The 230686-nt window shown below is 34.8% G+C and carries 187 protein-coding genes (1 of these 187 running past the window's edge); 97 read left to right on the top strand and 90 right to left on the bottom strand.

Annotated features, from left to right (window positions below):
- Positions 1–41: the beginning of an SPOR domain-containing protein gene (locus Q9Q97_RS02185; protein WP_306153975.1), read on the bottom strand. 931 nt of this gene lie to the left of the window's left edge; only the first 41 of its 972 coding nucleotides appear in the window; its start codon is at positions 39–41; the stop codon falls past the left edge of the window.
- A 238-nt stretch (positions 42–279) separates the two neighbouring features.
- On the opposite strand from Q9Q97_RS02185, the gene dprA reads away from it, so the two are divergent.
- Positions 280–1380, top strand: a complete 1101-nt coding sequence (dprA, locus tag Q9Q97_RS02180; protein WP_306153974.1) for a DNA-processing protein DprA — start codon at positions 280–282, stop codon at positions 1378–1380.
- A gap of 16 nt (positions 1381–1396) precedes the next feature.
- Here the strand turns inward: dprA and Q9Q97_RS02175 are convergent, their stop codons facing one another.
- Both Q9Q97_RS02175 and trpS read right to left on the bottom strand, forming a co-directional pair.
- A complete protein-coding gene (locus tag Q9Q97_RS02175; RefSeq protein WP_306153972.1) occupies positions 1397–1519 on the bottom strand; it encodes a hypothetical protein in 123 nt (40 codons plus the stop codon).
- 132 nt (positions 1520–1651) lie between these two features.
- The gene (gene trpS, locus Q9Q97_RS02170) at positions 1652–2626 is read right to left on the bottom strand and encodes a tryptophan--tRNA ligase (RefSeq protein ID WP_306153970.1); all 975 of its coding nucleotides are present in this window, start codon (positions 2624–2626) and stop codon (positions 1652–1654) included.
- A 285-nt stretch (positions 2627–2911) separates the two neighbouring features.
- Between trpS and Q9Q97_RS02165 the strand changes: the two genes are divergently transcribed.
- Both Q9Q97_RS02165 and Q9Q97_RS02160 read left to right on the top strand, forming a co-directional pair.
- On the top strand, positions 2912–3295 hold the full coding sequence (locus Q9Q97_RS02165) for a GxxExxY protein (protein WP_306153968.1): 384 nt from the start codon (positions 2912–2914) through the stop codon (positions 3293–3295).
- Between the two features lie 147 nt (positions 3296–3442).
- The gene (locus Q9Q97_RS02160; RefSeq protein WP_306153967.1) at positions 3443–4183 is read left to right on the top strand and encodes a 1-acyl-sn-glycerol-3-phosphate acyltransferase; all 741 of its coding nucleotides are present in this window, start codon (positions 3443–3445) and stop codon (positions 4181–4183) included.
- Between the two features lie 552 nt (positions 4184–4735).
- Here Q9Q97_RS02160 and recA read toward each other — a convergent pair.
- The 4 genes from recA to Q9Q97_RS02140 all read right to left on the bottom strand — a co-directional run bounded on the left by recA (position 4736) and on the right by Q9Q97_RS02140 (position 8033).
- On the bottom strand, positions 4736–5743 hold the full coding sequence (gene recA / locus Q9Q97_RS02155) for a recombinase RecA (RefSeq protein ID WP_125718440.1): 1008 nt from the start codon (positions 5741–5743) through the stop codon (positions 4736–4738).
- 143 nt (positions 5744–5886) lie between these two features.
- Positions 5887–6396 (bottom strand): acyl-CoA thioesterase, encoded by a 510-nt coding sequence (locus Q9Q97_RS02150; protein WP_111284243.1) that lies wholly within the window; start codon positions 6394–6396, stop codon positions 5887–5889.
- Positions 6397–6493: 97 nt separating this feature from the next.
- Positions 6494–6877 carry a DoxX family protein gene (locus Q9Q97_RS02145; RefSeq protein ID WP_306153962.1) on the bottom strand — a complete coding sequence of 128 codons (384 nt, stop codon included), beginning with the start codon at positions 6875–6877 and terminating at the stop codon, positions 6494–6496.
- 7 nt (positions 6878–6884) lie between these two features.
- On the bottom strand, positions 6885–8033 hold the full coding sequence (locus tag Q9Q97_RS02140) for a DNA polymerase III subunit delta' (protein WP_306153960.1): 1149 nt from the start codon (positions 8031–8033) through the stop codon (positions 6885–6887).
- A 413-nt stretch (positions 8034–8446) separates the two neighbouring features.
- On the opposite strand from Q9Q97_RS02140, the gene Q9Q97_RS02135 reads away from it, so the two are divergent.
- The 12 genes from Q9Q97_RS02135 (at position 8447) to Q9Q97_RS02080 (ending at position 40339) form a co-directional block, all read left to right on the top strand.
- Positions 8447–8899 (top strand): hypothetical protein, encoded by a 453-nt coding sequence (locus Q9Q97_RS02135; RefSeq protein WP_306153959.1) that lies wholly within the window; start codon positions 8447–8449, stop codon positions 8897–8899.
- A gap of 191 nt (positions 8900–9090) precedes the next feature.
- Positions 9091–10380, top strand: a complete 1290-nt coding sequence (locus Q9Q97_RS02130) for a hypothetical protein (protein ID WP_306153957.1) — start codon at positions 9091–9093, stop codon at positions 10378–10380.
- A 102-nt stretch (positions 10381–10482) separates the two neighbouring features.
- On the top strand, positions 10483–10887 hold the full coding sequence (locus Q9Q97_RS02125) for a hypothetical protein (protein WP_306153955.1): 405 nt from the start codon (positions 10483–10485) through the stop codon (positions 10885–10887).
- Positions 10884–12332, top strand: coding sequence for a gliding motility protein SprC (gene sprC / locus Q9Q97_RS02120; protein WP_306153953.1), 1449 nt, complete (start codon positions 10884–10886; stop codon positions 12330–12332). Before Q9Q97_RS02125 ends, sprC begins: the two co-directional genes overlap by 4 nt.
- Before the next feature lies 1 nt (position 12333).
- Complete coding sequence (locus Q9Q97_RS02115) at positions 12334–16833, top strand: type IX secretion system membrane protein PorP/SprF (protein ID WP_306153952.1); 4500 nt, start codon at positions 12334–12336, stop codon at positions 16831–16833.
- A 117-nt stretch (positions 16834–16950) separates the two neighbouring features.
- Positions 16951–33306, top strand: a complete 16356-nt coding sequence (locus Q9Q97_RS02110; protein WP_306153951.1) for a T9SS type B sorting domain-containing protein — start codon at positions 16951–16953, stop codon at positions 33304–33306.
- Positions 33307–33349: 43 nt separating this feature from the next.
- A complete protein-coding gene (locus Q9Q97_RS02105; RefSeq protein WP_306153950.1) occupies positions 33350–34330 on the top strand; it encodes a type IX secretion system membrane protein PorP/SprF in 981 nt (326 codons plus the stop codon).
- A gap of 158 nt (positions 34331–34488) precedes the next feature.
- Positions 34489–35676 (top strand): phosphoglycerate kinase, encoded by a 1188-nt coding sequence (gene pgk / locus Q9Q97_RS02100; RefSeq protein WP_306153949.1) that lies wholly within the window; start codon positions 34489–34491, stop codon positions 35674–35676.
- A gap of 110 nt (positions 35677–35786) precedes the next feature.
- Positions 35787–37610, top strand: coding sequence for a LysM peptidoglycan-binding domain-containing protein (locus Q9Q97_RS02095; RefSeq protein ID WP_306153948.1), 1824 nt, complete (start codon positions 35787–35789; stop codon positions 37608–37610).
- Between the two features lie 46 nt (positions 37611–37656).
- Entirely contained in the window at positions 37657–38625 is a 969-nt protein-coding gene (locus Q9Q97_RS02090; RefSeq protein WP_306153947.1) for a DUF4837 family protein, read from the top strand.
- Between the two features lie 439 nt (positions 38626–39064).
- A complete protein-coding gene (locus tag Q9Q97_RS02085) occupies positions 39065–39706 on the top strand; it encodes a DUF1579 domain-containing protein (RefSeq protein WP_306153945.1) in 642 nt (213 codons plus the stop codon).
- Between the two features lie 186 nt (positions 39707–39892).
- The gene (locus Q9Q97_RS02080; protein ID WP_306153943.1) at positions 39893–40339 is read left to right on the top strand and encodes a GNAT family N-acetyltransferase; all 447 of its coding nucleotides are present in this window, start codon (positions 39893–39895) and stop codon (positions 40337–40339) included.
- 78 nt (positions 40340–40417) lie between these two features.
- On the opposite strand, the gene Q9Q97_RS02075 is transcribed toward Q9Q97_RS02080, so the two are convergent.
- From Q9Q97_RS02075 to rnpA, 4 genes are all read right to left on the bottom strand, one after another.
- A complete protein-coding gene (locus Q9Q97_RS02075; protein WP_306153941.1) occupies positions 40418–41221 on the bottom strand; it encodes an OmpA family protein in 804 nt (267 codons plus the stop codon).
- A gap of 3 nt (positions 41222–41224) precedes the next feature.
- Positions 41225–42862 carry a S41 family peptidase gene (locus tag Q9Q97_RS02070; RefSeq protein WP_306153939.1) on the bottom strand — a complete coding sequence of 546 codons (1638 nt, stop codon included), beginning with the start codon at positions 42860–42862 and terminating at the stop codon, positions 41225–41227.
- 2 nt (positions 42863–42864) lie between these two features.
- A complete protein-coding gene (locus Q9Q97_RS02065; RefSeq protein ID WP_306153937.1) occupies positions 42865–43707 on the bottom strand; it encodes a DUF4349 domain-containing protein in 843 nt (280 codons plus the stop codon).
- A 70-nt stretch (positions 43708–43777) separates the two neighbouring features.
- Complete coding sequence (gene rnpA, locus Q9Q97_RS02060; protein WP_306153935.1) at positions 43778–44182, bottom strand: ribonuclease P protein component; 405 nt, start codon at positions 44180–44182, stop codon at positions 43778–43780.
- 125 nt (positions 44183–44307) lie between these two features.
- On the opposite strand from rnpA, the gene Q9Q97_RS02055 reads away from it, so the two are divergent.
- From Q9Q97_RS02055 to Q9Q97_RS02045, 3 genes are all read left to right on the top strand, one after another.
- On the top strand, positions 44308–45048 hold the full coding sequence (locus tag Q9Q97_RS02055; RefSeq protein WP_306153933.1) for a 1-acyl-sn-glycerol-3-phosphate acyltransferase: 741 nt from the start codon (positions 44308–44310) through the stop codon (positions 45046–45048).
- Between the two features lie 45 nt (positions 45049–45093).
- Positions 45094–46086: an acyl-ACP desaturase gene (locus tag Q9Q97_RS02050; RefSeq protein WP_306153931.1), complete on the top strand. Its 993-nt coding sequence runs from the start codon at positions 45094–45096 to the stop codon at positions 46084–46086.
- Positions 46087–46348: 262 nt separating this feature from the next.
- On the top strand, positions 46349–47002 hold the full coding sequence (locus tag Q9Q97_RS02045) for an HD domain-containing protein (RefSeq protein WP_306153929.1): 654 nt from the start codon (positions 46349–46351) through the stop codon (positions 47000–47002).
- A 33-nt stretch (positions 47003–47035) separates the two neighbouring features.
- Here the strand turns inward: Q9Q97_RS02045 and Q9Q97_RS02040 are convergent, their stop codons facing one another.
- The 6 genes from Q9Q97_RS02040 to Q9Q97_RS02015 form a co-directional block, all read right to left on the bottom strand.
- Positions 47036–47158, bottom strand: a complete 123-nt coding sequence (locus Q9Q97_RS02040; protein ID WP_262699312.1) for a hypothetical protein — start codon at positions 47156–47158, stop codon at positions 47036–47038.
- Between the two features lie 125 nt (positions 47159–47283).
- Entirely contained in the window at positions 47284–47736 is a 453-nt protein-coding gene (gene tnpA, locus Q9Q97_RS02035) for an IS200/IS605 family transposase (protein ID WP_306153927.1), read from the bottom strand.
- Between the two features lie 461 nt (positions 47737–48197).
- Positions 48198–48320, bottom strand: coding sequence for a FeoB-associated Cys-rich membrane protein (locus Q9Q97_RS02030; RefSeq protein ID WP_306153926.1), 123 nt, complete (start codon positions 48318–48320; stop codon positions 48198–48200).
- A 6-nt stretch (positions 48321–48326) separates the two neighbouring features.
- On the bottom strand, positions 48327–50426 hold the full coding sequence (feoB, locus tag Q9Q97_RS02025; protein WP_306153924.1) for a ferrous iron transport protein B: 2100 nt from the start codon (positions 50424–50426) through the stop codon (positions 48327–48329).
- Positions 50426–50665 (bottom strand): FeoA family protein, encoded by a 240-nt coding sequence (locus tag Q9Q97_RS02020; RefSeq protein WP_008465698.1) that lies wholly within the window; start codon positions 50663–50665, stop codon positions 50426–50428. Before Q9Q97_RS02020 ends, feoB begins: the two co-directional genes overlap by 1 nt.
- Before the next feature lie 104 nt (positions 50666–50769).
- Positions 50770–51435, bottom strand: a complete 666-nt coding sequence (locus Q9Q97_RS02015) for an SCO family protein (RefSeq protein WP_306153920.1) — start codon at positions 51433–51435, stop codon at positions 50770–50772.
- 228 nt (positions 51436–51663) lie between these two features.
- Here Q9Q97_RS02015 and Q9Q97_RS02010 point away from each other — a divergent pair, with 228 nt between their 5' ends.
- Positions 51664–53721 (top strand): M13 family metallopeptidase, encoded by a 2058-nt coding sequence (locus Q9Q97_RS02010; protein ID WP_306153918.1) that lies wholly within the window; start codon positions 51664–51666, stop codon positions 53719–53721.
- A gap of 67 nt (positions 53722–53788) precedes the next feature.
- On the opposite strand, the gene Q9Q97_RS02005 is transcribed toward Q9Q97_RS02010, so the two are convergent.
- Both Q9Q97_RS02005 and hemB read right to left on the bottom strand, forming a co-directional pair.
- The gene (locus Q9Q97_RS02005) at positions 53789–54187 is read right to left on the bottom strand and encodes a c-type cytochrome (RefSeq protein ID WP_306153917.1); all 399 of its coding nucleotides are present in this window, start codon (positions 54185–54187) and stop codon (positions 53789–53791) included.
- Positions 54187–55185, bottom strand: a complete 999-nt coding sequence (gene hemB / locus Q9Q97_RS02000; protein ID WP_306153916.1) for a porphobilinogen synthase — start codon at positions 55183–55185, stop codon at positions 54187–54189. The genes Q9Q97_RS02005 and hemB overlap by 1 nt, the downstream gene beginning before the upstream one ends.
- 209 nt (positions 55186–55394) lie before the next feature.
- On the opposite strand from hemB, the gene Q9Q97_RS01995 reads away from it, so the two are divergent.
- Together Q9Q97_RS01995 and Q9Q97_RS01990 are read left to right on the top strand one after the other, a co-directional pair.
- A complete protein-coding gene (locus tag Q9Q97_RS01995; RefSeq protein ID WP_306153915.1) occupies positions 55395–56027 on the top strand; it encodes a hypothetical protein in 633 nt (210 codons plus the stop codon).
- 2 nt (positions 56028–56029) lie between these two features.
- On the top strand, positions 56030–57886 hold the full coding sequence (locus Q9Q97_RS01990; RefSeq protein ID WP_306153914.1) for a hypothetical protein: 1857 nt from the start codon (positions 56030–56032) through the stop codon (positions 57884–57886).
- Between the two features lie 51 nt (positions 57887–57937).
- Here Q9Q97_RS01990 and Q9Q97_RS01985 read toward each other — a convergent pair whose 3' ends face one another.
- The 11 genes from Q9Q97_RS01985 to hemA all read right to left on the bottom strand — a co-directional run bounded on the left by Q9Q97_RS01985 (position 57938) and on the right by hemA (position 67544).
- A complete protein-coding gene (locus tag Q9Q97_RS01985; RefSeq protein ID WP_306153913.1) occupies positions 57938–58828 on the bottom strand; it encodes a fructose bisphosphate aldolase in 891 nt (296 codons plus the stop codon).
- 81 nt (positions 58829–58909) lie between these two features.
- Complete coding sequence (locus tag Q9Q97_RS01980; protein ID WP_306153912.1) at positions 58910–59848, bottom strand: DUF4421 family protein; 939 nt, start codon at positions 59846–59848, stop codon at positions 58910–58912.
- 146 nt (positions 59849–59994) lie between these two features.
- Complete coding sequence (gene hemF / locus Q9Q97_RS01975; protein ID WP_306153911.1) at positions 59995–60897, bottom strand: oxygen-dependent coproporphyrinogen oxidase; 903 nt, start codon at positions 60895–60897, stop codon at positions 59995–59997.
- A complete protein-coding gene (locus Q9Q97_RS01970) occupies positions 60894–61730 on the bottom strand; it encodes a BRO family protein (protein ID WP_306153910.1) in 837 nt (278 codons plus the stop codon). The genes hemF and Q9Q97_RS01970 overlap by 4 nt, the downstream gene beginning before the upstream one ends.
- A 3-nt stretch (positions 61731–61733) precedes the next feature.
- Positions 61734–62312, bottom strand: a complete 579-nt coding sequence (locus tag Q9Q97_RS01965) for a GNAT family N-acetyltransferase (protein WP_306153908.1) — start codon at positions 62310–62312, stop codon at positions 61734–61736.
- A gap of 1 nt (position 62313) precedes the next feature.
- Positions 62314–62688 (bottom strand): hypothetical protein, encoded by a 375-nt coding sequence (locus tag Q9Q97_RS01960; protein WP_306153906.1) that lies wholly within the window; start codon positions 62686–62688, stop codon positions 62314–62316.
- Positions 62689–62832: 144 nt separating this feature from the next.
- On the bottom strand, positions 62833–63858 hold the full coding sequence (hemE, locus tag Q9Q97_RS01955) for a uroporphyrinogen decarboxylase (RefSeq protein ID WP_125718373.1): 1026 nt from the start codon (positions 63856–63858) through the stop codon (positions 62833–62835).
- A 50-nt stretch (positions 63859–63908) separates the two neighbouring features.
- A complete protein-coding gene (locus tag Q9Q97_RS01950) occupies positions 63909–64574 on the bottom strand; it encodes a uroporphyrinogen-III synthase (protein ID WP_306153903.1) in 666 nt (221 codons plus the stop codon).
- Complete coding sequence (gene hemC, locus Q9Q97_RS01945; RefSeq protein ID WP_306153901.1) at positions 64574–65497, bottom strand: hydroxymethylbilane synthase; 924 nt, start codon at positions 65495–65497, stop codon at positions 64574–64576. Before hemC ends, Q9Q97_RS01950 begins: the two co-directional genes overlap by 1 nt.
- Positions 65498–65700: 203 nt before the next feature.
- Positions 65701–66105 (bottom strand): GxxExxY protein, encoded by a 405-nt coding sequence (locus tag Q9Q97_RS01940; RefSeq protein ID WP_306153899.1) that lies wholly within the window; start codon positions 66103–66105, stop codon positions 65701–65703.
- Between the two features lie 188 nt (positions 66106–66293).
- On the bottom strand, positions 66294–67544 hold the full coding sequence (hemA, locus tag Q9Q97_RS01935) for a glutamyl-tRNA reductase (RefSeq protein ID WP_306153897.1): 1251 nt from the start codon (positions 67542–67544) through the stop codon (positions 66294–66296).
- Between the two features lie 227 nt (positions 67545–67771).
- Between hemA and Q9Q97_RS01930 the strand changes: the two genes are divergently transcribed.
- From Q9Q97_RS01930 to Q9Q97_RS01895, 8 genes are all read left to right on the top strand, one after another.
- The gene (locus tag Q9Q97_RS01930; protein ID WP_306153895.1) at positions 67772–68647 is read left to right on the top strand and encodes an AraC family transcriptional regulator; all 876 of its coding nucleotides are present in this window, start codon (positions 67772–67774) and stop codon (positions 68645–68647) included.
- Positions 68648–68715: 68 nt separating this feature from the next.
- Positions 68716–69180: a hypothetical protein gene (locus tag Q9Q97_RS01925; RefSeq protein ID WP_306153893.1), complete on the top strand. Its 465-nt coding sequence runs from the start codon at positions 68716–68718 to the stop codon at positions 69178–69180.
- A 153-nt stretch (positions 69181–69333) separates the two neighbouring features.
- Positions 69334–70347, top strand: a complete 1014-nt coding sequence (hemH, locus tag Q9Q97_RS01920) for a ferrochelatase (protein WP_306153891.1) — start codon at positions 69334–69336, stop codon at positions 70345–70347.
- A gap of 14 nt (positions 70348–70361) precedes the next feature.
- On the top strand, positions 70362–70925 hold the full coding sequence (locus Q9Q97_RS01915; RefSeq protein WP_306153889.1) for a hypothetical protein: 564 nt from the start codon (positions 70362–70364) through the stop codon (positions 70923–70925).
- Positions 70926–71474, top strand: a complete 549-nt coding sequence (locus tag Q9Q97_RS01910) for a CopD family protein (RefSeq protein WP_306153887.1) — start codon at positions 70926–70928, stop codon at positions 71472–71474.
- A 141-nt stretch (positions 71475–71615) separates the two neighbouring features.
- Positions 71616–73031: a HAMP domain-containing sensor histidine kinase gene (locus Q9Q97_RS01905; RefSeq protein WP_306154848.1), complete on the top strand. Its 1416-nt coding sequence runs from the start codon at positions 71616–71618 to the stop codon at positions 73029–73031.
- An 11-nt stretch (positions 73032–73042) separates the two neighbouring features.
- Positions 73043–73825: an enoyl-CoA hydratase/isomerase family protein gene (locus Q9Q97_RS01900; protein WP_306153885.1), complete on the top strand. Its 783-nt coding sequence runs from the start codon at positions 73043–73045 to the stop codon at positions 73823–73825.
- Positions 73826–74010: 185 nt separating this feature from the next.
- A complete protein-coding gene (locus Q9Q97_RS01895) occupies positions 74011–74409 on the top strand; it encodes a hypothetical protein (protein WP_306153883.1) in 399 nt (132 codons plus the stop codon).
- A 270-nt stretch (positions 74410–74679) separates the two neighbouring features.
- Here the strand turns inward: Q9Q97_RS01895 and Q9Q97_RS01890 are convergent, their stop codons facing one another.
- The 3 genes from Q9Q97_RS01890 to Q9Q97_RS01880 all read right to left on the bottom strand — a co-directional run bounded on the left by Q9Q97_RS01890 (position 74680) and on the right by Q9Q97_RS01880 (position 77833).
- On the bottom strand, positions 74680–75333 hold the full coding sequence (locus Q9Q97_RS01890) for a metal-dependent transcriptional regulator (RefSeq protein WP_306153881.1): 654 nt from the start codon (positions 75331–75333) through the stop codon (positions 74680–74682).
- Positions 75334–75497: 164 nt separating this feature from the next.
- A complete protein-coding gene (locus tag Q9Q97_RS01885; protein ID WP_306153880.1) occupies positions 75498–77366 on the bottom strand; it encodes an Nramp family divalent metal transporter in 1869 nt (622 codons plus the stop codon).
- Between the two features lie 74 nt (positions 77367–77440).
- Positions 77441–77833 (bottom strand): Fur family transcriptional regulator, encoded by a 393-nt coding sequence (locus tag Q9Q97_RS01880; RefSeq protein WP_306153878.1) that lies wholly within the window; start codon positions 77831–77833, stop codon positions 77441–77443.
- A 93-nt stretch (positions 77834–77926) separates the two neighbouring features.
- Here Q9Q97_RS01880 and Q9Q97_RS01875 point away from each other — a divergent pair, with 93 nt between their 5' ends.
- The 9 genes from Q9Q97_RS01875 to Q9Q97_RS01835 all read left to right on the top strand — a co-directional run bounded on the left by Q9Q97_RS01875 (position 77927) and on the right by Q9Q97_RS01835 (position 86793).
- Entirely contained in the window at positions 77927–78280 is a 354-nt protein-coding gene (locus tag Q9Q97_RS01875) for a MerC domain-containing protein (protein ID WP_306153876.1), read from the top strand.
- Positions 78281–78485: 205 nt separating this feature from the next.
- Positions 78486–79394 (top strand): NAD(P)/FAD-dependent oxidoreductase, encoded by a 909-nt coding sequence (locus Q9Q97_RS01870; protein WP_306153874.1) that lies wholly within the window; start codon positions 78486–78488, stop codon positions 79392–79394.
- A 172-nt stretch (positions 79395–79566) separates the two neighbouring features.
- Positions 79567–81819 (top strand): TonB-dependent receptor, encoded by a 2253-nt coding sequence (locus Q9Q97_RS01865; protein ID WP_306153872.1) that lies wholly within the window; start codon positions 79567–79569, stop codon positions 81817–81819.
- Positions 81820–82093: 274 nt separating this feature from the next.
- Positions 82094–82558, top strand: a complete 465-nt coding sequence (locus Q9Q97_RS01860; RefSeq protein ID WP_306153870.1) for a thioredoxin fold domain-containing protein — start codon at positions 82094–82096, stop codon at positions 82556–82558.
- A 104-nt stretch (positions 82559–82662) separates the two neighbouring features.
- On the top strand, positions 82663–83502 hold the full coding sequence (locus Q9Q97_RS01855; protein ID WP_306153868.1) for a hypothetical protein: 840 nt from the start codon (positions 82663–82665) through the stop codon (positions 83500–83502).
- A gap of 104 nt (positions 83503–83606) precedes the next feature.
- Entirely contained in the window at positions 83607–84791 is a 1185-nt protein-coding gene (locus Q9Q97_RS01850) for a lycopene cyclase family protein (RefSeq protein WP_306153866.1), read from the top strand.
- Positions 84792–84802: 11 nt separating this feature from the next.
- Entirely contained in the window at positions 84803–85600 is a 798-nt protein-coding gene (locus Q9Q97_RS01845; RefSeq protein WP_306153864.1) for a M48 family metallopeptidase, read from the top strand.
- A 210-nt stretch (positions 85601–85810) separates the two neighbouring features.
- The gene (locus Q9Q97_RS01840; RefSeq protein ID WP_306153862.1) at positions 85811–86251 is read left to right on the top strand and encodes a helix-turn-helix transcriptional regulator; all 441 of its coding nucleotides are present in this window, start codon (positions 85811–85813) and stop codon (positions 86249–86251) included.
- A 131-nt stretch (positions 86252–86382) separates the two neighbouring features.
- Positions 86383–86793, top strand: coding sequence for a BrxA/BrxB family bacilliredoxin (locus tag Q9Q97_RS01835; RefSeq protein ID WP_179003802.1), 411 nt, complete (start codon positions 86383–86385; stop codon positions 86791–86793).
- 169 nt (positions 86794–86962) lie between these two features.
- On the opposite strand, the gene Q9Q97_RS01830 is transcribed toward Q9Q97_RS01835, so the two are convergent.
- The 3 genes from Q9Q97_RS01830 to Q9Q97_RS01820 are packed head-to-tail and all read right to left on the bottom strand — an operon-like array spanning position 86963 to position 92660.
- The gene (locus Q9Q97_RS01830; RefSeq protein WP_306153859.1) at positions 86963–88330 is read right to left on the bottom strand and encodes an efflux transporter outer membrane subunit; all 1368 of its coding nucleotides are present in this window, start codon (positions 88328–88330) and stop codon (positions 86963–86965) included.
- Complete coding sequence (locus tag Q9Q97_RS01825; RefSeq protein ID WP_306153857.1) at positions 88323–91496, bottom strand: efflux RND transporter permease subunit; 3174 nt, start codon at positions 91494–91496, stop codon at positions 88323–88325. The genes Q9Q97_RS01830 and Q9Q97_RS01825 overlap by 8 nt, the downstream gene beginning before the upstream one ends.
- An 18-nt stretch (positions 91497–91514) precedes the next feature.
- Positions 91515–92660, bottom strand: coding sequence for an efflux RND transporter periplasmic adaptor subunit (locus tag Q9Q97_RS01820; protein ID WP_306153855.1), 1146 nt, complete (start codon positions 92658–92660; stop codon positions 91515–91517).
- Positions 92661–93124: 464 nt separating this feature from the next.
- On the opposite strand from Q9Q97_RS01820, the gene Q9Q97_RS01815 reads away from it, so the two are divergent.
- The 4 genes from Q9Q97_RS01815 (at position 93125) to Q9Q97_RS01800 (ending at position 97370) form a co-directional block, all read left to right on the top strand.
- Positions 93125–94483, top strand: a complete 1359-nt coding sequence (locus tag Q9Q97_RS01815; RefSeq protein ID WP_306153853.1) for a rhodanese-related sulfurtransferase — start codon at positions 93125–93127, stop codon at positions 94481–94483.
- Between the two features lie 23 nt (positions 94484–94506).
- Complete coding sequence (gene tnpA, locus Q9Q97_RS01810) at positions 94507–94953, top strand: IS200/IS605 family transposase (RefSeq protein ID WP_306153851.1); 447 nt, start codon at positions 94507–94509, stop codon at positions 94951–94953.
- 945 nt (positions 94954–95898) lie between these two features.
- On the top strand, positions 95899–97140 hold the full coding sequence (locus Q9Q97_RS01805; protein WP_306153849.1) for a peptidase U32 family protein: 1242 nt from the start codon (positions 95899–95901) through the stop codon (positions 97138–97140).
- Positions 97140–97370, top strand: a complete 231-nt coding sequence (locus tag Q9Q97_RS01800; protein WP_306153847.1) for a ferredoxin — start codon at positions 97140–97142, stop codon at positions 97368–97370. The genes Q9Q97_RS01805 and Q9Q97_RS01800 overlap by 1 nt, the downstream gene beginning before the upstream one ends.
- A 70-nt stretch (positions 97371–97440) precedes the next feature.
- Here the strand turns inward: Q9Q97_RS01800 and Q9Q97_RS01795 are convergent, their stop codons facing one another.
- Genes Q9Q97_RS01795 through Q9Q97_RS01785 form a run of 3 tightly spaced genes read right to left on the bottom strand, consistent with a single transcriptional unit; the run spans position 97441 to position 100549 of the window.
- On the bottom strand, positions 97441–97983 hold the full coding sequence (locus Q9Q97_RS01795) for a hypothetical protein (protein WP_306153845.1): 543 nt from the start codon (positions 97981–97983) through the stop codon (positions 97441–97443).
- 18 nt (positions 97984–98001) lie between these two features.
- The gene (locus Q9Q97_RS01790) at positions 98002–99339 is read right to left on the bottom strand and encodes an ankyrin repeat domain-containing protein (RefSeq protein ID WP_306153843.1); all 1338 of its coding nucleotides are present in this window, start codon (positions 99337–99339) and stop codon (positions 98002–98004) included.
- A gap of 28 nt (positions 99340–99367) precedes the next feature.
- Positions 99368–100549: an ankyrin repeat domain-containing protein gene (locus Q9Q97_RS01785; RefSeq protein WP_306153841.1), complete on the bottom strand. Its 1182-nt coding sequence runs from the start codon at positions 100547–100549 to the stop codon at positions 99368–99370.
- 15 nt (positions 100550–100564) lie between these two features.
- Between Q9Q97_RS01785 and Q9Q97_RS01780 the strand changes: the two genes are divergently transcribed.
- Complete coding sequence (locus tag Q9Q97_RS01780; protein WP_306153839.1) at positions 100565–100708, top strand: hypothetical protein; 144 nt, start codon at positions 100565–100567, stop codon at positions 100706–100708.
- A gap of 96 nt (positions 100709–100804) precedes the next feature.
- On the opposite strand, the gene Q9Q97_RS01775 is transcribed toward Q9Q97_RS01780, so the two are convergent.
- Positions 100805–101368 (bottom strand): hypothetical protein, encoded by a 564-nt coding sequence (locus Q9Q97_RS01775; RefSeq protein ID WP_306153837.1) that lies wholly within the window; start codon positions 101366–101368, stop codon positions 100805–100807.
- Between the two features lie 7 nt (positions 101369–101375).
- Complete coding sequence (locus tag Q9Q97_RS01770; RefSeq protein WP_306153835.1) at positions 101376–102749, bottom strand: hypothetical protein; 1374 nt, start codon at positions 102747–102749, stop codon at positions 101376–101378.
- A 301-nt stretch (positions 102750–103050) separates the two neighbouring features.
- Here Q9Q97_RS01770 and Q9Q97_RS01765 point away from each other — a divergent pair, with 301 nt between their 5' ends.
- From Q9Q97_RS01765 to Q9Q97_RS01735, 7 genes are all read left to right on the top strand, one after another.
- Positions 103051–104445 (top strand): regulatory iron-sulfur-containing complex subunit RicT, encoded by a 1395-nt coding sequence (locus Q9Q97_RS01765; protein ID WP_306153833.1) that lies wholly within the window; start codon positions 103051–103053, stop codon positions 104443–104445.
- Positions 104429–104908, top strand: coding sequence for a gliding motility lipoprotein GldH (locus tag Q9Q97_RS01760; protein ID WP_125718313.1), 480 nt, complete (start codon positions 104429–104431; stop codon positions 104906–104908). The genes Q9Q97_RS01765 and Q9Q97_RS01760 overlap by 17 nt, the downstream gene beginning before the upstream one ends.
- A gap of 10 nt (positions 104909–104918) precedes the next feature.
- Positions 104919–107225 (top strand): penicillin-binding protein 1A, encoded by a 2307-nt coding sequence (locus Q9Q97_RS01755; protein ID WP_306153829.1) that lies wholly within the window; start codon positions 104919–104921, stop codon positions 107223–107225.
- Positions 107226–107536: 311 nt separating this feature from the next.
- The gene (locus Q9Q97_RS01750) at positions 107537–108235 is read left to right on the top strand and encodes a CoA transferase subunit A (protein WP_306153827.1); all 699 of its coding nucleotides are present in this window, start codon (positions 107537–107539) and stop codon (positions 108233–108235) included.
- A 190-nt stretch (positions 108236–108425) separates the two neighbouring features.
- Positions 108426–109316, top strand: coding sequence for a class A beta-lactamase, subclass A2 (bla, locus tag Q9Q97_RS01745; RefSeq protein ID WP_306153825.1), 891 nt, complete (start codon positions 108426–108428; stop codon positions 109314–109316).
- A 108-nt stretch (positions 109317–109424) separates the two neighbouring features.
- On the top strand, positions 109425–110081 hold the full coding sequence (locus Q9Q97_RS01740) for a 3-oxoacid CoA-transferase subunit B (RefSeq protein WP_306153823.1): 657 nt from the start codon (positions 109425–109427) through the stop codon (positions 110079–110081).
- 148 nt (positions 110082–110229) lie between these two features.
- Complete coding sequence (locus Q9Q97_RS01735) at positions 110230–110670, top strand: hypothetical protein (protein ID WP_306153821.1); 441 nt, start codon at positions 110230–110232, stop codon at positions 110668–110670.
- A 97-nt stretch (positions 110671–110767) separates the two neighbouring features.
- On the opposite strand, the gene Q9Q97_RS01730 is transcribed toward Q9Q97_RS01735, so the two are convergent.
- The gene (locus tag Q9Q97_RS01730) at positions 110768–111298 is read right to left on the bottom strand and encodes a DUF6646 family protein (protein WP_306153819.1); all 531 of its coding nucleotides are present in this window, start codon (positions 111296–111298) and stop codon (positions 110768–110770) included.
- 52 nt (positions 111299–111350) lie between these two features.
- On the bottom strand, positions 111351–112085 hold the full coding sequence (locus Q9Q97_RS01725) for a metallophosphoesterase family protein (protein ID WP_306153817.1): 735 nt from the start codon (positions 112083–112085) through the stop codon (positions 111351–111353).
- Between the two features lie 140 nt (positions 112086–112225).
- On the opposite strand from Q9Q97_RS01725, the gene dinB reads away from it, so the two are divergent.
- Entirely contained in the window at positions 112226–113308 is a 1083-nt protein-coding gene (gene dinB, locus Q9Q97_RS01720) for a DNA polymerase IV (RefSeq protein WP_306153815.1), read from the top strand.
- A 98-nt stretch (positions 113309–113406) separates the two neighbouring features.
- Positions 113407–113907: a PAS domain-containing protein gene (locus tag Q9Q97_RS01715; protein ID WP_306153813.1), complete on the top strand. Its 501-nt coding sequence runs from the start codon at positions 113407–113409 to the stop codon at positions 113905–113907.
- A gap of 129 nt (positions 113908–114036) precedes the next feature.
- Here the strand turns inward: Q9Q97_RS01715 and Q9Q97_RS01710 are convergent, their stop codons facing one another.
- The 11 genes from Q9Q97_RS01710 to Q9Q97_RS01660 form a co-directional block, all read right to left on the bottom strand.
- On the bottom strand, positions 114037–115641 hold the full coding sequence (locus Q9Q97_RS01710; protein ID WP_306153811.1) for a fumarate hydratase: 1605 nt from the start codon (positions 115639–115641) through the stop codon (positions 114037–114039).
- Positions 115642–115715: 74 nt separating this feature from the next.
- Positions 115716–116459 (bottom strand): hypothetical protein, encoded by a 744-nt coding sequence (locus Q9Q97_RS01705; RefSeq protein ID WP_306153809.1) that lies wholly within the window; start codon positions 116457–116459, stop codon positions 115716–115718.
- 5 nt (positions 116460–116464) lie between these two features.
- The gene (gene tnpA / locus Q9Q97_RS01700; protein ID WP_306153807.1) at positions 116465–116926 is read right to left on the bottom strand and encodes an IS200/IS605 family transposase; all 462 of its coding nucleotides are present in this window, start codon (positions 116924–116926) and stop codon (positions 116465–116467) included.
- 412 nt (positions 116927–117338) lie between these two features.
- Positions 117339–118778, bottom strand: a complete 1440-nt coding sequence (locus tag Q9Q97_RS01695) for a nucleoside recognition domain-containing protein (RefSeq protein ID WP_306153805.1) — start codon at positions 118776–118778, stop codon at positions 117339–117341.
- Positions 118779–119068: 290 nt separating this feature from the next.
- Positions 119069–120142 carry a winged helix DNA-binding domain-containing protein gene (locus Q9Q97_RS01690; protein ID WP_306153802.1) on the bottom strand — a complete coding sequence of 358 codons (1074 nt, stop codon included), beginning with the start codon at positions 120140–120142 and terminating at the stop codon, positions 119069–119071.
- Positions 120143–120251: 109 nt separating this feature from the next.
- Positions 120252–120965, bottom strand: coding sequence for a 3'-5' exonuclease (locus tag Q9Q97_RS01685; protein WP_306153801.1), 714 nt, complete (start codon positions 120963–120965; stop codon positions 120252–120254).
- A 219-nt stretch (positions 120966–121184) separates the two neighbouring features.
- A complete protein-coding gene (locus tag Q9Q97_RS01680) occupies positions 121185–121661 on the bottom strand; it encodes a methylated-DNA--[protein]-cysteine S-methyltransferase (protein ID WP_306153799.1) in 477 nt (158 codons plus the stop codon).
- Positions 121662–121751: 90 nt separating this feature from the next.
- A complete protein-coding gene (locus Q9Q97_RS01675; protein ID WP_306153797.1) occupies positions 121752–122567 on the bottom strand; it encodes an NAD-dependent epimerase/dehydratase family protein in 816 nt (271 codons plus the stop codon).
- A 375-nt stretch (positions 122568–122942) separates the two neighbouring features.
- Positions 122943–125333, bottom strand: a complete 2391-nt coding sequence (locus tag Q9Q97_RS01670) for a M28 family peptidase (protein ID WP_306153794.1) — start codon at positions 125331–125333, stop codon at positions 122943–122945.
- Positions 125334–125349: 16 nt separating this feature from the next.
- The gene (locus tag Q9Q97_RS01665) at positions 125350–125697 is read right to left on the bottom strand and encodes a hypothetical protein (RefSeq protein ID WP_306153792.1); all 348 of its coding nucleotides are present in this window, start codon (positions 125695–125697) and stop codon (positions 125350–125352) included.
- Positions 125694–127223 carry a bifunctional GNAT family N-acetyltransferase/carbon-nitrogen hydrolase family protein gene (locus Q9Q97_RS01660; RefSeq protein ID WP_306153790.1) on the bottom strand — a complete coding sequence of 510 codons (1530 nt, stop codon included), beginning with the start codon at positions 127221–127223 and terminating at the stop codon, positions 125694–125696. The genes Q9Q97_RS01665 and Q9Q97_RS01660 overlap by 4 nt, the downstream gene beginning before the upstream one ends.
- Positions 127224–127400: 177 nt before the next feature.
- On the opposite strand from Q9Q97_RS01660, the gene Q9Q97_RS01655 reads away from it, so the two are divergent.
- Positions 127401–127724, top strand: coding sequence for a single-stranded DNA-binding protein (locus Q9Q97_RS01655; RefSeq protein ID WP_306153789.1), 324 nt, complete (start codon positions 127401–127403; stop codon positions 127722–127724).
- 159 nt (positions 127725–127883) lie between these two features.
- On the opposite strand, the gene Q9Q97_RS01650 is transcribed toward Q9Q97_RS01655, so the two are convergent.
- The 14 genes from Q9Q97_RS01650 to metG form a co-directional block, all read right to left on the bottom strand.
- Entirely contained in the window at positions 127884–128576 is a 693-nt protein-coding gene (locus tag Q9Q97_RS01650; RefSeq protein ID WP_306153788.1) for a DUF2461 domain-containing protein, read from the bottom strand.
- Between the two features lie 84 nt (positions 128577–128660).
- Positions 128661–128846, bottom strand: a complete 186-nt coding sequence (locus tag Q9Q97_RS01645; protein WP_306153786.1) for a hypothetical protein — start codon at positions 128844–128846, stop codon at positions 128661–128663.
- An 81-nt stretch (positions 128847–128927) separates the two neighbouring features.
- On the bottom strand, positions 128928–129446 hold the full coding sequence (locus Q9Q97_RS01640; RefSeq protein ID WP_306153784.1) for a ferritin: 519 nt from the start codon (positions 129444–129446) through the stop codon (positions 128928–128930).
- Positions 129447–129537: 91 nt separating this feature from the next.
- Positions 129538–130989, bottom strand: a complete 1452-nt coding sequence (locus Q9Q97_RS01635; RefSeq protein WP_306153782.1) for a hypothetical protein — start codon at positions 130987–130989, stop codon at positions 129538–129540.
- Positions 130990–131119: 130 nt separating this feature from the next.
- The gene (locus tag Q9Q97_RS01630) at positions 131120–132253 is read right to left on the bottom strand and encodes an OmpA family protein (protein WP_306153780.1); all 1134 of its coding nucleotides are present in this window, start codon (positions 132251–132253) and stop codon (positions 131120–131122) included.
- A gap of 174 nt (positions 132254–132427) precedes the next feature.
- Positions 132428–133816 (bottom strand): hypothetical protein, encoded by a 1389-nt coding sequence (locus Q9Q97_RS01625; protein WP_306153778.1) that lies wholly within the window; start codon positions 133814–133816, stop codon positions 132428–132430.
- A 32-nt stretch (positions 133817–133848) separates the two neighbouring features.
- A complete protein-coding gene (locus tag Q9Q97_RS01620; protein WP_306153776.1) occupies positions 133849–134478 on the bottom strand; it encodes a chloramphenicol acetyltransferase in 630 nt (209 codons plus the stop codon).
- The gene (locus tag Q9Q97_RS01615) at positions 134478–135185 is read right to left on the bottom strand and encodes an HAD family hydrolase (protein ID WP_306153774.1); all 708 of its coding nucleotides are present in this window, start codon (positions 135183–135185) and stop codon (positions 134478–134480) included. Before Q9Q97_RS01615 ends, Q9Q97_RS01620 begins: the two co-directional genes overlap by 1 nt.
- A gap of 246 nt (positions 135186–135431) precedes the next feature.
- The gene (locus Q9Q97_RS01610; protein WP_306153773.1) at positions 135432–136319 is read right to left on the bottom strand and encodes a DMT family transporter; all 888 of its coding nucleotides are present in this window, start codon (positions 136317–136319) and stop codon (positions 135432–135434) included.
- A 127-nt stretch (positions 136320–136446) separates the two neighbouring features.
- On the bottom strand, positions 136447–137856 hold the full coding sequence (locus tag Q9Q97_RS01605; RefSeq protein ID WP_306153771.1) for a hypothetical protein: 1410 nt from the start codon (positions 137854–137856) through the stop codon (positions 136447–136449).
- A gap of 206 nt (positions 137857–138062) precedes the next feature.
- Positions 138063–139514 (bottom strand): hypothetical protein, encoded by a 1452-nt coding sequence (locus Q9Q97_RS01600; protein WP_306153769.1) that lies wholly within the window; start codon positions 139512–139514, stop codon positions 138063–138065.
- A gap of 154 nt (positions 139515–139668) precedes the next feature.
- Complete coding sequence (locus Q9Q97_RS01595; protein ID WP_306153767.1) at positions 139669–141180, bottom strand: flotillin family protein; 1512 nt, start codon at positions 141178–141180, stop codon at positions 139669–139671.
- 17 nt (positions 141181–141197) lie between these two features.
- Positions 141198–141761 carry an NfeD family protein gene (locus Q9Q97_RS01590; protein WP_306153765.1) on the bottom strand — a complete coding sequence of 188 codons (564 nt, stop codon included), beginning with the start codon at positions 141759–141761 and terminating at the stop codon, positions 141198–141200.
- A gap of 162 nt (positions 141762–141923) precedes the next feature.
- On the bottom strand, positions 141924–144059 hold the full coding sequence (gene metG / locus Q9Q97_RS01585) for a methionine--tRNA ligase (protein ID WP_306153763.1): 2136 nt from the start codon (positions 144057–144059) through the stop codon (positions 141924–141926).
- Between the two features lie 405 nt (positions 144060–144464).
- On the opposite strand from metG, the gene Q9Q97_RS01580 reads away from it, so the two are divergent.
- The 5 genes from Q9Q97_RS01580 (at position 144465) to Q9Q97_RS01560 (ending at position 148320) form a co-directional block, all read left to right on the top strand.
- The gene (locus Q9Q97_RS01580; RefSeq protein ID WP_306153761.1) at positions 144465–145967 is read left to right on the top strand and encodes a family 43 glycosylhydrolase; all 1503 of its coding nucleotides are present in this window, start codon (positions 144465–144467) and stop codon (positions 145965–145967) included.
- A gap of 331 nt (positions 145968–146298) precedes the next feature.
- Positions 146299–146475 carry a hypothetical protein gene (locus Q9Q97_RS01575; RefSeq protein ID WP_306153759.1) on the top strand — a complete coding sequence of 59 codons (177 nt, stop codon included), beginning with the start codon at positions 146299–146301 and terminating at the stop codon, positions 146473–146475.
- A gap of 229 nt (positions 146476–146704) precedes the next feature.
- On the top strand, positions 146705–146932 hold the full coding sequence (locus Q9Q97_RS01570) for a CDGSH iron-sulfur domain-containing protein (RefSeq protein ID WP_306153757.1): 228 nt from the start codon (positions 146705–146707) through the stop codon (positions 146930–146932).
- Between the two features lie 146 nt (positions 146933–147078).
- Positions 147079–147552 (top strand): DUF6252 family protein, encoded by a 474-nt coding sequence (locus tag Q9Q97_RS01565; protein ID WP_306153755.1) that lies wholly within the window; start codon positions 147079–147081, stop codon positions 147550–147552.
- 201 nt (positions 147553–147753) lie between these two features.
- Positions 147754–148320 carry a hypothetical protein gene (locus tag Q9Q97_RS01560; protein ID WP_306153753.1) on the top strand — a complete coding sequence of 189 codons (567 nt, stop codon included), beginning with the start codon at positions 147754–147756 and terminating at the stop codon, positions 148318–148320.
- A 3-nt stretch (positions 148321–148323) separates the two neighbouring features.
- Here the strand turns inward: Q9Q97_RS01560 and Q9Q97_RS01555 are convergent, their stop codons facing one another.
- Both Q9Q97_RS01555 and Q9Q97_RS01550 read right to left on the bottom strand, forming a co-directional pair.
- Entirely contained in the window at positions 148324–149226 is a 903-nt protein-coding gene (locus Q9Q97_RS01555) for a PhzF family phenazine biosynthesis protein (RefSeq protein WP_306153751.1), read from the bottom strand.
- A gap of 253 nt (positions 149227–149479) precedes the next feature.
- Positions 149480–149929, bottom strand: coding sequence for a protease complex subunit PrcB family protein (locus Q9Q97_RS01550; protein ID WP_306153749.1), 450 nt, complete (start codon positions 149927–149929; stop codon positions 149480–149482).
- Positions 149930–150169: 240 nt separating this feature from the next.
- Here Q9Q97_RS01550 and Q9Q97_RS01545 point away from each other — a divergent pair, with 240 nt between their 5' ends.
- The 9 genes from Q9Q97_RS01545 (at position 150170) to proC (ending at position 159500) form a co-directional block, all read left to right on the top strand.
- A complete protein-coding gene (locus Q9Q97_RS01545; RefSeq protein ID WP_306153747.1) occupies positions 150170–150709 on the top strand; it encodes a hypothetical protein in 540 nt (179 codons plus the stop codon).
- A gap of 76 nt (positions 150710–150785) precedes the next feature.
- Positions 150786–151709: a hypothetical protein gene (locus Q9Q97_RS01540; RefSeq protein ID WP_306153745.1), complete on the top strand. Its 924-nt coding sequence runs from the start codon at positions 150786–150788 to the stop codon at positions 151707–151709.
- A gap of 159 nt (positions 151710–151868) precedes the next feature.
- The gene (gene serS / locus Q9Q97_RS01535; protein ID WP_306153743.1) at positions 151869–153140 is read left to right on the top strand and encodes a serine--tRNA ligase; all 1272 of its coding nucleotides are present in this window, start codon (positions 151869–151871) and stop codon (positions 153138–153140) included.
- 72 nt (positions 153141–153212) lie between these two features.
- Positions 153213–154040 (top strand): prolipoprotein diacylglyceryl transferase, encoded by an 828-nt coding sequence (gene lgt, locus Q9Q97_RS01530; protein ID WP_306153741.1) that lies wholly within the window; start codon positions 153213–153215, stop codon positions 154038–154040.
- A gap of 54 nt (positions 154041–154094) precedes the next feature.
- The gene (locus Q9Q97_RS01525; RefSeq protein WP_306153739.1) at positions 154095–155876 is read left to right on the top strand and encodes a tetratricopeptide repeat protein; all 1782 of its coding nucleotides are present in this window, start codon (positions 154095–154097) and stop codon (positions 155874–155876) included.
- 80 nt (positions 155877–155956) lie between these two features.
- A complete protein-coding gene (locus Q9Q97_RS01520) occupies positions 155957–156268 on the top strand; it encodes a DUF4286 family protein (RefSeq protein ID WP_095952990.1) in 312 nt (103 codons plus the stop codon).
- 224 nt (positions 156269–156492) lie between these two features.
- The gene (rsmA, locus tag Q9Q97_RS01515; RefSeq protein ID WP_306153736.1) at positions 156493–157278 is read left to right on the top strand and encodes a 16S rRNA (adenine(1518)-N(6)/adenine(1519)-N(6))-dimethyltransferase RsmA; all 786 of its coding nucleotides are present in this window, start codon (positions 156493–156495) and stop codon (positions 157276–157278) included.
- Positions 157262–158611 carry a magnesium transporter gene (mgtE, locus tag Q9Q97_RS01510; protein ID WP_306153735.1) on the top strand — a complete coding sequence of 450 codons (1350 nt, stop codon included), beginning with the start codon at positions 157262–157264 and terminating at the stop codon, positions 158609–158611. The genes rsmA and mgtE overlap by 17 nt, the downstream gene beginning before the upstream one ends.
- Positions 158612–158723: 112 nt before the next feature.
- Entirely contained in the window at positions 158724–159500 is a 777-nt protein-coding gene (gene proC, locus Q9Q97_RS01505) for a pyrroline-5-carboxylate reductase (RefSeq protein WP_306153733.1), read from the top strand.
- Positions 159501–159853: 353 nt separating this feature from the next.
- Here proC and nhaA read toward each other — a convergent pair whose 3' ends face one another.
- Positions 159854–160993, bottom strand: a complete 1140-nt coding sequence (nhaA, locus tag Q9Q97_RS01500; protein WP_306153731.1) for a Na+/H+ antiporter NhaA — start codon at positions 160991–160993, stop codon at positions 159854–159856.
- 311 nt (positions 160994–161304) lie between these two features.
- Between nhaA and Q9Q97_RS01495 the strand changes: the two genes are divergently transcribed.
- From Q9Q97_RS01495 to Q9Q97_RS01475, 5 genes are all read left to right on the top strand, one after another.
- The gene (locus Q9Q97_RS01495) at positions 161305–162252 is read left to right on the top strand and encodes a 2-hydroxyacid dehydrogenase (protein WP_306153729.1); all 948 of its coding nucleotides are present in this window, start codon (positions 161305–161307) and stop codon (positions 162250–162252) included.
- A gap of 192 nt (positions 162253–162444) precedes the next feature.
- Positions 162445–162861 carry a DUF805 domain-containing protein gene (locus Q9Q97_RS01490; protein WP_306153728.1) on the top strand — a complete coding sequence of 139 codons (417 nt, stop codon included), beginning with the start codon at positions 162445–162447 and terminating at the stop codon, positions 162859–162861.
- Positions 162862–162877: 16 nt separating this feature from the next.
- Positions 162878–163156: a TM2 domain-containing protein gene (locus tag Q9Q97_RS01485; RefSeq protein ID WP_125718214.1), complete on the top strand. Its 279-nt coding sequence runs from the start codon at positions 162878–162880 to the stop codon at positions 163154–163156.
- Positions 163157–163361: 205 nt separating this feature from the next.
- The gene (locus Q9Q97_RS01480; RefSeq protein ID WP_306154846.1) at positions 163362–163727 is read left to right on the top strand and encodes a DUF805 domain-containing protein; all 366 of its coding nucleotides are present in this window, start codon (positions 163362–163364) and stop codon (positions 163725–163727) included.
- Positions 163728–163901: 174 nt separating this feature from the next.
- Positions 163902–164261: a DUF805 domain-containing protein gene (locus tag Q9Q97_RS01475; RefSeq protein WP_306153726.1), complete on the top strand. Its 360-nt coding sequence runs from the start codon at positions 163902–163904 to the stop codon at positions 164259–164261.
- Between the two features lie 56 nt (positions 164262–164317).
- Here the strand turns inward: Q9Q97_RS01475 and Q9Q97_RS01470 are convergent, their stop codons facing one another.
- Complete coding sequence (locus Q9Q97_RS01470; RefSeq protein WP_306153724.1) at positions 164318–166120, bottom strand: lysophospholipid acyltransferase family protein; 1803 nt, start codon at positions 166118–166120, stop codon at positions 164318–164320.
- Between the two features lie 118 nt (positions 166121–166238).
- On the opposite strand from Q9Q97_RS01470, the gene Q9Q97_RS01465 reads away from it, so the two are divergent.
- The 5 genes from Q9Q97_RS01465 to Q9Q97_RS01445 all read left to right on the top strand — a co-directional run bounded on the left by Q9Q97_RS01465 (position 166239) and on the right by Q9Q97_RS01445 (position 170097).
- Positions 166239–167000 carry an exodeoxyribonuclease III gene (locus Q9Q97_RS01465; protein WP_306153723.1) on the top strand — a complete coding sequence of 254 codons (762 nt, stop codon included), beginning with the start codon at positions 166239–166241 and terminating at the stop codon, positions 166998–167000.
- Between the two features lie 131 nt (positions 167001–167131).
- Positions 167132–168076 carry an OmpA family protein gene (locus Q9Q97_RS01460; protein ID WP_306153721.1) on the top strand — a complete coding sequence of 315 codons (945 nt, stop codon included), beginning with the start codon at positions 167132–167134 and terminating at the stop codon, positions 168074–168076.
- 154 nt (positions 168077–168230) lie between these two features.
- Positions 168231–168482, top strand: coding sequence for a hypothetical protein (locus tag Q9Q97_RS01455; RefSeq protein ID WP_306153719.1), 252 nt, complete (start codon positions 168231–168233; stop codon positions 168480–168482).
- Positions 168475–168768: a type II toxin-antitoxin system RelE/ParE family toxin gene (locus tag Q9Q97_RS01450; RefSeq protein ID WP_306153717.1), complete on the top strand. Its 294-nt coding sequence runs from the start codon at positions 168475–168477 to the stop codon at positions 168766–168768. Before Q9Q97_RS01455 ends, Q9Q97_RS01450 begins: the two co-directional genes overlap by 8 nt.
- A 291-nt stretch (positions 168769–169059) precedes the next feature.
- Positions 169060–170097: an aldo/keto reductase gene (locus tag Q9Q97_RS01445; protein ID WP_306153715.1), complete on the top strand. Its 1038-nt coding sequence runs from the start codon at positions 169060–169062 to the stop codon at positions 170095–170097.
- A gap of 267 nt (positions 170098–170364) precedes the next feature.
- Here the strand turns inward: Q9Q97_RS01445 and Q9Q97_RS01440 are convergent, their stop codons facing one another.
- The 5 genes from Q9Q97_RS01440 to panC all read right to left on the bottom strand — a co-directional run bounded on the left by Q9Q97_RS01440 (position 170365) and on the right by panC (position 176660).
- Positions 170365–172329, bottom strand: a complete 1965-nt coding sequence (locus Q9Q97_RS01440) for a transglycosylase domain-containing protein (RefSeq protein ID WP_306153713.1) — start codon at positions 172327–172329, stop codon at positions 170365–170367.
- Positions 172330–172479: 150 nt separating this feature from the next.
- Positions 172480–173841, bottom strand: coding sequence for a DNA repair protein RadA (radA, locus tag Q9Q97_RS01435; protein ID WP_306153711.1), 1362 nt, complete (start codon positions 173839–173841; stop codon positions 172480–172482).
- Positions 173841–174995 carry an alpha/beta hydrolase gene (locus Q9Q97_RS01430; protein WP_306153710.1) on the bottom strand — a complete coding sequence of 385 codons (1155 nt, stop codon included), beginning with the start codon at positions 174993–174995 and terminating at the stop codon, positions 173841–173843. Before Q9Q97_RS01430 ends, radA begins: the two co-directional genes overlap by 1 nt.
- Positions 174996–175416: 421 nt before the next feature.
- Positions 175417–175767 (bottom strand): aspartate 1-decarboxylase, encoded by a 351-nt coding sequence (gene panD, locus Q9Q97_RS01425; protein WP_008465481.1) that lies wholly within the window; start codon positions 175765–175767, stop codon positions 175417–175419.
- A 14-nt stretch (positions 175768–175781) separates the two neighbouring features.
- Complete coding sequence (gene panC / locus Q9Q97_RS01420; RefSeq protein ID WP_306153702.1) at positions 175782–176660, bottom strand: pantoate--beta-alanine ligase; 879 nt, start codon at positions 176658–176660, stop codon at positions 175782–175784.
- Positions 176661–176737: 77 nt separating this feature from the next.
- On the opposite strand from panC, the gene Q9Q97_RS01415 reads away from it, so the two are divergent.
- The 9 genes from Q9Q97_RS01415 to Q9Q97_RS01375 all read left to right on the top strand — a co-directional run bounded on the left by Q9Q97_RS01415 (position 176738) and on the right by Q9Q97_RS01375 (position 189831).
- A complete protein-coding gene (locus Q9Q97_RS01415) occupies positions 176738–177544 on the top strand; it encodes a glycogen/starch synthase (protein ID WP_306153700.1) in 807 nt (268 codons plus the stop codon).
- Between the two features lie 22 nt (positions 177545–177566).
- Entirely contained in the window at positions 177567–179198 is a 1632-nt protein-coding gene (locus tag Q9Q97_RS01410; protein WP_306153698.1) for a DUF4270 domain-containing protein, read from the top strand.
- 9 nt (positions 179199–179207) lie between these two features.
- Entirely contained in the window at positions 179208–181058 is a 1851-nt protein-coding gene (glmS, locus tag Q9Q97_RS01405; RefSeq protein WP_306153696.1) for a glutamine--fructose-6-phosphate transaminase (isomerizing), read from the top strand.
- A gap of 308 nt (positions 181059–181366) precedes the next feature.
- Positions 181367–184156 (top strand): TonB-dependent receptor domain-containing protein, encoded by a 2790-nt coding sequence (locus Q9Q97_RS01400; RefSeq protein ID WP_306153694.1) that lies wholly within the window; start codon positions 181367–181369, stop codon positions 184154–184156.
- Positions 184157–184205: 49 nt separating this feature from the next.
- Positions 184206–185675 carry an SGNH/GDSL hydrolase family protein gene (locus Q9Q97_RS01395; RefSeq protein WP_306153692.1) on the top strand — a complete coding sequence of 490 codons (1470 nt, stop codon included), beginning with the start codon at positions 184206–184208 and terminating at the stop codon, positions 185673–185675.
- Positions 185676–185916: 241 nt separating this feature from the next.
- A complete protein-coding gene (gene atpD, locus Q9Q97_RS01390; protein ID WP_091489608.1) occupies positions 185917–187428 on the top strand; it encodes a F0F1 ATP synthase subunit beta in 1512 nt (503 codons plus the stop codon).
- An 81-nt stretch (positions 187429–187509) separates the two neighbouring features.
- Positions 187510–187791 (top strand): F0F1 ATP synthase subunit epsilon, encoded by a 282-nt coding sequence (locus Q9Q97_RS01385; RefSeq protein ID WP_177211684.1) that lies wholly within the window; start codon positions 187510–187512, stop codon positions 187789–187791.
- Between the two features lie 190 nt (positions 187792–187981).
- Positions 187982–188620, top strand: a complete 639-nt coding sequence (locus tag Q9Q97_RS01380; protein ID WP_306153687.1) for an NAD(P)H-binding protein — start codon at positions 187982–187984, stop codon at positions 188618–188620.
- A 74-nt stretch (positions 188621–188694) separates the two neighbouring features.
- Positions 188695–189831, top strand: coding sequence for an 8-amino-7-oxononanoate synthase (locus Q9Q97_RS01375; protein WP_306153685.1), 1137 nt, complete (start codon positions 188695–188697; stop codon positions 189829–189831).
- A gap of 71 nt (positions 189832–189902) precedes the next feature.
- On the opposite strand, the gene Q9Q97_RS01370 is transcribed toward Q9Q97_RS01375, so the two are convergent.
- Together Q9Q97_RS01370 and Q9Q97_RS01365 are read right to left on the bottom strand one after the other, a co-directional pair.
- Complete coding sequence (locus Q9Q97_RS01370) at positions 189903–194111, bottom strand: Ig-like domain-containing protein (RefSeq protein ID WP_306153683.1); 4209 nt, start codon at positions 194109–194111, stop codon at positions 189903–189905.
- A 408-nt stretch (positions 194112–194519) separates the two neighbouring features.
- Entirely contained in the window at positions 194520–195002 is a 483-nt protein-coding gene (locus Q9Q97_RS01365) for a regulatory protein RecX (RefSeq protein WP_306153681.1), read from the bottom strand.
- Between the two features lie 280 nt (positions 195003–195282).
- On the opposite strand from Q9Q97_RS01365, the gene Q9Q97_RS01360 reads away from it, so the two are divergent.
- The 3 genes from Q9Q97_RS01360 (at position 195283) to Q9Q97_RS01350 (ending at position 209658) form a co-directional block, all read left to right on the top strand.
- Positions 195283–200103: a GEVED domain-containing protein gene (locus Q9Q97_RS01360; RefSeq protein WP_306153679.1), complete on the top strand. Its 4821-nt coding sequence runs from the start codon at positions 195283–195285 to the stop codon at positions 200101–200103.
- Positions 200104–200257: 154 nt separating this feature from the next.
- The gene (locus tag Q9Q97_RS01355) at positions 200258–204109 is read left to right on the top strand and encodes a T9SS sorting signal type C domain-containing protein (RefSeq protein WP_306153677.1); all 3852 of its coding nucleotides are present in this window, start codon (positions 200258–200260) and stop codon (positions 204107–204109) included.
- A 449-nt stretch (positions 204110–204558) separates the two neighbouring features.
- Positions 204559–209658: a T9SS sorting signal type C domain-containing protein gene (locus Q9Q97_RS01350; protein ID WP_306153674.1), complete on the top strand. Its 5100-nt coding sequence runs from the start codon at positions 204559–204561 to the stop codon at positions 209656–209658.
- 48 nt (positions 209659–209706) lie between these two features.
- Here the strand turns inward: Q9Q97_RS01350 and Q9Q97_RS01345 are convergent, their stop codons facing one another.
- From Q9Q97_RS01345 to Q9Q97_RS01335, 3 genes are all read right to left on the bottom strand, one after another.
- A complete protein-coding gene (locus Q9Q97_RS01345; RefSeq protein WP_306153673.1) occupies positions 209707–210573 on the bottom strand; it encodes a cupin-like domain-containing protein in 867 nt (288 codons plus the stop codon).
- A gap of 163 nt (positions 210574–210736) precedes the next feature.
- Entirely contained in the window at positions 210737–211174 is a 438-nt protein-coding gene (locus Q9Q97_RS01340; RefSeq protein WP_306153671.1) for a hypothetical protein, read from the bottom strand.
- 98 nt (positions 211175–211272) lie between these two features.
- Positions 211273–212220 carry a bifunctional riboflavin kinase/FAD synthetase gene (locus Q9Q97_RS01335; RefSeq protein WP_306153669.1) on the bottom strand — a complete coding sequence of 316 codons (948 nt, stop codon included), beginning with the start codon at positions 212218–212220 and terminating at the stop codon, positions 211273–211275.
- A 192-nt stretch (positions 212221–212412) separates the two neighbouring features.
- On the opposite strand from Q9Q97_RS01335, the gene Q9Q97_RS01330 reads away from it, so the two are divergent.
- Complete coding sequence (locus Q9Q97_RS01330; protein ID WP_306153668.1) at positions 212413–215085, top strand: reprolysin-like metallopeptidase; 2673 nt, start codon at positions 212413–212415, stop codon at positions 215083–215085.
- Positions 215086–215104: 19 nt separating this feature from the next.
- Here Q9Q97_RS01330 and Q9Q97_RS01325 read toward each other — a convergent pair whose 3' ends face one another.
- Positions 215105–215785 carry a ComF family protein gene (locus tag Q9Q97_RS01325; RefSeq protein WP_306153666.1) on the bottom strand — a complete coding sequence of 227 codons (681 nt, stop codon included), beginning with the start codon at positions 215783–215785 and terminating at the stop codon, positions 215105–215107.
- 98 nt (positions 215786–215883) lie between these two features.
- Here Q9Q97_RS01325 and Q9Q97_RS01320 point away from each other — a divergent pair, with 98 nt between their 5' ends.
- The 5 genes from Q9Q97_RS01320 (at position 215884) to Q9Q97_RS01300 (ending at position 221759) form a co-directional block, all read left to right on the top strand.
- The gene (locus tag Q9Q97_RS01320) at positions 215884–217425 is read left to right on the top strand and encodes a glycine--tRNA ligase (RefSeq protein ID WP_306153664.1); all 1542 of its coding nucleotides are present in this window, start codon (positions 215884–215886) and stop codon (positions 217423–217425) included.
- Between the two features lie 266 nt (positions 217426–217691).
- A complete protein-coding gene (locus Q9Q97_RS01315; RefSeq protein WP_306153662.1) occupies positions 217692–218501 on the top strand; it encodes a LytTR family DNA-binding domain-containing protein in 810 nt (269 codons plus the stop codon).
- Between the two features lie 177 nt (positions 218502–218678).
- On the top strand, positions 218679–218918 hold the full coding sequence (locus Q9Q97_RS01310) for a hypothetical protein (protein ID WP_306153660.1): 240 nt from the start codon (positions 218679–218681) through the stop codon (positions 218916–218918).
- Positions 218919–219016: 98 nt separating this feature from the next.
- The gene (locus Q9Q97_RS01305) at positions 219017–221071 is read left to right on the top strand and encodes a tetratricopeptide repeat-containing sensor histidine kinase (protein WP_306153658.1); all 2055 of its coding nucleotides are present in this window, start codon (positions 219017–219019) and stop codon (positions 221069–221071) included.
- Positions 221061–221759, top strand: a complete 699-nt coding sequence (locus Q9Q97_RS01300; protein ID WP_306153656.1) for a response regulator transcription factor — start codon at positions 221061–221063, stop codon at positions 221757–221759. The genes Q9Q97_RS01305 and Q9Q97_RS01300 overlap by 11 nt, the downstream gene beginning before the upstream one ends.
- Before the next feature lie 87 nt (positions 221760–221846).
- Here Q9Q97_RS01300 and thiL read toward each other — a convergent pair whose 3' ends face one another.
- Positions 221847–222893, bottom strand: coding sequence for a thiamine-phosphate kinase (gene thiL / locus Q9Q97_RS01295; protein ID WP_306153654.1), 1047 nt, complete (start codon positions 222891–222893; stop codon positions 221847–221849).
- Between the two features lie 132 nt (positions 222894–223025).
- Positions 223026–223925 carry a hypothetical protein gene (locus Q9Q97_RS01290; RefSeq protein WP_306153652.1) on the bottom strand — a complete coding sequence of 300 codons (900 nt, stop codon included), beginning with the start codon at positions 223923–223925 and terminating at the stop codon, positions 223026–223028.
- A 189-nt stretch (positions 223926–224114) separates the two neighbouring features.
- Here Q9Q97_RS01290 and Q9Q97_RS01285 point away from each other — a divergent pair, with 189 nt between their 5' ends.
- Together Q9Q97_RS01285 and Q9Q97_RS01280 are read left to right on the top strand one after the other, a co-directional pair.
- Positions 224115–224597 (top strand): DinB family protein, encoded by a 483-nt coding sequence (locus Q9Q97_RS01285; protein ID WP_306153650.1) that lies wholly within the window; start codon positions 224115–224117, stop codon positions 224595–224597.
- Positions 224598–224628: 31 nt separating this feature from the next.
- A complete protein-coding gene (locus Q9Q97_RS01280; RefSeq protein WP_306153648.1) occupies positions 224629–225126 on the top strand; it encodes a DinB family protein in 498 nt (165 codons plus the stop codon).
- Between the two features lie 39 nt (positions 225127–225165).
- On the opposite strand, the gene Q9Q97_RS01275 is transcribed toward Q9Q97_RS01280, so the two are convergent.
- The 5 genes from Q9Q97_RS01275 to Q9Q97_RS01255 form a co-directional block, all read right to left on the bottom strand.
- A complete protein-coding gene (locus Q9Q97_RS01275; protein WP_306153646.1) occupies positions 225166–226122 on the bottom strand; it encodes a YafY family protein in 957 nt (318 codons plus the stop codon).
- Between the two features lie 116 nt (positions 226123–226238).
- Positions 226239–226856: an outer membrane beta-barrel protein gene (locus Q9Q97_RS01270; protein ID WP_306153644.1), complete on the bottom strand. Its 618-nt coding sequence runs from the start codon at positions 226854–226856 to the stop codon at positions 226239–226241.
- Positions 226857–227089: 233 nt separating this feature from the next.
- Positions 227090–228886, bottom strand: a complete 1797-nt coding sequence (lepA, locus tag Q9Q97_RS01265) for a translation elongation factor 4 (protein ID WP_306153642.1) — start codon at positions 228884–228886, stop codon at positions 227090–227092.
- Between the two features lie 164 nt (positions 228887–229050).
- Entirely contained in the window at positions 229051–229752 is a 702-nt protein-coding gene (locus Q9Q97_RS01260; protein ID WP_306153640.1) for an NUDIX domain-containing protein, read from the bottom strand.
- A gap of 36 nt (positions 229753–229788) precedes the next feature.
- Positions 229789–230505, bottom strand: a complete 717-nt coding sequence (locus Q9Q97_RS01255; protein ID WP_306153638.1) for an NUDIX domain-containing protein — start codon at positions 230503–230505, stop codon at positions 229789–229791.
- Positions 230506–230686: the final 181 nt, after the last annotated feature.

Genomic DNA, 230686 nt, shown 5'->3' with positions numbered 1-230686 from the left:
TAACGATACAATAACTGTGAGATATATACTTCGATTTTCATATCAACAAAGTTATGCAACGCTTATAGTTATCAAAATTTTATTCACAATTTTTATTAACAATTGAGATTTATTTTTAGACAATTCGTTTTCAATTATTTAAGTTCATTTTTATTGAAGGTCTGACGAAATCGGAAAAATTAAATCTTAAATTTATTAAGAAATTACTTTGTTTTAATGATATTTGCCACTTCAAATGAGTGAAATTATTTTTTCTATTTTACATAATGTTTTAAAGAAATGACCGATCAGGAATTATTTAATTTATTAGCCTTATTGAAAGTTGATGGAGTGGGAGATATTTTAGGAAAAAAACTGCTTCATACTTTTGGGTCGGCTTCAGAGATTTTTAAAGCAAAAAGTGCTCAGTTGGCTGCAGTTGACGGAATTGGAGCTGCTTTGTTGAAGAATCTAAAAGACAAGACCATTTTTGAAAAGGCAGATCGTGAACTTTCTTTCATTAAAAACAATACTATTGACGTTTCTTTTTTTCAGGACGAAAGTTATCCTGAGCGGCTTAAACATTGTTTTGATGCGCCAATTCTGATTTTTACGGCTGGGAATCTGGATTTTAAAAACAAAAAATTAATTAGTATTGTAGGCACTAGACAGATTACTTCTTACGGTACCGATTTCTGTAGAAAACTGATAGAAGATTTAGCTCCGTTGGATCCAGTTATTGTCAGCGGATTTGCCTACGGTGTTGATATTGTGGCGCATCAGGCCGCGATGGATTATAACCTGCAGACCGTTGGAGTTCTAGCTCATGGGTTGAATCAGATTTATCCGCGCACGCATAAAAAGTACATGGCCAAAATGGAAGAAAACGGCGGTTTTATAACAGAATTCTGGAGCGATTCGAATCCGGATAAAGAGAAATTTGTTCGTCGAAATCGAATAGTCGCCGGAATGACCGAGGCAACAATTGTCATTGAATCTGCCGACAAAGGCGGTTCTTTAATAACGGCAAATATGGCCAACGATTATAATCGAGACGTATTTGCAGTGCCGGGAAGAGTGACCGATAAGTACAGTCAAGGCTGTAATAATTTGATAAAAACGCAGAAAGCAAATCTATTGACAAGCGCTGCCGATTTGATTTATATGCTAAACTGGGATATAAAAGAAAAACCAAAAAACATTCAAAAACAGCTTTTTGTAGAATTGGAACCCGAAGAACAAAAAGTATATGATTTCCTTCAGAAGAAAGGAAAAGAGTTATTGGACATTATTGCAATCGAATGCGACATTCCAATTTATAAACTCTCTGGAATTCTGATCGGAATGGAACTAAAAGGCATTATAAGACCACTTCCTGGAAAACTTTTTGAATCAATTTAACGCAGAAAATCCTATTTTATTTATTTCTAAAATGCTTGTACAATCGGTATAAAATATAAATTGCCAATAAACCGAAAATGATATTCAGAACTTGAAACAAATACGGTGGTACGTTATAATCTTCAATGTACTTATTCATCTTTTTGTTTTTAAATGATTAATATACTTGAAGTTACAAAATTTAATTAGGAATAGAATAATTATAAATCAAAAAAAACGCTAATCAATTTTGATCAGCGTTTTTAAATATGTCGATTTGTCTAGAACTTTTTTATTTCTGAAATCCAAGAACTTCTCTAACTTTTGCTAAAACTCCATCAGCAATAACAGAAGCTTTAGAAGCGCCTTTTTTCAATAAAGCGTCCACTTCTTCAAGGTTGTTGATGTAGTAATTGTATTTTTCTCTTTCTGCTTTGAATTTTTCTGTAATCAATTCGAACAAAGCTTGTTTCGCGTGACCATAACCATAATTTCCGCCTAAATAATTAGCTCTCATTTGTGCAATTTGCTCTTCTGTTCCTAACAAAGAATAAATAGCAAACGCATTACAAGTATCCGGATTTTTTGGATCTTCAAGAGGAGTACTATCCGTTTCAATGCTCATAACTTGCTTGCGCAAAGTTTTATCATCCAAGAAAATATTGATGATGTTGTTAGCAGATTTACTCATTTTTCCTCCGTTTGTTCCAGGAATCAGCATAATGTTTTCTTGAATTTTTGCCTCAGGAAGAACAAATGTTTCGCCCATTTGATGGTTGAAACGAGCAGCAACGTCACGGGTAATTTCTAAATGCTGCAATTGGTCTTTTCCAACAGGAACAAATTCAGCATCATACAATAAAATATCGGCCGCCATCAGCATCGGATAAGTAAAAAGTCCAGCATTAACATCGTCTAAACGATCTGCTTTATCTTTGAAAGAATGTGCTAATGTCAATCTTTGAAATGGAAAAAAACAGCTCAAATACCAAGTCAATTCTGTCGTTTGCACCACATCAGACTGTCTGTAAAAAGTAACTTTCTCAGGATTTAAACCACACGCAAGCCAAGCAGCAGCTGTGCTATATGTGTTTTCTCTTAAAGTCTTTCCGTCTTTAATTTGAGTGATGGAATGTAAATCGGCAATAAACAAATAAGATTCATTTGCTGGATCATTTGATAATTCGATTGCCGGAATAATTGCTCCTAATAAATTTCCTAAATGCGGTGTTCCTGTACTTTGAACACCAGTAAGTATTTTTGCCATTCTCGTTTTTTTCTGAAATGCAAATGTCGGAATGTTTTTTCTAACCGCAAATTTTTTATAATGAGAGAGGCGTGTAAGTTTTTTGATAGGCTTTTATATTGATGTTTTTTTAACGCAAAGGACGCAAAGGATTTTTCGCAAAGAAAAGAAGTTATATTTCTTATAGCCGTTGCTTCGCAACAAGTTCACAAAGCTTTATGGAAATGCTGAATCTTTAAACATTTTTAATATTGATTATTATGTGTAAATTATAAGAAAATATTTATAAATTTGATTTTTTAAATTATGACAGAAAACGAAATATCAAATATTGTAATTGGACTAGCAATTGAAATTCACAAAAAACTAGGGCCCGGATTATTAGAGAATGTCTACAAAGAATGTTTGTTTTATAAAATTAAGCAGCGAGGACTTCTTGTTGAAAAAGAAAGATCTTTGCCATTTATTTTTGAAGAAATTAAGTTTGATTGCGGATACCGTATAGATTTGCTTGTGGAAAGCAAATTTCTAATTGAGATAAAAAGTGTGGAATCACTTACCGTTAACCATTTGGCACAAACATTAACCTACTTAAAACTAGGAAATTTTAAACTTGGCTTATTGGTAAATTTCAATGAAAGTCTTTTAAAAAATGGTATCAGAAGAGTAGCAAACAACTTTATTGATTAAGCTTTGCGAACTTATTGCGAAGCAACGGCTAAAAAAATCGCTTTAAAAACTTTGCGAAAATCCTTAGCGTCCTTTGCGTTACAATTTCTAGTATACTCGGATAAAAAATCTCTATAAAATTCATTTCGGTTTCTTACATTTGAATCTATGAAAATATTTAAAATTGCTTTTTGGATTCTTTGGCGTATTTGGTTCTACGTTTTGATGGCGGTTCCGATATTAATTATGCTGCCATTTTTATTAATTTCTATTATCTCAGAAAAGGGATATCCGTATTTCTTTAAGATGGCTCGAATCTGGTCCAAATTTATCCTTTTCGGAATGGGCTTTTATTATACCGTAAAACGCGAACAGAAGCTCATTAAAGGCAAAAGTTATATGATCGTGGCCAACCACACCTCGATGACTGATATTATGCTTATGCTGGCTTTAATTAAAAATCCGTTTGTTTTTGTTGGAAAAAAGGAACTTGTGAAGATTCCGCTTTTTGGATTTTTCTATAAACGAACTTGTATTTTAGTTGATAGAAGCTCATCTAAAAGTAAAAACGAAGTTTTCAAAAGAGCTCAAAACCGATTAAATCAAGGTTTAAGCATTTGCATTTTCCCTGAAGGTGGAGTTCCAGATGACGAAAGTATTTTATTGGATGAGTTTAAGGACGGTGCATTCCGATTGGCTATCGAACATCAAATTCCGATTGTGCCGATTGTTTTTCCTGACAATAAAGAACGCTTTTCTTATACGTTTATGAGCGGAAGTCCAGGAAAAATGCGCGCGCGAATTTTACCTTTCGTAGAAACTGAAGGATTAACGATTGATCACAGAAAAGAATTGAAAGAACAAGTTAGGACTTTAATTTACAATGGTTTGATTGATTTTCAGAAATAACCATAAAAACATTATGTAAAATACAAAAAGCCGGTAGATTGATTAGATCTACCGGCTTTTTTTTGAATTAAAAACCCCCTATTTTTATTCAAAAGTTATTATCTGTGAATTATCTTTTCTGAAATAAAACGCAATACTTTTTTAAATTTCAATTTGGTTTTTCTTCGGTTTTTACTGTACAACAATTCTATTTTTTCTTTCATGGTTAAAAACATTAATGGTTGATAATAAAGAGTTTAGTTAATAACTCAAGTTAATGTCACATTATTATAGATGTAGGAAAATTTAAAAGGTTGCGTTGGAATTTAAAATTTAACAAAAACCCGTTAGTTTGAAGACCAACGGATTTTTTACTCAAATAACCAACCAACGTAAATTCTAAAAAAACCGCAAATTGATATATGGCAGTACCAATCATAAACTGCTTTTTTATACAGATGGAAGTTTGATCAAAAGGTTGCGTGAAAAGTTTAATTTTTTTTCAAAATAAAAAAGCCGAGTGATTTTTGTATCATCACTCGGCTTTTTAAGCGTCTTTTTTTGACTTATTTTTTAGGCATTTGCCAATTCTTTTATGTGTTCTTTAATTTTAATTTCCAGTTCTTCAGCAAGTTCTGGATTATCTTTAATTAAAGTTTTAACAGCATCACGACCTTGTCCTAATTTTGTATCACCATAGCTAAACCAAGATCCTGCTTTTTTAACGATATCAAATTCTACTGCTAAATCTAAGATTTCACCAGTTTTAGAAACACCTTCTCCGTACATAATGTCAAATTCGGCAGTTTTGAATGGCGGTGCCACTTTGTTTTTAACGATTTTAACTTTAGTTCTGTTTCCGATTACGTTTTCACCATCTTTAATTTGAGCAGAACGACGAATATCTAAACGAACAGAAGCATAAAATTTAAGTGCGTTACCTCCAGTTGTAGTTTCTGGATTTCCGAACATAACACCAATTTTCTCACGAAGCTGGTTGATAAAGAAAACCGTACAATTTGTTTTGCTGATAGTTCCAGTAAGTTTTCTCAAAGCCTGAGACATCAAACGTGCGTGAAGACCCATTTTTGAATCTCCCATTTCGCCTTCGATTTCACTTTTTGGAGTTAAAGCAGCAACAGAGTCAATTACAACAATGTCTATAGCTCCAGAACGGATAAGATTTTCGGCAATTTCTAAAGCTTGCTCTCCGTTGTCTGGCTGAGAAATAATTAAATTCTCAATATCAACATTTAATTTTTCAGCATAATTTCTATCAAATGCGTGCTCGGCATCGATAAAAGCGGCAATACCGCCAGCTTTTTGAGCTTCTGCAATCGCGTGAAGCGTCAAAGTAGTTTTTCCAGAAGATTCTGGACCATAAATTTCGATAATTCTTCCTTTAGGATATCCGTTTACACCAAGTGCTAAGTCAACTCCTAATGAGCCAGAAGAAATCGTTTCTACTTCTACAATGGCTCTGTCGCCCATTTTCATTACGGTTCCTTTTCCGTAGGTTTTGTCAAGTTTGTCAAGCGTTAATTGCAGTGCTTTTAATTTGGCTTCTTTGTCTGAACTCATTTTCTAAAATATCTAAATTATTAGTTTTGTCTTATTGGATAAAATTAAGAAAATTCTTTCTTAATTCTGGTTTTTATTTTTACAGTTTGTAAAATTACTTCTTTTTTAGAAGTTTGATTGTTCCAATTTGTATCAAAATTGGACTATAAAAATAAAGCTTTCAATTCTGTAGCATCTGATGGTTTTATTTTACCAGCAAGTAATAAACTCAACTGCTTACGACGCAACGCCGCATCAAAACGCTGGATTTCTAGTTCGGTTTCTGGTACAATTGCAGGAACTTCAACTGGTCTTCCGGTGTCGTCTACAGCAACAAACGTATAGATAGCTTCATTGGCTTTGGTTCTGTTTCCAGACTCGCGGTCTTCTACCCAGACATCTATAAAAACTTCCATCGAACTTTTGAAAGATCTTGAAACTTTTGCTTCTACGGTTACAACGCTTCCAAGCGAAATAGCTCTGTTAAAAGCTACGTGATTTACAGAAGCCGTTACAACAATTCGGCGCGAATGTCTGCGAGCGGCAATACTTGCGGCGCGATCCATTCTGGCTAATAACTCACCGCCAAAAAGATTGTTTAAAGGATTTGTTTCGCTCGGTAAAACTAAATCAGTTAAAATAGTTAAGGATTCTGAAGGATGTTTTGGATTCATTTTTTTTGAATAATAAAATTTATTTTCCGCAGTCTACAGCGATTTTTAATCCTTTCAAACTGTGAAATCTGTGGTATTTTTTTAATAATTGAGGTTGTTAATTCAACCAATAAACAGCCATTACAGCTGGTATAAAATAAATGACAATGGTTCTCGCACCATCGTAATCTTTAGCAAGTCTTTGTCCGAAAAGCATCATTAGCAAACAAATGCATGAAAAGATAGCTCCGTAAAAACCGAATTCTCTTCCGTTATTTGTGAATAATTGAATTGCTCCAACAACACATAAAATTCCAGAAATCAATTCTAAAATTAATAAATGCATTAGTGCTAACGGAACTTGATTTTTTAATGGAGTTTTGGCAAAATGCTCTTTCAGCCAAGCTACATTATCTTTCCAATAAAAAATTTTTTCGTAACCCGATTGTAAAAAAGTTAAAGCTAAAAAAGCTAAAAGTAAAATTGAGGCAACATTGTTCATTGATGAATTATTTTTTATGAATTAAACGAGTCAATTTGATCGATAAATCGGTAAGGATTATTTTTGCATTTCCATTTCTTTCAATGTGATACATCGCATCTGAAAGTTCTTTGAATATTTCGTGAATATTATTTCCGTTGACAAACGGTGCAAAATTTTCCAGTTTAAATTTATCCACTTTTGGTTCGATGTAAACCAAACTCTGAGCCTGATAATTGAGCATAAGGGCTTGACGGAACATTTCGATGCAATATTGAATAAATTTTTTCTGGCTTTCGCGGCCGAGCGCAGCAATCTGCTCGCTCCACGAAATTAAATCCTGAATTGCAGCGGCATTTCCTTTTGCTCGAAAAGCAGCTCGAACCCAATTGACAAACCATTGCTCAAAAGGAAGATCGTCATCGTCTTCTTTTAGCAAATGCAAGGCCTTATTAAAATTTCCTTGAGCTTGATGCGCAATTTTCTTAGCTAAATTGGGATCTATACTTTCTTGAGCAACCAAAGCTTCAGCGATCACTTTTTCCGGAAGTCCGCTAAAGTGGATTACTTGGCAGCGTGAACGAATGGTTTGGATAATATCTTCTTCGTTTTCAGAAATCAGAATAAACATGGTTTTGTCTGATGGTTCTTCTAAAAGTTTCAGCAGTTTATTGGAAGCAGCAATATTCATTTTGTCGGCCATCCAAATAATCATGATTTTGTAACCGCCTTCATAAGATTTTAGCGAAAGCGATTTTAAAACTTCCTGTGCATCTTCAACACGAATTTCTCCTTGTTTGTTTTGAACCCCTAGAATTTTGTACCAATCGAATAATCCTCCGTATGGCATTTCTTGGATAAAACTGCGCCAGTCTTGTATAAAATCTAAACTTTTCGGTTTTGTTTTTACATCTTCGGTGGTGACAGTCGGGTAAATAAAATGCAGATCGGGATGTGAGATGTTATCAAACTTTAGATTGCAGGAATCGTTTCCGTTTGAATTTTCATCGCCGGTATTGCCGCACAAAATATATTGAGCGTACGCAATGGCAGTTATTAATGTACCGCTTCCTTCTGGACCAACGAATAATTGTGCGTGAGGAATTCTACCAGAAGCAGCACTTTTTATCAAGTGGCTTTTGATGTAATCTTGACCTAAAATTTGAGAAAATTGCATAGGGCAAAGATAGAAGAAAATGTGTAGTCAAAAATTTTCGGAAGTAAGATTATTTATGGACTGTAATTTTGATTTTTTTTAGATCAGTTTCGACAGAATTTTGTTAATAAATATGTCCAAGTGAGTAAATATCAAGATGTTTTTGTTAATATTTTTTTTCGAAAATCGGTAAAAGGAGGTATTTTTTGATTATTTAAAGAGTTAATTTTTTATTTTTTATAGTCAATATCTTACTGTTTTAATATTAACAATTTTAACAAAAAGCGCGTTAAAACGCACATTTTCTCGACATAACGCTGGTTTTTAAGGTTTTTTTAAGGTTTTTTTTTGAAAAAAAAATCCATTCGAGTTGTTAATTAAGTTAATTTATATATTTTTGTTTTTATCAACAACCAATTATAAAATAAGAATCTATGAAAGGGAAAATTATTCTATTTAGTGCTTTTTTTATCTTAACTACTGCGGCTGTTTCGGCACAAGCTAAAAACGCACCGAGAAGTATTATCAGTACAACTGCTCTTATCCGTAAATACCATGATCAAAAAGAATTGAGTGGTATGCAGAAGGGAGAACTTTTGGAATTATACATCGAGCGTATTAAAGTATTAGTTAAAACTCTCCCTTACATTGCTTTGGTTACAAAACCTGGGGTTACTATGGCTGACCTTGGTATTCCAGACGATAGTGATCACAAAAAAATATTAGATGCTCAGGCAGTAGGTACATCAACATTCTTGGATACAACTGTAGAATTCCAAAGAAAAATGATGCCTTACTCTGATAAAGGAAATCTAATCGCTGCAATTTTGTTCTACGAAAGTACATTGAAATCATTACACGAGTTCAACGACTTGAACGAAATGTAATAAAGTTTTATCTTTTTAAAACCTTTTTGAAAGTGTTTACGTAAATGGATAAAATTTATTCGGACACTTTTGAGAAACATAATAAAAAAAGAACTCATTCTCGAGTATTCTGAGAAATTTCGGAAAACTCGAGAGGAGTTTTTTCATTTACGCATACCCAAATTTATTATTAACCGTAATACCCCCTTATCATGAAAAAAATTACTCAATTAATCTGCGTTCTTTTGACAGTGGCGAGTATGAATGCTCAACAAGAGAAAGGAATTATGGGCTACACCAATTGGTTAAACAACTGGACCGAGTTTAAGCCTAATAAAGTTGACTATGGAGAAGCAAACCAAATTTTGGCAGGAAATATTTCTGTTAATACTAAATTGCTTAAAAGAAATATTTACGTTTTGCAAGGAAACGTATATGTTACAAACAATGCAGTTTTAACTATTGAGCCAGGAACTGTAATTATTGGTGATTTCGAAACTAAAGGAACATTAGTAATTACTAAAGGAGCACAATTAGTGGCTGACGGTTTAGAAACAGATCCAATTGTATTTACTTCAAACCGCAGCATGAAAAAAGCTGGAGATTGGGGTGGAATCGTAATCCTTGGTGATGCACCTATTAATAAATTTGGAAATGTAGGTTCTTATAACCTAGATCTTGATCCAACAATGACTACTTACGGTGGAGACAACGTAGCTTCAAACTCTGGAATTTTAAGATTCGTAAGAATTGAGTTTGCTGGAAAAAAAGTAAAAGGTCTAGATACTTTCAATGCGTTGACACTTGCTGCAGTTGGAAACAAAACTGTACTTGAAAACGTTATGGTGAGCTACGCAGGAGGAGATTCTTTCGGAATCTTGGGTGGTGACTTAAATGCTACAAAATTCGTTTCTTATAAATCAGTTAACGATGACTTTAAATTTTCTCAAGGCGCGCAATGCCGTTTCTTCAACTCTCTAGCAGTTAGATCTTCTTACTTCTCAAGTACTAAAGATGGATCTCGTTGTATGGAGGTAAGATCTTTTGAAAAGAAAAGTGAAACAGACTTTACTAAAAAACAAACGCTAGTTGTTGCTAGCAATATTACTATGGTTAACGACAGTGAAAATATTAAAGCTGATATTCAAGCAGGTTTAGTAAAAGAAGCTGTATATGTTGCAGAAGGCGCTTCTCTTGAAATGAAAAGAAGTGTAATCTCTGGATTTAACCCTGCAGTATTATTGGACAGCAAAACTGAGATCAATGATGCCAACCTTAAAAAAATCAAATTTGAAGAAATGTACTTTAACCTATGTAATGGAAACATCTTTACAGAGTACAATTCTAACAATGAAGATTTAGAAAGCTGGTATGGAAACAGTGTTTTCTTTAATGTTTACTCTCAAAGTGATAACAAAGAAACATTCATTGACATCTTCAATCCTAAGAAACCTGATTTCAGATTACAATTAGGAAAAATCACAGCTTCTAGCGGCAAATAGACATAGTTTCGATTTTTATTTCCCTCGCGTAAATTTTATTAATTAAGTCCCCAGACACAATTTATGTATCGTCTTACGGGCCCAAATAAAGATCAAGACATAATGGTATCTACGAAAAAATATTTTTTATATATAATATTTTTGGTTTCGCCTATATCGTTAACTCTATATGCACAGAACACGGCAGAAAATCCTACTAAGGCTGCTGTTTCTGAGTGTGGTTTAACGGCTTGCAATAACCAAAACAACAACATTGCTGTTATTGAAAACGGCAAAACAAGTAATTTAAATCAGTCTATAGTAGGGATTTCCACCCCCAAGGAAAGCCTTACTATAGCGGCTGAGTCAAATACTGTATCTAATAATTGCGAAGAAAATTCATCATTTGCGGCAACTTCAATTATTGCAAAAGAAGTAATTGAAAACTACAAATATGATTTCTCAGAAACATTTATAGATATTCTGTTTTTTGAGCGTATAGATCTAGCAAGAACACGCACTATATGATTCAAAAAATTACTTTATCTTTTTTTAAAGTTATAATACTATTTAGCATACTATTATTTGCTAGATCGAATTCTTATGCCCAAACTATAGTGCCTCAGCAATTAGATGGACTAGAAAAGCTTTGTGCAGGGAATTCGTTCAATGAATTTTTTGCAACTTTTAGTTATGTTGATTTTCCTGCAGGAACTACTTTTCAGGTAGAACTTTCAGATAATACAGGCAGTTTTACAACTCCCACTTCGACTACAACACTTCAAGTAATAAATACATCAGCAACACAGCAGACTATTAAGTTTGCTGTGCCTGCTGATTTAACAGGTTCTGATATTTACAGTTTAAGAATTAAAAGTTCGACCGGTGCAGTAAGTCAAAGATTTAGAAACTCTTTAGGAAATACATCTTTTGGAGCTTATTTTAAATCTTATGAAGCTTCGTATTTCATTAATGATAAAAATACCACTGCGGCTATCTGTTCTTCGGGGAGTATAACATTATCTGTTTATAATGAAACACCTTCTAACACAAATTCATCACCTGCAAATTTTCCAAAACTAAAATATAGATGGTTTAAGGATAATGTCGTTATTTCTGGACAGTCTGGCACTTCTTTAGTAGTTAATGCTCCAGGACAATATTATTCTGAAATTGATTATGGTGTATGTACGGAAGCAAATATTAGTTCTAATAGAGTTGATGTTGTTTCTTCTAGTTCAGGTTCTGCTGTTACTATTACTTCTAGTCTAGGAAATCCATTTTGTGCAAGTGGTACAGGAACTGTTTTAACTGCAACATCAGGAAACAAGTATCAATGGAAAAAAGACGGTAATAATATCAATGGCGCTACTAATAGAACCTATTCAACAAATGAATCAGGAGTTTATTCTGTAGAAGTCGATTTTGGAGGATGTACCGCTATAGGAAGCATTAATCTTCAAAGCAATGGTTTCAATGCAAGTATAGATGCTGAGGACGGATACAAATTAAGTGAAGGAGAAACTGTAACGGTTAGCATAACAACAGATGCTGTAGATCCTACTTATGAGTGGTATTTGAATGACAACTTAATTCCTAACGAAACTTCAAGCTCTTATGTAGTGGCCGTAAAAGGTAACTATAAAGCTAAAGTTTCTCAAGCATCTGGATGTATTGCTACCAGAGAATTTTCATTTAGAATAAACGGAGAATCTGGCCCGTCAAGTGTTATTCCAAACATTATAAAATTAGGAGGACCAATTCCTTATTGGAATATTCCAGATGAATATAAGAATGCAAATACAAAAGTAATGATCATCAGTTCAAACGGAGATATGGTTTTGGATGTGGTGAATTACCAAGGCGATTGGCCTCAAAACAATATAGATTTTAAGAATGTAAATCCAGTTTATTACTATGTTATTCAAGGCGATGCAGGTGAAAAAAAAGGATCAATAACCGTGATTAAATAATATGAAGAAACTTTTACTATTCATCACTTTATTTTACGGTTTATCTAATGTACTCTATTCTCAAGAAGCTTCTGAGGATGGAGTTGTTTCGTTTTCGTTACCCATAAGAAATTCTTTGAAATTCAATAGATATTTGATCAACCCGACATTTAGTTTTGTTCGTGAATCAAATCCATATATCAGTTTTTATAACAAAAGACAATGGACACAGTTTGAAAATGCTCCTAATACCTATGTTTTTGGTTATTCTGGACGTTTTAGAGAAAACGAAGCTTTTGCAGTTAGTTTGTTTCAACAGAATTATGGTTTAATGACCGTTTTTGGTGGAGTAGCCAATTTTGCTCACAATATTGTTCTGGAAGAAGACAGTAATTTGACATTTGGTTTAAATGCAGGCTTTTATCAAAGCGGTATAAACACTGGAAAAATTATATCAGATGATACCACTATTTTGAATGGAGATTTTCCAAAAAGCACGCTTCTTACTATTAACCCTGGTATTAATTACGGAACTGCCTTTTTAGATTTCGGATTGTCTATTAACAATTTAGTGCTTTATAATTTAGGATCTGGAATGGTAAAAGAAGATCCAGAAAGAGCTATTCAGCTGCATGCAATGTACACAGGATACATTGACAGTTATGGCTTTTTTGACAGAAGTAAATTTTCTGGAATTGTTAGAACAGAAATTAAAAAAGATAAAACAGTTATTTCGGGTCTTGGAATGCTGGCACTTCAGCAAGGAGTTTGGGCACAAGCAGGATATAACACATTATATGGAGTTTCTGCAGGACTTGGGGTTAATATCTCTCCAAGTATTGCTATTGAATACAATTACGAAAGAGGGATGGGCAATTTCTCTAATTTGGGCGGTTCTCACGAATTTGCTATTGCCTATAAATTCAAAAATAGAAATTACTATTACGGAGATGATGAGGAAGGATCTTTAATTGATCCGTCAAAACCAAAACCAGTACCTGCTAAGCCAAAATCGCAAGCAACTCAAGTTAACAGAACTGAAATTACTGAAAAGAATAGGTTAGCTGCAGAAGCAAAAGCAAAAGCTGATGCGGAAGCCAAACAAGCAAGATTGGCTGCTGCAGAAAAAGTTAGAGCTGATGCAGAAGCTGCAGCCAAAGCAAAATTAGAAGCAGATAATAAAGCTAAAGCAGATGCTGAAGCTGTTAAGATAAGATTGGCTGCCGAGGCAAAAGCCAAAGCAGATGCAGCAGCGGCTGCAAGAGCGCAAACAGCAACAGCAAATAGAGCAGTTGCCGCGACACAAAAAACACAAGCGCAACTGGCAGCTGACAAAGCAAGAGCAGATGCAGAACAACGCAGAATAAAATTAGCGGCTGACAATAAAGCTAGAGTAGATGCAGCAGCGGCGGCGAGAGCACAAGCAGCAGCAAACAAAACAGCGGCTACTCCAGCTCCGCAGAAAACACAAGCGCAATTGGCAGCTGATAAGGCAAAAGCCGATGCGGAAGCAATGAAATTGAAACTAGCTGCAGATGCAAAAGCGAAAGCAGATGCAGAAGCGGCAGCTAAAGCAAAAACGGAAGCAGCAAATAAACCAGCAGCTCCAGCTCCGGCTCCACAGAAAACGGCGGCACAGTTAGCAGCTGATAAAGCTAAGGCAGACGCTGAAGCTGCAGCAAAAGCTAGATTAGCTGCAGCTGAAAAGGTAAAAGCCGATGCAGAAGCAGCAAGACAAGCTAGATTGGCGGCTGCAGAAAAAGCTAAAGCAGATGCAGAAGCAGCAAGATTAAAATTAATTGCTGACAATAAAGCCAAAGCAGATGCAGCAGAAGCAAAACGCAAAGCAGATGCAAAAGCAAAAGCTGAAGCTGCAGATATGCAGTCCATATTAGCAGCAGATGCTAAAGCAAAAGCGGATTCAGATGCATTGCAGGCAAGATTAGCTGCAGAAGCAAAAGCAAAAGCGGCTGCAGAAGCTAAAACTAAAGCTTCTATTGATGCAGCGAACAAAGCTAAAATCGCTGCAGACCTTAAAGCAAAAGCAGCAGAAGAAGCAGCACTAAAAGAAAAAGCAGCGGCCGAAGCAAAAGCGAAAGCAGACGAAGAAGCAAGACAAGCGCTTATCGCTGCAGAAGCCAAAGCCAAAGCAGATGCAGAAGCATTAAAAATAAGACAAGCAGAAGAAGCACGTCAGGCACAATTAGCAGCTGAAGCAAAAGCCAAAGCTGATGCGGAAGCACTTCAAGCTAAATTGGTAGCAGACGCTAAAGCGAAAGCCGACGCAGAAGCTGCAGCTAAAGCAAAACTAGAAGCAGACGCTAAAGCCAAAGCAGATGCTGAGGCAGAGAAAATAAGATTAGCAGCAGAAGCAAAAGCGAAGGCAGATGCAGAAGCAGAAACAGCAAGACTAGCTGCTGAAGCAAAAGCAAAAGCAGATATGGAAGCATTACAAGCTAAACTGATTGCCGATGCAAGAGTAAAAGCAGATGCTGAAGCTACAGCTAAAGCGAAAGCGGAGGCAGAAGCTAAAAAATTACAAGAAGCAGAAGATGCACGCCAAGCGAAATTGGCAGCAGATGCGAAAGCCAAAGCCGATGCAGAAGAGTTGAAAGCAAAACAAGCTGCTGAAGCAAAAGCGAAGGCAGATGCAGAAGCTGAAAAAGCAAGATTAGCAGCTGAAGCAAAAGCCAAAGCAGATGCGGAAGCATTACAAGCGAAACAAGCTGCTGAAGAAAAAGCAAGAGTGGAAGAAGAAGCTCGCCAAGCTAAATTAGCAGCAGATGCTAAAGCGAAAGCCGACGCTGAAGCACTTCAAGCGAAACTTGCGGCAGATGCTAAAGCCAAAGCAGATGCAGAAGCATTACAAGCGAAACAGGCTGCTGAAGAAAAAGCTAGAGTTGAAGAAGAAGCTCGTCAAGCGAAATTGGCAGCTGATGCTAAAGCAAAAGCGGACGCAGAGGCACTTCAAGCGAAACTTGCGGCAGATGCTAAAGCAAAAGCAGATATGGAAGCTTTACAAGCAAAATTACTAGCTGATGCAAAAGTAAAAGCGGATGCAGAAGCAACAGCCAAAGCGAAGGCAGAAGCAGAAGCTAAAAAATTACAAGAAGAGGAAGATGCTCGTCAAGCGAAATTAGCAGCAGATGCAAAAGCGAAAGCCGATGCGGAAGCAGAAAAAGCAAGATTAGCAGCGGAAGCTAAAGCAAAAGCCGATGCAGAAGCATTACAAGCGAAGCAGGCTGCTGAAGAAAAGGCCAGAGTGGAAGAAGAAGCCCGCCAAGCTAAATTAGCGGCAGATGCTAAAGCAAAAGCGGACGCAGAGGCATTAAAAGCAAAACAAGCAGCTGACGAAAAAGCGAGATTGGATGAAGAAGCTCGTCAGGCAAAATTAGCGGCCGATGCAAAAGCTAAAGCCGATGCTGAAGCGCTTGAAGCAAAACTTGCAGCAGATGCAAAAGCCAAAGCAGATATGGTGGCTCTTCAAGCTAAACTTTTAGCAGACGCTAAAGCGAAAGCCGATGCAGAAGCTACGGAGAAATTAAAAGCTGAAGAAGAGACTAGAAGATTAAAAGAAGAGGAAGAGCGCCAAGCGAGATTAGCAGCAGAAAAAGCGAAAGCCGATGCTGAAGCAGCAGCTCTAGCGGCAAAAGCGCAAGATGATACAGGAAAAGCAATAGAAAACTTGACTCAGTCTGTTGAAAGCACACGTAAGCTGCAGAATGATTTATTAGATCAGTTTAAAGCAACTGTTGCGAATAAGCAAAAAGACTTGAACGATTTAAAAGAGGAGAATGACTTAAGTGAAAAAGGTATTTATAAAGAGCCAAAACCATTTAAGAGTGTAGCGGCAGAAAACAGTCTGATTGAATCATTGAAAGTTCAGATTGCGGATGCCAATAACAGCATGAAAAATGAGATTGCGAAGTTGACGAACCTTTATAACGAAAGAAGTAAAAAGTTCCCTAAAGATGATCCTTTGAATAAAGCTTATCTAGAAAAGATAAACGAATTGAAAGCAGCTCAGTTAAAAATGCAAGCAGAAGGCGCTGCTTTAATTGCCGATTTAGAGCGTATTAAAACAGAGACTGAAATCGAGCGTAAACGTAGAATTAAACGTGCCGCTTATGAGAATGATGAAGGAAGATATGCGCAGGACGTTGCCGCTCTTAAACGAATAAAAGAGACGACAAAATTGAGCAGCACACCATTAACATCAAGTGATTTTGATTTTGGTGAAGAGCAGTCGAATATGCAGATTATTAAGAATATTAAAAACTCTGATAGCGGCTATTATTTAATTGTTGCAGTTCATAACAGCGTAGAGAAACGCGATGAGTTCCTTACAAAAGCAGTTGCTGCGGGACGCTCAGACATCAATTTCTTTTACAATGTGACAACAAGTAAATATTACATCTATTATGAGAAGTTTGATGGTTTACAAGAGGCAACAAAAGCTTTAGAAGCTAAAGGAAATAAACCATACAACGGAAGAATGGCCATTGTAAAAGTGGAAAATTAGTAAAAACAGTAGTCTCTCTTAAAAGCTAAGAGAGACATTGAAATAAATGTTATCAAAAACAAATTTTTATCAACTAATGCCCCTTAGAGGATAATACAGAAGTAACAAAAAATGATTATGAAAAAACCTACTACTTTAAGAACGCTGATTTTTGTTTTAGCTCTGCTATTCAATTTTGCCTCCTACTCGCAAAATTGGGTTGCGTTTAATTCAAAGCTTAATTCAAGCTCGAATGAGAACTTATTCTTAAAAGCAAATAATCAGTTTAACAATCAGATTAGTTTAGATAATCCTTCGGATAATGCCTTTGGATTGACGACTACTCCTCCGGCTATTCCGAATCCGATTAAAAAGTATGCGGAGTATCCTTATGCAGGAACCGTATCGACTTGTCCTAACGATGGTTCAGAACTTCCAAAACTTTTCTTGTGCGGAAGCAATGAAACAAGAGAAATTGACACAGGTATAACCAATGCAACTTCTATTGTATGGATGAAACGTACAGGAGGATGTACACCTAATACAAATGGAAACTGTGCCAATACAGCAGACAATTGTACTTGGGCTGATGTTGTTGGAGGGCAGAAATTTATTGCTAGTGCAGCAGGAGAATACAAAGTGGTAATTAAGTATCCAGATGCTTCAGTTTTTACTTTTTACTTCAATGTTTATAAAAATGAAGTAGATCCTACTGGAATTGTGAAAACAAATATTGTTAGAAGCAATGATGGTTCATGTGTTATTCCTGGAAGAATTGTTTCTGGAGGATTCAGCAATTTGTATGAGTATAGTTTTACCACTAACCCTGCGCCTAACACATGGCAGGATAGCAATACTTTTATTACTCCAAATGCCGATACTTATAATGTATTTATTAGACTAAAATCAGCTCCAGATGGATGTGTTTTTAGTGTAAAAAATGTTGTAATTGATAGCAAACCTTTTAGTACTTCATTAACTGCAACGCAACCAGCGTGTGTGAGTAATAATAGCCAAGGTAAAATTAAAGTGACGGCTAATACATTAAACAATGAATATGTTTATACGCTTTACAGATCATCAAATCTTACTACTCCAATAGCTTTTAGTCCACAGAAATCTATTGCTGAACATGAATTTACGGGACTTAGTGCTGGTAACTATACCGTTGTCACTACTGTAAAAAACACAGGAAGCGGTACATGTGAGGTAAAGGATACACAAAGTATAGAAATTAAAGCCGCAAATGCCTTAAACAATACCTCATCTATTAGTAGAACTTTAAAAGTTTGCGAAACAGGAATTATTCAAGGTAATGCAAATGGTGGGGCAGGAACTACTTACCGTTATTTTGTAAGTTATAATGGAGGAGCTTTTACTTTGGTTCCAAATGATAAAGTCATTATAGAAAAAGGAGGTCGTTACATCATGCGTGTTGAAGATTTGAATGGTTGTTCAGCTGAAAAAACATTTGATGTTGCCGATGTTGCTAAGCCTGTATATAACATTACTACAACAACAACTAATACTTGTAACCCAACAGGAACTATTACGGTTACTGTGACCAATAAAAATGGTTATAATACAATTCAGTATAGTAAAAATCTTGGAGCAAACTGGGACAATGGAAATTTAACAACCGGAACAGGAATAACTTATAAAAATCTTGATTCTGGTAGTTATGATATAATGGTTAGATATCGTACAGGTAATAGCGGATCTTACTGTGAGGATGCTTTTACTACAGTAACGATTGGTACAACTACTGCATTAACAGCTTCTGCTGGTGTGGCGGCTTTACCTGGATGTGATCCATATCCAGAGTATGGTATTGTAAGAATTACGAACCCGCAAGGAGGAACTCCACCATACGAATACTTTTTTAATACTGATGCTATTAATGGAGGTGGATGGAACGCAAGTAACGTAGGGTATTTAAAAGAAGGAGGACCATATACGGTAAGCATTCGAGATAAAAACGGCTGTAAGTTTGATATGACAGGTATCCGTATTGATGGGAAACCTTCACCACCAAAAATTGACAAAGGTCCAATTACCTATAATTGTGATGGTACAGCAACACAAACTGTAATTATCAATAATGGAGCGGGTGATTCAAGATATACTTTTCAATATTATATAGACGGAAATCCTAATCCAAATACAGCTCAACCAAACGTATTCTTAAATGTTCCAGAAGGGCAGCATTTTATTACGGTTGATTATAATGTAAAATCGGCTAGTACTTATAGTAACTTATTAGATGAAAGTTTTGGAAGTGGAGAGAATACGACTTCGCCAGGGATCAATACTTTCTACTATTGTTTTGAAAGACAAATACCAGACCGACCAGATACATATTGTAATGGTTCTTATGCCATTAATGATGGTGATTATTCGGTAACAAGTTCTATTAATCAGACAGCTACTTCAGGTTGGAACTGGAGATATCCAGTTGATCATACATCAATTGTAAAAGGAACTAGCGATCCTAAAGGAAGATTCCTTGCTGTTAACATTGGAGATAAAATACCAGTAACTACCATTTTATACGAAAAGCAGATTAACGACGTAATTCCTAACCAGCCTATCATGTTTGAGTTCTATGCAATGAACTTAATGATGCCAGGCAAAGGTAAAGCAGATCCTAATTTGACAATTGCCTTAGTAGATCCAGCAGGTAATGAAATTTCATCGTTCGCAACAGGTTCTATTGCAAGATCATCATCGAATAATGATTGGAAAAAATTTCCACAAACAGCAATCACACTTGATCCAGGAAATTATACTTCATTGCGACTTATTGTCCGTTCAAGTGTACAGGAAGACGAAGGTAACGACGTTGCCATTGATGATATTAAAGTATTTCAAGTTCCAAGAGTGTGTGGGGCACAGTTTAAGTGGGATTTTACTATTACGCCACCACCGCCATTTATTGCACATGTAGAAAACTTAAAAGGAGAAACATGTTTTGGAGCAAAAGATGGCTCTTTCGACATTTTTGCAGAAAACTTTACAGGAGAATTTTATTATTCAATTAATAATGAAGAGCCTTGGAGAAAATCTACAACAGACCGTGTTACAATTGGTCCGTTGGGAGCTGCTACTTATAGCGTAAGAGTGAGAAAAGATCCAACTTCAATGGGTTGTGATTTTGATATTCCTACTACAATAACATCACCTGCTAAACTTAGATTTACAGTGTCTGCAACTACAGCAACTTGTTCACAAAGAGCAGTAGTTACAGCAACTTCAATTGTTGGAGGAACATCTCCGTATAATCTTGTATTGACCAATAAAGCAAATGGCGCTACTAAACCATTTAACCTTGATCCTACAGATTTATTATATAAAGCTACAGATGTTGACCCAGGCAATTATACCGTTACGGCCACAGATAAAAATAGCTGTCCGGCAGATGTAACTGCGGATATAACTGTAAACGGTTCAGATAAGCCAGAGGCAGAAATTCAATCTACTTCTAATTTATGTTTAGGAGGAACAAATGGAGCTTCAATCAACATTTTAATCAAAAAAGGTGTAGGTCCTTTTAGATATAGAGTTAAACGTAATACTGGACAATATGGGGATTACAGCGATCCTTTTACTACATTTACTTTCACACATAATGTTACGACATCTGGAAATTACGAATTTGAAATTTTGGATCTTAGCAGTAGCTGTACAGCAGAAGTAATTAGTCAGCAGATTGATCCTCAGATAGGAGCTAAAACAGCTATTATTAGTGCACTAAGCTGTAAACAAACAGGATCTGAAGCAACGATAGAAGTAACTATCGAAGGAGGTACAGCACCATTTAGCTATGTTGTTAAAAACACTCTAAATCAACAAGTTGATTCAGGAACTACAACAAATCCAGTATTTCAATATTCAACATCTATTGACGACACTTATACTTTTGAGATTACAGATGGTCATAACTGTCCAATATCAATTTCTCGTAAAGTAGATAAGTTAGTAAGACCAACTGCTACAGCTCACCCTCATAACCCAACATGTTTTGGAGGAACAGGTTCTGTTGATCTTGAAGGATTAGAAGGTCTAGCACCGTTCAAATTCGATTTTAACGGATCTGGAACTTTTAAAGATCAAACTAACTATACTGGCTTAACAGGTTCTGCAGCCGGAACTCTTTATACTTATAAAGTTAAAGACGCTAATGATTGCGAAAGATCATACGATTTCAAAATCTTTGAGCCAGCTGAGCTTAAAGGTAAAGCGACTATTGACCCAGTATACAACTGTGACCACCCAGCTACTATTACAGTTTCTGATGTTTCAGGAGGAACAGGTACACGTAAATATACTTTGTTAAGAAACAATGTTGCCGTTGTAGGGCCTCAGGATAGTAATGTCTTTACAGGAATAAATGTAGCAGGCAATTATACAGTAAGAATTACAGATGCTAATTCTTGTTCTGTTGTTGAAAATGCAGGGACTGTAAATGCATTGAATGCTCCTACAGCAATGACAATTACAACTACTACAGCAGCAACATGTCCAGATAATAAAGGAAGTGTTACTATAACAAATGTTAGAAATGCAGCTGGTGTTGCAATAACGGGTACATTAGAATATAGAATAATTGCTCCAATAACAGTTGGACCTAATTCAACAGGTGTATTTAATAATTTGGATGCTAATGTAGAATATACATTTGAAGTAAGAGATGCGAATCAATGTAAAGTTACAGATAAACATACGATAGCACCTCCAGCAACTTTTACAGTTGAAGGAGATCCTGGAACTGTAACTTGTTTTAACGCAACAGATGGTACAGCAACTTTTACAGTTACTGGAATCGCAAGCGGAACTAATTATAGCTACGTTGTAGATTCAAGACCTGTAGCTACAGGAACTTCAACAGGAAGTCCTTTTGAGATTGATGTTACTGGATTAACTGCAGGAAGCCACCGTATTACAGTTACAAATTCAACAACAAATTGTCCTATTATTGAAGATGTAACTGTTGGAGGACCGACAGCTGCATTGAGATTAGATACTCCAGATTTAACACATGTTACTTGTAAAGTAAAAGGAACGGCAACAATTCATGCACTTGACGGTTCTGGATCATATACTTATACAGTAACACCAACGTCACCAGCAGGTGCGGCAAAAGTTCAGGTAAACGATAATATATTTGTTGGTTTGAACGCTGGAGAATACAGCGTTTCGGTTACAGATTTAACAGGCTGTAGAGTTACAGGACAAACATTTACTATTAATGCTTCAGTAAATCCTGACGCAGAAATAAGTGTGACATCAACTTACTGTGCAGGAGGTGCTGGTGCAACATTAATTGCAACGCCGAAAAGTGCTCCAAAACCAAACCCTAATTATGAATATAAGCTTAATAGCGGAAATTATCAGCCATCTGGTACATTCACAGGATTAACTCCAGGAAAATATACTATTACAGTTAGAGATATTGTAACAGGTTGTACAGCTGAATTAGCAGAAGAAACAATTGAAACGCCATTAAGCGCTAGTGCAAAGATTGATGCCGATTTAACTTGTGATCCAACTAGCCCAGAAGCTATCATTGGAGTTACAATTCAAGGTGGATATCCAGATTATACCTATTTAGTAAATACAACAGGGGCACCTTTCACAGGAACACCAATTGCTGTAGGTACAGGTTTAACTAAATTTACAGTACCTCGTTTAGCAGGAACTTATTATTTTGAGATTACAGATAATAAAGGTTGTAAAGTAGTGGTTTCTCAAACTGTAAACACGACTACAAAACCAGACTTTAGTACACAATTAAGTCATGTATTATGTAAAGGAGAAGAAACAGGTAGTATTACAGTAAATGCAACACCTGCGGGTTCATATACTTATGAAGTGACACGAATTACTCCATCAGGTACGAAAATTTCTCAATCAACAAATTTATTTCAAAATTTAGGAGCAGGAATTTATAGCGTTGTTGTTATAGATGCTAAAAAATGTGCTTCAGATGCTAAACAGGTTACAATTAATGAACCATTAGTTGGTCTAACAGCAACTGCAGATGTTGATGTTAAATTAACTTGTGATGCTTCAAATAATGCAATTAAAGCAACGATAAAAGTTACTGCATCAGGTGGAACTCCATATCCAGCACCAAATCTTTATAGATATAGCTATAATGGATTAGCACCAGTTATTTCAGATACTTATTCAACAACAGCTTCAGGTAATGTAAGCGTAAAAGTATTTGATGCTAACAACTGTGAAGTTGAAGTAACAGGAGGCGTAACGATTGATGCTTTAAACCCTCCAACAGCAATTGCTTTTGCTCCGCCAGCAGCAATTACTTGTGAGACAGGACACGATAAAACAAGTCTAACTTTAACAGTAACAAATGGTGTATTGCCATTTACATACGAAATTACGACTCCAACAGCTACTGTTGTGACAAACGTAAGTTCAAATTCTCATACATTTACAGGATTAGCTCCAGGTCATTATTACTTTAAAGTTACAGATGCAAACAAATGTACAGTAACAGATGATTTTGAAATTTTAGATGTTGTAAAAATCCAAGCTACAGGATCAATTGCAAGCAATGTAACTTGTAACGGATTAAGCAATGGTTCTATTAGTTTTACAGTTTCTGGAAATAAAACTGGAGGATATTCTACTAAATTAGTTGGAAGTATTTCTAATGAAATTTTATCAACTCCTAGTATAACACCTAGTCCATCAAATCCAGCAAATGATGTTGTGACTTATACTGGATTAAAAGGTGGTGAAAAATATACTTTTACAGTAACAAATTCAGTAACAAAATGTGTCGCTACAAGCGAAGTAACTCTTGCAGATCCAGTTTTGGTACAAATTACAAATGTTTCTGGAACAAAAGTTTTCTGTGCGCCAAATGTTAAAACAACGATTGTAGTTACTGCTACAGGAGGAAAAGCGCCTTTAAAATATGCAGTAGTTAAAACTGGAGTTACTCCAGCTGCAACAGATTTTGTAGAGGGTAATACTTTTATAAAAGATACAAGTCTAGGCGGTTTAGATTATGATGTTTATGTACAAGATGGCAACAGCTGTCCAGCATCAACTGCAATTTCTATTACAAGAAATGATTCGCCGACAATTGATCCAATAACAGCCCCTCTTTGTTATGCAGGCGCTGCATTCAATGTTACAATTACAGGATCAGTTTATGTAGGTTCAACAACAAAACTTTACGGATTAGATGGTGTTTACAACACGAATCCTGTAAAATCAATTTCAGGACCTGGAACTTATGAATTAGGAATTAAAGATGATAATGGTTGTGAAACTACAACTACTATTAACGTTAATGACCAATTAAAATTAGAAACTACATTTGATAAAGACATAACATGTAGTGCCCCACAAGCATCTCAAATTACTCTGAAGCCTAGTGGTGGAAATGGTTCTTACACTTACGAATATAGACTAGCACCAAGCCCAACATTTGTGAGCATGCCTTCAAATGTATTTAATACAACTGGACAAGGCGACTATTACTTTAAAGTTTCATCAGCTGGATGTTCTGTTGAAACTACAGTTCCAGTAAAAGTTTCAGATCCACAAAAACCTACCGCATCAGCGATTAGTACAAATCCAAAATGTAATAATAGTCCAGATGGTACAATTACTGTTACTGGAAGCGGAGGTATACCAGGTTATCAATATCGTATTAATGGAGGAGCATGGCAAAATTCAGCAGTATTTACTGATCTTGCAGCAGCAGTTGCTCCAGGTACTGTTTATAGCTACGAAGTTATTGATATGAAAGGATGTATTAGTGATCCAATAAATATTACTTTGGTACAGCCTAATCCGATTGTCGTTGACAGAACTATTCAAGGTATTACTTGTAATGCTTCAAATGGAGTATCACTTGGGTCTATAACAATTGATGAAGTTACTGGTGGTACTGGACCATATGATTACTATGTAACTGGAAAAAATTATTATAAAGAGTTTAAAAATGTACCGGGTACATCTCAAGTTTTTGAGATTGTTGATTTCGGTTTATATGAAGTTAGAATTGTAGATTCTAATAATTGTCCTTATATTGAAGAGGTTACTATAACTTCTCCACCAGATGATTTAGATATTACGGTTAATGCTCCACCAATTGCAAATTGTTCTGCTTTAGGTTCTGCAACTGTATCAGTAGGAAGTAAAACATCAATTCCTGTTGGAAATGGACCATTTTACTTTAGTTATTACACAGGAGTACCACCTGTATACCCAACTACTGGAACTTGGTATCCAGAAACTACTCCATTACAAGCAGAAATTCTAAACTTAATTCCTGGTGTTAGATATACATTTATTGTCTATGATAGCAAATCAGGATGTTACTATTATGAGATTGCTGACTTGCCTATTCCATCAAATTCAACACTTGATGTTGGAGCGCCAACAGGACAAAATGTTACTTGTACAGGAAGCGCAGATGGTAAAGTTAGTTTTGTAGTTACTAGTAATTACGGAGTAGATACGCCGATAACATATCAAGTATACGATGCATTATCATTAGCTCCTCTGCCAATTAACGGTTCAGGAACTGTTCCTGCAAACGGTACTTTAACAATTGATGGTTTTGGAGCAATGGCTCATGGAGATTATTTTGTATTAGTTACAGAGGCTCCAGGTGCTACAAGCGCAGGATGTAGTAAATCTACGGCAATGTTTTCTATCAGACAATCAGCAGTTATACTAGATCTTGATTACGAAATAGTACAAAATGATAATTGTAAAACAGAAGCAGGTATTATTAAAGTAACAGGTAAAGATGGAGCTGGATCATACCGTTATATGGTAACAACAACTCCAGGAACTCCATTGGCAACAGATTCAGCTTGGACAACGACGCCAACTTTTAATAGAGATTCAGGAAATTACTATGCTTGGGTAAAAGATCAATACGGATGTATAAAAGGAAGTCCTGTCTTTTTATTGCCTTTAGATCCAGATCCAATAATTGATTTGAAAGTAGCAGATTTATGTGCTATTGAAGGTAACTATCAGATTGATGTTGATTTGACTAATACGGCGACAGCTGTTGGTCCTTTTTATATCAGTGTAAATAATAATACTGGTTATGCTTTAGTTACTAGCTTCCCTCATCATGTTTCAGGACTTGTGTCAGGAAAATATGATATTTATGTTAAAGATAAAAATGGTTGTGAGGTAAGCCAAACTATCAATATTACACCAACTCCAAAAGCGAAAGCAGAAGTTACAACCGATCTAGTATGTGATGCTAGTGGAGCGGTAGGTCCAAACGCTGTTATTACAGTTACTATTACTAGTGGTACAGGTACACCTAATTTTACTTATGCTGTTAAAAAAGGCACGGGAGCATTTGGTGGTGATAATGCAATTTTACCAGCAGGTTCAAGAACTTTCACTTATCCAGTTGCAGCAGGTGATGCAGATACTTATGTATTCTTAATTAAAGACGCAAATGGATGTGAGATAGAAACGACTCCTGTAGCTGTTGATCCGATTGTACCAATCGTTCCAACATCTACTCCGACTCAGCCATTATGTTTTGGAGGAACGGGAACTATTTTACTGTCTGCAACAGGTGGTAAAGGTACTTATGAGTATACATTAATAAGAACGGCACCAACTGCAGGAACTTTAATAACGCAATCAGTTCCATTGTTTGAGAATTTAATTGCAGGTGATTACGATTATACAATTAAAGATGAGTTGGGCTGTATCGTTACAGGTACTCAAACTTTGGGTCAGCCAGACGAATTAATACTTGATACACCAACAATTGATCAGCCAGAATGTGGTGCAAATAATGCTCCGCAAAAAGCAAAAATTGTTTTAGCGGCACACGGTGGTACTGGTGCTTATGAATATAGTTTTAATGGTAGTGATTTCAGTGCAGATACTAACACTTTCTATGTTGATCAAAACGGAGCAAGTCAAACCATTCCGTACGCAATTAGAGACGAAAATGGTTGTCCAAAAACAGATAATGTAACTATCTTATGGTTAGATCCTCCAACAAAATTTGATTTTGATCAGCCAGATCCAATTACTTGTATTAGAGCAACTACTAGTGTAGAAATTAGAAACGTTATTGGCGGTATTGCACCTTTGACATACCAAATAGTTTCAGCAACTGGTACAGTAATTACAGATAATAATACTAATCCAGTATTTACAAGTCTGTTGCCTGGAGATTATATTTTTCAAGTTACAGACGCAAATAAATGTATCAAACAATTAAAGTATACTGTTAAAGATGTTATTAAAATTGACATTACTGAGCAGTCTATAACACATATTACTTGTTTAGGTGCAGGAGACGGAAAAGCTAGTTTCTTAGTAACAAGTTTTGCGACTAGTTATGATTATGTATTAGATACAGACGGACCAGTAACAATGACAACTGGAACAATCGATTTAACAGGATTGGCTCCAGGACCTCATAAAATTACGGTTACGGATAATGAAACAGGTTGTCCAAAAGATATTAATTTTGATATTAATACAATTACAACAGCATTAGACTTTACAATGGATGTTACGCCACTAGGCTGTGAAACTACAGGTGCAGTAACAGTAACAGCAACAGATGGATGGGGAAGTTATACGTATACCGTTACCGAACCAGCACCAGCAAGCACTGTTTTACCATCAAATACAAATGGAGTTTTTGCAGGACTTACTAAAGTGGGAACTTATATTGTTACGGTAAAAGATGCAAATGGTTGTGTTGATACGGATACGTTCGTACTAACAACACCAATTGAACCAGTTGCTTCAATCGATGCTACTTCAGTTTATTGTTATACAGGTTCAGGTGTTGGGCAAGGTGCAACAATTGTGGTTAACGCAACTACACCAGGTACACCAGCATACACTCCAGTTTACCAGTATAGCATTAATAATGGTGCATCATGGCACGGAAATACATTTACAGATCTAGCACCAGGTAAATATGAAGTTACTGTGAAAGATCAGTATGGTTGCCAAGCAGTGACTTCTGTTCCAGTTGAAATTAAAGGACAAATTTTCGCTTCTGCGAAAAGAGAGACTGAAATTTTCTGTGGACCAGTAGACGGATTAATTAAATTAGAAGTTGTTGGTGGTTATGCGCCATTCAGCTATACAGTTACGAAGGATGGAATTTTAGATCCAACAGTATTTACATTCGTAGGTAATTCAACTACAGCAGATTATGTTGTAGCTGGTACAGGAGGTAATGTTGATTATAAATTTAATATTACAGATGCACATTCATGTCCTGTATCAACGAATGTTGTTCACATGAGTAATCCTACGATTATTACTTTTGATTCAAAACCGATTTCTCCAAGTTGTACTGCTGCACAAGGAAACGGATCAGATGGACAAATTTTAGTAGAACTTACAGGCGCGGCGCTTGCAGATACGCAGGAATACACTTTCACGTTAACTCCACCAGTTGGATTGCCACGTACACAAACTAACGGCTTATTTACAGGTTTAGAAGCGGGAACTTATAGTGTAACAGTTTCGTCAGCTAGGTCATGTCCAGTAACGCAAAACAATATTATTATTGATGTTCCTGCAGCAGTAGTTGCAGAGGCAAAAGCAGCAGATTTTGCTTGTACTCCTGCAAATGTGATTAAACAGACAATTGTAACAGTTACAGGTAATCACGGTGCGGGTGTTGAACCAATTACTAATTTCACATATAGTAATAATGGAACAAATTGGTACAAGACAAATGAATTTAAGGTTGATAATAAATCGACAGTTCAGCATTTAACATATTATGTTAAAGATTTAAAAGGTTGTATTTCTTCAGATGTTATCGATATTGATCCATTCCCAGAATTAATTTCTGCGACTCCTAAAACAGCAATCTCAGCTGATTGTAAAAATGGAGGATTGGAAACAATTACTGTGGATATCGATGGAGGACAAATGCCATACCATTTCGAATATCAAGTTTCTAAAGATGGAAACCCTTATGGTACTGCTACAGCTGTTACAGGGACAAATACATTCGATTATGTTGCAACAGATGCAGGTCATAAGTATCAGTTTAAAATAACAGATGTGAACACAGGTTGTACTGTTATTTCAAGCGCTTACGATGTGAAATTATACAACATAATGACGGTTACGGCAACTGCTTCAAAAATGGCAAGCTGTAACACATTTAATGATGGTACAATTACAATCAATATTGATAAATACACAGGATTATACGATTATAGAGTTCTTCTGCCAGGAAACCCAGTCGCTGTTTTAACAGGAACGAACATCAATGCAGGAACAAACAATCCTTATGTTATCACAGGATTAGCGGCTGGAATAGATTATACAGTAGAGGTAACTCAAAATGCTTACCCAGAATGTACCGTTACATCTAACCCTGTTACAATTACAGAGCCTAGCCCAGTAAATATTAGTGGAATAGTTATAACAGTTAAAAACCAAAACTGTCATACCCAAGAAGCTACTATAACTGTTGATCCAGCAAGTATTTCTGGAGGTACAGGAACATACATGTATGCATTTGTACCAGCAGGAGCAACTCCAGTTGATTCTGATTACCAAGCATCAAATATTAAAACGTTTGCTACCAATAAAATAGCACCGTTATTTGATTCTTATGATGTTTATGTAAGAGATGCTAACCTATGTGACAGATTCCAGAATGTACACATTTCATTGGATCCAATGCCAGTGATTAATAATGTAACTGTGGCAGACCAATGTCCAAGTACAACAGGATATAGAATAGATGTTGATGCGACAGGATTGGCGAAACTACAGTATCGTTTAGATAATGGAGAGTACCAAGACAATAATTACTTTATCGTAAAAGATCCAGGAGATTATACAGTTTGGGTATGGGATAAAAACCAATGTCCAGTTAAATGGAATACGACGGTAACAGTTCTAAAACCATTAACATTAGAAGGAGAAGTAACTGTATATCCAACATGTAATACAGCTACAGGAACAGTTAAATTAACTGCTGGAGGAGGAACTGTAACAACACCAAGTAGTTATATTTACTCAATTGACGGTTGGGCTACAGATCAGACTTTCAACGAATTTGCGAATTTAGCTCCTGGAAAATATACTTTTAGCGTTAAAGATATTGTAACAAACTGTACAAATGATGTTGAAGTGAAAATTGCTACTGCTGTAGACGTTATAGGAGTGACTTTAAAAGCGAGACCTGTTTCTTGTAATAGTTATTCTAATGGAGGTGTTTCTGTTACATTAGCAGCTTCAAATATAGATATGCCATATACTTACAGTATATCTGGGCCTGCTTCTAATCCTACTGTAAATATTGTAAATAGTGCTTCTTCTGACTTTAATGATTTACCAGCAGGTTTATATACTGTTACTGTAAAATCAGGCAGAGGATGCGTATCTGCTCTTCAAACTGTGGAGGTAACACAACCAGATCCAATTGAAGTAAATGCAAGTTTTACAGAATATGCTTGTACAACAGGTACCAACGATACTAATAATGCTACAATTACTGTTAACTCAGTAACTGGAGGTTCAGGTAAATATGTGAGATATGAATTTAGAAGAGATGGAATTTTAGTTTACGACGGACCATCAACTACCTATACTGAAAAAGACCATTTAGGAGGAACCTATATCATAACTGCTTTTGATGATAAAGATTGCCAAGGAGACAACACAAGTCCAATTGAGGTTAGATCTTTTGCAACTTTATTAGGCATGGATTTCACTGTAACGCCAATTACATGTGTTACAGGAGAAACTATTCAGACTGTTGTTGACGTAAAAGGAACTTTAACAACTCAGTTACGTTACACATTAACAGGAACTGGAGATACAGTTATTACACCTGAAGTAAATAATACTGGATTATTCCAAAATCTAGCAATTGGTACTTATTTAGTAACGGTATTAAATCCAGCAACGGGTTGTACAATTTCTCAGAATCACTTAGTTCTAGATCCAAATGCATTTGCATTCAAAATTGATGCGACAAGAACAGATATCTGTTTCGGACAAGCTGACGGAAGCGTTGTGTTGACTCTTGTAGATAATCGTCCTTACCCGACTGATAGAGCGGGAGAATTTAGATACACCGTTACAGGTCCAGTTCCAAGTTCAGGAAATTCAACAGGTACGACTCTTGCATTAAACGGATTAAGACCTGGTAGATATGAAGTTGCGGCTAGATTAATTAATAGTCCAGAGTGTGATGTTCGTACAACTTTTGACATTGCCGCGCCATCAACAGCGTTAACAATGAATGTAGCAGTAGGACGTATTACATGTGCTGCTGGAAGCAATGACGGTAGTCTAGATGTTTCTGCAGAAGGAGGTTGGCCAGGAACATACCAATATAAATTGGATGGTCCAGTGAGTTATGGATACTCTGCTGAAGGTCACTTTGCGAACTTGACACCGGGACGTTACACCATATCGGTTAAAGATAGCAACGAGTGTGAGATAACTGATATTAGAGATTTTGATGTTCCAGGACCTATAGTGTTCACGGCTGCAGCAACTAGTACAGTACTGTCTTGTTATGGAGATGACAGTGGAGTGATAACAGTTAGTGCTCCAACAGGAGGCGAAGGTGCAAACTATGTTTACAGTTTAAATTACACAACTCCAGAAGGCGATGCTAGTGTATTAGGTCCGCAAGATTCTAATGTATTTACAGGATTGCGTGCAGGAACATACACGGTAACAGTTACAGACGGATTTAGCTGTGAGGCTACATCTCCAACAACTATTACATTGACAAATCCTTTAGTAATAGAACCAATTTTATCTCTTACAACAGGAGTTAAATGTACGACAGATGCTACTGTTACATTATCTGCAACAGGAGGAACAGGCCCTTATACTTATAGTGAAGATGGCACTAACTACTCAGCACCTTTTAATAGTACAGTAACTTTCCCTGTTACACTTGGATTGCATAAATACTATGTTCAAGATAATTTAGGATGTGTTAAGATTTCTAATGAATTAAACATTGAACCACTTACTCCTTTAGATATCGAATTAGATTCTAGAAATGCAGTGGTAAACTGTAAAGGAGACAGCAGTGCAATTATTAATGCAGTTGCTAAAGGAGGATTAGGAGATTATCAATATTCATTGTTAGATAGTACTCATGCAGAAGTTAGACCAGCACAAGCTGATGGAATTTTCTTAGACTTGCCAGCAGGATCGTATATTGTTCGTGTAGTAAGTGGAGATTGCGAAAAAGAAGTTGCAGTAACAGTAACAGAGGCAGCGGTTAAATTAACATCTTCTTATGAAGCAGAACCAATTAAATGTTTTGGAGAGAAGACAGGTAAAATTGTTATGACAGCTTCTGGAGGAACAGGCGCAATTAAATTTGCAATATCTCCTTTCTTAGCGCAGTTTGTAGACAGCGGAACATTCGAAAGATTAGAAGCTGGTACATATACAGTAATTGTTCAAGATGTTTTAGGATGTACTGAAATTCATAATATTGAAATCACGCAACCTCAAATCTTAATTGCTAATGAAATTCCAAATTCAATGATCCCTGAAATTTGTAAAGGGGATAATAATGGAGGATTTAGTATTCAAGTGAGAGGTGGAACGGCTCCATATTATGAAAGTCTTGACAACTCCAAAGGGGTGTTCAATCTAATTACTGGAAATGAGAAGGATTATACAGGTCTAACAGGTGGAAAACATACTGTATTTATTCAAGACGCCAACGGTTGTATTACTGAAGTTGAAGTTAACATGCCAGAACCAGTAGTTCTTAACCCAACTGTTGAAGTATTATACGACTGTGTGAACAATGCTCAGGCAAATATGGTAATTGTAAAAGTTGATGATTCTAATAGTCCAACAGATGTAGATTACTCACTTGATGGAGGAGATTTCGTGCCAAGTAATATTTTTACAAATGTTGCACCAGGAAGACACACAATCACAGCAAGACATTCTAACGACTGTAGAAAAGATACGGACACTTTTGAAATTGATGCAGTTGCAGAAGTAGGTCTAATAGATCTTACAAACCAAAGCAAAGACATCAATACAATTGTAGTACAAGGTACAGGAGGTGTTGCTCCTTACGAGTACAGTTTCAACGGTGAACCATTTACATCATCTAACAGTTATAGAATTTATAAAACCGATAATTATAGTGTTGTCGTGAGAGATAAAAACGGTTGTATTTTTGAAACAAAAGTTCCAGGTACATTCTATGACTTCTGTATGCCAAACTACTTTACGCCAAATGGTGCTACAAACACTACAATTGGTCCAGATTGTGGAGCATTAGCATACAAAGAGCTTACGTTCGATATTTACGATAGATACGGTAGAGTAGTAGCGAAATATCGTGTAGGTGGAAAATGGGATGGTAGATACCACGGAAGTGAATTGCCAACAGGTGACTACTGGTACGTTCTTAAACTAAATGATCCGAAAGATCCGAGAGAATTTGTTGGACATTTCACATTATACAGATAACAAAATTATAGCCCCAATGATGTTGTCTAAAAAAATTATTACAATGAAAAAGTTTATTTTATCCTTAGTACTCATGGCTGTAACAACAAGTTACAGCCAAGAGTTAAACCTACCAGTGTTTACCCAGTATTTAGCTGATAACCCTTTTATTCTTTCCCCTGCTTATGCTGGTATTGGAGATAACCTCCGTATTAGAGCCAATGGTTTAACGCAGTGGGTCGGAATTAAAGATGCGCCAGATAACCAATCATTGTATGCAGATTTTCGTGTTCTTGATCGTTCGGGAGTTGGATTGTCATTGTATAATGATAGTAACGGAAATACAAGACAGACAGGAGCCAAAATCTCTTTTGCTCACCACTTGATCTTAGATTATCGTACAGAACAATATTTATCTTTTGGTATCTCGTACAACTTTAATAGTTTCCGAATTGAGACTGGAAACTTTAATGATGGAAGTAATGGAAATCCGCCAATTGGAGGACAGCAGCCAACAGATAACCGTTATAGCGCTAATAATAACTTTGATGTTAGTGCTTTGTATCGTAACAGAGGCTTTTACTTTAGTTTTAATGCGAACAACGTATTGAAAAAGAATATCAGTTTGGAAAGAGTAAACGAACCAGATCTTTTATCCAACTTTCAGGTCTATTCAGGTTTCACGTTTAAAGACGGTGAAAATAGACGTATCGAATACGAACCATCTGTTTTCTTACAGTACTTTGCAAGTGACCAGCGTTCTACAACCGATTTTAACTTCAAATACAGACGTTATAACCGTTACGAGGATTACTATTGGATTGGAGTTTCTTACCGTTTCTTAAACGACCAGTTCCCAAAACCTTTGGCAATGGGGCCAATGGCTGGTTTTATGAAATCTAAATTCTATTTTGCATACTCTTATCAGCTTATGTTTAATGGTCTTGGATCTTATAATTCAGGAACACACTCCATCACAATCGGATTCGACTTCTTGCAATCAATCAGTAACTGTCCTTGTACGCAAAGTCCAGTTCACGATTAAACAAGCTTTTTTTATCATTTTTGAGAATTAATTTGTTTGTTTTCATAATTTACAACGTTTTCGTTTTTATTGCTCGATTATTTTTGCTTTTTTGAAATTTAGACTACTGTAAAAGTTCTATATTTGTTATTCTTTCAAAAAATTAAAAAATTTAGCAGATGAAAACTTTAAACGATTTCGATTTTAAAAATAAAAAAGCAATTATCCGTGTTGACTTCAACGTGCCATTGGATGAAAATTTTAATGTAACAGATACTACACGTATTGAAGCAGCAAAGCCGACTATTGATGCTATTTTAGCACAAGGCGGAAGTGTGATTTTAATGTCTCACTTAGGAAGACCAAAAGGAGCAGAAGAGAAATACTCTCTAAAACATATCTTAAAAACAGCTTCTGATATTTTAGGAGTTCAAGTAAAATTTGCTGAAAATTGCGTTGGAGAACCAGCTCAAACTGTAGCAAAAGATTTAAAACCAGGCGAAGTTCTTTTATTAGAAAATTTACGTTTTCATGCTGAAGAAGAAGCTGGAGATGTAGCTTTCGCTAAAGAATTAGCTTCTCTTGGAGATATTTATGTAAACGATGCATTTGGTACAGCTCACAGAGCGCACGCATCTACTACAATTATTGCACAATTTTTTCCAAACGATAAAACTTTCGGAACATTATTGGCAAAAGAAATTGACAGTTTAAATAAAGTTCTTAAAAACAGTGAAAAACCTGTAACAGCAGTTCTTGGAGGATCTAAAGTTTCTTCTAAAATCACCGTTATCGAAAATATCTTAGATAAAGTAGATCACATGATTATTGGAGGTGGAATGACTTTTACTTTCATTAAAGCGCAAGGCGGAAAAATCGGTGAGTCTATCTGCGAAGATGACAAATTAGATTTAGCTCTTGAGATTTTAAGATTAGCTAAAGAAAAAAATGTTCAGGTTCATATTCCTGTTGATGTTATTGCTGCAGACGATTTCTCAAATACTGCTAATACTCAGGTTGTAGACGTAACTGCAATTCCTGACGGATGGCAAGGTTTAGATGCAGGTCCAAAATCTTTAGAGAACTTTAAAAAAGTAATTTTAGGTTCAAAAACGATTCTTTGGAATGGTCCATTAGGAGTTTTCGAAATGGAAACTTTCTCTAAAGGAACAATCGCATTAGGAGATTATATCGCAGAAGCTACAGAAAATGGAGCATTTTCATTAGTAGGTGGTGGAGATTCTGTTGCAGCAGTAAAACAGTTCGGATTTGAAGACAAAATGAGCTACGTTTCCACTGGTGGCGGGGCAATGCTTGAAATGTTAGAAGGAAGAGTTTTACCTGGAATTGCAGCGATTTTAGACTAAAATATCACAATTAACATTTTTTTAAACACTTTTCTTCAATAAAGGGCTTAGATTTGCAAAAATACAACTCTTGTAATTGTTTGAATTACAGAATTTTAAAAAAATGTTATATGATTGTAAAGAAAATATCCTTAGTGGTGACCGCTTTGTTTTCTATGTCGATGTTCGCGCAGGAATCTGCAGAGTTCTCGAAAGAAATAAAGCAAGACATTAAGTTGTCGTATTTAGATTCTATTAAAAGCACATTCAAAAAAGATCATTTAGCTTCAAAAGTTGACAGTCTTTGGATGAACGAATTAGTAAGTCTAGATATTTATGATGATCTGACCAAAGACATTCAAACCATTAACAAGGACGTTACTGTTGATGAAGAACTTCCAACCGAATTGCTAAAACAGCGTTTGGCGGCGATGAATCAGAAATCACCTTTTGAGATAGAATACAATCAAGGATTAGAAAATGTAATAAAGTCATTTCTTAAGAATCGTAAAAAATCGTTTTCTCGATTAATGGCTTTATCAGAATATTATTTCCCAATATTCGAGGATGCTTTTGCCAAACAAAACGTCCCTTTGGAAATAAAATATTTAGCCGTTGTAGAATCTGCTTTAAATCCTAAAGCAGTTTCTAAAATGGGCGCCACGGGTCTTTGGCAGTTTATGTACGGAACCGGAAAACAATACGCTTTAAAAATCGATTCTTATATCGACGAAAGAAGTGATCCTCTTAAAGCTACAGCCGCAGCTTCAGAATACATGAGCAAAATGTTCAATATTTTTGGCGACTGGGAACTGGTTTTAGCTTCTTACAACTCAGGTCCAGGAAATGTTACCAAAGCGATTCGTCGTTCTGGCGGAAAAACAAAATACTGGGACATCAGAAATTATCTTCCAAAAGAAACTCAAGGTTACGTTCCAGCTTTTTTAGCAACAATGTATCTTTTTGAATATCATAAAGAGCACGGAATTAACCCAGTAAGAGCGGTTGTGAAAAACTTTGAAACCGATACAGTTTGTGTAAAAAATCAAATGTCTTTCAAACAGATTGCTGATTTGTTAGACATGCCACAATCACAAATAAAACTTTTAAATCCTTCTTATAAAAGAGAAGTTGTGCCTTTCTATCAAGGAGAGCAGCATTTTATTAGACTTCCAAAAGACAAAGTAGCGACATTCGTTTCAAACGAAGAGCAGATTTATGCTTACGTTAATTATGATACAAATTTCAGATCTACTTCATCTAGATTAGCAGTTAAATATGCTCCAAAAGCGAAAGTGGCTAAACCTGCTGTTGCAAAACCTGCAACAATTGATAATGGCGATTTCGAATTTTATAAAGTTAGAAAAGGAGACAATTTAGGAGCAATTGCTGCAAAGTATGATGTAAGCATTAGCGAAATTAAAAAATGGAATAATCTAAAAACAAATGCTGTAGCAATAGGCAGAAGTTTAAAGATAAAATCTGATGAACCTTCGACTATTAAAGCAAATGCAGCTATAGACAAAAAAGAAGAAGCAATCGCATCTGCTGATGATAAAGATAAGCCAACAGCTGTTGACATGGACTATGTTGTAGTAGCTGGAGACAATTTAGGAAGCATTGCAAAGAAATTCGGTACGACTATTGCGGAGTTAAAAGAACTTAACAATTTAACTTCAAATAACATTGGTTTAGGAAAAACATTGATTATTTCTAAAGCAGCGATAGTTATAGAAGAGCCAACTTCAACAGCAATTGCATCAAACTCGGTTGATTCATTCAAGAAAAAAGCGGCTTCTAAAAACGTTAGTGAAGATTATTACGTTAAAAAAGGAGATTCTTTATACAGCATTTCTAAAAAATATCCTGGAGTAACAATTTCAGATATTAAAAAATGGAATGGCATTAAAGATGAAGATATTAAACCGGGAATGAAACTTAAAATAAACGGATAATAGAATAATCTTATTAAATTTGGGTTTTATTTCATAAATTAAAAAAATGAATAAAACCCATTTTTTATTGCTATTAGTCCCATTTTTTCTGACTTCTTGTTTCAAAAGCGAAAAGCAAAGCGAAACTGTTTCAGGAAAAACCAATACCATTTCGGTCATTGTTGACGACCAGTTGTGGTATGGAGAAGTAGGTGATAGCATCAGAAATAAATTTGCCTCACCAGTTCTTGGACTTACCCAAGAAGAACCGCTTTTTACCATAAATCAGTACCCTGCCAGATTGCTTGAAGGTTTTGTGACCGATAGTAGAAGCATTATTGTGGTTAAAAAAGCCGCCACAGAAAAGTTCGAAATCATTCGAAGCAAAACATTACCACACAATACTTTTCGCATTTACGGCAAATCTGTAGACGATATTACCTGCAGTCTAGAATTGAATGCCCCGCAAATAATAAAAATTATTCGTGATGCCGAAATTCAGAAAATTCAGGAAGATAATAGTGCTTCATTGCTAAATAAAGCCATTATCAAAAACAAATTCCACATCAATATTCAGATTCCAACAGGATACGAATATATGCTTCACAAAAAGAAATTTATCTGGCTCAAAAAAGAAATTATAAGCGGTAATACCAGTTTATTAATTTACCAGATTCCACTTCGCAATTTCAAAAAGAAAAAAGATGTAGTAAATGCCATCGTAAAAATGCGCGACTCAATCGGTAAATACATTCAAGGGCGAGAACCCAATACACAAATGATTACCAGCGAAGCTTACGCACCCTATTTCTCGAAAGTAATGTTGGACAATAAAAACGCATTCGAAACCAAAGGAACTTGGGAATTGAAAAACGATTTTATGACGGGTCCATTTATCAATTACTCCATAATAGACGAAAACTTTAATCGCGTTTTAGTAATAGAAGGATTCTCCTATTCCCCTTCACACCAAGAACGCGATTTAATGCTAAACCTCGAAGCAATTATAAAAACAGTAAAAATCGACAAGAGATAGTTTTTTGTTTCAGGTTTCATGTCTAACGTTTCAAGTTTGATATGCTTTATGTGTTTTACCGCAGAGTTCGCAAAGGTTTTTTCGCAAAGAACGCTAAGTTTTTTTGAGGGTATCATTAAAATGATAAGCTCACAAAGCTTTGCGAACTCAATATATAGATTCTACTTAATCTCGCAATTAAAATATCTTTGCGTCCTTTGCGTTAAAAACAGACAAAGCATATCAAACTTTTATGTCAAGTTTCAGGTTAAAGAGTTGTATAGTCAAATACACATACAGCTTTGCGAACTTCGCCTTCTCAAAAAACACTCAGCGTTCTTTGCGAAAACCCTTTGCGAGCTCTGCGCTATAATACAGACAAAGCATATCAAACATGAAATCTGAAACAAACCAAAAATTTTCGTACTTTTATTCATAACAAACATTAAAACAAATAGTTATGAAAAAATTAACCACAGCATTAGTAATGATAACCATGTGCTTTGCTTCTTGCAAAAAAGAAGTAAAAGACGAAACAGCAACTCCACCAGCAACAGACTCTATTAAAACCGAAGAACCGGTTGCAGAAGCGCCGCTAGATTCTGCTGCACAAATGAAAGCTTGGCAGGAATATGCAACTCCTGGAAATCCGCATAAATTAATGGCCGATGAGGTTGGAACGTGGAATTGCGATATGACTTTTTGGTCAGAACCAAATGGCAAACCAGAAAAAGCAACTTCTACAGCCGACATTAAAATGATTTTAGGCGGACGTTACCAAGAAGCAAATTACAAAGGAACAATGATGGGACAGCCATTTGAAGGAAAAAGCACTTTAGCGTACAATAATGCCAGCAAAGAATACACTACAACCTTTATTGATAATATGGGAACCGGAATGATGGTTGCTGTTGGTAAATATGACGAAGCTACAAAAAGCATGGAGCTAAAAGGAGATATGGTAAACCCAATGAACGGTAAAAAAACACCTTACAGAGAAGTATATACAATTGTAGATGCAAAAACCAGAAAAATGGAAATGTACGATGTCAAAAACGGATCAGAATATAAAAGCATGGAAATTGTTATGACGAAAAAGTAGTTTTTCTAAAAGGGACAAAGTGACAAAGTTGCAAAGGTTTTTTTAAGTTTTGCCACGAAGACACAAAGGCACAAAGGTCTTTTTAAGTTTTTATCACTAAGATAAAAAATGCAAAGGTGCAATTGCGATTGCACCTTTGCATTTTTTTAATAATCTTTGTGCCTTCGCGGCAAAATTTAAAGTAGAATGGAATTAAAATGGAAAATTAAGCCTTTTGAGGCATTAACGGTGTTTGAGTTATATGATGTGCTCAGATTGCGAAGCGAGATCTTTGTAGTAGAGCAAAACTGCGTTTATTTGGATCTTGACGATAAAGACAAGAAAGCATTGCACCTTATTGGTGAATTTGAAGGCAAAATTGTAGCCTATTCAAGATTATTTGATGCGGGAATTAGTTTTGATAATGCTTCTATCGGAAGAGTCACTGTAGATCAAAATTACAGAGATAGAAAATTTGGACATGATTTAATGCGTGAAGCAATTGCCCAAATTAAATCGAATTTTGGAAAAGACAAAATAACCATTGGAGCACAATTGTATCTGAAGAAATTTTACGAAAGCCACGGTTTCGTTCAAACCAGCGAAATGTATTTAGAAGACGATATTCCGCACATAGAAATGATCAGAGAATAAAAGCTTATGACGAAGTCATAGACTCAGCATTATCTCAGGAGCTTAGCAACTCAGCACCTTAGAAGCTCCAAAAAAAAGCTAAATCTTAGTAATTACAAACTCCACCCGCCGATCATAATTATCACCTCGACCTAGCGGATACTTATTGCCGCAGCCGACATAAGTCATGCGGCTTTTGGATATTTTTTTGGACATTAAATAATGAAAAACAGTTTTGGCGCGATTCCACGAAAGTCTTCTTTCTCTAGTGGCCCTGTCAATACCGTCGCTGTAAATTTCGGGCGTGCAACAGACATGACCGCGTATTTCAAAATTTAGATTTCTGTGCTTCTGGAGTGTTAAGGCAATTTTATCGAGTTCTTTTTTAGAAGTGCCAGTAAGTTTTGCACTTCCAATATCAAACAGAATCGATTCCATACAAACCTTATCCCCAACTTTTAGATTGTCTTTAAAAGAAGTATGCATTCCTTTTCCGAAACTATTTTTCTTAACGGCGATCAAGTCAACCCGCCGATTCCGTAGACGCGATTCGTAAAGATTTTCTACCGTATCTGGTTTTACGACAACACGCCCTTTTCCTTCCAAAATGACAATTTTACTCTGATTGAATCCTTTTTTGACCAACAAATTCTGAATTGTATTCGCCCGATTATTAGATAATCTAAAGTTATACTCATCATTTCCGCGATCATCACAATAGCCATAAATCTGTATAGACTCTATTTTTGCAGTGTCTATGTTCTTTATAAAGTTAGAAACCACATTGATTTGCTGGTTGGTCAAATCATATCTGTCAAATTCAAAATAAATCGTTTCAACAGGTTTTTGTTGTGCTTCTACTGTATAAAATGAAAAAAGAATCAAGGCTAGAGTTATCTTCATTCACTACATTTTTAAAATCGTCTTATATTCTGTTTGGTTATTTAATACACTAACTGCTCTTTTAATTTCTGAATTGTTTTTTAAATAATACTGATACAAACCTTCTTGGTATTGATATCTTTTAATCAATTCTTCCAAAATCATGTTTTTGATTTCTTTTTGGTTTTTATCCAGTAAAGTCGTTTCGCTTTTTTCTAAAGCATTCAGTAATTGCTGATATTCGGCATTAATCGTCTCATCAATTTTTTCTTTTTTAGCTGCTGCTAAAGTATTTTTCAAAGCCACTTCTGTTTCGGTATCAAAAGTGATTTTATTCGTTTTTAAATATTGTTTGAAGGCAGCGTAGTCAGCATCAGTCAAAGTTGGAATCTTATCGCCCAGATTTGGATTTTTATAATAGTAAGTTGTTGCATAATCAAAAACTCCATCATTTTTTATCAAAGCCGTTGCTATGGCACTTGTTTTAGCTTCTTCCAGTTCAATATCTGGTAAAACACCTCCACCATCATAAACCGTTCGTCCTTTTCTAGTTTTAAAAGCGTTATAGTTTTTGGCATCTGTTTTCTGAGCCACGCCATTTTTATCTTTGTGCGCATAATCCAAAGCTTGAATGCATCTTCCAGAAGGTGTGTAATATCTCGAAATGGTCACTTTCAATTGTGTTCCGTAAGTAAGATCAACAGAACGTTGTACTAAACCTTTTCCGAAACTTCTGCTTCCTAAAACAACAGCACGATCCAAATCTTGCAACGCACCAGAAACAATTTCTGAAGCCGAAGCACTTCTTCCGTTTACTAAAATCGCTAGCGGAATTTCAGTATCAATCGGTTCTTTTTGCGTTTTATAAGTATTATTGTGTTTTTCAATTCGTGATTTAGTCGTTACAATTACTTCATTCTTTGGAACAAATAAATTACAGATGTCAATAGCTTCGTTTAGCAAACCACCAGGATTTCCTCTCAAATCCAAAACAATTTGTTTCGCACCGTCAGCTTTTAGTTTTTCTAATGCGTCTTTCACTTCGGCAGAAGCTTTTCTGCTAAAATGCGCCAAAACGATATAACCCGTTTTATCATCAATTTTTCCGTAAAAAGGAACTGATTTAATATCCACTTCATCCAAAATCAAAACAGTAGTAAAAGGTTTTCCTTGACGAAGATATTTAATGTTGATTTTTGTGTTTTTAGTTCCCTTCAATAAAGAAGAAGCATCATCTTTAAAATCGGCAATTAAAATGTCTCCAATCTGAATAATTTCGTCACCCGCTTTAAGTCCGGCTTTGTCGGCAGGATAATTTTTATAAGGTTCACGAACAATCAAACGATCTTTTTTTCTAGAAATCAAAGCGCCAATTCCAGTATATTCTCCAGTATTATTGATTTTGAAATTGACAACATCTTGTTCATTAAAGTAAACCGTGTACGGATCCAGACTTCCTAACATGCTCTTGATTGCTTTATCCATCAAGTCTCCGGGGTTGGTATCGTCTACATAATTGGTGTTTACAGCTTTAAACAAAGTCGTAAAAATTTCGATTTGTTTAGCAATTTCAAAAAAGTCTTCTTTAAAACTGGTTCCAACAAACAACATTCCCGCCGCAGCGACTGGTATAATAAATTTCTTTTTGAAATACGGATACATGATTATTCTTTTTTTCTTCTTTTAAATCTTTTTCTAATAAAATAGGCTAATACAATAAATATAATAACAAACGGCCAAATGCTGATCAGGGAAATTAAAAAATCGGATAAACTGAAAAATCCTGATTTTACAGCTGTCCACAGTTTTGAACCGTAAGATATTTTGACACCTTCTTTTTCGGCTACAGTTTTATAAAATTCAATAGTAATTGTACTTTCAGAAACGCGGCTTTCTAAATATTTCAACTGACCTTCTTTGGATTCTATTTCTTCTCTTATAGTCGAAATTTGCTGTTCTATTTCTAAGATCTCACTGACTTTGTTCGCTTTCTTTAAAATTTCAAGATAACGCTCTTCGAGTTTTTTCTTAGTTTTTAATCTTGAAGTCAGATCAATATATTGTTCTGTAACATCTTGAGAAGAGATATTTTTAACTTCAAAATAAGAAATACCTTTAGAGACATCACTTATAAAACGATCGAAATTTTGGCTTGGAACTTTTACTATTAGATTTCTAGAAATAGTTCCATAGTCTTTTCCCTCAGAATCGTTAATGATTCTTGCTTTACTATTGGCAACAGCTTTTTGAATTTGACCAAAAGTGTTTTCCAAATTATCGGTTTCAAATCGTAAAGAGGCTTCCTTTATAATCTTCTGTTCAATTTCTTGCTTAGCTGGTGGAGCGGGCGGAGCTGATTGAACGTCATCTGTATCGTAATTAGGAGCTTCTGCTTTTGCAGGAAGTTTTACTGTCTCAATAGAAATTGCTTGTTCGTTTGCACTTCCAGCTTTGCTACATCCAGAAAGAATTAAAAATAAGAAAGATAAAAAGAAAATATGTCGCATAAAATTTCAATTTAGAGCTAAAACTACGATTTTTTTGCCTAACTTGATTAATAATCTTACGTTTTGAAATTTACGCTTCTGTTTTTGTTTCAGAATCTAACGGTTTGTTGATCTGAGCTGTGAATTTCTCAAACAACTGTATCATTTTGGTGTTGATTTCTTCGTAAGATAAACGGTCTTTGGTTTGATAAAAAAGCATAATCGAATATGGTTGATCCAGATTATCCAAAAGTAAATGTTTGTTTAATCGATAAGTTTCTCGCAAAACCCTTTTGAAGTAATTTCGATCAACTGCTTTTTTGAAATATTTCTTAGAAACCGAAACGCCAATCTTGGTTTGTTCTTCTGAATTTGCTTCCGCTTGACGGTAAACCAAACGAAGCGGATATTTAGATACCGATTTCCCTTCAGAAAATAATAATCCGATGGTGGTTTTGCTTTTTAAACGCTCGTTTTTAGGGTAAGTAAAGTTCATTTAATTCAGAAAAAATTTGCAAATTTTAGTGCAAAGGTACAATTAAACCAGAAAAACGGTTATTGTTTTCAATTTTTATAAGCCTAAAAATATATTTACTACTTTTGCGCATTAATTTTTGAAGCATGGAAAAAATTATTTCTTATCCCATATCGGTAATTTACTATTTATTATTTGGTTTGTGTTTGGTTGTTTTTCACCCAATTCAGTGGATTTGTTTAAATGTTTTTGGTTACCAGGCTCACAAAAAAAGTGTTGATTATTTAAACTTCTGCCTTTTAACCTGCACCAGGCTGGTTGGAACAAGATATACAATTGAAAACGTAGACACAGTTCCGAAAGGAGTGCCAATTATTTTTGTGGCAAACCACCAAAGTATGTACGATATCGTGACAATGATTTGGTACTTTAGACGTTTTCATTGTAAATTTGTAAGTAAGAAGGAGTTAGGAAGCGGAATTCCGAGTGTTTCTTATAATTTGAAACATGGAGGATCTGTCTTAATTGACCGAAAAGACCCTAAACAAGCGATACCAGTTATCAAAGGCTTGTCTGAATATATCGAAAAAAACACAAGATCGGCCGTTATTTTCCCAGAGGGAACAAGAAGTAAAACGGGAGTACCAAAAGAATTTGCGCAAAGCGGTTTAAAAATTTTATGCAAATATGCACCATCTGCATACGTTGTACCCGTAAGTATCAATAATTCTTGGAAAATGGTAAAATTTGGTTTTTTTCCTGTTGGTTTAGGAAATCATCTGAAGTTTACAGCTCATCCAGCTTTGGCTGTTAAAGATTACAAATTTGAAGAGCTGATGGAGATTACTGAAAAAGCAGTTAAAGAAGGAATAAACGAGTATAAATAGATTTTTGCTTTCGCGAAAGCAAAGGTCCCAAATTAGAAAAGAGTAATGTCTATAAAAAACATTAGATTAGAAGTAATGCAGTTTTTGGAAAAAAACGTGGATAGCTTCGTTGAACAGTATTTAATTCCGGTGGAAAAAATTTGGCAGCCGTCTGATTTCTTACCTAATTCTGAAGGAGAAAACTTCTTTGAAGAGGTGAAAGAATTACGCGAGATTGCTAAAGAACTTCCATACGATTTCTGGGTTACGCTTGTAGGTGATACCATCACAGAAGAAGCGTTGCCAACATATGAGTCTTGGTTAATGGATGTAGAAGGTGTAAACCAAGTAGAAAATGGTGGCAATGGCTGGTCGAAATGGATTCGCCAATGGACTGGAGAAGAAAACCGCCACGGAGATCTTTTAAATAAATACTTGTATTTGTCTGGTCGTGTGAATATGCGTGAAATCGAAATGACAACACAGCACTTGATCAACGACGGTTTTGATATTGGAACTGGATCTGACCCGTACAAAAACTTTGTATACACTAGTTTCCAAGAATTAGCAACTTATGTTTCGCACAATAGAGTAGCGCAAATGGCTAAAAAATTTGGCGATAACAAGTTGTCTAAAATGTGTAAAATGATTGCTGGTGATGAAATGCGTCACCACCATGCCTATAGCGAATTTGTAACTAGAATTTTCCAAGTGGATCCTAGTGAAATGATGTTGGCGTTTCAATACATGATGAAACAGAAAATCGTTATGCCAGCTCACTTTTTAAGAGAATCTGGACAAAAAATCAGTACAGCATTCGAACAGTTTTCTGATTCTGCACAGCGTATTGGAGTTTACACGGCAAACGATTATGTTGATATCATGCAGAAATTAATCAACAAATGGGAAATTGATAAAGTAACAAACCTAACGGACGAAGCAGAAAAAGCACGTGATTACTTAATGAAATTACCAGCGCGTATGGCTAAAATTTCTGAGAGAATTGTGATTCCTAAAGAATCTCATATCTTTAAATGGGTTGAGCCTGCGAGACTTTAATTAATTTTAGATTTTAGATTGTTGATTTCAGATTTTTGGAATTTGGAATTTCAGTATTGTGTTTTACAAAGATTGTCCTCCTGAGCGAAGTCGAAGGATCTCATGCTAAATCTACTATACATTGGAATTTGGAATTTAAATTTTGGAATTTTCCCTAAAAGCAACAACGTTGCCTTAGAAAGAATTAAAAACATATTTGTTGATTGTTGAGGTTTTTAAAACTTTGGCAATCAACATTTTTTATAACTGTAAAAACTTCTGTATGAACGCTTCAGAACTGATTATTAAAACCATTGCTTTTGTAAAAGAAAAACTAAACGATGCCGAAGGCGGGCACGATTGGTTTCACATAGAACGCGTTTATAAAAATGCTATTCTGATTGCAAAAGAAACAGAATGTGATCTTACAGTGGTACAATTGGGAGCTTTATTGCATGATATTGCCGATAGTAAATTTCACAACGGAGATGAAACTATCGGACCAAAAACAGCAAGAGCGTTTTTAGAAGCCGAAAATGTTTCTGAGGACATCATTGCCCATGTTGTCAATATAATCGAAAATATCTCTTATAAAGGCGGAAATTTCGAAAGAAAGTTCTCTTCTGTCGAATTGGATGTTGTTCAAGACGCAGATCGTCTAGATGCTACTGGAGCAATCGGTATTGCAAGAGCTTTCAATTACGGCGGATTCAAAAACCGAGCGTTATACAATCCGGAAATTGCGCCTGTAACGAATATGACAAAAGAGGAGTATAAAAAGAACAATGCTCCAACCATTAATCATTTCTACGAAAAGCTTTTACTGCTAAAAGATAAAATGAATACCGAAAAAGGAAAAGAAATCGCTGCAGAAAGACATCGTTTTATGGAAACATTCCTCGCTCAGTTTTATGCCGAGTGGGAAGGACTGAAATAAAGTGATCAGTTTTTAGATTTTAGTATTCAGTCTTTAATGATTATTTTTCATTATTAAATACGTAATAATTGTAGCGCAGAAAAAACCAATCGCAAACCACAATAATCGAGCGACTCTATTGTCTCGTATAATTTCCATTCTATCTTCTTGTGTCATTGTTGATGAATTTTAAAAATCAAAAATAGTTTTAGAAAATATATTAATAAGATACTTTATGTTTTTTAAATGGCATAATAGGACATTTTTAGTATTTAAAACTTAAAAAACTTTTGCTCATTGATTTAGTCAAATAGAAATTCCTCTTTGAATTCGATATTGTGTTTGATTAAAAAATCTCGATATTCTTCTTTAAAACTTTTTTTTCGATGGTGTTCTTCTTGATTTTCAATATAGCGAATAACATTTTCTAATGTTGAATGACTGCAAGAAAAAGCTCCATATCCTTCTTGCCATTGAAATACATATTTTGAATATTGTTTCTCTTTTACAAATGCATTCGAAGATTTTTTTATTTCTCGAATTAAATCTGATAATATGCAAGTTGGTTTCATTCCGAACAAAAAATGAATGTGATCTGATGTTCCATTTATAGCCAACATTTTTTGACCTTTATTTTGGACTATGCCAGTAATATATTTGTATAATTCTTCTTTCCACGATTTTTCAATTAGTGAATCTCTGTTTTTAACTGCAAATACAACATGCACATAAATTTGAGAAAATGTTCCTGCCATTTTTTATTTTTTATTAATTAGTTATAATGTGACCCTTTCAGGGTCAATATGGTAACGTAATTTTTTTTTGCTATAAACATGTAATCCCTTCGGGATTGCCTTGCAAATAAAACAGAAAGGGAGAATTACAAATCAAAACTCAGGAGGAATTATAATAATAAACAATTTCCAAATTCTTAAGACCATGTTTTAAACTCCGAAGGAGTTAAATGTTTATAGAAAAAGAATAATCTCCATGATGCAATGACCCTGAAAGGGTCACACTCACAAAAGATTATCTTTATAAGGTTACCAATTCAAAAATATGAGATTGTAAACATAGAAATACACAACAAAAAACTTTTATATATTAAAAAAGGGTAATTCTAAAAAACATCAAAAACACAAAAGCTTCACAAAGAATTAAAAAATCTCTGTGAAGCTTTTGTGTTTATTTTTAGAATCTCCGTGAAATAAAACCCCTAACTGCAACCGCAATTTCCATCGCCGCAGTCTTTTTTCTTTTTCGATTTAAAGAAATACTTTTTGACTAAAAAAGCGACGGCCAATCCTAATATTGTAAAGGCAATTATCTCTTGAATCATGACTTTTTATTTTAATAGTTGATAAGCGATTAAAGCAGTAAAATAAGCTAATCCGCTCATGAAAACTAACTGCATTGCAGGCCATTTCCACGAATTGGTTTCTTTTTTTGTAATCGCTAATGTACTGGCGCACTGCATGGCAAAAGCATAAAATAAAAGTAAAGAAATTCCCGTTGCAAAGTCAAATACTTTCTTGCCAGTATCTGGACGGACTTCTGCCTGCATTTTGCTTTTTATGGTCGATTCGTTGTCGGTATCTCCAACGCTGTAAATGGTTGCCAATGTTCCAACAAAAACTTCACGCGCTGCAAACGAACTGATTAAGGCAATTCCGATTTTCCAGTCATAACCTAAGGGCTGAATTGCTGGCTCGATTGCGCGTCCCATTAAACCGATATAAGAGTTCTCAAGTTTTTGTGAATTAACTTCATTTTCAAACTGCGTTTCATCCAAAGTGGTATTGGCAAATCTTTCTTTTACGATAGTTTCAGCATCATTAAATTCTTTTCCAGGCCCGTACGAAGCCAAAAACCATAAGATAATAGAAATTGCTAAAATGATTTTACCTGCTCCAACAATAAATGCTTTTGTTTTTTCTACCACATTAATACCAACATTTTTAAGAAGAGGCATTTTGTAGCTTGGCATTTCAACAACGAAATACGTTTTTGATTCGAGTTTTAAAACCTTATTTAAAATATATGCCGATAATATTGCAGCAAAAAATCCTAAAACATAAAGCGCCATTAGTGTTAGTCCTTGAACATTTAGAAAACCAAAAATACGTTTGCTCGGAATTACCAATGAAATAATAATCGCATAAACGGGTAACCTTGCTGAACAAGTTGTAAATGGCGTTACTAAAATCGTGATCAAACGTTCTTTCCAGTTTTCAATATTTCTGGTTGCCATAATTGCCGGAATCGCACACGCAGTTCCTGAAATCAAAGGCACGACACTTTTTCCTGAAAGCCCAAACTTACGCATGATTTTATCCATTAAGAATACCACACGGCTCATATAACCGCTTTCCTCCAAAATGGAAATAAATAAAAACAAGAAAGCAATCTGCGGAATGAAAATAATAACACCGCCAATACCCGGAATAATTCCCTGCGAAAGTAAATCGGTTAAAATACCGCTTGGCAATTCTGCTGCAACCCAGCTGCTCAAAGAAGCAAATGTGGTGTCAATGAAATCCATCGGAATCGTTGACCAGCTGAAAATCGATTGGAAAATCAAAAATAAAATGGCAAAAAAGATGAAATAACCCCAAACTTTATGCGTTAAAACGCGGTCTAATTTAGCGCGAATATCTTTTGCCATTGAAGCATCGACTTTTAAACCTTCTTTTAAAACATCATTAATAAACTGATATCTTTTGATGGTTTCTTTCTGCTGCAAACGCTTTAATTCTGAATGCGATTTGGTAAAAGTGCTGCGAACTTCATTTCGGTCTAAATTCGAGAAATTGACATCTTGCGTAATTACCAGCCACAATTTGTACATTAACTGATTTGGAAAAGCATGTTGCAGCTTTTCAAAATATTCAGGATCAATTACAGAAGCGTTTAAACATGGTTCGTGCGTGATGTTTTTATAAGAAACAATTAATTCTTTCAATTCATCGATTCCTAAACCTTTGCGCGAACTAACTAAAGCAATCTTTGTTTTTAATTTTTCTTCTAAATAGGGAATATCCAAAGAAATTCCTTTACGCTCCATACGATCTGACATATTGATGACCAAAATCGTCGGAATTTCAAGATCTTTAATCTGTGTGTAAATCAGTAAATTTCGTTTTAGATTTTCGACATCTGTCACCACTACTGCTACATCTGGATACAATTTGTCGTTTTTATTCAGTAAAAGTTCAATTACCACACTTTCGTCCATAGAACTTGCGTTCAAACTGTACGTTCCTGGTAAATCTAGAATATTTGCTTTTACATTATTTGGTAATTTGCAGAAACCGATTTTTTTCTCAACCGTAATTCCGGGATAATTCCCGACTTGCTGATTAAGACCTGTTAACTGATTAAAAACAGAAGTTTTTCCGGTATTTGGGTTTCCGATAAGGGCAACATTGATATTCTGAACGCTCATTACAAATTGGTTTTGATAAGTTCAACTTCAATTTCACGAGCGGTTTCAATACGGATTGCAACATGAGAACCGTTTATATCCAAATATAAAGGATCACCAAAAGGAGCAACCTGCAGTAATTCAACTAAGCTGCCAGGCAGACAACCCATTTCTAATAATTTAAGTGGAATAAGATCGATATCAAAATCTTTGATAATGGCTTTTTCGCCTTTTTTCAGAGTGTGTATTGTATTTTGCAAGCTTATTTAGATTGAATTTAGATTGCAAAAGTAGGCAATTATTCTTTATTTCAAGGCATTTAACACTTCCACAAATGCTAAATGTTTCTAAAAATAAGGGATTTTTACTCGTTTGAGAGAAATTCGATGTCTTCTAAAAGTCGTTTTACATCTTCTTTATTTGTTCCGTCATAAAAACCTCTAACACGACGTTTTTGATCGACCAAAACAAAATTTTCTGTATGCACCATATCATAAAGCTGATCTGGTCTTCCTAGTTTGACAGCTAAATACGATTTTCTAGCCATGGTGTAAATCTCTTTTTTGTCTCCCGTAACCAAATTCCATTTGCTGTCTACAACGCCGTATTTTATAGCGTAAGCTTTTAAAACCGAAACACTATCTACTTCTGGAAATACAGTATGAGAAAGCAGCATTACTTTCGGATTATTTAAAACTGCTTTTTGAACATCAACCAAATTGGTTGACATTTTTGGGCAGATTGATCCGCAGGTGGTAAAGAAGAAATCGGCAACATAAATTTTTCCTTCATAGTTTTTCTGGGTAATAGTATCGCCATTTTGGTTAACGAAAGAAAAATCGGCAATTGTGTGGTATTTACTTTTATATTGAATTGTACTGTCTACCATTTCAGGATTTACATCAGCGGGATTGTAAATTGGAAGTGTCTTTTTTGGTTTTAAAGCAGAATAAAACAAAGATATCGTAACAACCGAAAACACTATTAGAACAATAAAGAATTTGCGGTATTTATATAAAAGCGATTTCATAAAAATAATTTGGCGCAAAAATACAAAAAGCAGGTTTTAAAAGCTTTACTGAAATATTTTTTTAACAGGCTTTTGTAACATTTACTAGGCAGTTATAGACAAATACCTCAAGTGTAAAATTTTGATCTGTGAAATTTATTCGCTTTTTGAGTTCTCCAGTTAGAATTTTAACACAATTTTTGAAATAATAACAATATGTTTGTATTTTCCCTTAAACTATAATTTTTTATGAAAAAACAATTTGCTAAACCTGTGTTTGGTGTGATATCTGCAATGTTTGCAATTACTGCAGCCCAAGCTCAAAATGCCCCAAAGGAACCAGGTATCAACGTTTCGTATATGGATACGAAGATTAGCCCAAGTCAGGATTTTTTCAAATATGTAAATGGAACTTGGCTAGAAAAAACAGAAATTCCGAGTGATCGTACGACATGGGGAAGTTTTAATGAACTGATTAAGAAAACTGACAAAGATGTTACGGCAGTTTTGCAAGAAGCTTCAAAAAATCCGAAGTACAAATCGAATACCGATCAAGGAAAAGCTATTAATCTGTACAATACGTACTTAGATTCTATTGGAAGAAATAAAAAAGGAATCGAGCCATTAAAACCTTATTTGAAAAAAATCGATGCAATCAAAAGTGTTGCTGATCTTCAGAAATATTTGGTTGAAATGGAAAAAGAAGGAAATGCTGGCTTTTTCGGAATTTACATTGGAGCTGATGATAAAGACAGTTCTAAAAACTCTGTAAATATCGGCCCAAGCCAATTAGGACTTCCTGATAAAGACTATTATACTTCTGACGATAAAGATTCTAAAGATAAACGTGCAAAATACGAATTGCATGTTGCGAGAATGCTTCAATTCATTGGAGAATCTCCAGAAAAAGCGAAACAAAGCGCTGCTGAAATTTTAGCTCTTGAAACAGAATTGTCTAAACCAAGGTTTAATAGAGTTGAAAGAAGAGACAGTCGTTTGCAATATAACCCAATGACAATCGCTGAACTTCAAAAATTAACTCCAGCCATTAAATGGAATGAATATTTTGCAGGTTTAGGAATTACTAAATTAGAGACTGTAATTGTTTCTGAGCCTAAATACATGACGGCTTTAGAAACCGTTTTCAAAGAAAACAAAGTGGCACAATGGAAAGAATATTTAAAATGGGATCTATTAAACAATGCTGCAACTAAATTGACCACAGCAATTGATGATGCTAATTTCGATTTCTACAGCAAAACATTAAGAGGGGCAGTTAAACAGCTTCCTGCAGATGAAAGAGCACTTGGTGTTGTAAACCGTAGTGTTGGAGAAGCGCTTGGTAAATTGTATGTGGAGAAAGTTTTTCCTGCTGAAGCAAAAACCAAAGCTCTTGATATGATCCATAATGTTATTACGGCGTACCAAAACCGTATTAACAATTTAACTTGGATGTCTAAAGACACAAAAGTAAAAGCAATTGAAAAACTGAATAAGATTACCATAAAAGTTGGATATCCAGATAAGTGGAAAGATTATTCAGCTTTAACGATAAAAAGCATTGCCGAAGGAGGAACGTACTTTGATAATAGTAAGAACGTTGCAACATGGAATTTCCAAAAAGGTATTGAAAAACTAAACAAACCAGTTGATAAAACAGAGTGGCATATGTCTCCGCAAACGGTAAATGCATATTACAATCCGTCTTATAACGAAATTGTATTTCCAGCTGCTATTTTACAGCCGCCTTTCTATAATTACCAAGCTGACGAAGCAGTTAATTATGGTGGAATTGGTGCTGTAATCGGACATGAGATTTCGCACGGATTTGATGATTCTGGAGCACGCTACAATGCAGAAGGAAACTTAGTAGACTGGTGGACAGAAGAAGATTTGAAACAATTTACTGCTCTTGGAACAGATTTAGCTAATCAATACAGTGCTCTTGAGCCTCTTCCTGGAATTCACGTAGACGGTCATTTTACTTTAGGTGAGAACATCGGAGATTTAGGCGGAATCAATGCTGCTTATGATGGATTGCAATTGTATTTGAAAGCACATGGAAATCCAGGTTTAATCGACGGATTTACACCAGAACAGCGTTTCTTTATTTCTTGGGCTACGGTTTGGAGAACAAAAACTAGAGACGAAGCAATCAAAAATCAAGTAAAAACAGATCCACACTCGCCTGGAATGTACAGAGCTTATGTGCCAATTCAGAATGTGGATGCTTTCTACAAAGCTTTCGATATTAAGAAAGGGGATAAAATGTATGTTGAGCCAGAAAAACGAGTTAAAATCTGGTAATCAAAATGATATAATGCTAAAAACGGCGCTTGATAAAAGCGCCGTTTTTTTATGGAATAAAAGTCAATTATTTTAAATGACTGTAAATATAGGTTTCAATTGCTTTTAATTCTTTATCAGACATAGACTGAGTAATCGCAAAATTGGTTTTCATAACCTCAAATTGACTCGGATCTACAATTGGTTCTGCGTTTCCTTTTAAGAAAGTAACCATATCACCATTTTTGTCTTTGTAGATTTTGGCAATTTCTTTAATGCTTGGTCCAATTACCTTTTGATCTGGCTGATGGCAAGCGGTGCAATTTCCTCTTCCTTCAAAGATTTCTTTTCCTAATTCTTCAGGAGTTTGGGCTTTCGCCGATTCTCCTTCAGCAACAGATTCGGTTGTCGAATTGGTGTTTTCTGAACCTTCTTTTTTACAGGAAGCAAACGCCAGAACAGCAGATAAAAACAATACTTTTTTCATTATTTATTGTTTAAAAGTATCGCTGCTTCTTTAGCAAAATAAGTTGAAATTAAACTTGCACCTGCACGTTTGATGCACATTAGTTGCTCCATCATAATTTTATCATTATCCAGCCATCCTCTTTCTGCAGCAGCTTTGATCATGGCATATTCACCAGAAACGTGATAAACCGTTACGGGAACATTTACGGCATTTTTAACTTCGCGAACAATATCCAAATAAGCAATTCCAGGTTTTACCATCACCATATCGGCACCTTCTTCAACATCGTACAGAGCTTCTTTGATGGCTTCGATACGGTTGGCATAATCCATTTGGTATGTTTTTTTATCTTTCGGAACCACAACATCAGCTTCTCTTGGAGCAGAATCTAAAGCGTCTCTAAAAGGCCCGTAAAAAGCAGAAGCATATTTAGCAGAATAACTCATAATACCAACATTCTGAAATCCAGCCGCATCAAGACCTTCGCGAAGGCGTAACACTCTTCCGTCCATCATATCGCTTGGCGCAACAAAATCGGCTCCAGCTTCGGCGTGCGAAACGGCCATTTTTACTAAAGCTTCAACGGTACTGTCATTTTCAACATCGCCATCTTTTATGATTCCGTCGTGACCGTAAATTGAATACGGATCTAAAGCAACGTCTGGCATTACAATCATTTCTGGACAAGCCGCTTTAATTGCTCGAATTGCTTGTTGCATCAAACCGTCTTTGTTCCAAGCTTCTTTTCCGGTATTGTCTTTTAAATTTTCGCTGACTTTTACATAAATGTTGACAGCGCGAATTCCCAAAGCATAGATTTCTTTTACTTCTTCAACCGTTAAATCAATAGATCTGCGAAAAATTCCTGGCATTGACGGAATTTCAGCTTTATAATTTTCGCCTTCTGCAATAAACATCGGGAACATAAAATCGGATGGACTTAAACTGGTTTCGCGAACTAAAGAACGAATAGATTCATTTACTCTTAATCTTCTGCCTCTGTGTAATGGGAACATATAAATTTAGATTTTAGATTTTAGATTTTAGATTTCTGTTGAAATAGTAATTTCTAAAACTGTTATTGTTTTGTTTTTTTGAAGAATAACTGTCTTTAAAACAGCGTTGCAAAGTTAAGCAAAAAGGAACAAAACTAGACTTTTAGCCTTTTGCAGAAACCGTTAATATTATCTAAAAATTTCTGACATTTTTGAGCTAAATTTGTAAAATGAAGAAAATTCTCATTTTATGCTGTTGCCTGTTATTGACAAGCTGTTTTGAAATAACAGAAAGAATCAAACACCATGACGATCAAAGTGGCGAATATACTCTTATGATCGACTTTTCACGATCTTGGTTTAAGACTAAATCGGCTATATTTCTAGAAGAAGTGGACGGCGTTAAGATTCCGAACGAACAGGAAATTACCGCCAAGCTTACTGATTTTAAAGAAAAAGCCTTGAAGATTGATGGAATCTCAAACGTAACGACAAAAACTGATTTTCAAAATTACGTTTTCATTATCAAACTCAATTATGCCAATTTAAAAGCTTTAAATGCCGTTGTCAATACGATAAACAATCAGCGCGATCAGATTCACTTTAGCGGAAGCGGCAAAACTTTCGAAAGAATTGCGTCATATCCAGTTCCAGAAAAAGTGGTAAACGACCCAAAGAAAAAGAAAGATCTTGAAGAAGCCAGCATTACTTCGATTTATACTTTTGATAAAGATATTACTGCTGTAGATAATCCGAACAGTAAAATATCAAAAAATAAGAAAACGGTTTTTTTGAAGCAAAGTATGTACAGCGTATTTAAAAAATCGACCTTAATGAATAATACAATCCAATTAACGCCATAATTATGAAGCATTTTTACACCTTAATTTTCCTATTCGCCACGTATTTTTCTTTTGGACAAGCTGTTCCAGATAAATACGATTATTTTGTGCAGTTTAACGGAAACCAGCTTTCTAAAAAAGTAAGACTTGACGAAGTTTTAAGTCATCCGATTATTACAAAATATACTAGCAAAAAACCTGATTTTGATCTTCGCCAATATACTTCAATTATAAAATTGGACGATAAAATTACGGTTCATGGCAATTTCTTAGATTCTGTTCCTTTTTATCAGGTAACAATTCCAGTTAGAAGTAAAGAAGCGGTTAGGCAATATTTGATTGAAAAACAAGGAGCGAATGATAAAAACGGTGCAATTGAAGATTTCGGAAAATATGCGGTTTTTACACCAAGCGGAGTAAAAAGATCATTTGTTTGGAATGATACTCATTTGGTCATAATCGAATTAACCAAAAGACTTCCGTCTAAATTTTATGATGCAGCAGAAACTGCTGTAGCAATGGATTCAGTTGCTGTGGCGGAACCTTATGAACAAGCGGTAGTTGTAGAAGCTCCTTCGGTTTATGATGTCCCAAATATGGAAAATCCGCCAAAAATTGCTGAACCACAATATAATGATGCTGTAATAATTGAAGAACCTGCTACGGCCGAAACAGATTCTTTGTATGACGGAAATCCGTATGAAGAATATACCGCAGAACAAGCGGAATTTGATAAAAACTTAGCTGAGAAACAGCGCAAAATTATAAAGGCATTATTCGAAAACGGATTTACTCCGCCAAGTTCTGCCAAAATAAATATTGCGGCAGATATTTCTTCTTGGGTAAATTATGGCGGATTTATTTCGAGTTTTTATTCGCTTTATAATTATCCACTTTCCTTATTTGGCGGTTATGACAAATATTTGCCAATGCAGAATAACTTTGGAAATTTTATAAAAGGCATCAATTTGGATTTTTATTTTGATAATGATAATGCCCGAATTGAAGAAGTGGTAGAATATTCTGCGCAGATTGCCGATGTTGTGAGCAAAATTAGTAATCGAAAAATCAACAAAAATATTTATAACTATTTCCCAGCAGAAAAGCCTTTAGGATATATTTCGTATCATGCCAATACAAAAGCGGTGCTTGAAAACTTCCCATCATTAATGACAGAATTATTTCAAAATCCGAAAATGAGCAAAGAAGATATCAGCATCGTGACAGATTTAATATCGACAATTGTCGATGAAGAAGCTACGGCAAAGCTTTTTGATGGCGATTTGAGTGCTTTTTTATATGATGTGAAAGAAGTTGAGGTAATGACCAAGCAATATGGATATGATGAGAATTATGAAGAGAAAATAACGGAAGAGAAAGTGAAAAAAGAAATTCCGCTATTTGGTTTCGTTTTTACTTCGACACATCCAACTTTTGGAGATAAATTATTGCAGTTGGGTGTTCGTAAAAAAGTATTGGTTCAAAATGGAAATGTTTATACAATTGCAGGAACTCAGGAATACGATAATATATTTATTATAAAAGACAAAGACGTAGTTATTGTTGCCAACACAAAAGATTACTTTGGTACAGGAAAAGGATCTTTTGCGAAAGACACAAAGAAAGATTTGAGTAAAAACTACATTTCTGGAAAGCTGGATATTGCACAAACAGTGAAAACATTTGGTAAAAAAGCCAAAGATTCTGAATTGGATCGAATGGCAAAAATTGCAGCTCAATTTTCAGATGTTTCTATTGAATCGCCTAAAAAGCTAATTGATAATAAATTGAAGTTCGTTTTTAAACTAAACTCTTTTAAGTCGGACAAAAACATCATTTTGCAGACATTAGATTTAGCCGACGAAATGACTACGAAATAATCTAAAAAACGAAAACCCTGAAACGGATTGTCTCAGGGTTTTTTTATGATTTTACTGAATCGAAGCTTCGTAAATTTCCTTAATAGAGCTTTCTAATCGAGCGTTAAATTCCGAATCGAGTTGCTGAGCGGTAAGTCCTTCAGACAAAGCTCTAGAGAAACTCGCAATCAATCCGTGATTTTCAGCCAGTTTATTATTGGCTTCTTCGCGAGAATATCCGCCCGAAAGCGCCACAACACGCACCACGTGAGGATCTTTCATTAAATCGCTATAAAAATTATTTACTGTTGGAATAGAAAGTTTCAATATTACTTTTACATTTTCATCCAATAAATTAAGCTGTTTTTGGATTTCGGCTTTCAGTATTTCTTCAGATTTTTGTTTGTCAGGACTGTAAATATCAATTTCAGGCTCAATTATCGGAACTAATCCTTTTTGGAAAATTTGCAAGCCAACTGCAAATTGCTGTCCGACAACTTCCTGAATTCCGATTGCATTTGCCTCTTTAATTACAGAACGCATTTTGGTGCCAAAGATTTTTCGCTCCACAGCACGATCCAATAATTCGTTTAGATTCTCAATAGGTTTCATCAATTGTACACCGTTCGCAAGATCGGTAAGACCTTTGTCAACTTTTAGAAACGGTATAATGTGTTTTTTCTCCCAAAGATATTCAGCCGTCCATTGTCCGTCGATTTTGCGGTCCATAGTGTTTTCAAACAAAATAGCACCTAGAATATACTTACTGTCAAAAGCTGGACTTTTTATAATTCGGGTTCGCATTTCATGTACAAGCGTGTACATTTCTTCTTCATTTTTATACTGGTTTTCTTGAACGCCATATTGCGATAATGCCTTTGGTGTACTGCCACCGCTTTGGTCTAATGCTGCAATGAATCCTTTTCCAGAATGCATGAGATTTAATTGTTCTATATTTTTCATAATAATGAATTTTAGTTTTTTCTAAATCTCTCTAAATTAAGAATTTTTTCGCGCCTAATTCTTAATGAACTGTAAAATTTCTTACAATCCCATTTTCTCATTGACTTTGTCATAAACTTCTTTTACCTTTTTTGGAGGATCAAATCGGTAACCAACAGAAAGTTTAACGGTAGCAATATTATCATTTAACCTCGGATCAACTTTGTCGTCTTGGGCAAAACTTACCGTATTCAAACTTGCAAAACCAAAGAAACGATCGTTGTTATAAGCCAGTTTTAAATTAAAATCGGCTTGGTACAAAGCTGAGGTGTCTCCGTCAATGTCGTTAACTCCTGCGCCTAAAGCTAATCCCGCACCGATTAAAACCCGATCGCTAATTACAAAATTGTAGTAATAAGCAGGAGCAAGGGTAAAGACATACAAATCGCCAGGTGACGAATCGGGAGTGTTTAAATCCAGATTGGTATAATAAAAAGAGAAGGACGGAATAAAACTTCCTGAACTTTTAGTCTGCCATTCGTTTTGGCTCGTCAGGGTTTTAAAAGAAAATTTATCATTGAAAATATAAGAAGTCGATCCTCCGATTTTGGTGGTTCGCATGTTTGGCAACTGAGCCGTTATATTATCATCACTAATATAAAATCCTTTTTGATTGATAAAAGTAAAGGACTGCATCCATTTTTTGTAATAAAAACGAGTATGAAAATTGAAGTTCTTAGATTTTGAATCGCCCGTATTGCCGCTCAGGAATTTAGGCGCAAAACCAATCGAAATGTCAATAATTCTGTAGCTTAAGCTAAAACCAATCTGTTCGCGGCGATTCGGAATAAGATCAACATAGAATTTTGGTTCCTCAATATCTGAGGTAATCTGAAAGCTATTCGAGGTGTCTAAATAATAAACACTGGCCGTAATTTTGTCATTGTACGATTTAAAATACCGATTTTGTATAGTGTCGTTCTGAGCGAAACAGCCAAAAATGCTGGCGAAAAAGAGTATGTAAATTGGTTTTAAATTCATAGAGACATAGTTTTTAGAAGCCTGTAAAGGCATTTCACTTGTAATAAATCACATAAGCTATGTGAAAATCATGATTTTCTAAAATCACCTCTAAGGTATATCTTTATATCCTATGTTTCTATGTGTTTAAAAAATAGATTGTGATATTAAATCCACTCACATGGGTTTGCTAATACATCAATCAATTTCTCTTCTTCGCTTCCCACTTCTGGGTGATGATCGTAAACCCATTGCACATGCGGAGGCAAACTCATTAAAATACTCTCGATTCTTCCGTTGGTTTTTAATCCGAATAAAGTGCCTTTATCGTGAACTAAATTAAACTCAACATAACGGCCACGACGTATTTCCTGCCATGTTCTTTGTTCTGGTGTATACGAAAGATTTTTTCTTCTATCTACGATTGGCACGTACGCTTCAAGGAAACTATTTCCAACTTCGGTAACGAAATTGTACCAATCTTCCATTGACATTTGCTCATTTGCTTTGCAATAATCAAAGAATAAACCACCAAGTCCGCGTGCTTCATTTCGGTGTGCATTCCAAAAATACGAATCGCATTGTTTTTTATATTTCGGATAAAACTCCGGATTATGTTTGTCGCAAGCTGTTTTACAAGTTTGATGAAAATGAACCGCATCTTCTTCAAACAAATAATAAGGCGTTAAATCCTGTCCGCCGCCAAACCATTGCTGAATGACATTTCCAGATTCATCGTACATTTCAAAATATCGCCAATTGGCGTGCACGGTAGGAACCATCGGACTTTTCGGGTGAATCACTAAACTTAATCCGCAGGCAAAGAAATCGGCTTCGCCAACGCCAAACATTTTTTGCATCGTTTCTGGAAGTTTTCCGTGAACGGCTGAAATGTTGACACCACCTTTTTCAAAAACAGCTCCGTTTTCAATAACGCGTGTTCTTCCGCCGCCACCTTCTGGTCGTTTCCATAAGTCTTCACGGAATTTAGCTGTTCCGTCAACAGCTTCTAATCCAGCTACGATTTGGTCTTGTAAGTTTTGTATGTATGCGTAAAATTTATCTTTCATTCTTCCAATTCTTTTTTGTTTTCCAAATAATTAATAGCATTTAGTTTATTTACTACTTTTTTACCTGTTTTTTCTTCAATTTCTTTACGTGTATTGCCTGCGATTGTTCCGCCTTGATTGGCAATTTTTTTGTTTTCTACAAAAGTTTCAGGCTTTTTCTCATTGCTAATTTCTTTTGTAGTGGCTTCGGCCAACATATTGAGTACTAATTCTAGATTACTCATGTTATCACGTAAATTTTCTTTCTTTAAATTTTTAAGATTTTTATATTCTTTGACTGATAAACCACTCCATGCTCTAGTAATTTCATCCGTCAAAATAGCGTATTCTTCACCTTTTTTAACACCTCTTTTATCCCATTCATCAGTAAGTTCTTTTCTTACTTCAATACTTTTTAAACGTTGATTTACCCATTCTTTCGAATATCCTTTTTTAAGATAGGTTTCCATAAGCCTGTCAAAACCAAGTTCCGGATCTTCAATTTCGTCAATTCTTTCTCGGCCAATTTTTGCCAGCCATAATTTAAAGGGTTCAGCTTTTTTTGATGGCATTGATTGAATGAGTCTGAATAGTTGTTCAGTATCAGCAACATCGGTTTTATAAAACTTACCATCTTTCGATTCCATTTTCAGTTGGTTACAATTTGTAACCAACTGACTTCCTTCTTTTTTAAGACGGTTTTTTAGTACCTTCCAATAATTATTAGGGTTTTCACTCTCTGAAAGAACGCCAACAACATCAACAATAGAAAAAAACCACTTTTCTTCTTCATCACTCCAGATTGAACGTATTTGTTTTTGTTCAAATAATTTTATGGCAGTTTCTTTGGTCATGGTTTAAATTTTGTTGTTGATTCTGCTATTGTTTAAATTATGATTTTCATATTCTAACTTTAATAATCCGAAATAAACAGTATTTTGCAATGTGCCATTACCATTTCTAAATTCGTCTCGTAAAATTCCTTCTTGTTTAAAATTATGTTTTAATGCAATTCGCTGACTGGCCAAATTAACTTCCGATGTACAGATAAAAACCTTATTCATCAATAATTCATTAAAACAGAAATTAAGCGCTTCAGAAACCATTTTAGATGTTATTCCTTTTCCTTGATAATCTTCGTCAATAAAATAGCCTAATTCACATTTAGAAATACGATAATCAATGGTTTTAACACACAAATACCCAATCAGTTTGTTGGTATTTGTGTTTCTGGCAAAAAAGAAAAATCCCTCTTTATTTTTCTCTTTATCTGAATTGACCGCAATAAAATCTTTTGCTTTCGATAAAGAATCAGAATTAGCGAGTGTTACAGGGAAAGTTTTTGCAATATGATTCGTATTCTTTTCAATTAGTTTATAAAACTCTTCAGGAAGAATATTTTCAATTCGGTCTGTTTTCCAATTTGTAAAACTCATTTTATTGGTTTTTGAGTGAAGCGATTTTAGCATTTATTCCAAAAGAAAAAACGTTGCTTTTCTGCTGAATGTATTGATAAATAGCCAAAACTTTTTCTTGGAAATCGTATTCTGATTTAGAGAATTCCAAAAGTAAATCGGCAAATTGTTCTAAATGATCCCAATCAAAATGAAGACGCATCAATAACGAAATTAATTCTTCATTTGAATAATCAACCAAAGTTTCAAGGTTTAACCCGAAATCTTTTAGTTGCTCTTCAATATTTGCTAATTGTAAGTTATCTAAAGGGTAAGGCACAAAAATGAGCGTTCGTAACGTCTTGAGGACGTTATCGATTCTGATTTTTTCTTCGTCTCTTAGGCCTTTGTTGAGCATTTGTAGGTTTAATTTATTCTGAATGTTTTCATTTCGTCTCCACGGATTAAAATCCGTGGCTACAAAATAAATCGTTCCTACGGAACTTTATATAATTTAAAAATAGTAGTGTAAACTGATTACTAAAAAACGGAACACTGAATACTATTGACCGTATTCCTTAACCGCGTCAATAAACGCCTTAGCATGATCAACAGGAATATTTGGTAAAATTCCGTGACCTAAGTTTACGATATATTTGTCTTTTCCGAATTCGTCGATCATTTGGTGAACCATTTTCTTAATCGTCGGAATTGGAGAAAGCAATCTTGAAGGATCAAAGTTTCCTTGTAAAGTGATATTTCCTCCAGACAAGTAACGAGCATTTCTAGCCGAACAAGTCCAGTCAACACCTAATGCAGATGCACGGCTTTTACCCATGTCTCCAAGAGCAAACCAACATCCTTTTCCGAAAACAATTACCGGAGTAATGTCAGCCAAAGCATCAACAATCTGGTTGATGTATTTCCATGAAAATTCCTGATAATCAACTGGAGAAAGCATTCCTCCCCAAGAATCAAAAATCTGAACGGCATTTACGCCCGATTTTACTTTTTCTTTTAAGTATAAAATAGTGGTGTCTGTAATTTTTTGTAATAAAGTATGCGCTGCAGCTGGGTTTGAAAAACAGAAACCTTTTGCAGTATCAAAACTTTTAGAACCTTTTCCTTCAACAGCATAACAGAAAATCGTCCAAGGCGAACCCGCGAAACCAATTAAGGGCACTTCGTCGTTCAACATTTCTTTAGTCAATTTTACAGCGTCGAAAACATAACCTAAAGTTTCGTTTACATCTGGAACATATACTTTATGAACATCTGCCAAAGAACGAATCGGGTTCGGGATGATCGGACCTAAATTGTCTTTTAATTCTACATGAATTCCCATTGCACGAGGTACAACCAAGATATCTGAGAACAAAATAGCAGCATCTGGCGCAATTCTGCGAATTGGCTGAACGGTGATTTCAGCAGCTAATTCTGGCGTTTCGCAACGTGTAAAAAAATCATATTTGTCACGCAGTTCTCTAAATTCTGGTAAATATCTTCCTGCCTGACGCATCATCCATACTGGTGGACGCTGAACTGTTTCTCCTTTTAATGCTTTTAAAAATAGGTCGTTTTTTAACATGTTTTTTATTTTAGTTGCAAAGTCGCAAAGTGACAGAGTTGCAAAGGTTTTTATTTATATTCGTTAAGTACATCTTCAATCACATCTTCAACGGTTGGCTGATTGGCGATAATGATGTTTTTGGTAATTTTATGTAAAGCTTCAGCAGTGGTTTCTCCAATGCAGAAACAGATTTCTTTATTAATTTTATTTTCTTTCAGATAACTTTTAACACCAGACGGGCTGAAAAATAGCAAAGCGTCTGCCTGTGTTTTTATTTTCTGTGGTGTTAACGAAGTATCGTAAACCTGAATTTCGTTAAATTGTATTCCGGCTTCTTGTAAAGCTTCTGGCAGCGTATCACGTCTTAAATTTCCACTAAAAAAAGTATAGCTTTCTTTATTGTAAATCAAAGCAATAATTTCGGCCAAATCTGCTGCGTAGCCAGTGTAAGCCATTACATTAAAACCATTATCGGTTAAAAGTGCTTTTGTTTTTAATCCAACACAAAAAACGTTTTTTGCCTTGAGCTTTTGAGCTTCTGGGTGAGATAAAACACTGTGAACGGCATTCTGACTTGTAAAAATCAGACTTTCGTTGAGGTTTTCTAATTTGAAATATTTGTTTTCGGTTTTAATGAAGTCGGCTTCAATAACTTCGAGACCAATTTTTACCAGCTCCTGTTTTAAGAGCGGATGTAATATTTTTGTGGATACTATTTGAATTGGTTTCGCCATTATTTCTTCAAAGATTCTTTAATAGACGCCATCAATTCTGCGCCGCCATTATTCAAAATTTCTTGAGCTGAATTAAAACCTAATTTCTTCCATTCTGAAATATCAACCGTTTTGTCGATTTCTAGTCTTTGTTTTCCATCAACAGAAAGTAAAACACCTTGAAAATGCAAAGTATCTTCATCTTCGTTATAGCGAACTAAAGCTCCAATTGGTGCTGTACATCCGCCTTCGAGCGTTCTTAAAAACTGGCGCTCGATGTGTGTACAGATTTCCGTTTCAATATCGTTTAACTGCGAAAGGGCATCAAGCGTATAATTATCGTTTTCCATTGCCACAACCAACATCGCTCCTTGCGCCGGCGCCGGAATCATCCAATCCAGATTAATAACGTTTTCTGGTTTTAAGTTGATTCGTTCTAAACCTGCAGCAGCAAAAACAGCACCATCCCAATCATTATCGCTCAATTTCTGCATACGCGTATTTACGTTTCCACGTAAATCTACAACGGTATGATTTGGATATCTATTGAACCATTGTGCCTGACGACGCAGACTTCCGGTTGCAATTGTACTTGGATTAGCAAAATCAGGATTTCCTTTATGGACTAAAATGTCCAAAACATTGGCTCTTTCTAAAACCGCTGCCTGAACAATTCCTTTTGGCAAAGCAGTCGGAACATCTTTCATAGAATGCACCGCAATATCAATATCGCCGTTTATCATCGCGATATCAAGGGTTTTAGTGAAAATTCCAGTAATCCCTAATTCATAAAGGGGTTTGTCCAGAATAATATCGCCCTGAGATTTAACAGCAACAATCGAAGTTTTATAGCCTAAATCATTAAGTTGTTTCTCAACAGTATGTGCTTGCCAAAGTGCTAATTCGCTGTCACGCGTCCCTATCCTGATTGTTTTTTCTGCCATGTTTTTTACCATTAAGGTATTAAGTTCATTAAGCTTTGCGCTGATTTTTTTCTACCATTAAGGCATTAAGATTCATTAAGCTTTGTGTTAAAGCTGAGATCATTAAGTTTCAATGCGTTGTGAGCTTTGTGCTTAATTTTCTTGTCATCGAGCGCTAAGCGTTTCAACTTAATTAACTTAATCTCTTAATGATTCAATTTTTTTTAATCAATTAATCTTGTGAAATATTCATTTACAAGCGGTTTCATTGATCTTGTTATGTTTGTTGTGTTGAAATTAATTAATAAGCCTTGAGGTCTTTGTAATAATTTCATATATGTTAATAATTGAGCTTCGTGAATTGGCAAAAGATTTTCAATTGCTTTTAATTCAACAATAACACAATCATTGACTAATAAATCAACTCTTAAATCCGATTCAAATTCCAGAGCGTAATATTCTACTTTTACAGATAATTGTTGCTTTACGTCATATCCGTTTTGTTCTAATTCATATTTGAGGCACTTTTCATAAATGCTTTCCAAAAGCCCAGGTCCCAAAGCTTTATGCACTTTTATAGCAAAACCTGTAATTTCGTAAGCCAACTGCGTAACCTCTTTCTTTGTCATAGAACTTATTGCTTTTTCACCATTAAGACATTAAGAAACATTAAGCTTTGCGCTGAACTTTAGATCATTAAGTTTCGAACGTTTTAAGCTTAATTCTCTTGACAAAGATTGGCTTAATTTCCTTAATATCTTAAATGGTTCGTTTTTTTGCGTTCCAACTTAATTCTCTTAATACCTTAATGGTAAAATTACGATGCTTTTATTTTGAAGACTTTTTCGATCCATTCGATGCTTTCGTCAACCATGGTATCGTCGTCTTTTAAATGATTTGCAAAATGAGTAGTGATTTTCTGGATGATTCTGTTACTGATGATTTCAGCTTGCTCTTCATTAAAATCAGCAATTTTTCTGCTTTGAAAATCCAGTTCCGAAACTTTGATAGCGTTTAATTTTTCTTTTAACGCATTAATAGTCGGTGCAAATTTTCTGCCTTTCATCCAAGTGGTGAATTCTTCTTTCACTTCTTCAATAATCGCTTCGGCTGCTGGAATGTGTAATTTTCTGTTTTCCAAAGTTTCATCTGTCAATTGAGACAAATAATCCATGTGGATTAACGTTACGCCTTCTAATTCCTCAACATTTTCATTCACGTTTTTCGGAATTGATAAATCCAAGATTAACAAAGGCTTTTTAAGATTTAAAATCGCTTTGTCAACCGTTGGGTTTTGCGCGCCTGTTGCCACAACGACAACATCGGCTTTTTGAAGTTCTAAATGTAATTCAGAATAATCTTTAACAATCAGATTCAGTTTTCCAGCCAATTTCTCGGCTTTGTCTTTGGTTCTGTTGATTAAAGTGATATGTTCGTTTTTAGTATGTTTTACCAGATTCTCGCAAGTATTTCTTCCGATTTTTCCAGTTCCGAACAATAAGATGTTTTTATTGCTGATATTCTCAACATTTTTCATAATGTATTGTACGGATGCAAAAGAAACTGAAGTCGCTCCAGAACTAATTTCGGTTTCATTTTTAATTCTTTTGCTTGCCTGAATCACTGCATTAACCAATCTTTCCATAAAAGCATTGGCTAAATTCATTGATTTTGAATGAATAAAAGAAGTTTTTATTTGAGAGATAATTTCGAAGTCACCCAAGATCTGACTGTCTAAACCAGTTCCTACGCGAAAAATATGATTGATAGCTTCTTGATTTTTGTAAACGAATCCCACTTTTTGAAAAGCGTCAACAGATCCGTTACTATTATCGCAAATCAATTTTATTAATTGAAATGGGTGTTCTGCAAAACCGTAGATTTCGGTTCTGTTGCAGGTTGAAGTTACAATTAAGCTTTCTATTCCATCGTTTTTAGCTTGTTCCAGTAATCGCGTTTTCGCAACGGCATCCAAACTAAATTGACCTCTGACCTCAGCATCAGCTTTTTTATAACTCAGACCAACTGAGTAAAAATAAAGATGTTTCGGTACGTTATTGTTTTCCATAAATTCACTTTCATAAAAGTGCAACAAAATTATTACTATACCATCGATAAAAATAACGCTAAAAGTACTTTTTATGTCGCTGTATGTTTTTTTGATCCTAAATAGGTGTTTTTGAGTAAAAAGGACTACTTTTGTAGCAAAATCAACTCATTTGAAGTGATTAGTTTAGAGTCGTTCTAAATAACATTTGAACTTTGTTTTGATTTTCGTTTCAAAAAAATATCGCTATGGGTTCTCAAGAAATTATAAAAATTGAAGACGACTTTACACTGATCCGTTTTCAAAACGACAGTTCCGAGCCTTTTTTTGCACAGCACGAAATTGTAGGTACTGGCCTGATACAGTTTCACTTCGGAATAAAAGGCAACGCAAAATTCTTGTTCAATCAAGGTACTTATGCTTTAGAATTGAAAGAAGAGAAATCGCTTCTTTTATACAATCCTCAAAAGGAATTACCGCTTCATTTAGAACTGGCTCCAAACTCGTGGGCAATCTCTGTAATTGTTTCAATAAAGAAATTTCACGCGTTATTTTCGGCGGAAGCCAATTATATTACTTTCTTAAGTCCGGATAATAAGGATAAGAAATATTATAACGAAGGAAATATCAGTCCGTCAATGGCGATTGTGCTGAGTCAGCTGTTTCATTACAACCTTCATCCTTCGATAAAAAATCTTTATTATAAAGGAAAAGGATATGAATTATTGAGTTTGTACTTCAATAGAACCGAAGATCCAAATGCAGAACAATGTCCATTTTTGATTGATGAAGATAATGTTTTGAAAATCAGAAAAGCCAAAGAAATTGTAATTGCAAATATGGCCGAACCGCCAGGATTGCAAGAATTGGCAGATGAAATTGGACTGAATTTGAAAAAGCTCAAAATGGGTTTTAAACAAATTTACGGCGACACGGTTTATGGTTTCCTTTTCGATTACAAGATGGATTTCGCCAGAAAACTATTAGACAGCGGATCGTATAATGTAAACGAAGTAGGGTTGAAGATTGGATACAGCACAGGAAGCCACTTTATAGCTGCATTCAAAAAGAAATTCGGAACAACACCAAAAAAATATTTGATGTCGATTAATGCGAATGTTTGATGATGTATAGGTATTCAATAATTTTACTGGTTTTATCAATTCTATCCTGCAAATCGAAAGAAGAAAAAATGTTTTTTGATTTTGATACTGTTGAATATTATTCTTTGAATAAAAATAAAGAAGAAGAAATGGGAAAGAACAATAGTAAAAGTATTGATAATGGTATTTTTGATAAAATCTTTTTTGATAATTATCCAGAGAAACTAAATAATGACATTTTTTATAAAACAATTAACTCTGAGGGATTTTCAAAGTTTGCAGTATCTCAAAAAGATGCTGAATATTTAAAAGGAAATATTTTTTCAGAGAAAACTTCTATAAAGACTTTGCAAACTGTATATGCTTGTTCTCCTCAATACAGAGATATTTTAGTTTTTAAAAAGAAAAATCAAATTTCTGGTATAGCTAAGATTTGTCTTTCTTGCCATCAGTTTTATTTCATTAGTTCTAAAAAAGAAATTAAAACTGAAGATTTTGGAACAGATGGAGAATATAAATCATTAGAAAAATTATTTAAAAAATATAAAAAGTAAAAGATGTTTCAAAGCATCAATTTTATAAATCAAAACATAAACAAAAAATAATAATTATCATATTTCTAATAAAGTACACAACTTACTTTTGCAGAAATTTTTAAAAACAAATAAAAGCTTAAAGCCTAGAGCTTAAAGCCTAAAGCAAAAAACATGAAAGGCGTATTATTAGTAAACTTAGGTTCTCCAGACAGTCCACAACCAAAAGATGTAAAACCATATTTAGATGAATTTTTAATGGATAAATACGTAATTGACGTTCCGTATTTATTGAGAGCATTATTGGTTCGCGGTATTATTTTAAGAAAAAGACCAGAAGAATCGGCTCATGCTTACGCAAAAATTTGGTGGGAAGAAGGTTCTCCGCTTGTTGTTCTTTCTGAAAGAATGCAACAAAAAGTACAGCCATTAGTAAACGTTCCAGTTGCATTGGCAATGCGTTACGGAAGTATGACAATTGAAAAAGGTCTTCAGGAATTGCACGATAAAGGAGTTACAGATGTAATGCTTTTTCCTTTATATCCGCAATATGCAATGGCTTCGACTTTGACTATTTTGGTTAAAGCCGAGGAAATTCGCAAAAAGAAATTTCCTCACATGAAATTTACCGATGTTCCTGCATTTTACAACAAGCCAGATTACATCAAAAACTTAGCAGATTCTATCCAGAAACATTTGGTTGGATTTGATTATGATCATTTATTATTTTCATATCACGGAATCCCGGAGCGTCATATCCGTAAAACCGATGTAACGAAATCGCATTGTAAAATTGACGGCTCTTGTTGCAACACGCCATCGCCAGCACATGAGTTTTGCTACCGCCATCAATGTTACGAAACTACAAGACAAGTCGTTAAATTATTGGGGCTTCCTGAAGATAAATATAGTTTAACTTTCCAATCTCGTTTGGCGGGAGACAAATGGTTAGAACCTTATACTGATGTTGAAATTGACAATATGCCAGCAAAAGGAATCAAGAAATTAGCGGTTGTAACTCCGGCTTTCGTTTCAGATTGTTTAGAAACTCTGGAAGAAATCGCAATGCGCGCCAAAGAAGATTTTGAAGCAAATGGGGGAGAAGAATTTTTAGCAATTCCGTGTTTGAATGATGATGACGAATGGTGTGAAACCGTTTCGAATTGGATTAACGATTGGGCTAAATAATTGAAATTGTTGAAATGAGTAAATTAAAATATCTGTCTATTTTTTTTTTAACTTCTATAATTTTATCGGGATGCAAAAAAAGAGAAACTTTTGAGAATAACGTTTTTTTTGATAAAACATTTAACTGGGAAATTGCAATTCCGGATGATTACGAAAAAGTAAATCAGAAGGAGCATGAAAAAGGAAAGCCGCTTTTGATTGAGACAAAGAATTCTATTGTTGCCTTTAAAAGAGATAATAAGAATTATTTTTCTGCTAATTATGAAGATGTTACTGGAGACAACAGATCGGTTGACCTCAATTTAAGATTGAAAGATTTTTTATTTTTAAAGAAAATCGGTCAACTCTATCCAAAAGGTAAAATGGGAGATTATGCTGTAACGAGTGAGAATATTTCAGGTTTAAAATTTAGAAAATCAAAAATTGCTGTTACAGAAAATGGCAAGACTGTTGCGACAGTTGTAATTTTCTCTAGCATTTTTATTGATAAAGTTTTTACAGCTTCAATAGTTTATGAAGACGAAGAGTATGGCAATGCTATGATAAATCTGTTTCAAAAATCAACATTTAAGCAATAAATGGAATACTATAACTATTTAAAATCACTGCATTTAATTTTTGTAATCACTTGGTTTGCAGGTTTGTTTTATATCGTGCGTTTGTTTGTGTACCAAATTGAAGCCAACGACAAACCATCGCCAGAAAAAGAAATTCTGCAGGAGCAATACAAAATTATGGCTTACCGTTTGTGGTATATTATTACTTGGCCATCAGCAGTTTTGGCGAGTATTTTTGCTTTTTGGATGCTATTCTTTACAGATGCGGGCCATGTTTGGATGAAAATGCCGTGGATGCACGTAAAACTGTGTTTCGTTTTCCTTTTGTATTTGTATCACGGAAAATGCCATCAGATTTTTAAACAGCTGCAAAACGACGAGGTAAAATATACTAGCAACTTCATGCGTTTATGGAATGAAGGTGCTACGATTATTTTGTTTGCTGTCGTTTTTTTAGTAGTTTTAAAAAGTGCCATCAACTGGATTTTCGGCGTAATCGGAATTATTTTATTCTCGGTTTTAATCATGCTAGGATTCCGATTTTACAAGAGAATTAGAGAGAAAAAATAGTTTTTTAGTTTCATGTTTCATGTTTCAAGTTGCCAAACGCAACGTAACCTGAAACTTGAAACCTGAAACAAACAAAACAAAAAAGAAATGCTAAACTTCAAAATGTCAATGCTTTCACTTCGTACCAGGATTTTCCTGTCGATGATTGTATTGATTGTGGTAGCGTCTTTTTTATTGGCTTCGATTTCGATTATTCAATTTAAAACCGAAGCAAAAGAATACCATCAGGAACGACTTGAACGAAAAGAAAATGCCGTAAAAGAACACATCAATTATGTTCTGGCAACGACTACTTATCCGTTGAAAACGCAGAATTTGGATTTGATTTTTAAAGATAAAATCCACGAACTGGCGCAAATTCATAAAATCGAAATCAATATTTATAGTCTTGACGGAAAACTGCTCAAATCTTCTAAAGAGACTTTTGCAGTAGATAAAGTCGCTCCGCCAATTCCAGAATATATTCTAAAACTCGTTCGTTCTTCTATCGAAAAGCGATTTGTAGACATCAAAACTATTGACGGCGTTAAAAACAGATCTTCGTACAGTTTAATAAAAGACGAAAAATTCAAACCGCTCGGAATTCTGAATCTTCCATATTTAGAAGACGACGGTTATTATGATAACGAGCTGAATACTTTCTTGATTCGTTTGAGTCAGGTATATTCTTTTATGTTGATCGTGGCTTTCGCGTTGGCTTATTTCCTTTCGACTTACATTACAAAATCACTTAAAACCATTTCAGATCGTTTAGAAGAAACCAACTTGGATCAGAAAAACGAAAAAATCGTTCTGGAAGCAAATAGCAAAGAAGTCAACTTTTTGATTAAAGCGTATAACGGAATGGTCGACAAATTGGAAACCAGTGCCATCAAATTAGCGCAAAGCGAACGTGAAGAAGCTTGGCGCGAAATGGCGAAACAAGTCGCACACGAAATTAAAAATCCATTGACACCGATGCGTTTGACGGTGCAAAGCTTTCAGCGAAAATTTGATCCGAACGATCCAAATGTAAAGCAGAAAATGAATGATTATTCCGAAACGTTAATTCAGCAGATTGATACCATGACAGCTGTAGCTTCGGCGTTTTCGAACTTTGCTTCGATGCCGGCACAGCAGAATGAAACGCTAAATGTCGTTGAGGTTGTCGAACTGGCGTTAGATATTTTCAACGAAGATTATATTGTTTTTGAAAGTGACGAAACGGAAATTATTTCCAAAATGGACCGTACGCAATTAATCCGTGTCATTACCAACTTGGTTAAAAATGCAACGCAAGCCATTCCAGAAAGCCAGTTTCAGAAATCAATTGTGGTTACGGTAAAACGTCTTGATGACAATGTTGAAATTGCGGTAAAAGACAACGGAATTGGTATACAGAAACAAGACATCGGACGAATCTTCGAACCTAAATTTACCACCAAAACCAGCGGTATGGGTCTCGGACTCGGAATTATCAAAAACATTATCGAAAATTACAAAGGAACAATTACCTTTGAGTCAACTTACGGAAAAGGAACCACATTTACGGTTTCTCTCCCTATCACCAACTCATAAAATAAAGCATCATGAACTACGAAAATCTTTTAATTTCTATTGAAGAAAATATCGCTACAGTAACCATAAACAGACCAGCAAAATTGAATGCTTTAAACAAAGACACAATTAGCGATCTGAGTAAAGCGATTAAATTATTGGGTAAAAATGATGATATCCGCGTTATTATTTTAACAGGAAGCGGCGAAAAAGCATTTGTTGCGGGAGCTGATATTTCAGAATTTGCCAATTATACCATTGTTGAAGGCGCACAATTGGCCGCTGAAGGTCAGGAATCTCTTTTTGATATGATTGAAGGTTTAAAAAAGCCGGTTATCGCAGCAATTAACGGATTTGCTCTTGGCGGTGGATTGGAACTGGCAATGGCTTGTCATTTTAGAGTAGCTTCTGATAATGCAAAAATGGGACTTCCAGAAGTTACTTTAGGATTAATTCCAGGTTATGGAGGAACACAGCGTTTGCCTCAATTGGTTGGAAAAGGCCGTGCAATGGAAATGATCATGACCGCAGCTATGATTTCTGCCGAAGAAGCTAAACAATACGGTTTGGTAAATCACGTAGTGCCACAAGCAGAGCTTTTATCTTTTACAAATGTAATTGCACAGAAAATAATTAAAAATGCTCCTTTCGCTATCGGAAAAGCAATAAAAGCAATCAATGCTAATTTTACAGACGGTAAAAACGGTTTTGATGTCGAAATAAAATCATTCGGAAAATGCTTCGGAACTGCCGATTTTAAAGAAGGAACAACTGCATTTTTAGAAAAAAGAAAAGCTGAATTTACAGGAAAATAAAGTTATACCGCAGAGTTGCACAAAGATTCCACAGAGATACACCAAGAAGATTTTATTAAACTTTGTGTGACTTTGCGAAATCTTTGTGCAACTTTGCGGTAAAATAAACACAAAGAGAGAAAAACTTAGAATCTCAGCCTCTCAGAACCTTAGTAGCTATAAAAAACCTTAGCACCTTAAAAAAAATGTACGAACCAATATTTGCCCTTTTTTGTGAACGAGTTAAAGAAAGCATCCAAAGCGGAACTTTCGCTAAATTGACTTTGGCCAAAACAATGGGCGATACCGACTTAAAAAATGTTTACTTCCGCTTGGTTTTAAACGAAGACAATACTTATTCGATCTCGCTTACTTTTCGCTATAAAACAGAAGAAATCGAGAGTATTCATTCTTTAGATGAAGCGTTGTTGATTTTAGGGACACACATCAAAAAACCTTTTCTAACGGCACTTTTATTTACAACCAACGACGACGTAACTTTTAAAGTAAATAAAAAGAATGCAGGAAGCATTATTGAGCAAGCACCAACATTTAAAAATGCATCGCCCGTAATGTTAGAAATGATTGAAAAAGGGATTGTTTAAATAGGAGCCGTTCCTACGGAACTCTATTTGTAACTAATATATGTTTTCAACGGATTAAAATCCGTTGCTACAATATGACCGTTTCTACGAAACTCTATTTTGAATTATAAAAGAGCCATAGGCTCGATACATTTTGTAGGGACGGATTTTAATCCGTCCGAAAAATTGAGGTAATTACTTTGCGGACTTCGACTTCGCTCAGTCTAACAAGAGAATAAAATTGTTCGTGAATCTTTGTGAAACTTCTCCGCGAATCTCTGTGAAATACCCCTAAACCAGCTTTACAAACAAATTAGAAGCAATTTTATTCGAAATAGACAATTCCGTACCATTCACTTTAATTCGAACCGATAAATCGAAAGATTCTTTAGAAAGAAATTCAATTTTCGATCCCAAAGCAATTCCCTGTTTGTCTAAGTATTTAAGGAATTCTGATGAGGTATCTTTAACACCTACACAAACGCCGATCTGGTTTTCCTCTAATTCAGATAAAAGCTGTTTTTCAATTTTGATAATTCGTCCGTTTGCATCTGGAATCGGGTCACCGTGTGGATCTTCAGTCGGATTTCCAAGAAAATCATCCAAACGGTTAATCAATTGTTCTGATTTGATGTGTTCCAATTGTTCGGCAATATCATGAACCTCATCCCAGCTGAAATTCAGCTTTTCTACCAAAAACACCTCCCATAAACGATGTTTTCTCACAATCATTTTCGCGGCAAGCTTTCCGTTTTCGGTTAATGATACACCTTGGTATTTTTTATAATTTACTAAATCTTTCTCTGCCAATTTTTTAAGCATATCAGTTACAGAGGAAGCTTTCGTTTCCATAATTTCAGCAATAGCATTAGTGCTCACTTCCGTCTCCAAAGCAGCAGTCAGATGATATATAGATTTTAAGTAGTTTTCTTCTGAAAAGGTCATTCTCTTTTAAGTTTCAAAGGTGCAGAGTGGCAAAGAGACAAAGTTTTATGTTTTGTCGGTTTGAGCTTTGCTTATTTTTTAGACAATAAATAAAGATAAAATAAAGAAATCATAAAGTTCGGAGAAAAGCTTTGCAACTTTGTCACTCTGCACCTTTGAACCTCTCATTTAACAATCAACAAAGGTATCGAAATTTTATGTCTCAATTTGTCTACCGTTGTGCCAAAAAGAATATCTTTTAATCCAGTGTGGCCGTGGGTTCCCATAACGAGAATGTCAAAATCTCCACCGTTTATAATTTCTGGAATTACTTTGTTTGGTTTTCCAAAACCAAGTTCCGTTTCGATTTTGAAACCTTTCTCCGTTAACATGTCTTTATACTGAAGTAAAAGCTTTTCATCGATTGTGGTTTCATGATCATGTACATGAACGCCGTACATTAAGGCTCCGACTGTTTCTACGACGTGAATTAAAGTGTAATTGGTTTCGGCTCCTCCTAATTCGAATGCTTTGTTTAAAGCGGCTTCGTCGGCATTTGAAAAATCTACAGAAATGGCAATGTTTTGAATGCTTTGACTTTGTTTAGGAGAAAAGCGAAGCTGTAAATTGTGAGGAGAATGATTGATCGCTTTTGCCTTTGCTTTAGCAATAAATGGTTTGAAAACGATGTAAAGCAACAAGCCTAAGAAACCGAAAGCAAGAGGTACAACGGTAAACCATAGAACTGCTGGATGATTTGAACTTTCTAACCAAGAAGAGATTTCATCATAAACTAATTTAGCGTTAAGCGAGACAATAATCAATGCAATAATCCAAGAAACAACTTGAGTCGTTTTAGAGATATGAAAACCATTCATTTTCGATTTATCGCTCACAAAATGGATTAGCGGAATTATTGCAAATCCCAATTGGAGACTCAAGATCACCTGACTTAAAATCAGTAATTTCCCTGTGACGTCTTCTCCGTAAATGTAAATGACAATTAAGGCCGGAACAATCGCGATCAATCGCGTAATAATTCTACGAACCCAAGGCTGAATTCTTAAATGCAGATAACCTTCCATTACAATTTGTCCCGCCAAAGTTCCGGTTACAGTAGAACTCTGTCCAGCGGCAATCAGTGCGACGGCAAATAAGATTGGCGCCCATTTGTTTCCTAAAAGCGGTTCTAAGAATTTATGTGCATCTTGAATTTCAGCAACTTCAAACATTCCGTTTTTATGGAATGTGGCGGCAGCAAGAATCAAAATCGCAGCATTTACAAAAAAGGCAAGATTTAATGCAATGGTCGAATCGATGAAGTTGTATTTTAAAGCCTGTTTGATTCCCGCTGGCGTTCTGTCAAATTTTCTAGTTTGCACTAAAGACGAATGCAGATATAGGTTGTGCGGCATTACCGTTGCTCCAATAATTCCGATCGCAATATACAAAGCAGCTGAATTAGGAATAGAAGGAACCAGTCCGCCAATGATTTTATGAATTTCTGGTTCGGCAAAAATCATTTCGAAAATGAAAGAAAACCCAATAATTGCCACCAAAGCAATAATGAAAGCTTCCATTTTTCGAATCCCTTTATTAATCAAAAATAGAAGGATAAAAGTATCTAAAACCGTAATCAAAACTCCCTCAAGAAGTGGAATCCCGAATAAAAGGTTAATACCAATCGCCATTCCGAGAACTTCTGCTAAATCGCAGGCGGCAATCGCAATTTCGGCTAGAAAATATAAAATGTAGTTAATGTATTTAGAGTACGTTTCTCTCGATGCCTGCGCAAGGTCACGCTGTGTTACAATTCCGAGACGGGCACTTAGACTCTGCAGCAGCAAAGCCATTAAATTACTCATTAGTAAAACCCAAACCAAAGTGTAGCCAAACTGGCTTCCGCCGGCGATATCGGTGGCCCAGTTCCCTGGATCCATATATCCTACGCTGACTAAATATGCTGGGCCTAAAAAGGCTAAAATTTTTCTGAAACCTGTTTTTTTATGTTCTGTAGAGACAGATTCGTGTACCTCTTCTAAAGATTTACCCATTGTAAAAGTATTGTTTTCACAAATATAAAGAAAAATTATATTCGCGAAACAATATTTTTAGACGAGTCTAAATGTTAAATGTTAGAATTTAAACATTTTGGACACAATCCAGAAAGTGTAAAGTTGATTTCGTTTACTTTGTAATTGTGTGGCATAATATAGCTAGGTTTTACACTTTCCAGACAAGTAATTTCATGACAGTTTTCGCAGCTAAAGTGAGCATGGTTGTGAATGTGTACGCGTTGGTGCGAATGATTGCACTTGGCATACTTTACCGTTCCGTCAAGATTCGAAATTTTATGAATAACATCTTCATTAATTAATCGATCCAAAATTCTATAAATAGTAACGCGATCGCATAAATCATTTAATTGTTTATGGATTTCGGTGTGCGAAAGAGCGGTTTTAGATTTTTCAAACACTTCTAAAACAGCGGTCTTTGCGGCGGTATTACGTGTCGTTTTCATTTGTACAGCATTAAAAATTAAACGCAACAATGTTGCAATTGATAAAAATATGTATATTTGCAACATAATTGCATTAAAGCAAAAGTACACAGAATGAAGAAAATAAGCACCTCTTTTTACGATATTTTAGGAATTTCAAGCGCAACGATTTGTTTGGTTCACTGTTTGATTTTCCCTCTTTTAACGATACTTCCTTTAGGTTTGAGTCACAATCCAATTATAGATTTACTATTTGCTTCGATAGGTTTATTTGCAATTCTCAAAATTATAAAAAAATCAGCTCTTTTGGTGTCGTCTATTTTAGTTGTTTCAATGGCGCTAATTTGGATCAGTGTTTTGACGGATCTCTTTTTCGAAATTCATTTGGATCTGATTTATTTCGGAGGAATCGGAATGGTCATCGGACATTTAATTAATTACAGATTACACAAAAAACAAAATCATTAAATAACCCATTGGATGAAAGTAAAACTTAATTTAAACACATAGAAACATAGATTTTATTGTTTCGTTTTAAGAGTATAGAAAAAGCTAGCTTTAACACATAGTTCTATGTCTATTATTCTAAGTGAAACGCCTTTTGTAAAATCCTAAAGGCTATGTTTCTATGTGTTAAAAATAATTTCGCCCAATAGATTTAAAAATTAGCAATATGGAAAAGAAAAATTTTGAAGTGATTATCATTGGCGGAAGCTACAGCGGATTATCGGCTGCCATGAGTTTGGGACGTGCTTTGCGTCAAGTTTTGGTTATTGACAGCGGATTGCCTTGCAATAAACAGACACCGCATTCTCATAATTTTATTACGCAAGATGGTGAAAAGCCTGCAGTTATTTCGGCGAAAGCCAAACTTCAAGTTGAATTTTACAAAACAGTTGAATTCTACAACGGACTTGCAGTGAAAGCTTCGAAAATTGAAAATGGTTTTGAAGTTATAACAAAATCTGGAGATGTTTTTACAGCTAGAAAAGTATTGTTTGCCACTGGCGTTAAAGATTTGCTTCCAAAAATTGAAGGCTTTGCAGCATGTTGGGGAATTTCGGTTTTACATTGTCCGTATTGTCACGGTTATGAAGTTAAAAACGAAAAAACCGCGATTATTGCCAATGGAGAAATGGGTTTCGAATTTGCCAAACTAATTTCGAATTGGACAAAAGATCTTCGTTTATGTACAAATGGAAAATCAGAATTGACTTTAGAACAGACTGAAATCTTGAAGAAAAAAGGTGTTTTAATTTTAGAAGAAGAAATAGCTTCTTTTGAACATAATGCTGGATATATTTCGAATATCATTTTTAAAAATGGAGAAAAAGTCGATGTAAAAGCAATTTACGCCAGAGTGCCATTTGAGCAACATTGTTCTTTGCCAAAAGATTTAGGCTGTGAAATTAATGAAATGGGGTATCTAAAAGTCGACTTCATGCAGAAAACAAATATTCCAGGAATTTATGCCAGTGGAGACGCAACGACTCAAATGCGTTCTGTAGCCTTGGCGGTTTCTACAGGTTCTTTCGCAGGAGCTGTAATCAACAAAGAACTTATCGACGAAGATTTTTCGTAGTTTTTTTTGAACCATATAAGTATATAAGTTCATTTAAAAAATTTACTTATATGACTTATATGGTTCAAAAATTTTTTAACGGATTGAAATTGAAATGTTTTAAAAATTTGTTTTAAGAATAATCATTTGTCGAATTTAATTTTTAGATTTGTCTAAATTTAATTTTAAAAAAATGAAATATTTATTTTTGACAATATTAATATTAACTGCTAAAAACATTTACTCTCAAAATATTTCTGGAAAAGTAGAAACAGGAGTTCCTAATCTTCAAGAAATTAAAGTCTCTTTGTTAAATACCAACTTTAAAACTCAAACCGATTCTTTAGGATTTTATAAACTAGAAAATGTCCCAAAGGGGAATTACAGAATTCAGGTAATCGCAGAAGGATTCAAACCTCAAACCCAGAAAATTTCAGTTTTAGGAGACGAAAATCTGAATTTGGATTTTGAATTGGAAGAAGACAATAACGAATTGAACGAAGTCGTAGTTTCTGGAACTTTAAAACCTGTAAAACGATTAGAAAGTGCTGTTCCTGTTGAGGTTTATTCTCCAACTTTTTTTAAGAAAAACCCAACTCCAAGTATTTACGATGCGCTTCAAAACATAAATGGCGTTCGTCCGCAACTCAATTGTGGGGTTTGTAACACTGGAGATATTCACATAAACGGACTCGAAGGTCCGTACACTTTGGTTATGATCGACGGAATGCCAATTGTAAGCAGTCTTTCGACAGTTTACGGTTTGTCTGGAATTCCGAATTCTTTGGTGGAAAGAATCGAAATCGTGAAAGGCCCAGCTTCGTCACTTTACGGGAGTGAAGCTGTTGGTGGTTTAATTAATATTATTACTAAAAACCCAACGAATGCGCCGACTTTTTCTGCCGATTATTTCACGACTTCTTATTTTGAAAGCAATCTCGATTTAGGTGCAAAGTTTAATGTCGGTAAAAAAGCTACTTCTATAATAGGAGTCAATTATTTCAATTATGATCAGGTTATTGATAAAGACCACGATAATTTTACAGATGTTACGCTTTCTGAACGAATTTCGGTTTTTAATAAATGGAGTTTTAAACGAAATTATAATCGCCTTTTTACGATTGCAGCCCGCGGAATGTACGAAGACCGCTGGGGTGGAGATATTCGCTGGGAAAAGAAATACCGTGGAGGCGATGAAATCTACGGTGAAAGTATTTATACAAAAAGAGCGGAACTGATTGGAAGCTATCAATTGCCGTTTGAAGAAAAATTGATGCTTTCGTTCTCTGGAAATGTGCATTATCAGGACAGCCGATACGGAACGACATCGTATATCGCCAATCAGAAAATTGGATTTTTGCAATTGACTTGGGATAAAAAAATCGGAGCAAACGATCTTTTGGCCGGAATCGCAAGCCGATATACGTATTACGACGACAATACGCCAGCAACCAAAGAAGCTGAAAACACTTGGCTTCCGGGAATTTTTGTTCAGGACGAAATCACGTTTTCTCCAAAAAGTCAGATTTTGTTAGGAATGCGATACGATTACAACTCGATTCACGGATCGATTTTTACACCCAGATTTGCATATCGATTTAAAGCCAATGAAAATACGATTTTCCGCTTGAACGCTGGAACTGGATTCAGAGTTGTGAATTTATTTACCGAAGATCATGCAGCTTTAACGGGATCTAGAGATGTTATTATTGAAAGCGACTTGAAACCAGAGAAATCGGTAAACGTCAATTTAAATTATATCCAGAAAATCAATTTCGGAAACGGAACTTTTATGGGAATTGAAACTACGGCTTTCTACACGAGATTTAGCAATAAAATCATTTCAGATTATGAGACTAATCCAAACGAAATTATCTACAGCAATATTGATGGTTATGCGATAAGTCAAGGAATTAGCACAAATGTGGATCTTAATTTTCCGTCGGGATTAAAATTTATTGTTGGAGCAACAGTTTTAGACAATAAAAATGTGGAAAACGGAATTTCGGAAAGACCCTATTTGACGGAGAATTTTACTGGAACTTGGAGTATATCTTATAAAATCCAACCTTGGGATTTGTCATTAGATTATACCGGAAATGTTTACAGTCCGATGAAACTGCCTTTGTTGAGCGAAACCGATCCAAGAAGCCCAAAATCGCCTTGGTACAGTATTCAGAATATCCAGTTTACATATTCAGGATGGAAAGATTTTGAAGTCTACGGTGGAATTAAGAATCTGCTTAACTTTACACCAAAACAAAATAATCCGTTTTTGATTTCGAGAACGAATGATCCTTTTGATAAAAATGTGCAGTACGATTCGGCTGGGAAAGTTTTAGTTACGCCTGATAATCCGTACGGTTTGACATTTGATACGACTTATGTTTACGGGCAGAATCAGACTATTCGAGGTTTTTTGGGATTGCGATATACGTTTAGGTAAGGTTTTTTGTTTGCCACAAATTTCAAGAATTTCCGCTAATTTTTTGCCACAGATTAAAAGGATTAGAAAAGATTTGTTTGTTGCCATTTGTCAGGCTGAGCGGAGTCGAAGCCCGCGGCCAATTGGAACGCCCTTCGACTCCGCTCAGCCTGACAAATGGCAATAAATAAAATCATTTTAATTCTTTTAATCTGTGAAAATCTGTGGCAAAAAAAATTAGCGGAAATTCGTGAAATTCGTGGCTAAAACAACAACAACAACAACAACAACACAAATGAAAAAGCTATTTCTACTTATTCTTTTCTTCGGAATAACTTCAACGGGATTCTGCCAATTAAAAAGCAAATCTTTTGAAGAAGTAGATAGCTTACAACAAATTCAAAAACGAAAAACCGTCATTTTTATCCATACCGATTGGTGCCAGTTTTGCCAGCGAATGAAAGCAACGACTTTTAAAAATCAGGAAATTATCGAGAAGCTGGATTCCGATTTTTACTTTATTGATTTCAATGCAGAAGAAAAGCGAGAGATTACTTTTCAAAACCAAACATTTAAATTTCAGCCAACGGGAAACAATGTTGGTGTTCACGAACTGGCTTTGCAGTTGGGAACTATCAATAACCAAATCACTTATCCGATTTTGTGTGTCTTGAATGAGAAGAACGAGATTATCTTTCAATATAATTATTATCTCAGCCAAAAAGACTTTAAAGTTCTTTTGGAAAAATTGAAAGAATAAATTTTCTTGCAGAACTTTAGTAGTGTTTTTTCTTATGTGTTTTTTTGATGTGATTTTTTCGTTTATTTGACCAATTAAAAATAAATCGAAATAAAACTACAAAAATGAAAAGCTTTTTTTACTCACTGTTTATACTGACAGCATTAAATTCTTTTGCTCAATCGAATGTTTTTACAGAAGCAACAAATGAAGGAGGATCTGTAATTTTAGAAAATCCATTGAAAACGGGAACAAATTCTTATCGTTGGACTCTATACAATATGACAAATGCGTATGGTAATTCTCTTCAATTTTGGAATTATAATCAAGATTGGACTAATTATGGAGCGAGATTAATAATATCAGATAATGGAAATGTTGAAATTGGGAGTAGAAGAAATCCTGTCGCGAAACTAACATTAGATATGAATAGTAATGATTCTAATGGAGGTATTAAAATGTATGGCTATACTTATCCTGGAGACACTAGTTATTGGTCAGAAAATCAATTTGCAATGCAATATAATGGAGTATTTGCAAATGTAATAGCGAGCAATGGGGATAGTTATTTTAATGGAGGAAATGTAGGTATTGGTACATCAGCTCCAAGAGAAAAACTTTCAGTAAATGGAAACATCCGCTCAAAAGAAGTAAAAGTAGAAGCTGTTAATTGGCCTGATTATGTTTTTGAAGAGGATTATAAAATCAAATCATTAGAAAGTCTGGAGAAATATATTAAAGAGAATAAACATCTTCCAGAAGTTCCATCTGCAAAAGAGATTGCTGATAATGGTTTGGAATTGGGAGAAATGAATAAAACACTTCTAAAGAAAGTGGAAGAACTTACTTTGTATTTAATTGAGCAAAATAAAACTTTAGCAGAACAAAAAGATCTGATTTTAAATCAGCAAAAAATGCTTCAAGAACAACAAAAAGATATTAATGAATTGAAAAGAGCTAAATAAGTTTTAGAAGAAACAGTTTAAAATCCTTTAGAGATGTAATTTCTTTAAAGGATTTTGAATTTTAATATAGAATAGAGAAAGAATAAATTTTCTTATTTTTGAGAATGAATTCTTCGCAAATCCCACATTTCGATTACATTTTTACAGGAACTGGACTCGCATCTCTGATGACGGTTTATAAAATGATTTTGTCTGGAAAATTCGCAGATAAATCTATTTTATTTCTGGATAAAGATGCAAAGAAAACCAATGACAGAACTTGGTGTTTTTGGGAAAAAGAAGAAAGTGCTTGGAATTCGATTGTTTCTAAAAAATGGGATTCTGCACTTTTTGCCAATGCCGATTTTAATCGTGATTTGGCGTTGAAGCCGTATCAATACAATCAAATTCACGGTTTAGATTTCTACAATTTTGTTTTTGATGAAATTTCGAAACATCAGAATATTACTTTCTTAAACGAAAAAGTAACCGACATTAATGAACTGGAAACACATGTTTTCGTCGGAACAGAAGAAAATAGATACACTTGTCATTATCTTTTCAATAGTATTTACACTAAAGCTTTCGCCGAAAGGCAAAACAAATATCCTGTTTTACAGCAGCATTTTGTGGGCTGGTTTGTGAAAACGGAAAATGAAGTTTTCAATCCGGAACAAGTGACCTTCATGGATTTTTCGGTAGAGCAAAGGGGAAATACAAGATTTATGTATGTTTTGCCCATTTCTAAAACAGAAGCTTTGGTAGAATATACTTTGTTTTCGGAAAAGCTTCTTAAAAAAGAAGAATATGAAAATGAGATTGAAAGCTATCTGACGAAATTAGGTGCTGGAAACTACGAAATTCTCGAAAAAGAGGAGGGAAGCATACCGATGACTTGTTATCCTTTTTGGGAAAAGAATACCAAACGTGTTCTGAATATAGGTACGGCAGGAGGGTGGACAAAAGCGAGTACGGGCTATACTTTTAAAAATTCAGATAAAAAATCTTCTGAATTGATTCAGTTTCTTCAGAATGATACTTCGACTCCGCTCAGTATGACATTGTTTCATAAAAAATCAAGATTTTGGTTTTACGATTTGCTCCTTTTGGATATTCTTCATCGAAATAACGAATTGGGAAGTTCGATTTTCTCTTCCTTATTCAAAACAGGAAATCCGAAACTGATTTTTAAGTTTTTAGACGAAGACACCACTTTTTTTGAAGATGTTAAAGTTATTTTAAAGTGTCCCAAAATTCCATTTATTAAAGCGTTATTTAGAGTGATTTTTCTTTCAAATAAATCTAACTAAAAACGTAACCATTGAAAAAAATTACTTTACTATTCAGTTTCTTTTTTACAATCTTTTTGTTCGGACAAGTTTCAACCAACAAAGCGCACGATGCAATTGTGAAAGAATTTTTGACTAATTGTGCCGAAAAACATAATTACATTATAGAAATGAGCGAATGGCAGGCTTGCCTGGATCAAGGTTTGCAGAAGGATAGTACTGTTGCTTACTTATGGCAGCAAAAAGCGATGCCGTATTTTAAATGCAAAAAGTATGAAGTCGGAATGCCATTTTTGGACAAGGCAGTACTTTATGACAAAGCAAGATGGCTTCCTTATCGCGCTTTTATGAAATGCATTTTTTCACATAATTACAAAGACGCTATTGTTGATTTTGATGAAGCTATAAAATTGTATGGTAATAGTTACGTTATGGATCATTCTTTTAATTTTTATAAGGCACTCTGTTATCTTCAGTTAAATGAATATGAAAAAGCAGAAAAGCTTCTGGATGATTATGTGAACGACATTTATAAAAACAGGCAGCAATTGGAACATCCGACGGCTTATTTTTATCAGGGAATCGCAAAGTATGAACTTAAAAAATGGGATGAGGCAATTGCTATTTTTGATAAAGCATTAAAAATATATCCAGAATTCTCAGATGCTAAATATTATAAAGCCGTTTGCTGGCTTAAACAAGGAAAACCGAGAGAAGAAGCTATTGCCTTGGTTGAAATTGCAAGGGCAGATGCGGCAAAAGGATTTTCTATAAATGAAGATAATACGGTTTATGAAACGTATCCGTATCAAAAGAAATTTGGCAAATAGAATTTTATCATCGTCAAAAATAGTTGATAGCCCAAGTTATGGGGTTTATTATTGATAAGCTGAATAAAAAAAACACCTTATTTTTTTATTCTAACGACTTTTAGGGGTACTTATAGATTTACGCAACATTTAGATTTGTGCACTGTCAAAAGACATGATTTGTCTATTATGATAGACGATTAACGATGATGAATTTGTAAATGAATAAGAATGAGCAAGCTTCTAAAATTTGATGAGGAAACTGAAGTAGTTGGCGATATCTGCAAAGCTCTTGGTCATCCTACTAGAGTCCAGATTATGACACTTCTCTGGAAACGAGATAAAAGAACATGTGGCGAAATTGTCGATTTAATTCCGCTGGCACAATCTACAATTTCAAAACATTTATTGGAATTGAAAAAAGCAAATTTGGTTAGTATAAAAAACGTCGGCAAAAAAGTAATTTATTCGGTTGATATTAATAGTATAGAGATACTTAAGAAGTATTTGACCCATTATCTTTCAACAATTGAAATTTCTGAAGAAAATAAAGAAACGGTTTTAACAACCAAACATAAGGTGAGAAACAGAAACAGTTATTTGAAGCAGTATAATTATCAGTTTACCCATAAAAAATCAAAACTGGAAACTTTGGATATGGCTGAAATTTGATTACTGAGAAATAATTCATTCGATATAAAATTTCTTATCAAACTATAACAAAACTTTATACCTCAAATTAACTAGTTGCGAGTAATCTTTGTAACTTTGCAAATCAAAAGTAAAATTTAAAAACATAAAATATGTATCCACTAGACATGGTAAAACCAATGGAGGCTGAATTAACAGCTGCTGGTTTTCAAGATTTACATAGTGCTGAAGCTGTTGAGAATGCTATCAAAGCTGAAGGTACCACTTTAGTTGTTGTAAACTCTGTTTGCGGGTGCGCTGCTAGAAATGCACGTCCGGGAGCAAAAATGAGTTTAGAAGGCGCTAAAAAACCAGATCATTTAATTACTGTTTTTGCAGGTGTTGACAAAGAAGCTGTAGATGCTGCAAGACAGCACATGTTTCCTTTTCCTCCATCATCGCCATCTATGGCTTTGTTCAAAAACGGAGAATTGGTTCACATGTTAGAGCGTCACCATATTGAAGGACGTCCAGCTGAATTAATCGCTGAGAATTTACAAGACGCGTTCAACGAGTTTTGTTAATTTTTTTTAAGCTTCTAAGGTGCTGAGGTACTAAGGTACTAAGTTTTTTAGGGACAAAGATTCAAAGCGACATAGTTACAAAGAATAAAAAAAGCACCTAAAAGGTGCTTTTTTTATTACAATAATGAGAAGAAAGCTTAGAACCTTAGTAGCTCAGAACCTCAGGACCTTAGAGATTCCATCCCCCGCCCAGTGCTTTATACAGCTCAACCATCGAACTTAGTTGTCTTTCAGATAATTGCGCTAGACTTAATTGGGCATTAAAAAGATTGGTTTCTACGTCTAAAACTTCTAAGTAAGAAACATAACCACTGTCATATCTTTCGCGAGATAGTTTAAAATTGATTAAAGCAGCTTGAACTTGTCTGTTGCGTGCTTTCCATTCTTCCTTATAGGTTTTAATATTTTGAATGGACTGTTCTACTTCGCCTACTGCGGTGATGTATGTTTTTTGATAACTTAATTTATCTTGTTCAGCAAGCTGTCTGTTGATTTCAACTCTTCTTTTGTTTTTTCCGAATGCAAAAATAGGTCCTGCGATTCCGCCAGAAGCGTTTTGAATATAAGAGCCTCCTTTAAACAGATTGCTCACATCGGCACTTGCAAATCCAGCAATGGCGGCTAGGTTAATAGAAGGAAAACGCATGGCTTGAGCAACTCCAATTCTTTCATTTGCCGCAGCATATCTTAATTCGGCAGCTTTTACATCGGGTCTGTTTTCTAAAAGAGCAGAAGGAATCGATAAAGGAATTTGGCTGACAATCTGCAATTCGGTATTGCTTTTTCCTCTCGGAATTTGAGATGGAAGCTGACCAGTAAGCAATGCAATTGTGTTTTCTTGATAGGTTATTTGTCTTTGAATGTTAGGAATTGCGGCTTCGGCAATGGCAACCTGCTGTTCAATCTGTACTTTGTCAACTTCAGAAATGTAACCCTTCTCAAATCTCTCGCTTATAATTTTATAGTAGCTTTCTCTGGTTTCGAGTGTCTGTTTGGTTATTTCCAGCTGATCATCTAAATTTCGCATTTGAAAATAGGCAGTCGCAATATTAGCAACGATTTCAGACAGGACTACTTTACGGGCTTCTTCGGTTGCAAGAAGTTCATTTTTAACAGCATTATTTTCATGGCGAAATTTTCCCCAGAAATCAAGTTCCCAAGACATGCTGGCGGTTGCCGTAGAAGGACTGATATATTTCTCATTGCTGTTGATTGTGGCGCCATATTGGACAGAAGGAAATAAATCTGCTTTTGTATAGCCTAACTCAGCACGAAGCTGATCAATTCGTGAAACGGCAATTTTAAGATCATAATTATTCTCGAGGCCTTTTCGTATAAGATCTTTTAATACATCATCATTAAATAAATCAAACCATTTTACATTGGTTACCGAAGCGAGACTGTCTAAATTTCTTTCGTTTATATAAGAATCTGATTTCAGCTGTTCAGGTCTTTTGTATTTTGGTCCAACCATACATCCTGCGGGAAATAAGGAAAGAACCAATACAATAACGATTATTTTATATTTCTTACTCATGGTCTGTAGTGTTTGGTTCTACATTATTTTCTGATGCTGCGATTGTTTCATCTTTCTTCTTCCCGATGTTTTCAATCATAACAAATAGACCAGGTACAATTAATACACCTAATACTGTGGCGATTAACATACCGCTAAATACTGCCATTCCCATTACAATACGCGCTTGAGATCCTGCACCTGTAGCGGTTAGTAGCGGAACAACTCCAAGAATGAAAGCAAAAGCAGTCATCAAAATCGGACGGAAGCGAAGTTTTGCAGCATACATCGCCGATTCGTAAAGAGGTTTTCCTCTCTCATATTCTTCCTTGGCAAATTCAACAATAAGAATAGCATTTTTAGCCACTAATCCGATAAGAAGAACGAATCCGATTTGCGCAAAAACGTTATTGACATAAGCATCACTTCCAAATCGCGCTAGAAAAAGTCCTAAAAGAGCTCCAAATACAGCGAATGGCGCTCCGAGAAGTACACTAAAGGGTAATTTCCAGCTTTCGTATTGTGCGGCTAGGATTAAGAATACAAAAACCAATGCCATAACAAAAACGGATGATCCGCCAGGGGAATGTTTTTCTTGATAGGAAAGGTTGATATAATCGTAACTCATATCTGCAGGCAAGGTCTGTTTGGCCACTTCTTCTAATGCTGTTAAAGCTTGTGCACTACTATAGCCATCGTTTGGACTTCCTCCAATTTCGGCAGATCGGAATAAGTTTAAACGATTTGTAAAATCGGGTCCGGACACTTTGGTTGCCGTAACTAAAGTAGATACTGGAAGCATATCTCCGTTATTATTTTTTACATAAATCAAGTTTAAATCTTCTGGTCTAACACGATTAGCAGCTTCTCCTTGCACATAAACTTTGTATTGGCGTCCGAAACGGTTAAAATCATTTACATAACTTCCTCCCAAAAATGCTCCGAGCGCTTCGGTGACTTTAGAAACTGGAATTCCTAATTTCATTGCTTTATCGTTGTCGATATCCAATTTAATTTGCGGAGTTCCAGCATTAAAAGTGGTGTAAATTCGTTTTATTTCTGGGCGCTGCTGTGCCGCTGCGATAAAGTTCTGTGTTTGTTCGGCTAAATATTGCGGTGTGTTTCCTCCTCGGTCTTGCAGCATTAAACTAAAACCAGCTGACGCACCCAATCCTTGAATCGCTGGCGGGCCAAATGAAAAGCAGGTTGCAGTTGTAATTTGAGTAGCCAGTTTTTTATTGAATCGGTCTACAAACTGCTTAGCCGTTTCTGCTCTTTCTTCCCAAGGTTTTAAAGAAATGAAAACAAAAGCATTATTAGGCTGATAAGAGTTAGTAAGCATACTAAATCCGTTTATTGTGGTGTAGGATAGAATAGATTTTTCTTCTTTAAGGAAACTGTCCACTTTTCTAGAAATTTCATCGGTACGCTGTAAGGACGATGCAGGAGGCAGAGCGATATTTACTAATACATAGCCTTGGTCTTCTTCTGGAATAAATCCTAACGGAATTTTTTTGCCTAAAAGAACAACTGCGGTTAATATAACTGCGAGTAAAACAATAATGCGAATAGCTTTTTTTGCAAAGAATGTTGCTCCGCCGATATATTTTCCGGTTACTTTTTCAAAAATTCTATTGAAGCCAGAAAAGAATTTGGCCAACCATCCTTTTTGCTGGTCAAGAGGTTTTGTGGGTTTTAAGAGCATGGCACAGAGCGCGGGACTTAAAGATAAAGCACTAAATGCCGAGAAGGCGACCGAGACGGCAATGGTTATGGCAAACTGCTGATAAAAACGTCCTGTAATTCCGGGTGTCATGGCAACAGGAATAAAAACGGCACATAAAATTAAAGCAATGGCAATTACAGGTCCAGAAACTTCTTTCATAGCTTGAATAGTTGCTTCTCTCGGATTTTTTCCATGTTCGATATGATGTATTACGGCTTCTACAACCACAATGGCATCATCGACCACAATTCCAATTGCCAATACTAATCCTAAAAGAGAAAGGGTATTGATTGAAAATCCTAACAGCGGGAAAACGGCTATGGTTCCAATGAGCGAAACTGGAACGGTAATTAACGGAATTAATGTAGCGCGCCAGTTTTGAAGAAATATAAAAACCACTAAAATAACTAATAAAATGGCTTCGAAAAGGGTGTGAACAATATCATCGACCCCAGCAGTAATAGCAAGTGTTGTATCTAAAGATTCTTGGTATACAATGTCTTGCGGAAACTTTTCAGACATTTGTTTCATAGTGGCTTTGGCGGTTTCGGCTACATCAAGAGCGTTACTTCCAGGCATTTGATACAACGCCATAACAGCACTCGGTGAGCTGTTTCTTCTGGCGGTTGAGCTGTAATTTTCTGTTCCCAATTCAATACGTGAAATATCGGCCAATAAAACCTGAGCCCCATCTTCTTTACTTCGAACTACAATATTTCCAAATTCTTTTTCGGTGACTAATCGATCTTGAAGCGTTACTCCGTAAGTGAATTCAGTATTAGGTGGTGCCGGTTCTGCTCCAAATTTTCCTCCCGGACTAATCATATTCTGTGCGTTAAGCGCATTTTTTACATCGTCGACAGTTACGCCGAGTTTATTCATTATATCCGCTTTTAGCCAGATACGCATGGCATAGTCACTTCCTCCAAAAAGAGTTACTTCGCCAACTCCTTTTATACGGGCCAGCTGGTCCACAACATTAATGCTCGCATAGTTATTTAAAAACTTAGCATCATATTTCGGATTTGAAGATGTAATTGTAAATAGCATCATCGGGAACGATAAAGATTTTTTTACCACGACACCTTGCTGTTTTACGCTTGACGGCATAAACGGAGCAGACTGGTTTTGTCTGTTTTGGGTCAACATATTGGCATTATCCAGATTGGTTCCTACATCAAAAGTAACTTCGATAGTACAAGCGCCATCAGATGTATTTACCGATTTCATGTATAACATGTTCTCAACACCATTTACCTTTTGTTCAATAGGAGTGGCAACTGCTTGCTCTACATTGAGTGCATTTGCTCCTGTAAAAGAAGTAGTAATTTTTACAACAGGCGGGTTGATATCTGGATATTGTGAAATAGGTGTTTTTTGCAGTGCCAGTAATCCAAGTATCACAATGATAATACTAATTACAATGGCAACAATCGGTCTTCGGACGAAAAATTCTCCCATAATAGTATGTGATTTAGATTACTTTGTAGCTACAGTTTCAGGATTGCCCAATTGCCATTGAACGATTTTAGGAGTAATAACACTTCCGTTTTTCAATAAAGAAGTACCTCCCATGGCTATCTTATCACCAGGTTTTAGACCTTCCTCAATGATATAACCGTTTTTAACGGCTGGACCTGGTTTTACAATTTGCATTTGCACTTTATTATCATTGCCTACTACATAAACTTGATAAATACCCTGAACTTCTATGACAGCGCGTTGCGGAATTACAAGAGCTTCTTTGCGAACGTCTGTCAGCAGTGCCACTTTTACATATTGGCCAGGACGAAGTAATTTATCTGGATTTGGAAAAGCGGCCTCAAAGGTAATTGCACCTGTAGAAGGATCGATCTGTCGGTCTGCAAAACTTATTTTTCCTGTCTGTGGATAGAGAGAACCGTCTGATAGTTTTATAGTAACAGTTGCAGCAGAACCTTTTAAGGAAGAGTTGGGTTTATTAAATTCTCTAAAGAGACGTAAAAATTCCTGTTCACTTATGGTGAATCGAACCCTGACATCTCCGAGATCCGAAATTGTGTTTAAAATAGAGGCTGGTCCCGGTCTTACATAATCGCCGACTCTGACTTTAGATATGCCGATTAATCCTGAAATTGGCGCTATGATTTGACAATAACCCAGTTCGATTTTTGCGTTTTGAACTGAAGCATCTGAAGCTTTAATTTGTGCTAACGAAGCATTATAAGCCGCTTTCGCCGAAATCAATTCACGCTGGCTAACTGCATTCATTTTGGCTAAGGGAGCGATCATGTCCAAATCTGATTTGGTTTTAGATAAACGTGCCTGCGATTCTGCTGCACCTCCTTGCGCTTCATTAAGTTTGGCCTTGTATGGTAAAGGGTCGATGGTGTAAAGTATCTGGCCTTTTTTAACAAAACTCCCTTCTTTGAAATTCATACTTTCAATGGTACCATCAACTCGTGGGTTAATCTGTATATCCGATTGACCAAAAGTCTGTCCAGTATATTCAGATTCTAATTTTACATCTTGCTGTAAAACCGAGGTGACTGAAATTTCTAACGGTTTGGGACTAGGCGGTGTTTCTTTTTTGCAAGAAAAAAATAAAAAACTTAGTAAAATTGCTGAGGAGTAGATTTTGTTCATTGTTAAAATTCTTTTAGGTGAAATTTATTGAATACAACTAATTAAAAATCAGTAAAGTGCGATAGCTAAGTTAGCGTTTTTTTAATTATATGAATATATATTGTCTATATTTTGTTAATTTCAGTTAAAAATTTATTTATCTGAATATCAGCTTGTAATATAAAATGGGATGAAATGATATTTAATCATGATGAACTGCGTTTTTGTAAGAATAATTTATTCGATGCGAATATACATTTAGCTTCTTCCATAATTGATGTTTTAAATCAAATCTATTTGTAGATAAAGAAGTAGGAGAATTTTAAAAGGCCAGTAATTTTATAATCTGATATTCCAAACTTGTTAAAAAAAACAGATAATTAGGTCAAGATCATTTTTAATCTCAAAATAAACCCTAAATTTGCCGCAGATTTTAAATAAAATCTAAAAAACATATATATTCTTAACTTAAAACTGTTTATAGCATGCAACTGTATAACACTTTAAGCGCAGAAGAAAGAGCCATCATGATCGATGATGCAGGTAAACAACGACTTACGTTGTCTTTCTATGCGTATGCCAAAATTCAAGATCCACAAAAATTTCGTAATGATTTATTCTTAGCCTGGAATGCACTCGATGCTTTAGGTAGAATTTACGTTGCCAGCGAAGGAATAAATGCTCAAATGAGTGTTCCTGCCGAAAATTTTGAAGCTTTTAGAGAAACTCTTGAAGCTTATGATTTCATGAAAGGCATACGATTGAATGTTGCTGTAGAACAAGACGATCATTCCTTTTTAAAATTGACCATCAAAGTGCGCCACAAAATCGTTGCCGACGGTTTAAATGATGATACTTTTGATGTTACCAATATAGGCGTTCACTTAAAAGCCAAAGAATTCAATGAAATACTTGACGATCCAAATACAATTGTGGTTGATTTTAGAAATCACTACGAAAGTGAAGTTGGACATTTTAAAGGAGCTATTACTCCAGATGTTGAGACTTTTAGAGAAAGTTTGCCAATCATTAACGAACAGCTGAAAGATCATAAAGAAGATAAAAACCTTGTGATGTATTGTACAGGAGGAATTCGTTGTGAAAAAGCGAGCGCATACTTCAAGCATCAAGGTTTTAAAAATGTTTACCAGTTAGAAGGCGGAATTATTAACTACGCTAAACAGCTGAAAGAAGAAGGTTTAGAAAGTAAATTCATTGGGAAAAACTTCGTATTTGATAATCGTCTGGGCGAAAGAATTACAGATGATATTATTTCGCAATGCCACCAATGCGGAAAACCTTGCGACAATCACACAAATTGTGAAAATGATGGTTGTCATTTATTGTTCATTCAATGCGATGACTGTAAAGCGGCAATGGAAAACTGCTGTTCTACAGAATGTTTGGAAATTATCCACATGCCTTTGGTTGACCAAGTTCGATTAAGAACAGGAAAACAAGTAGGAAACAAAGTGTTCCGAAAAGGAAAATCTGAAAACTTGAAATTCAAGCATTCAGGTGAATTGCCAGAAACTGCTTTGGCAACAGCTCAAAAGCCAGTTGATATTCGTCAGAAAATAAAAATCAAAAAAGTGTTACTTGGAAAAGCGGAACATTATTATGTGAAAGCGCAAGTGGCACAATTTACTATAGAAAACCACGAACTTAATGTGGGAGATAAAATCTTAATTTCTGGACCAACAACTGGAGACCAGGAAATGATTTTAGAAAAATTCATTGTAAACGGAGCAGAGACCACTACTGCTAAAATTGACGATAAGGTTACTTTTGAAGTTCCTTTTCGTGTTCGTTTGTCAGATAAATTGTATAAAATTGTAAATTAGCGTTTTTTAAACGTTAATTTACAATGTCACAACATTCCTTTACTAAGTTATGGGTGCACGCCATTTGGGCCGCAAAACACCGCCAAGAATTAATTGATTTTTCGATTGAAAAAAGAGTTCATGATTATATTCGAGGTGAATTAATTGACCTTGGTTGTCCTGTTAGAATTATTAACGGAATGCCAGATCATGTGCATGTTTTATTTTTACTCAATCCGAAAAAGACTATTGCAGATGTCATTGGTCGAGTAAAAGGAGGTTCTTCTCATTCTATAAATGGAGAAAATCTGATTCTTAAAAAATTTGCTTGGCAAACCGGTTATGCCGCATTTGCTGTAAGCGAATCCCAGCTGGATGTTGTTTATAATTATATCAAAAATCAAAAAAAGCACCATCTTAAAATAGATGGGCAACATGAATTTGATGAGTTTGTAAAACTGCATGGTTTTGAGAATAAAACCAATCCATAAACAAAAAATACCACAATCTAAATAAACATTGCCCACGGTTTCAACCGTGGGTACGCAATGTAAATCCTCAACGGTTCGCAAGCAATACGTTTCCCACGATTGAAACCGTGGGCAATGTTTGAAAATCTATTCGTAAAGATTTGGAGCATAATTAATTTTATATTGAATTAAAAAAAACGGACAAAGAATCTAAAAACCATAGCCCACGGTTTCAACCGCGGGTACTCAAAGAAAATCCCCAACGGTTCGAAAGCAATACGTTTCCCACGATTGAAACCGTGGGCAATTTATGAAAAGCTACATATAAAGATTTGGAGCATAATTAATTTTTATTGAATTAAAAAAACGGACAAAGAATCTAAACCATTGCCCACGCTTTCAACCGTGGGTACGCAAAGAAAATCCTCAACGGTGCGTAAGCATTACTTTCCCACGATTGAAACCGTGGGTATGCAATGTAAATCCTCAACGGTTCGCAAGCAATACGTTTCCCACGATTGAAACCGTGGGCAATGTTTGAAAAGCTATGCGTAAAGAGTTGGAGCATAATGGATTTTAGGTTGGATTAAAAAAGCGGACAAAGAATCTAAAAACCATAGCCCACGGTTTCAACCGTGGGTACGCAATGCAAATCCCCAACGTTACGCAGCAATACGTCTCCCACGATTGAAACCGTGGGCAATGTTTGAAAAACTATGTGCAAAGCTGTTATTAAAATTTATAGGAATAGAATTTAGAAACAAAGCTATTATTTCAACCGTTGCTATGTCTTGAAAATCTATACTACAAATACATTTTTAAAACATAGACTATGATTTTAATCATAGAAATGCAATCTATATTCCCATTATTTTGCAGCTTTTTAATGTTGGTTTAAAAAATCAAGATAAAGAATCTAAAATCATAACCCAAGCTTTCAACCCTGGGTACACAATACAAATCAAAATGACAACAACAAACAAAATCGAACTCATGGCTCCAGCAGGAAGCTTTGACTCATTGCAAGCAGCACTTGATAATGGCTGTGATTCTGTATATTTTGGAGTTGAACAGCTTAACATGCGTGCGCGTTCGACGGTAAATTTTACAATTGAAGATTTAAAAGAAATTGCGAATCGTTGCGAAGCCAAAAATGTTCGAAGCTATTTGACTTTAAACACGATTATTTACGATCATGATTTATCGGTAGTAAAAACACTTTTGAATAAAGCCAAAGAAGCCAATATTACAGCTGTAATTGCTTCTGACCAAGCCGTAATTGCGATGGCGAGGTCTATTGCAATGGAAGTGCATATTTCTACTCAATTAAATATTACCAATATTGAAACTATTAGATTCTATAGTTTGTTTGCCGATACAATGGTTTTAAGCCGTGAATTGAGTTTACGCCAAGTAAAGAAAATTACGGAACAGATTGAAAAAGAACAGATCAAAGGGCCAAACGGAAATTTAGTAGAAATTGAAATCTTTGGACATGGCGCTTTATGTATGGCCGTTTCTGGAAAATGTTATTTGAGTCTACATTCGCATAATTCCTCTGCCAATCGCGGTGCGTGCAAACAAAATTGCCGAAAAAAATATACCGTTATCGATCAGGAAACAGGTTTTGAAATAGAATTGGATAACGAATATATGATGTCGCCAAAAGATTTATGTACTCTCGATTTCTTAGATCAGGTAATCGATTCTGGAATTCAAGTTTTAAAGATTGAAGGCCGCGGACGCGCGCCAGAATATGTGGCAACAGTTACTAAAACCTATCGTGAAGCTATTGATGCGTATTATGAAGGCACTTTCTCAAAAGAAAAAACTGCAGTTTGGATGGAAGCTTTAGATACCGTTTACAATCGCGGATTCTGGTCAGGATATTATCTAGGGCAAGAACTAGGCGAGTGGAGTGATATTCCAGGATCTGCGGCTACTCAGAAAAAGGTTTATGTGGGGAAAGGAATGCATTATTTTCCAAAAGCTGAGGTTGGGCAATTCAAAATTGAAGCTTACGATATTAAAATTGGCGATAAGATTCTAGTTACGGGGCCAAGTACAGGAGCTCAGGAAATGATTATAGACGAAATGTTTGTGAATGACATTGCTGGAGAAAAAGCCACAAAAGGAGACGATTGCAGTTTGAAATTGCCGTTTAGAATTAGAATGTCTGACAAATTATATAAAATTGTTGACGCATAATGGTTATCATCACTTTACAAAGAGACAAATGCATTGGCTGTAATTATTGCGTCGAAATGGATCCTGTACATTTCCAAATGTCAAAAAAAGACGGAAAATCGGTATTGCTTCATTCACAGAATGCTAAAGGATTTTTTACTTTAAAATCACCAAATCATGCGATTGTAGAAAGTTGTGAACTGGCGGCAAAATCTTGTCCAGTTAAGATTATTACGGTTAAGGAAACTTAGAAATAAAAGAAAACCCTATTTTGTATGGTAGCAAAGTAGGGTTTTTGATTTTTCAAGAACGTGTGATTCTTTAAATCCCAATTTTAGCATTAATATTATGCTTGTCTACATAAGCCTGTGCCACAGTCATCAATTTGGTGAACTTTGCATCTATTTCGCTTTGAGTTGAAGCATCAAAATCGGCAATTGCTTTTTGTATTTGTTCAGGAGAAGCTTTTTCATCTTTCAATTTAGCAATTGGCAAATAACCTTCTTTTTGTTTAGCAATAGCATAAGAGAATAAATCCTTTGATGCCTGAAGAAGCTCTTTGTTGTCATCATCTTCAGCGATATCTTTAATAGTTTGAAATCTTGTTTCTAAATTGGAGATATCATATTTGAAAGCATCATAGTACGTAGAAGGAATCATCTTTTTTTGAGTTTCATCATAAACCATAGCTTCTGATTGCAGTTTTTCATTGATTTCTTTACTTCCAAAACGCGATAACAGATTCGAATTTAAAGCTGCTACTTCAAAGGTTTTTTCTGGTGAAAGGTTGGTGCAAGACGTAGAAATCAAACTTCCTGCGATTAATAGTAAAAATAGAGTAGTGGTATTTAAGATTTTTTTCATTTTAAGTTCGTTTATTATTTATCCTTTTAAAATTTTGCTTTTTTCAACATCAAATTCTTCCGAAGTCAAAATGCCAGCATCTAGAAGTTCTTTTAAATCCAAAAGTGCTTTCTTTTTTGCTTCTATAGAATTTCCTGAATCTGTTGGTTGAGGTTCTCTTTTCTGAATTGGAGTTACAACTGTTCCTGAAGGCGCATATTGAAGAATCAGTTCTGTAATCTCATTATAGCCTTTTACGTTTGAGTAATCAATCGCTTTTTGTTCTTTTACGTTGACAATTGAAGCATCTGCTTTATTGTCCAATAAATATTTAACCACATCTTTTCTGCCGTTGGCAGCGCTGTAATGCAAAGGTGTGTTTCCAGATTCATCTTGAATATCAATATTTGCACCGGCTTCAATAAGTAATTTTACCATGCTTAAATTTCCTTTTTTTGTTGCTACATGCAAAAGGCTTTCTCCGCCGTAATTATACGTACTGTTTAGCGTAAAACTAGATTCGTTGCTAAGGCTAGACGCGCTGACAATCCAGTCCAGATAATCATTCATTGACGAGGTGTCGCCTGCTACGGGTTTGCTGTAATTGATATCAACTCCATTTTCCAAAAACAAAGAAACGATCTCTTTTTGATTATTCGCGCAGGCGTACCAAATTGGAGAATATCCATTATTGTTAGAAGTAAATACATTGGCACCTCTTTCGACCAATAATTTAGCCAGCATTCGGTTGGTTTCGTAACACGCGATTAAAAGTGCATTTTCGCCAGCATGATTTACGTGATTTACATCGGCACCATTATCTAAAAGCAAGGTCACCATCGGAATCGATTTGGTATAACAAGCATAAATTAAGGGTGTGTTTCCTTGTTTATCAGTCGTATTGACATCTGCTCCATTATCCAAAAGTAGCTGAATAATTTCTCTGTTTAGTTTTGTAGAGGCCAATAACAACGGCGTTTCTCCATTGTTATTCAGTAAATTAACATCAACTCCATCTTGTAGCAACTTTGTTGCAATTTCAGTTTGAGCCGTCTGAGCGACTAAATGTAAAAGACTATTTCCGTACTTATCGTTTTTGGTAATTTCTGCATCATTTTGTAAAAGATATAACGCTGTTTGTTTCTGTTTTTGAAGACAGGCAAAGTACAAAGGTGTTTCACCTTGATGGTCTTCGTAATTGATGTCGGCTCCATCTTCGGTTAATATTTTAACGATATCTAAATATCCTCTGTGTGCTGCGTAGTGAAGTGCAGTTCTTCCTTTTTCATCGGTATATTTTACATCAACTTCTTTATTTTGAAGCAGTAATTCGGCTATTTTTCTGTTGCCGTTTTCACAGGCAACTATAAATGACATTGACATGTTTGTATTTTTTAATGATTATTTATTGTTTCATCAAAAGCTCGACTGTTTTGATTTTCAGATTGTCTCCAGAGGCAAGCATTAAAGCGGTTTCGTCTTTATCGTTGGTGATTTCTTTATCAGCGCCATTTTCAAGAAGCAGTTTTACTTTTCGATAGGTTTCCTTTGCCATTTCAGCATCATAATTGACATTGTACTCGCAGACTTTATGCAAAATAGTATTTCCATGATTGTCTTGTTCGTTAACATCAATTGATCCGCTGTCGAGAACCGATTTTAAAATGCCCGATTTTTTCTCCACAACATAATCTACACCCGATTTCGGATTTCCGTAATATTCAGCGCAGTGATTTAAATCGGCTCCATCAGACAATAATCTTTGTAGTGAATTCAGATCATATTCAGAATCAGACATCATTCGGATGAACTCTGTAAGCAAAGTTTTTCCATTTTTATTGATACTATTGAAATTGGCTGACGATGATTCTGCTAAAAGTTCGTACATCGGAATAGAGAATTGTTCCGCCGCAGCGTAATAAAAAGCATTGTTTTCCTGATTGTCGGTTTCATTCGGGTCTGCTCCATTTTCTAATAAAAATGGCAAAATGTCTTTTCGATTTCTCTTAACCGCACATATTAACGGGGTGGTTCCGACAATGTTTTTCTCGTTAATGTCAACGCCATTATCAGTCAAAATACGGATATATTCTTTTACTTTTTCGGCATCAAGACCGTAAGTGTTTAGAACAGTATAGATAAAATTTTCTCCTGCATTATTCTTATATTGGGTGTTAGCATTAAAATCCTCAACTAAAACTTTAATTGTTTTTGGCGAAATCCCTTTTTCAAGAAAATAGCCCAGTAAAGTTTTATCGCTGATTTCGTCGTTAAGATTATCCATTTTCGACATCAATTCTTTGAAGAAAGCAATGGATTCGTCATCATCTTTCAAATATGAAGTCAGCGGTTTAAAAATCGATTGGTCAAAACTGTCCAATTCATAAATATCCGTTTCGATAAAGCCAGCTTTTATCAGTTTTTCTATAAAATCAACTTCTTTGGCTTCAATAATTTTTGCTGTTATTTGAGAAAAATTGTTTTTCAGATATTGTTCATTAAATTTTTCTCCGTTATTTAGGCATTCTCTGGCCTCGTCAAATTTTCCCTGAAAAAGGAAATTTTCAATCTGGTTTTGTGTTTGCATTTGAAATGTTTTAAGATGAGAAATAATGCCTTATTTGGCAAGGCTTTTGAAATTATGTGTAAGATAAAACATAAAAATGACAAATATATTTTAGAAGGAAAATTTAAAATTGCTTTTGACAAAACAAAACCCACAGAAATTTTCGCAGATCATCAATAGAGAAACTTGTAAAGCAATATTCTTCCAAAAACAGCCAAAACAAAAAAATCAAAAAAAAAATCCTGTCTTTAAACAGGATTTTAAAAATTCGAAGATTTAGTAATAAACATAATCGGCTATTCTTTCTATAACCTGCCATTTTCCATCTACTTTTTTCATTACTATGACTTGATGTACATAGGTACCGCTAATGTCATTTGTATTGCCACGGTCAAAATAAAACATAATGTATTCTTTATTTTTATAAAATAGAGGCTCAGATAAAAAATAAACATCGAGCGGTGAAGCTTCATATTTGTCTAGAAAACTGGTGTTCCACAATCCTAATTTGTTTTCGAAGATCAAATTCAGCTTGGGGAAATCATTTGGAGTCCATGGTTTTTGAATTGAATCAGTGGCATATTGATTATACATTGTCTCATAATCTTTCTGGTTAAAAAGACGACTTCTGTATTTTTCTTCAATTTCCATGTTACCATCTCCTCTAAAAAAAATACGCAAAGTGTTTTTGTTACTAGATTTATCTTTTACAAGTATTGCTTTCTGATCTTTTTTTAATTCAGTTTCTAAAAAGACGTTTAGTGGCTCATATTTTTGATAAGAACCACATGACGCTACTATCATTTGAATTAAAAGAAGAATTACTATTCTGTTTTTCATAAATAATTTAGTTACATGGTTTTCCTTCTGGATTTTGATTGCCTCTAGGCTTATTTCGAGCCTCAACAGTTTTTCTTTGAGCTATTCTGTCTTTATCAGCTGAAGAAAGTTTTGCGTCATAAATAGGTGTACCTTGTAAAGTACTCCAAGCTAAATCTTTGTAAAGTTGTTGTGCAGCTCCAGAAGCAACAGGTGTTCCAGTATTGAATTCTTGTAATACCGAAGCCATAATATCAACATATTGATTTGCTATTTCTGCATGATGAGCATCTGCAAGATCATTTGAAGTTCCTCCAGGGTTTGTGCTTCTAACATAAGCTTCAAAAAGGGTTGGGAAATCTGTCAATGAAGAACTTCCAGTGTTTGCATATTGATCAATAAGGCTTAAAAAGTACGCATGTATAATTTCATGGGATAGTGTTGTTGCAACAGACAAACTGGTAGGAGGTGAATTTGGCTCTGAATCGATTATTCCGTTAAGATAATCTTGGTTAATGGTGATTTGGTAATTGTTATTAGATAACTTAATTGTTTGACCAAAAACAGACGGCCCACCCAATACAGGACCTTTTTGTATTGTAACATCATACTGTGATATCGGACCTCCAAAGCGTTGTAGCATTTTTTTGATATCATTCTGTTGCAGATTTTTAAGTTTGTCAAGTGCAGATTTTCCACAAGGATCTAAATTACCATCATTAATTTGTTCAACCCTATTCCAGTTTGCTGAACCACTAGATCCGCCACCGCCTATTATTGTAGGCATAGTAGGGAAAGTTGGCGTTGTAATAGGATCTAGCCATGGATTTCCTCCAGGGCCAGTTACTACAACTTCGTCTAGTTTGATAGCCCCTTCATCTCCAACTAAGTGGCATCTGTCACAAACTCCAGCCCCATTAGTTTTTGAAAATAGATTATTATGTGAGATACCTTGATCGTATGTGTCATTTCTAGCTTCCATCGTCTCTAAATTAATAATTTTCAGCTGTCCAGTAAAAGATTGTAATATTTGATGTGTTGAAGCCGTTAGTAATTCTTCTGTTTCTTGAGGATTCTTAAAATAAAAAGACCATAATTTTCCAGTTATGTTATAGTCATTAATGTCAACAACAATTTTTTGTAATAAAAGTTGATCTGAAGACTTTACAGGGATAATAGCTATAAATGACGATGAGTTACTTTGCTGATAAAATTTAGCTGAATACCACATTACGTTTTCTTCGTCCACTACTTGCTTTGATTTTAACCATTCTTGGGTTTTTGATAAAAGATTGGATTCTTGATCTTGTAGGTTCAAATAGTCATCTTCTTTGGAACAATTGAAGAATAGAATACTAATAATGATAATTACGATTAAATTGAATTTGTATTTCTTTTGCATATAATTTTTATTAAAACTAAATTAATATAGATCAAAATTAGAAAGAATTTTTTTATAAGAAAAAAATATAAATTTGGAATTTCAAAATAATATTGTAAGGAAAAACTTTTAAAACTTGTACAGAAATATAATTGATGAAAGTTGTATGCCGTAAAAAATAGATGTAACAGAAAATTTCTTTATTCTGCTTTTAACATGCCTTAACTTTTAATACTTTATAAAGAAAAATAAAAAATACTATCTTTACCGATCAAACGTTTATGAACTTAAGCTGCATTCTGGCAGCACTACATATATAATTATGGCATGTACAAGTTGTTCAACCTCAGATGGTGGCGCACCAAAAGGTTGTAAAAATAATGGGACTTGCGGCACCGATAGCTGCAATAAATTGACGGTTTTTGACTGGCTTTCTAACATGAGTCCGTCTAATGGAGAGGCGATTTTTGATTGTGTTGAGGTTCGTTTTAAGAACGGACGCAAGGAATTTTTTAGAAATTCAGAAAAATTAACTTTAAGTATTGGTGATATCGTAGCAACTGTTGCTTCGCCAGGACATGATATTGGAATTGTGACTCTTACTGGAGAGTTGGTAAAGATTCAAATGAAGAAAAAAGGAGTGAATTACGAAAGTAATGATGTTCCAAAAATTTACAGAAAAGCATCTCAAAAAGATATCGATATCTGGTCTGTGGCTCGTGATCGTGAAGAACCAATGAAAGTTCGTGCGCGTGAATTGGCGATTCAGCATAAATTGGAAATGAAAATTTCGGATATCGAATTTCAAGGAGACGGATCTAAAGCGACGTTTTATTATACCGCAAACGATCGTGTCGATTTTAGAATGCTGATTAAGGATTTTGCCAAAGAATTCAGCACCAGAGTAGAAATGAAACAAGTTGGTTTCCGTCAGGAAGCGGCTCGTTTGGGTGGGGTTGGTTCTTGCGGACGTGAACTTTGCTGCTCAACTTGGTTGACAGATTTTAGAAGTGTAAATACATCTGCGGCACGTTATCAGCAATTATCATTGAATCCGCAAAAATTAGCGGGACAATGCGGAAAATTAAAATGCTGTCTGAACTATGAGTTAGATACTTACATGGACGCTTTAAAAGATTTTCCAGATTATGATACCAAACTGATCACGGAAAAAGGCGATGCAGTTTGTCAGAAACAGGATATTTTTAAAGGATTAATGTGGTTTGCTTATACGAATAACTTCGCAAACTGGCACGTTTTAAAAATTGATCAGGTAAAAGAAATTATTGCCGAAAATAAGCAGAAAAACAAAGTTTCTTCTTTAGAAGATTTTGCTGTTGAGGTGGTTGCAGAACCAGAAAAAGACTTCAATAACGCAATGGGTCAAGAAAGTTTAACTCGTTTTGACCAGCCAAAAAGAAAGAAAAAACCAAATCGCAAGCGTAAGCCAAATGCAGAAGCGGCTGGTGTTGTGGCTCCAGTAAAACCACAGCAGGAAAAGAATACCAACATCGCTAAACCAGCAGGAAACAATAATCCGAACAATGGTAATGCGAATAATGGCAATCCAAATAAGCCGAACAATCCAAATAAGCCAAATCATAAGAAAAAGCCTAATTCGAATAAAAACAATCCGAATAAGCAAAATTCAAATGAAAATAAACCTGCTGAACCTAGAAAACCAATAACGAATACTAAAAATGAGAATAAAAAATAGCGGAATTCTTCTTTTGGCAGCAATACTTCTTTTTTCTTGCGATAAAAAAAGAGTATTTGATGAGTATAAATCTGTTGGAAGTGCTTGGCACAAAGACAGTATTATAAGCTTCGATCTGCCGGTTTTAGATTCTACGAAAAAATACAATCTTTTTGTAAACATAAGAGACAACGACAATTATCCGTTTAATAATTTGTTTTTGATTGTTGCTATTGAAACGCCAAGCGGATTTACAAAAGTAGATACATTAGAATACCAAATGGCAGAGCCAGACGGAACATTGCTAGGAAACGGTTTTTCTGACATAAAAGAGAGCAAGCTTTATTACAAAGAAGATGTAAAGTTTACAGGAAAGTACAAAGTTCACATCAAACAGGCTGTTAGACAGTCGGGTAAAATTCCAGGTGTTGAAGCTTTACAAGGAATTACAGACGTGGGTTTTAGAATAGAACAAAAAGATTAGATAAATAATTATGGCTGCTAAAAAAAACAATCAATCCAATAGCGTTAAGGATATTAATTATTACAAAAAGAAATTCTGGAGAATATTTGCCTATTTTCTAGTAGGAATTTTGGCTTTCTTTTTATTTGCTTCATGGGGACTTTTTGGTTCTATGCCTTCATTTGAAGATTTAGAAAATCCAGACTCAAATCTTGCTACAGAAATTATCTCTTCTGATGGAGTTGTAATTGGTAAATATTTCAAAACCAATAGATCACAGCTTAAATATTCTGACTTGCCTAAAAATTTAGTTGAGGCGCTTGTTGCAACTGAAGATGCACGTTTTTACGAACATTCAGGAATTGACGGACGCGGAACTTTAAGAGCTGTTTTTAGTCTTGGAACAAATGGTGGAGCGAGTACATTGACACAGCAATTAGCTAAACAATTGTTTCATGGTGAAGGGTCTAAGTTTTTGCCTTTCAGGATTGTACAGAAAATAAAAGAATGGATTATTGCTATTCGGTTGGAAAGGCAATATACCAAAAATGAAATCTTAGCAATGTACTGCAACGTGTATGATTTCGGAAATTATTCTGTTGGAGTAAGTTCTGCGGCACAAACGTATTTTTCTAAAGAGCCAAAAGATTTGACAGTTGACGAATCGGCTATTTTGGTTGGAATGTTCAAAAACTCAGGATTATACAATCCAGTAAGAAATCCAGAAGGAGTAAAAAACCGCCGTAATGTGGTTTTGTCTCAAATGGCAAAAGCAAAAATGATTTCTGAATCTGAAAAAGAAAGACTTCAGAAATTACCGATTACGTTGAAGTTTAAGCTGGAAAGCCACCGTGAAGGTATGGCAACTTATTTTAGAGAATATCTTCGTGATTACATGAAAAAATGGGTAGCAGATAACAAAAAACCAGACGGTTCTGATTATGATATTTACAAAGATGGTCTAAAGATCTATACTACAATCGATTCAAGAATGCAGGGTTATGCTGAAGAAGCAGTTGCTGCACACATGAAAAATTTGCAGGAACAGTTTTTTATTGAAATGAAAACCAATAAAAATGCGCCTTTCGTAAATATTACACAGCAAGAAACAGACCGCATCATGATGCAAGCGATGAAAAATTCAGTTCGTTGGGCTCAGATGAAAGAAATGGATAAAAGCGAAGATGATATCATTGCTTCATTCAAAGTAAAAACAAAAATGCGCGTCTTTACTTGGAAAGGAGAACGCGATACGGTAATGACACCTTTAGATTCTATTCGTTATTACAAACACTTTTTACAATCTGGTTTAATGGCAATGGAGCCTCAGACTGGAGCGATTAAAGCTTGGGTTGGAGGAATTAATTACAAATACTTCCAATACGACCACGTAGGTCAAGGAGCTAGACAAGTAGGTTCTACTTTTAAACCTTTCGTTTACGCAACTGCAATTGAAGAATTAAACATGTCTCCTTGCGATTCTATTCTAGACGGACCTTTTATGATTCATAAAGGACGCCACCACGTTACAGAAGACTGGGAACCAAGAAACTCCAATCATACTTACCGCGGAATGGTAACTTTGAAACAAGCTTTGGCTGGTTCGATCAACACCGTTTCGGCTAAATTGATTGACAGAACAGGTCCAGAAGCTGTTGTAGAATTGACTAAGAAATTAGGAGTAAAAACAGAAATTCCAGTTCAGCCTTCTATTGCTTTAGGAGCGGTAGATATTACAGTTGAAGACATGGTTGCGGCGTATAGCACATTTGCCAACCAAGGAGTTTATGTAAAACCTCAGTTTTTAAGCAGAATTGAGAACAAAAGTGGAGAAGTTATCTATGAGCCAATTCCGGAATCTCATGACGTTTTAAATAAAGATATTGCCTTTGCGGTAATCAAATTGTTGCAAGGGGTAACAGAAAGTGGTTCTGGATCACGTTTACGTACCGAAGGCGGTGGTAGCGGAGATAACCGTTGGACAGGATATCCATACATGTTTAGAAACCCGATTGCTGGTAAAACAGGAACAACACAAAACCAGTCTGATGGTTGGTTTATGGGAATGGTTCCGAATTTAGTAACTGGAGTTTGGGTTGGATGCGAAGACCGTTCGGCTCGTTTCAAGAGTTTGACTTATGGTCAAGGAGCAACTGCAGCACTTCCAGTTTGGGGTTATTTCATGAAATTGTGTTATGCAGATAAAGATCTTCAGGTTTCTAAAGCAGAATTTGAGCGTCCAGCAAACCTTTCGATTAAAGTAGATTGCTATCAAAGGCCAGCTGTGGTAAAAGATACTACACAGACCGAACAAAATACAGACGAGTTCGAGTTATAGTCTAGATAAAAATTTTACCGCAAAGAGCGCTAAGATATATGCAAAGTCCGCAAAGTTTAATTTAAACTTTGCGGACTTTTTGTTTTTAGATATAGATTTTACAAAAAAAGGGCGCAAAGATTTTACACAAAGAACAATAATACAAAGCTTTTGCCAACCTTGCGTTTTGAGAGAAACTTACATATTAAAAATCTTAGCGTGCTCTGCGGTTAATTAATATTTAGATGAATATATTATTTTACGAAATCGTTATAATTTCATCTAAAAATCTTATTTTTATCAAAAATATTCAGCAATAAAGATAGTTTGTTATGATAACAAAAAAAGTAAATAACGTTCAGGAAGCCATTAGCGGAATTGAAAGCAACATGACCATTATGTTTGGCGGTTTCGGATTGTGCGGAATTCCTGAAAATACGATTGCGGCTTTGGTAAACACATCGATTTCAGATTTAACTTGTATTTCTAACAATGCAGGTGTAGATGATTTTGGTTTGGGATTATTGTTGCAAAAAAAGCAGATTAAGAAAATGATTTCTTCTTATGTGGGAGAAAATGCCGAATTTGAGCGTCAGATGCTTTCAGGAGAATTAGAAGTTGAATTAACGCCACAGGGAACTTTAGCAGAGCGTTGTCGTGCGGCTCAGGCTGGAATTCCGGCTTTCTTTACGCCAGCAGGTTATGGAACTGAAGTTGCAGAAGGAAAAGAAGCACGCGAATTCAACGGAAAAATGCACATTATGGAAGAAGCCTTCAAAGCTGATTTTGCAATCGTAAAAGCTTGGAAAGGTGATGAAGCTGGAAATCTAATTTTCAAAGGAACTGCTAGAAACTTCAATGCGTGTATGGCGGGTGCCGGAAAAATCACCATTGCCGAAGTCGAAGAATTAGTTCCAGTTGGAAGTTTAGATCCAAATCAGATTCATATTCCAGGAATTATGGTGCAGCGTATTTTTCAAGGAGAGAAATTTGAGAAAAGAATTGAGCAACGCACAGTACGTCAGAGGTAATTAGATAATGAGATAATTTGTCAATTAGATAATGTTTTAAATTGAGTAGAAAATTATCTAATTATCAAATTGACTAATTGGCACATTGAAATAATTGAGATAATTTGAAAATGTGACAATTAGATAATGCTTTGAGCAGTTTACAAAATTATCTAATTATCAAATTGACTAATTGACACATTGGGAAAAAATGAGAAAACTTTTTTATGCGACATTATTTTCATTGGTTTCGTTTCAGACATTTGCTCAAACGATAAATGAACTTAGGCAGGAATTAAACCAGATTATAAAAACAAAAAATGCGACAGTCGGTATTTCTATTAAGGGAATTGAAGATAAAGATACATTAAGCATTAATGGAAATTTGAAAGCGCCAATGATGAGTGTTTTTAAATTTCATATCGCTTTAACGGTTTTGAATAAAGTTGATGAAGGCAAACTTTCATTAGAGCAAAAAATATTCATCAAAAAGAAAGAGCTAAAGGAAGATACATGGAGTCCGATGAGAGAAGATTATCCTGAAGGAAATATGTATTTAACTCTGGATAAATTGCTTAGATATACTGTTTCTCATAGTGATAATAATGGATGCGATATTTTGATCGATTTAGTTGGCGGTGCTAAAGAGGTTCAGAAATTTATAAACAAACAAGGAATCAAAGACTTCGTTATTAAAGTGAATGAAGATCAAATGAAAACTTGGAAAAACTTGTATGTAAACACCACAACCCCTTTAGCAACAACAGATTTGCTAGAGAAATTCTATAACGGGCAAGTTTTAAAAGAAACAACGACAAAATATTTGTATCAAATCATGGTCGAAACATCAAGAGGATTAACCTGGATGAAAGCCGGACTTCCTGAAAATACCGAATTGGCACACAGAACAGGGATTTCTGGAACCAACGATGCTAATCTGAGAGTTGCCATGAATGATATCGGAATTGCAAAACTTCCAAACGGAAAACATTTTATTCTTTCGGTTTATTTAAAAGAAATCACAGAAAGTCAAAAAGATACAGAAAAGATAATCGCAGATATTGCCAAAGCAACTTGGGATTATTTCGTTGCAAAAAAATAGATAATTGAGATAATTAGTCAATTAGATAATGCCTTCAACGAAGGAGAAATTATCTAATTATCAAATTACCTAATTGGCACATTAAAATAAATTGACACATTAAAAACTATGGCACTGAATAAAGAAGATATAGCAAAACGAATTGCAAAAGAAGTTAAAGACCGATATTTTGTAAACCTTGGAATCGGAATTCCAACTTTGGTTGCGAATTATGTACGTGAAGACATAGCGGTTGAATTTCAAAGTGAAAATGGCGTTCTCGGAATGGGGCCTTTTCCATTTGCTGGAGAAGAAGATGCCGATATTATTAACGCAGGAAAACAAACCATTACAACGCTTCCGGGAGCTAGTTTCTTTGATTCGGCTTTCAGTTTCGGAATGATTCGCAGTCAGAAAGTAGATTTAACGATTTTGGGCGCAATGGAAGTTTCTGAAAATGGAGACATTGCCAACTGGAAGATTCCGGGAAAAATGGTAAAAGGAATGGGAGGAGCAATGGATTTGGTGGCTTCCGCCGAAAATATAATCGTTGCCATGATGCATGTGAACAAAGCAGGAGAGTCAAAAATCTTAAAAAGATGCACTTTGCCGCTTACGGGCGTAGGATGCGTTAAAAAAGTCGTAACGGAGCTTGCGGTTCTCGAAGTAACAGAAAAAGGTTTTAAGCTCTTAGAACGAGCACCAGGTGTCTCAGTCGAGCACATCATCGCCTCAACCGAAGCCGATTTGATCATTGAAGGCGAAATTCCTGAAATGGTGATTTAAATGTCTTTGCCACGAAGGCGCTAAGTCGCAAAGGATTTTCAAGTAAAAAAAATATATTAAACCGCCTAATCTGGCGGTTTTTTATTTTCATACGCACTTATTAAGTAATCTTTTATTTACATTTGTTCGGATTTTAAAAACGCATCATTTGGAAAAGTTTGAAATAGACATTAAGTGGGGAAGTTACTTGTTTGTCGTAAATTTGATTGTTTCGACAATTATCACGTTATTTATGTTTCTAATCGACGGACAAAGTCTGCGATATTTTGACAATGTTATTGTGATAGTTCTTATAATTCTGCTCTTTTATTTTACTAATAAGGCAATTAGAGAAAACAAAAAATATGGTTTAAGTCGAGGTTATCGAAAGTTTTTTGTTTTTATAAGGCTTTTGACTTTCTTTTTTCTTTTAGCATCATTTTTAAATGGAAGTGCAATTACAAGTACCAGTAGTTGGTATTTATCCTTGTTTGTGCCGTACAGAGAAAAAGATATTTCAGAATTATTAGAAGATGATTCACACGAATATAACGGAGTTACAATTAAAGAGTTTGTGGTAGCATTAAAAAGAAAATTTGCTAGAGCATAAATTTATCATGATATAAAAGAAAAAAACCGCCCAATTAGGCGGTTTTTTTCTTTTTGAACTTAGAAGCTTAGGGTCTTAGAGCCTTAGCAGCTAAATATTATTGTAAATTAAACGAAGCTCCTAAACTGAAAGTAGCCTGATTATTTAAATGATAGAATGGATCATTGTTTGAACCATATTTTGCGATTGGAAAACCAATTTCTGTGAAAACACCGAATCCGTCAGTAAAGAAATAACGACCACCAACGTGACCGCCAAAGTTGTGTAAACCTAAGCTTAATCCAGGGTAAATGTCTAATTGCTGAACACCAATTACGCTAGATAAGTTAGCATTGATTCTTGCTTTTGCATCAAAACGATCTCCAAAATCTGGATCAGCATCATTATAAGCAACATTGCTTCCGTGGTAAAAACCGGTAAAATTATCAACTCCTAATAAATAATTTGCGACAAATCCGAAAGAGAAATTTTCTCCTAAACCAAAATCAATAGAACCCTGAATTCCAGATCCGCCATCTTGTAAATTTGCACCTACGTTTACTCTCATGTCACCTTTTCCTGTAAACGCACTTTGCGCATTAATAAATCCGAATGATACCAAAAACAGGAGTGTAAAAACCTTTTTCATAAAAATTTAATATTAATTATTTTGAATGGCAAAAGTAACTCATTTAAATAAATTAATTCCTACCTTTTTCGTTAAAATATAATTCGTTTAACGGCTCACTTTGCCAGTATTCCTTGGTGTCGACGTCTAAAATCGTAAGCGGACCTCTAAATGCAGCTCCAGTATCGACATTCCAGACACAAGCTCTGTTTACAGGAACCGTTTCGCCGATTCGAGTAACCGGAGTGTGGCCAATATAAACTTCCTTATAAACGGTAAATCTTTTAGGATAGTGTAAGTCGTCTTCCTTTAATTTTGGGTCTAATGATAGAGCTGTTTCCCAAAGTGTTCTATCCCAGTAAAATAGCTTCGAGAAATATTCCCATTTTACACCATTCAAATTGGTAAAACCAGCATGAACAAACAAACGATTTTGATCGTCAAGATAATAATCCTGAAGATTTTCCAGAAATTCGATATGAGCTCTTTTTTTGTCTTCAGAAATTTTGGCGTAACCTTCAACAGTGGCTTTACCGCCATGTTTGTACCACATTTCTTCATCAAAATCGTCGTTTCTCTCTTCTAGCCAGTCCAAAGCAAGCTGGTCGTGGTTTCCTCTTATGCAGATGCAGTTTTGTTTGCTTTTTAAATCAATCAAATAGTCAATTACTTCAACAGACTGACTCCAGCCGTCAACGTAATCGCCCAAAAAAATTAGAGTATCTTCAGTAGTAACTTTGGCTCTAGTTAAAACTTGCTCAAGTGCAAGTAATCCGCCGTGTATGTCACCTATAACAAATGTTCGCATTATTTAATTTTTCGAGTAGAAGAACAAAAATAAAAAGAATAATTGGTTTGAACTCATCGAATTCATATTCTTTAAAAATTGATATGATTTATAACTATTTACAGCGCTTTTTTATTGTTTTTCCTCTGTAAATTTGCAATATGTCTGAAACGCCAACATATCGTAAAATTATTCATATTGATATGGATGCATTTTATGCGTCGGTAGAGCAGATGGACAATCCAGAATTAAGAGGAAAACCAGTAGCCGTTGGAGGTTCAGAGAATCGGGGCGTGGTTTCGGCGGCAAGTTACGAAGCCAGAAAGTTTGGTGTTCGAAGTGCTCTCAGCGGAGCTTTAGCCAAAAAATATTGTCCTGAAATTATCTTCGTTCGACCAAGATTTGATCGTTATAAAGAGATTTCATCCAAAATCCATAAAATTTTTCACGATTATACCGATTTGGTTGAGCCACTTTCGCTTGACGAAGCTTATTTGGATGTTACTAACAATAAAAAAGGAAATCCGAGCGCAAGTCTTTTGGCGCAGGAAATTAGACAGCGAATTTTGAATGAAGTAGGATTGACGGCATCTGCTGGGATTTCGATCAATAAATTTGTGGCTAAAATTGCCAGCGATTACAACAAGCCAAACGGACAGAAAACGGTAAATCCTGATGAAGTAGAAGCTTTTTTAGAAGATCTTCCGATTCGAAAGTTTTATGGAGTTGGAAAAGTGACTACAGAAAAAATGTATCAGCTCGGAATTTTTACTGGAACCGATTTGAAAAGCAAGTCTTTGGAGTTTTTAGAAAAGCATTTCGGAAAATCGGGGACGTTTTATTATCACGTAGTTCGAGGCATTCACAATAGTGAAGTAAAACCTTCCCGAATTACCAAATCGGTTGCTGCAGAACATACCTTTAATGTGAATTTGTCTTCTGAAATTTTTATGATGGAGCAATTGGAACGCATTGCAACTTCGCTCGAAAAACGGTTGCAAAGGCATAATATCTCTGGAAAAACCATTACACTCAAGATTAAATACAGCGATTTTTCGCAACAGACAAGAAGCAAAACGCTGCCTTATTTTATTTCTGATAAAAGTCTTATTATGGAAAATGTGGAGGAATTATTGTATCAGGAAAAAATGAAAGATTCGGTTCGACTGCTTGGAATTTCATTGAGTAATTTGAATACCGAAGTAAAAAAGGCAGTTGTGGTACAGTTAAAGTTTACGTTTTAATAACAATTTTTAAAAATTCAAAATAAGATGTTGACTGTGAATAGCAAGATTTTTCTCCTATCTTTGAGAAAAAAGATTTATCTATCTCATTGTTTTATATGAAAAGTAAAAATTCTGATGATGTGCAGCAGCGAAATTCAGTTCCAATTCTAGCTTGGGATTTTCATTACGAATACCTTAATGAACTAAAAGCCCTAAACGCTGATTTGAAAAGAGTAAGTAAAATCTCTGACGAATTTACTTGGGATGAAAAGAAGCTTAACATTCAAGAAAGAATTAAAAATGAAGTAGTTGTCGTAACCGATTTGAATCTGAAAATAGTTTTCGCGTCAAGCGGAATAAAAAAAATGACGGGTTACAGAGAAGAAGAAATCTTAGGCAAAACCCCAAAAATGTTTCAGGGCCCGGCAACTTCTCAAAAAGATTTAAAGGAAATTAGAGAAGCATTAAAAAAGAAAATCCCTTTTGAAAAAACACTCGAAAACTATAGAAAAAACGGGAATACGTACAAATGTAAAATCGATGCCTCTCCAGTTTACAATCTCAAAGGAGAAATTTCGCATTTTATAGCCTTCGAAAAACAGGACATGAGCGCATAAGTTTTGCCACGAAGGCACTAAGACGCAAAGAATTTTTTAAAGATATGCTAAAAAAAAGCAAAAACCGCCTTTTGGGCGGTTTTGCTTTTTTATAAAAACTTTGTGACTTTGTGCCTTCGTGGCAAATGCTTATAGATTGGCAAAGAAATCATTTCCTTTGTCGTCTGTGATAATGAACGCTGGGAAATCTTTAACAGTGATTTTACGAACCGCTTCCATTCCTAATTCTTCAAAATCAACCACTTCAACTTTAAGAATGTTGTCTTGCGCCAGAATTGCAGCAGGACCTCCGATAGAACCCAAGTAGAATCCGCCGTATTTATTGCAGGCATCAGTAACTTGTTTAGTACGGTTTCCTTTTGCCAACATGATCATACTTCCGCCATTTTTCTGGAATTCATCCACATAGACATCCATACGTCCAGCAGTTGTTGGTCCGAAACTTCCAGAAGCCATTCCGTCTGGAGTTTTTGCAGGACCAGCATAGTACACTGGGTGATTTTTGAAATATTCTGGCATTGGTTTTCCAGCGTCTAACATTTCTTTAATTTTTGCGTGAGCAATATCTCTCGCCACAATTACAGTTCCGTTTAGTTTTAAACGCGTTTTAACCGGATATTTAGAAAGCTGAGCCAACATATCTGCCATTGGCTGATTTAGATCAATTTCTACAGGAGCTTCTAAATGTGGAGCTGTTTCTGGTAAAAATTGTTTTGGATTTACTTCTAACTGCTCAACAAAGATTCCGTCTTTCGTAATTTTTCCTTTGATGTTTCTATCTGCAGAACAAGAAACTCCTAATCCAACTGGACAAGAAGCCGCGTGACGAGGCAGACGGATTACACGAACGTCGTGCGTGAAATATTTTCCTCCAAACTGCGCTCCAATTGCACTTTCCTGACAGATTTTCTGAACTCTTTCTTCCCATTCGTGATCGCGGAAAGCCTGACCAGCCATGTTTCCAGTTGTTGGAAGATTGTCGTAATATCCAGCAGAAGCTTTTTTAACAGCACTTAAGTTTGCTTCAGCAGAAGTTCCGCCAATTACCAGAGCTAAGTGGTAAGGAGGACAAGCAGAAGTTCCTAAATCTTTAATTTTAGTGCGAATGAATTCATCTAAAGATTTTTCATTCAACAATGACTTCGTTTGTTGATATAAGTAAGTTTTATTTGCAGATCCACCACCTTTTGCCATGAACAAAAAGTCGTAAGAAGTTCCTTTTTTAGCATAAATATCAATTTGCGCCGGAAGATTTGATCCTGAATTTTTCTCTTCAAACATCGAAATCGGAACAATTTGCGAATAACGTAAATTTCTTTTTTGATAAGTATTGAAAATTCCGCGGCTTAACCATTCTGCATCATCAACACCAGTAAAAATGCTTTCGCCTTTTTTAGCCATCACAATTGCAGTTCCAGTATCCTGGCAGCTTGGTAACTGTCCTTCCGCAGCTACAGATGCATTTTGAAGTAAATTGTAAGCCACAAAACGATCATTGTCTGTCGCTTCTGGATCGTCTAGAATTTTTCTTAGCTTTTGCAAATGTGTCGTTCTCAACATAAACGAAACATCTGTTAAAGCTTCTTCAGCCAATAATTCTAAACCTTTTGGGTCAACCGTTAAAACTTCACGTTCTCCAAATTGCTCCACTTTTACAAAATCAGAAGTGATTTTGCGGTACTGCGTATCATCCTTTAAGATCGGATAAGGATCTTGGTATATAAAATCAATCATTAGTTTTGTTTTTTTACAAATTTAGAAATTATTTACCTAAGAAAGAATTTGAATAAGGACTCTGTAGCTAGTTTTTATTCTATGGTGTTAAATTGATCAAACGTCATCTTTTTTTCGAAGTAAGGTTTATCCTTCGCAGAAAGAAGCATCTTTTTCCATTTGTTGTCTTTTAATTCGAAAGCAATAGAATCAGAATATCTTAGAATTCCCATGTCTTGATTTTCGTTTTCATCATCTGGAACAAATGCAACAGTTTTGCAATAAAAAGATTTTGGTTCAGAATTCTTTTCTGGATTAATGATTTCCAGCCAATTACCCCAACCACTGTCCGACATCGTATTCCATTGATGCACTAATTGAAGATTTTTGTTTTTGATATAATATAAATAATTTTCATGCGAATAGCCACATGCCGGATAGCCGACAGAAATCTGTAAAAAAGGAGAATTTGTAAAATTTTCGGATGTTAATCCGTAAGAAGCAATCCATTCAGAACCTTTTTCGAAACCTTTAATTGCAATTTTTGAAGAAGCTGTTTTGGTTTTATTCTGATAAAAATCTAATCGGTATTTTACAGAAACGATACTGTCTTTATCTGCCTGCTGTTCTACCAAATGGGCTAGAATATAATCTGTTGCAGATTCTGTTCCGTCCATATAAATGGCAACGGTATCAGTTTTAATGATTTTCTCATCATTTGTAACCGGCAAGGTTTCGTGGTTTTCCAGTATTTCTGCAATTGGTGGTGCAGCATCTGTAGGTTTTGTTTTCTGGCATCCGATTAAGAGCAATACGAAGAAGAGGGGGGCTATTTTCATAATGTTTATGTTAGATTTTCAAATATAAATTTTTCATCGTAATCAACATTAAATTTATTTAGAAAATTTAGATATTCATCATTAAAACTTTGTTTCTTGTGATGTTCTTTTTGATTTTGAATGTATTTATAAACAGAATCAATTTGAGATTGACTATAAGAGAAAACACCATAACCAACCTGCCACGAAAATTGAGATTTCGTTAGTTTATTGTCATTGAAATATTTTGAAGATTTTGCTTTGACATTTTTCATGAGATCAGATATGGTAATTGTTGGTTTTAGCGCAACCAAACAATGTACATGATCTTCAACACCATTTACAATAATGCTTTTGCAACCATTTTCGTTAATTAAATTGCCAATTACGGCAAGTAATTCAGATCTCCAGCTTTCTTCAATTAAAGCATTTCTATATTTAACTGCAAAAACTACTTGAATGTAGACTTGATGATAGGTATTTGCCATGTTTTTTTCTGGCAAAAATAAATGCTATAAACATATTTTTGTAATATTTAACTTTCTTTTTTTATTGATTGGCATATTTCGTTATCTCCACGGATTAAAATCCGGGGCTACAATATGTAACGTTCCTACGGAACTCTTGAATTGCTGTCATTTATGATCAACGGATTAAAATCCGTTGCTACAATATTTAAACGTTCCGATGGAACTTTTGTAAATTGTTTGCGCAAATAAAAAGAGCCGTCGGCTCGAACAATTTTGTAGCCCCGGATTTTAATCCGGGGAAGCGTTCCAACAATCTTTAAATCTGGATTTTAATTCGGGAAACGTTAGAAAAATTTTGTAATCTGGATTTTAATCTGGTATGACGAAATGTTTATATTTCCAAAATTAAAATTTGACAATAGCTAAAATGCTAAAAAAACCAAGTCGCAACAAAAATTGCCGTAATCACGCAGATCAAATCTACCAAAAGCATTGTGCCTAGTGCATAACGCGTGTTTTTGATATTAACAGAACCAAAATAAACCGCAATTACATAAAAAGTGCTTTCGGCGCTGCATTGGAAAATACTGCTCAATCTAGCGGTTAAAGAATCGGCTCCAAAAGTATTCATGGAATCAATTAAGAATCCTCTTGAACCTGCAGAACTAAACGGACGAAGCATGGCAACAGGAAGCGCATTCGTAATTTCTTTGCTTACGCCTAAATTCGAAAAGATAAATCCGATGGCGTCGCTGATAATTTCGAATAAACCGCTATTTCTGAATAATGAAATCGCAACTAGCATTCCTAAAACATAAGGGAAAATCGTAACTCCAGTTTTCACGCCGTTATTGGCACCAACAACGAAAGTATCAAAAACCGTTGTTTCTGCTTCTTTGAATTTTTTCTCATGTACAAATGAGAAAATTAAAGTAAAAGCAATAATCGCAATTAAGATTAATCCAGAAAGGTTAGAAGTAAAGTAATTTTTTCCGATCAGATCCAAATAATTCACATACATCAGCAGACTCACAATAGCCGCAATCAAAACCATTAAACCTATAAGAAGTGAAGCACTTTTAAAATTGATTTTTTGTTTGATTCCAACAATTAAAAATGCTGCAATAGTTCCGATAAATGAAGTTATGATACAAGGCAGCATCACATCGGCCGGATTACTTGCGTTTGCCGCCGCGCGATAACCAATAATTGAAGTCGCAATTAAAGTTAATCCAGAAGCGTGAAGGCACATAAACATAATTTGCGCATCGCTCGCTTTGTCTTTTTCGGGATTTATCTCCTGTAAACTTTCCATGGCTTTCAGTCCAAATGGCGTCGCAGCCGAATCTAATCCCAAGAAATTGGCAGCAAAATTTAAAGTCATATAGGAAATCGAAGGGTGATTTTTTGGAATGCTTGGAAACACTTTTACAAATACCGGACTTAAAGCTTTAGCTAATTTTCCTGAAGCTCCAGAAACAATTAAAAGTTCCATCAAACCACAGAAAAAGGCTAAATACGCAATAAGAGGCAGAATTAAATCGACCAAAGTGCTTTTACAAGTTGGCAATAAACCGTCAGATTTTTGAAGTCCACTATAGATTTTTACCGTTTTGTTTTTGTAAACGTAAGTCGTGTCAGCATTTAGCGTATCACGATTGATAATCATGGTCTGATCTGGCGCTTTTTTTATACTATCTTTTAAGAAAGCAGGAAGTTCTTCGACGTATTTTTCAGAAACTAAAACAGGATCGTCTTTCTTTCCATTTAAAATAGAATCAATAGTATACGTATTGGCAGTAAACAAACTGACTACAATAAAAACAATCGAAGAAATGAAAATCGCTAACCAAAATCTGCTTAATACCATAATTGTAATTTTTTGTAAATGTAATTATTTAGCAATAATAAGCATAAAGATTCTGTTTCAGAAGAATAATTTGATGCTTAGGATTGAAATAATTTATTTGAAAACTTGAATTTTGGTGTCGCTCCGCTGGAGCTTCTGTTAGAGAACGGATTTAATTTCTATAAATATGTCGCTCTTCCAGGCTTAGTTTCAGAATATAAATAGCTCTGGAAGAGCGGCATATTTATAGAAAAGGTTTAGTCACAGAAGAAAAAGCTCCAGCGGAGCGACACATTAGCACTGCTTTCAGATCAAGATATAACAGCTTTAGTTTCCAAATACGTTTCAAAAGATTTAATTCCTTCCAAAAGAACCTGTTTTTTGTTTACTTCTATTTCATTGAAAAAATCTGTTTCTATTTTGACATGATCCTTTTTGATGGTTCTTTTCCAGATGCCAATTACTTTTCCGTTTTCTAAAATAATAGGTTTGAAAATCCCATTATTAGTGAAAACTTTCGATTGATGTTCTGTATTAAATGAAGCTTCGCGTGTTTTATACGAAATTAGAATCTCATCAAAAGAGGGAAGAAAATGTACGCTTTCGCGAAAGTTATCCTCATCAGTAATCTCTTTTTTAAACCAATATTGCTGATTATCAATGGTGATTTGGTTTAATTGCAACTCAATTGCGTTAATTGTTTTTTGACAAATTGTAGGCGGAAAACCTGACCACCAAGAGAAATCGAGTACTGTTGCTGGACCGTGACTTTCAAAATAACGTAAAGCGAGTTTTGCTAAGGCTTCTTCTTTATTTAATTTGATTTTTGGTTTCGGAACTCTTTCTTCGAGTAAAGCATAAGTAATTTGTTTGCCTTTCATTTTTCCATTGCAGACCAAACCGTCCAATTCGGCATTCATCATAATCGCAGCACTCAGGAAATCGTCGCTGGAAGTTTTCTTGATTCCAAGTTCCTGCATGATTTCATCTCGAGTCAAATGATTGTTTCCTGACAAGAGTTTTTCGATAGAAGAATTCGCCTGATTCAACTTTTTCTCATCATAACCAAATTTTTTAGCTCCAGAAGCCGTAAAACGTTTTACTTGTGGAGCAGAAAGATCCAACATCCAATAAATGTCATCTGGAGAAACAAAATGCCAAGTCGGACGCAGAATATGGGTTCGAATAATTTTACCTGAATCTATAGCTTCTTGAATCTCTTTTTCTGAGGAATCACAACGCGAACCAATTGCCCATTTTGCCATGGCATAATCCTGAGCCTGCATGGCGCCAAAATGCTTTACAATTTCTTGCGGCGAACAAGAACTTGTTTTATAAAGCTTTTGAGCAACCAAACGATAATGTGAAATTTCCTCGTGTGTCATTTTTTTAAACCATATAAGTTATATAAGTCATTTTAGCTAAATCTTATTTCAGAAGCACATAAAAAGCTTAGTCCCTTAGAACCTTAGCATCTTAGCACCTCAAAAATAACTATACATGAATAATTTCATCTTCAATCAATAAATCTTCTCGGCGTAAGCGCAAGAAAATCTGAGCTACAGCAATCGTATCTTTTTCGCAATAAGTAATAATTCGATCGATATCTTTTTCGACATAATAAACATGAGCAACCTGGCTTCCGTCGATATCGCCTTTTGGCGATGGTACGCCTAAAATCTTGGTGAGCAGTTTTAAAGAAGTAAAATGTTTATAATCTCCAAACTTCCATAATTCTAAAGTATCCAAATGCGGAATCTCCCAAGGCTTTTTTCCGAATAAATTCAGTTTGTCTGGAATAGGCAGTTGATTGATAATCATTCTTCGTGCAATAAACGGAATATCAAATTCTTTCGAATTATGTCCGCAAAGTAAATGTTGTGGCTGATTGAAATGATTATTAACCAAATTGCTGAAGTCTTTTAGAATTTTCTTTTCTTCACCAAAAAACGAAGTCACTCTAAAATTTCTAACATCTCCTTTGATCGTAAAAAAGCCGACCGAAATGCAGATTATCTTTCCAAATTCAGCCCAAATTCCGGCGCGTTCGTAAAATTCTTCTGGAGTAAATTCATCTTTACGCTGATATTGTGTTTTTAAATCCCAAAGTGACTGCATTTCCGCGTCAAGCGAATTGAAATTCTCTTCTTCAGGAACGGTTTCTATATCAAGAAATAAAATGTTATTGAGGTTTACTTTTTCAATCATAATTTTGCTGTGGGTTTTCGCCACGAATTCACGAAAATTATACTATTTTTTATTTGATATAAATGTACACAAATTTGATCTCAATATTTTTTGAAAGTACAAATTGAATGTATCTTCTTATTTATAAATTTTTAGAACAATAATTAATATGCTATGATTAAAAAGAAAATTCGTGAATTGCTTTCGCCTATTCGCTATCGCTCGGGTCGTGGCTAAAAACTAAAATAAACTTTGCTGTTGAGACGGACTTTCATGTTCTAAAAGCCATTTTTTGCGGGAGAGTCCGCCGGCGTAACCCGTTAAAGATCCGTTTGTGCCAATAACTCGATGGCAAGGAACCACAATCCAAAGCGGATTTTTACCATTTGCCGATGCTACGGCGCGAATTGCTTTTACGTCGCCCATTTTTTTGGTCTGGTCCATATAACTAATCGTTTTTCCGTACGGAATTTCTAACAATGCTCTCCATACTTTTTGCTGAAACTCGGTTCCCTGCGGATTCAGTTTAAGATCAAAATCGGTTCTTTTGCCTTCAAAATATTCGTTTAACTGGAAAACAGCATCTTGCAAAACTTCAGGAATAGTTTCTGAAACATCATTGGTGCCAACATCTGAAACAGAAATTATAGCAATACCATTTTCATCTCCAACAATTCTGGTGATTCCTAAAGGCGAGTTGATGAATGCTGTTTCCATAAATTTCTCGGTTTCCAAAACCATATAAGTTATATAAGCAAATTTAAGTTTTTCTAAACTCTTTTCATAAACTTACATGGCTTATATGGTTTAATATTGATCCAGCTTAAATTTATGATCTAAGAGTGTTTCAATTTTTATACTTGAAATTTCCTTTTTAATATTTGATTTTTCAGAATTGAATTTCGGTTCTGGCAAATTCATTATAATCGACTTTTGGGAATAATACTCCTCTCTTGTTGGATGAAATGGCGCAGCAGCATTAAAAACCTCATTCCATTTAGATTGATTTATAATTTCTTCTATGATTTCGATGCAATCGTTTCTGTGAATCAAATTTATTGGAGCATCTGGATTTTCTAGGTTTTCCTTCCCGGCTAAAAACGTAACAGGATGACGATCTTCACCAATTAATCCGGCGAAACGGAGAATGGTAGTTTCGAAGTTTTGATTTTCTTGAAGAAGCTTTTCTGCTACAACTAATTGTTTACCACTTTCAGTATCTGGATTTGGAATAGTTTCTTCGGTTACAATACCGTTATCATCTCCATAAACGGAAGTTGAACTTATAAATAGAACTTTCTTAACCGTTGATTTTTCTATAAATGGAATTAGATTCTTGATTTTTTCTGCAAAAGCTTTTTTCTCAGCATTAGGATCGACAGCTCTCAATTTTGGCGGAATGTCGATAATTAGAATTTTGCTTTCCGCTAAAAAAACGTTGATATTTTCAGAAACTGAATCACTTTCAACGGTTACCAAAAATGGATTTATTCCAGCATCTTTTAAAAGCGAAAGTTTATTTTCTGAAGTTGTAGAGCCGTTTACGGAATGTCCTTTTGCAATTAAGTTTTTTGCTAAAGGAAGACCGAGCCAGCCACAACCTAATATGCTTATTTGTTTCATTTTTTTGTTTTGAGGTGCAAAGATACAAAGGGACAGAGGTTCAAAGTCTTTTGTTTCACACAGATTTAAAAAGATTTTTGCAGATTTATTTAAATTATGATCTGCGTCTATCAGCTTAAATCTTTTTAAATCTGCGTGAAATAAAATAGCGACTTTGCGAGATTAAATTTCTCACAAAGTTAAAGTAAATCACACTTTGTCTTTTCTTTTTATGCCTAATTTGAGAAATAGAGTGTTGTAAGTTTGGTGGTTATACAACTGAAAGCATAAAAGGAAAGGTAGAAGTTTTAAAATTTGAATGTGCCTGCTAAAAATAAAAAAGCAGACTTTGATTTCGAAAGTCTGCTTTTTTATTATTTTCTGATTGATATATATCTATTCTTGAATAGGTGCAGGTTTTATAGTGTCTTTTGATACAGCCAAACTATCTTTTACCACAACTGGCTCAATAGGTTGTACAGGTGGCGTATATCTTTTTATTTTCTGCTGAATAAGAACAGCGTCATTTAAAACAAAAGGCGTCGGCATCATCCAGTTTTGTCTTGGTTTGACGTTTAATAACGGATTGGTCATTAAATCGAACGAACTTTCGATTAAATCCATATCAAAAATAGATGATTTATTGATGTAAAATTCCATTTCAAGCGGTTCATTTCCTACAACATAGTAACATAAAATTTTACTGTCCTCTCTTTGAAGACGATTTCCTTTTTCGCCAGAAGTTGCCACTCCATTTGCTTTAAAGTTGTAAAACGTCATTTTCGGATTAGCATAAACGTCGTAACGGTTTACTTTTCTGTTTGGAGTGATTTTAATTTTTAAATATCTATTATTTCCAATAACACTGTCTCTTAAAAACTGAATTGTCGGTTTTGGAACTTCAACGACAGGAGCAATAGCGCTATACGTAAATGTCGTGTTATATTTGCTTGACAGCGGCAACGTATTTAAACCAACGGCTTTTTGATTGCTTTCGCCTAAATAAGATTTGGTCCATTCGTCCAAATTAGTATCATACGTTGTCCAAACAGCAGAATTGTTGTCGGCATTGTAAACGTATAATAAACTATTTGATTTGGCTTTGCCATATTCGTAGCCAGAATGATAGCCAGCGTAAATGAAAAACGAAATAGAAGCAATAAAGAAAACAATAATCCAAGTTCCTTTTTTGGCAAAGGCACCGAATATTGGCAATAATAATCCGAATAGTAAAACGGTTAAAATTGCGCTTCCAAAAAGTATTTTAAGTCCTAATCCGATTGGGAACATTACAATAAAAGGCGCAACAATTGCTAGAGCCGGAATACTGAAAAGTAAATTCATTCCTAAGCTGTAATGCTGTGTGAAAACAAAGATTCCGAATAATAGAATTCCGAAATAAACAGGAATAATCAAGAAACCAGCTCCTGTTAGACTATTAGCTAAAAACGCATTAATAATAATCCAAAGCAATAAAGGAGCTACAAAATGGTTCATTGTAATTTTAGCTTCAGAAAAATGATGGTAGAAAGCAAAACAAATAGCAATGCTCAATGTAACAAACGCGCCAATATACGCATGTCCATTATACGTAAATCCGTTTAGAAGATCAGAATATTGCGGATAAATTTCAAGAATAAGTTTCCATCCTAAAAATGTTACCAATCCAGCAATTATAATAGATCCTAAAAGAGGAATAAAACCTTTGAAAATTTCTGTGAAAGTGATGATTCTCTTTACTTTTCCAACAAAAATGAAGATAAATAATAAACCAAAAGCAATTAGCGTCATTGGCATTACCCAAGTAAACGGATAACTGATGAATGAAAAAGGAGCGCTGAAATAAACATCGTCTTCAGTGGACCCTGTTTGGTTTAAATCAATATTAGAAAAGTATTTCAGCAAAGGCATAATGTAAGTGCCTTGATGCGCTAATGTCGTTTTGTTTAAATGCTGAATATCGTCTTGCTGCGTATGGTAGTTGAAGTGACCATCGATAAACGCGAAATTGAATCCCTGAATGTTAGCTTGCTCTCTAAAAACGGTCAAATCAGTATCATTAGGAAGCATTTTGTAAATACTATACATCAAAGAATTTGAAACTGGGTGAGAAGGTTTTGCTTTTGTAAATTCCTTAACCAAAGCTTCATTTCCTTTATTGGTTTCCATCAGCATGTAGCTTGGGCCAGAAGTTCCTCTTGCTTCAAAGTTTAAAACCAGACCTACATCTTTTGCCCATGGGTGTTGGTTTACGAATAAAGCAGCTCCGTTTAATCCTAATTCTTCTGCATCAGAGAATAAGATGATAATATCGTTTTTTTGAGGATTTTTGGAATATAAAAAAGCACGTACACCTTCTAAAATTGTGGCAATTCCCGAAGCATCGTCGCTAGCACCTTTTGAGAAAGAATGCGGTGCACTGTCATAATGAGAAAGAAGTAAAAGCGCTTTGGTATTGTTTGTTCCTTTAATTCGAGCCAAAATATTTTTTGACTTAACCAAAAGACCTTTATCATTTAGAGTAAAACCTTCCTGAACACTCGTTTCTAAACCAATTCTGTTTAATTCCAGTTTTAGATAATTGGCAACAAGTTCATGATTTGTCGATCCGACATAGTGCGGTTTCTGCGCAATAATCTCAACCTGATGGAAGGCTCTTTCAGTCGAAAACTCCGCAAGCGCTTCGTCGTCTTTAGAGATTCCTTGCGGCATCATCGTGGCGTATATAATGCCAAGCAAAGCTAAAACGCAGGTTATGGCTAGAATTGAGGTTTGGTTTTTTCTCATGGTAAAATAATACTAACTATATTTCTTTTTTAACAAGCATAAAATAATCATTGTCCAAGGAACGATAGCCCTGATCGTACAAGAAGTAATATGTATTTCCTGTCTTGGTTTGCAAAATGTTTGTAAAGAACTCAAAATCAAAGCCTTTTGTTAATAATTTATCTCGTGAAGCTTTCGATTTTCCTTCTACATTTAGCTCTGCCAAAATACGGTAATTTTTGCGTAACTTGTTGTTTATATTTCGCATGAAATTCGTACTATCTTTATTTATTTTGTTATTGTACGCATTTCGACAACTGTCGGAACAGAATTTTTTGTCTTCACGTCCGAAAATTTTAGCGGAACATTCCAGGCATGTTTTCATGAATTCAATTTTTTAATTTCATAAAGGTCAGATCTACGGTCTTTTAATGTTTTTACGCTTCCATGTTCATGAAGCTCTTTCAGTAAATTCAAATCAACATCTACAATTAGCGTCATTTCGGTGTTTGGAGTAGCTTCTGCTTTGATTCCATTACTTGGAAAAGCAAAATCTGAAGGCGTAAATACAGAAGACTGCGCATATTGAATGTCCATATTGTTCACTTTTGGAAGATTTCCGACGCAACCTGCTATGGCTACATAACATTCATTTTCGATGGCGCGTGCTTGCGAACAATGTTTCACACGTGTATATCCATTTTGAGTATCTGTTAAAAAGGGTACGAAGAGAATATTCATTCCTTCATCTGCCAAAAGTCTCGAAAGTTCTGGAAACTCCACATCATAACAGATTAAAATTCCAATTTTACCGCAATCGGTGTCAAAGGTTTTAAATTGCGATCCGCCTTTCATTCCCCAATGAATAACCTCGTTTGGCGTGATATGAATTTTGGTGTACATCTCTGAAGTTCCGTCTCTTTTGCATAAAAAACCAACATTGTAGAGATTTCCACTTTCCATGTATGGCATACTTCCGGTGATAATGTTGATATTGTATGAAATAGCAAATTCTTGAAACTTCTTTCTGATAGGATCAGAGTGACGGGCCAGTTCACGAATAGCTTCTGCTTCAGATAAATGATTATAATCGGCCATTAGCGGCGCGATAAACAATTCGGGAAAAAGTGCAAAATCAGATCCGTAACCCGAAACGGCATCAATGAAAAATTCGGCTTGTTCAAAAAGCGCTTCTACGTTATTCAGCGGACGCATTTGCCATTGAATTAATCCTAAACGAATGATATTTTTCTTCAGATTTATCAGTTTAGGACTATCATCGTAATAAATATTATTCCATTCGAGCAAAACTGCAAATTCTTTCGATTCTTCATCGCCTTCCAAATAATTTTTGATAACTCTTAAAACATGAAAATCATTGCTTAACTGGAAAGAAAGCACAGGATCGTACAATTCCTTAGTACGAACTTTTTCGATATAGGCTTTTGGAGACATCTTTTTGGCATGTTCCCTGTAATTCGGAATTCTTCCTGCAAAAACAATTGCTTTTAAATTCAGCTGTTCGCAAAGTTCTTTCCTGGCATCGTATAATCGGCGGCCTAAACGCAGACCGCGATAATTTGGATGAATAAAAACATCTATTCCGTATAAAATTTCAGCATTCGGATTATGAGTAGAGAAGGTGTAGTCACCACTAATCTGCTGGTAATTGTGTCTTTTTTCCACCAATTTTTCATCGACAATAAGCGATAATGCAGAGCCCACCACCTTTCCGTCAACTAAAATCACCAACTGTCCTTCTGGAAAAATAGAAAGTAATCTTTCTATATCATCAGATCCCCAATATGAATCGGCCATTTCTGGATACGATTCAATCATTGATTTTTTTAATTGTTTATAGTCCTCAATTTCAAGATTTCTTAACTCTACTTTTTTAATTTTTGTCTGCATATCGTAAGATTTATCTCAAATATACAAAAAACAATTTCCATTTACAAACGCTTACAAATAGTTACAGTCGATAGTAAACAGTTAACAACCGACTGCCGATGCTGAGGTTTCTCATCTTTGCACTGTTGAATTTGAAGAACAATTCAATTTATTAATAACACTAAAATATTATACGCCATGAAAAACAGAGTACAGCTAATTGGGAATGTAGGAAACGATCCAGAAGTTAAAACATTAGAAAACGGAAGAAAACTAGCGCACATTACAATTGCAACAAAAGATTATTACAAAAATGATAAAGGTGAACGTGTAGAACAAACCGAATGGCATCGCATTACTGCTTGGGGAAAGACAGCAGAAATTATTGAAAAGTTTGTGGTAAAAGGAAAAGAAATTGGGATTGAAGGAAAACTAACGAATCGAAGCTACGATGATAAGAACGGTGAAAAACGCTATATCACCGAAGTAGTGGCAAATGAAGTTTTGCTACTAGGGAAATAATGTTTTTACGATAATGAGATAATTTGCTAAACCCGACAGGTATTTGAAACCTGTTGGGTTTAGTTATTGATATTTTTTGTCAGGCTGAGCGGAGTCGAAGCCCACGTGTCAATTGGAATAAAGAACGAATTCATTCAGTAGGAATGTCTGTTCGTTATATCATAGAACCGAAACCCCATTAGCATCTGTTGTGAGCACTTCGCTCATATAGTCAAAAAATGGACGCATGTTTTTGAAAGCGTCCAAAGCGAGTTCTAAAAATTGCGGACTCAAAACTTCTTTGTCTGTAAAACGTTTTATAACCAAAAATTGTTTGAAACGAAGCAAATCAATAGCAGGATGATCGATATCAAAACCTTTTGGTTTAGTTATGAGCTGTTCTCCTTGCAAAGTTCCAAAATTGGTAACGAATGATTTTGAATTTAAGATTTTCTGAAAAGTCTCTGGATCGTTGGCAAATTCGGTTCTTATTCGTTTTAAATCTGCAGCATTTGGTCCCCAGAAACCACCTGCAAAAAAAGTGTTTCCCTTTTCCAGATGAAAATAATAACCGCCACGTCGCGCGGCTGTTGCACGCGTATAGCTGCCGCCCCAAAATGTTTTGAAAGGAGTTTTATCTTTAGAAAAACGTATATCACGATAGATTCTGTAAACACTTTTTTTGCCTGAAGCATTTTCTAAAACATCGGTTTTGGAAAGCTCTTTAAGTAATGCACCAGCAAAATTTTCGATATGATTGAGTTCGATTAAATATTGTGCTTTATTGGCTTCAAACCAAGGTTTGTTGTTGTTTTCTTTTAGCTCGACCAAAAAGTCAAGACTAGATTTAGGGATTGTAAAATCGTTTTTCATAATGGAATTTAAAAATCGAAAGTGGACTGCAATTTAAAACTAAAAAACCCACCAGAGAAATCTGATGGGTCTTTCTATATGTTGTTAAGCAGTTTTTTTGAATAAATCAAACATAGGACAGCGTGAGCAGCGTTTCTTTTCACTCTTTTTATATTTCTCACAGCAAGAAGATTTACAGTTTTCAATCTTCTTAATCTTATCAAGGATAGCCGAATTTTTCTTTTTCTTTTTATCCTTTTTCTTTTCCTTGTCTTTTTCTTTCTTGCCCAATTTTCCTCTGTATTATAAAAACAGAGACAAATATAAACGAAAAAAGTTATTTTTAAATGTTCTAAATAAACTTTAACTTTTTTATTTTGGATTGATGGCGATTGAACTTGTAACTGTTAACTGCTGAATATCACGGTCGAACAAGTAAAGTCCGCCTTTATCATCACCAATCAAGTTGATTTTATCTAAAATAGATTTAGCTGTAGCTTCTTCTTCGATTTGTTCAGAAACATACCATTGTAAGAAATTGTGTGTAGCATAATCTCTGTCTTCAAAAGTAATGTGTACCAATTCGTTGATAGATTTCGAAACAAAAAGTTCATGATTATAAAGTTCCTCAAACATTTCTTTAAATGTAGTATAAGTCGTTTTTGGCGCTTTTAAATCTGTAACCTGAGCGTGACCTCCGCGTTCGTTTACATACTTAACCAATTTAAGCATGTGTGCACGCTCTTCATCTGACTGTGTGTACATAAATTGAGCAATTCCCTCTAAACCTTGTACTTCTGCCCAACAAGCCATAGAAAGATACGTTTGCGAAGATTCTGCTTCTATGCGGATTTGCTTGTTTAAAGCCGATTCAATATTTTTTGATAGCATAATAGATGTCTTTTTTGTAAAATTAAGAAAAATTATTCATTTCATTTTTCTAAACCTTGAAAACATTGGATTTGTCCAACTCTCAATAAACTTATCGAGGTGCAATTGTGCCAAAAGAAAACGGCTTTGAGAAGTTAGACTTGCTCATAATAGGATTTTCATTGTCTTCCATCATAAAACCGTCGGTAAATTTGCGTATGATAAATTGTTTGGAAGCACTATCATAATAGCTTAAAATGTAATAATCCTTTAATCTTAGCGCATCGTATAATTTGATTGTTTTATTGCTATTTAGATAATAAAATAGATTTTCAATTGCCAATGGTCTTGTCTGATAGTCTGGCGTAAAATTTAAGTTCTCATTTAACATTGCATCAAAATAAACTACTTTGCTTAATGAGTAGGAAACGCGTTCTCCAAAATCAGTATCACTATCAAAAGAAAAATAAAAATCGGAATATTCTCCAAGGCCGCTAAAGGTAATAAAGCTGTCTTTGTTGTTTTGAAAAACGGATACACCAGCCGTAAGGCCATTTATATTTTTTATAAATTTTTCAGTCGTTTTCAATTGACGCGGTTTGCGGTTGTCAATTTGCATAAGAAAGGGAGAGTTTTTAAATGGGATAGTATCATTTTTTGAAAACGAATAATTCTTAATGATTTCACCCGAATCAAAATCTTTAATTTCAAACAAAAAAGACTCTCTACTTGCTTTTATCTGGAATAGTTTATTATTGCTATAAAAAGAATTTGATGTTCTGGACGGAGTTTCATGAGCTGGGAAGTTAAATGTTTTTTCTTTTACACCGCCAGTTTTAATGTTAAGATCAAATGCTTGTGTTTTTATAAAATCAGTATCGAATGTTAGAATAATATGATCACGAACCACAAACATTTTACTTGTGCTTGAAGCCAAATCTATTGGGGCATAAATATCGGGGTCTAATTGATTTAATGGGTTTTGCTTAATAAACTTATCAAAAGAGATTTGTACATTTTTTTTATTCTTGAATGTAAAGTTGGAAAAATCAAATGTTCTAATGCTGCATTTTTCGTTTTCAAATTTGTAAAGCAGAAGGTGGTCTAGATCTTTCTCTTTAGCAAGAATATAAAAAGTATTCTGTTGCTGGAAACTGCTGATTACATATTCATGATTTTGCGGAAAATCGAAGTTTAATAATTCCGAAGTTTTGTCATCTGGATTATAGACCGTAATTAGGACGTCTCTATAATTATTTGAAGTCCAATATAGCGCTGGTTTTTTATCCTCACTGATGCTGTAGCCAATTAAATTTCGGCTTCTTTCGTGTTTCAACGAATCTGTAAATTGATTCGAAAGAAATAAAGAAGCATTGTATTTAAGAATATTTATATTTTTGTCATCCCAAGTAAAAACATAAATATCATTGGTGTTTTCATCTTTGGCATTTAAAACCTGAGTTTTTCCTAGAAAGTTTAGATCTAGTGGTAAAGAATTTAAGACTGTTTGACTGAACAAAACTGTTTTAGAAAACAAAAGAAAAAGGAGTAGTAGTTTCTTCATAAATGTGTTTCTTGAGATATCACAGATTTGTTTCAAATTTTATGCCGTCTTCTTATCATTTTAATTATAAAATAAAAAAGTCCTTAAGATAATTGTCTTAAGGACTTCGATTTACATTTAAAAAAAGGAATTATTTAACAATGAAAGTAACTCTTCTAGCTAATCTTCTAGCTTCATCAGAATCTTTTTGAATTGTTGTATCTGCACCATTTGCAATAACATTTAAACGAGAAGAAGCAATTCCAGCTTTTTCAAAAATAGTTTTAACGTTTGTTGCTCTAGCGTAAGATAGTTTATCGTTATAGTCCGCTTTTCCAACTTGATCAGCATAGCCAACAAGATCAAGTGTAGCAGAAGGATTTTTTCTTAAGTAAGTTAATACTACATCAATTGCTGCAGTAGAGTTTTCGATTGGAGTTGTTTTGTTGAAATCAAAATACACACTGTAGTATTTGTCATTGATCATTTTTCTTATCAAATCATTATCTGTCAACTGTGCATTGTTTGTTTGCTTCTCTACGACAACTTCTTTCGTTGCAGGTATTTTCTTGATTTGCGCTTCAAGGTCTGATACTTTGTTTTCTAAAGCAGAAATATCAGTATAGCCGTTGTTTTCTGTTACAACCCAGTCAGCATGTTTTGCGTTTTTACCTAAGTAAACGTTTAAACCAACTGTTCCGTTAAAAATTAATCCAGAGAAACCTCTGTTTCCAGGAACATAAGCTCCATCAAACGTATGGTCTTGTGTTGCATTTAAAATGGTAGAGAAATCACCTGTTAAAGCAATTCTGTTTGATAATCTTATCTGTCCAGTTACACCAGCAATGAAGTTTCCTATTTCATCTGTTTTCTTAATATTATCTGCTCTTAGTTGAGCATAACCAAAACCAGCATGTCCTAATAAGCCAAAAGTGTTGGTCCAAGTTTCAAAATTCATGATGCGCCCTAAGTTGGCAACAGCTTGTAAATCTACTCTGTAGTATTTTGAATCAAAGTCGATAGAGCTGCCTTTTGCAGTAAAACTGTTGTATCCAAAGTCTGCCTTCAAACCAAATTTATTGTTTAACATATAACGAACACCTAAATCTCCAGTCCAAGGACTTAAGGTGTTAGTAGCATATCCATTACTAAATGGGCGTTGAGGTTTATTAACTCCCGCGCCTAAATCGATAGACCATTTATTAAAACTGCTATTGTTTTCTGTTTGCGCATGTACTCCAGTTAACGCCAGGGCAAATGCAAGAGTCATTACAACTTTTTTCATTATTTCTTATTTTTAAATTTTTGCCCAAAACAACAAAAAAATGTAAGTAAAAACCTTCTTTAAAAGTCAAAAAAGTATTAGAATAAGGTCACTTTCAAAATTTAAAAACAGATAATGCTAAAAAGAAAAATTAAAAAATGTGCTGAATTTGTTTAAGTTGCTGATTACGAATTCTTAATCCAAGCCGTCGGTAAATTTTCGGAGAACAAATTGTCTGGCAATAATGTCGTAATAGCTTAAAATTGTGTAGTTATTTAGCTTAAGAGTATTATAGAGAACGGCTTCTTTATGTGTATCTAAAAAATAGAAGATTTTATCGCTAGCAAATGGCTCATGCGTTTCTTGCGTCAATTCCAGTTTTTTGGTCCAAATACTTTCAAAAAACACGGAATAATTGCTTTCAATATTATAATAATTGTTGGAAGGGAAATCTCCAAACGGATCATTAAAAGCGTTTATAGATATTGTTTTGAAATTACTTCCCGTTGCGCCTAAAGTAATAAAGAGATTCTTTTGGTTTTTATATGCCGAAAGTCCAGCATCAAGAGCAGATAATGCTTTTAAAAATTTAGCGGTATTCTTTAATTTTCTAGGTTCGCGATCCTCAATCTGCATTAGCAAAGGCGAATTGCTAAAACGGATGGTATCTTTTTTGGAAACCGAAAATGTTTTTATCGATTGGCCAGATTCATAGTTTTTAATATCAAACAAAAGTTCGTCTGCGTTGACATTGATTTGATATAGCTTGTTTTCGTGGTAAAAAGAGTTGGACGTTTTTGGATTTTTTTCTCCAACTGGTTTCGAAAATGTCTTTTCTTTTATTTCCAAACTTTCTAAATCAATATCAAATAATTGCGTTTTTCTAAAGCTTTGGTCTAAAGTCAGAATCAAACGGTTTGGAAGCGTATAAATTTTACTTTTGGCCGAAACTTTATACAACGGATTGTATTCTCCGGCATCCATTTTTTCAATCGGGTTTTCATTCAAAATTTGATTGAATGTTCTAGGCTGGGTTTTTCTATCTATAAATTTGAAAGAACTAAAATCTAGAAACTTTTCTTGTGCCATTCCGTTTTTAAAGATAAAAGCCGTTAGTGCTTGTTTGGTTTTTTCCTGCATCAGCAGATAGAAATTATTATCTTTTTGATAATGCGCCAAAATAGCTTTGTCTTCAAGCGGAACTTGAAATTTTAGTGCTCTAGAAGTTTTGCTTTCCAGATAATATTTAATCAGAATGATGGTTTTTTCTTCTTTCGAAAACCAGTACAAAGTAGGATTTCCGTCTTCGCTAAAACTATATCCCATCAGAGATCTGTTTTCGGTATACTGACGGTTGGTGACCAATTTATCTCTTAAAAATAAAGCGCTATTGTATTTTAATATCGAAAGACTGTCTGCGCTTGCGGCAAAAACAAACACGTCATGAGTAACGGTATTTTCGCCAGCTACAATTTCCGACTGGCCAATTTTGTTTTTTAAATCGATGGCATAAGTAGTCAGCACCGTTTGACCAAGCAAAGCGGTGGAGGAGATTAAAAACAAAAAAAGAAAAATTCGTTTCATGTGTTTTTGGGCGCAAAAATCATTCCCTTATTTTATTGATTCATAAGCTCTTGAAAAAGATCTACAAACTGACCAACATGCATTCCGTCCATTAAACCGTGATGCACATAGACTGCCATAGACATTGTTCTTTTTCCTGTTTCGGAAACTATCATTTTCCCGAATGAAATTTTCGGACAGCTGTCAGGATAGGTAAAACTGCGTGCGTGGGTTATGGAACTAAAATTCAACCACGGAATTGCCGAGAAATGAATCAGATTGTCATCATCAAAAGATCGGGTAAAAAGTCCGGTTGTGTTTTGAATGCGTTCGATTTCCGTTAAAGCAATTTTTTCGAATGTTTTAAAATCCGGATCGTATTCAATTAAAGAAAAACCAAAAGTGCCATCTTCACGCCCAATTGTGGCTGATGCGTCAATACGGTCGTTAATGTATATTTGGTCTTCTGAAATTCGGTATCTAAAATTTTCAATGGCATTTACCGCAGCCAGCGTTTTATGTAAGTAGAAAATGAAAAAAGAAGCATTTATACTTTTTGCGGTTTGATACGCTTTGGTACAATCAATTTCTACAGTAGCGCCAAAAAAGGGTTCTTCCATCTGTTTGAAATGCGCAAAATGCTCTTTTCTATTCCAATTTTCTAAGTCTAAAAGTGTTTTCATTATAATAAATTCGGAACCACTTCTGCAATAGTGCCAAAAGAACTAAAATGCTCGTGTTCTATAGTGTGATTAATTTTTTCGTGTTCCCAGGTTGTGTGAAACGGAATATGTACGGCATAACCGCCAATTCCTAAAACTGGTAGCACATCTGATTTTAATGAGTTTCCGATCATCAAGAACTCATGCGCTTGAATGTCTAAACGGCCTAAAAGTTTTTGATAATCTATTTCTTGTTTGTCTGACATTACTTCGATATGATGAAAATAATGTCCCAAGCCAGAACGGTGCAGTTTGCTGTGCTGATCTTTCAAATCGCCTTTTGTAGCAACGACCAATTTGTATTTTCCTTTTAAGGCTTGGAGCGTTTCTTCTATTCCGTCTAACAATTCGATTGGTTTTTCGAGTAATTCTTTTCCGTATTGAATGATTTTTTCAATGACTTCAATTGGAATGGTATTGTTCGAAATGTTCATAGCCGCTTCGATCATCGAAAGAATGTAGCCTTTGATTCCGTAACCGTACAAAGGTAGATTGGCAATTTCGATTTTGAATAATTCCTGTGAAATGCCTTGATGCGAAAGATAATCTTCCATCAAAGCACAGAATTTATGTTCGGTTTCCTGAAAGTAAGGTTCGTTTACAAACAAAGTGTCATCGGCATCAAAGGCGATTACTTTTAAGTTTGGGATTTTAGTTTTATGTAACATAATGTTTTGTTTCAAAGTTTTGTTAGCCACGAATTCACGAATTTTATATCAAATAATTATTTGAGATAAATAATTTCGAAAACTGTAGAAGCAATTGCACTAATTTACACTAATTTTTTTATAAAGATTGGTAAAAAATCTGTTCAATCTGCAGAATCTGCGGGAGATATTTTGCCACAGATTAAAAGATTTAAAAAAGTAAAATCTGTTTGATCTGCTTAAATCATTTGGAATGTGCGTGAAAGATTAATTCTTAGAAAAAAGCCTTTTTAGAGAAATCGTCTTATCGTAAAAAGTAATTCGAATTCCGCAAAGCAGAATGATTCCTCCGAAAATCATTTGTAAAGTTATTTTTTCTTCCAAAAACAGCCAAGCCAAAATCGATGTAATTACAGCTTGACTTAGCAAACTCAATGAAACTCTGGTTGCGCGCATGTGCTGTGTGGCATAACTGATCGAAAGCCAAGCACACAATTGGCAAATTACAGCTTGAAGCACTAGAACAAACCAGCCTGCATCTGAAAATCCTGTGAAAGGTTCGTCTAGCGAATAGCATAAAATGCCCAAATAAATGCTCGAAGCAGTTAAGCTGATAGTCATAAACGAAAGAACATCAACCTGCGAAAGCACATTTTTACTGACCAAAAGATAAATCGAATATAGTATTCCCGATAAAACTGCAAATAGAAATGCCTGATCGAAGTTTAAATCGATAAAAAACTCAAAGCCGACTAAAGTGATCATTCCGAGTAAAGCGACCAACGTACCAATCCAGAAATTTGTTGCTGGTTTTGTTTTCAAAAAGAAAAAAGAACCGACCCCGACCCAAACAGGAGATAAATTTGTCAGCAAAGAAGCCTGAGTCGCGCTTGATTCCTGAATGGCGATATTCCAAACGGCAACATCTGAAGCAAATAAAATACCGCAAAGTGCAGCTAAAAGCAGAAATTTTGGTTTCGGTAATTTGAAATTTCCTGAAATGATAACGTAGGGTAAAAGCAGGGTCACAGCAAAAAACATTCGGTAAAATGCCGAAATCAAGCCTGGAGTTAAACGTAATTTTACCAATATCGGAAAAATGGATATGCAAAGTATACCGCAGATTAAGGCTAATCTTGGTTTGGTGAGTTTCATTTAATGTATTTTGTTCTTGAATTATTTTTTCAAAGATAATCTAGAAAGGGAGTATTTTGAAAGCGAAAAACGCGAATCAATTAAAAATTTTAATCCATTCACGCTTTATAATTCTGACTTTTGAAAATTATTCGCTAAAACTAAAAAATTGATACTTTTGGTTGTCTTTATTATAATTTCCTAAATACAAAGAAGTGTTTAATTTAAAGAGAATTAAATCTTTATATAAGGTTTTATTAAAAAGAGTACGGCCATCTTTTATGTTTTCATTTTCTTCCAAAAACATTCTTATTTTTTCAAATGCAGAGATTTTGACTGGTTCTTTCAAATGATTAAAATTAGAATCAAACAAACATGTTGTGTAAACCACGTTTTTATCTTTATAGGAAATCAGGTTTTCTATAGTGTATCCATAAGACATTCCAAGTGGAGCACTTGAAAATCCGCCACTCATTCCCATTCCCATTCCCATACTTCCACTGCGCACAATATCTTGCGAACTTCCAATAACGGTATAATATAAACCATCTAATTTATAACACGATATGCCAGGAGTAGAGTTATTAATCTTGCGTATAAATTGTTTTGGTTTTTCTAATATTTTTTTATTAGAAAATGTGCCTGATTCCTGAAAAACATCCGTATTTTTAAAAGGGATTTCTTCATCTCGCAATGCTTTGTAAGTATTAATTCTCATGCCATCTAAATCGCTTATGGTTAAATATAGAACTTCAGGATTTGTTTTAATCTGAATGAGTTTGTCATCGATTAAAAAAGAATTGGATTCAAATAAAAATCCATCATATTCATGACTTATTGTGCGTTGCTGTTTAATTGCCTTTAAAGAAGCAGTAAAGTCGTTTAGATTTATTCTTAAAATATCTGTAGCATGTGGACCAGTATCTAGTGTGAAAATAATCTCGTCATTTTTATAAGTATAGATTTTATTTTTTCTAGTACTCAACGCCAGTGAAGGAGGGCTTTCGTTATTAATATTTTGAAAAAAGAAATTGGAAGATTCCCAAGTTAATACAGTATGTAAATTTACAGGATTTCCTTCTTTGTTGTTGAATTCAAACTTCGACAAATCCACCGTTTTAGTGTCTAATTCACCTGAAGGATCAAAAACATAAAATTTTAAATTTCCGATATTTTTGACAAGAGTGATTATATAAAAAACATTGTTGATAGTAAGTTCTTTAACAATCTTTTCTTTTTTCAGTTCTAAATCAAAAAATTTAATATTGATTTGCTTTGTTGCAAAATCAAAAGATTGTGCAAATATTTTTTTTCTGTCTTTTGAACCCCAGAAAATGTTATAACTTTCATCTTTCTGAGTATATCCAAGAATTTCTTCGTAAGTGCTTTCCGGCCTTACAGCAGAAATCGAATCTTTAATATTAAAAGTGGAATCAAATCTTATTGAAGAAACTTTTTCCTTATCGTTTGAAAATAACACAATTTCATTTTTGGTCTTATTTGTTACCTGATAGAAATCTCTTTTTCTTTCTAATTTGAGATCAAATTCTTTTATCATTTCCTGTGCAAAGGTGTTAATAGTCAGAAAAAGAAAGCAGGCAAGGAGTGATTTTTTTAGCATAGATTAAGTTGGCAGTTTTTGGTTGGGTGAAGATCTAATTTTTTCTGTATAAAGGTTTGAATACTTTTCTTTATTAAATTAAACAAGCGTGAAACTAAAGATTTCACGCTTGTTTAATTTATTTAAAAGCTCTTAGATTCACATTAATCTGCAAACTTTCGAATTGTATATTCTTTTGTTTTATTATCGTAGTAGCCTAGATAATATGCCGCTTCTATATTAAATAAAATTTGAGACGACACATCTTTGTAGTCATCAAAGAAAGTGCGTATTTTATCAAATGCCAAAGGCTGTAAATCGCCTTTTATATGATTGTCTTGATTATCAAAAAGACCTTCAATTTTAACTACTTTTCTATTCGCATAAGAATTAAAATTCTCCATCGTAGGGCTTAAGAATGCAACACTTACCAAAGCTCCAATTAAGCCAAATTGATTTGCAACAGTTTGTCCTGTAGATGGTCCTGTAGAAGAAATACCTCCAAAAGTAATAAGCGTATTTTGACCAATATGATAGCAAGAAAGACCAGCATTCAAATTGACAATTTTTCTTAAAAATTGAGAGCTGTTTGTTAAGGTTCTTTTTCCTCCAAAATCTCCGCCTTCAAGATAAATGTCTGAGTTTTTAAAATCAATTGGAGTTTCAGATGTGGCTGAAAATTCTTTCAACGTATTATCTTCTAAGTCTTTTACAGTAAAGAAAAATTGATCTTCAGACGATTTTAAGATGTAAAATTTATTGTCAAAATAAAATGAATTCGAAGTTATAGCGATTTTATATCCTGTAGAAGTTACATTAGAAATACCTGGAGATCGGATTATCTTTTCAGTAGCCGAAAAATTCTGTGTATCAATTATAATTGCCTGTGTGTAATCTGAATTTGTATCAATAGTTAAAACAAGCGTTTTGCCATCAAAATAACATTTTCTTTTTCTAGCAGCGTCTGTTAATGAAGTCGGATTTTCAACATTGATGTTTTTTAATGAAAATGGAGCTTCAAACGGAAGCAGATTTTCTCCTAAAATTCCATAGATATCTGATTTTGTATAATTAGATTTGAAGAAATGGAATCCGTCCAAATTGATAATTTTTGCTGAATAAACACCATTTTTGTCGAAAACATGTAATTTTAAAGAATTGCCTTTTTTAGGAACAGTTAAAATGTAAAATTTCTCGCTTTCGCTGAATTTCTGAAGCACTTTTTCTTCTTTAAGATCAAGAGTATATTGCTGTGTTGCAACTTTTTTGTTCGAAACATCATACAATTGAGAAAAGATGTTTTCGTAATCGTTAGACGCCCAAAACAAACGCGGATTGTTATTATTGCTGTTATAGCCAATCATCATGTCGTATGTTTTAGTATTTGGTCTTTCGGCAGAAATACTATCTACTATTTTCATATTGCTGTCAAGATGAATCGCTTTTACTTTTATTTTATCACTAACAAATAAAGTAACATCTTTCTTCTCATTATTTACAACCTGAAATATATCACGATTCTTTTTTAATTCGATAGGCACAGAGCTTACAATTTCTTGCGAAAATGATGTCAAAGCGCTTAATATTAAGCAGAAGCCAAATATTTTTTTCTTCATACAGCTAATTTGTTTTTGGTTAGATAATTTTTGGGCTAATATCTTAATTTTTTGGATATGGAGAATTTATCAAATAATATTTTTTAAAAGCAAAAAGCATGAATCGATAAAAGTTAACCGATTCATGCTTTTTTATTTTCTAAAATGAAGATTTTTACTCTTTTGTCTCTTCTACTTGGATAATTGGAGAAACTTCTGGAGTGTCTTCACCTTTTAGGTAAGTCGGTAAATTTAATCCAGCCATATTGAATAAATCATTTAATGGCGGAACAGTTTTCATCATACCAGAAACAAAATTGGCTGTTGATCCATTTTCGCCCTGACCATTACCCGAATCCCAAACCGTAATTTTATCAATTTTGATATTCTTAACCGCTTCAACCTGAGTTTTTACCAATTCTGGAAGTTTTTCCAATAATAAAAGCTGGAATGCTTTGCTTGGATCTCCACCTGCAGCAGCTACAACATCTTTATAACCTTCAGCTTGTTTGGTTAAGATTTCGAATAAACCTTTTGCTTCTGCTTCCATTTTAGCGAAAATTGCATCAGCTTCTCCTTTTGCATTCTCTCTGATAGTTTCTGCAGCAGCTTGTGCTTCGATAATTGCTCTTTGTTTAGCAATTTCGGCAGGAACGACAATGTTGGCAATTTGTGTTGAACGCTCTCTTTCAGAACGCGCCAGCTCGGCTTTCTGTTCTGCAATATAAGATTCTTCTAATGCTTTTGCTTGTTGTACTTTTTCTGCGGCTATTGCAACACGTAATGATTCTGCTTCTTTTTCTCTACGAAGTGCTTCTGAATTGGCAATGGCAATTTTTGCTTCGTTTTCCCCTTGAATAGCAATGGCATTGGCTTCAGAAGTTTTTACCCTTGTATCTCTTTCTGCTTCTGCTTTACCAATTGTTTCGTCTTTAGAAGCAGTTGCGATACTAATTTCTTTATCTTTCTGAGTAATCGCAATTTTTACGTCACGATCTCTATGTGTTTCTGCAATTTGAGTATCTTTTTCTCTATCGGCAAGGGCTTTACCAATTTCCCCGATTTTTTCTTGTTCAGCAACACTAATTTTTGCTTCGTTGATGGCTTTTGCAGCAGCTTCTTTTCCTAAAGCTTCGATATAACCCGATTCATCTCTAATATCGGTAACGTTTACGTTGATTAACTTTAAACCAATCTTTTTCAATTCGCTGTCTACGTTTTTAGAAATATTGTCTAAGAATTTATCACGATCAGAGTTAATTTCTTCAATAGTCATTGTTGCAATAACCAGACGCAACTGACCAAATAAAATGTCTTTTGCCAGTTCCTGAACTTGTTCTGATGATAAACCTAATAACCTTTCAGCAGCAGTATTCATACTGTCTGATTCTGTAGAAATTGCAATTGTAAAACGGCAAGGTACATCAACTCGAATGTTCTGACGGCTCAATGCATTAGTTAAATTGGCTTCGATAGAAAGCGGTTTTAAATCCAGAAAAGAATAATCTTGAATTACTGGCCAAATAAAAGCTCCTCCACCATGTACACAACGTGCTGAGGTACCACCAGTACGTCCGTAGATTACTAAAATTTTATCTGAAGGACATCGTTTGTACCTTGAGATTAATGCTGAAATGGTTACGAATAGAACGATTGCCGCAACTGCAATCAAAATAATTGGGTTCATTATCATTATAGTTTATGTTATAGGGTTTCTACGATGAGGAGGTTGTTTTCTATTTTAACAACTTTTACAGCTGTTCCAGAAGCAATTCTGGCATTTTCGGTCATGGCTTCCAATTCATGAAAAGCGCCGTTTACGCTAATCATAATTTTGCCTTTTCCAGTTTTGTTTTCTGGAATTGTTAAATAAACTTCTGCAGTTTTATCAAGTGTATTAGAAAGTTTAAACGAATTATCTTCGGCTAATTTTTGAACTTGTTTGATTACGAAGAAAAATAAAAGCACAAATAAAACCCCCACAACAAAAGAAAGTACAATCAAAAACCAAGTATGTTCACCAATTGTAGAGTAAAAAGAAATTCCTGTCCAGCTGAAACCTAACAGAAAATTGATCAAATTTCTTAAAGAGAATAATTGAAAATCGCCGCCATCGTGCATATCAGCATTAAAATCGGTATCGAAACCATCGGCAATATCAAGACCTGAAAAGGTAATAATAGTTTGAATAAGAAAAATTAAACTTGATGGAATAGCGATATACCAAAAAGATTTAAGCAGAGTAGGCAAGCTTTCTAATAGTTCCATAATTATAAGTTTTTTGAATAACTCTTGGCGCTAATATCTAATTTTTTTTGTAAGAAAACTAATTTGGATGAAAAATGTGTTTACAAGTATTTGTAGAATGAAAAAACGTGAACCAATTGAGGAATTCAATCGATTCACGTTTAGTATAGTAATGTGTGAGACTTAGTTCACAGTCGCTCCATTCGGCGCATCAGCATCTGGATTTACAAAAACCAGTTTTCCTTCTGCGTTTGTTGTCATCAAGATCATTCCTTGACTTTCAACACCACGTAAAGCTCTTGGAGCAAGGTTTGCCAAAACAGAAACGCGTTTCCCGATGATTTCTTCTGGAGAGAAACTTTCAGCAATTCCCGAAACAATTGTACGAACATCGATTCCTGTATCTACTTTAAGAACTAGAAGTTTGTTTGCTTTTGGCATTTTTTCAGCTTCTAAAATAGTTCCGATACGAATATCCATTTTCGCGAAATCCTCAAACTGAATTAAGTCTTTTTGCGGTTCTGCTTGTTTGCTTTCAGCCAAATTAGCTGTTTTTGTTGCTTCCAATTTATCTATTTGTTTTTGTATTTCTTCGTCTTCGATTTTAGCGAAAAGCAATTCTGCTTCTCCAATTTTATGTCCTGCAGGCAACAAATCGGAATGCTCAGAAATGTCATTCCAACCTAATACTTTATCCAAAACAACATCTGTAGCGCCAGGATGATTTTCTTTCAAAAATTTACTGAATCCTTTAAAATGCTCTTTTAGATCCTTTAGGTTTAAAATTTTTGACAATTTAGCCGCTGTAAACGGTAAAAATGGCTTAGCTAAAACACTCAACGCAGCAGCAATTTGCAACGCCACATACATTTGAGTTTTTACACGCTCTGGATTGTCTTTCATTACTTTCCAAGGCTCTTCGTCTGCCAAATATTTGTTTCCTAAACGGGCAACATTCATCAACTCGCCTAAAGCTTCACGGAATCTGTAACGCTCAACCGAACTTGAAATCACAGCTGGATACGCTTTTAATTCTGCTAAAGTCTGTTCGTCAACTTCTGTAAATTCGTTTGGCGTCGGGATAATTCCATCGTAATATTTATTGGTTAAAACCACAACACGATTAATGAAGTTTCCGAAAACGGCAACCAATTCGTTGTTATTTCTAGCTTGGAAATCTTTCCAAGTAAAGTCATTATCTTTTGTCTCAGGCGCGTTTGATGTTAAAGCATAACGTAAAACATCTTGCTTGTCTGGGAATTCTTCTAAGTATTCGTGCAACCAAACCGCCCAGTTTTTAGAAGTCGAAAGTTTATTTCCTTCTAAGTTCAAAAACTCATTTGCCGGAACGTTATCTGGTAAAATGTAGCTTCCTTCCGATTTTAACATCGCAGGGAAAATAATACAGTGGAAAACAATATTGTCTTTTCCGATAAAGTGAACCAATTTTGTTTCTTCATCTTTCCAATACGGTTCCCAATCTTTTCCTTCGCGCGCGGCCCATTCTTTTGTAGAAGAAATGTATCCAATAGGCGCATCAAACCAAACGTATAATTTTTTGCCTTCGGCACCTTCAACAGGAACGTCAATTCCCCAATCAAGGTCACGTGTTACGGCACGAGGTTCTAAACCTGCATCAATCCAAGATTTAACTTGTCCGTAAACATTCGTTTTCCAGTCGTTTTTATGTCCGACTAAAATCCATTCAGTTAAAAAATCAGTATATCGGTCTAAAGGTAAAAACCAGTGTTTTGTTTCTTTAAGAATTGGAGTTTCTCCAGTAATTGTCGATTTTGGATTGATCAAATCGGTTGCGTTCAAAGTAGATCCACAACTTTCGCACTGATCTCCGTAAGCACCGTCATTACCACATTTCGGACAAGTTCCCACAACAAAACGGTCTGCTAAAAACTGATTTGCTTTTGCGTCATACAATTGTTCAGTAACTTCTTCTATAAAATCTCCTTTATCATATAATGTTCTAAAGAATTCAGAAGCCGTTTCATGATGAATTTTTGCCGAAGTTCTCGAGTAATTGTTGAATGAAATTCCGAAATCAGCAAACGATTTACGGATGATTCCGTCATATTTATCAATAACTTCTTGCGGAGTAACACCTTCTTTTTTGGCTTTCATAGAGATTGCAACGCCGTGTTCATCGCTTCCGCAGATAAATGCTACATCTTTTCCTTGCAATCTTAAATATCTAGAATATATATCTGCAGGCACGTAAACTCCAGCCAAATGTCCAATATGAATAGGTCCATTGGTGTAAGGCAAGGCAGCTGTGATCGTATATCTTTTTGGATTCTGTGTCATTATATGAATTTTATGAGTGCAAAAATAAGCAATAGAATTGAGATTTTACAATTCCGCAGAGATTCACAAAGAAAACACAGAGAATCACTAAGATTTTTTTTGAGTTTAGCTCTCGCAAAGACGCAGAGCCGCAAAGCTTTTGTTAAAGTTTGTCAGGCTGAGCGGAGTCGAAGCCCCGCACAGTGATTCAGCAAACGTGGCTTTGACTCCGCTCAGCCTCACAAAACATAAGGAAAAACTTCGTGCCTTCACGACTTTCCGAGATTTAAAAAATTCGTGCCTTAGCGCCTTTGTGGCAAAAACATAATAAAAAAACTTTGCGCATCTCTGAGAAATTCTTCGTGCATCTCTGTGGAACAATCATCTTATAGTCTTTTTGACTATATTTGAAAAAAAAATATCAAAATGAACAAAATATACCTCTCCGTTTTATTTCTATTACTAACACTTTCAGTCAATTCTCAATCGCAATCCGAGAAGATTTTAAAAGAAAATAAATTCAATAATCCGATTTTTGCAGGAGATTATCCCGATCCGAGTTTGCTTCGAGATGGAAAAGATTATTACGTTGTACATTCTTCATTCGATTATTACCCTGGACTTTTAATTTGGCATTCGACCGATTTAATGAATTGGGAACCTGTAACCAATGCGCTTCATAAATATGTTGGAGCTGTTTGGGCGCCAGATTTAATTAAATACAACAATAAGTATTACATCTATTTTCCGGCGAATAACACCAATTTTGTCGTAACAGCAAATTCTATAAACGGTCCGTGGAGTGAACCTGTAGATTTGAAAATCGGAAATATTGATCCTGGACATGTTGCAGACGAAAAAGGAAATCGATTCTTGTATTTTAGCAACGGCGGATATGTCGCACTTTCAAAAGATGGACTTTCGGTAACGAGCGAATTAAAGCATGTTTATGATGGTTGGAAAATTCCGCGCGAATGGAGTATTGAATGTTTTTGTATGGAAGGCCCAAAATTATTCAAAAGAGGAGAATATTATTATTTAACCGTTGCCGAAGGTGGAACTGCAGGACCCGCAACAAGTCATATGGTGATTTCGGCACGATCAAAATCGCCACTTGGACCTTGGGAAAACTCGCCGCATAATCCAGTTGTTCGAACAAACAGCAGTTCTGAAACTTGGTGGTCAAAAGGACATAGCACCGTTTTTGAAGATGCAAACGGAAAATGGTGGATGATTTTTCACGGTTATGAAAACGGATATTACAACTTAGGGCGCCAAACTTTATTGCAGCCTGTAGAATGGACAAAAGACGGCTGGTACAAAATTCCAAATGGAATTGAAACGGACAAACCGATTGCAAAGCCTGAAGGAAAAAAGCTTCCTGAATTTTCTTTGAGTGATAATTTCGATGGTTCGGCTCTAAAACCACAATGGAAGTTTTATAATGGAGTAGAAAGTTCGAGATTTAAGGTTGCCGACAATACTTTGACAATTGAAGGTAAAGGAGATGGTGTTGGAAATAGTTCGCCTCTTGTTGTCGTTCCGGGAGGGCATTCCTATTCAGCTGAAGTCGAAATGGAAATAGAAGGCGATGCTGTAGGCGGACTTGTTTTGTTTTATGACAAACAATATTATTCAGGAATTTTGGCCGATCAAAACAATATTTTAGCCAATTTGAGAGGATGGCAATTTCCAACAGAAAAAGATACGCATAAACGAAAAGTCTTTCTTAAACTTAAAAACATTAAAAACACCGTAGATATGTTTTATAGTCTCGATGGAAAAGACTGGAAAAAGATTGAAAATTCGGTAGAAGTTTCAGGTTACAATCATAATGTTTTAAGCGGTTTTCTTGGTTTAAGAATTGGACTTTGCTCGATCGGAAAAGGAAACGTGAAGTTTAAGAATTTTGTTTATAAAGCGCTTTAAGGTTTTAGCCACTAAAGCGCTAAGGCACGAAGTTTTTTAATTTCGCAAAGGCGCGGAGTTTTTTGTTATGTTTTGCCACGAAGACGCTAAGACACGAAGTTTTTTAATCTCGCAAAGGCGCAGAGTTTTTGTTGTTTTGTCAGGCTGAGCGGAGTCGAAGCCACGTTTGCTGAATCACTGTGCGGGGCTTCTCTCGAATTCTCGGGACGCTCAGCCTGACAATCTTTGTGAATTATATACATTACGCGTTAAAATAAAAACTTAGAGCCTTTGAGTCTTCGTGGCAAAAACATCATAATACTTATCTTTGTACTATTCAAAATTGATAGTTATGGCAAAAGGACCTCAAAAAGATTCAAAAAATAAAGCTTTGCATACCAAATTGCTAAAACGTAAAAAAGCTAAAGTTCAAGAAGAGAAAAAAGAAAGAGCTTTACGATTGAAAGAGATAATCACAAAAATGAATCAGCAAAAAAAAGATGACGAGTCTGATACACAAAGCGTATAGACAAAATTTTTCGCTTTCGTGGCAAAATCGTAGAATCACTTTGCGGGCTTCGACTCCGCTCAGCCAGACAAAACACAAAACAACTTTGCGCCTTCGCGACTTTGCGAGATTAAAAAAAACTTTGCGAATCTCAGCGGAATTCTTCATAAAATAGAACCAGTTTAAACTACGTTCACCGCTTATAAATGCCAATATATTTCGCAACCTTTGCAGCCGAAAAAACAAATTTATGAGCAAGACGAAATTAATCATCAATAAAAACGGATCAATCAAAATTGAAGGAGATTTTGAAATCATGGATCCAGAAGGAGCACTTTACGGTTTACAAGGAAGATCTGCATTGGGACTTTGCCGTTGCGGACATTCTGCTAACAAACCATTTTGCGATGGAGCACACAGAAATAACTTCGAACACGATTCAAAAGCGTTTGATTTACCGCCAATGAAAACGAACTAAGAAGTTCTCTAGTTTTAAATAATTAAACCGCATTCTGCCAAGATGCGGTTTTTATTTTTACAAAAGAATATTTTTTTACTATTTCCTAATATATTTTGTAATAAAATTCTTTCTATATTTGCTCATTAATTTAATAAAAGCCAATTATGAAAAATTTAAAAAGAATCTTGTTTTTTGCTATTGCTATTTTTGCATTAGCATTATCGTCGTCATGTAGCAGTAATGATTCAGAAGAGAATACACCACAAAGTGATTTTGTGAAATTCAAATACGAAGGGAAAAATTACTCCTTTGAACCCGATATTCTCATTTCTAGCTCTATGAATATAATGGTTAGTGAGGGAATTGATGATAATTATAAAAAACTTTCCTTATGGCTGCCACTAAATGCAGAAGTTGGAAGTCATCCTGTGGTATATGATTTGTCAAATCTTACGACAACGTATCGTATCAATTTTAGCTTCATGCCTGAACTTAATAATGTGGATATAAAGTCAGGAACTATAAACATAACAGTAAATAATGATAAAAAAATTGAAGGAACATTTAATTTTTCACACACTAAAAATGAAAAAAATTATGAAGTAACTGATGGAAGTTTCAGTATTTCTAAATTTTAAAGACAAAAAATATTTTAGACACGGCCCATTTTTTGGGCCGTCCTTTTTTAAAGTTATTTATAAGTTTACGACAATTAAGAAAGTTGCACTATATTTATATATTGCAGCTTTTTTGTTTTTGAATTATTCTTGAAAGTTAAGTGCAAATTATTGTAATTGAATTAATTAATTTAATTTTAAGTCAATAAAAGTAATTTGTGTATGGAAGAACTAACCCACGTCAAATCGATTATCGGAATTATTCTAGGCTTAAGTTTAACACATCTTATAAAAGGATCGGTTATTTTTATTCAGCATCCCGGGCGGAAAAAGATCTACTTTGTTCATTCGCTTTGGGTGTTTTATGTTTTCTTATTAATTATCCATTTCTGGTGGTGGGAGTTTAACTTGAAATTGATTCAGGAATGGTATTTTGCCGATTATTTTTTTATCATCTGTTATATTCTCATTTTCTATTTGCTGTGTGCGATTCTTTATCCTGATGATTTACGTGATTATAATGGTTACGAAGACTATTTTTATTCCAGAAAAAACTGGTTTTTTGCCATTCTGGCCATTAGCTTTGGTGCCGATTTGATTGACACAGCAATAAAGGGTGGTAATTATTTTTTATACAATCAAGAAGAATATTATGTACGCATCATCAGTCACATTGTTTTGTGTCTGGTTGCGATAAAAATTCATAATAAAGTTTTTCATACTGTTTTGATAACACTCTTTATAGTTTATGAACTTTCGTATATTTTGAGATTGTTTAATGTCGAATAAAAATTAAATATACAATTCCCCTTTCATGGTAATAATCGATGAGCCACCAACCAAAATATCTTCTTCACGATTCATAACTTCAATGATTGAGGCCTGTTTTAATTTCACACCTTGAAGGATTTTATACTCTTTGTCTGATTTAGTAAATTTCTTCTGCGTTAAAAAACCAATTAAAGGTCCAGCCGCGGTTCCTGTTGCAGGGTCTTCATTTATTCCAATTATTGGGTTGAAAAATCTCGTTTCAACGATATGATCCTGATCTTCATCTGCTGGAGCGAAACAGTAAAAACCTTCAGAATTGTATTCTTTTGAGATTTGAATTAAAAGCTGGTTGTCTGGAACAAAGCTATTTAATATTTGACTGTTTTTGATAGGAACCATCGTATGCGCTACTTCAGTTTTTACAATAGTTGGCACAAAAGAATTTACATCTAAATCTTCAATCTTTAAGCCAAGAGCCACCGCAATTTTGTATGTTGGGATTTCTTGTTTAATGACTGCCGATTTTTGATGCATTTGAACAACGGGATACAAAGTAATGGGATCTAAACTTGTAGTTACAGGAATTGCCGAATGATTCATAATTACAAAAGGTTCACTTTCATTTTGTTCATCAAATATAGGAATGCCTTTTAGGAGCGCACCGCAGACCGCGCCTAATAGATTATGTCCTGCGCCATCAATTTCGATTCCAGTTGGAGTAAACGAACGAACTACAAGTGCTTTTTCTCTTGTGGAATAATAGACAAAAGAGGTTTCAGAATAGCCAAACTCTTTCGAAATGTCCTGATAGGTTTCTAGTTTTAAATTACCATCTGTAAAAACAACCGAAAGCGGATTTCCTCTATAACTTTCGTTTGAGAATACATCTAAAACATAATATTCTAATGCTTTTCTTCCATCCATATTTTTCTATTTTGCTGCTAAATCCATTTTGGATGGAATAAAATTACGGTTTATTCTTGTAATTGGTGACAGCTTTTATTTTTCGGGGGTTATTTTAATATTACTTTTTGATTAAAGATTTGTTTTCGAATCAAATGGAACTTGAAGAAAAAGAAATGTTATTGCTGACTATTAAAAAATAATTGCCTCCAGCTGAAAAAACTGGAGGCAATTAAAAATATTTTAAAAGTGGTAGGTTTTTATTTTGATCAGGCTATTGTTCAAAAATGACCTTTTTATCTGTCCTGTCTGTTTTAATAATATCGTAAGGTCTTGATAATTTTAAAGTGCTATTGCCATTTTTTAGTTTTTCGACTTTTACAATTATGGTATTTCGATTTTCTGAAATTTCAACAATATCTATCGAATGGCCGCTTGTATTTTGAGTTTTGTCTATAACGGCAATAACTTGATATCGGCTAAAATCAATATTAATTTCTTTAAAATCTTTAGATAAATCAGTAGAAACATTCATTTCTGTAATTAAATTATCCCAAGCTTTCTGATCTTTAATGATTAAATGTCTTGGTGCAAGACTTTCATCACTAGGAAAAGAATCTCCCTTTGCAATTAACGAATATTGCACATCAGAATTTGGCAAATCATCGTTTTCACAACTTGTTAAAGCTAGCAGAATGCTAAATATTAGGACAATCCGTTTCATGGTTTTGGTTTTGGTTGCGAAAACTTTATATAAAGTTTTCTATATAATAGATGCATTTCTTTCCAAATAGTTGCGTTAAAAGCATTCAGTTTTAGCTGCATCTTTATATTAGATAAAGATAACGCTAATTTTGATTAAAGATTGTGATAAACGGCGGAAATCTGTCAAAAACTTTAATTTCTTCCAAATCGTATTATTATTTACCCCAACTTTGCAAAACAATTTTTAAATAAAACTCAAATGGAATTCGGTAAAATCATCATTTCAGAAACGGCGGCGAATAGTGAAAATCCGCAAGACATTGTAAATTCGAATATTTCGGTAATTAATTTAATGCGCGAAGAAAAAATAGACGACGACTTGATTCACGAAGATGCTTTGATGAGTTACTATTTGGATTTTTATGCTTCTAAATATGCAGAAGGAAATTTTTCGAAGTTTGTACATGATTCGGGATGGAATAAAGAATTGAATGAATTAATCGAAGAAGGATTAGCTTTAATCGGAGCAGAAAAACATTTAGAATTGTTTAAAGAACAATGCCGTAAACTGCGTTTGCAGAGCAATATCAAATTAGGGAAATTTCTAAAAGAAAAATTCGATACTCCTAATGCTTTCAAGGATTTGCTAAACAACAATGCGTACTTTGAGTTAGACCAAAATCTAGCTGAATTGAATGCTTCTTTTCTAAAATCTCACCCTGACACAGAAGTGCTTTCGGTTGAAGAAATGTTTAAAACACTGGAAGAGTTTGTAGGTCACGAAATTAAGAGAGATTAGTTTTTATTTTTTTGCTTGTGGTTTGTAAGAAAATTATATATTTGAGACGCCCTAAATTTCTAACAAACCAAAGCCTATGAAAAAAACAATTCTTTTAAGCGGTGTTTTGATGTTGTTGTTTTCCTGCGGGAAAAATGAAAAAGTTCAGAATGAAGCAGAAGCTCAGTATCAAGAACTTCTTTCGCAAACTCAAGCCGATATTGGTTTTAATAAAAAACCACTAAAGAAACTCATTTTTAAAAATCTCGATGAAATTGAAGATTCAAAAGAAATGAATCTGCAGCTGCTCTCCAAAGTGGCAACAAACCTCAAAATCAAATATTCAGATATTAAAATTAAAGAATCAAGTTCGATCAATTATGACGATCAAACTACTTTTTTTGTGCTCACAACCGTTGCGCACGATAAAAAAGCTTTTAGAACAAACGATGACGATGAAGAACTTGGAGATTATTTTCAGCGAAAGTATCTATTTGTAAATCGGGAAGACGGAAGCATAATTGCTGAAGAATTTGATGAGAATCTGGGTTATTACGATAATGAAGCCATTCAGTTTTCGAAATCGCATATTTTAAAAGATTTGTTTTTTCTAAATGAAAAAACACCAGCCATTGCTTTTTATACAGAAGCCCGCGCAAGCAGCCGAATTGTGTTGTATTCGGAGCAAAAATTTACGCTGATTACTTTAGGTGATAAAGAAATTAGAAAAGTTTTATACGAATATCCAGTTCAATTAACTAACGGCGATTCTAACGGAACCGGAACTTTTCAAATCGAAACTTTAGAAACCGGAATGAGTTTTTCTGACCATAAAACCAATGGATATTTTGATCTGATTATTACCAAAAAGTTTTCTTACGAAGAAGCGGTCGAAGATGATTTAGAAAATGGAATTGAAGAAAAAAGCGACCTGAAAACAAAAAAAGAAATCGAAAAGATAAAGTTTAACGGAAGAGATTATGCTTTTCATAGAGATGATAGGCATCGTTTTTTGGAGTAAAACATTATAAATTTTTAAAATATAGCAAGAGCACTTTTAGGGTGCTTTTGCTGTTTATACGAGATTTCGGTTTTCCTGAAAAAGTTTGTCCTTTTGTTAACAAACATTTCCTTAAATTTGCTTCCGTTATAAAAATACAATAGTTATAAAAAACAAGCTATGTTACAAATCGCATTTATTAGAGAAAATCAAGAGAAAGTAATCAAAGCTTTAGCAAAACGAAATATCGATGCTAAAAGCGTTGTTGAAGAAGTGGTTCAATTGGACGAAAATCGTCGTGCTGCACAAGTAGAATTAGACAATACTTTATCAGAATCTAATAAATTGTCCAAAGATATTGGTGAATTGATGAAAGCTGGTGAGAAAGCTAAAGCAGCAATCTTAAAAGAAAAAACAGTTTCACTAAAAGAAAAAAGTAAAGAACTGAGCGAAAAAGCAGAAGCTTTGGCTGTTGAGTTAACCAATAAATTATATACGTTACCAAACCTTCCGGCAGATATTGTTCCTGAAGGAAAAACACCAGATGATAACTTGAATGTTTTCCAAGAAGGAGATATTCCAGTTTTGCACGAAGGCGCACAGCCTCACTGGGAATTGGTGAAGAAATACGATATTATCGATTTTGAATTGGGAGTAAAAATTACTGGAGCAGGATTTCCTGTTTACAAAGGAAAAGGAGCTCGTTTACAGCGTGCTTTAATCAATTACTTTTTAGACAAAAATACGGCTGCAGGTTATAATGAAGTTCAGGTTCCTCATTTGGTAAACGAAGCTTCAGGTTACGGAACAGGACAATTGCCAGACAAAGAAGGGCAGATGTACCACGCAGGAGTCGACGATTTATATTTGATTCCAACGGCTGAGGTTCCAGTAACGAATTTATTCCGCGATGTTATTTTGAGCGAAAGCGAATTGCCAGTTTTGCATACGGCTTATACGCCATGTTTCCGTCGTGAAGCAGGTTCTTACGGAGCACACGTGCGCGGATTAAACCGTTTGCACCAGTTTGATAAAGTAGAAATCGTTCGTATCGAGCACCCCGACAATTCTTATGCTGCATTGGACGGAATGGTAGAACACGTAAAAAATATTCTTCAGGAATTGAAATTGCCTTATAGAATTTTACGTCTTTGCGGTGGCGATATGGGATTCACATCTGCTTTGACTTACGATTTTGAGGTGTTTTCTACAGCACAAGACCGCTGGTTAGAAATCAGTTCTGTTTCTAACTTTGAAACTTTCCAGGCAAACCGCTTGAAATTGCGTTTTAAAGACAAAGACGGAAAAAATCAATTAGCGCATACACTTAACGGAAGTTCATTGGCGCTTCCTAGAGTTTTGGCGGGAATTATTGAAAACTACCAAACTCCAGAAGGAATCGTAATTCCAGAAGTTTTACGTCCTTACTGCGGATTTGATATTATAAATTAAAAATTTAGTTTATTAGTTAAACCTGACGGTTTTTAAATCCGTCAGGTTTCTTTAAACATTATACTGCAACAAATGAAAAACGGTATCTTAAACTGGAACGTTGATCCCGTTATATTTTGGATCACAGATACTTTTCCTCTTAAATATTACGGAGCTCTTTTTGCCTGCGGACTTCTTCTCGGGTTTTATATCGTCAGAAACATTTATAAAAAAGAAAATCTTTCGTTAGACAATCTGGATTCTTTATTGATTTATGTCATCGTCGGGACTGTTTTAGGCGCTAGACTTGGACATTGTTTCTTCTACGAACCGGAATATTTTTTCAAACATCCGATAGAAATTCTTTTACCAATTCAAAAGATAAAAGGAGCTTACCAGTTTGTAGGTTATCAAGGCTTGGCAAGTCACGGAGGTTCGATCGGAGTGATTACGGCAATGATTTTATACTGCCGAAAATATAAAGTGCAATTCTTAGGACTTCTGGATAAAATGGCTGTTGCAGTTCCTGTAACGGGCGCTTTTATTAGAATGGGGAATTTTATGAATTCTGAAATTTATGGAAAGCCAACTAATGAAAATTGGGGAGTTGTTTTTCAAAGAGACGATTTGATTCCGAGACATCCAACTCAATTATACGAAGCATTTGCTTACGTGTTGATTTTTGTAATTCTGTTTTATATGTACAAGTCAGAAAAAATCAGAAATGCACAGGGATTAATCTTCGGAACTTTCTTAACTTTATTATTTACAGCCCGTTTTATAATAGAATTTTTCAAAGAAAATCAAGAAGCCTTCGAGAATGATATGCTGATTAATATGGGACAGATTTTAAGTATTCCGTTTATTTTAATTGGTTTGGGATTGATTTTTTGGAAATCTAAAAAGCAATTGGCAATTTAGTATAGTCTCAATCACAGTTTTCATTGCTTTAATCGTAAATTAAAAAACTGCAATATGAAAAACATATTGATTTGTATCGTTTTGTTATTTTCTGGTTTTGCATTTGGGCAAAACGAGCAGTTGGCGCAATATTACTACGACAAAGGCGATTTCGAAAAAGCAAAAATCAGTTATGAGGAGCTTTTAAGAGCCGCACCATCCAACACTCAGTATTTTTTAAGAACAGTCGATTGTTACCAGCAATTGCAGCAATTTTCAAATGCCGAGAAAGCCATTCAAGAGCGTTACAATCGTTATAAACAAGGCGTTTTTCTAGTTGAATTAGGATATAACTTTCAATTGCAGAAAAATGATTCGAAAGCTAAAAATTACTATGAACAGGCAATCGAAAAAATAAAAGTAAATCCGAATGATGTTTACGGAATTGCCAGTTCTTTTGAGAAGAAAGTATTGCTCGAATATGCTTTAAAAGCCTATCAGACGGCAATGCAAGTTCAGCCGAACTTCAATTTCAATTTCCAAATCGGAATGCTTTACGGTCAGTTAGGAAAAACCGATTTAATGATCGATTTATTATTGACAGAATCTTTCACAAATCCGCAAAACACCAATTTGATTCAGACACAATTGTCTCGATTTATGAATGGCGAAACCGACAATACGGCTTTTAAAGATGCGATGCGTAAAGCCTTAATCTTAAAAACCCAAAAAGATCAAGATGTTTTTTGGAATCATTATCTGAGCTGGTTTTATGTGCAGCAGAAAGAATTCGGTAAAGCATTTATCCAGGAAAAAGCCATTTACAAACGCGAGCCAGAATCGTTGATGAGTATTGTTAATCTGAGTCAATTTGCTATGAATGAAGGAGACGATGATACAGCAGAAGAAATTCTGAATTTCATTCTTCAAAACACCAAAGATTTAGATTTATTGATTCAGTCGAATGCGTATTTAATGCAGATTAAAATCGATAAAGCACAAGAAAAAGATTATCCAGCCATTAGCCAAGAATTACAGCAATTGCTTGCAACTTACGAAATCAGTCCGTTTACCCTATCTTTGCAAATTATTCAAGCCCATTTTCTGGCTTTTAATTTGAAAAAGACAGAAGAAGGAAAAGCGGTAATCAAAAAGGCCTTAGAATTAAATCTAAACGAATACCAAAAAGCCGATGCTAAAATGGAATTGGCTGATATTTTGCTTTTGGAAGAAAAGTACAATCAGGCGCTTATTTACTATTCGCAAATTCAATTGGATTTGAAGAACGATGTAATGGCGCACGAAGCGAGTTTGAAAGCGGCCAAAACAAGTTATTATAAAGGCGATTTTGAATGGGCAAACAAACAGTTTAAAGAGTTAAAAGCGGCAAATACACAATTAATTGCCAACGACGCTCTGGAATATTTTTTATTGATTAATGACAATACGGCTGCTGATTCGACTCAGGTGGCGCTGAAAGCATTTGCAAAAGGTGATTTTTTAATTTATCAGAATAAAAAACAAGAAGCTATAACCCAGTTTCAAAATATCTTAAAAACATATAAAGGTCAGGAAATAGAAGCGGTGACTTTATTGCGTTTGGGTAAAGTTTATGAAAGCCAGAAAGATTTTGCTTCGGCTTTAAGCCAATATCAGCAAATCATTGATCACCACAGCGACGGAATTTATGTAGACGAAGCGCTGTTCTTTTCAGCCGAAATCTACAACGACGAACTAAAAGACGTAGAAAAAGCCAAACCGTTATACGAAAAAGTAATTTTCAATCATCAGGATAGTATTTATTTTGTTGATGCGAGAAAAAAATATAGAGAATTAAGAGGGGATAAGAATTTATAAATTTCAATATTTAAATTCCAAATTCCAAAAAGAAAAACTTAGAAGCTTAGTATCTCAGAACCTTAGAACCTTAAAAAAAAATGATTATATACAACGTTACCACCAATATACACGAAAGCGTTCACGACCAATGGTTAAAATGGATGCAGGAAAAACACATACCAGAAATTCTGGCAACTCAGAAATTTTCTTCAGCACGAATTGTAAAAGTTTTGGTTGAAGAAGAAATGGGCGGAATTACCTATTCGGTACAATATGTAACAGACAGCAAAGAAACTTTAGATAAGTTTTATATCGAAGATGAACCAGAATTTCACAGAGAAGCTTTGGGTTTATTTGCAGATAAAATGCTTTCATTTAGAACAGAATTAGAGGTTATTTCGGAACACTGATTTTTTTAGTGTTCAGTGATCAGGAATTAGTGTTCAGTTAAAATTTGAGGCAAAGACAATTTCTTGATTGTAATTGATTGAAAAAAATAAACCTTTGCGCCTTTGAGTCTTCGTGGCAAAAAAAATGGCGTCTTCGTGCCTTTATAGCAAAATAATTCAGTAGATGTAGAGCCTTTCGATAAAAAAAGAATACTTTTGCAGCCTTCTGGCAAACAAGTAAGAAAATGGAAAAAGTAAAAGCCAAAAAACATTTAGGACAGCACTTTCTTAAAGATGAAAGTATTGCAAAAGCAATTGCAGATACTTTGACTTTTAAGGGATACAATGAGGTTTTAGAAATAGGACCAGGAATGGGTGTGCTTACTAAATACTTACTTGAAAAGCCAATTACTACACACGTTATTGAGATCGATACCGAATCTGTAGCGTATTTGGATGCTAATTATCCAAAATTAAAAGATAAAATTATCTCTCAGGATTTCCTGAAATACAATATAAACGAAGTTTACAAGGACAAACAGTTTGCCATTATTGGTAACTTTCCGTATAATATTTCTTCTCAGATTGTTTTTAGAACATTAGATCTAAAACATCAGATTCCAGAGTTTTCTGGAATGTTTCAGAAAGAAGTAGCCGAACGCATCTGCGAAAAGAAAGGTTCGAAAACATACGGAATTTTATCAGTTTTAGCGCAGGCTTTCTATGATACTGAGTATCTGTTTACGGTTGATGAAAACGTTTTTATTCCTCCGCCCAAGGTCAAATCGGGTGTGATGAGAATGACCCGAAAGGAAGATTACAGTCTTCCTTGTAGCGAAAAGTTGTTTTTTACGGTTGTAAAAACCGCTTTTCAGCAGAGACGAAAAACATTACGTAACAGTTTGAAAACATTAAATTTATCTGATAAACTGCGAGAAGACACTATCTTTGATAAACGTCCGGAACAGCTAAGTACAGCCGAATTTATTGAACTAACTCAAAAAATAGAAGCCGATGGAGTTCAAAGTTAGTAAAGAATTTATACTTCAATTAGAAGAACTGATTATTAGTAAAAACGACAATGAACTTGAAGTTTTACTGAATGATCTGCACCACGCTGATATTGCCGAAATCTTAGATGAATTAGATTTTGACGAAGCAACCTACATCTTTAAGGTTTTAGATAGTGATAAAACAGCTGAAATTCTTCTTGAATTAGAAGAAGATCTGCGTGAAAATATCTTAAGCCGACTTTCGCCAAAGGAAATTGCAGAAGAGCTTGACGAGCTTGAAACCAACGATGCTGCCGATATTATCGCGGAACTTTCGCAGGAAATAAAAGCGGAAGTAATCTCGGAAATGGTCGATGTGGAGCACGCCAAAGACATTGTTGATCTTTTGCGTTACGACGAGAACACAGCCGGTGGTTTGATGGGGAAAGAGCTTGTAAAAGTAAATGAAAACTGGAATGTCTTAACCTGCGTTAAAGAAATGCGAATTCAGGCAGAAAATGTATCCAGAGTACATTCTATTTATGTAGTTGATGATGAAAACCGACTTAAAGGAAGATTATCACTTAAAGATTTACTAACTTCTTCTACTAAAACGCAGATCGGTGAGGTTTATATCAGGAAATTAAATTTCGTAAACGTAGATACCGAAGATGTTGAGGTGGCTCGTATCATGCAGAAATACGATTTAGAGGCAATTCCTGTTGTTGACGAACTCGGCCGTTTGGTGGGAAGAATTACTATTGACGACATTGTTGACGTTATCAAGGAAGAAGCCGATAAGGATTACCAGTTAGCTGCGGGTATTACACAAGACGTTGAATCGAATGACAGTGTTTACGAATTGACAAAAGCGCGTTTGCCATGGCTTTTAATCGGGATGGTGATCGAGATTGTGGCTTCTTTTGTCTTAAAAGGTAACGAAAGTACTTTTCAAAAATATTCGACGTTAATCATATTTGTGCCGTTATTATCTGCAACTGCAGGAAATATCGGTGTTCAGGCTTCGGCAATTGTTGTGCAAGGTTTGGCAAATGGAACGTTAAAAGATTTTAGCCGCGGTTATTTTACAAAAGAAATTACCGTTTCTATGATATCAGGAAGCATTATCTCTTTGCTTTTATTGTGCTATCATTCTATCATGTACCAGCAGTATTTGGTCGGATTTGCAATTTCGATTTCTATGATTGTGGTGATTCTTTTTGCGGCAACTTTAGGAACTTTAGTGCCACTTTTTCTTAACAAAAACAAAATTGATCCCGCAATTGCTACGGGTCCGTTTATCACAACAACCAATGATGTTTTTGGAATTATGCTCTACTTTGGAGTAGCTAATTTGATTCTTGGATTCTAGATTTTTGCCACAAATTAGTATATTACAGTGATTTAAGATCTCTAAAATCTGCGTAATTTACAGGCGCAAAAAAAGCTGTTAATCAGCCAGAAATAAATTAAAGCCAACCAGAATGAAAGTACACATTATTGGAGGAGGAAACCTTGGGGTTTCTATTGCCTTGGGAATTGCTAAATTCTCGAAAAACAACCAAGTTACTGTTACAAGAAGAAACATTGCAAGTATTCAATATTTATCAGAATATGGCATTACTGTTTCTAACGATAATAAACACAACATCGAGGAAGCTGATGTTGTTATTTTAACCATAAAACCGTATCAGGTAGATACAGTTTTGGCTGAAATTCTGCCCGTTATTCAAAACAAAACTATTGCTTCTGCAGTAAGCGGATTGTCTTTGGACGTGCTTCAAACTAAAACCAACTACGAATATCCGGTAGTTCGCATTATGCCAAATATTGCGGCTCAGTTTGGAGAATCGGCGACTTGTATTTCTTTCCCAGAAAAGTATGCAGCAAATGCTTCGCCAATTGTCGATTTGTTCCAAGATTTAGGAACCGCTCCAGTAATTGATGAAAAACTAATGGATGCAGCGACAGTTTTAGGCGCATGTGGAACAGCTTATGCTTTACGTTATATTCGCGCTTCTATGCAAGCCGGAATCGAAATAGGATTTGATTCTAATACTGCTTTAGCAATTGCCGCGCAAACGGTAAAAGGAGCTGCGAAAATGCTTCTAGAAGAACGAGTGCACCCAGAACAATTAATCGACCGTGTAACAACGCCTCAAGGCTGTACAATTGTCGGTCTGAACGAAATGGAGCACAATGGTTTCAGTTCGTCATTAATTAAAGGAATCAAGACTTCTTTGAAACAGATTAAAGGTTAGGTTTTAAAGAAATTCCAATATTTTAAATTCCAAATTCCAATTTTATTATTGGAGTTTGGAATTTTTTTTGCGAAATAGAATATTTTGTTATTCTGAAGAACGAGGCGCGAACATGCGAAGCAAATCGCACTAGAATTCGACAAAGATTATCAAACATAGCCCAAGGTTTCAACCTTGGGAACGCATTGCAAATCACTTTACGTTTACGTTGTGTGCCCAAGGTTGAAACCTTGGGCTATGTTTAATAAAAATGAGAATAAAATTATAGTTTGTAATTCCAAGGAACATGGAATCTTTGCAAAGTTTTAAATTGGAATTTGGAATTTTTTCAATTGGAATTTAAAAAATAAGTTTCATTTTTTACTAAGAGTGTATTTCAAATAAACAAATCCCATAAGTCCAGCTAAGAAAGAAGCAATAAGAATTGCTATTTTAGAAAAGACAATAATTTCAGGATTTTTGAATGCCAAAACGGTAATGAAAATCGACATTGTAAAACCAATTCCACCGAGCATTCCCGCGCCTAAAATATGTGTCCATTTTAGATTTTTCGGTAAAATGCACAAACCAGAAGTAACCCCCACTGAAGAAAAAAGTAAAATTCCAAGCGGTTTTCCCACTACAAGTCCAAGAATGATTCCGTAGGTATTGACATGGCTTAAGCCTTCATGCCAGTTTTCGGTAATTGGTAAAGCAGTATTCGCAACTGCAAAAAGAGGCAGGATAAAAAAAGCGACTGGCTGATGCAGAAAATGTTGAAGTCTATACGAAGAGGTTTTTTCGCCTCCATCGCCAAACGGAATAACAAATGCCAGAATCACACCTGTTATGGTGGCGTGAACTCCAGAATTAAGCATAAAATACCACATTATGACACCGCCAATTAAGTACGGAATTAGATTGTGAATTTTCATTCGATTTAAAACAAAAAGCAAACACCAGATTCCAAGTGCGATTCCAAGATTTAAAAAAGAGATTGACGTGGTGTAAAAAATGGCAATAACGATAATTGCGCCCAAATCGTCAATAACGGCAAGAGCTGTTAGAAAAACTTTTAATGAAGCAGGAACTCTATTTCCTAAAAGAGATAAAATTCCAATGGCAAATGCGATATCGGTCGCCATCGGAATTCCGGCACCGTTTTGTGTAGTTGTTCCGTAATTTAAAGCTAAGAATATTGCGGCAGGAACTAGCATTCCTCCAAAAGCAGCCATGATGGGCAGCGATGCGTTTTTAATATTTGATAATTCACCGTGATAAATTTCTCGTTCCAACTCCAAACCAATCAAAAGAAAGAAAATTGTCATTAACCCATCATTGATCCAATGTGTGATCGAATGCCCTGCAATATTATCTTTTTCCCAAAACGCAACATATGGAACCTGAAAAGATGAGTTGGCAAGAAATAAGGATAAAAGCGTGACAAAGAGCAAGATAATTCCTCCTGATTTTTCGTTCTTAAAAAAGGCTTTAAAAGTCTTGGTTAATTTCATATAAAAATTTTGTGAAGTATTAATGAATAGGATATGAAAAAATCCCAATATCTTCAAAGTTAGAAAAAATCTACGAAGTGGAAAAGGAATAAACCAGATAAGGCTTATAACTGCATAAAGTAGACTTAAAGAAACTTATATGGCTTGCATTTCAAAAAAATGGTATCTCAACTCTAAACTACAAGTAAAAAAACAAATGATCTACGCAGAATTTAAAATAAACTTATATCACTTATATGGTTCAAAAACTTTTCATTTAAGATAATCTTGAAGAATTACTGTATTTTTGTTAGATCATAAAATCAATAAAAATGAGTGTAAAAATTCTTCATATCGATAGTAATAATCCAATTCTTTGGAACCAATTGGAAGAAGCGGGCTTTGAAAACCACGCCGATTTTAAATCTTCAAAAGAAGAAATCGAAGCCAAAATCCATGATTATAACGGAATTGTAATTCGAAGCCGTTTCAAGATTGATAAAACCTTTTTAGATAAAGCAGCAAAGTTGCAATTTATCGCGAGAGTTGGCGCAGGTCTGGAAAGTATTGATTGTGAGTATGCTTCTGCAAAAGGAATTCATCTCATTGCGGCTCCAGAAGGTAATCGCAACGCTGTTGCAGAACATTCCTTGGGCGTTATTTTATCTTTGTTTAATAATTTAAACCAAGCCGATGCCGAAGTAAAAGCAGGACAATGGAATCGTGAAAGCAATCGTGGTCATGAACTGGATTTAAAAACAGTCGGAATTATTGGTTACGGAAATATGGGTAAAGCTTTCGCTAAAAAACTAAGAGGTTTTGAGACAGAAGTTTTATGTTATGATATTTTAGACAATGTAGGAGACGAAAATGCCAAACAAGTCTCTTTGGCAGAACTTCAAGAAAAAGCAGATGTTTTGAGTCTTCACTTGCCTTGGACACCCGAAACAGATAAAATGGTAAATGCAGCATTTATAAATGCATTTAAAAAGCCATTTTGGATCATAAACACTTCGCGAGGTAAAAATATAGTTACAGCCGATTTGGTTGAAGCTATGAAGTCGAAAAAGGTTTTAGGTGCTGGTCTAGATGTTTTGGAGTATGAAAAACTTTCGTTTGAAACGCTTTTTCAAGATAAAAACACCCCAGAAGCTTTTCAATATCTTCTCGAAGCAAAAAATGTCTTACTGACGCCTCACATTGCAGGTTGGACTTTTGAAAGTCATGAACGTCTGGCTCAAGTAATTGTAGATAAAATTAAAGCAGTTTACGGCAAATAATAGCCTACAGCCTTTAGGTTTTAATAACGAGTTTTTTCCTGTGAATTTTATTTGGCAAGATTAGTTTTATTTGTTAATTTTTAATAATATTGTTTCCGAATTTTAAAGAATGAGTCTAAATAGGACGATTTTTTGAAATTCGGAGAAAACCGAAAATCCCAAGAGTAGGCCAAAAACAAATGATTAAAAATTATGATTGAATGGTATAAAACAGCCATGTTTCAGAACTATGCAAACTTTAACGGAAGAGCTAGAAGAAGTGAATACTGGTATTTTCGTCTTGCTACATCGCTTCTTATGTTTGCATTTATTTTTTTAGGGCTAATGTTATCTGCGGTTTTAGGTACAGAAATCGGTCTTCCAATTGCAGTAGGATTATTTTTTCTTTATTTGATTGCTTCTATAATTCCATCTTTGGCTGTTACAGTTAGAAGAATGCACGATTTAGGAAAAAGCGGATGGACTATTTTAGTTTCTTTTATTCCGTTGGCTGGACCTATCTGGATGTTGGTTTTATTAGTAACTGAAGGAGAGCATGGAGAAAACTATTACGGTTTGGATCCAAAAAGTACCATTGAAGAAATTGATGAAATAGGAATTAATAATTAACTAAATATTATAAAAAATGGAAACTACAAAACCAGAAAGCTGGAATACTCCATCTCAACCAAGACAAGAGAACAAAAAAGTATTAGCAGGAATTATGGGAATAATTTTTGGATATCTAGGTGTTCATAAATTTATCTTAGGATACACTCAAGAGGGAATTATCCAAATCGTAATTACAATCGTGACTTGCGGAGTAGGAAGTATAATTGGCTTCATCGAAGGAATTATCTACTTGACAAAATCAGATGAAGATTTTTACCAAACTTACCAAGTTGGTAAAAAAGGCTGGTTCTAAAAGAAAAACATATATTGTCTAAATCCCATTCAAATTTTTGAATGGGATTTTTTTATGCTTTACTATTTTGTCTTTTTGTGTTACAATAAAACCTTTTAAGTACATTTTGAAATTTTCAAAGGAAGTACCCTTGCAATCTGTAAAAAAAACAGGGATGGAGGAACTGAAAATCCAAAAGAGTAGGGAAAAATTAAATGGTTTTATTATGTTAGAAATGTACAAAAAAGTAGTTTTTGAGAATTATGCAAATTTTAAAGGAAGAGCAAGAAGAAGAGAATTTTGGCTTTTTACGTTGTTAAATATTATTATTTCATATGGTTTGCTTTTTCTTTTTATGGCATTAGCGCCAAAACTATCAATTATAAGTACTTTGTATAGTTTCGCAGTTTTACTGCCTTCAATTGCAGTAGGTGTAAGGAGAATGCATGATGTTGGTAAAAGTGGCTGGTATTTACTTATTCCTTTTTATAGTTTGATTTTAGCTTGTACCGAAGGAGAAAAGAAATCAAATCAATACGGAAGTGATCCTAAAAATGAATTAGAAGAAATTGACGAAATTGGTAAAGAATAAATCTTCCAATTCTAATACAAATCCCATTTTAATATGGGATTTTTTTATGTCCAATAATATTCAAGAATTGTATTTCTTCATCTTATCTTCATTTAAAGATCGTAGTATTGGAGGTTATTTCAGGTACTAAATAATGTCTGAAAATAATCGAAGTAAGGATTTTAAAGAATGAATATGTTGAAGATTTACAAAAGTGTTTTTTTTGAAAACTATGCCAATTTTAAAGGAAGATCTAGAAGAAAAGAATTTTGGATGTTTTTCTTAGTAAATTGGGCTATAAGTTTTCTTCTAAGTTTAATTTCTCCTGAATCAGATTTATTCCTGACCATTTATTGGATCGCTATTTTTATCCCTTCAATTGCAGTTGCCATAAGGAGAATGCACGACATCAATAAAAAATGGTGGTATGTATTAGTGCCGTTTTATAATGTGTATTTGTGGACTGTTATAGGCGATGAAGGAGAAAATAAATATGGTCCCGATCCAATTAGTGAATTGGAATATTTGACAGAACTAGGAAAAGATCTTAATTAAAAAAAGTCCCATTTACAATTCGTAAATGGGACTTTTGATTTTTATAGGAAAGAGTTTTAATCTTCTTTTTCAGATAATTTTTTTTCCAATTCAATTTGAAACTCTTCTATAACAGGTTTCATTGTGCTTTCTGGAATATCTGCAATTCGAATGTACATTAAACCATCAATAGCATTGTTGAATAAAGGATCGACGTTGAAAGCTACAACTCTTGCATTTTGTTTGATGTATTTTTTAATTAAAACTGGCAAACGTAAGTTTCCTGGTTCCAATTCGTCAATGATTTTATCAAACTTATTCAAATCAGATTCTGCTTCATCGAAGATAAAATCTTTGTCGGCGTCTTTTAATTTTACTTTATAAGCCTTTTTCGGGTGAATGTACTGCGCAATATACGGATCGTAATAGTTTGACTTCATAAACTCAATCATAAGCGATTTAGAGAAGTCAGAAAACTGATTGCTGATACTTACACCACCAACCAAATATTTGTGCTCAGGATGGCGTAAAGTAGTATGGATAATACCTTTCCATAATAAGAATAAAGGCATTGGTTTTTGCTGATATTCTTTTACGATAAATGCACGTCCCATTTCGATCGATTTATGCATCATATCATGCAATTCTGGCTCAAATCTAAAAAGATCTGTTAGATAGAAACCTTCAATTCCGTATTTTGGATAAATCTCAGAACCTAATCCCATACGATACGCACCAGCAATTTTTTTGGTTTCATCATCCCATAAAAACATGTGGTGATAATATTGATCGTATTCGTCTAAGTCAATAGATTCATTCGTTCCTTCGCCAACTTCACGGAAAGTGATTTCGCGCAGACGGCCAATTTCGTGTAAAATATTCGGAATTTGTTTTGCGCTCGCAAAGAAAACTTCATAGTTTTTGCTTTGCAAAAATCTGCTGTCGCTATCTCGTAAAGCCTGAACTTCATCGATCAATTTTGATTCGTTGGCTGCAGTAACGATTTTTTTAGGCGCTTTTGTAATTTTCAAACTAGCGGTGTCAATCAGTTTGGTGTCTTTTTCAAACGGATTGGCAAGCATATAGGTTTTCTTTCTTAAGAATTCTGAGTATTCTTCAAAAGATTCGATTTCATTTTGCTCGTTTACAGAAATTGGTTTTCCAATACGAACTTTAATGACGCGGTCTTTTTGCGTTAAAAGTTCAGACGGAAGTTTTGCAGTTCGTAAAGTGTCGTCAATTTTAGAAAGCCAGTAGAATAATTTACTGTTTTTGGCATGAAAGTAAATCGGTACAACAGGAACTTTAGCTTTTCTGATTAGTTTAATCGCACCTTCTTCCCACGGTTTGTCAACTACCAATTTACCGTCTTTATAAGTCGAAACTTCACCAGCAGGGAAAATTCCCAAAGGTTTTCCGTCGCTTAAATGGCGCAATGTTTCTTTAATACCAATTACGCTCGATTTTGCATCCTTATGATTTTCAAAAGGATTAACCGGCATAATGTATTTTTTCATCGGAACAATTCTATGTAATAAGAAATTGGCAATGATTTTGAAATTTGGCTCTCTTTCAAGCATCAATTTTAAAAGCAAAATTCCGTCAATTCCTCCAAGCGGATGATTAGAAATGGTAATATACGCACCATCTTTTGGCAGACGCTTTAAATCTTCTTCAGGGATTTCGAACTTAATTTCCATTTCGTCCAAAATTCCATTCAAAAACGCAAGGTCTTCCAAATGTTTATTACGATCGTAAATTTTATTAAGGGTAGAGATCTTAAGAACCTTCATAAGAATCCAGCCAGAAAAGGTACCGAAAACTCCGTACTTTTCAACATTTATTGCTTTTGCAACTTCTTTCGCGGTAACTAAACCCATGTAGTACTTTTAATTTATTAGAACAGCGAACAAAGATAACAAAAAAGTCTACTTTTCGTTGTTTCCAAGACAAACTTTGCACTTTTTTATTACATTTGAAATCCTAAAAAAATCACTGATGAAAATTATTTCTTATAATGTAAACGGAATTAGAGCGGCAATAAACAAAGGGTTTATCGAGTGGCTACAGCAAGCAAATCCTGATGTAATATGTCTTCAGGAAATAAAAGCAACACAGGATCAAATTCCGGTAGATGACATTACAGCAGCAGGTTATCCATTTCAATATTATTATCCAGCAAACAAAAAAGGATATAGCGGAGTGGCGATTCTGTCTAAAACCAAACCGAATAATATTGCTTATGGAACAGGAATTCATCACATGGATTTTGAAGGCAGAAATCTTCGTGCAGACTTTGACGATGTTTCGGTTATGAGCTTGTATCTTCCATCTGGAACAAACATTGAAAGACTCGATCATAAGTTTATGTTTATGGATGATTTTCAAACTTATATTAACGAATTGAAATTAACGATTCCAAATCTGATTATCTGCGGAGATTACAATATTTGTCACGAAGCGATTGATATTCACGATCCTGTTCGCAACAAAACCGTTTCAGGATTTCTTCCAGCAGAACGTGCTTGGTTGGATGCTTTTATGAAATCGGGTTTTATTGATAGTTTCCGTCATTTCAACAAAGATCCGCATCATTATTCTTGGTGGAGTTACCGTGCGGGAGCAAGAGGAAATAACAAAGGCTGGCGTATCGATTATAATTTGGTAAGCAACGCTTTAGAAGACAGATTAAAAAGAGCGGTTATACTTCCAGATGCTATGCATTCAGATCATTGTCCAGTTTTAGTCGAAATTGACTAAACTTTGGTATTGTTCTTGTTAAGTAAAATGCAGTTTAAATTTTAAGTGTGAATTCAAATTCTTGAATTTGGAATTTAAAACTTGGGATTTGACTAGTTTAGATTTTTAAATGCCAAAAAAACGAATTAAAGATGATTAAAAAAGCCTCTATCGGATTGCTAGCATTAGCTTTGTCCACAACGTCATGTGTTTCTAAGAAAATTTATAATGATTTAGAAACAAAATATTCAGACTTGAAGAAAGAGAACCGTTCTATTGCGGATGAAAATGAAAACTTGAAGAAAGCGAAGAACCAGTTGGAAATCGATCGTGATAAACTGACGAAAGATTTGGCAACTGCTAATGATGATTTGGCAAAACAAAAAGCAAATTTAGTTGCAGAGCAGAAGAAATATAAAGTATTACAAGATTCGTATAATGCATTAGAGAAAAACAGCAACGATGCATTGGAGAAAAACTTAGCTAAAAACCGTGAATTGCTAGCGCAATTGGAAGCAAAAGGTAAAGCTCTTGCAGACGAACAAGCTCGTTTGGACAAAACAGCAAACCGTTTGAAAGAATTGGAAGATATGATTGCAGCCAAAGAAGAAGCAATGCGAAAACTGAAAGAAACTTTATCTAAAGCATTAAATGGTTTCGAAGGTAAAGGTCTGACAGTAGAGCAAAAAAATGGAAAAGTTTACGTTTCTATGGAAAACAAATTGCTTTTCAATTCTGGAAGCTGGGCAGTTGGAACAGAAGGTAGAAAAGCGGTTACAGAACTTGGAAAAGTTTTAGGAGACAATCCTGATCTTTCTGTTTTAATAGAAGGACATACAGATGACGATCCATACGCTGGTTCTGGACCAATTGCAAACAACTGGGATTTGTCAACAAAGAGAGCAACGGCAATCGTAGCGATTTTGAGCGAAAACCCAAAAATCAATAAACAAAAACTAACAGCTGCCGGAAGGAGTGAGTTTTCTCCTCTTGCAAGTAATGCAACTCCAGAAGGAAAAGCTAAAAATAGAAGAATCGAAATTATCTTAACTCCAAGATTGGATGAAATTGCGGAGATGCTTAATAGCATTAATTAAGGGACAAAGGTTCAAAGTTACAAAGGCTCAAAGGTTTTTACTTTTGAGCCTTTTTTTTAAATTCCAATAATGAAATTCCAAATTTCCCCGTAATTGGAATTTTAAATATTGGATTTTAAATTTTTGTAACTTTGATTTTTATAAAAATAAAATTATGGGACTTCCAGAATTAAAAGAAAAAATTAGACATCAAATGGATTTGGCTGATGAAAGGGTTTTGCGAATTGTTTCTTCGGTTTTTGATAATTATCTGAATGATGTTGTTTCTTATGACGCATCTGGGAATCCATTAACATTATCGGAATATCACAATAAAGTGGAAGAAGGTCTTGCTGACATTAAATACAATCGAATAACTTCACAGGAAGATTTGGAAAAAGAGATGAAAGATTGGGATAATGAATAAGCTTAAAATTTTTTGGAGTGCGAATGCCAAAGCAGATTTAAAGGATATTTATTTTCAATTAAAAGAAAAGTATTCAAAAGAAACGGCTCTAAAAATTAGAACAGAAGTACTTCAAGAAATAAATAAAATTGTTTTTCCAGAGCAATTTCAAACAGATGAATATCGATTAGATTGTAGAAGAATTATTGTTAGAAATTATAAAGTTCTATATCAGAATACAGAAGATTCGATTTACGTAGTGAGGATTTTTAATAGTTTTCAAAATCCTGAAAAGAGTTTAAGATAAAAGTTGCTGAGATGCTAAGGTTCTGAGTTGCTAAGCTTCTAAGATTTAAAAAGGGTTCAAAGTTTTTGCTTTGAACCCTTTTTTTAAATTTCAATAATGAAATTCCAAATTCCAATTTATCATGCATGCAAATTGGAATTTGGAATTTTTAGTTTGGAATTTATGTTATCATTATTTTAACCTTTGCTGCATTTTCATTTGAAAAATCCCTTTGTATCTTTGAAACTTTAATAAAACAAATAATAAAAAAGCTTAGAACCTTAGCATCTCAGCGACTCAGAATCTTAGAAAATGAAATACACTACATTACCCAACACCGATATAAAAGTCTCAAAAATATGTCTCGGAACAATGACTTTCGGGCAGCAGAATACAGAAGCAGAAGGACATGAACAAATGGATTATGCGCTTGAAAGAGGCGTAAACTTTTTTGACACAGCCGAAATGTATTCCGTTCCAGCAAGTGAAGCGACTTACGGAAGCACCGAAAAAATAATCGGAACTTGGTTTAAGAAATCAGGAAATAGAGATAAAGTTGTTTTAGCTTCTAAAATTGCGGGTCCGAATCCGAATTTTGGATACATGCGTGAGAAACTGGATTTTTCCCCAGCGAGTATCAAATTTGCTGTTGAGCAAAGTTTAAAAAGACTTCAAACGGATTATATCGATTTATACCAAATGCACTGGCCAGAAAGAAAAACAAACAATTTCGGACAACGTGCCTTTCACGGACATGATGATGTTTGGGAAGATAATTTTAGAGAAATCTTAGAAACTTTCGACGGATTAATTAAAGAAGGGAAAATCAAACACATCGGAGTTTCTAATGAAAACGCTTGGGGAATGATGCGCCTTTTGGAAGAAAGCAAATACAACAATCTGCCAAGAATTAAAACCGTTCAAAATCCGTATTCTTTGTTGAATAGATTATTTGAAGTAAATTCTGCTGAAGTTTCAAAATATGAAAATGTTGGTTTATTAGGATACTCGCCTTTAGCTTTCGGAGTTTTGACTGGAAAGTTTTTAACTGGAGAAAGTCACCCAAAAGCGAGAATTAACCTTTTTCCGCAATACAAACGTTACAATAGCGAACAATGTACCGAAGCGACTAAATTATACTTAGAAATCGCTAAAAAACATGGTTTAACACTAACGCAACTCGCAATGGGATTTGTGTTAGCACAACCATTTTTGACAAGCGCGATTATCGGAGCTACAACTATGGAACAATTAAAAGAAAATATCGACACAAATGATGTAGTTCTTTCTAAACAAATCTTAGCAGAAATTGATGCAGTTCAGGCTATAATTCCTGATCCTGCGCCTTAATTTTTTTTTAGCCACTAAGACGCTAAGGCACAAATAGATAAAGCTTTTTAGCCAAAGTAACCGAGCCTTTTTGTCATCCTGAGGAACGAAGGATCTCCACAAGTAACTCCTGGTAGTGAATCAATCTTTGGCGAGCTTCTCACGGAGATCCTTCGTTCCTCAGGATGACAAACTACACGATTATTTTTGATATGATATAAATAACAAAGCCACAAAGTTTTTTGTATTAAACTTTGTGGCTTTGTGCCTTCGTGGCAAAACTAAACTTTATAAGTCAAATTCATCATCAACCGCTAAAGAATCGGCTTTGATTGCAGTTGAATCTGGAGCTTTAATACGAATTAAAGAACGTGCATTTCCAGAAATATAAACAGGCAATAATCCGATTGTATCTTCAGGAACCAAAAGTCCTCTTCTAAACATCAAGTTTTTCAAGAATTTCTGGTTTTTAATGGCGTAATCTTTCAAATTACCTTCGTCATTAAACTGATACATGAATTTTCTTGGTTTCGGAATAATGGTTGCCAAATACAAGCATTCGTCAACATTTAAAGCTGATGGGCTTTTTTGGAAATAATAATGGCTCGCTTCTCCAATTCCGTAAACATTTGGCCCCCATTCAATAATGTTGAAATAAACTTCCAGCATTCTTTCTTTGCTTACAATTCGGTTGTTTTCTAGAATGTAAACTAAAAGGATTTCTTCTAGCTTTCGCGAAAGCGTTTTTTCACGAGTCAGAAACACATTTTTAATCAGCTGCATGCTGATGGTACTTGCGCCGCGTGAGAATTTTTTTGTTCGAATGTTTTTCAGAATCGATTGTTTGAAAGCTTCATTTATAAAACCGCGATGTGAGAAAAACGATGGATCTTCTGTCGTTAAAACAGATTTTCTCAAATAAGGAGAAATTTGATCCAAAGGAGTATAATTCGGATTCGCATTTCCGACCAAAATAGGTCTTTGCAAAACATTCTGAATAATCGCGCGATAAACAAATTCACCGTTTAGCTTATTCAAATCGGCTTCGCCATATTTGGTTATGCGTAAATCTTCTTTGTTGAGTTTGCTGTCGAAAACAAGTGTATTCGGTTTATTTTTATTGAATTTGAAATCCAGTTTATAATCGAAATTTCCAGTGGCCTGCATTCCTTGAAAATGCGTAAACAATCCGTCGGGAAGCGAAACGATAAAATCCTGCGCTTTCATTTTCGGGATGTCAACTTTCAGCGTATAAATCGTGTCTTTTTCTGTGTCATAAGAAATATACGGACGTACTTTTATTTTATTCAACTGCATAGTCGAAGTGCTGTCAATCGAAATAAAGCTATCTCCGAGTAAAAAGCGGTAATCAAAACGGGCATTTTTAATTACAACATCTTTGCTGGCAATTTTTGGGTGATTAATCGTAAGATTAGCAATGGAAGTATAACCGTCAATATGCAGTTCGCTACCGCTTTTATCAATATTTTGGACGTTTAATCGAATCGAATCGAAACTAGCCTTAAGATTGTATCTTTCGTCTAAATACGGCACACGAATCGCTCCAGTGTCGAGATTAAAAAATCGAATATCAGCTTTTTTATTTCTCGGATCGGCAAAACCTTTAATGTTCCAGCGCTGATCAAAATCTTTTGCCTGAACATGCAAATTGGTTTCTAATTGTTTATTGGCTAAAACTAATTTGTTGACATCGATAAAAGTTTCTTTTCCGTTATCATTGATTTTGAATTGAAAATTTTTCAAATCCATATCGGTTGGAACGAGATTTAAAAGCTTCGAAATAATATTATAAGCAAATGAAGCATATTTGCGTTTTTCGTTCGGCTCCGTTTCGTCTTTTTCTCTTTTTAAGAAAGCATCAAAATTTCTTTTTTTTCCCTTTTTGACTAATTGAATATAGCCGTTATCAATTTTTAAAGTTCCAACTTGAACATCTCCAATTAGTAAACTGCTCAAACTGATGCTCGTTTCTACATTTTTGATTTTACAAAGAGTGTCAGCATTTATTGGTGCCAGAACTATATCGGTCAATTTTATAGTCGACAAACCGTCAAAGGAAGCCGATTTTACAGAAAAATTACTGTTGTATTGTACGGCCATTTTGTGCTCTACTTTGGCAATGGCTTGTTTTAAAAGAGAATCACGGAAATAATATAGTCCGATGCAGAGCAAAATTACAATTACTCCAAGTATTTTTAGCGCTTTGAATATTTTTTGTTTTGGAAAATTCATAGAGTTGAATTTACAATATTTTTATAATGTTTGGTTAGCCACGAATTCACGAATTTGTTTTTTTTCTTTTGCCACAGATTAAAATGATTAAAAAGATTAATCTGTGGAAATCCTTTTAATCTGTGGCGAAAAATTCGTGGCTAAAAAAATCTAACCAAAAAGAATACTTGCAACGTCTTCAATTTTTGCAACCAATTCAATTTTGATTCCAGTATTTTTTAAAGCGATTTTATTGTATTTAGAAACAAAGATGGTGTCAAAACCTAATTTTTCAGCTTCTTGAATACGTTGATCCACTCGGTTTACAGGACGAATTTCGCCAGAAAGACCGACTTCGCCCGCAAAACAAAAACCTTTTCCAACCGGAATATCTTCGTTAGAAGATAAAATTGCGGCAACAACTGCCAAGTCAATTGCAGGATCATCTACAGAAATTCCGCCAGTTACATTCAGGAAAACATCTTTTGCGCCTAAACGGAATCCAGCTCTTTTTTCTAAAACAGCTAAAATCATATTTAAACGTTTAGCATTATATCCTGTTGTACTTCGTTGCGGTGTTCCGTAAACTGCGGTAGAAACCAAAGATTGAATTTCGATCATTAACGGACGCATGCCTTCAAGTGTAGTGGCAATAGCTGTTCCTGATAATTCTTCGTCTTTATGTGAAATCAATATTTCAGACGGATTTGAAACTTCTCTCAAACCGCTTCCTAGCATTTCATAAATTCCAAGTTCTGCAGTAGAACCAAAACGGTTTTTTAGCGAACGCAAAATTCTATAAACATGGTTTCTGTCGCCTTCAAACTGAAGAACGGTATCAACCATGTGTTCTAAGATTTTGGGTCCGGCAATATTTCCGTCTTTCGTAATATGTCCGATAAGAATAACTGGCGTGTTGCTTTCTTTCGCAAATTTGATTAATTCGGCGGTTGTTTCTCGAATCTGCGAAATACTTCCAGCAGTAGATTCGATATAATCGGTATGCAAAGTCTGAATCGAATCGATAATTACCACTTCTGGTTGCATCGTTTCGATCTGCTTGAAAATGTTTTGTGTTTTAGTTTCCGTCAGAATGTAGCAGTTGTCGCTATTTGGTGTGATTCTTTCGGCACGCATTTTTATTTGTTTCTGACTTTCTTCCCCAGAAACATATAGCGTTTTATAAGGTAATTTTAGTGAAATCTGCAGTAAAAGTGTACTTTTTCCGATGCCGGGTTCTCCGCCCAAAAGCGTTAAAGAACCAGGAACTAGTCCGCCGCCTAAAACACGATTTAATTCGCTGTCGGTCGTGTCCATTCGAACTTCCTGAGCCGAATCAATTTCGGTAATTTTTAAAGGTCTTGGTGCTTTGCTTGTAGAAGTGGGTTCGCTTTTCCAAGCCACTTTTTCCTGTTTCTGGATAATTTCCTCGGCAATCGTGTTCCATTCTTTGCAGGCATTGCATTGCCCTTGCCATTTGGAATATTGGGTTCCGCAGTTCTGACAAAAAAAGGAAGTTTTAACTTTTGACATTATTTACTTTTTTTAGCAAGCGTATTCATTTCGTCGATTTTCTCGTACATCAAATCTTTGTTCAAATCGCCAATCGGTTCCATTTGAGAAGCATTTTGGTATTTTTTAGACGCATGTTTCGGATCTCCTTGTTTTTCATACATTAATCCTAACTCATATTCTCCTAACATGGCTTTTGGGTAATTTACATTTCCAATTTCGGCCATTTTTGCTAATTCACTGTAAGCATTCTTTTTTAAAATGATATTTTCTATTACTTTAAAATCGGTCATTCTTACTGGAATTTGAACTCCCATAACTTCAGACATGGTATTGTACTTTTGTTCCAAATATTCTGCGTAACCCGATTCAAGAACCGCGATTTTTTCGTTGTATTCTGCCGAATTTATTGGTCGGTATACTTCAAAAATCTGATACAATGCGCTCGGTATAGAATGCAATACTTCCGTATAATGCGTTGCACCTTTGAAAACATCGTATTTATAATTCACTAACGGATTATTTGCGATTTTAATATTGCTGTTTAATTTTTCTATCGGTTCTTTTATTTTTTTGATATCACCTTCTCCAGCAGAAAGATAATAGTAAACAGGGCTTTTTATTTTAGCAAACTTTTCTGCAATACGCACTTCCATTTTTGGAGCCAATTCTGGACTTAAACAGATGTATGCATTGAAAAGCGGAATTTCTTTATACAAATAAAAATTAGCAAAACTCGCTGTTAAATCGTGACCTGCAATAAGTCTGAAAGGCGATGTGCGGTATTTTTTCTCAATATATGGAACTAATTCTGCTCCGATAAATTCGAAAAATTTTGCTCCTTTTTCAAAAGGAAGTCCTTCATTTTGGTCGATTGTTGTATCATCAAAGCGCTCTCCGTCTTTATTTTGATGAATTCCGATGATAATCATTTCTGGGATATCATCCCAATAAGAGCCGTAACTTATAGCTCCAGAAAACGGATCGAATAAATAATCTCCATCCAATAAATAAAGAACTGGATATTTTTTGTCTTTGTTGGCTTCGTAAGAAGCTGGAAGTCCGATCGTAATTCTACGCTCTTCTCCGAGTTTCTCCGATTTAATGTTGTCGAACGTTTTTTGGGCAAACGACGAAAATGAAATTAAAAATAATAGTAGGTAAACTTTTTTCATGATTGGTGGCATTTCAGTGAATTGAAAAGTATTAAATATAGTATGGCAATATAATACTTTATTTGTTTCTTTTTATGAGAGAAAAAAGGAAAAAGGGTGTCAATACAAAGGTTGTGGAAAATATTTTTTTATGTTATGTTTTTTTAACCGCAATCCCGATAGCTATCGGGAGCAAAGGTTTCTTTTGTGAGATTTTAATAGTAAAGAATAAAGTTCGCAAAGCTTTACCTTTACTGCTTTGCGAACTTTATTAATTTCTTAGATACATGTCGCGTAAAAAATCTTTGCTCCCGATAGCTATCGGGATTGCGGTAAAAAAACGATTAGTGTGTAAATCTTTTCTGATTTATACAAATGCAAAAAACTTTGTGCAAAAAGAGATTTGACAAAGTTGTTGATTTTTAAAATTAAAAAGAAAATCTTAGGTTAAAGAATTGTCATTTTCATTCGGGAAAATAATCCATGGCTTGAAGGTTTTTGCCTCTTCAAAATCCAATGTTGCATAAGAAATGATAATGATGATATCATCTTTCTGTACTTTTCTTGCTGCAGGACCATTTAAAGTAATTTCTCCTGAATTTTTTTCACCTTTAATAGCGTAAGTTTCAAAACGTTCGCCATTATTAATGTTAACAATAGACACTTTTTCGCCTTCAATAATATTTGAAGCTTCTAGTAGCGTTTCATCAATAGTAATACTGCCAATATAATTTAAATCGGCTCCGGTTACTTTAACTCGATGAATTTTTGATTTTATAACTTGAATTTGCATGCTGCAAAGTTAGATTAATTTAATGAAATGGTGTCAATCAGTCTGATAGAATTAACAAATACAGCTATAAATGCGCGGTATTTTTTGCCATTCTCTTTTTGATTGATAGATAAAAGTGTTGATTCGTCAGCAATAACAAAATACTCTAATTCAAACTCTTTGTTGTCTTTGAAAGAATTTTCTACAAATTCGATTGTTTCTTCTGGACTTTGATTCTGGAAAATTTCTTTTGCCTCGCTTAAAGTTTTAAAAATAATCGAAGCGTCTTTTCTTTCCTGTGCTGTTAGACGCTCATTTCGAGAACTCATGGCAAGCTGGTTTTCTTCTCTAAAAATCGGACAGCCTACAACATTAACGGGTAATTCAGTTTTCTCAACCAATTTTTTAACAATTTGAAGCTGCTGAAAATCTTTTTCTCCGAAATAAGCATTTGTCGGAGTTACGATTTCAAATAAGCGTTTCACAATTGTTCCGACACCGTTAAAATGACCAGGTCTGAATTTTCCCTCCATCTGGTTTTCTAGTCCGTCAAAATCAAAAGTCTGCGAAACCGTATTTCCTTCATAAATATCTTCGACAGAAGGAGCATATAAAATGATTTTATCACTTAATGTACGCATTTTCTTAATATCTTCTTCGAGAGTTCTCGGATATTTTGCTAAATCTTCTGGATTATTAAATTGAGTTGGATTGACAAAAATGCTCACTACTGTGTCGTCGTTTTCTTTTAGCGAACGTTGCATTAAAGCCAAATGTCCTTGGTGTAAAGCGCCCATGGTTGGTACAAATCCGATGGTTGAATTTGCCGTTTTGATAGTTTTAAGATAGGCTATCAAGGCTGCTTTACTGTAGAAAATATGCATTGAGGTATTATTAAAATTTAGTGCAAACATAATATATTAGTTATAAACTGCATAAATTTTTGTAATTTTGCGACGTTTTTATTACCAAAATTAAGTAAAATACTATTATGAAAGATAAGAGGATATTATATGTATCATCTGAAGTCGTGCCTTATTTGGCTGAAAATGAGGTTTCTTTAATGTCTTATGACGTTCCGAAAATGATTAATGACCAAGGCGGTCAGATAAGAATTTTCATGCCAAGATATGGGAATATAAATGAGAGAAGACATCAATTGCATGAAGTGATTAGACTTTCAGGGATGAATTTGGTAGTGAATGACTTAGATATGCCATTGATTATTAAAGTAGCATCGATTCCGAAAGAAAGAATCCAGGTTTATTTTATTGATAATGATGAATATTTCAAACGTAAAGCAACCTTTACTGATGAAGAGGGCGCTTTATATCCAGATAATGACGAAAGAGCAATTTTCTTTGCAAAAGGCGTTGTAGAGACGGTAAAAAAGTTGAACTGGGTTCCTGATATTATACATGTTCATGGATGGTTGGCTGCAATGCTTCCAATTTATATGAAACATTACTATAAACATGAAGCCTTGTTTTCTGAAACTAAAATTATTACTTCTGTTTACGGTCAATCATTTGATGAAAACCTAGATTTAGAAATGATCAATAAAGTTAAGTTTGATGGTGTTCCTCATGAAGCGGTTTCAGACTTAGAAGTTCCAAATTACGAGAATGTTTTAAAAGCCAGTATTTTACATTCAGACGGTGTGATTATTGCGTCAGAAAATGTTTCTCCAAGTTTAACAAAATTTATAGAATCTTCAGGAAAACCTTTTTTACCTTTCGCCGGGAAAGATGGGTTTGCTGATGCTTACACCAACTTCTATAGAACATTTGGACTTTAAATTTTAATTTTTATTATTAGACATGTATAAAACTTCTTTTATTAAGAAAGCTTTTTTAGCTGTAATTGCTATTTCTCTATATTCTTGCGACAAAGATTTTAATGCGATTGGTGATGGTTTGGTTGGTGATGATCATTTTGGACTTGAGGCTGAAAAATATGATGTTTTAGCATTTAATCAAGAAGTGACTCCAGTTCAGTCAAATAGCATGACGCCAAATGCTCTTGGTATTTTTGATAATCCGCTTTTTGGAACTACAACTGCAAATTTTGTAACTCAGGTAGGGCTTGAATCCTATGCTCCAACAATTGGAGAGTCTCCTGTTGTTGACAGTGTTAAAATAGAGATTCCTTATTTTAGTCATGTTCTCTCTACTGATGCACAAGGAAACAGAACCTTTGAGTTAGATTCTATTTATGGTGATAAAAATGGAAAGCTAAAGCTAAGTGTTTACGAGTCTGGAATTCAGATGAGAAGTAGTTACTTTAGCGGAGGAGGCCAACTGCCACAGTATTACTATACAGATCAAAATACTGAATTTTTTAACCAAAAAAAGGGCGATAGATTAAATAATGGTGGGGCTTTAGAAAATGATGAGTTTTATTTTGATGCAAGAGAAATTGTAATAAAAACAAAAGATGCTAGTACTAATGTAGTTACGACAACAAGAAAAGAACCTCAGATGACATTGCATCTTAAGAAAGAGTTCTTTCAAGATAAAATATTAAATGCAGCAGCTTCCAAGTTTTCTACAGAAGATGTTTTTCAGGAATACTTTAGAGGTTTGTACTTTAATGTCGAAAGGTCTGGATCAAACCCAAGCAATATGGCGCTTATAGATTTTAGTGCTGGGAAAATTACAATTTATTACAAAGCTAAAACAGCATCTACAGCAGATGATGCGACTGCTACAGAAAATAAGACTATAGCTTTAAATTTGAAAGGTGTTTCTTCAGCTACATCTGGGACAGTTAATTTCCTTGAAGATGCTCGAAACCCAGATTATGCAAGCGCTATAACGACCAATGTAAATAAGACAGAAGGAGACGAAAAATTGTATTTAAAAGGAGGTCAGGGATCTGTTGCAGTTATAAAACTTTTTAATCCAACAGATGTATTAAGCTATAATGCTGCAGGTGAACCAGTAAGTGGAGCAAATGGCGTTCCTGATCAATTGGATGAGATAAGAAGTAATGCTGTTGTCAAGAATTGGAAAGTTAACGAAGCCAATTTAGTTTTTAATATTGATGCTGAGAAAATGGCAAATACGGAAGAGCCTAATAGAGTGTATTTGTATGATTTGACAAATAATGCTGTTTTGGTAGATTATTCTACAGATCCAACTTCTACTTATGGAGGATTAATTAGCGTAGGTTCTGATAAAAGAGGAAAAAGTTATAAAATTAGAATTACAAACCATTTCCGTAATCTGATAAAAGATGCTACGGCTAAAAATGTAGATTTAGGACTGGTTGTTTCTCAAAGCCCAATTGCTGTAGCATTTAATCCGTTGAAGAACAAAAATGAGATTATATCTGCAGCGCCAAGAACATCAGTTATGAGTCCTTTGGGTACAGTCATTTATGGCGGAAAATCTTCAGTTCCAGTTGATAAAAGATTGCAACTTGAAGTTTACTACACGAAACCAAATTAATAAATATATATGTGTGGAATTGTTGGATATATCGGTCACCGAGATGCCTATCCTATTGTAATAAAAGGATTAAAGCGTCTTGAGTACAGAGGATATGATAGTGCCGGCGTTATGTTGTATGATAACGAGTCGAGCATTAAAGTTTGCAAAACAAAAGGTAAGGTTTCTGATCTTGAAGCTAAAGCAAATGAAGGCTTTACAACAAACGGAAATATTGGAATTGGACACACTCGTTGGGCAACTCACGGGGTTCCAAATGACGTGAATTCGCATCCCCATCTTTCGAATTCTGGAGATTTAGCAATCATTCATAACGGAATTATTGAAAATTATGCGCCTTTAAAAGAGGAGCTTATCAAAAGAGGTTATACTTTTAAGTCAGATACAGATACTGAGGTTTTAGTTAATTTAATAGAAGAAGTTCAAAAGAAAGAAAATATTAAATTAGGTAAAGCGGTTCAAATTGCATTAAACCAAGTTGTTGGAGCGTATGCAATTGCTGTTTTTGATAAAAAAAATCCAAACGAAATTGTAGCGGCAAGATTAGGAAGTCCGTTAGCAATTGGAGTTGGGGAAGGGGAGTACTTTATTGCTTCTGATGCTTCTCCATTTATTGAATATACTTCTAATGCGGTATATTTAGAAGATGGCGAAATGGCTAATATCAGATTGCATAAGCCAATTAAAATTAGAAAAATTCAGGATGACTCTTTAGTAGATCCTTATATTCAAGAACTTCAAATGAATTTGGAGCAGATTGAAAAAGGTGGGTATGATCATTTCATGCTTAAAGAAATCTACGAACAGCCAAGTGTAATTAAAGACACTTACAGAGGAAGACTTCATGCAAATGAAGGAATCGTTCAAATGGCTGGTGTTGAGGATAATCTAGAGAAATTCTTAAATGCAAAAAGAATCCTTATCGTTGCGTGTGGAACTTCTTGGCACGCAGGTTTAGTTGCAGAATATATCTTTGAGGAATTTACCCGTATTCCTGTAGAGGTAGAATATGCATCTGAATTTAGATACAGAAATCCAATTATCAATAAAGATGACGTAGTTATTGCTATTTCTCAATCTGGAGAAACTGCAGATACTATGGCGGCTATTAAATTGGCAAAAGAAAACGGAGCTTTTGTATTTGGAGTTTGTAATGTAGTAGGTTCTTCTATTTCTAGAGAAAGTCATGCAGGTGCTTACACGCACGCTGGACCAGAAATTGGAGTAGCTTCAACAAAAGCATTTACGACTCAAATCACAGTTTTAACGATGATTGCTTTGAGATTAGGAAAAGCAAAAGGAACGTTATCAAATACAGACTTCCATACTTATCTTCAAGAATTAGAAATTATTCCTGAGAAAGTATCTGAAGCCTTAGAAACTGATGCTAGAGCCAAAGAAATTGCGGCAACCTTTAAAGATGCTCCAAACTGTCTTTATTTAGGTCGCGGATATAATTTTCCAGTTGCATTAGAAGGTGCTTTAAAGCTAAAGGAGATTTCATATATCCATGCTGAAGGATACCCTGCTGCGGAAATGAAACACGGTCCGATTGCTTTAATTGACGAATTTATGCCGGTTATTGTTATTGCTCCTAAACAAGGGCATTACGATAAAATTGTAAGTAATATTCAAGAAATTAAATCAAGAAGCGGTAAAATTATTGCTGTTGTGACAAAAGGAGATGTTCAAGTTCGTGAATTAGCAGATTATGTAATCGAAATTCCAGAAACTTCAGATGCATTATCGCCATTAGTAACGACAATTCCATTACAATTGCTTTCTTATTACATTGCTGTAATGAGAGGTTGTAATGTAGATCAGCCACGTAACTTAGCAAAGTCTGTTACGGTAGAATAAGTTATTTTTAAAATACAAATATGTTAAAAAAGCGAGATTTTCATCTCGCTTTTTTTTATTGTCAATAATTTTTTTGAAGGGATGTATTTTTATGAAATTTTCAGTTTTTTAGTGAAAATTTATATGTATGCATAGTGTATTGGTTTTTCTTCTTGATTTCTTTGTTTTTATTCTAATAAATTCAATTACCAAATAGTTAAAATATTGTAAAAAATCATGATAAATATGAATTTTATTTAACGTTTTTTTATACATATTAAAATATTTGCTTATTTTGGCTACATATACTAATCCAAAAACTAACCCTAATGAGAATCTATTTGCTAATTATGTTGTTATTCAGCGGAGTAACTTTTGCGCAGAATACAATTACAGGTTCGGTTACAGACAGTAACAAACAATCTATTCCAGGTGCTAATGTTGTCGTGGTCGGAGAAAATAGTGGTGCTTCTACTGATTTCGACGGATCGTTTAAATTGACTACCAATTCTAAGCTGCCTTTTTCTGTAAAGGTTTCTGCAGTAGGATTTGAGTCTAAAACGATAAACGTAACAGCTGCTAATCAAAAATTAAATGTTATTTTAAAAGATGAAGAAACTAAATTGGATGAGATTGTAGTTTCTGCATCAAGAACGCCTGAAAGGGTAATTGAATCTCCTGTTACAATTGAGAGAATGGGAATTCAGGAGATAAAAAATACTACGGCGGCCACTTTTTATGATGGTTTGGAAAATTTAAAAGAAGTAAATTTCAATACGAGCAGTATTTCTTTTAAATCAGTAAACACACGTGGTTTTGCTACTGTTGCCAATACTCGTTTTATGCAGCTGGTTGATGGTATGGATAACTCTTCTCCTGCTTTGAACTTTGTATTGGGTAACTTAATTGGGGTTTCAGACATAGACGTTGCAAGTGTTGAGCTTTTGCCAGGTGCTTCTTCTGCGCTTTATGGAGCAAACGCTTTTAACGGAATTATGTTTATGACTAGTAAAAGTCCGTTTACAAATGAAGGGATAACGGCTTACTATAAATATGGTCAAACTAGTCAGGATGCTGCTGGAACAAATGATTACAATGATTTTGGAATTAGAGCGGCAAAAGCATTTACAAAACACTTTGCGATGAAAGCTAATTTTACTTACATGGAAGCAAGTGAGTGGATTGCAAACGATACAAGAAGTATGACTGGTGGTTCTGTTGGTCATGCTATGAATCAGAATTATGACGGATTAAATATTTATGGTGACGAGGTTACTACTTTTATTCCGAATGTGGGTCAGGTTAGTAGAACGGGTTACCGTGAGCAAGACTTAACGGATAATAAAGTGCAAAGTATGAAGGCTGATTTCAGCGCGCACATTAAACCATGGGCAGACGATACAGAATTTATACTGCAATATAAAATTGGTACAGGAAGTACTATTTATCAAGGAGCAAATAGATATGCATTAAAAGATTTCTTGATGCAGCAAGGTAAATTTGAAGTTAAGGGTAAAAACTTTTTTGGTAGAATATATTTTACAAGTGAAGATGCAGGAAACTCTTATGATATGAGATTTGCTGCATGGAACGTAAACAGAGCTGCGAAATCAGACCAAGAATGGTTTACAAACTATGCAACTGCTTATCAGTATTCGGGTGCGGTTATGGGAACAGATGCAAATCAATCTGCTGCTATCGCTAGAAATTTTGCCGATTATAATGTTTTGCCGGCGCAAATTTCATTTCTTCCAAAACCAACTGGTTCTGCAAGATTTGAGCCAGGAAGTGCGCAGTTTGATCAGGCTTTGAAAACAGTTGTGGCAAATCCAGATTTAACTCAAGGAGCAAAATTTATTGATCATTCAAAATTATACCATTCAGATGTAAATTATAATTTTAGAGATATCATCAAATGGGCGGAAGTTCAGGTTGGAGGTTCTTGGAGAAAGTATGTAATGGATTCTGAAGGAACGATTTTTACAGATTATGACGGTCCAATTGAATATAAAGAATATGGTGCTTATGCGCAGCTTCAGAAAAAATTCTTAGAAGACAGATTGAAATTTACAGGGTCTTTACGTTACGATAAAAGCCAGAACTTTGATGGTAATGTTTCTCCAAGAGTATCTTTTGTTTATTCAGCGGGTGCAAGCAAAAACCATAATTTCAGATTGTCTTATCAGACAGGTTTCCGTAATCCAACTACACAAGATCAGTATATTGGTTTAGACTTAGGGCCATTTGCTTTAATTGGTTCTGCACCAGAAAATTTAGATCGTTTTCAGGAAACTGTAAATGTGAGTGCGGCGGGACAAGCAGCGGGTCAGCCTGCTACAATTGGAATGTCAGGGCAAAATGCTTATCGTAATGCGTATACAGTAGCTTCTGTTCAGGCATTTGCAGCTTCTGCAAATCCAGGAGATCTTCAAGTTGCTGATATTGGATTGGTAAAACCAGAGCAAGTTCAGGCTTTTGAAGTTGGATATCGTACAGTAGTTCAAAACGATTTGTCGGTAGATTTAAATGCTTATTATAACATTTACAATGATTTCATGAATACAGCAAGAGTTATTTCTCCATATTATGGAACAGTAGGTACAGATCCGACAAATCCAGCGGTACAGCAAACGTATCAGGCACTTGCTTTTGGAGACAGAAGAGTGTATCAGGTATATACTAATACGACAGCTCAGATTTCTTCTTTTGGTTTTGGAGCAGGTTTAAATAAAAAAGTATACAAAGATTTTGAAGTAGGAGTTAATTATAACTATTCTCAATTTAACTTTGATCAGTCAGAAGATCCAGATTTCGTAGCTGGATTCAATACGCCAAAGCACAGAATTAAAGCTTCTTTTGGAAATGCAAAAGTGACTAAAAACTTAGGCTTTAATGTGAATGTAAGATGGAATTCTGAGTATTTATGGGAGTCTTCTTTTGGGGATGGTATGATTCCAGAAAACACAGTGCTAGATGCTCAGGTAAATTATGCACTTCCAAAATGGAAATCAGTTATTAAAGTAGGAGCAACAAATCTTTTTGGATCAGATTATCTTCAAGTAATTGGAGCAGGAGCAATTGGTCAGATGTGGTTTGCTTCATGGACAATTAATCCGTAAGTGATTGCTGGGTTGTAATGAAAGAGATAATAATTTAAAAAGTACTACAATGAAAAAAAATATAAAATGGCTGTTTTTGGTTTCGTTAACCGTCTTGGCAGCATGTAATAATGATGATAATGATGCTCCGGCAGAAGTTCCTGTAACTTCAGGTTCTGCAGTTTTTACTAAATATATTGCGCTTGGGGATTCTTTTGCCGCAGGATATAGTGATAATGCTCTTTTCAAAAAAGGACAGGAGAATTCCTATGTGAATATTTTGTCACAGCAATTTGTTGAAGCTGGCGGAGGCGCATTTGCTCAGCCGTTAATGAACGACAATATTGGCGGATTGCTTTTGGGAGGAAATGTTGTGGCTGGAACAAGATTGTATTTTAACGGTCAAGCTCCTGTGAATGTTTCTGGTAAACCAACTACAGAAATTACAAATCATCTAACAGGAACATTTAATAATATGGGAGTTCCAGGGGCAAAATCTTATCATTTGATTGCTCCGGGTTATGGAAATGTTGCCGGAGTGGCAACAGGAGCAGCAAATCCTTATTTTGCTAGATTTTCAAGTTCGGCTACTGCTACAGTTTTAGGAGATGCTGTGGCTCAGGCTCCAACTTTCTTTTCTCTTTTTATTGGAGGAAATGATGTGCTAGCTTATGCAACTTCTGGCGGAATCGGTAAAGATCAGACAGGAAACATGAATCCAGCAACTTATGGCGGTAATGATATTACAGATCCAACAGTGTTCAAAAATATTTACTCTAATTTGGTAACGACTTTAACTGCAAATGGAGCAAAGGGAGTAGTGGCTAATCTTCCTTATATTACTACACTTCCTTATTTTACAACAGTTCCTTACAATCCTGCACCACTTTCTGCTGCTTTAGCAACGCAATTAAATGCGGGTTATGCTGTATATAATGCAGGTCTGCAACAATTGGTAGCGGCTAAAATGCTTTCTGCAGAAGAGGCTACAAGAAGAACAATTACATTTAAAGCAGGAAATAATGCAGTAGTAATTGTGGATAGCTATTTGACAAATCTTTCAGCAGCGGGACTTCCGTCTTACAGACAAGCAACAAAAGAAGACTTAGTAGTATTGTCGGCAAGAACTTTTATAGGAACAACAGTTGGAGGTGATGCAACAAAAGTAAATGGACTTTCTGTTCCGTTAGCAGACAACTGGGTTTTGACAAAAGACGAGGTTGCAGAGGTTAAAAAAGCGACAGATGCTTATAATGTTGCAATAAAAGCTATTGCAGATGAAAAAGGTTTGGCATTTGTTAACACAGTAACAACAATGACACAGTTGTCAAGTGGCGGTGTGAAATTTGGAAATTTTGTAATGTCTTCTACTTATGTAACAGGTGGCGCTTTCTCTTTAGACGGAGTTCATCCAAGTGCGAGAGGATATGGGTTAATTGCGAATATCTTTATTGATGCCATTAATGAAAAGTACGGTTCGACACTTCGTCATGTAGATTTGGCTAAATATCCAATTCAATATCCAGCTACACTTCCGTAATTGGATATATGCTTAAAATATTACAAAAAAACCGCTCATTTTTAGCAATGCAGCGGTTTTTTCTTTTAATAAAAAAAATGCCGTTTTTGTTGTTTTTTGGTCAAGTTTTATGAATCAAACAAAATGATGCTATTTTTTATGAAAAAAAAATTGATTTTATATTTTAAAAAATTATCTTTGCGCTCTGAAAAAAGAGGTATTTTCGATAAACCTAAATAGCTATTTAATAAATACATAAGTAATGTCAAAAGTAATAGGAAAAGTTGCTCAAATCATTGGACCAGTAGTAGACGTAGTTTTCAACGGTAAAGATGTTGAACTTCCAAAAATTTATGATTCACTAGAAGTCACTAAAAAAGACGGAACTATTTTAGTTCTTGAAGTACAATCTCACATTGGAGAAAACACTGTTCGTACAATCTCTATGGACTCTACAGACGGTTTGTCAAGAGGATATGAAGTAGTTGGAACTGGTAATCCAATCCAAATGCCAATCGGTCCAGACGTATATGGACGTTTATTTAATGTTGTTGGAGATGCCATTGATGGTTTAGGTGATTTGCCTAAAACTGGAGAAAACGGTTTGCCTATTCACAGACAAGCTCCTAAATTTGAAGATTTGTCAACTTCATCTGAAGTTTTATTTACAGGTATCAAAGTAATCGATTTGATCGAGCCTTACGCAAAAGGGGGTAAAATTGGATTGTTTGGTGGTGCAGGTGTTGGTAAAACAGTATTGATTCAGGAGTTGATCAACAATATCGCAAAAGGTCACGGTGGACTTTCAGTATTCGCTGGAGTAGGTGAAAGAACACGTGAAGGAAATGACTTGCTTCGTGAGATGTTAGAGTCAGGAATTATTAAATATGGTGATGATTTCATGCACTCTATGGAAAATGGAGGATGGGATTTATCTAAAGTAGATATGCCAGGAATGAGAGAGTCTAAAGCTACTTTCGTTTTCGGACAAATGAATGAGCCACCTGGAGCTCGTGCTCGTGTAGCACTTTCAGGATTGTCTATCGCTGAATATTTCCGTGATGGAGCTGGATCAGACCAAGGAAAAGATGTATTATTCTTCGTTGATAACATCTTCCGTTTTACACAAGCAGGTTCTGAGGTATCAGCACTTTTAGGACGTATGCCTTCTGCAGTAGGTTACCAGCCAACTCTAGCAACAGAGATGGGTGCTATGCAAGAGCGTATTACATCTACAAACAAAGGATCTATTACATCTGTACAGGCTGTTTACGTTCCTGCGGATGACTTAACTGACCCGGCGCCGGCAACAACTTTCGCGCACTTAGATGCAACAACAGTATTGTCTCGTAAAATTGCTGAGTTAGGTATCTATCCTGCGGTTGACCCGTTAGATTCAACTTCAAGAATTTTGACTCCACACATCTTAGGTGATGAGCACTACAACTGTGCACAAAGAGTTAAAGAGATTCTTCAAAAATACAAACAATTACAAGATATCATCGCTATCTTAGGTATGGAAGAGTTATCTGAAGAAGATAAACTTGCAGTATCTAGAGCACGTCGTGTACAACGTTTCTTGTCTCAGCCATTCCACGTAGCAGAGCAATTTACAGGTATTCCAGGTGTATTAGTTGATATTAAAGATACTATCAAAGGATTTAACATGATCATCGACGGTGAGTTAGATCACCTTCCAGAAGCTGCTTTCAACTTGAAAGGTTCTATTCAAGATGCAATCGAAGCTGGAGAGAAAATGTTGGCAGAAGCTTAATATAATTATGAATTATGAGTTATAAATTATGAGTTTCTACTCACTTATAACTCATAACTTATAACTCATAACTCAAAAAAAATGATTTTAGAAATAGTATCACCAGAGGCAAAATTATTTTCAGGAGAAGTTACTTCGGTTACTTTGCCAGGAGTTAATGGAAGCTTTCAGATTTTAAATCATCACGCCCCAATTGTTTCTATTCTAGAAGAAGGAACAATTAAAATTGCAGCTCCAAGCTTCAGTTTTTCTAAAGAGGCTGCTGATAAATTTACGAGAGTTAATGACCAAACTTATACTTTAGAGATTAAGTCAGGAACAATCGAAATGAAAAACAATAAGATAATTGTTTTAGTTGACTAAGACGATTTCAAAATAAGCAGAAAAGCCAGACATTCTTGTCTGGCTTTTTTTATTTTATTACTTTTGAATTATTAGAATCTCTTTATAAAATATTTGATCAAATGTAAAAGCTCAGTAAGCTTTTGCGCTTTTGCTTCATCTTGAATGACGAAGCATAATTTACTTATGTCAAATTTTATAAAGAAAAGATATGAAAAATATATCAAAAGTTGCCGTTTTGGGCGGTGGCGGAAGAACTGGAAAATACCTTGTAAACCAGTTATTAGAAAACGGATTTAGTGTAAAACTTCTTCTAAGAAATCCGAATAATTTTACCATTCAGAGTTCAAAAATAGAAATCATTAAAGGCGATGCCATTGATGAAGAATCGATAAATGTGTTGCTGAAAGATTGTCAAGCAGTGTTAAGCACTATTGGTCAACGACCGGGAGAGCCAATGGTGGCGAGTCAGGCAACAAAGAACATTTTGAAAGCTATGAAGAATTATGATATTCAGAGATATGTTTTACTGGCCGGACTCAATATTGATACCCCTTTCGATAAAAAAAGTCCAAAAACGATTATGGCAACCGACTGGATGAAAACGAAATTTCCAGAAATTCAAAAAGACAGACAATTCACTTTTGATCTTTTGGTAAATAGCGACGTCGATTGGACACAAGTTCGTGTTCCATTAATTATTTTTTCTGATGAAAGTTCTGAAATCTCGGTAAACCTTGAAGATTGTTTAGGAGATAAAATTACAGCATTGGATATTTCGAAATTTATGGTAAAGGAAATGTTGAAGTCAAATTACAGTAGACAATCACCTTTTATTAGTGCGATTTAAATTTAGAAAAACAGCGGGTTGACTACAATCCGCTGTTTATTTTATTATAGAATGAATTGCCTAACTTTGTTTTTATGGAATTGCCAGAAAATCTTAATCGGAAATTAGAAAGTTGTAAACAGGATAATTTGTTTAAGAAGTTGCCTGTGTTTAATAATCTGATTGATTTTTCTTCTAATGATTACATCGGGTTCTCTAAATCGGAAACTTTATTCAAACATACTCATGCTTATTTATTGGAAAATGAGATTTTTCAAAATGGGGCTACAGGTTCTAGATTGCTTACAGGAAATCATTCTCTTTATCAAATTGCAGAAAGTTATATAGCTGAATTTCATGAGGCAGAAGCGGCTTTAATTTTCAATTCGGGATACAATGCCAATTTAGGTTTTTTTAGTGCTGTACCGCAGGAAAATGATGTTGTTTTGTATGATGAATTATGCCATGCTTCAATAAAAGATGGAATTGCAATGTCGCGAGCAAGATCGCATCATTTTATTCACAACGATATTGAAGATTTAGAAAACCATATCCTTAAATTTCATGATGCCACAATTTACATTGTAACAGAAACTGTTTTTTCTATGGATGGCGATTGTCCGAATTTGGAAGAACTCATACAGCTTTCAGAAAAGTACAATTGTTATCTCGTTGTCGATGAAGCTCATGCTTTGGGTGTTTTTGGCGAAAAAGGAGAGGGACTGGCCCAATATCTGCAATTGCATAATAAAATTTTTGCCCGAATCGTAAGTTTTGGAAAAGGATTAGGGTGTCAAGGTGCCGCAATTTTAGGAAGTATTAGTCTTAAAGATTATCTAATCAATTTTGCGAGAAGCTTTATTTATACTACTGCTTTATCTCCTCATGCGGTTGCCACAATTTTTACAGCTTATCAGCAATTGGAAATAGAAAAAGAAGCTATTGAAAAGCTTCGTCAAAATATTGTGTTTTTTAATCAGCAGAAAAATTTGCTGGGATTAAAACCAATGTTTGTTCACAGTAAATCACCCATACATTCTGCTATTGTTCCAGGAAATGAGAATGTAAAAAAGCTGACACAGCAACTTCACGACAAGGGTTTTGATATCCAATCTGTACTTTCTCCAATAGTTCCAGAAGGTCAGGAGCGTCTTCGCTTTTGCATTCACAGTTATAATTCTCAGGAAGAAATTAATGAGGTTTTGGAATTGGTTAGAGATTTTGTTTTTTAATTATGAAAGAAGATTTTAATCTAGATAAACAATAAAAACAAGAAACCCATCTTTACGATGGGTTTTTGCTATTAATTAAAAATGATTTTCTTCGTGACTGTGTGACCATTTTCTAAAATTACTTTTACCAATAAAACCTGATTGCTAGAATGTAAGTTTTCAATTCTTAATTCTTTTGCTTCAATTTTATTTTTGCTATAAAGGGTTTGGCCACCGATAGTATAGATCTGTACTTCTTTAATGTTTTCAATTCCGCTAGTGAGATTTATTACTTTTGATTTTACAGCAACTAAAACGCTGTTTCCTATGTTTTCAAAATCATCTGTGCCTAATGTTTTGTTAGTGTAACGCAATATGAAACGAGTTGTAGAGGTTCCAATGGCAGTTTTGAAAGTATAATTTTCTTTTCGTAAATCTATTATTTTACCTGTTAACTTATCTTCTAAATAAATTTCTTGAGTATCAAAGAATCCATCTGCATGGTCAATTGAGATTGTAAGTTCGCCTTCAATGGTGCTCTTATAACCAAGAGGCACTGTATCAGTATTGTCAAAAGGCAATGCTCGGCCTTGAACGGTTAGTCTTTTAGATTCGTTAATACTATAAAAATCAACGTACGAGTTGCTATTCATTGTAGTAGCGTCATAATTATGATCGAGACCATTAGTAGCACCAGTGGCGTATCCGATAAGGATCTGTTTGAATGCATCTCCTGTATTGGTTAAATTTAACCATAAGCGATTTTTTTCTATTCCGCTAGTTTTCTCAGTTGTCTTAAAAAATGCATTGTTGTTGGCTTTTATTCTTTGGGAGTTTGTAAATAAAACAGAGCTTACTTTTGGCTGTACAAAGAATCCTTGCCCAGTAGCAATATAGCCGTTAGGAACTTGCCCTTTTGGGGATGGTTGGGTCTGTCCCGTCAAGGTAAAAACAGCAAAATCTGCACTGTCATAAGAATATGTGTTGGTTCCTTCTATCTTCTTCGGCGGTGTATTATGCGACCAAAAATATAGAGGTCCTATATCTCCATTATCAGTAATGAATTTTTCAGCATCAAGAGAAGATGGATATGGATTGCCTAATAAATTCAAATTTCCGCTTACAAGTGAGATTGGGATATCTCCATTGTTTGGTTTTCCTATAAATTTTGCTGTAAAATCTGCGGGAGTGGTAAGGTCATATGGTTGGGGCGCTCTAATGCTGTATCCTTTTCCTGCTTCCATTTTCTCTATTCCATTAATGCTATAAAGCCATTTGTTGGTTGCAGGGTTCCAATAATGATATTTGTCGTATAAAGTTTCTGGAGATAAATCGTGCATTGTGAAATTGCCTACGGGTGATGACCAGTATGTTACATCGTAACGAACGACATTGATTGTTCTCTGTGCTTCAAAAGTGTTTGTGCCTCCAGTAAACAGATCTTTACTTGTTGATGTTTGAAGCAATGATCCTCCATCTAAAATTAGCAATTTACCTGAACCAATAACAGTTATGTTTTCGTCGACAGTTAGGGTAACATCTTTTGGAACTGTGAGTGTAATATTTGGATTAATGGTACAAGAACAAACAGTAAGGTCTGTGCTCAGTACAGTATTATTATTAATAACAACACTACCGCCGCTCGGAATAGTACCGGTTCCGTTATAAATAACATCCGTTTTTGTAAAGTTAATTGCAAGATTGGCATCACCACCATCTTCTCTTAGGCGTATTTCTACTCTAGAATTGTTATTTAAAGGGTAAAGTTGTCCGTTATTGATTAAAAACGATGCATTGTTCCATCCATTTTGAGAAGCGATCAAAACATCATCAATGTAAAGTTCATAAGCATCATCATGATTTACATGTCGTAATTGATATAGTCCGCAATCAAATCCTTTACGTTTGTAAACTACCGTAAAGTTGTTGTCTGGTATTTGAGAACCTTGCCAGATTGTTGCAGAAGATGGCGATTTATCTCTTGACCAAAAATTGGCTGAGTCGGGGCTTAAATTAGGGTCAACGTAATAACCCGCATACCTTACATTGTTTAATGTGATGTCATTATTGACATAGCCATACACATTCCACACTTTATTTCCATATTCAGTAGGATTTCCTTTTGGCAGACCGTAGAAGAAAGAAACCCTTGAGGCTCCTCCATCTTCATAATATTCAAGAACAAATTTATGTGTGCCAACGCTTAAATTTTGCGAAACATAGTCTGCCGTATATCCGTGACCGTTCCATCTTGAGATTACCGGTGTTGCTACGTCATCGATATAAAGTCTTACTCCATCATCACTTCCAAGATCAAAACTGTATACACCAGCTTCGGTAATAGTTGCCAGCATTTTGTATCTTACAAAGAAACGTTCTGCTGGAGCGGTCACGCAGGGAATATTTGTAGTTGCACCAGAAACAGCGCCATCTCCAACATTTCTATCAAAGTTTTTGTTCTCTGTTACAGTTCCAATATAGGTTGCAATAGTTGTATTTGGTAAAGCTGGATATGAAACATTTGGAGGCATTGCAGCATTATCTGCCATTTTATATACATAGCCAATCCATGCATCAGATCCAAAAGTAGTTTGATCACCTGGAGTTGTACATACTGGAGCTGTCGCATTTACAATTACAGTTGCAGATGAATAATCTGAAGGAGAATTAGTGTTGCGAAGTGTGTATGTAAACGTTGCAGATCCGGTAAAATTCGCATTTGGGGTAAAAGTAATTTTATTGGTAGCATCTATGGTTACAGTTCCGTTTGAAGGCTGTGTAAAGCTAATAGAATTTAGAGGATAAGTGCTTCCTACCACATCATTTGCCAAAACATCAATCTCGATTGGTTTGTTTGATGGTGTCGAAACATAATCATTATTGGCTGTCAGAGTATAAACATCATCTACAGTTCCTGTAATAACTGGTCCTTCGCTATTTCCATTTCCGTTTTTTATCTCAAAATTATTATTACTACTGTAAGAATATATTCTGATGTATAAAGTTTCGTTAGGCAATATCGGATTGACACTTGGATTAATATTGTTGGTCAGTGATGTCCAATTAGATGCTGTTGGTGTATCGGGTATCATAGTTAATACTCCAGCAGTAAAGTTTGGATCTTTAGAATATTTAACTAAAAATCTTTGCCCATTTGCTCTATAGGTGAAATTAAATTGTTTAAGAGTCAATTTGTGCTTGGAATCAGGGTTTATTTTAAACTGTACATATTTTCCAAGATCTTCCATTCCTCCATTTTGGTTTGGTCTTGGCCAGTTACCAGTTTCGAAAAATGCGTTATCTGTATTGTAAAAAGTATATTTTAAAGTCGCACCAACTGAAGTTACTGGTGAATTTGGATTAACGTAACTATTTGTAACTGGATTAAAGCTATCCCCTGCTCCATTCCAAAGTGAAAGCACGTTATCTGGATTGTTTGAGACTGTCACTTTCACAGTAGAGGTAGAAGTTTCAGTTCCGTTAGAAATAGTGTAGCTAAATGTTGATGTTCCAACAAAATCTTTAGCAGGATTAAATGTTATGCTTTTGTCAGGATTTATTATTGCGGTTCCTTCTAATGCATTTGGAGGAGTCGATAAAGTTAAGGTTGTAACATTTTGTTTTTGAATGTCGTTGGCAAGTAAATTGATATTTGCAGCCACGTTAATTTTGGTGTCTGTAAAATCCTTAACTGCCATTATTTTTGAAGAATCATATGGACTAACAGAACCATTGATTACAGGAATAACATTTGTCGCGAGAGTCCCCGTTTTTATTTCGAAAGTGTTATTAGTGCTATAAGAATAAATTCTAATGTAAATATACTCATTTTCAAGAACAGGATTAAAATCAGGAGATAACGTAGTAGTGTACGTTGTCCAATTGCCAGGTGTCGTAGTTTCTAAAATTAAATCTTTGACTCCAGTTTCGAAATTAGCATTTTTTGAATATCTAACTTTAAATTTTCCCGATCCAGATCGACATTGAAACGTAAAAGTATTTACATCAATTTTATATTTGTCAGCTGGTTTAATTCTAAATTGTATGTACTTATTGACATCGTAGGCGCTCCCGATTTGCTGCGGAACGGGCCAGTTTCCTGTCTGAAAAAATGTTGATTCACTATTATTTGAGATATAGGTAATGTTAACCCCTCCATTTGTCGTAATATCTAATGGAGTGACATTTGCAACTACGGCAGGTGTGTAGCGAGATGAAGTCGCGGCATTCCATCGCACTAAATCAGTTTGTGCAAATCCAAAAAAAGGCAACAGTAAAAATAAAAGTAAAGTTTTTTTCATGTTAAATGTTTTCTATCAGTTTGTTATGCTGGCATAGGACTTTCGAACCGCGGCAAAGATAGATACATCTACGTGCTGGAAATTGTTAGGGTTTTGCGAACCGCTATTTAATCGATGAATTGTTGAAATAGTCGATGAACTACATTAAGAATTTTAATGTTCGATAAATATTCTTATAAAATGTTAAAAAATATTATAAGAATAATCGTAAAATATTAAGATTTTTGAGGATGTTTTTTGCGTTTTTAGACTGAAAAACGTCAGGTTTGCTATAAATTCTTCAAAAATGGAATATTTTATAACTTGAAGTTGTGTTGGTTTTGACACTGGTTTAATGGAGTTTGCAACCGGATTTAAAATTCTACAAAAGGGATAGAAATTGGTCATTTTGGGGGGAAGAAAGGAAATCTAATTTTCTTCCAATTCTTTTACTTTTTCATAAACCAAATTACTTTCAAAACCTCTGCGAAGCATATAGTCGCAAAATTTTTTACGTTTTTTGAGAAGATTAGTTTCTGAAATACTATTCCAAGATCTTTCAGCCAAGTTTTCAAAAGTTTCAAAATATTCTTCCGCTGAAATTTCTTTCAAAGCCAAAGAAATATTGGCTGATGAAATATTTCTCATTTTTAGCTCATTTGTAATCCTAATTTTCCCCCAATGTTTTATTCTGTGTTTGCCTCGGGCGAAGCTGCACGCAAAACGCGTTTCGTTTAAAAAATTCCCCTCAATAAGTTGAACCACAATATAGTCGATTTCGTCACGAGTCATTTTTAGGCTATATAATTTATCAACAACTTCGTTATGACAGCGCTCTTGATAAGCACAAAAATGCTCTAACTTTTGTAAAGCTTCTTTGATGGTAAAAGTGCTGTTCGTCGGGTTTTTCATGCGTTTTAACGTTTAAATTCAGTTATGCTCAATTAGTTATAAAATAATTCTGAAATTTGTTAATATTTTTCAAAAAGAAATAAATTATAACCTTGTGTATTAGGCTAATTTAAATATTTTTGTACGGAATTTTAACAATTTTAGATTTTGGCTAAAAGCCCAAAATTTAACATTTTAAGATTCAGAGATTTACCAAAAGAACTAATGTTTTTTTTGGAAGAAATGCCTTTTTTGCTTTAAGCAAACCAAAAACAAATTTAAAACAAATACCTACTGTTATATGATGAGAAAATTACTTTACTCGTTTTTATTCTTCATTTCCTCTAAATCTATATCTAAAAGATTGTGTACACCAAGTTTATTGCTTTGTGTAGGGATGTTTTTTGTGGTTTCTTTTGCTCATGCGGTGACTTATTATTCTAGAGTGACTACTGGTTTCTTTGCTATTAATGGAACTTGGTCAGTTAATCGAAATGGAAATCCAACAAATAATTCTAATCTTGCTAATGGAGATAATTTCATAATCCAAAATGGGCATACTATTACTGTTAATGCTAATGAAAGGCTTAATAATATAACTGTTGAAGCAGGAGGAACATTAATTGTTGGGGGATACGATTTTAGAGTTGATGGTACAACGACTATTGCAGGAACTTTGATACATAATAGTACAGCAGGTACAAAAAGTTATTATGAATTAGTGACTATAAATCTAGGTGGTATATGGAATAATACTGGTAATTCTGCAATAAATTTTAGAAGGGGAATTACAAACAGTGGAACATTTAATGCAGGAACAGGTTCTCATACTTTTACAAATAATATTCAATCAATAAGTGGAACATTATCAATTCCCAATATCTCAATAAGCCAAAATTTAACAAATTTAGGGGTTCTTACAGTTTCTAGTTCATTAGCTGGAGGGGCAACTTTTATAAATTCTACGAATGCTACGTTAAATTATGGAGGGACTGTTATTAATCCGACGCTTACAGCAACAGCTTCAGGAAATGTAGTAAATTATAATGGATCTATTAATCAAACTATAAAATCAGCAACTTATAATAATCTAGAAGTCTCTGGGACAAATACTAAATCATTAAGTGCTAATACTACAATAAATAGTAGTTTAAGTATAGGATTAGGAAGTACATTAGATGTATCAACAAATAGTTATGCGCTTAATATAGGAGCCAGTTTTACGAATAACGGAACTTTTATTCCAAGATCAGGAACAGTAACACTGAATGGTTCAGGAATACAATCTTTCAATACTTCAAATTTTTATAATCTGACATTGTCTGGAAGTGGCACAAAAAGCTTTACGGGGACAACTTCTATAACAGGGGCTCTGGTTGTAAATTCGGGAGTAAAGGCAGATTTAGGAACAGTAACACATAGCGCAAGTACTCTAACTCTAAACGGAAATCAAGTTGCTCCAACTTCTTGGGGTAGCTCAAGTTCTTCAGCACAAAATAAAGATGATCTTTATTTTACAGCAACTACAGGTCAAATAAATGTTGGATCTAGTGCTTGTACAACTTTTTCATCAGTTACAGCCATTACTAATGTTCTATTTGGCTCGATCAATAATGCAACTTCAGCTTCGTCTACAGCACCTTATATTTACTATTCAAATGTGCCAGCAGCTAATGTGTCAAAGGGACAATATTACGAATTAACAGTAAAAGGAAATACCAATGGCGGTGTTAACAGTTATTACACTGCTTTTTTTGATTGGAATGGAGATGGCGATTTTGCAGACACAGATGAAGGACCTCACAAAATAGGAACAATAAATAATTCTAACGGAACTGATGCAAAAGCAACTTCTATCTATCTGCAGATTCCTGCTGGCGCAACGGCAGGATTAACCAAAATGAGAATTATGAGCCGTCGTACTACTGATTATAATACTAATTCTTGTGCAATATCTGGAAGTACTGGACAGATTCAGGATTATAATATTACTATTTTAGAAGCTTGTGTAGGAAATGCTCCTGGCAATACATTAACTACTGCTGCGACAGTTTGTCCTAATGCGCCTTTTACTTTATCATTGCAAAATACAATGGCTGAAGGTACATCTTACGTTTGGCAAACTTCTCCTGACGGCAATGCTCCTTGGACAAGTGCAACACCTACTCCAACAGCTTTTTTTAGTAGTGCTTTTGCAACAAATCAATCAGCGAATACTAATGTAGGAGAGATCAGTCTTTACGGTAATAACACTTCTATATCTGGTGGGGAGCTATTTTTGACAACACTAGGTACTGGTTATACTGGAGGTTTTGTAATTCAAAAAACACCAGGGACAAATATTAATACATTTTCGGCATCTTTCGATTATAAAATTTATGGAGGTAATGGTGCTGATGGTATTAGTTTAAGTTATGCTTCAAACATTGCGAATAATATTGGTGGAGGAGAAAGTGGTGAAGGTTCGGGAATTGTTTTGCAACTTGATACTTATGACAATGAAGGGGTTGAGGCAGGTAGCCGAGTTAGAATTACATACAATGGAAGCAGCATTTTTAATAGTGCTATAAATGCACCATTTAATCTAAGAACAAGTTCACTCAGAAATGTTGTTATGAGTGTTAGTGATAAAGGATATTTAACTCTTACTATAGGAGGGAATGTTGTTGTGGCTAACCTGGCCTTACCTGCGGCCTACTTGTCTTCTGATAAATCAAATTGGAAATTCAAATTTTCAGGCCGTACAGGAGATGTAAATGATTATCATGTTATTGACAATGTTAATATATACTATTTAGATACTGCAAATTCTAAATCAACATTTACAACTACTCAAACGGTAAAAACATATTATCGTGTTGCAGCAAGTTGTGGTGGTGCGACAGTTTATTCAACACCAGTTATGGTTGATGTAACATCAGCGACAATTAATACAATGACAAGTAATGCATGTACAGGAGTAGCTTTTTCTGTTACACCAGTAAATGTTACAAATGGGACAGTACCAAATAACACTACTTATACATGGACTATGCCACTTGTTACAGGTGGGATGTTAGGAGCAGCAGCAAATACTATTGCAGTATCTAACATAACAGGCAGATTAACAAATAGTACAACAACTGCTCAAACGGCGACTTATACCGTAACGCCAATAACAGGATCTTGTACAGGCGTTCCTTTTACACTTACTGTTACTGTAAACCCAATACCTACGGCTCCATCAACTTCACATACCAATGTATCTTGTGGTAATTCAGGAACCATTACACTCACTGGTTTGCCATCAGCAGACTGGACAGTTAATCAAACAGGTCAGATGGGATCGCATTCGTATAGTCGTGTAACTAATGAAACGACACTGACTATTGAAAATTTAGAAGCAGGAACATATCATTTCACGGTTACAAATAATAGCTCATCTTGTATTTCAAGCACAGCAGATGTTACCATATCAGATCTCAGATCTATTACAATATGGAACGGTTCAGGATGGTCAAACGGTAATCCAAAAGATGATCTAACAGGAAATAAAACCGCTAGAATCTCTTCGGTTACGCCAAGCCAGCCTTTTTCAGTAGCTACGGTAAATTTGACTGTATGTTCTTTAGAAATCACGGTTCCAGGTACAGATCAAGTTATAATTCCATCTAATATGACTTTGACTGTTACCAATGGTATAACAAGTAATGGTAATTTATCATTTGAAAGTGGTTCAAGTTTATTACAAGGTGAAAATGCCGTAAATTCTGGTAATGTTTTTTACAAAAGACAGGTCAGTTTGACTCGTTATGATGTGGTCTACTGGGCGACGCCGTTAATTAAGGCAGATTTTAAAATGCGTAATTTTTCTCCAAATACTTTGTATGATAAATATCATTACTGGGATGCTAATAATACAAAATGGATTTATAGTATTGATGGTGAGGAATTTATGGAAGTAGGGAAGGGTTACAGTATAAGAGCTCCACAGAATTTTGATTTAGTGACTCCTAGTACATTTGAAGGTGTATTTGTTGGAGTGCCGAACAATGGAGATGTGACTGTTACCACAGTACCAAATAAATTGAACTTGATAGGTAACCCTTATCCTTCTGCAGTAGATGCTGAAGAGTTAATTCTGAATACTAATAAAGATGTTTTAGGTTCTATATATTTATGGACACATAATCAGCCTCCGCAAATTGCTCCAGGAACTAATACTTATAAATATTTAAGTTCAGATTTTATTGTTTATAATGGAGTAGGAACAACAAGAGTAAATAATGATCCTGTCAATCCTGCAGATGAATTTAATGGTAATATTGCAGCAGGTCAAAGTTTTTTTGCATCACCAACTGTATCTGAAATTTACTTTAATAATGATCTTCGCAGAGGAAGTTCAGAGAATACTCAATTTTATAAAACAGCTAAAACAAGTAAAATTCAGAAAAATCGTCTTTGGCTGAATATTGCAAATACGCAAGGTGCTTTCAAACAGATGTTGATTGGTTATATCGATGGAGCAACAAATAGTAATGATTTGAGTTATGACGCTACCACAATGAATAGCAACTCTTCTGTTGATTTTTATAGTATTAACGAATCTAAAAGATTAACTATTCAAGGACGCGCCCTTCCTTTTGATAATACAGAAGTAATTCCTTTAGGATATAAAAGTACGGTTGATGCTACTGGTGATCGTAATTTTACGATTTCTATTGACCACGCAGACGGATTTTTTGATACTCAGGAAATTTATTTAGAAGATAAAGCAACTGGAAAAATAATTGATTTAAGAAAAGAAAATTATACTTTCTTTAGTGCAGCGGGAACCAATACTACTCGTTTTGCTCTTCGTTATACCAATAAAACATTAGGAACAGGTGATTTTGAAAATCTTGAGAATACAGTTTTAGTTTCGGTAAAAGACAAAGCTGTAAAAATTACTTCGTCAAAAGAAACGATAAAAGAGGTAAATATTTATAATGTTGGAGCACAGTTATTATATAGTAATGATAAAGTGAATGCTTCAGAATTGCAAACCACAAATTTACATTCTTCTGATCAGGTTATACTGGTAAAAATAACTTTAGAAAACGGACATACTTTTACTAAGAAAGTTATTTTTTCTAATTTATAATTAAGTAAAAATCCGAGATAATAAGAAGTCCATTCTGTAAAAAGAATGGACTTTTTTTATGGACTAAAAATCCCTAAATCTTGGTATTGTAGACTTCAATCCAACTTTATAATTTTAAATTAATTCTTACAAGATTAACTTTAATTATATTATTTTGATTAGAAATTTACTTTATTATCTGATTTTACTTCTTTTTATTCCTTGCTCAAATCTTCTAGCGCAGCAGGGAAAAGTAGATGCCACTTTTAATGTATTGGATAATGGCCAAATCGGAGATGGTTTTAATGGGGCAGTAAGAACCCTTCTTTTGCAAAAAAGCGGGAATCTGATTGTTGGAGGTGATTACCTCAGTTTAAATGGATTTCCAGTTTCTTATCTTACATGTTTGACACCCAATGGAACAGTCGATGAAAACTTTAATACCGGCAACGGTTTTAATGGAAAAATCTATGCATCCTATTTACAAGCAGACGGTAAAATTATTTTGGGTGGAAGTTTTACCATGTATAACGGGATTAACGTTGGGAGACTTATCCGCTTAAATCCAGATGGTACTCACGACACTACTTTCAACACTACAATAGGAGCGACAACAGGAATTGTATACGATATTGCAATGCAGTCTGATGGTAAAATAATAATTGTCGGAAGTTTTACTAAATATGCCAATACTACGGTAAATCGCGTTGCACGTTTGCTTCCCAATGGTGCACTCGATTCTTCTTTTTTGACTGGAAAGGGTTCGGCATTAAATATTACTCATGTTAAGATTACTGCAGATGAAAAAATAATTCTTACAGGAAATTTTAATACGTTTAATGAAAATCCAGCATATAGAATTATCCGTTTAAATAGTAACGGAAGTCTCGATTCTACTTTTAAAAGCGAAAATGGTTTTAATGATGATATCAATGCGATCGCAGTACAGTCTGATGGCAAAATGATAATAGGGGGTAATTTTACAGCTTTTAACGATCTTTCTGCTAATCGTATTATTCGCTTGAATACTGATGGAACAAAGGATGAAAGTTTTGTAACAGGGACAGGTTTTAGCAAAGAAGGTGTTCAGACAATTAAAATTGACTCACAAGGAGATTTGATGGTAGGCGGATCTTTTACAGGTTTTTATAATAATATTGAGGTTAATAGAGTTGTTTTTCTAAATAATGACGGAACACTAAAATCAGATTTTGATATTGGATCAGGACCAGCTTCAGCTTCCGTATTAGCTCTAGAATTTGATGATGAAGGATCTTGGTTTATTGGAGGTACTTTTTCTGTTTTTGATGGGCAAAATCAGGGTCGGTTAGCTAAAATTGACAGTGAAGGAGAACATGATATTGCTTATTTGTCTTCGGGAATTGGTTTTGATAACTCTGTTTTTAGCGTATTGCCTCTTCCGAGTCAAAAAACAATTGTTGGTGGCAATTTTAATAAATTTAATGGAAGATTGGTTTCCAAAATAACATGTCTTTTAGAGGATGGTTCTATGGATGCATCTTTCAATGCTGGAAATTCGGGAGCAAATAATGTAATAAAAACAATAGTACTACAAGCCGATGGGAAAGTAGTTGTTGGGGGTAATTTTACGAAATACAATGATGTAATTAGCAATAGGATTGTTAGGATTTTACCTAATGGAGAAATTGATGATTCTTTTGGTAATGGAGATCGATTTAATGCACAGGTTTATACTCTTGCGATTCAGCCTGATCAAAAAATAATTGCCACAGGTGCATTTACAAAATACAACGGATCAAGTTTAAATAGCAATAGAATTATTAGACTTCTTCCAGACGGAACCAAAGACAATGATTTCAATATTGGTTCTGGTGCCGATGGAATTGTTGAAGTGGTACTAATACAGCCTGATGGGAAAATTCTTTTGGGAGGACGTTTTAAAAAATTTAATGAAAAACCTTATTCGGGTTTAGTTCGTTTAAATATTGATGGAAGTATTGATTCGAGTTTTGATATCCAAAAAGGGTTTGATAAGAACGTATATGCTATCGCGCTACAATCAGATGGGAAGATCGTTGTGGGAGGATCATTTTTAAGCTTTGATGATATCTCTGAAAAAAGAATTTTACGCTTAAACAATAACGGAAGTCTTGATACAACATTTGATTCTGGAGCAGGTTTTAGCAAAGGTGATGTTCGATCTATTTTGGTGCAGCCCGATGATAGGATTTTGGTAGGAGGTTCTTTTTCGGGAACTTATAAAGGTACAGGATCTTTAAGGCTTATTAGATTGATGTCGTCAGGAGCTTTTGATGATTCGTTTACTGCACCATTAAATAATACGCTTTTCGATATGAAATTTTCGGAGGATTATAAATTACTAATTGGAGGTAATTTTAATTCCGTTGCAGGTATTTCAAAACACAGAATTGCTCGTTTAAAGCTTTGTATAAATACTACAGTTTGGAATGGCGTTTCTTGGACAAATGGACCACCTTCAGCAGGAAAAGATGTATATTTTAAAGAAAATTTTCCGCGATTGACCACCACTGCTGTTTGTGGATGTAACATTGACCAAGGTAAGACTGTCACTTTATTGGAGAATAATACTCTAGCAATAGAATTTGCATACACTGGTTCTGGAACTTTAATCTTAGAAGATTCAGCAAGTTTATATCAATCAGATGATGATATGGTAAATACTGGAATTATTCATTTAATAAGAAAAACAAAACCAGTAATTCGTTATGATATGACGTATTGGTCTTCGCCTGTTGATGAGCAAAAAATGTTTGATTTTTCTCCTTATACTCTTGGAGATAAATATTACTGGCAAGATCCAATTTCTGGTTGGAATATAAATTACAACGGAACTATGAATATGATTCCCGGGCAAGGTTACTGTATTAGGACTCCGCAATATTATTCCCTTACAGAACGAGAAGTGTTTGAAGGTGTTTTTAAGGGAATACCAAATAATGGAAAAATTGAAGCTGAACTTAAAGTTAAAGATGCTGGCTATTTGATTGGAAATCCATATCCGTCTGCTATAAGTGCAGATCTTTTTATAAAAGCAAACGCTTCTAAAATAAAGGGCGCCCTTTATTTTTGGACACATGCTACACCACCATCTAATGGTAAATATTCGGCAACTGATTGTGTCGCATATAATCTTTTAGGAGGCGTTGGAATAACTTCTTCCCTAAATTCAGATTACAGTACTATTCCAGACGGCACTATAGCTTCAGGGCAAGGATTTTTTATAAAGAGTAATTCAGAAGGTCTTGTAGAATTTAATAATAGTATGAGGATTAGAGCTGGCAACAGTGCTTTTTTTAAGCCAAGTAAAAACTCTTATACTGAAATGGAAGATGAAAAACTTCGATTCTGGCTTAATCTCCATAACGGCAATGGTGCACTAAAACAGATTTTGCTAGGTTATGCCAAAGAGGCTTCCGATTCATTAGATTATTATGACGCACTGGCATTCAGCTCAAGTCAAGAGATTGATTTTTATAGCATTTTAGAAAATAAAAAATTGGTAATTCAAGGAAAAGCGATGCCGTTGGAAGAAAGCGACATGATTAAATTGGGATATAAAACAGACGTAAAGGCAACTTTGAATATAGAGATTGACCATCAAGATAATTTGTTTCAAGATATTAATATTTTTCTAGTAGATAAAATATTAGATAAATACCATAATCTCTCTGAAAGTCCGTATAAGTTTGATTCTGAAGCGGGAACTTTTAATAATCGCTTCTCAATAATTTACACTAATAAAACTTTAGGGGAAAAAAAATTTGAAGACAATTCTAATGGCATTTTAATATCTGTTAGAAATCATATCATAAATGTTGAATCTTTTAGAGAGAATATAAAAGAGGTTATAATTTTTGATATTTCTGGGAATCAGTTATACAAAAAAGATAAGCTTGAAAGTAAAAAAGCAGTTATTGAAGACCTGCACACTTCACACGAGGTTTTTGTCGTAAAAGTTGTTTTTCAAGATGGAAAATCAACTTCTAAAAAGGCCATTTTTTAAAAGCTAGCTAATCAGCAACGGTAATCATAATTCTATTTATTTAATTATTTATAAATCAACATGTTATGTGTTGTTATTTTTTATTTTAACAGTTTTTTCTTATTTTTTGTGATTTTGGAATTTCAGGTGTTAAAATTATGGGTTTAATACTACGTTATGAATTTCAGTGTAAATAAAATCGTACCTTGTAGTTAAGTTTAATCGATTAAATGCGTTTTAAATCGATTAAATACTCTCTTATAAGCCTTTTTAAATTAAACTTTTCTTAAAAAAACATTTAAATAAAGTCTTTTATCTGCCTTAGTTGATTGTAAAAAATTGGAATGCTTTTTAATTCGATATAAAAATACGTCCTGTTTTTCGGTATTCTAAAAACTACCGGCCTTCCAATCTTACAATTAATCTTGTTTGAGTTTGAATTTATTTTTCAATTACTAAAATGCCACAAGATGAAAAAAGATTTACTTATAATGCTGAATTTCTTCAGCTTTTCAACTTTAGTAACTTATATTGAAAAACAGCTAAAATTTGGCTGGAGTTCTAAAATCCTTGTTGTTTTAATTTTACTATTTTCCCATACAGCTTTAAAAGCACAAATTATAACACGTTCAGTTGCTGTTAGCGATCCTTCTTTTCTCTTACCTGCTGGTATTGATGTTGTTACTGTTGAAGCTTGGGGTGCCGGAGGTGCTGGAGGTGCTGCAAGGGTGACTCCATTAGTCGGAAGAAGTGGCGGCGGCGGCGGCGGCGGTGCTTATGCAAGAGGAACAATCACAACAACAGGATTGTCAAGTTTGAACGTTGTAGTTGGACCAGCTACCGCAGGAGGAACTAGTGATGGAGCATCAGGAGGAGCTTCATACATAACAGGATTTACAGGTTCTTTTAATGCGCCTGGTGGTTTCGGTGGTAATGCTAATATTGCAACGACCTCTAATCCAACCGGAGGAAATGGCGGTGTTGGAGTTGGGAATTTAGCAACAGGAACGGGAGGAAATGGCACAAATGGTAGTAATTCAGCATTAAGCGCATTTGCATCTACAGGCGCAGGTGGTAATGGAGCTAATTTTGGTTCAGGTGGAGGAGCTGGTGGGCCTTCGCAGAGCGCCGTAATATTAACAGACTTGACAGGGACTAATGGTTCAACTTATGGCGGAGGCGGTGGAGGAGCGATGAGCGCTAATGCATTAAGAAATGGAGGAAGTGGTGCAAGAGGGCATGTTAATATTACTTATACTTGTAAAACATATAGTTTAACCGGTATATCGGCCCCAAATGTTTGTACAGGAACAACTACACAAGTACAGTTAACAGGTACAGCAGCAAGTCTTCCCGTTGGTACATATACGGTAAGATATAATACAAGTCGGCCAAATGCGGTAGGACTAACAGCAAATATGGTGGTTACAACCGCAGGATCTGGAAGTTTTACTGCAACAGGATTGAATTCTTTAGGGAATAGTACTATTACGGTTACTTCTTTGACTTCGGTAGATTGTGTTTCTACTCTTACTGCAAATAATGTTGTGAATATAATAGTGAGTGCTTTACCAACGATAACTTTAGGAACAGTTACACCTGTATGCGCAAGCGCAAGTCTTCAAAATGTAACATTACCTTATACTGCAGTAACTAATGATCCAACAAACTATAGTATTACATGGAATGCCAGCCCTACAAATAGTTTTTTGCCAGTTACAAATGCTGCATTAACAGCCAGTCCAGTCACTATTGCAGTTCCGGCAGGAACAGCTCCAGGCACTTACACAGGATCGCTAACAGTACGAAATGCTGCTGGATGCGTATCTGCTGCACCAAGTAATTTCACCATAACTGTGAATCCGTTACCGACCATAACATTAGGTGCGACTACAGCAGTGTGCGTAAGTTCAAGTGCGCAAAGTACAACATTGCCTTATACTGCTGTTGCAAACTCTCCAACAACTTACAGCATAACTTGGAATGCATCACCTGTGAATAGCTTTGTAGCAATTACAAATGTGGCTTTACCTGCTAGTCCGATCAATATTTCTATTCCTGCGGGAACGGCAGCGGGAACATACACGGGAACTTTAACAGTACGAAATGCAAATGGCTGTGTGTCTTCTGGCAATAATTTTACCATTACTGTAAATCCGCTTCCAACTATTACACTCGGTACTGCGGCAGTGTGTTTTAATGCGTCATCGCAAACCGCAAGCCTGAGTTATAGCGCCGCAACGAATTCACCAACTACATACAGTATAACTTGGAATGCCAGTCCAGCAAATAGTTTTGCGACAGTTACAAATGCTGCACTAACAGCAAGTCCAATTAGTATTACAGTTCCTGCTGGAACAGCTGTTGGAACATATTCAGGAACATTAACAGTAAGGAATGCGAATGGATGTGTGTCTGCAGCAAACAATTTTACGGTGACTGTAAATCCTTTACCGACCATAACATTAGGAACGGCAGCTTCGGTATGCACAAGTGCAAATGCCCAAAACACAGCATTGCCCTATACAGCTGTAACGAATTCACCAACCATGTACAGTATAACTTGGAATGCCAGTCCAGCAAATAGCTTTGTAGCAATTACAAATGTGGCTTTACCTGCTAGTCCAATTAATATTGCAGTTCCTGCTGGAACTCCAGCGGGAGCATATACAGGAATTTTAACGGTAAGAAATGCCAATGGCTGTGTTTCTTCAGCAAACAATTTTATGGTGACTGTAAATCCTTTGCCGACCATAACATTAGGGACGGCCGCAGCAGTATGTACAAGTACAAATGCCCAAAACACAGCATTGCCCTATACAGCTGTAACCAATTCTCCAACCACCTACAGTATAACTTGGAATGCCAGTCCAGCAAATAGTTTTGCGGCAGTAACAAACGTAGCGTTACCGGCAAGTCCAATTAATATTGCAGTTCCTGCTGGAACTCCAGCGGGAGCATATACAGGAGTTTTAACAGTAAGAAATGCCAATGGCTGTGTTTCTTCAGCAAACAATTTTACAGTAACTGTAAATCCTTTACCGACGATAACATTAGGAACAGCCACTGCAGTATGCACAAGCACGAGTGCGCAGAATACGTTATTACCTTATGGCGCCGTAAGCAATTCACCAACGACATATAGCATAACTTGGAATGCTAGCCCAACAAATAGTTTTGTACCAGTTACAGAGGCAGCATTAACAGGAAGTCCAATCAATATAGCAATTCCTGCTGGTACAACTGCTGATACTTACACAGGAACTTTAACGGTTAAAAATGCTAATGGCTGTATTTCTTCTGGCAATAATTTTGCGGTAACGGTAAATCCGCTTCCAACAATTACTTTGGGGACTGCTGGTGCGGTATGTTTTAATAATGCGGCTCAGAATACAAATTTAAGTTACAATGCGGTAACAAATTCACCGACGACATATAGCATAACTTGGAACGCGAGTCCAGCAAATAGTTTTGTGCCAGTTACAGATGCAGCATTAACAGCAAGTCCAATCAATATTGCAATTCCTGCTGGTACAACCGCGGGGACTTATACAGGAACCTTAACAGTAAAGAACGCAAACGGCTGTTTGTCTGCTCCAAATAATTTTACAGTGACAGTTAACCCGCTTCCAGTTGCACCAACAGCTTCAGCGACTCAACAGCCAACTTGTGTAAACAATACAGGAATCATTACGGTTACTTCACCAGCTTCTGGTACTGGATATACTTACAGTATAGATGGAGTAGATTTTAGTAACTCTACAGGAATATTTATTGGTTTATCTTCTGGACTTTACAATGTGCAAGTGAAAAATAGTGCAACAGGCTGTGAATCGCTAGGAACACAAATTACAATAAATGCTTCTGTTACAAAAGTATGGAATGGTAGTGCTAACGCCAATTGGGGAAATCCTGCCAATTGGACACCTACAGGAGTTCCAATTGCTACAGATTGTATAGACATTCCAGACGTTGGTGTTGATCCAGTTATTTCTGGTACAAACGCAAGTTTTTTTGCCAGTAGGTTAACGATTCAAAACAATGGATCTTTAATTGTAAATGGAACTAATACTATAACCGTAACAAATGAAGTAAATGTACTTGGTAATGGAGTTCTGATTTTTGAAAATAATTCAAGCTTAGTTCAAATTGCGGATGTATCCAACACGGGAAATATTATTTATAAAAGAAATACAACTCCGGTAAGACGTTACGATGTAACCTATTGGTCTTCGCCTGTTACCCGTGATCCAGTATTCACTTTGTATGATTTGTCACCTAATACGCTTGGAGATAAATTTCATAAATTCAATCCGGTAAATCAGAAATGGATAGTAATTGGTAGTGGAGCAGAAGAAATGGTAAAAGGAAATGGTTATAGTATTAGAGCACCTCAATTCTACGATTTAAACTCTACTCAGATTTTTGGAGGGGAGTTTAAAGGGGTGCCAAATAACGGAACAATTTTGGGACCAGAAGCAGTTGCTGAAAATTTAACCTTTTTGGGAAATCCGTATCCTTCGGCGATTTATGCTGATGAATTTATTGCTGATAATTCAGCTCGTCTTTATGGAACATTGTACTTTTGGACCCATAATAGTCTTCCTATTATAATTCCAGGCACGAATACTTTTGCTTATACTAGCAGTGATTTTGCTTATTACAATTTGTCTGGAGAAACAGAAGTAGGACAAATGGAAGGGACTCCAGCGCCAACTCCAGGAAATCAATCCACACCTGCAGGATATATTGCTGCAGGGCAAGGTTTTTTTGCCAAATCGTTGACAGGAGAGCGCGTTGTCTTTACCAATTCTATGCGTGTACCAAATCTTAATAGTCAATTTTATAAAGCATCTTCTTCAGCGATTATAGAAAAACATCGTGTGTGGTTAAATTTAACAAATACAGAAGCGGCTTTTAAGCAATTGCTTATTGGTTATGTAACTGGTGCAACCAACTCTTGGGATAATAGTTATGATGCAACTACAATGAATGCAAACCCATATGTTGATTTTTATAGTGTTAATGATGGAAAAAAATTGGTCATTCAAGGACGCGCAGTGCCTTTTGTTGTAACAGACACCATTCCGTTAGGTTATAAGTCGACTATTCCAGAAGGTAATTTTACCATTGCAATAGATCGTGCCGACGGAGATTTAAGTAATCAGAATATTTATCTGCAAGACAATTTGACCAATACTATTCATAACTTAAAAACAGGAGGTTATACTTTTACCTCAGCGCCAGGAACATTTCTTAATCGGTTTGTATTGCGATATACAAGTTCAGATGACGATAAAACATTAGGGAATGAGGATTTTGAAAATCAAGATCAGAAAATTTTTGTTTCAGTGAAAGACAAAAACATTAAACTACAGTCTATTTCGGAGCAGGAAAATCTTGAAGAAGCGGCAATTTATGATACGGGAGGAAAATTGCTATATCGTAAAAAGGAAATTGGAAATCGGGAATGGATTGTGACAAATTTCCAATCAGGACCGCAAGTTTTGTTAGTTAAAGTAACTCTGGACAGCGGTAAAACGATAACGAAAAAAATAGTATTTCAGTAAAATAAAAAGCGGTTGAGAATTTAAAACTCAACTGCTTTTTTATTTTTATTAAGCACTACGCTGTAAATTTTCGTGTGTATTGGTAATTGCCTTTTCGTTTTTATAATCGATCCATTTCTGGCCTTGAATTTTTCGCATCATAATATCAAAATGACGCATGATAAATACATTGTATGCCGCTTTAGATAAATTGACAATATTTTTTGGAAACGATCTTAAGCTCATCGAAAATCCAGGCGTTAGATATTTCATATAATGCCAATATCCCTCAGGCATATAAAGCATTTCGCCGTGTTTTAGATTGGTAATATACCCTTCGGCATTTTTGAGTGCTGGAAATTTTTCATAATCCGGATTATCAAAATCAATATCTTCTCTTGAAATTAAGGCATGAGGTACCTTGTACATGAATTTTGACTGACTTGGGGGGAAAATCATACATTGTTTTTCTCCATGAAAATGAAAATGAAGAATATTAGAATAGTCAATATCGTAATGCATAAAAACTTTCGAATTTTCTCCTCCAAAAAATAACATCGGCATTTGCTTGACTAGTTTTAAGCCAATATCGGGCCATAAGAAGTCATTCTTTAATGAAGGAACTTCTTTCATTAAATTGTAAAGAAATATACGGTAATTGGTAGGCTTTTCTTCCAATAAGTCGATATAATCACTCATTTTCATTGTAGTGTGCGCCTCGTTGAATCCGTCTTCATGATTTACAGGTCTATCATCGTACAAGGGAACGACCGAATCTCCTGCTATTTCTTTCATATAAGATAATTTCCATTTGCTATAAGCTGGCCAGTCTTCGGTCAATTCTTCAATAACAACAGGAATTTGTTTTTTTACATATTGGGAAACAAAATCCTCTCTTGAGATTTTTTTTACCCTTTCAATTTGTTTTAACTTCATTTTTATAAATAAAAAAATTGCTTATAACTCTCTGCTATAAGCAATTTAAAAATATTTCTCGAGATTTTAGCTCTCTTTCGACTAAAAAATTGATCGGATCGATGCTCAAAAAGCATTATTTAGAAAGGTATTTCTTTAAAATTTATTGTAAGGATTTTTAAAGTTAATCGGCTGCATATTTGTTGTTCCAATACAGCATCATCATCAAAGTAACAATTACAGAAGAGGCAAGCCCTTCAAATAATAGGCAAATACAGTAAGTTGGAACTGATGGATTTCCGCCGAACATAAAAGTTTCAGAGAGACCTCTTACATATGCATCTCCGCCTCGGGCGTAACTGTAAACCAATAAACCAAAAACACTCATACATACACCAACCACAGAAGTTGTCATCGCAGAAATAGCGTTTGATAGAAAATCGGTTTCTCCCTCATGAAAATTCATTTGCATGGTCCTATTAACACCGTAGAATATAATGAAAACGTTGAGTGTTCTCAAATAAAACAAATCTGCTAAACCTAGTACATTCATTAATAAAAAATAAATGCCAATTCCGAGGAAAATCAAAAAACCGTTGGTAATTTCTTTAGGTAATTTCATAGTGGTTATTTTTTAGAAGTTAATAGTAAATATTTGAAAAACAGTGGTCTATCAAATTTACTAAAAAAATAACTACGATGATTTAAAAACAGGAAAAACTATGCGGTTTGGTTTTTTAATGAAGAATTTATAAAATCAAGAGATTCAATTCTATCTTGATTAAGCTGTTCTTTTAATGCGTCTACTGAACTGAATTTTTGCTCTTCGCGAATGTAATGCAATAACGAAACTTCAATATTTTGATCGTAAATGTCTTTGTCAAAATTAAACAAATGCACTTCAATGGTCTGTTTCTCGCCATTAACAGTCGGATTGAAACCAATATTCATCATGCCAAAAACAGTTTCACCGTTTACAGTTGCCTTAACAACATAAACGCCAATTTTTGGAATAAGTTTATAATCTTCTTCAATGTGAATATTTGCAGTCGGAAAACCAATTGTTCTTCCGAGCTGTTTTCCTTTTACAATAGTTCCGTTCAAGAAATAGTTGTAGCCTAAATATTCGTTGGCAAGTGCCATGTTGCCTTCATTTAAAGCTTTTCTAATTTTGGTTGAACTAACCGAAACATCTTGGATTTCTTCAGCAGAAATTTGCTCTACTTCAAATCCGTATTCGAGTCCAAAAGCAATCAGATCATCAATATTTGCAGTTCTATTGCGGCCAAAACGATGATCGTGTCCAATAATGATTTTTTGAATCTGGAATTTTTCGACCAAAATGGTACGAACAAATTCTTCGGCAGTTAATCTTGAGAAACTTTCGTTAAAAGGATGAACAATTAAATTCTCAATTCCAGTAGCTTCCAAAAGTTTTATTTTTTCACTAATGGTATTCAGCAATCGTATCTCCGATTTTTCTTGAAGAACCATTCGCGGATGCGGAAAAAAGGTCAGAACCAAACTTTCGTATTTCCCATTTTCAGTATGCTGCGTAATTCGATCTAGAATTTTTTTATGACCAATATGCACACCATCAAAGGTACCAAGAGTTAAGATTGTTTTCTTGGTTGACTGAAAATCGTTTATAGAATGAAAGAGCTTCAAAACAAATTATTTAAGATGCTGCAAATTTATACTATTCTCTTTTAAATTTAATACTATGCCAAATCGAATTTTAACGTATAACAGATCTTTTTGTGTAAATAAGCCAACTCGTCGATTAAAAAGCAATAATTGTCGTATAGATAATATGATTTCAAATTAATTGAAGTAATTTTGATATTATATTTTAAGAAGATGAAAAAACAACTACTTTGTATATTTTTAATTTTTTGTTTTGCCAATGTGAATGCACAGGATGTTTTGTGGCAAAAAGTAACTTCTTCATCGCTTTCGCGAAAAGCAGATGGGGTAAGCTCGGGCAAATTATATTTTAAATTAAATAGCAATCTTCTTAATTCTAAGCTGGCTTCAGCGTCTAATAAAACAGCAAAAAATACAGTTTCAGAAATTACGATTCCAAATACTGATGGAAATTTAGAACGTTTTTCGGTTTGGGAATCTTCGAATTTTGATCCGGAATTACAGGCAAAATATCCAGAAATCAAAGCTTATGAAGGCCGTGGAATAGATGATAAAAATGCTAAAATCCATTTTAGCGTTGCGCCGATCGGAATGCAGACAATGGTTTTTAGAACAGCAAAACCAACAGAATATATTGAACAGAATCCTGATAATAAATCGGAATATGTTTTGTTTAAAGCACAAGACAACGCAGAGTCAAGGAAATTTTTAGACTGTAAAACAATTGATGTAGCTACTGAAAGTAAATTGTCAACAACAGCAAAAACAACTTCTGATGCCAAACAATTTAAAACACTTCGATTGGCATTATCTTGCACAGGAGAATATGCGGCTTATTTTGGTGGAACAAAATCGGGGGCTTTAGCAGGAATGAACGCGACTTTAACTCGTGTAAACGGTATTTTTGAAAGAGACCTTGCTGTAAGAGTAGTTTTAATTGCTAATAACACCGATGTTATTTATACTGATGCGGCTGCAGATCCTTATTCTGTTCCTTCACAAGGAGCTGTCGATGGAGGAACTTGGCCAAAACAAGTTCAAACTACATTAACCAATGTTATTGGTGAGGCCAATTATGATATTGGTCATTTGTTTGGGGGTTCTGGAGGCGGAGGAAATGCAAGCTGTATTGGTTGCGTATGTGTGAGCCCAACTGCCAATGATCCTGTCGGAAAAGGTAGTGCATTTACTTCTCCAGCAGATGCAAAACCAGAAGGCGATAATTTTGATATTGATTTTGTTGCTCACGAAATGGGGCATCAGCTCGGCGGATCGCATACTTTTTCGTATGCAAATGAAGGAATGGGAACATGTTACGAACCAGGAAGCGGATCAACCATTATGGGATATGCCGGAGTAACAAAAGGCTATAATGTTCAAGATCATTCTGACGATTATTTTTCGTATGCAAGCATTAGTCAGATACAGAATAATTTGGCAGGAAAAACTTGTCCTGTTTCAACGCCAATAACGGATAATAATCCGCCTGAGATAATTGCAGGTCAAGATTATACAATTCCAATTAGTACGCCATTTGTTTTAACAGGAACAGGTTCTGATCCTGAAGGAAATTCAATAACTTATACTTGGGAACAATACGATAGCGCCACCACGGCTTTTGCAGGAAATAGTTTTGCTTCTCCAACAAAACCAGATGGTCCAATGTTTAGATCTTTTCCGCCTACAGATTCTCCAGTTCGCTACATGCCGGCTTTAAGTTCTGTACTCAATAACCAGCTGACTACAAGTTGGGAATCTGTTTCTTCTATTGCAAAAACAATGAATTTTACTCTTACAGGACGTGATAATGCAGCTTCAGGAAAAGCGCAAACCAGCACAGATGCAATGGTTGTCACAGTAAGCGCTGCTGCGGGACCATTTGCAGTAACTTCGCAAAAAGAGGATAATATTGGATGGGCACAAGGATCTGCGCAAACAATAACTTGGAGTGTTAACAATACAAACACACTTCCAGGATCATCAAATGTTAATATAAAATTATCTATTGACGGAGGTACAACATTTCCAATTGTTTTGGCAGCTAATACTCCAAATGATGGAACAGAAACAATATTAGTTCCATCGGATGTTGAGGTTTCTACAAATTGCAGACTTTTAATAGAACCAGTTGGAAATATTTATTATGCTTTAAATAGTATACCTTTTGCTGTAGGATATACGGTTTCTACATCTTGCTCATCTTATAGTTTTGGAGGAGGATATTCAACAGGAGATGGTGCAAACGTTAACAAAACAGTTGCTGTGCCAGCTTCTACCGGATCTATTTCAGATGTCAATGTTTCTGTAAACGTGACACATGGAAGATTTTCAGATTTGACGATGCAGATTATTAGTCCGTTAGGGACAGTTGTAACTTTATTTAATAAAAATTGTGATAATACAAGTTCGACTTTTGCTTTACAATTTGACGATAGCGGATCTGCTTTAAACTGCAATACGACTACAAGCCAAATTGTGATTCCGTCAACGGCCTTAAGTGCTTTTAATGGAGAAAATTCTCAAGGAACTTGGACTTTTAGAGTTTACGATGATAAGGTGGGAGCATTAGGAACCATAAATTCTGCTTCAGTAAATATCTGTAACAAAACCTATACTTTAGGAAATGATGATTTTGAAAATGCTGAATTTATTGCCTATCCCAATCCAAACAAAGGAAGTTTTACGGTACAATTTGAGAGAGATTCAATAAGCGAAATTAAAGTTTATGTCAATGATATTAATGGAAAATATGTTTATGACAGAACTTTCCAAGGTTCAGGATATTTTATTCAAGATATTCAATTGCCAGATGTACCTTCAGGTCTTTATTTTGTGACGGTTACTGATGGACAAAAGAAAGTAATAAAAAAGATATTGGTAAATTAAACCTAGAATCTTTAAAAGCTTAATGCGCCATAGCCATACAAATTACACTGATTTTTACGCCAGGGATTTTTAATAAAGCTAGCGAACAAGCCTCAATTGTTGCGCCCGTTGTAAGTACGTCGTCAACAATTAGGAAATGTTTGTTGTGATTGGCTTCTGTAAATTCTACATCAAAAATATTCTCGATATTTTCAGATCTTCCTAAAAGATTCTTTTTAGATTGTGTTTTAGAATAGATCTTTCGACTTAAAATATTTTCCTCAAAAGGAATATTAAAATTAGATGCGATTGCTTTTCCAAAAGTCGTAACCTGATTATAACCGCGTTCTTTAAATTTTCTTTTATGAAGCGGAACAGGAATTACGGCATCAAAAGGAATTTCAAGTTGAATTTCCTTTAAATCTTCGGCGTACCAGCTTCCCAGTATAACGCCGATTTCCTGATGGCCTTTGTATTTTAAATTATGGATTAATTCCTGAACCATTCCCTTTTTATTAAAATACAAAAAAGCCGATGCAAATTGAACGTCAACTTTGCCATAAAACTTTTTTACAGCTTCATTTTTTGAATCTAAATGATATTGAGTCAGAGGCATTTCATGACGGCACGATGTACAGAAAACATTTTCATTTTGAAGTAAAAGAGCGCGGCATCCGCTGCAGACTTTCGGGAAAAACAAATTTATCAAGTAATTAATCACAAAAAGAAAGTTTTTATTTACAAAAATAACAAAATCAATACTTCAATCTTTATAATTTTTCTTTTTTATATAGGGAGTTTTTATATTTTTGCATCACTATGGCAAAACAAGAAGATTTATTTAAGAATGTGGTTTCGCACGCAAAAGAGTACGGATTTATTTTTCCGTCAAGCGAAGTTTACGACGGGTTAAGTGCTGTATATGATTATGCACAAAATGGTGTCGAATTAAAAAAGAATATCCGTGAATATTGGTGGAAATCAATGGTTCAAATGAACGAAAATATTGTCGGCCTTGATGCTGCAATATTGATGCATCCAACAACTTGGAAAGCTTCTGGTCACGTTGATGCTTTCAATGATCCATTAATTGATAATAAAGATTCTAAAAAGAGATATAGAGCTGACGTTTTGGTTGAAGACCATGCGGAAAAAATTCATCAGAAAGCTCAAAAGGAAATCGAAAAAGCAAAAGCTCGTTTTGGCGATGCATTCAACGAACAAGAATTTGTTACGACAAATGCTCGTGTAGTTGAATATTTGGCTAAAGAAAAAGAAATCAGAGAGCGTTTAGGGCGTTCTTTAGGAGCTGGAGATTTAGCTGATGTTAAAGCTTTAATTGAAGAATTAGAAATTGCTGATCCTGAAACAGGTTCTAAAAACTGGACAGAGGTAAAACAATTCAATTTGATGTTCGGGACAAAATTAGGTGCATCTGCAGAAAATGCAATGGATTTATATTTGCGTCCAGAGACGGCTCAAGGTATTTTTGTTAACTTTTTGAATGTTCAGAAATCGGGCCGTATGAAAGTTCCTTTCGGAATTGCTCAAACAGGTAAAGCATTTAGAAATGAAATTGTAGCAAGACAATTTATTTTCCGTATGCGTGAGTTTGAACAAATGGAAATGCAGTTTTTTGTGCGTCCGGGAGAAGAAATGCAATGGTACGAGCACTGGAAAACAACTCGTTTAAACTGGCATTTATCTTTAGGATTAGGAAAAGAAAATTACCGTTTTCACGATCACGAAAAATTAGCACACTACGCAAATGCTGCAGCAGATATCGAATTTAATTTCCCATTCGGATTTAAAGAATTGGAAGGAATTCACTCTCGTACCGATTTTGACTTAAAAGCACACGAAGAATATTCTGGAAGAAAATTACAATATTTTGATCCAGAACTTAACGAAAACTATGTTCCATACGTAGTAGAAACTTCTGTTGGTTTAGATCGTATGTTCTTGGCTGTTTTTGCCACTTCATTACAAGAAGAGACATTAGAAGACGGTTCTACGAGAACAGTTTTAAAATTGCCAGCAGTTTTAGCGCCAACTAAAGCAACCGTTTTGCCATTGGTTAAAAAAGATGGTTTGCCAGAAGTGGCTAAAAAAATCATTGAAGATTTGAAATGGGACTTCAATGTGGCTTACGATGAGAAAGATGCTGTAGGACGCCGTTACAGAAGAGCAGATGCTTTAGGAACGCCATTCTGTATCACAGTAGACCACCAGACGCTTGAAGACGAAACAGTAACTATTCGTCATAGAGATACAATGAAACAAGATCGTGTAAAAATTACGGAATTAAGAGCTATTATCGAAAACGAAGTTTCGATGAAAAACTGGCTCATGAAAATGTAAGCTTTACCGTTTATTCTATAGATCCCAAATTCCGTTAAGGAGTTTGGGATTTTTATTTTAAAAAAGGCATTTTATCGGCTTTTTTTGCATTTCATCTTTATGTATCAACATTCAGCTTTAATGTGTTAACAATGAAGTGTTTAAAAAGTTTAAATCCGTAATTTTAAATTTGTGTTACACCAAGATCAAATTTTTTCTTCATTAACATCAATTAAAAGCTATTTTTTGATTATGATTGCGTAGTGAGAAAACCAATAGAACCGAAATTGAAAAAGCATTCGTATATTATAATTGATGATGACGCTGAGAGTATTTTGAAAACCCAAACAGCTGCTTCAGGTTTTTCAGAATTATCTTTTGCAGGATCGGCATCAAATTTTCAGGACGGTTTAGACTTGGTTTTAGAACATAAACCCGATCTAATTTTTCTCGAAATCGAGCCTAATAATTTATCAAGTCATTTGTCTTTGACTTTTATTAGCGAACTTCATCGATTTTTGCATCAGATTCCTAAAATTATTGTAACCACAAAAGAAAAAGAAAAAGCTTTTGATGCTATTCAATATGGCGTTTTCGATTACCTTTTAAAGCCAGTTGCGCAAAATGATTTCTTAAAATCAGTTTTAAAACTTAACAGAGCCAATTTAGAGACTCAAATAGCTCCGTTTAGAGAAGAACCTGCAACTATTACAATTGAGAGGGGAACAATTCCTCAAAACATCCAGAAACCATTAACGATCTGTATAAAATCGTATGGAGATTATCGGTATTTAAATGCTGAAGATATTTGTTATTTTCAAGCCGATAATAACTCGACAGATATTTATTTAAATACTGGTGAAATGATTACGGCATTTAAAACGTTAAAGCATTTTGAAAGTGTTTTGACGTATCCTTTTATCCGTATTCACAACAGTTATGTAATCAATCGAAATTACATTTCAAGAATTCATAGCGGAAACTCAACCTGTTACATAAAAAACTCTTCAAAAAAGATTCCTTTTTCTAAAACTTACAGATCAAATGTCGAGCAAATTATTGCCGATTTTTCTGCAGGAAATTACCTAGAAGTCTAAAAATTAGACGGTTACATTAATTTGCTATCCATTGACTATCAATTGGGTACGATCTACCACAAACTCAATTTTTCGTATAAATTTTTTTCGATCTCGGTGTTAGTTTTACACTCTGATTCGCAAGCAAACAGCGAGTCATCTCCAAAAATTAAAACAAAACATTAAAACCCTCAGATCATGAAAAAGACAGCTTTAACATTCGGATTATTTTCTTTAGTAGCAGTAGCAACTTCTTTTGCAAATCCTACAGCAACTAATTCTTCAACAGATAAAGGTATAGATATTTTTGATACAGATGGAACTGGCCACGGTACAAGTGGTAGACGTAAAGGTGATGAGTTTGCTCAATCAAAAAACGTCGCAAACAGTTTTAACGCAGATCGTCAATTTACAAGAGTTACTGTAAAAGTAGACTAATTAGAAAATCAAAATATTAAGGAAAGGCTGTTCAATTTATTGGCAGCCTTTTTTTTCGTCAATAGTTTTAGTATTTTTGGTGAAACTCCAAAAAGCTATTGAAAAGTAAGCACTTAATATTATTCTTTTTATCTATTGCTTTTTTTGGCTGTACCAAGAAAATCGAAGGAAATAAGGATTTGCATTTATCAAAAGATAGCCTGTCTTCTTATCTATCATTAGCAAATGATATTAGTCTTCCATTTAAATATAAGCAGCGATATAATCAAAAAGCATTTCTTATTATAATAAGGCAAAAAGACGATTCACTTAATAAAGTGAACCTTTTTAAAATTGCCAATCGATATTATAATATGAATGACTGGAAGTCTTATAAAGAAACAACAAAATTAATTTTAGAGAGAGCAAAAAAATCGAAAGATTCTTTGCACATGGCAAAAGCCTATAGTTATTTGGGGGATTATTATGAAAGTAAATCAATCTCAGACAGTGCTTTCCTAAATTATTTTAAAGCAGAAAAAATTTATCTACAAATTAATGATAAACTAAATCTAGCTAAAACTTTTGTAAGCAAAGGAAACCTGCAATATAATGAAGGAGATTACTTTGAAAGTGAAATAAGCGTTTTTAAAGCTCTACGGATTCTAAAGAAAGAAAAAAATGTAAATAATCAACTTTATGATTGTTACAACTTATTAGGAATACTTTATAATGAACAAGAAGAGTTTGATAAAGCTCTTGATTTTCATGAATTAGCATTGAATATTTTATCGGATAATTCGATTCCTGCAGATTATCAGCTAAAGTCAACATCATTAAATAATATTGGATTTGTCTACTTGAGGATGCATAATTATAATAAAGCTAAACTGTATTTTCAGAAAAGTATAGAGCAAAAAAATTTGTATGAAGAAAATACGACTTTGTATGCTATTGTATTAGATAATTTGGCCTACTCAAAATTTAAACTAAAAGAATCTAAAGGGTTGCCGAAATTGTTTTATGACGCCTTAAAGATTAGAGATAGTTTAGGATTAAAATCGGGTGTTGTATTGAATAAAATACATCTGTCAGAATATTATGCTTTTAAAAAAGATACTTCAAGAGCAATTCAATTTTCAAAAGAAGCTTTAAGCCTATCTAGGCGTACAGATAAATTAGCAAATACATTAGATGCTCTTAAGCAAACTGCTGCTGTTGATCCCAAAAACGCTTTAATTTATTCAAAAGAGTATATCAAGATTAATGATAAAATGCTAAAAGCAGAACGCAAAATGGGAGAGAAATTCTCCCGTATCGAGTACGAAACCAACGAAATAAAAGACCAAAACTCCAATCTTCAGGAAAAAAATAAAACTTTGGTTTATGTATTTAGTATTTGTACATTGCTCGGGTTGTTTTTTTATGTTTATAAAACCCAGCAAGCCAAAAACCGTGAGCTTCTCTTTAAACAGCAACAGCAGATTGCAAATGAAGACATCTACAATTTGATGATTTCACAACAAAATGAAATTGAGCTTACGCGAATAAAAGAAAAGAAAAACGTTGCCCAAGAATTGCATGATGGCGTTTTAGGACGAATGTTCGGTATTAGGATAAGTTTGGATAGTTTGGATAAATTAGATGAAGCCGAAGCGAGTTTGAAAAGAAAAAAATACCTGAACGAACTCAAAAATGTGGAGCAGGATATTCGAGAAATTTCGCATGATTTAAATAGAGAAAAATCAGAATTAATTAATAATTTTGTTTCGATTTTAAATAAACTATTTGAAGATCAGCGAAATACGTACAGTTCGAAATTAATTACCGTTTTTGATCCTGAAATTAAATGGGATTTGATAAGTAATATTAACAAAATCAATCTGTATAGAATTGTTCAGGAAGGGCTTCAAAACTGTAATAAATATGCGAAGGCAGATATTATTAAAGTGCAATTTCAAAAAGAAGACGACAATTTGGTTTTAACTATCGAAGATGACGGAATTGGATTCAATACCAGTAAAACCAAAAACGGAATTGGTTTGCATAATATTGAATATAGAGCGAAAGAATGTAAGGGTACAGTTACGATAAAATCTGCCTCAGGAGAAGGAACAATCCTAATTATAAAAATCCCAATAGACCCAAATAATAACCTGCATAATGACATTTGATTTAACCGCCTCAGTTCCGCCACTTATAAAAAAGAATATTCTAATAGTAGACGATCATCCGTTTATTATTGAAGGATATAAAAATGCTATAACTCGTTATAATCCAAAACAATATGAGTTTTTTATTTCTCAAGCGCATGATTGCAAGTCAGGTTATGATATAATTGAAGATGCCAACACTCCTCATTTTGATATTGCTTTTTTAGATATCAGCATGCCTCCTTATGAAGAAAAAGAGATTTTTTCGGGCGAAGATTTGGCAAAATTGCTTTTGAAAAAAATGCCATCGTGCAAGATTATTCTCTTGACAATGTATACCGAATTGCTCAAAATTAAAACCATCATCAGAACAATTCAGCCCAACGGATTGATCATTAAAAACGATCTTACTTTTGACGAATTGCTTTTGGCTTTTGATAAAGTAATGAAAAACGAAAAATATTACAGCCAGTCGGTTGTAAAAATGTTAAATCAAACCACTCATAATGCAATCGAAATTGATCAATATGATAAGCAGATTTTGATTCATTTAGGAAAAGGAGCTTCAATTGAGGAAATGCTCCAAAATATTCCGATTTCTTTGAATGCCATCGAAAAACGAAAAAAACATTTGAAAGAATTATTAAAAATCAAAAACGATTCTGATCTGGATTTGATTAAAGAAGCAAAAAGTAAAGGACTTTTTTAAAGATAAATTTCAAATAAAAAATTCCAAATTCCAATGTTGGTTGAGCCAATTGGAATTTGGAATTTTTTTATTGGAGTTTCTTAAAATTTATTCACTCAAAGCATCCCATCCGCGTGCTTTTAAAGCAATTTTTGTATTGGCACGGGTAACAAGATGGATTCCTTCGTTTTCTTCTGCCATGTGTCCGATAACAGAGAAATTCGGATTTCCTTTTATTTTGTCAAAATCATTAATGTCGATTGTAAATAAAAGTTCGTAATCTTCGCCGCCATTAATAGCAACTGTGGTGCTGTCGATATTAAACTCTTCGCAAGTCGAAATAAATTGCGGATCTAGTGGCAGTTTATCTTCATATAAATTACAGCCCACTTTAGATTGTTTGCAGATATGCATAATTTCAGAAGATAATCCGTCTGAAATATCGATCATTGCCGTTGGTTTTATTTCTAACGCATGAAGCAAAGCTCGAACATCTTTTCTGGCTTCAGGTTTCAATTGGCGTTCTACCAAATAAGTATAAGGATCTAAATCGGGCTGATTGTTTGGGTTAACTTGGAAAACTTGTTTCTCGCGTTCCAAAACTTGTAATCCCATATAAGCAGCACCAAGATCTCCAGTTACAACCAACAAATCTGTTTTTTGTGCTCCGTTTCTGTAAACCAATTCATTTTCATCAGCTTCACCAATTGCCGTAATGCTGATAATTAGTCCTTTTTGAGATGAGGTTGTATCACCGCCAATAACGTCAACTTTATATTCTTTCGCGGCAAGCGTAATTCCGGCAAACAATTCTTCTAAAGCCTCAAGCGGAAAACGATTTGAAACGGCAACCGAAACCGTAATTTGGGTCGGTTTGGCATTCATCGCACAAATATCAGAAACATTTACTACGACCGCTTTGTAGCCTAAATGCTTTAAAGGCATATAAGCCAAATCAAAGTGAACTCCTTCAATCAGTAAATCTGTCGAAACAACTACTTTTTTGTCTTTAAAATCAAGAACGGCAGCATCGTCACCAATACTTTTTAAAGTAGACTCTTGAGTAACATCAAAGTTTTTGGTTAAATGCTCAATTAAACCGAATTCGCCCAATTGTGCTATGCTAGTTCTCTGCTGATTTTTATCTTCAATCATTTCTGTTAAGTTCCAAAGTTATTAAGGTGCAAAGGTACAAAGTTGAGAGGTTAATAACTACAAACTAAGTTGGATTATCTATTTGAAGTATAAAGATTTGGCTTTTTGGTTTAAAAACAGATTATTTTTCTTTTAATAATATTCTAAAACACGCTTTTGGGTTTCTGTTTTATTTTTGGAAGTACTTATCGATTTTATCCAATTGTTTTTGTCATCTAAAGTGTATACTGTACTATGAGTTATGTCTAATATCCTTGTGCCGATTTTCATTTTTTGAACAGATTTGAGAAGATTACCATAACGATCATATATGAAATCTAAGAGATAAACCATTTGTTGATTTTTGTTGAGACATAGTGAGGAGTTTTGATTTCCCATTGCATCATAAGTATAAAGAATCTTTGTGTCGATGTCTTTAAAGTCTATTGTACGGTTTTCAATTAGTTGTTTTTTGAGATTATATTTATTGGTGCTTTCAGCTACTATTTTATTTTGGTTATCAAAATTGGTTTTTTTCAAAAGTAAACCATTACTATTATAAGTTTTGGTGCTTTTGTTTCCTAAAGTATTGTTATAGATGAAGTATGCAATTTCAATTTGTTGATTTTTTTGATTGTATTTGTATTGAAACTGACTTTCGATAGTGTCATTGTCATAATTTACTTCTTTTTCTCTTAGGTTTTTTTCATTGAAAAAAAATACAGTTTCAGAAACTTTATGATTCGAATTAATAAAATGTTCAAATTTTACTACTGAATCATTCATATTATAATAATATTTAGAAGAAGTATTTAATTTGCCATTTTCGTAAGAATCTTGTTGAGTAAGCCTTCCTTTTTCATCAAAAAAATCTTTTTGCGTTTTATTTGATTCTTCTGGTTTTTCATCGTTTTTGATAGAATGAACAGTAACACTTTTGACTTTTCCGTACAATTTGTAATCTTTTAAAGTGTTGTGTAGACCACTCATTTGTGCAGAACCTATGAATGCATTAAAGAATATTAATAAGGCGTAAAATTTATTTTTTGTCATATATTTTTATATAAAATTTTTGCTTCAAATATAGAAAAATAATGATCTCAAACTTGTGAAAAAGTTCTGGCAACACTGGGCAAAAAACGAGCAAATGGAGATTTTAAAAATTTTTTTTTTGCTGCTGACAAACTGTTGTCACCAGCCCATTTTAATTTTGACATATAGAAATTTTAAAACTTTAAAACCATGAAAACATTAGCAGCACAAGTTATTACACCAGAAGATTTATTGAAACATTGGCAAGGTCATAGAGCTTTAACGCGTCGTGTAATTGAAGCTTTTCCAGAAAAAGATTTCTTCGAATTTTCGATTGGAGGAATGCGACCTTTTGCAAAACTAGTTGACGAACTTTTAGCAATTGCGGCTCCTGCATTGAAAGGAATCGTTAATCGCGACAGTAAGCCGTATACAGAAGGTGAAGAAAAGTTAATTTTTAAGGCGCAATATCTTGAAAAATGGGATGAAGCAACAGAAGAAATCAACAAATACTGGGAACAATTGTCTATTGAAGATTTTAGCGAAACTTTTAATTTATTTGGTCAGTATGAATTTCCTATTATCCATAATATTTTGTATTTTGTTGATAATGAAGTGCATCATCGTGGACAAGCTTATGTATATTTAAGAGCTTTAAACATTGAGCCTCCATTTTTCTGGGAAAGACCATAATTTTATTTAACTAAAATTAAAATTTTCGACTATGAGTTTAAAAAGAATAATGTCCAATTATGCAGATTATAATTTATGGGTAAATCAGCAATTTGTGAATTGGCTTTCGCCTAAATCAGATGAACTGCTTTATACCGAAATGCCGTCAAGTTTTTCGACTATTATAAAAACACTCGATCATATCTGGTCTACTGAAGAATATTGGTTTTCTGTCATTTCCGAATCTTCATTATTAGAAAAGAAAGAAGAGAGCGAATTGTCAAAAGAAGAAATATTTGCTGGATTATTAAATTCCTCTACAAAATTGAAACATCTTATTAATTCATTGTCGGATGAAGATTTAGAAAAAGAAGTAAAAATTGTAAATCCGTGGTTTGAGTGCGAAATGCCCATTTCTGAATATTTACTCCAAGTTATAAATCACGGGACTTACCATCGAGGCCAGATTGTAACAATGGGAAGAAATATTGGAATTACAGATGCCACAAATACCGATTATAATTTTTATAATGTTGTAAAACAGCAATAAATCTATAAAAAAACTCCTGAGATTTTCTCAGGAGTTTTTTTATAAAAGTCTTTTTTTGTTGATTTCTAGTAATTCTAAAACTCTCGCTTTGAGAGATTCAGGTTCTAGAATTTTGGCATAATCGCCAAACATCAAAAACCAGCGCGGAAAACCGTCTTGCAAACTATGAGACATAAACGTCATTTCGATTTCGTCGCCTATTTCTTTTTGAGAAATAAATCCGTGGTATTTCCTTTCGGTAACCAGATATCGTGCGATTTTCTTTTGAACTAAAATTCGAACCTTTGTGGTCGGAATCGTTTCGTTTTTGGTTAAATAAGTTTCCAAAGAATCGTGTTCGATCGTGAAATCAAATTCTGTTTTTTTAAGTTCCAAAATTCTATCCGTTCGAAACTGACGGTAATCTTTTCTGAGGTGGCAATATCCTAAAAAATACCAGCTATTATGATCGTGAAAAACGCCGACAGGTTCTATATTTCGCTGAGTAGTTTCGTCTTTATCAAAAGTTTTATACGTTAAAAGAATTTGCTTTTTCTCGGCAATACTTTCAAACAAAACCGCCAAAGTATTCGGCGAATTATCATTAAACATCGGTTCTCCATCCTGCATTACAATTCTCGATTCGATATTCGAAAGATAATCTTTATCGTTACTTCTCAAAACCGATTTTAGTTTGTACATCGCCGACGCATAATGCGTTCCTAAAGAAGGATCAGTAAATTTCTGCATCAGTTTTTCGGCAGCAATAAAACTACTCACTTCTTCGCGCGTGAACATAACGGGCGGAAGTCGGTAACCTTCCATCAAAGCATAACCAACTCCGGCTTCACTATAAATAGGAACTCCCGAAGCCTCAAGCGTTCTAATATCTCTGTAAATGGTTCTTAAACTGCACTCAAAACGATCGGCTAATTCCTGGGCTTTCACAATCTTTTTAGATTGCAACTGAATGAGAATAGCAACTATGCGGTCAAATCGTTTTGGAGTTTCGTCCATTTTTTAAAGTTTTAAGATTCTGAGATGCTAAGTTACTAAGGTTTGGTATTTATAGAACTAAAAAAGCTGTTCCAAATTGAAACAGCTTTTCGACTTTAAATCGCAAAAAAAAAAAATTAAAATCTATACAATAAGCCAAATTGCGGCTGATCGAAGATATTTTCAAATAAATTGATGTTTAATTGGAAAGTATCTGAAGAAGGACCATTTTCAGGAGATACACTGTTGTACGCCAAAACATTAGCCAAAACAAAAGTGACAGCAACATTTTTGGTAATAAAATAGTTTAGTCCCACATTAATATCAGCGGTTAAACTATTATCGGTATCACTGCCAACAAGTGGTGTTTCGGTTTTGTTTCTTCCAAAACCTAAACCAGCTTCTGCGTAAGCTTTGAAACGTTTTTTATCCAATTCTAAAAAGTAGTAACGGGCAAAAGCACCAACTCCAAATACATTGGTTTTTACACCTGTTGCTTCCTCTTCATTACTTGAGTAATCTAATTTTGCACCAACTGCGAATTTATCATTTAGTAAATAGCCAAATTTAGGACTAAAGCCATAATAATCATTTTCGCCACCTGTACTAATTTTGATCGAACCTTCAAGGAACATATCGCCTTTTTCGAAAGTCACGCCTTTTGCAGAATTCATTTCAGAATCAACTTGGTCTTGCTGTGCATTTGCGAAACAAAAGGTAAAAAGTGCTACAATAACTGATAATTTGGTTTTCATAATCTTACATATTTTTAAATTGTTTGTAAGATTAAAAATACAATAGGCGTTTTTAAAAGCCTTAAAGTTTAGTCGAACGCGTTAATATTGAATCGTTCAAGTTAAAATTTGGATAAATTTGTAGGTTTAGTCTTTGTAATTTTAGAAGCAAATACAAATAAAAAACCCAATAACTTTCGCCATTGGGTTCCTCTATATTCTATATTCTTTCCTCTATATTCTAAAAAAAAGAACTAGTCATTCAATTTCAAAACAGCCATAAATGCCTCTTGCGGAATCTCTACGTTTCCTACTTGACGCATACGTTTTTTACCTTTTTTCTGTTTTTCAAGAAGTTTACGCTTACGGGAAATATCTCCACCGTAACATTTTGCGGTAACGTCTTTACGAAGTGCTTTAATCGTTTCACGAGCGATAATCTTAGCTCCAATTGCAGCCTGAATCGGAATATCAAATTGCTGTCTTGGAATTAATTCGCGTAATTTCTCGGTCATTTTTTTACCGATGTTGTATGCGTTGTCTTCGTGAATCAATGCAGAAAGTGCATCTACAGTTTGAGCATTCAAAAGAACGTCCAGTTTAACCAATTTAGAAGTACGCATTCCGATTGGTGAATAATCGAAAGAAGCATAACCTTTAGAAACTGTTTTTAAACGATCGTAAAAATCGAATACAATTTCGGCCAAAGGCATGTCGAAGTTTAATTCAACACGTTCTGTTGTCAAATAGGTTTGGTTGGTAATTAAACCACGTTTTTCTATACATAAACTCATTACGTTTCCAACGAAATCGGCTTTTGTAATGATGGTAGCTTTAATAAAAGGCTCTTCAACTCTGTCTAATTTTGAAGGCTCTGGTAAATCTGATGGATTGTTTACTACTAAAGGTGTTTCTGGATTTTTCTTAGTATAAGCCAAATACGAAACGTTAGGAACTGTAGTAATTACCGTCATATCGAACTCACGCTCTAAACGTTCTTGGATAATTTCCATGTGAAGCATTCCTAAGAATCCGCAACGGAAACCGAAACCTAAAGCGGCAGAACTTTCTGGAGCAAAAACCAATGAAGCATCGTTCAATTGTAATTTTTCCATAGAAGAACGTAAATCTTCGTAATCTTCAGTATCAACAGGATAAATTCCGGCAAATACCATTGGTTTTACATCCTCAAAACCAGTAATCATATTGGTTGTCGGCACTTTTGCATCTGTAATGGTATCACCCACTTTTACTTCGCGAGCTTCTTTAATTCCAGAAATTAAGTAACCAACGTCTCCTGCAGAAACCACATTTTTAGGAACTTGATTTAATTTTAAAGTTCCAATTTCGTCTGCAAAATATTCGTTGTCTGTAGCCATAAATTTAATTTTCTGGCCTTTTTTGATTTCTCCATTTACAACTCTAAAGATAACCTCAATTCCACGGAATGGATTGTAAACCGAGTCAAAAATCAAAGCTTGCAATGGCTCTTCTGGATTTCCTTTTGGAGCAGGAATTTTTTCGATAATGGCAGCAAGAATGTTCTCAACACCAAAACCAGTTTTTCCAGAGGCATGAATAATATCTTCCAATTTACATCCAAGTAAATCGATAATATCGTCACTAACTTCTTCCGGATTCGCACTTGGCAAGTCAACTTTATTTAAAACTGGAATAATTTCCAAGTCGTTTTCAAGCGCTAAATATAAGTTTGAAATCGTTTGTGCCTGAATACTTTGTGCAGCATCAACAATTAATAACGCTCCTTCGCAAGCTGCGATAGATCTCGAAACTTCGTATGAAAAGTCAACGTGTCCAGGAGTGTCAATTAAGTTTAAGATATATTCTTCGCCCTTGTATTTGTATTCCATCTGAATGGCATGACTCTTAATGGTAATTCCACGCTCGCGCTCCAAGTCCATGTTGTCAAGCAATTGTGCTTTTTCTTCACGAGCTGTAACGGTTTGTGTAGCGCCCAAAAGCCTGTCTGCTAATGTACTTTTACCGTGGTCAATGTGTGCAATAATGCAAAAATTACGTATCTTCTTCATTTGTATATATCAGTTCTCTAAAACGAGTTTTAAGTATTTTTTGGGTTCAAAAACAGACTAAAGCAATTGCTTTAAGCATGTTATTAAGGCGCAAAGATAGCGCAAAGTTTTGGATTCTGGAATCTAGTTGAAGGATAGTTGAGCGTAAAGAATTAAAAATGGCATTAAAATTCAAAATTGAATCCTTTTTCTGTTAATTTCTTGTACATTTCGGGGTCAAATTTATAAAGTTTGGCCGCTCTATGCGAAACATCTTTTTGCTTTTCATCCAATGCGGTAAGCAATTTCATGTGAAGCACTTTTCTTCTGAAATTCGATTTGTCCAATTCGATTCCTAAAATTTCTTCGTACAGATGCATCAGCTGCAATAAAGTGAATTTTTCGGGCAGAAGATTAAAACCAATTGGCGCTTGGCGCACGCGGTTTCTTAACTGCAATAAACTAAAATCCAGAATTTCGTTATGGTCAAAAATCAGTTCCGGAATTTCATTGATTTTGTACCATTTTGCTTCGATAACTTTTAAACTCGCTTTGATATTATAATCTTCGCGATTCACCAGCGTATAATAACCAATGGTAACAACACGTCTTTCCAGAACACGCTGCGGATTTGTAAATGCTTTCAGCTGTTCCAGATAAATATCTTCAAGTCCTGTAAGCTCGTGCAAAATACGCTGTGCGGCATTGTCGGCACTTTCATCTATTTGAAGCCATCCGCCAAGCAAACCCCATTTACCCATACTTTCGCCTTGAGCGTGCTGAACCAAGAGAACCTCGAGACTCTCTTTGTTAAATCCGAAGAAAACACAGTCAATTGTGATTCCGTCAACGGCTGGTTTATGATGATTAGTAGTTATTTCAGTCAATTTGTTGTTGTCGTGTTATTAATTTGTATTGAAAAATCAGAATTCAAAATTGAATCCTTTTTCAGTTAGTTTTTCATAGATTTCTGGATCAAACTTGTACAATTGTGCCGCTCTGTGCGATACATCCTGCTGTTTTTCGTCTAATGCCACCAGAAGTTTCATGTGAAGAATTTTTCTTCTAAAGTTTGGTTTGTCCATTTCGATTCCTAAAATTTCTCCATACAAGTGCATCAATTGCAATAAGGTAAATTTCTCTGGCAGTAAATTAAAACCAATTGGCGTTTGTCGAACTTTATTTCTAAGATGCTTTATACTGTAATCTAAAATTTCATTGTGATCGTAAATCAGATCTGGAATTTCATTGATTTTATACCATTTCGCATCCGAAGCGGTAAAACCTGCCTTAATGTTATAATCTTCTCTTTTTACAAGAGCATAATATCCGATTGTGATAACGCGTCGCAGCGGAAAACGGTCTGGATCTCCAAATGCTTTCAGCTGTTCCAGATAAATATTATCAAGACCTGTAAGCTCATTCAATAAACGATGAGCGGCATTGTCTGTGCTTTCTTTTTTATAAATCCATCCACCTGGAAGTCCCCACTTTCCTTTACTGATACCCTCGGCATGTTGCACCAAAAGTACTTCAAGACTGCCTTTGTCAAAACCGAAAATAACACAGTCAATCGTGATGGCATTCATCGCACTGTTTTCATTTTTCTGAGCAGTTTTGTCGTCTACATTTTCAACCATATATGAGATAAATTTTGACAAATTAAATAAATAAAATCATTATTAACCTTTTTGAAAGCCTTATATTTTTTTTAACGAAACAAAATTTTGAAAATCAAGCATTTAAAAATGTGCTAAAAAACTGCTTTGTTTATGAGTATTCTTAAACGGCTGATTGTCAATTTTATAAAACGTTGTTTTT

It is taken from the genome of Flavobacterium sp. DG2-3 (genome assembly GCF_030730925.1).
In the GTDB taxonomy this organism is placed as follows: Bacteria; Bacteroidota; Bacteroidia; order Flavobacteriales; family Flavobacteriaceae; genus Flavobacterium.
The sequence above is the reverse complement of the archived record's forward strand: the minus strand, read 5'-3'. Positions and strand labels throughout refer to the sequence as shown.

Coding starts and splice junctions, on each gene's coding strand:
- Q9Q97_RS01570 (WP_306153757.1), top strand. CDS start 146,705: ATGAGCAAGACGAAATTAATCATCAATAAAAACGGATCAATCAAAATT.
- Q9Q97_RS01470 (WP_306153724.1), bottom strand. CDS start 166,120: ATGGGTTTAGTTACCGCGAAAGAAGTTGCAAAAGCAATAAATGTTGAA.
- Q9Q97_RS01925 (WP_306153893.1), top strand. CDS start 68,716: ATGTTTTTTGATTTTGATACTGTTGAATATTATTCTTTGAATAAAAAT.
- Q9Q97_RS01465 (WP_306153723.1), top strand. CDS start 166,239: ATGAAAATTATTTCTTATAATGTAAACGGAATTAGAGCGGCAATAAAC.
- Q9Q97_RS01650 (WP_306153788.1), bottom strand. CDS start 128,576: ATGAAAAACGATTTTACAATCCCTAAATCTAGTCTTGACTTTTTGGTC.
- trpS (WP_306153970.1), bottom strand. CDS start 2,626: ATGGCAAAAATACTTACTGGTGTTCAAAGTACAGGAACACCGCATTTA.
- Q9Q97_RS02095 (WP_306153948.1), top strand. CDS start 35,787: ATGATTGTAAAGAAAATATCCTTAGTGGTGACCGCTTTGTTTTCTATG.
- Q9Q97_RS01865 (WP_306153872.1), top strand. CDS start 79,567: ATGAAATATTTATTTTTGACAATATTAATATTAACTGCTAAAAACATT.
- Q9Q97_RS01620 (WP_306153776.1), bottom strand. CDS start 134,478: ATGAAAACACTTTTAGACTTAGAAAATTGGAATAGAAAAGAGCATTTT.
- Q9Q97_RS01970 (WP_306153910.1), bottom strand. CDS start 61,730: ATGACCAAAGAAACTGCCATAAAATTATTTGAACAAAAACAAATACGT.
- Q9Q97_RS02085 (WP_306153945.1), top strand. CDS start 39,065: ATGAAAAAATTAACCACAGCATTAGTAATGATAACCATGTGCTTTGCT.
- Q9Q97_RS01870 (WP_306153874.1), top strand. CDS start 78,486: ATGGAAAAGAAAAATTTTGAAGTGATTATCATTGGCGGAAGCTACAGC.
- Q9Q97_RS01320 (WP_306153664.1), top strand. CDS start 215,884: ATGGCAAAACAAGAAGATTTATTTAAGAATGTGGTTTCGCACGCAAAA.
- Q9Q97_RS01610 (WP_306153773.1), bottom strand. CDS start 136,319: ATGAAACTCACCAAACCAAGATTAGCCTTAATCTGCGGTATACTTTGC.
- hemF (WP_306153911.1), bottom strand. CDS start 60,897: ATGAAAGATAAATTTTACGCATACATACAAAACTTACAAGACCAAATC.
- Q9Q97_RS02130 (WP_306153957.1), top strand. CDS start 9,091: ATGAAAAAAATTACTCAATTAATCTGCGTTCTTTTGACAGTGGCGAGT.
- Q9Q97_RS01775 (WP_306153837.1), bottom strand. CDS start 101,368: ATGAAAAACAGAATAGTAATTCTTCTTTTAATTCAAATGATAGTAGCG.
- Q9Q97_RS01480 (WP_306154846.1), top strand. CDS start 163,362: ATGTTAGAAATGTACAAAAAAGTAGTTTTTGAGAATTATGCAAATTTT.
- Q9Q97_RS01940 (WP_306153899.1), bottom strand. CDS start 66,105: ATGACAAAGAAAGAGGTTACGCAGTTGGCTTACGAAATTACAGGTTTT.
- Q9Q97_RS01850 (WP_306153866.1), top strand. CDS start 83,607: ATGAATTCTTCGCAAATCCCACATTTCGATTACATTTTTACAGGAACT.
- Q9Q97_RS01595 (WP_306153767.1), bottom strand. CDS start 141,180: ATGAACCCAATTATTTTGATTGCAGTTGCGGCAATCGTTCTATTCGTA.
- Q9Q97_RS01370 (WP_306153683.1), bottom strand. CDS start 194,111: ATGAAAAAAACTTTACTTTTATTTTTACTGTTGCCTTTTTTTGGATTT.
- Q9Q97_RS01690 (WP_306153802.1), bottom strand. CDS start 120,142: ATGACACACGAGGAAATTTCACATTATCGTTTGGTTGCTCAAAAGCTT.
- Q9Q97_RS01780 (WP_306153839.1), top strand. CDS start 100,565: ATGAGAAATAATGCCTTATTTGGCAAGGCTTTTGAAATTATGTGTAAG.
- Q9Q97_RS01575 (WP_306153759.1), top strand. CDS start 146,299: ATGGCAAAAGGACCTCAAAAAGATTCAAAAAATAAAGCTTTGCATACC.
- nhaA (WP_306153731.1), bottom strand. CDS start 160,993: ATGAAATTAACCAAGACTTTTAAAGCCTTTTTTAAGAACGAAAAATCA.
- Q9Q97_RS01900 (WP_306153885.1), top strand. CDS start 73,043: ATGAACTACGAAAATCTTTTAATTTCTATTGAAGAAAATATCGCTACA.
- Q9Q97_RS01545 (WP_306153747.1), top strand. CDS start 150,170: ATGGAATTCGGTAAAATCATCATTTCAGAAACGGCGGCGAATAGTGAA.
- Q9Q97_RS01695 (WP_306153805.1), bottom strand. CDS start 118,778: ATGGTATTAAGCAGATTTTGGTTAGCGATTTTCATTTCTTCGATTGTT.
- Q9Q97_RS02160 (WP_306153967.1), top strand. CDS start 3,443: ATGAAAATATTTAAAATTGCTTTTTGGATTCTTTGGCGTATTTGGTTC.
- tnpA (WP_306153851.1), top strand. CDS start 94,507: ATGTCACAACATTCCTTTACTAAGTTATGGGTGCACGCCATTTGGGCC.
- Q9Q97_RS01340 (WP_306153671.1), bottom strand. CDS start 211,174: ATGAAATTACCTAAAGAAATTACCAACGGTTTTTTGATTTTCCTCGGA.
- Q9Q97_RS01385 (WP_177211684.1), top strand. CDS start 187,510: ATGATTTTAGAAATAGTATCACCAGAGGCAAAATTATTTTCAGGAGAA.
- dprA (WP_306153974.1), top strand. CDS start 280: ATGACCGATCAGGAATTATTTAATTTATTAGCCTTATTGAAAGTTGAT.
- Q9Q97_RS01730 (WP_306153819.1), bottom strand. CDS start 111,298: ATGAAAAAGGTTTTTACACTCCTGTTTTTGGTATCATTCGGATTTATT.
- Q9Q97_RS01880 (WP_306153878.1), bottom strand. CDS start 77,833: ATGAAAACGACACGTAATACCGCCGCAAAGACCGCTGTTTTAGAAGTG.
- hemE (WP_125718373.1), bottom strand. CDS start 63,858: ATGTTAAAAAACGACCTATTTTTAAAAGCATTAAAAGGAGAAACAGTT.
- Q9Q97_RS02055 (WP_306153933.1), top strand. CDS start 44,308: ATGGAAAAAATTATTTCTTATCCCATATCGGTAATTTACTATTTATTA.
- Q9Q97_RS01590 (WP_306153765.1), bottom strand. CDS start 141,761: ATGGAACTATTAGAAAGCTTGCCTACTCTGCTTAAATCTTTTTGGTAT.
- Q9Q97_RS02125 (WP_306153955.1), top strand. CDS start 10,483: ATGGTATCTACGAAAAAATATTTTTTATATATAATATTTTTGGTTTCG.
- Q9Q97_RS02030 (WP_306153926.1), bottom strand. CDS start 48,320: ATGATTCAAGAGATAATTGCCTTTACAATATTAGGATTGGCCGTCGCT.
- Q9Q97_RS01360 (WP_306153679.1), top strand. CDS start 195,283: ATGATGAGAAAATTACTTTACTCGTTTTTATTCTTCATTTCCTCTAAA.
- Q9Q97_RS01450 (WP_306153717.1), top strand. CDS start 168,475: ATGAATAAGCTTAAAATTTTTTGGAGTGCGAATGCCAAAGCAGATTTA.
- Q9Q97_RS01715 (WP_306153813.1), top strand. CDS start 113,407: ATGAAAAGTAAAAATTCTGATGATGTGCAGCAGCGAAATTCAGTTCCA.
- Q9Q97_RS01930 (WP_306153895.1), top strand. CDS start 67,772: ATGGGTTCTCAAGAAATTATAAAAATTGAAGACGACTTTACACTGATC.
- rsmA (WP_306153736.1), top strand. CDS start 156,493: ATGGAAAAAGTAAAAGCCAAAAAACATTTAGGACAGCACTTTCTTAAA.
- Q9Q97_RS01285 (WP_306153650.1), top strand. CDS start 224,115: ATGAAAACATTAGCAGCACAAGTTATTACACCAGAAGATTTATTGAAA.
- dinB (WP_306153815.1), top strand. CDS start 112,226: ATGTCTGAAACGCCAACATATCGTAAAATTATTCATATTGATATGGAT.
- Q9Q97_RS01555 (WP_306153751.1), bottom strand. CDS start 149,226: ATGGATGGAAGAAAAGCATTAGAATATTATGTTTTAGATGTATTCTCA.
- Q9Q97_RS01375 (WP_306153685.1), top strand. CDS start 188,695: ATGGAATTGCCAGAAAATCTTAATCGGAAATTAGAAAGTTGTAAACAG.
- Q9Q97_RS01290 (WP_306153652.1), bottom strand. CDS start 223,925: ATGACAAAAAATAAATTTTACGCCTTATTAATATTCTTTAATGCATTC.
- recA (WP_125718440.1), bottom strand. CDS start 5,743: ATGAGTTCAGACAAAGAAGCCAAATTAAAAGCACTGCAATTAACGCTT.
- radA (WP_306153711.1), bottom strand. CDS start 173,841: ATGTCAAAAGTTAAAACTTCCTTTTTTTGTCAGAACTGCGGAACCCAA.
- Q9Q97_RS01990 (WP_306153914.1), top strand. CDS start 56,030: ATGAAGCATTTTTACACCTTAATTTTCCTATTCGCCACGTATTTTTCT.
- panD (WP_008465481.1), bottom strand. CDS start 175,767: ATGCAAATTCAAGTTATAAAATCAAAAATTCATCGAGTTAAAGTAACC.
- Q9Q97_RS01665 (WP_306153792.1), bottom strand. CDS start 125,697: ATGAAAACATGCCTGGAATGTTCCGCTAAAATTTTCGGACGTGAAGAC.
- Q9Q97_RS01875 (WP_306153876.1), top strand. CDS start 77,927: ATGAAGAAAATAAGCACCTCTTTTTACGATATTTTAGGAATTTCAAGC.
- Q9Q97_RS01995 (WP_306153915.1), top strand. CDS start 55,395: ATGAAGAAAATTCTCATTTTATGCTGTTGCCTGTTATTGACAAGCTGT.
- Q9Q97_RS01445 (WP_306153715.1), top strand. CDS start 169,060: ATGAAATACACTACATTACCCAACACCGATATAAAAGTCTCAAAAATA.
- serS (WP_306153743.1), top strand. CDS start 151,869: ATGTTACAAATCGCATTTATTAGAGAAAATCAAGAGAAAGTAATCAAA.
- Q9Q97_RS01805 (WP_306153849.1), top strand. CDS start 95,899: ATGACAACAACAAACAAAATCGAACTCATGGCTCCAGCAGGAAGCTTT.
- Q9Q97_RS02080 (WP_306153943.1), top strand. CDS start 39,893: ATGGAATTAAAATGGAAAATTAAGCCTTTTGAGGCATTAACGGTGTTT.
- Q9Q97_RS01275 (WP_306153646.1), bottom strand. CDS start 226,122: ATGGACGAAACTCCAAAACGATTTGACCGCATAGTTGCTATTCTCATT.
- Q9Q97_RS01600 (WP_306153769.1), bottom strand. CDS start 139,514: ATGAAGAAAAAAATATTTGGCTTCTGCTTAATATTAAGCGCTTTGACA.
- Q9Q97_RS02145 (WP_306153962.1), bottom strand. CDS start 6,877: ATGAACAATGTTGCCTCAATTTTACTTTTAGCTTTTTTAGCTTTAACT.
- Q9Q97_RS02150 (WP_111284243.1), bottom strand. CDS start 6,396: ATGAATCCAAAACATCCTTCAGAATCCTTAACTATTTTAACTGATTTA.
- Q9Q97_RS01485 (WP_125718214.1), top strand. CDS start 162,878: ATGGAAACTACAAAACCAGAAAGCTGGAATACTCCATCTCAACCAAGA.
- lepA (WP_306153642.1), bottom strand. CDS start 228,886: ATGAAGAAGATACGTAATTTTTGCATTATTGCACACATTGACCACGGT.
- Q9Q97_RS01760 (WP_125718313.1), top strand. CDS start 104,429: ATGAGAATAAAAAATAGCGGAATTCTTCTTTTGGCAGCAATACTTCTT.
- Q9Q97_RS02040 (WP_262699312.1), bottom strand. CDS start 47,158: ATGACACAAGAAGATAGAATGGAAATTATACGAGACAATAGAGTCGCT.
- Q9Q97_RS01310 (WP_306153660.1), top strand. CDS start 218,679: ATGAAAAAGACAGCTTTAACATTCGGATTATTTTCTTTAGTAGCAGTA.
- Q9Q97_RS02115 (WP_306153952.1), top strand. CDS start 12,334: ATGAAGAAACTTTTACTATTCATCACTTTATTTTACGGTTTATCTAAT.
- Q9Q97_RS01635 (WP_306153782.1), bottom strand. CDS start 130,989: ATGAAGAAACTACTACTCCTTTTTCTTTTGTTTTCTAAAACAGTTTTG.
- Q9Q97_RS01365 (WP_306153681.1), bottom strand. CDS start 195,002: ATGAAAAACCCGACGAACAGCACTTTTACCATCAAAGAAGCTTTACAA.
- Q9Q97_RS01885 (WP_306153880.1), bottom strand. CDS start 77,366: ATGGGTAAATCTTTAGAAGAGGTACACGAATCTGTCTCTACAGAACAT.
- Q9Q97_RS01835 (WP_179003802.1), top strand. CDS start 86,383: ATGTATCCACTAGACATGGTAAAACCAATGGAGGCTGAATTAACAGCT.
- feoB (WP_306153924.1), bottom strand. CDS start 50,426: ATGAGCGTTCAGAATATCAATGTTGCCCTTATCGGAAACCCAAATACC.
- Q9Q97_RS02090 (WP_306153947.1), top strand. CDS start 37,657: ATGAATAAAACCCATTTTTTATTGCTATTAGTCCCATTTTTTCTGACT.
- sprC (WP_306153953.1), top strand. CDS start 10,884: ATGATTCAAAAAATTACTTTATCTTTTTTTAAAGTTATAATACTATTT.
- Q9Q97_RS01615 (WP_306153774.1), bottom strand. CDS start 135,185: ATGTTACATAAAACTAAAATCCCAAACTTAAAAGTAATCGCCTTTGAT.
- Q9Q97_RS02075 (WP_306153941.1), bottom strand. CDS start 41,221: ATGAAGATAACTCTAGCCTTGATTCTTTTTTCATTTTATACAGTAGAA.
- Q9Q97_RS01770 (WP_306153835.1), bottom strand. CDS start 102,749: ATGCAAAAGAAATACAAATTCAATTTAATCGTAATTATCATTATTAGT.
- panC (WP_306153702.1), bottom strand. CDS start 176,660: ATGTTTGCACTAAATTTTAATAATACCTCAATGCATATTTTCTACAGT.
- Q9Q97_RS01895 (WP_306153883.1), top strand. CDS start 74,011: ATGTACGAACCAATATTTGCCCTTTTTTGTGAACGAGTTAAAGAAAGC.
- Q9Q97_RS01680 (WP_306153799.1), bottom strand. CDS start 121,661: ATGGAAACAGCATTCATCAACTCGCCTTTAGGAATCACCAGAATTGTT.
- hemH (WP_306153891.1), top strand. CDS start 69,334: ATGAAAGGCGTATTATTAGTAAACTTAGGTTCTCCAGACAGTCCACAA.
- Q9Q97_RS01660 (WP_306153790.1), bottom strand. CDS start 127,223: ATGCAGACAAAAATTAAAAAAGTAGAGTTAAGAAATCTTGAAATTGAG.
- Q9Q97_RS01790 (WP_306153843.1), bottom strand. CDS start 99,339: ATGTCATTTATAGTTGCCTGTGAAAACGGCAACAGAAAAATAGCCGAA.
- Q9Q97_RS01625 (WP_306153778.1), bottom strand. CDS start 133,816: ATGAAACGAATTTTTCTTTTTTTGTTTTTAATCTCCTCCACCGCTTTG.
- Q9Q97_RS01350 (WP_306153674.1), top strand. CDS start 204,559: ATGAAAAAAGATTTACTTATAATGCTGAATTTCTTCAGCTTTTCAACT.
- lgt (WP_306153741.1), top strand. CDS start 153,213: ATGAAAAACGGTATCTTAAACTGGAACGTTGATCCCGTTATATTTTGG.
- Q9Q97_RS02050 (WP_306153931.1), top strand. CDS start 45,094: ATGTCTATAAAAAACATTAGATTAGAAGTAATGCAGTTTTTGGAAAAA.
- Q9Q97_RS01800 (WP_306153847.1), top strand. CDS start 97,140: ATGGTTATCATCACTTTACAAAGAGACAAATGCATTGGCTGTAATTAT.
- Q9Q97_RS02045 (WP_306153929.1), top strand. CDS start 46,349: ATGAACGCTTCAGAACTGATTATTAAAACCATTGCTTTTGTAAAAGAA.
- Q9Q97_RS02140 (WP_306153960.1), bottom strand. CDS start 8,033: ATGCAATTTTCTCAAATTTTAGGTCAAGATTACATCAAAAGCCACTTG.
- Q9Q97_RS01400 (WP_306153694.1), top strand. CDS start 181,367: ATGAGAATCTATTTGCTAATTATGTTGTTATTCAGCGGAGTAACTTTT.
- Q9Q97_RS01345 (WP_306153673.1), bottom strand. CDS start 210,573: ATGAAGTTAAAACAAATTGAAAGGGTAAAAAAAATCTCAAGAGAGGAT.
- atpD (WP_091489608.1), top strand. CDS start 185,917: ATGTCAAAAGTAATAGGAAAAGTTGCTCAAATCATTGGACCAGTAGTA.
- Q9Q97_RS01815 (WP_306153853.1), top strand. CDS start 93,125: ATGCAACTGTATAACACTTTAAGCGCAGAAGAAAGAGCCATCATGATC.
- Q9Q97_RS01280 (WP_306153648.1), top strand. CDS start 224,629: ATGAGTTTAAAAAGAATAATGTCCAATTATGCAGATTATAATTTATGG.
- Q9Q97_RS01380 (WP_306153687.1), top strand. CDS start 187,982: ATGAAAAATATATCAAAAGTTGCCGTTTTGGGCGGTGGCGGAAGAACT.
- Q9Q97_RS01270 (WP_306153644.1), bottom strand. CDS start 226,856: ATGAAAACCAAATTATCAGTTATTGTAGCACTTTTTACCTTTTGTTTC.
- Q9Q97_RS02070 (WP_306153939.1), bottom strand. CDS start 42,862: ATGTATCCGTATTTCAAAAAGAAATTTATTATACCAGTCGCTGCGGCG.
- metG (WP_306153763.1), bottom strand. CDS start 144,059: ATGACACAGAATCCAAAAAGATATACGATCACAGCTGCCTTGCCTTAC.
- Q9Q97_RS01655 (WP_306153789.1), top strand. CDS start 127,401: ATGAAAAACAGAGTACAGCTAATTGGGAATGTAGGAAACGATCCAGAA.
- Q9Q97_RS01905 (WP_306154848.1), top strand. CDS start 71,616: ATGATTGTATTGATTGTGGTAGCGTCTTTTTTATTGGCTTCGATTTCG.
- Q9Q97_RS01855 (WP_306153868.1), top strand. CDS start 82,663: ATGAAAAGCTTTTTTTACTCACTGTTTATACTGACAGCATTAAATTCT.
- Q9Q97_RS01550 (WP_306153749.1), bottom strand. CDS start 149,929: ATGAAACGGATTGTCCTAATATTTAGCATTCTGCTAGCTTTAACAAGT.
- hemA (WP_306153897.1), bottom strand. CDS start 67,544: ATGGAAAACAATAACGTACCGAAACATCTTTATTTTTACTCAGTTGGT.
- pgk (WP_306153949.1), top strand. CDS start 34,489: ATGAAAACTTTAAACGATTTCGATTTTAAAAATAAAAAAGCAATTATC.
- rnpA (WP_306153935.1), bottom strand. CDS start 44,182: ATGAACTTTACTTACCCTAAAAACGAGCGTTTAAAAAGCAAAACCACC.
- Q9Q97_RS01860 (WP_306153870.1), top strand. CDS start 82,094: ATGAAAAAGCTATTTCTACTTATTCTTTTCTTCGGAATAACTTCAACG.
- Q9Q97_RS01415 (WP_306153700.1), top strand. CDS start 176,738: ATGAAAGATAAGAGGATATTATATGTATCATCTGAAGTCGTGCCTTAT.
- glmS (WP_306153696.1), top strand. CDS start 179,208: ATGTGTGGAATTGTTGGATATATCGGTCACCGAGATGCCTATCCTATT.
- Q9Q97_RS01430 (WP_306153710.1), bottom strand. CDS start 174,995: ATGAAAAAAGTTTACCTACTATTATTTTTAATTTCATTTTCGTCGTTT.
- Q9Q97_RS01980 (WP_306153912.1), bottom strand. CDS start 59,848: ATGAATTTAAAACCAATTTACATACTCTTTTTCGCCAGCATTTTTGGC.
- Q9Q97_RS01580 (WP_306153761.1), top strand. CDS start 144,465: ATGAACAAAATATACCTCTCCGTTTTATTTCTATTACTAACACTTTCA.
- hemC (WP_306153901.1), bottom strand. CDS start 65,497: ATGGCAGAAAAAACAATCAGGATAGGGACGCGTGACAGCGAATTAGCA.
- Q9Q97_RS01460 (WP_306153721.1), top strand. CDS start 167,132: ATGATTAAAAAAGCCTCTATCGGATTGCTAGCATTAGCTTTGTCCACA.
- tnpA (WP_306153807.1), bottom strand. CDS start 116,926: ATGGCAAATACCTATCATCAAGTCTACATTCAAGTAGTTTTTGCAGTT.
- Q9Q97_RS01670 (WP_306153794.1), bottom strand. CDS start 125,333: ATGAGAAAAAACCAAACCTCAATTCTAGCCATAACCTGCGTTTTAGCT.
- Q9Q97_RS01750 (WP_306153827.1), top strand. CDS start 107,537: ATGATAACAAAAAAAGTAAATAACGTTCAGGAAGCCATTAGCGGAATT.
- Q9Q97_RS02135 (WP_306153959.1), top strand. CDS start 8,447: ATGAAAGGGAAAATTATTCTATTTAGTGCTTTTTTTATCTTAACTACT.
- Q9Q97_RS01910 (WP_306153887.1), top strand. CDS start 70,926: ATGGAATACTATAACTATTTAAAATCACTGCATTTAATTTTTGTAATC.
- Q9Q97_RS01830 (WP_306153859.1), bottom strand. CDS start 88,330: ATGAGTAAGAAATATAAAATAATCGTTATTGTATTGGTTCTTTCCTTA.
- Q9Q97_RS01890 (WP_306153881.1), bottom strand. CDS start 75,333: ATGACCTTTTCAGAAGAAAACTACTTAAAATCTATATATCATCTGACT.
- Q9Q97_RS01950 (WP_306153903.1), bottom strand. CDS start 64,574: ATGGCGAAACCAATTCAAATAGTATCCACAAAAATATTACATCCGCTC.
- Q9Q97_RS01330 (WP_306153668.1), top strand. CDS start 212,413: ATGAAAAAACAACTACTTTGTATATTTTTAATTTTTTGTTTTGCCAAT.
- Q9Q97_RS01605 (WP_306153771.1), bottom strand. CDS start 137,856: ATGATAAAAGAATTTGATCTCAAATTAGAAAGAAAAAGAGATTTCTAT.
- Q9Q97_RS02175 (WP_306153972.1), bottom strand. CDS start 1,519: ATGAATAAGTACATTGAAGATTATAACGTACCACCGTATTTGTTTCAA.
- Q9Q97_RS01675 (WP_306153797.1), bottom strand. CDS start 122,567: ATGAAACAAATAAGCATATTAGGTTGTGGCTGGCTCGGTCTTCCTTTA.
- Q9Q97_RS01785 (WP_306153841.1), bottom strand. CDS start 100,549: ATGCAAACACAAAACCAGATTGAAAATTTCCTTTTTCAGGGAAAATTT.
- Q9Q97_RS01795 (WP_306153845.1), bottom strand. CDS start 97,983: ATGAAAAAAATCTTAAATACCACTACTCTATTTTTACTATTAATCGCA.
- Q9Q97_RS01705 (WP_306153809.1), bottom strand. CDS start 116,459: ATGAAAATAGCCCCCCTCTTCTTCGTATTGCTCTTAATCGGATGCCAG.
- Q9Q97_RS01560 (WP_306153753.1), top strand. CDS start 147,754: ATGGAAGAACTAACCCACGTCAAATCGATTATCGGAATTATTCTAGGC.
- Q9Q97_RS01300 (WP_306153656.1), top strand. CDS start 221,061: ATGACATTTGATTTAACCGCCTCAGTTCCGCCACTTATAAAAAAGAAT.
- mgtE (WP_306153735.1), top strand. CDS start 157,262: ATGGAGTTCAAAGTTAGTAAAGAATTTATACTTCAATTAGAAGAACTG.
- Q9Q97_RS01985 (WP_306153913.1), bottom strand. CDS start 58,828: ATGAAAAATATAGAACAATTAAATCTCATGCATTCTGGAAAAGGATTC.
- Q9Q97_RS01565 (WP_306153755.1), top strand. CDS start 147,079: ATGAAAAATTTAAAAAGAATCTTGTTTTTTGCTATTGCTATTTTTGCA.
- Q9Q97_RS02105 (WP_306153950.1), top strand. CDS start 33,350: ATGAAAAAGTTTATTTTATCCTTAGTACTCATGGCTGTAACAACAAGT.
- Q9Q97_RS01755 (WP_306153829.1), top strand. CDS start 104,919: ATGGCTGCTAAAAAAAACAATCAATCCAATAGCGTTAAGGATATTAAT.
- hemB (WP_306153916.1), bottom strand. CDS start 55,185: ATGTTCCCATTACACAGAGGCAGAAGATTAAGAGTAAATGAATCTATT.
- Q9Q97_RS01825 (WP_306153857.1), bottom strand. CDS start 91,496: ATGGGAGAATTTTTCGTCCGAAGACCGATTGTTGCCATTGTAATTAGT.
- Q9Q97_RS01410 (WP_306153698.1), top strand. CDS start 177,567: ATGTATAAAACTTCTTTTATTAAGAAAGCTTTTTTAGCTGTAATTGCT.
- tnpA (WP_306153927.1), bottom strand. CDS start 47,736: ATGGCAGGAACATTTTCTCAAATTTATGTGCATGTTGTATTTGCAGTT.
- Q9Q97_RS01820 (WP_306153855.1), bottom strand. CDS start 92,660: ATGAACAAAATCTACTCCTCAGCAATTTTACTAAGTTTTTTATTTTTT.
- Q9Q97_RS02010 (WP_306153918.1), top strand. CDS start 51,664: ATGAAAAAACAATTTGCTAAACCTGTGTTTGGTGTGATATCTGCAATG.
- Q9Q97_RS02015 (WP_306153920.1), bottom strand. CDS start 51,435: ATGAAATCGCTTTTATATAAATACCGCAAATTCTTTATTGTTCTAATA.
- Q9Q97_RS01640 (WP_306153784.1), bottom strand. CDS start 129,446: ATGCTATCAAAAAATATTGAATCGGCTTTAAACAAGCAAATCCGCATA.
- Q9Q97_RS01395 (WP_306153692.1), top strand. CDS start 184,206: ATGAAAAAAAATATAAAATGGCTGTTTTTGGTTTCGTTAACCGTCTTG.
- Q9Q97_RS01495 (WP_306153729.1), top strand. CDS start 161,305: ATGAGTGTAAAAATTCTTCATATCGATAGTAATAATCCAATTCTTTGG.
- Q9Q97_RS02165 (WP_306153968.1), top strand. CDS start 2,912: ATGACAGAAAACGAAATATCAAATATTGTAATTGGACTAGCAATTGAA.
- thiL (WP_306153654.1), bottom strand. CDS start 222,893: ATGATTGAAGATAAAAATCAGCAGAGAACTAGCATAGCACAATTGGGC.
- Q9Q97_RS01525 (WP_306153739.1), top strand. CDS start 154,095: ATGAAAAACATATTGATTTGTATCGTTTTGTTATTTTCTGGTTTTGCA.
- Q9Q97_RS01965 (WP_306153908.1), bottom strand. CDS start 62,312: ATGAGTTTTACAAATTGGAAAACAGACCGAATTGAAAATATTCTTCCT.
- Q9Q97_RS01915 (WP_306153889.1), top strand. CDS start 70,362: ATGAGTAAATTAAAATATCTGTCTATTTTTTTTTTAACTTCTATAATT.
- Q9Q97_RS01520 (WP_095952990.1), top strand. CDS start 155,957: ATGATTATATACAACGTTACCACCAATATACACGAAAGCGTTCACGAC.
- bla (WP_306153825.1), top strand. CDS start 108,426: ATGAGAAAACTTTTTTATGCGACATTATTTTCATTGGTTTCGTTTCAG.
- Q9Q97_RS01685 (WP_306153801.1), bottom strand. CDS start 120,965: ATGATTGAAAAAGTAAACCTCAATAACATTTTATTTCTTGATATAGAA.
- Q9Q97_RS01490 (WP_306153728.1), top strand. CDS start 162,445: ATGATTGAATGGTATAAAACAGCCATGTTTCAGAACTATGCAAACTTT.
- Q9Q97_RS01765 (WP_306153833.1), top strand. CDS start 103,051: ATGGCATGTACAAGTTGTTCAACCTCAGATGGTGGCGCACCAAAAGGT.
- Q9Q97_RS01960 (WP_306153906.1), bottom strand. CDS start 62,688: ATGCTCAACAAAGGCCTAAGAGACGAAGAAAAAATCAGAATCGATAAC.
- Q9Q97_RS02110 (WP_306153951.1), top strand. CDS start 16,951: ATGAAAAAACCTACTACTTTAAGAACGCTGATTTTTGTTTTAGCTCTG.
- Q9Q97_RS01710 (WP_306153811.1), bottom strand. CDS start 115,641: ATGATTGATTTTATATACCAAGATCCTTATCCGATCTTAAAGGATGAT.
- Q9Q97_RS02065 (WP_306153937.1), bottom strand. CDS start 43,707: ATGCGACATATTTTCTTTTTATCTTTCTTATTTTTAATTCTTTCTGGA.
- Q9Q97_RS01255 (WP_306153638.1), bottom strand. CDS start 230,505: ATGGTTGAAAATGTAGACGACAAAACTGCTCAGAAAAATGAAAACAGT.
- proC (WP_306153733.1), top strand. CDS start 158,724: ATGAAAGTACACATTATTGGAGGAGGAAACCTTGGGGTTTCTATTGCC.
- Q9Q97_RS01475 (WP_306153726.1), top strand. CDS start 163,902: ATGTTGAAGATTTACAAAAGTGTTTTTTTTGAAAACTATGCCAATTTT.
- Q9Q97_RS01740 (WP_306153823.1), top strand. CDS start 109,425: ATGGCACTGAATAAAGAAGATATAGCAAAACGAATTGCAAAAGAAGTT.
- Q9Q97_RS01630 (WP_306153780.1), bottom strand. CDS start 132,253: ATGAAAAAAGTTGTAATGACTCTTGCATTTGCCCTGGCGTTAACTGGA.
- Q9Q97_RS02005 (WP_306153917.1), bottom strand. CDS start 54,187: ATGAAAAAAGTATTGTTTTTATCTGCTGTTCTGGCGTTTGCTTCCTGT.
- Q9Q97_RS01540 (WP_306153745.1), top strand. CDS start 150,786: ATGAAAAAAACAATTCTTTTAAGCGGTGTTTTGATGTTGTTGTTTTCC.
- Q9Q97_RS01725 (WP_306153817.1), bottom strand. CDS start 112,085: ATGCGAACATTTGTTATAGGTGACATACACGGCGGATTACTTGCACTT.
- Q9Q97_RS01840 (WP_306153862.1), top strand. CDS start 85,811: ATGAGCAAGCTTCTAAAATTTGATGAGGAAACTGAAGTAGTTGGCGAT.
- Q9Q97_RS01455 (WP_306153719.1), top strand. CDS start 168,231: ATGGGACTTCCAGAATTAAAAGAAAAAATTAGACATCAAATGGATTTG.
- Q9Q97_RS01440 (WP_306153713.1), bottom strand. CDS start 172,329: ATGAATTTTCCAAAACAAAAAATATTCAAAGCGCTAAAAATACTTGGA.